This is a genomic window from Chryseobacterium pyrolae (assembly GCF_025153485.1).
GTDB lineage: Bacteria > Bacteroidota > Bacteroidia > Flavobacteriales > Weeksellaceae > Chryseobacterium > Chryseobacterium antibioticum.
The window spans coordinates 1-230,686 of record NZ_JANZQH010000007.1 but is presented as its reverse complement, the minus strand read 5'-3'; the positions used below and the strand labels follow the sequence as shown (position 1 = coordinate 230,686).

The following is a 230,686-nucleotide window of genomic DNA, read 5'->3' as shown; positions in this document are numbered from 1 at the left end:
TCAGCTCCGAAAACATCTGCAAAATGCTTTCTGATCTTTGCTTTCAGATCTTCCACTTCCTCCGTTGTCAGTTCTCTTTCAAGTTCTCTTTTTAAAGAAGTCACCTGTTTGTCTTTGATTCCGCAAGGAATGATATATTCAAAATAACGCATATCCGTATTGACATTCAGCGCAAAACCATGAAGGGTTACCCATCGCGAAGCTTTTACTCCCATCGCGCAGATCTTTCTGGCGTAAGGTTTCCCAACATCCAGCCATACTCCGGTTTCTCCCGGTGAACGTTCCCCTTTAAGACCAAATTCACCAATCGCCCTGATGATCACTTCCTCGAGATTCCTCATATACAAATGAATATCCGTAAAGAAGTTTTCAAGGTCTAAAATAGGGTAGCCTACAATTTGGCCGAAACCATGATAGGTAATGTCACCACCACGGTTAACTTTTACGAAAGTGGCATCAATCTCCTTCAGTTTGTCGATACCCGCAAGCATATTTTCTTCATGACCGCTTTTTCCTAACGTGTAAACATGAGGATGCTCTACCAATAAAAAATGGTTTGGCGTCGTGATGTGCTCTTCTGCAGGTAAATCACGGTTTTTTATTTTAGTATCAATGATATTTTTCATCAGACTCTCCTGATAATCCCAGGCGGGCTGATATTCTTTGATACCCAGATCTTCAAATTCTACCGATTTATTTTGATTTGTATTCATACGTTGCTGTCTGTTTTCTTGTAATGGTCATATGGAATCGCGACTTCCTGCCATTTTTAACATACAAATTTAGTGAATTTTAACCTTTTATAGAATGGATAAAATCTATGGCAGCATTCTTCCAGTCTTTATGATTCAAAAGCGTATGGACGAAAGCTGTTCCGATAATCCCACCGTCTGCTTTTTCAGTAACATTCCCGAAATCGTCCTTTGATTTAATTCCGAAACCAATCATCACAGGATTTTTAATGGGAAGTGACGCCAGCCTTGACAGATAGTTTTCATTTTTCAAGACAGCAGTGTCATTTCCTGTAGTTGATGAAGAACTTACCGCATACAGAAAGCCTGAACTTAAAGAATCTAAATACAGAATTCTTTCATCCGAGGTTTCAGGAGTCACCAGAAACGTAAAATTAAGGTTATACTTTTTTAAGATTTGCTGATAATTGTTTTCAAACTCAATAGGAGGGAGGTCAGGAATGATCAGTCCAGAAACTCCGCTTTCCGAACATTCGCGACAGAATTCCTCAAATCCAAAACTCAAAACAGGATTGATATATCCCATCAGAATAACAGGAATCTGTATTTTGTCTTTTACTGTTTTCAACTGGACAAACAGCTTTTCAATGGTCATTCCGTTCTTTAAAGCCAGTTCATGCGCCTGCTGAATCACCGGACCGTCTGCTACAGGATCAGAATAGGGCATCCCGATCTCCATCATATCAGCTCCGGAATTTTGAATGAGTTGTATAATATCAGCGGTATCTTCCAGTTGCGGAATTCCTGCTGTGAAGTATATGTTTAGTTTTTTCATTGTTTTTTTAATGTATTGATGTAAAAAGTATGAATGTAAAAAGTATTGATGTAAAATGTTGGGAACTGTTCCATTGTACATCAATACTTTTTACATTTTACAAATTCTTCAGATAAGTTTCCATATCCTTGTCCCCGCGTCCGCTCAGGCAAATCACAACAACATCGTTTTCATTGAATTTCTTTTTATCCAAAACCGCAAGGGCATGAGAACTTTCCAGAGCTGGAATAATTCCTTCCAGTTTTGTTAATTCAAAAGCAGATTTTAGGGCTTCCTCATCATTAATACTGAAAAATTCAGCGCGTTTTTCTTTAAACAAATGAGCATGAAATGGTCCGATTCCCGGATAATCTAGTCCGGCAGAGATAGAATGGGGTTCAATCACCTGTCCGTCTCCAGTTTGCATAACAAGGCTTTTGCTTCCGTGAAGAACGCCTAATGTTCCAAGGAAAGTCGTGGCTGCCGATTTCCCTGAATCAACGCCCAGTCCGCCAGCTTCTGCGGCAATGATTTTAACGTCTTTTTCCTCTACGAAATGGTAAAAAGTTCCGGCTGCATTGCTTCCTCCGCCTACACAGGCAATCACGTAATCCGGATTTTCCCTTCCTATTTTCTCTTTCAACTGTTCCCTGATCTCCTTTGAGATGATGCTTTGAAATCGGGCTACCAGATCTGGAAAAGGATGAGGACCCACTACACTTCCGATTACATAATGGGTCGTCACAGGATTGTTGATCCAGTCTCTAAGCGCTTCATTCACCGCATCTTTCAGTGTTTTTGAACCTGAAGTGGCTGGAATAACTTCTGCACCCAACATTTTCATTCTTGCTACATTCGGAGCCTGTCGCTGGATGTCAATTTCACCCATATAAACGATGCATTCCAAACCAAGAAGGGCGCAGGCTGTAGCCGTGGCCACACCGTGCTGTCCGGCACCTGTTTCTGCAATAATCCTAGTTTTTCCAAGACGTTTTGCCAGAAGAACCTGCCCCAAAGCATTGTTGATTTTATGGGCTCCGGTATGGTTAAGGTCTTCTCTTTTTAAATAGATCTGAGTATTATATTTCTGGCTTAAATTTTTTGCAAAATAGAGTGGTGTAGCACGTCCCACATAATTTTTAAGCAGGTCCTGATATTCATTCTGAAACTCTTCAGATTCTATGATCTCAAGATAATTATTCTGCAGTTCCTCTACATTCGGGTAAAGCATTTCAGGGATGAAAGCGCCTCCGAATTCACCATAATATCCATGTTCATCAGGGTTTTTATAATTCATTTTTTTATTCTTTATTGATTAAATAAGCGTTTTTTTAGAAAACCGGAAAGGGTTATTTGTACTTCCCAAAGGTCTACAATATGTTCTGTTTCATGATCCGTTAGTTCATGTGTGTTTTTAATTTGATAGTTCATCGGTCAGACTGCTGATAAAGTGAATGTTATGATTTCGTTGTTGTCTGGTGATCAGTTTTTTATGATGCATAAATTCAATTTTACTGATCAGGTCAATTAATGTGGCCGTATCTATTTTCGACTCATACATGGTAACAGCAATTTCCAGGTTGTCAATTAAAAAATAAGGATCCGAATCTTCATAAAGCAGGAAAATTTTAGCATAAATCTTTCCAAGATCATATTTGACATTTGCTTTCACGTGGCTGTCTAAAAATTTATCAGAAATAATCACAAGATAATAGCTGTTCCAAAGGCTGATCCTTTCAAAGAAATATTGAATATCACTTTCATCAAAGCTTTTAATGATGCCGATAAACTCCTGCAATTGCCCGTTAACGGTCCAGTATTCCGTATCGCTGTCATTATGAGAAACAAAATTATACAGAGACTGAATTTTTTTATTCCCAAACTTGGGCGGAAATAAGGTTTTGTAAAATGTTTTTTTTAACTGATGTATGTTCATCATTTTAGTGTATTTTTTAGAGAGTCCCGAAGGGACGATTTAACCTTTAGTAAAGGATAAAATCCTTTACTTATCATTCTGCACCAAATTCAATCCCAAATATATTTTTCATTATATTCAATATCATGTTTTTCAAGCATTTCAATCAGTTCATCCTTAAATTTTTGATTTTGATGGTGTTGTCGCTGATTTTTGATGTAATTAATAACTCTGTTAACTTCATTTCTGCCTACCGAAAATGCTCCGTATCCATCCTGCCAAAAGAAATTTTCATATTGAGGTCCTTTGGTTTTTATCCATTTTGAAGAATGGGCCTTGATTTCCTGAACCAGTTTCATCAGAGCCATTTTCCGTGAAAGAAGACATAATATATGAATATGATCATCATATCCACCTATCTGCAATGCCGGACTTTCAAAATCTTTACATATCACCGCGATGTAGGAAAATAATTCTTTTTCTATTTGTTCATCAATGAAATCCTGCCGGTACTTTGTACTGAAAACAATGTGGACATAATTTTTTACTAGGGACTGGGGCATTTTTGTGTTTTTTTGTTTTAATTTTAATTGGACTGCATCCAATTATTTGTTAAATCGTCCCTTTGGGACTCTTGCGATATAATTTTCTTATTTTTTCAAGGTCTTTATCTCCAGGTTCTAGCTCAAATTTTGAATTGATATCAACTGCAAATGGCTTTTGGTTCAAAAGACTGATATTGTCAATGTTTTTTTCTGAAATTCCGCCACTTAAAAAATAGGGAAGTGGAATATCAAATTCGTTCAACAGGGTCCAGTCGAACTGTTTTCCTGTTCCTCCAAATGCCTTTCCGTCTGTGTCAAAGAGGAAATAATTAACCATTGAACAGTAAGAATTGAGGGTGTATTTTATCCTTTCCCGGGTTTCATTATCATTGTTCCCAATTCTGATCACTTTTATAATGGTAACGTCCGAATGTAATTTTTGTTTTAATTCAATAATAAAATCTTCACTTTCATCACCATGTAACTGAATAAGTTTCAATCCTGCCTTTTTTACGATGTCTGTAATCTTCTTAATTGCTTCATTGACAAAAACTCCTGTTTTTCCCGGATGACTGATCTTCGAAATTTCCTCTAAACTCAATCTGTCCAGAACATATCTTGGTGATTTTTCATAGAAGATGAAACCGAGAAAATCCGTTTCCATAGAGATCAATTCATGAATTTGATTTAATTGAGTCAATCCACAAACTTTTATTTTTGGCTGCTGATTTCTATTCATTGCTAGATTGATAAACTGTTACATTGCTACATTGGAAACAAATTCAGCGAATTTGTCTGCAGGATTTTCATTCTTCATGAAATATTCTCCCATCAGAAAACCGTCAAATCCTTTTTGCTTTAAATATTTAAAATCTTCGATCGTGTAAATGCCACTTTCCGCTACAGACAACACCTCTTTTGGAAGCTGGTCTTTTAAAAGGACAGAATGCTGCAGGTCAACTTTGAAGTCTTTTAAATTTCTATTATTAATGCCTACAAGATCAATGTCAGCATTAAAATGTTTCAGTTCCTCTTCCGTATGGATCTCTAAAAGAACTTCCAGATCCAATTCATGAGCCAATTCAGTAAATTCCAGAACCTGATCAGGAGACAGACATGCTGCGATCAGTAAAACAGCATCAGCTCCAATACTTTTAGCTTCATAAAACTGGTATTCATCTACCATAAAATCTTTTCTCAGAATCGGAATGTTGATATAGTTTCTGACATTCAGGATATCATCAAAATTTCCTCCAAAAAAATCACGGTCGGTTAGGATCGAAATTCCTGATGCTCCAAAACGTTCATAGGCAGAAACTACTTCCAAAGGCTGAACCTGATTATTGATGATCCCTTTTGAAGGAGATTGTCTTTTAAACTCAGCAATAATTCCACTTTTATTTTTTACAGATTCTTTTAACGAAAAGCTTTTTCTTCCAAAAAACTCAGAGTTTTTAAGCCTTTCAATTGAAATTTCTGCTTTTGAAACTGCAATTTCTTCTCTTTTTCTTTTAATAATTGTATCTAGTATGGTCATTTGTTTAGAAACTAGAAGTTAGATATTAGAGGTTAGATGTGCCGGAAGATATCTTATGATTTTCAGTATCACTAATAACCAGCAACTAATAATTTAAATTTTTAAATAGCAATATTAACCCTTTAACAATAGTTGAAGGCTTTTTAATGCTTTTCCGCTCTCGAGACTTTCTTTGGCCAGTAAGAGGCAGTCTTCATAGGTTCCGAATTTTTGGGTGTGAAAAAGGGCAGTCGAAGCATTCGCAAGAATCACAGAGTTTTGCTGTACCGTACCGTTTCCTTCTAGAATATTCCTGAAAATCTTTGCGGATTCCTGAGGTGTTTCACCAGCCAGGATACTTTCCGGACTTACAGAATCAAATCCCAGATCTTCAGCGGAATAAATCTCTTCGCCATTTTTCGTAATGATTTTGCTGTCCTGCGTAAGACTTATTTCATCGTATCCGTCCAAACCATGCACAAGGATAAACTCACGTTCCTCTTTCTGCAAAAGATATTGGTAGATTCTTGCAATTTCCATGTTATAAACTCCTATAACTGAATATTTAGGTTTCGCCGGATTAACAAGAGGGCCCAGAAGATTGAAAAATGTTCTCAATCCTAAAGCTTTTCTTAAAGCACTGACAGACTGAAGGGCAGGATGAAAATAGGGAGCATGCAGAAAACAGATATTAGCTTTTTCAAGCTCTTCATTCAGTTGTTCTGAATTGTTTTTAAACTGATAGCCAAGTTCTTCCATTACATTCGAGGATCCCGTGGTGGCAGAAGCCCCATAATTTCCGTGTTTGGCCACTTTCTGTCCCGCTCCGGCTACAACAAAGCTTGCCAGCGTTGATATATTGATGGTGTTTTTACCATCACCTCCGGTTCCCACAATATCCAGAGTGTCTTCGGTATTAAGATGGACAGGTACTGTCATCTGCAGCAGAGCTTCCCTGAAACCTTCCAACTCTTTCAGCGTAATATTCCGCATCAGGAATACACTGATGAAAGCTGTAACTTCTGCGGTGTTAAATTTATTCTGAGCAATCTCGATCATCATTGCCTTTGCCTCAGATTTGGACAAAGTGTGATGATTGAACAGGTATTGTAATATTTCTTTCATTTGTGGCGTTTTTATGGTGGTCGGGTAATCTGTTTCTGTTGGTTTCATAATTCTAAGGGGTAAACAAAAGGCATTAAATCTTCAACTGAACTGAAACTAAGCTTTTTTGCAAATCTTTCGCTTGTCAGCTTTATTTTAGTTCATCAAAAAGTTTCTGATAATCACCTCTCCATCAGGAGTTAAAATACTTTCGGGATGAAACTGTACACCGTGCACATCATAGGTTTTATGCTGTAATGCCATGATCATTCCGTCCTTATCTACGGCAGTAATTTCCAGTTCTTCAGGGAAACCTTCCGGATTAACGGCCCAGCTGTGGTATCTTCCTACTTCCATTCCTGATGCAAGATTTTTGAAAATTTTCGTATTTTCTTTAACTAATTCAGCGGAAGTGGCTACGCCATGGAAAATTTCTGAAAGATTAATCAGGTTTCCTCCGAAAGCTTCTGCAATAGCCTGTTGTCCCAGACACACTCCTAAAATACTTTTGGTAGGAGCATATTCTCTGATCAGATCCAACAGAATTCCTGCTTCCTCCGGGATTCCGGGACCTGGTGAAAGGATAATTTTATCATATTTCCCGATCTCTTCCAAAGTGATCTTATCATTTCTTACCACATCTACTTTTTGATCCAGAATTCTTTCAATAATTTGAACCAGATTATACGTAAAACTGTCGTAGTTGTCAAAAACCAGAACTTTAAGTTGTTCTTGGGTTGCTGGTTGATTTATATTATTGCTCATTTTTTGTTTTTTTAATTGTTGGGGAGTTGATTGTTGCTGGTTGTCGATTGATAGTTATTGTTAACTTATCACTTTTAGCTCATCACTATTTTGCCGGCTTTGTCTACTGCTTTTTTCAGTGCATTCAATTTATTATTCACTTCCTGCAATTCATTTTCAGGGACTGATTTTGCCACCAATCCGGCTCCGGCCTGGTAATAAAGGGTATTGTTTCTGCTTAAAAAAGTACGGATCATAATTGCCTGGTTGCAGGTACCATTTAATCCGATCATCCCAATACATCCGCCGTAATAGCCACGGGAATCTTTTTCATATTGATCGATAAGCTGAAGAGCTCTGTGTTTGGGAGCACCACTTAAAGTTCCCTGTGGAAATGTGGCAGAAACCATGTCAAGAGGATTGATGTTTTCCGGAAGATCAGCTGTCACTTCACTTACCATATGAATAACGTGGGAGAAAAGCTGGATCTCCTTAAGCTTGGTAACCGTTACATTTTTGCCGAGTTTTCCAAGATCATTTCTTGCCAGGTCTACCAGCATGGTATGTTCTGCATTTTCTTTCGGATCATTTTTTAAAGCTTCAATAGACTCCAGATCAGTTTCTAAATGCCCCGTTCTCTTGAAAGTTCCTGCAATAGGGTGGATGATTGCCTTATTGTCTTTGATGATCAGCTGGCTTTCGGGACTTGATCCGAATAATTTATAATTTCCATAATCAAAAAAGAAAAGATAAGGTGAGGGGTTGATATTCCTAAGTGTGCGGTAGACATTAAATTCATCACCTTTGAACTTCTGTTCAAACCTTCTGCTCAGTACCAATTGGAAAACATCACCTCTCATACAGTGTTTCTGGGCTGTTTTTACCAGTTCGATATATTCTTCATCCGTAAGGTTAGAAGTTTCGTCACCGGTTTTCTCAAAAGGGTAGACCGGGGTGTTTTGATTTCTGATCAGATTCTCAAGCAGATATAGTTCAGATTTTAAACCAGGGATTTGATTTTCAATAATATGCATCTCATCATTGTAATGGTTGATGGCAATAACGTACTGGTATAATCTGTAACGGAGAATTGGGATTTCCACTTCCGGGCTTTGCGGTTTCAAATGGATGTTTTCAAAGAACTGTACCGCCTCAAAACTTGTATATCCAAAAAGACTTTGAGCCGTCTGTTCAATAGGATCGTGAGTGGTTTCACATTCGAAAACACTTTGAAATTCATCAAAAATATCAGCGATATTGCGATCTCCGATCATTTGTTTCACAGGATCTGAACCTGGAAGCTTAATTTCAAACTCATTAAGGTTCTTTACTTCAATTCCTGCAACTGCATTCACGGCAATAAATGAAAAGTTGTTGTCAATATTTTTAGAATCTGAACTTTCCAAAAGAATCGTATCCCGGAATCTGTCTCTGATCTGAAGATAGATATTCATCGGAGTGTAAAGATCTCCCAATGTTTTTTTAGAATCTGTCTTTATTTTTATTTTTTGAATGGACATCTGACTTGTATTTTTTGTTTTGGATTAAATAAAAAAAGGCTTTAACGGAATCCGTCAAAGCCTATATATTGTGTATTTTAATTATTCTGCTGTACTTAGCAACATGACAATACCTCCAGACCCGACGAAGAGTTTGAAAGCCACCACCAAATATTGTTGCTCATATTAAACATGGGACAAATGTAGAAATTTTTTTTATACCAAAACAAGAAAAAAGCAAAAAATTAAAAAACTTAAAATGAAAATTCTTTATTTAAGCTTCCTCAGCTCTGCTTTTAATTCTTCAATTTTTATTTTGTATTCTTCACTGTCATAGGTTTTTACATAATCTTCCAGCGCGGCAATATACTCTTCAATAAATTCTTTATTCGTTCTGTCCGCTTCATACTTGATCTTTGCGGATTGTATCGGGGCTATTTTTTCATATTTAAGCGCATTGTTTCCTTCCTCGGATTGATAGTAAAGAATGACTATGTTTTTCTCATATCCCGGAATATATTTTACAGGAAAATGGCTTCCCATTCTAGGAATTCTGATGGCATTTTCAATAGGGTAGATCGTTGCGCTTGTCGTAGAAAAGAATGTTGAGGTATATTTACCATCCTGTTTCCTGACAATGGCTTCATAATCATGGATATACATGTCGTTCAGCGTGGAATTGGTTTCTACATCAGAGGTGATGATCGCTGTACTTTCTACACCATATTTGTTTAAATACCAGGCATTCAGATATTGTCCGGCAAAACCGTTCAGAATAGCTAAAGGAAGTATTGGACCCAGAAACCAGGCCTTTTTTGTAACATATGAAAGTAGTCCAAAAAATACAAAAAGTATAATCACAGTATAAAAACCGTGATGGCTGGTGAAAAACAGAATTTTGGAGATAAAAATCATAGCTTAAATTTAAAATTATTAGAGCATATAATCATTATCTAATCATTAATTTTCTGGAAAAATATGGATAACATGAACATTTGTCATGAGTTTAAAAGCTTATTTTTTATATTTTTGTCTAAATTTTATAGAAAAAATAATGAGAAAAGTATTAGCAATTGCATTTATTGGAGGTTTATTAGTCGTAAACTGTTCTAAGAAACCAGATCATACATTACAGGACAGCAACACAATGCTTGAAGAGCCTGAAACTACTACTACTGTAGTAGACTCAACAGCGAAGAAAGCTGCTCCGGCTGCTGCAACAACTCCTGCACCAGCTACTCCTGAAGCGGCTAAAACAGATTCTACTGCAGCAAAAAAATAATGAAGAAACTCCTTTTGGCAGGAGCTATAGGATTTTTGATCCTTTCCTGTTCTAAAAAAGAAAATACGGAGGTACCCAGTATGCCTTCCGAAACATCAGCTGTTTCGGAGCCGGTAAAAGCTAATCTTTCAGGTGATCAGATCATTGAAACCTTAGACTGTTCAGGATGCCATGCCGTAAATGAGAGAATGATAGGACCTTCTTACAAAGAGATCGCAGAAAAATATTCTGATAAGGATATTGAAATGCTGGCATCGAAGATTATAGAAGGCGGAAGCGGAGTTTGGGGAGGTGTTCCGATGGCTCCTCATCCACAGGTATCTAAAGAAGATGCTAAGAAAATGGTAGAATATATTTTGAGTCAGAAAAAATAAATATGACTACTGAAAAATCCAGTCTGCACACAAGAAATCTGCATCGCAATCCCTACGATTTTGATCAGCTTATTTCTTGTGTGCCAGAACTGAAACACTATGTCTTCGTTAATGCTTACCAAACGGCTACCATCAATTTTAGCCTTCCTAAAGCAGTAAAACTTCTTAATCAGGCATTACTTTTACATTTTTATCAAGTTAAAAATTGGGATATTCCCGAGACTAATTTATGCCCTCCGATTCCAGGACGGGCAGATTACGTTCACTATATTGCGGATCTTTTAGCAGATCATCAGACTAAAATTCCTATAGGAGCTTCCATATCAGGTTTGGATATCGGAACAGGGGCGAATCTTGTGTATCCTTTACTGGCCAACAGATCTTACGGTTGGAGAATGTTAGGAACAGATATCAACCAGGGCTCTTTGGAAAATGCACAGCGTATTTTAGATCACAATCCGGATTTATTACCTGTTATTCAATTAAAACACCAGCCTGATGCCAATCATATTTTCAAAAATATCATTGAGAATGGAGACCGTTTTACATTTTCTATGTGTAATCCTCCATTTCATGATTCTGAAGAATCTGCTTTGAAAGGAAACCTGAGAAAGACAAAAAACATCAATAAATCAAAATCTAAACAACCTCTCCTTAATTTTGGCGGACAACAGTCTGAATTGTGGTGCGAAGGTGGCGAACTTGCTTTTATTACCAAAATGATTCAGGAAAGCACCCAATATTCCTCACAAGTCCTTTGGTTTACCTGTTTAGTGTCTAAAAAAGACAACCTGTATAAGTTGACTAACCTATTAAAGAAGGTCAAAGCATTAGATTTCAAAACAATCGATATGGCTCAGGGGCAAAAAGTAAGTAGAATGCTGGCCTGGACCTTTATTCCTCAGAAGAGTAGGAAAGACTGGTTGTAAAATGGTAATGGTGAATTTTGCTGCGCAAGTTAATGGTCAATGTTAGTTCGTAACAATGAATTCATTGCTGAACAAATTCACAATTGACGATTCACTTTTAACCTGTTAATAAATTGACTGCAGAGCAGATTCTCAATTGACAATTCACGTTTAATCCAGTAGTAATATCCGCTGACAGATTCACTGCGAAGCAAATTCAAAATTCATAATTGACAAATCACTAAAAATGCCTAAATTTGTACGCTTTTAGAAAAATAAGAAATGCAATTATCAGAACAAGAAATCATTAGAAGAGAAAAGCTTAATAAGCTTACTGAAATGGGAATAAATGCGTTCCCTGCGGAAGAGTATACGATTACAGATACTACAGAATCTATAAAACAGGATTTTTCTGAGAATAAACAGGTGAAGATCGCTGGTAGATTGATGTCCCGCAGAATTCAGGGAAAGGCTTCTTTTGCTGAATTGCAGGACTCTAAGGGTAAGATCCAGGTTTATTTCAACAGAGACGAGATCTGCCCGGGTGATGATAAAGAACTGTACAATGAGGTGTATAAGCACCTTTTGGACATCGGAGATATCATCGGTATCGAAGGAACTTTATTCACTACTCAGGTAGGGGAGATGACGATTTTAGTGAAGAACTTTACGCTTCTTACTAAAGCTTTACGTCCGCTTCCTCAGGCTAAAACTGATGAAAATGGAGTCGTACACGACGGATTTACAGATCCTGAACTAAGATACAGACAGCGTTATGTAGATTTAACGGTTAACCCGCAAGTGAAAGAGATCTTTGTAAAAAGAACAAAAATGTTCAATGCGATGAGAACTTTCTTCAATGATGCCGGATATTTTGAGGTAGAAACCCCTATTCTGCAGTCGATTCCGGGAGGAGCGGCAGCAAAACCGTTTATCACACACCATAATGCTTTAGATATTCCATTATATTTAAGAATTGCTAACGAATTATATCTGAAAAGACTGATCGTTGGAGGTTTTGACGGGGTATATGAGTTCTCTAAAAACTTTAGAAATGAAGGGATGGACAGAACGCATAATCCTGAATTTACAGCTATGGAGATCTATGTAGCCTACAAAGATTACAACTGGATGATGGATTTCACGGAAAAACTTCTGGAATTCTGTGCCAATCAGGTAAATGGAAGTGCAGAATCTACTTTCGGAGAACATACGATCAATTGGAAAGCGCCTTATCCAAGAGTTTCCATGACGGAAGCTATCCAAAAATATACAGGTTTCGATATCACTGGGAAAACTGAACAGGAACTGTTTGATTTTGCTAAATCTATCGGAATTGACGTAAATGAAACGATGGGGAAAGGAAAATTAATTGATGAGATTTTCGGTGAAAAGTGTGAAGGAAACTTCATCCAACCGACATTCATCACAGATTACCCGATTGAAATGTCACCATTGACAAAGAAACACAGAAGCAAAGAGGGCTTGACAGAGCGTTTCGAATTAATGGTTTGTGGAAAGGAAATTGCCAACGCATATTCCGAGTTAAATGACCCTATTGATCAGAGAGAACGTTTTGAATCCCAAATGGCTTTATCAGAAAGAGGGGATGACGAAGCAATGTTCATCGACCAGGATTTCTTAAGAGCTTTGGAATACGGTATGCCTCCAACTTCCGGATTAGGAATCGGAATGGACAGACTGATCATGTTCCTGACGAACAATGCATCGATCCAGGAAGTGTTATTCTTCCCTCAGATGAGACCGGAAAAAACGGTTCCTCAGATTGAATTGGGTGAAGATGAAAAAGTAATTCTTGAAATTTTAAAATCAGGAGAACAGCTTGCCTTAAATGATGTGAAACAACAAAGTCAACTTTCCGGAAAAAAATGGGATAAAGCATCTAAAACTTTAACTAAAAATAATTTGGTGAAAGTGGAGAAGATTGATGAGGTTCTTTTGATGAAATTAGCGTAAGCTTAAAATATAAAATAAAAATAAAAAGGTACAGAGTAATTCTGTACCTTTTTATTTTTTCCATTTCCGCAGCTGAGCCCTGAAATTCTTAAACGGCGCAACCGTATTGATATGTATCCATTTCCAGACCGGCCATTTTGCAGGTGTGGTAGCCCATTTTCTCTTTTCGGGAATAAATAATGTTTCATGATCAAGGCTTTCAATCCATTCTATAATTTCATCAACCTGATTCTTCAGCATTTCTCTTTGCTGATGAAGGTTGTAAGTTCCATACTTATGATAAAAGGATTCGTAAAGTCCTCCTAAATTATTCCACTTATATCCCGGTGCCGGAGTCTGTACTTCTATTCCTTTTTTCTCATTTGCTTCCCATTGTAAAAGAAGGCTTGTCCAACCTAGTTGATAAGATAGATTCTGTGAGGGACTTTTATCGATTCCGGGTTTCAAAAGATCTTTTTCTTCTTCAGAGATATCATCCAACTCCCTGTCGTAAAGCATGTAATTCTTTTTTACGGCTTCAATCAGTTCGGTTTTATCTTTATACTGTACCATAGATTTACTTTCTCTGCTTACTGAATGAAGCCATCAGATAAAATAAAAACGGAAGAATAAATAAAGAACCCAGCATCAGTGCCCAACCCAGAGCGGCAATGGTTTTTGGCGGAGCCATGTGTTCCAGTAGTGAAAGATGCTGCCCGTTTCCAAGCAGGATGATATCGGGATTATGCTGATAGGTAGCCGCAATCAGAATCATCACCATCTGAAAGCCTGCTAACGCTCTTACAGGAAGCAGTTTTCGATGATGCAGGGCACGAAGGATCAGTCCTAATGCTACCGTAGCAAAGGAAATCGCCATGACTCCTAATGGTTTTGAAAATACCCACATCACCAGAGGAATATCGGAAATATAAGCTGTTAAAAATACCAGCATCCCAGTGATTACTACAAAAACCATAGTTTGTCTGGATTTTTTGATCATCAATGTAAGATCAGCTTTATCACGGGTTTCTCTTAACGAAAAGATAGAGGCGAGGTAAGCACATAATGATACGGTAAATAAACCTACCGAAACACCGAACCAATTCAGCCAGCTGAAGATATATAAATCTAAAAATCCGACCGCATCAGGGTTAATGGAATGGGATACAGTAGCTGCCGCGATCAACCCTAAGAAAAATGGGGTTAACAGACTTGCATAATAGAAAATCTGGGTATATAAAACCTGCCAGTTGTCTTTCACGGCATCATAGTGTCTGAAGGTAAAAGCCGTTCCTCTTGCAATAATTCCCAAAAGCATCAGAACCAGGGGAATATGAAGATAGGTAGACATGGTCGTGTAAATCTCAGGAAATCCTACAAAAAGGATCACAATCGCAATGATCAGCCACATATGATTAGCTTCCCATACAGGTGCAATAGATTCATACATAATCTCCTGGGTTTTGTGACGGGCTTTTTTATGGGTGAACAGCTCAACAATTCCGGCTCCGAAATCAGCACCGCCCAAAATGATATAGAGGCAGATAGAAAGCCATAGAAAACCTATAACAACGTAGATCATGATTTTTTGTTTTTATCGTTAAACTGAGCATCTGTAGGGTCGTAAAGTTTCGGTACCATCTGGATCTGTCTTCTCAGAAGGAAGATAATAATCAATGATAATGACACGAAAATAGCAGTAAAAAAGTAGAAAGAATACTGTATTCCGGGCATTGGCGTTACAGCATCAATTGTTTTCATAACTCCATAAATGATCCATGGTTGTCTTCCCACCTCAGTCACCGTCCATCCTGCTTCCAGAGCAATATATCCGAAAGGAGTCGCGATCAGAAAAGTTTTTAAAAGCCAGTTCTTGTTCAGCCATTCCTTTTTGAAAAAGAAAGAATATAGATAAATGCTTCCAATGCAGATCATCACCACACCAAAGAAGATCATGATCTGGAAAGCATAATGAACAACCGCTACCGGAGGCCATTCGTCTTTTGGAAAATCATTTAATCCCTTTACTTCATGATTGAAATCGTTGCTTACCAAAAAGCTTAAAACTTTCGGAATTTTAATGGCATATTTTACTTCTCCTTTCTCCTGATCAGGAATTCCTCCAATAATGAAAGGCGCTCCTTTCTCTGTTTCAAAGTGAGCTTCCATCGCAGCAAGTTTAATAGGTTGTCTCTCCGCAACAGATTTTGCTGCAACATCACCACTCAAAGGAGCTCCGAATGCCCCGATTAATGCAAATCCGGCTGCAATTCTGAACGCTTTGGTATGGAATTCCACATTTTTCTTCTTCATAATTAAAAAGGCATGAACCCCTGCAACGGCAAATCCTGTCGCACAGAATGCTGCCACCGTCATATGAAGAGCCTGTGGAAACCAGGCATCGTTGAACATCGCCTTGATAGGATCTATATTTACATACTGTCCGTTGATATAGTCGAAACCTGTCGGTGAATTCATCCAGGCATTAGCAGCCACCACAAGGATACCCGAAGCCAGTCCGCTTAACCCTACCAGAAATCCGCAGAACCAATGGAACCATTTGTTGAATTTTTCCCAGCCATATAAAAAGAACCCGATGGCAATAGCTTCAATAAAAAATGCAGTTCCCTCCAAAGAAAACGGCATTCCGAAGATAGGTCCAGCGTGTTTCATGAATCCCGGCCAGAGAAGCCCAAGTTCGAAGGAGAGCATCGTTCCCGAAACGGCACCGGTAGCAAAAAGGATCGCTACGCCCTTGCTCCATGCTTTGGTTAAGCCTTTATATACTTCGTTATTGGTCTTTAGATATTTCCAGTGGGCGAAGGCCATCAGAAAAGGCATTACCATTCCCACACAGGCAAAAATGATATGAAAGCCTAGCGACAAGGCCATCTGCGCGCGGGCTGCAATAAAATCATCCATACTATCAACTTTTGAGTAAATAAATTTAAGCATAAAATACGGAAGTATCATATGATTTAATACAGTTGCTGTTTGGGAAATAGGTAATAACTTTAAAAGTTTTTGGATGGAATGACCTTCTTATTTTCTCTTAAAAACTATGTACTTTTTTGACATATTTTAACTTTCATAAGTCGAAAAAAATCACGATATTTGTAGGTCTTTGCATTAGGCAAATTTTATTAATTTTATATGAGTCAAAAACAATATACAGCTAGCAGTATCCAGGCCTTAGAAGGTATGGAACACGTTCGACTAAGACCATCAATGTACATTGGAGATGTAGGAGTAAGAGGTCTTCATCATTTGGTTTATGAAGTAGTAGATAACTCTATCGATGAGGCTTTGGCAGGGTATTGCGATACCATCTTGGTAACCATCCACGAAGGAGAGAGTATCTCTGTAAAAGATAATGGTAGAGGGATTCCTGTAGATTTTCACGAAAAGGAACAAAAATCTGCTTTAGAGGTTGTCATGACTAAAATTGGAGCAGGAGGAAAATTTGATAAAGATTCCTACAAAGTATCCGGAGGTCTTCACGGAGTGGGGGTGTCGTGTGTGAACGCACTTTCTACTTTATTGGTGGCAACAGTAAGCCTTAACGGTAAATTATATCAACAAAAATATTCAGAAGGGAAGGCACTTGCAGATGTTGCTGAAATAGGAACTACCGATGAAAGAGGAACAGAGGTCTTCTTCCAGCCGGATGCTACGATCTTTCAGGAAACGGTCTACAATTACGATACCCTTGCAACCAGATTACGTGAACTGGCTTTCCTTAATAAAGGAATTACCATAACGCTTATTGATGAGAGAACTCCTAATGAAGACGGATCATTTCCAAGTGAAATTTTCCATTCTGAAGGTGGTCTGAGAGAGTTTGTAGAATATATTGACGGAAGCAGAGAATCTATCATGGAGAATGTGATCTTTATGGAAGCAGAAAGAGATGATATTCCTGTAGAGGTTGCCATGCGTTATAATACATCATTCAGCGAGAATTTACACTCTTACGTCAACAATATCAACACGCATGAAGGAGGAACTCACCTTGCAGGTTTCAGACGTGCTTTGACAAGAACACTGAAAAAATATGCTGATGATTTAGGGATTCCACAAAAAGAAAAAGTAGAAATTACCGGTGATGATTTTCGTGAAGGATTAACGGCTGTGATTTCTGTAAAAGTTATGGAGCCTCAGTTTGAAGGACAGACCAAAACAAAACTAGGGAACTCTGAAGTTTCTGGTGCTGTAGATAAAATTGTTGGGGAAATGCTTTCCAACTTCCTGGAAGAAAACCCTAATGAAGCGAAAATTATTGTTCAAAAAGTAGTTTTAGCCGCAAAAGCAAGACAGGCAGCGAAGAAAGCCCGTGAGATGGTGCAGAGAAAATCGCCAATGGGTGGTTCTGGACTTCCAGGGAAATTATCTGACTGTTCATCCAAAGACCCGGCAGAATCTGAACTCTTCCTGGTAGAGGGAGATTCCGCAGGTGGAACAGCTAAGCAAGGTAGAGACAGACACTTCCAGGCTATTTTACCGTTAAGAGGTAAGATTCTGAATGTTGAAAAGTCAATGCTTCATAAAGTTTATGACAACGAGGAAATTAAAAATATCTATACCGCTCTTGGAGTTTCTGTAGGAACTGAAGAAGACAGCAAGGCTTTGAATATGGCTAAACTGAGATATCATAAAGTAGTAATCATGACCGATGCCGATATTGACGGATCTCACATTTCTACCCTGATTCTTACGTTCTTCTTTAGATTTATGAAAGAACTTATTGAGAACGGATATATCTACATTGCTCAGCCGCCATTATATCTATTGAAGAAGGGGAACAAGAAGATATATGCCTATAATGAGAAAGAGCGTGAAGAATTTACTTTAGAGATGGCTCCGGATGGAAAAGGAGTAGAGGTTCAGCGTTATAAAGGTCTTGGGGAAATGAATCCTGAACAGCTTTGGGAAACAACTCTTAACCCTCAACACAGAATATTAAAGCAAGTAACGATTGATAATGCAGTAGAGGCAGACAGTATATTCTCAATGTTAATGGGAGATGAGGTGCCACCAAGAAGAGAATTTATAGAGAAAAATGCAAAATATGCTAAGATCGATGCATAATTGTTATTGAAAATATATTAAAAAAAGCTTCTATGTATTAGAAGCTTTTTCTATATTTGGTGCAAACCAATAAAAAATAATACTATGTTAACTCTTTTACAAACAGACCCTTATGAAGGGGTTGATGCAATGTCGGGTGCGGCAGCGGCAGGGCTTGGAATGGGCTCTATGATTTTCGGATTGCTGATTTATTTATTTTATGGATACTGTATGTATAAAATATTTCAAAAAGCGGGAAGAGAAGATGCGTGGGCGGCCTTCATTCCGGTCTACAATATCATTGTGCTGCTGGATATTGTTAAAAAACCAATTTGGTGGATCATCTTATTCCTGATCCCTTTCGTAAACCTATATGCTTCATGGGTAGTTAATGACAGATTAGCAAAAGCTTTTGGTAAAGAAACTCCGGTTTATACCATTCTTTTGTTTTTCTTTGGATTTATTTTCGTTCCTGTCCTGGCTTTTAGTAATGATAAGTATGACAGCAACAGAATTCCAAATGATTAATAATTTTAAATACAAGATATTGAAAGACTCCAGAAATGGAGTCTTTTTTTATACCATACTCTGTAATTGAAAAATTTAACATGATAGCGTCAGAAAAATAATTTTATAGAAAAATTACAAAACATCCTCATTTAGAGATGTAATTTATTAAAATGGTAACATAAAAAGACTTTATTAATGAAGGTTTTTCTGTGGTATTATTATTTATATTAAAATAAAAAATTAACATTTATTAAGATTTTATTATTTTTGCTCAATTTTAATAACCATGATGAAAATATTAATTTTGGGAGCTCTCTCAACAGCTTCTCTATATTTCGCACAAAACTATCCGGTTTCTGCTATCCCTGAAAACTTAAAGAAAAATGCAAGTGTCGTTATTCGGAAAGAAACTACGGCTATTGAGATTAATAAAATTGATGAAATTGTTTATAAAAAATCATCGGTAATTACTATTCTCAATAAAGATGCTTTCGGTTATTCTATTCCTAGGATAGCTTATGGAAAAGGGAACCATGTTTCTGCTGTAAAAGTGGTTATCTATGATGAAAAAGGAGCAAAGGTAAAATCGTATTCTAAAAGCGATTTTACTGACATTGCTGCCAATCCACAAGGTACATTTTATTCGGATAACAGGATGCTTGTACTTCCGTATGATTATTCCAGTTTTCCATATACTGTAGAATTCAGTTATGAGATGGATGATGAAAATACGGTTTTCATTCCGGATTATACGCCATTTTATGAATACAATGTTTCTTTGCAGGAAAGCAGCTTCAGCATTATAAACAAATCTGGAATCAATCTCCGGACAAAAACTTACGAATCTCCTTTCGGTTATGCTGTGGTTAATACCAAAACTGAAGATGGTAACAGATTGTATTCTTTTCAGAATGTAGCAGCTATTGATACCAAAGATCTTGCTCCAAGTCCACAGAAAATATTACCGAAGGTGAGTTTTTCCCTGGATCAGTTTAATCTTGTTGGGAAAAAGGGAAGTATCACTTCGTGGCAGGATTTCGGGAAATGGTATTATGACAATCTATTGAATCCTGTTTCGGTTTCCACTCCTCAGATCAAGGCAGAAGTTGCTTCTTTAAATTTATCAGGAACTACAGAAGAAAAGGTGAAAAAAATCTATCAATATATGCAGGGTAAAACAAGATATATTTTTGTAGCCCTGGGAATTGGTGGATGGCAGCCTATGCTTCCTGATGAGGTACAGAAAAAGGGATATGGAGATTGTAAGGGTCTTACCAATTACATGAGAACACTTTTGACTGAAGCAGGTATTAAATCCAATTATGCGATTATTAATTCTAATTCTTCACCCATAAGTTTTGATAAAGATTTCCCTAAAATGGCTGGGAATCATGTAATTCTTGTCGTTCCTACGGAAAAAGGCAATATTTGGCTGGAAAATACCTCTCAGGAGATTGCGTTCAACCATTTGAGTTTCAGTACAACAGACCGAAATGTATTGGCTGTAAAACCTGATGGGATAGAAATTATGCAGACGCCAAGTTATTCTCCAGAGGAAAACAAAGGGGTACAGGATATTAATATTCAGATAAACACAGATAAAACAGTTTCGGGAAAGGCTAAATTTTCTTATAAAGGCAACCAGTATGATTTCAATCTTATTTATCTCATGCTGCCGGAAAAAGATAAGGTAGAGTATATGAAGAAGAGATTTTCCACCCTTGGTATTGAAAATTTAGATATCAAAAGTATTACAAATAATAAGGAAAAGGCAATCATTGACCTTGATATAGACTTTAAAGCTTCCAACTATTCCAAAATGCTTGGTGACGGATATATTTTCCGTGCAGTCCCTATTTATAATGATGTATTTTATCAGGAGGAGGAAAACAGAGTATTACCTTTTGAAAGTAAGCTATCCTATCAGGATGAGTCCAATATTGCTTATCAGCTGCCTGCGAATTATTTTATTGAAGAAATCCCCAAAGATGTGAGCCTGAGTTCTGAATTCGGAAGCTATAGCATTTCTTTTATAAAACAGGATGACAAGTTGCTGGTAAAGAGGAATGTGAAAATCAACAAGGGGCTATACTCTAAAGAAAAATATAATGAATATGTAAGTTTTAGGAAAAAAATCCTCAATTCTGATAATTCGAAAATTTTAATATCTAAAAAATCTTAACAAACAAAGTGATAAAAAACATTATGATAATCAATACTAAATTCAATATAGCCGTATGCTGTTTCGCATTTAATCTATTTTTTGCGCAGCATAAATTTCTGGTTCAACCTGCTTTTGATGAAGCTGACCTAAGAAAAGCAAACTCACTGATAGAAAAGAATGCCCCTGCAGAAATTCTTTATAATAGTGTACGTTATAACATTGCAACCAACTCCGTTGGATCTGATTTCCTTGTTGTAAAAGAGTACTATTCTAAAATAAAAATATACGATAAGAAAAATGCCGAAGAATGGCTGAATATACAAATTCCCATCCAGTCTGGTACTATACTGGATAAATACGAAGTGAAGGTATATAATCTGGTCAATAATAAAGTAGAGACAATTTCAATTGATAAAAAAGAGCAGCTCAAGGAAAACTACACAAAAGGATTAAGATTTTTTAAACTGGCCATTCCTAATGTGTCAGACGGAGCTGTGATAGAATATAGATATAAGATTTCATCATCAAATATCTTTAGTACCAATTACTTTCTGGAGTATAACATTCCTGTAGTGTACCAGGAATATAATTTAGAGTACCCTCATGATAATATAGATTATACTTTTGATCAAACAGGAACGATTATAAAACCTGATCATCAGTATATCCGTTCAGAGCCACGTCTTGGTGTTTCATACGACATATTAAGATTTGGTTATGAAAATACAAAATCTACCCAAAAAGAAGAATTTATAAAAGATCCAAACAGGAACAGAGGAAAAGTCAGACCTGAGTTAAAAAGCTATTCATCCAGAAATTTCAGATGGTATACTGCGTTTAAAAGCTGGAATAGTGTTGCTGATGTACTTCATAATTCTGATGATTTCGGAGGCTATTTAAAAAGTAATGTAAAAGATATTCTGCCTGAAGACATTAAGAATTACTATGACCATACGGAAAGGGCAAACAAAATTTTCAAATTTGTTAAGGAAAATTATAAATGGAACCGGAACGATGGCGTAATGACAAGCCAAGGATTGAGTAAGCTTTTGAAAACAAAATCAGGGAACAGCGCAGATATCAACCTTCTGCTGGTCATGCTGTTTAGAAATGCCGGGCTAGAAGCTAATCCTATACTGATTTCTACAACAGACAATGGGGTACTGAATATTATTTCACCAGGTTTGAATGATGTGAACTTTGTACTGGCCTCAGTTAAAATTAATGACCAGACTCATTTTTATGATGCAACATCTTACGCTTCTAAGGCAAATCTTTTACCAGAGCGAGATTGGAATGATTTCGGAGTTTTGATAGAAAAAGATAAAGGTGCCGATTTTTCTTTCTCCAATACAAATGTCAGTAAAAAAGAACAGGTGATCAAAGCATCCATAGATGTTGAAAATTCTCAGGTTAAAGGAACGTTTATTCAGAAAGACAATGGAATGTTTGCCATTGAAGATTATGATGAATTTGATATTAATAAGGATAAATATAATGAGTCCTTTAAGTCAAAATATGGGACGGATATTAAAGATGTAGAATCTAAACTGAATGCAGATGGTGATTTTGAGACCCAGATGAAGTTTTCAGGGAATAATTTAATGGATGTGGTTGGAAGTAAAATTGTAATTAATCCGGTTCTGTTTCTTGGTGTCGGAAATGATTCATTTAACCAAACCGATGAAAGAAGATACCAGATAGATTTTCTATCTGCTTTTGAAAAAGAGAAAAGAATAGAATTGGAAATACCTGCAGATTATAAAGTGGCTAGTCTTCCAAAAGATAAAAAGATACAGACAGATGATAAAGAAATAGCCTATTCCTATAAAGTAGAAACTGTAGGAAATAAACTTATCATTACCTCTAAAATAAATATTGCAAGCCAAAACTATCCAAAAGAGTATTATGCTTTCTTTAAACAGGCCTGGAAGGTAATTTCAGATGCTGAAAACCAGGTGATTAGTTTGGTTAAAAAATAACGATACGCTAATATTTATTTAAAATTTTAATAAATGATGAAAATATTAATTTTGGGAGCTCTCTCAACAGCTTCTCTATATTTCGCCCAAAACTATCCGGTTTCTGCCATCCCTGAAAACTTAAAGAAAAATGCTGATGTTGTGGTCAGAAAGGATTTTACAACCATTCATATTAATAAAATTGATGAAATCAGGTATCAGTATAGTACCGTAACTACTGTTTTAAATAAAGATGGTGATTCTAAAGCCCACATTTATATCCCCTATCAAAAAGGAGACAATATCTCTGACGTGAAAGTCACTATTTATGATGCATCCGGGAAGAAAGTAAAAAGCTTTTCAAAATCTGATTTCGGAGACTTTGCCAATAATACCCAAGGTGTATTTTATTCAGACAGCAGGATTTTAGCATTGTCCTATACTTCAGCTTATTATCCTTATACAATTGATTTTTCTTACCAGAAAACTGATGAAAATACTATTTTCATTCCTGATTTTGCGCCTTTTTCTTCTCCAAATACATCCCTGGAAGAAGCTCAGTTTAAAATAATCAATACATCGGGGATCGATCTCAGAACCAAAACCTATCCATCGAAATACAACTATACTTCGGTTTCCACGGCTGACAATGGTACTGAAAAGACCTTTTCCTACAAAAATGTTCCGGCTATTGAGGATGTCCAGATGCTGCCTCAGCCCGAAAAAATATTACCAAAAGTAAGTTTTGCTTTGGCCAAATTTAATCTGGAAGGTAAACAGGGAACATTGAACAATTGGACAGATTTTGGAACCTGGTACTATACCAATCTTGTAGAGCCTGTTTCTGCATCTACCCCTGCTATTAAGGCTGAGGTGGCTGCTCTCAGATTAGAGGGTTCAACAGAGGATAAAGTAAAAAAGCTTTATCAGTATATGCAGTCAAAAACCAGATATATATTTGTAGGATTGGGAATAGGAGGGTGGCTTCCTATGTTTCCTGATGAAGTTCAAAAGAAAGGATATGGAGACTGTAAAGGGCTTACTAATTATATGAAAACCTTGTTGAACGAGGCGGGTATTCCATCGCACTACTGTGTGATCAATTCCAGTTCATCTCAGGTTTCCTTTGATCCGGACTTTCCATCAATGGGTGGAAATCACGCGATTCTTATGGTGCCCACTGAAAAAGGGAATATCTGGCTGGAAAATACGTCCCAGCAAATTGCCTTTAATCATTTGGGTTACAGTACTACAGACCGAAATGTTCTTGCCATAACCAAAAAAGGAATTGAGCTGATTAATACACCAACATATACGGCTGAACAAAACAGAGAAAAGCAGATCTTAAAAATTAATCTTGCAGAGGACAACAGCATTAACGGAGAAATTCAGTTTGCCTACACCGGAAGCCAGTATGATAATAATTTACCGTATACCTATTTATCGCCAAAAGAAAGAATTGAGGCCATGAAGAAGCGATTTGATGTTCTGAATTTTGAAAAAGTTGAAATGAAAGACTTTGTCAATGATAAAGATAATGCAGTGGTAAAATTCAATATGGATTTTAAAGCAAACAATTATTCCAAAGCTACAGGGGAGAATTTGATCTTTAGAGCAGTCCCTATTTTTACCAATAATTACTACAAATCGGATGAGAACAGAGAACTTCCTTTTGAGATAGGACAGTCTTTTGAAGATGAATATGAAATTGATTTCGTTATTCCCAAGAACTATAAAATTGAAGAAGTTCCTCAAAATGTTACCGTTAGCTCTGAATTTGGAACCTACAAACTTACTGTTCTGAAAAATGGAGAATCACTGAAAGTTACCCGATTCATCAAAATAAACAAAGGAATATTTCCAAAAGAAAAATACAACGACTATGTCAGCTTCCGAAAAAAGACCTTAAATGGTGATAATTCTAAAATCTTATTGACTAAAATTTAAAATAACCATGAAAAAAATATTGTTAACAGCTTTCTGCTCTGGAGTTTTGACTGTTGTGAACGGTCAGAAACATGAATTTCTGAATCCTCCGAAATTCGACAATGCAGATCTGGCTAAGACAAAATCAGCCCTGGATGAAAATGCACCTGCAGAAATTTTATACAAATCAGTACACTTTGGTGTTGATACCTCTTCAGGAGATCTCCGAAAAGAGGTTTTTTACCGGATAAAGATTTATGATAAAGATAAAGCCGAAGACTGGTTGAATCTTGAAATTCCACTTCATAAAAACTCAGCAGGGGATGAAGAGGTTTTACATAAGATGAAAGCCTTTGTATATAATCTTGAAAATGGAGCAGCAGCAACCACAAAGGTGGATAAGAGCTCAAAGTATAAAAGCAAAGAAAGTAAATATACAGCCATTACGAAATTTGCATTCCCCAATGTAAAGAATGGCTCCGTGATAGAATATCAGTATGAGGTTTTATCCCCGTTTTTATATGCTGTACCACAGATTATCATAGAGTCCGATGCCCCTTCTCTGTATACGGAATATATTCTGGATGCGCCTACCTATATAGCTTACAATGTAAATTATACAGGATCATTGTCTCCAAAACACCGTATGATAGAGGAAAAAACAATGTACGGAATGCCCTTTAAAACCTATAGATTCGGATATGAGAATCTGAAAGGATTTAAAACGGAAAAATTTGTCAAAAATGATAGGAATTACCGTACAAAAATAAGTGCGGAACTTCATTCTTCCAATTTTGGACAGCTGAAAATGCATTCCTCTTCCTGGGAGGAAATCAAAGAAAAACTGTATAAAGATGAAGACTTTGGTGACGAGCTGAAAAAAACAAAGCTGGCTAAAGAACATATGCCGGTAGCTATTTCAAGCCTGAGCTCAGAAGCTGAAAAAGCAGATGCTATCTTTAATTATGTGAAAAATACATTCACGTGGAACAAAGACCGTGGTATTTATACAGAAAATGGAATCAAAAAACTCCTAGAAACGAAGACCGGAAATGCAGCAGAAATCAACCTTTTTCTGATCATGATGCTTAGAGAGGCTGGATTGAAAGCAGATCCGCTTGTCATTTCCACCGTAGATAATGGTTTGATCAATTTAGTTTCTCCCAGTATAGTCGGAATGAATTTTGTTGTTGCAGCGGTTAAAATAAAAGATGGATTCAACCTCTATGATGCCACCTCAAAACAGTCTTCCATTAATAATCTTCCCCCAAGAGACTGGAATCAATATGGTGTTCTCATTGCTAAAGATAAAGCACAGCTGATGGAGATGGGAAATACCACAACAAGTTTCAATTATCTTACCACGGAAGCAAAGATCAACGAAGACGGCAGTATTTCCGGAACATATTCTGATAAAGATACCGGTTCCTATGCCATGTTTGTTAAAGAGAGTTACGATGAAAATGCTGAAAAGTATAAGAAACAGTATAAAGAAAATTATTCAATAGACTTTACAGGAATTGATTCTAAAATTCTGGAAAACGGAGATTTTGAAAGTACCATGAAATTTTCTTCAGACAATCTTATCGATAAAATAGGAAAGAAAATGATCATCAATCCCATGCTGTTTTTAAACAAAAATTCCAACGAATTTGATCAGACCGATGAAAGAAAGTATCCTATTGACTTTATTTCTTCATTTACTAAAGTGAAAAAAGTAATTTTGGAAATACCGGAAGGTTATGTGATAGAGACCATGCCTAAAAGTAAAAAGATCGTTACAGAAGATAAAGAAATTGAATACAGTTATGTAGCCGAACAGAAAGGCAACAAGCTGGAAGTGATTTCTACCACAAAAATTGCCAGCCCGGATTATCCCAAAGAATATTATCCGGCATTCAAACAGATTTGGGGAACCGCTTCAAAAAGTGAAAATCAGGTCATAAGTCTGGTGAAAAAATCATAAAAATCCTTTAGATTTTCAGATTGCGAAATAATTTTATAAAACCATTCAAAAATGAATGGTTTTTGCATTAATAACAAAAAATGGAATTATGAAAAATACAATTGCCGTTCTGGCAGTGTCTTCTTTTCTTGCCTTTTCAGCATGTAAAAAAGGGGAAAATACCACCGGACCTTCCGATAAAACAGAAGCAGCGCAGCCTGAAAAACTTGTGCTGGATTCTGTCAAAATAAATGACTCTTTAAAGATAGCTGACTCTCTGACTGTACGTTTCACCTCCAAACTGCTTGTTTTTCCTACTTTGAAAGACAAAAAACTATTGGACAGCATTTATTTTAATCATCAGGGAATTAAGGATTTTTCTAAAAAAGGCCTGGAAGTGTATCTCGACAATGATAAAAATAGTTATTTCAATTCCGTAAAAAGCGACAGCAAAGACTGGATTTCAGACATTTCTTATGCACAGAGCTGGTATACAAGTTCCCATATGAATTTGATCTCTAATGATAATGGCTATATGCATATCGAGTATGTGCAGAGTGCTTATGAAGGAGGTGCCCATGACAATTACGGATTTTCAGAAAGAGTTTTTGACCTTAAAAACAATAAGAAACTGGAGCTTAAGGACATTACTTCCATGCCAAAAGCCAAGCTTGAATCTATTTTGATGAAGAATATCAATAAGGAAAAGAGTGGAACAACAGACAGTGAAGGGGATGTCAATAATTCTGAAATGCTTCTGGTAGAAGTGATTCCGGCTACTAATAATTTTTATTTTGACCAGAAAAACCTGTATTTCCATTACAGCCCTTACGAGATCGCGGCTTTTGCTGCCGGAGACATTGTTATTCCTGTTTCCTGGGAAGAATTGAAAGGAACATTGAATACAGAATTTAAAGAAAGAATGAAAATAAAGTAAATTAATGCTTCCACATCAGGAAGCATTTTCTATTTTTGCGGTAATGGAAAAAGCAGCTTTTATCATTAATCCTTTTTCGGCTAAAAAAAATTACCAGCCGTTTCTTGACGAACTCAAAAAAAAGGTTGACAATCCTTTGTATTATATCTCCGAATCCATTCCGGGGACCGATGATTTCATCATGGCAAATTTTGACAAGGTAGATATCTTTGTGGCGATTGGTGGGGATGGAACCATTTCCACGGTGGCGAGAAACCTTATTAATACAGATAAGATTCTGGCTATATTTCCTGCCGGATCAGGGAACGGTTTTTCCAATGAGACTAAATTTAATAAGAATTTAGACGAACTTTTAGAAAAAATTAAAGCCAAAGTCTTTAGGAAGATTGATACATTTACTGTGAATGACAGATTGTCGATCAACGTTTCAGGGACCGGATTTGACGGAAAAGTGGTCAAAGAATTCGAAAAAACCAGCCGTGGATTCAAAAATTATATCAAAGTATCTTTAAAAACATTCTTTAATTATAAACCGATTAAAGTTCAGTTTTTAGATGAAGCATATAAGCAGTACAATGGGAGATACCTGATGCTGAATATTGCTAACACCCGCCAATTTGGAAATAACGCCTACATTGCTCCCAATGCAAGTAAAAGTGACGGATTGGTGGATATGGTTCTGGTTAAAAAATTTCCGCTGACCTATTCAGCGCTTTTTGCTTTCAGGATGTTTACCAAAAGATTAAAGGATGACGAATATGTAACCTATCTTCCTGTTTCAGAGATTTCATTCAAAGTAACCACCAAAAACTGGCATCTCGATGGGGAGTTTAATAAAATAGAATCGCCGGTTCATGTAAAGGTTTTACCTGCCAGTCTGAATATTTTAGTGTAAGGTTAAGGTTAAGGTTAAGGTTAAGGTTAAGGTTAAGGTTAAGGTGACAATCAATAAGGTTTCAATTGTCATTGCGGGAAGCTCAGATTCGAAGCAATCTCAAAACTTAAATCATTCCTCCAAAAAAATTAAACCTCCAGTTTCTTTTCGATCTCAGTCGGATGATCCAGACAATATTGTAACTGGGTCTTATCCAGTTGATTTTCCCAATTGGCTACAACTACTGTCGCTACGGAATTTCCAATCACATTGGTCAAAGCTCTGCATTCACTCATGAATTTATCAATCCCAAGGATCAGAGTCATTCCTGCAATTGGGATTTCAGGGACTACAGCTAGCGTTGCTGCCAGTGTTACAAATCCTGCTCCTGTTACGCCTGCAGCACCTTTTGAACTTAACATCGCAACCAAAAGCAACATGAGTTGTTTATCCAGAGGAAGATGAATATTCAAGGCCTGAGCTATAAATAAAGAGGCGAGTGTCATATAAATATTGGTTCCGTCGAGGTTAAAAGAATACCCGGTAGGAACTACAAGCCCTACGATTGCTCTTGAGCAACCTGCTTTTTCAAGCTTTTCCATAATTCCCGGAAGCGCCGATTCTGAAGAACTTGTTCCTAAAACCAATAAAAGTTCCTCTTTCAGATAAAACATCAGTTTGAAAATACTGAATCCGTTGTACCAGGCTACGGCACCCAAAACCAGTACGACAAACAGGATAGAAGTGATATAGAATGTTCCTACTAAAAATATCAGGTTCAGCACCGAATGAAGACCATATTTTCCAATTGTAAATGCCATGGCACCAAAAGCTCCGATTGGGGCCAGTTTCATCAGCATATGAACAATTTTGAAAATAGGAGTAGACAGATCCTGTAGAAAATCGGTTACTTTCTGACTTTTTTCTTTCGTTAAAACCAAAGCAACACCCATCAGAATAGCCACCAGAAGAACCTGAAGTATATTTTCACCCACGAGCGGGCTGAATAGGGTTTCAGGAATAATATTCATCATAAACCCTGTCAGGGTAGTGTCGTGAGCTTTTTGCTGGTATTGTGAAACATCGCCGGATAGAGTAGCAGGGTCAATATTTAAGCCGTGTCCAGGTTGCAGAAGATTTCCTACGATCAATCCGATGATCAGGGCCAAAGTGGAAAATGTAAAGAAATAGATCATTGCTTTTATCGCGATACGTCCGACTTTTTTGAGGTCAGTCATATGAGCGATTCCCAAGGTAAGGGTAATGAAAATCACCGGAGCGATAATCATTTTCACCAGTTTGATGAATCCATCACCCAGAGGTTTCATTTTTTCACCCAGTTCAGGATAAAACCTTCCCAAAAGGATACCGGCTGTTATGGCAATAATAACTTGAAAATAAAGCTGCTGATAGAATTTTTTAGCCTTCAAAGGATTCTTTTTTAGATTTTGAAAGCGGAAAATTAAGAATTTTTATCTTAAAACATGACGAAAGTCAGTTAAATTAATGATGAAAGTACAGGATAGAAGTAAGGATGTTGGGAGATGGAGGTTCTGGAAGTTTTTGTATTTCTATTTTAGCCTTGTGATTGGAAGGTCTTGCGAAATGTTGGAAAATAAGATGGAAGATAGAGACTCTGAAGAGTTTCAAATATATAATCATATTCAATTGTATGGTATTAAGAAGTTTAATATCTTTCAGTACTTCTATCTTCATTCCTCCATCTTCCATCCAAAATTATATTATTCTACTGCAACAGAATCGTCTCCACGGCCATCTGCCACGGCGTGAATAGTGCCGTTGTCATCCATGAGAATAAGTTCTGTTTTTCCGATGTACTTTATTTTTTCGATCACGTAGTTTTTGCTTTTAAGTGCTGTGATTGTACTCTCAGGGAAATTGTTTTCTACTGTAATTTTTTCCGGAAGCCACTGGTGGTGAAATTTCGGTGCATTAACGGAGATATTGGCATTCAGTTTAAAATCTACCACATTCACAATAGATTGGTAAACGGAGGTTGGAATGGTAGTTCCTCCCGGAGTTCCTACCACCATATAAGGTTTTCCATTTTTCAGCAAAATAGTAGGCGTCATCGACGAAAGCATTCTTTTGTTCGGTTGTATCGAGTTGGCTTCTCCGCCTACAGCTCCAAACATATTGGGAACTCCCGGCTTGATGGAGAAATCGTCCATTTCGTTATTTAAAAAGAATCCCGCTCCCGAAACCACCACCTTACTTCCGTAATATCCGTTTAGAGTAGTCGTTACAGAAGCTGTATTACCATCTTTATCTATTACAGAAATATGAGTGGTCTGCGTAGATTCATTCGGCTGGGTGATGATTTTTCCAACTTCTGAGCTTGGGGTTGCTTTGCTGAAGCTGAAGCTTTTCCATCTGTTTTTTAAATAGGCATCAGAGGTAAGGTAAGCCGTTTTATCTTCAATGAAATCTGGGTCGCCCATGTATTCCGCTCTGTCGGCAAAAGCTCTCCTTTCGGCCTCAGTCATGATCTGCACAGCCTCCGTTGAGTTTTGTTGATATTTTTCAAGATTTTCATAGCCGGCCATTGTCAGCATTTGGGCAAGTAATACACCGCCGCTTGACGGAAGGGGCATGGTAACCACACGGCTTCCTTTATAATCAAATTCCAGAGGTTTTCTTTCTGCAGTCTTATAGTTCTTAAGGTCATCCAGAGTAATGATTCCGTTCCCTTTTTTCATTTCAGAAACCATGAGATCAGCTGTTTTTCCTGCATAGAAACCTTTTTCACCCTGTTCCTGAATTAATCTCAGCGTTGCAGCCAGTTCTTTCTGTACCAGAATATCGCCGGATTTCCAGGGCGTATCTTTTACAAAGGCGATGGAAGAGGTATTATTTTTGAGGAATTTTTCTTTATGTGTATTTAGCATATCGGCCTCCATTTCTGTGATGGCAAATCCTTTTTCCGCCAGATCAATCGCTGGCTGAATGATTTTGTCCATCGGGAGTTTACAGTATTTTAAAGTCGCAAAAAATCCTGAGATACTTCCCGGTATGCCTACAGCCAGTCTTCCATATTGGGAAAGATCTGTATTCGCCTTTCCGTTTTTATCAACGTACATATTCTTGGACGCTTTTTTAGGAGCTGTTTCTCTATAATCCAGTGTAAATTTTTCACCATTATTTTTCACCCCTACCAAAAAGCCTCCTCCTCCGATATTTCCAGCTTGAGGATAGACCACGGCAAGGGCATATTGTGTCGCTACAACAGCATCATAGGCATTTCCGCCCATCTTCATGATCTGTGTTCCAGCTTCACTTGCCAGCGGATGGGCAGAGACTACCACCCCTTTATTCTTTACTTTTACCTCTTTTATAATATTGAAACCTGTAAACTGTGCAGGCGAAAAATTAAATGCCATAAGTATGGCTGCAAGAAATACTCTCTTCATAAGATTATGTTTAAGACAAAAGTAGATAATTTCTAAAGAAACTGACCGCCTTTGACACGAGTTTATGACTATACTAATTATTAAAAAGTAAATTATTCATTAAATTATATGTTTAGTATGTAAAAAATAAATTGTTTTGAATTTTTAATGATAAATATTGCTAATTTTTTAATTCTTTTTCAATAGAATTGGTATTTGGTTGATTTTAATGTAATTTTAATCCAATGAATTTCTACTTTTGAAAAAAATACCTATGAATAAAAATTACCAGAAAATTGCTTTGCTTGGAGTGTTGTTTTTTATTTCAGCAAATGCCAATGCACAAACTAAGGATTCAATAAAGACCAACCAGGTAGATGAGGTAAAGATTACCATTGGTTCAAGAAATAAAGCCAGGGTTGCTACCGATACTCCCGTGCCGGTAGATGTTATTAATATTGGTTCCCAGGCAGTTTTAAGTCCCCAGATGGATCTTAATCAAATTTTGAATTATGCAGCGCCTTCTTTTACCTCTAATTCAACAACCGTTGCAGATGGAACAGATCATGTGGATCCTGCCCAGTTAAGAGGACTCGGACCTGATCAGGTATTGGTTCTTCTCAACGGAAAAAGGAGACATACCTCTTCTTTGGTTAATATTAACGGTTCGCCAGGCAGAGGCTCGGTAGGGACCGATCTCAATGCTATTCCCGCATTTGCCATTGAAAGGCTGGAAGTATTAAGGGATGGAGCTTCTGCGCAATATGGTTCTGATGCTATTGCAGGAGTTATCAATGTCATTATGAAGAAAAACACCAATGCTTTTACAGCTGCTATTACAGCAGGAGCTTTTAATTCAAAAGGAGCCAATGACCATCATGGAGGATGGGATGGTGGAAAATATCAGGTAGATCTTAATTATGGTACTAAAATCGGGGCAAACGGATTCGTAAATTTCACTGGAAGTTTATTAAGCAGAGATGATACCAGAAGGGCAGGTGTGGCAAGCGGGGATATTTTTAATGCCTATAATGCGATTGAACAGAGGGCTCTTGAGAACGGAGTGAATCTTTCTTCCCTTTTTGGAAACATTGCCAATACTCCGAATAAGCAACAAATCATAGATTACATTCATCAGTATGCTCCGTCCGTGAGTTATTTTACAGCACAGCAGCAGGCAGATATTATGGCGGCTAGCACTATTCCACAGCTGCAAAATTTATTGAAAAGGGATGTGACTGAAAATGAATTGGCCTATAGAAAATTAATAAGGGAAGATTTTAATATGCGGGTTGGGCAGTCAAAATTGACGTCCGGGCAGTTTTTTATGAATTCTGAATTTGATCTTTCGTCATCTGTGAAGGGATATGCTTTTGGAGGAATTTCTTACAGAGACGGTAATGCAGCGGGCTTTTTCAGAAGACCTTATCAGAACAGAACTTCTACGGCCTTATATCCGAACGGTTTCTTACCGGAAATAGCCTCTGATGTTATTGATCTTTCTTTTGCCGGTGGATTTAAAGGAAAATTAGGAAATATAAACTATGACATCAGTAATACCTTTGGACAGAATACTTTTGATTATACCATTAAAAACACAGCTAACGCATCCATGCTGTATCCTGGTAAAACGGAATTTGATGCAGGGGGATTAAGCTTTATGCAAAATACGATTAATGCAGATTTCGATACAAAAATTGACTGGCTGAAAGGCTTTAATGTAGCTTTTGGAGGGGAAGCAAGATTTGAGCGGTATAAAATAAAAAATGGAGAAGAAGCGTCATGGGCTCTTTATGATATCAATGGAAATATTCAGACGCTGTCAACTGATGTTTCTTTGAAACCAACTGATTTTTTAGGAGCTACAAGACCTGGCGGATCACAGGTGTTTCCTGGTTTTAGACCTGAAAATGCTTTAAATAAAGGAAGAAATTCTGTAGCTGCTTATGTGGATACTGAACTGGATGTTACAGACAGGTGGCTTTTGAGTGCTGCTTTGCGTTATGAGAACTATTCAGATTTTGGATCTACGTTCAATTATAAAATAGCAACACGGTATAAGCTGACCGATCAGATTAATATAAGAGCAGCTCATTCAACCGGGTTCAGGGCTCCTTCTTTACAACAGATTTATTTCAATGCCACGGCAACCCAGTTTATAGGAGGTACAGCATTTGAAGTAGGGACATTTTCAAATGATTCAAAAGTTGCGAGGCTCCTGGACATTCCACAGTTGAAACAGGAAGAGTCAACGAGTTATTCCGTTGGTTTTACGGCGAAAATTCCACAGGCTAACCTTACTTTTACAGTTGATGGTTATTATATTAAGATCAAAAATAGGGTGGTTCTTACCGATCAGTTCTTAAGACCGGCCGGAACCTACCCTGAGGGAAGTCCTGAAAAAGATCTACAGAACCTTTTTGATCAGGCTAATGCCAATGCAGCAACATTTTTTGCCAATGCTATTGATACCCAAACTAAAGGAGTGGAAGGAGTGGTTTCCCACAGAGGAAAATTTTCTGAGGGGGTTTCCTTAAATTCAGATTTGGCGGTGACGGTATCTAAAACCAACAGGGTAGGAGAGATTCATGGTTCTGACGCTTTAATTAAAGCGGGGCAGATTAATCGTTATTATTCGGAATCCAGCAGAATTTATCTTGAAGAAGCTGTTCCGAGATTTAAAGCGTCTCTTAATAATGCTTTGGAAATTAATAAATTTAATGTGCTTCTGAGAAATGTGTATTTCGGGAAGGTTACAGATCCGAATACAATGGATGCGAATGGAGACGGTATTGTGAGTGGTGAGATCATTAACGGGCAGGCGGTTGCTACAGAACATCCTGTTTGGGGTGGGAAAGTGATCACCGATCTGTCGGTAGGCTACAAATTCAGTAATAGTTTTAGACTGACTATCGGAGCTAATAACTTATTTGATATTTATCCGGATAAAAATTACGGGTCCACTATAGTAAAAACACCTGCTTTGGATGGTTCCGGCAATCTGGTGTACGTGGCTAATGCCGCTCCTATAGATCTTAGCAATCAAAATCAGTTCATTTATTCCAGAAACACATCCCAGTTTGGAATGAACGGGAGATTTCTTTTTGCCAGGGTGAATCTGAGCTTTTAGTGATTTCTTTTGAGGTATTATGAAAAAGGTATGTTTTTGCATACCTTTTTTATTTTGGTTGACTTGATTTTTTTACTTTTGTACAACTCTAAAAAAAATATCTAAAAATGGAATCCTATACGGAAAGAATATTGATTACAGGTGCTCTGGGACAGATCGGCACCGAATTGACGAACAGACTGGTTGAAATTCACGGAGCGGATAATGTAGTAGCATCAGGATTGGACAGATGGCAGAAGGGAATTACTGCCGCAGGACATTATGAAAGAATGGATGTTACCAACACTCAGCTGGTAAGACAGGTCATCAAAGATTATGAGATCACAACTGTGTATCACCTGGCATCCCTTTTATCGGGAACTTCAGAAAAGCAGCCTATTTTCGCATGGAAGCTTAATCTTGAGCCTCTCCTTCATTTTTGTGAAATGGCGAAGGAAGGGCTTCTGAAAAAGATCTTCTGGCCAAGTTCTATCGCTGTATTTGGGAAAGGAATTCCAAAACAGAATGTAGCACAGGATGTCGTTTTAAATCCTACCACAGTGTATGGAATTTCTAAAATGGCAGGAGAAAAGTGGTGTGAATATTATTTTGATAAATATGGAGTAGATGTAAGAAGTATCAGATATCCGGGACTTATTTCATGGAAGACTCCAGCAGGAGGAGGTACTACAGATTATGCCGTTGAGATTTTTTATGAAGCCATAGAGGAGGGGAAATATACAAGTTTCATTTCTGAAGATACGGGAATGCCTATGCTTTATATGGATGATGCAATCAATGCAACATTGAAATTAATGGAAGCTCCAAAAGAAAGTCTTACGGTTCGTTCGTCTTATAATTTAGGAGGAATGTCATTTACACCGAAAGAATTGGCCGAAGAAATCAAGAAAGAAATTCCGGAATTTTCGATCAATTATCAACCGGATTTCAGACAGGCGATCGCAGATTCATGGCCAGCATCAATTGATGATTCGGTAGCGAAAAAAGACTGGGGACTGACGTATGATTTCGGAATTTCTGAAATGTCGAAGGACATGATCAAGAATCTTAAAGTGAAATTGAATAAAAATTAATTAATTAAAGTTAAAGTTTAAATATATATTATTTTAACATCTGATTTTTAATTAATTATAACTACTATCTAAAATTTAATTTAAATGATTTTATTGACTTTTAACATCCTGAATATTGTGGCTGAAGCCAAAAACAGCATCCAGATTTCTGATGAAGAAAGACTGAAAGTCACCGAGGACAATACGAAAGCAATTCTTCGGATTTTAGATATCCATGATATAAAAGCAAGTTTTTTTGTAGAGATTTCTGTTGCAGAAAAACTGCAGAATTTAATAAAAGCAATTTCATCCAAAGGGCATGAAATTGCTTTTTATAATGCAGGTTCAAATCTTCAGGAAATTGAAGAAGTAAAAAAGAACATTCAGGATCTTTTGGAAAAACAGGTCAGGGGAATCAGACAGAAAGATTTTAAACTGCCTCAGGAAAATTTGAAATCGTTGGAGTTCAATTACGTTTCCAACATCGATAATGCGGATATCCTTTTTCCGTTCAAAAGACTGAAAAGAGATACGGAGATTAATGAAGAAGACGGATTGAGTATTGTGCCTGAAAGTATCTCCCCATACAGTCAGCTGCCATATAACGATTTTGTGTTTCAGATCCTGCCCATGAAGTATTATCAGAGTATGGTTTTCGAGACTCTCAAGAATGATGATTTTGTTTTGATCTATCTTAATTCCTGGCAGTTCACGGATTTCAAAAAATACAAGTTTGATGTTCCCTATTACAGAAGTTTATTTTCGGGCAAAAAAATGGAGGACAAGTTAGATGCCCTCCTTACCTGGATCAACAAGAATGATATGGCTACTTCGCGTATGAAGGATTATATATTTTAAAGAATGTTGAAGGTTTTAGATGATGGGTAGCAGGTTATTGCGACGCCGTTTGAAAATGAGGTCTTTTGATTAGGACTTAACACGGATTATGATGTGAATGGTGAATTTTGCTTCACAGTGAATGATGAATTTTTTTAAGAACCAAGAACCAAGAACCAAGAATCAGGATCTAAGATATCAGATGCTTAATTATTTGTTTCAATTACCGGCAACATTATTTTTGACTAGCAACTACTAATCAACCATTCTTTTAACTCATTTACTCTCAAACCATCTTACCCCCAAACTCGCACCTAACTCAACTCAAACAGTGTAATTTCCGGCAGTACACCCACTCTTCCCGGATAACCCAGAACGCCAAAACCTCTGTTCACATACAGCATTTTTCCTTCACTTTCATAAAGATCAGCCCATTTTGGATAGCGGTACTGTACCGGAGACCATTTTATATTTTTCAGATCTAAACCAAATTGCATCCCGTGGGTGTGTCCTGAAAGCGTCAGGTGAATGTTTCCAGGGTGTTTTTTGACTACATAGTCGAAATGGGTAGGATCGTGGCTCATCAGAATTTTAGGAGCGGATTCCGGAACTCCTTTTAAAGCATCATCAATTTTTCCGAATTGAGGAAATGGCTTCAGTCCCCAGTTTTCAACACCAAGGATGTATAATTTATCTCCATTTCTTTCGATCACTCTGTTTTCGTTTCTCAGCATATCAAAACCTGCCTGCCTTTCATATTCGATAAGCGTTTCGAGGTTCTTCTTTTTAGCATCGGGAGAGGTCCACGTTACATAATCGCCATAATCGTGGTTTCCCAGGACGGCCAGCTTGCCGTCTTTCGCTTTGATTTTTGAAAATAATGGAATGAAAGGCTTAAATTCATCTGAGATATTATTCACCATATCTCCTGTGAAAAGGACAAGGTCAGGATCTTGCTCATTAATCAGATCAATGGCGTGCTGAAGCTTGCTTGGATCTGAAAAACTACCGCTGTGGACATCAGAAATCTGGATCACTTTATATCCTTCAAAACTTTTCGAAAGACCTGGAATTTTTACTTTTATTCTTCTTACGGTATGCCTGTATTTTCCGAATGTAATTCCATCAATGAAAAGGGCGGAAAGAACTCCTCCAAGGCCTAATCCTACGATACTCAGGAATTTTCTTCTCTCAGGGAAAAAGTTTTCTTTCGGTTGCGTTAATCCTATCAGATATCCTCCCGTTCTGAAAATGTCATCGATTAATAAAAACAGCACCACGAAAACTTTAGGCATAATGAAGATCAGAAATAACGAAATGGCAATCTGGACTCTCATTGAGCTTCGGTCTGTTCTTTGGAAGTGAGCTATTTCATATGCGAAAAGTCCGTAAACTGCTAAAGACACGATCCAGTATCCTAGCCTTACCCAGAAATTATCAGTTAATGTTCTTATAGCCTGATAGATATAGACTTCCAGGAACAGGAAGATGACGGCAATGATTAAAAAATTTCTCTGCATAATAAAATCTAAAAAAGCACAAAGAATATGTTTCCCTGTGCTTTATATTTTTTTTGTTAATTAAAATAATTTTAAGGAAATCTGTACACAATAGCATTGATGTTCATTCCGGCACCTACCGAAGTCATCACAATGTTACCTTTATCTTTAAACGTTTGACCTTCCATTTTTCCTTTAATTATTAAATCATACATAGTAGGAATAGTTGCTACAGATGTATTTCCAAGATTCTGGATCGTCATAGGAGAGATGGCATGGTCATAATCCTTCACATCATAAAGTTTGTGAAGTCTTTCGATCATAGCATAATCCATTTTTGCATTGGCCTGGTGGATCAGGATCTTGTCAATATCTTCAATAGAAAGTTCCGCATCTTCAATGGTTTCCTTGATGGCTGAAGGAACATTTTTAAGTGCGTATTCATAGATTTTTCTTCCCTGCATTCTTACGTAAAGGCGTCTCTGGTCTACATTTTCATTGATAGAAGGAGCGTTTTCCAGATAGCATAATTCAGGACCGTTGTCGCAGATCGTGTTGTGGGCAATGATACCTACATTTTCCTGATCTGTAGCCTGTACAACAACTGCACCGGCACCGTCAGCAAAGATCATTCTGTTTCTGTCATGCGGATCGGTAACACGGCTTAACGTTTCTGCACCGACCACAAGAATGGTTTTTGCAGCTTTTGCCTTAATCAGGTTGTCTGCAAGGATCATGGCTTCCACCCATCCCGGACACCCAAAGATCATATCATAAGTAATACATTTTCTGTTCTTAATGCCTAGCTTATTTTTTACTCTTGCCGCCATATTAGGCATGAAATTCACATATCCGTCTACGGTAACTTCTCCAAAGTTGCTTGCGTAAATAATATAGTCCAGTTCCTCGCCGTCTACTTTTGCATCCTCAAGGGCTGCTTTTGCAGCTTCAAACCCGATCTGTGAATTGGAAAGATCGTCTTCTATAAACCTTCTGTTTTCTATTTCTGTGATTTCTACAAACTTCGCAATGGTTTCTTCTGCAGGTTTTTCAATCTTAACTCCATCTTCAGTGTAGAACTCAGAATCCATGAAATAGTCTCTACCAATAACTCTGTTAGGAATATAGGATCCGGAACCAATAATGATCGTATTCGGCATTCGTTTAAATGATTTTTTAGAGATGCAAAGTTAATAATTAATATTAATAACGAAGAATTAAAAATATTATTAAATTTGCAAAAATTGTACTTTACAGTCGTATGAAAAACAACTCGTCCTTAAAAGGCTTACTTATTGCAGCTGTGGTGTTTATCGTTGCCTTTGGAGTCTACTTCTTTTTTTTAGCCAAGAAAAATTATTTTGTAGTAGACAACCCTACACCCAATACCTATTATTTTAAGATCAATAACGGCTCTGAAGGAATTATTTCAGCCGGGCAGTATGTTCATGTGGACATAAAAAAGGGAAAAAACTCTATCAAGGTTTTCGACCAGAATAAAAAAATGCTCTATGATTCTGCCTTTGAAGTAAATAAGATTCGCGGGCTGATCAATATCGCTCATCAGGATTATTATATTAATGATCAATATTATGGGTACAATCTTAAAAAAGATTCATTACTTTTGGCCCTAGACAAAATCACAATTGACGGAAAAGATTATTTTGGAGGCGCAAAACGCTTCAACAAGCTTTATACTGAGGATTTTTATTACAATGTAGATGAAGATTACGACAAAGTGATCAAAAACATCCAGCAGGTAGAATCAAGATCAAAGATCTTCAGAAAGCAGGATTTCCTAAATTATTACAAAGAATATTACAAGTTTTAAGTTTTGACAAAAGATATTACCAAAGTTACTCCCTACAATTCCGAGGCTACCAAGAAGAGCCAGGTAGAGGATATGTTCGACAATATTGCACCGAAGTATGACCTTCTGAATCATGTTTTATCTATGAAAATTGATGTTTTATGGAGAAATACATTGGTGAAAATGATGAAAAAAGACAATCCGCAGGAAGTGCTGGATGTCGCTACAGGAACAGGAGATTTAGCAATCACGATTGAAAAAGGAACCGATGCAAAAGTAATTGGTTTAGATTTATCACAACAAATGCTGAATGTTGGCGTTATTAAAATAAAAAAACTTAAATTAGACGGCAAAATTTCCATGCAAAAAGGGGATGCAGAAAATTTACCTTTTGAGGACAATAGATTTGATGCTGTTTCCGTTGCATTTGGAGTAAGGAATTTTGAAAACCTTCCCAAAGGTTTGGCAGAATTAAGAAGAGTAGTTAAAGATAACAAGAGTGTTTATATACTGGAGTTTTCAAAGGTTGAGGGGTTCTTAGGTCCATTTTATATGTTTTATTTCAGAAACATATTACCTGCCATAGGCAGACTGGTTTCCAAAGATAATAGGGCGTATACATACCTTCCGGATTCTGTAAATGCTTTTCCTTTCGGGGAAAAGATGAAGCAAATTCTTTTAGATACAGGATTTAAGAAAGTAGAATATAAAAAGCTAAGTTTAGGTATAGCCACAATTTATAAAGCAACAAAGTAACCTATGAATAAATTTTTATTAAGAGCACTGGTTTTAGCCTCAGTTAATATTGCAGTTTTTGCAGATGCACAATTCAGAACCCGAAACAGAATGGATAAGTTGGAAGACTTTGACGAGCAGAAGTTCAGTTGGGGGTTTTATTTGAACGGAAACAGGCTAGACTACCGTATCGTCCTTCATCCAAGATATGGTGCGGAAGGTAATCAGAATCTTGTTAAATCTAAAGAAAGCTACAGCTTCGGGGCCGGATTGATCGCCAAATGGAGACTGAACGACTATCTGGATTTAAGATTGGAGCCAGGCTTGCAATTTGCTCAAAGGCAGTTGACTTTTAATACCCAGTCTAATGACCAGTACGCTGCTGGAACATTGACGAATCCGCCGTTCCTTCCAATTCCTTTAACGGAAAAAGACAAAGTAAGAGAGATTAAATCTACATTGGTAGACGTTCCGGTATTACTGGAACTTCACGGCCAGAGATGGTACAACTCCAGACCTTACATTGCTGCAGGGGTGAACTACATCGTTAACCTTCAGTCTAATTCAGATTCTGAAGATGATAACATGCAGCAGGTTTTCAGATCTACTACGCATAACTTTGCATGGTCGGCTGAATTGGGGATCCAGTTTTATTTCAATAAATTCAAACTGACTCCGGCGGTAAGAGGAACATTCTTTATGAACAACGAGAAAGTAGCAGATAATGCCAATACTCCTCCATACTGGGCAACAGCAATGTCTACGCTTCAGACAAGAGCCGTAATGTTTGTTTTGAAATTTGAATAACAAAATATTGCAGAAAAAATACAAAAGGAGGTGCTTATGCATCTCCTTTTTTCATGACTGATCAAAATATAGAGACTTTTATTTTTGTTACTGTTATTATTTTTTTACTTTTGCTATTAGTTAGAATATAGAAAACCTGAAATGCTTCAAGATTTAGAAAACAATTTTTCAGAATTAGAAAAAAAGATTTTGATTTTACAAAAGAATTATAAAAGTCTTACTGAAAGGTTATCAGAATTAAATAGTGAGCATGAAGAACTGAAAACGAAATATGATGAGGAAAGAAGAAGAAATCAGGTATTAGCAGAAGAACAAAAAAATATAAAACTTTATTCAGCAATATCAGGAAATCCTGAACACAACAGATTAATGAAAAACCATATCAACCGATTGGTAAAAGAAATTGATTTCTGTATTGCACAGCTTCAAAACAGTGGATTATAATGGATGTAAGAAGAATAACCATAAACATTGCAGGAAGGGTATATCCGCTGAACGTACCGGCCGCAGAGGAGGAAACTTTGCGTAAAGTAGGAAAGCAGATCGAAAATATGATTAAAGATTTTGAACAGAACTTCGATGTAAGAGACAAGCAAGATGCTTTAGCAATGTGTGCCCTGAAACTGGGAACCAATGCTGAGGTGGTTTCTCTCAACTACGAAAAAAATATAAATTCTACCAACGAAAGATTAGTGAAGATTAATCAGACGTTGAATGAAATTGGGAAATAGATTTTTTTTCCCATCAGACTGCCTACAATAATTCTAACACATTAAAGGTAAACTCAACGCTAAACAATTACCGAGCAAATGTCCTCTGAATGGCGAGCCGGGTCTCCCGGATTACAGACAGTGGAAATCAGTTCAAATCGTGTTGATTAGGAGTTTACTCTATATCACTGGATTATTGTAGGTTTTTTTTATTTAAATAAGTGTAAGACAATTAAAACTCAATATATATTATGACAATAACAGCCATTATAGTCGGCGTGGTTTGCCTTGTAATTGGTGCGGTGATAGGAATTCTTTTTTCTAAAAGCTCACTCAACACCAAGGGCAAATTTATTATAGATGATGCAAAGAAAAATGCCGAAAACCTTATAGAAAAAGCAAATGTTCAAGCTGAATCCATAAAGAAAGAAAAGAACCTACAGGCCAAAGAAAAATTTTTGGAACTAAAATCTCAGCATGATGCGGATATTCAATCCCGTGAGAGAAAAATGCAGGAGGTAGAGAAAAGAACCAAAGACAAAGAACACAAGCTTAATGATGAGCTTAGCAAGACAGGAAAACTAGAAAAGGATCTTGACAAGCAGATTGCAGATTACGCTAAGAAAAATGAAATCTTAGATAGAAAACAGCAGGAACTTGATGTGGCAACTTCTAAAAAAGTGGAGATTTTGGAGAAAATCGCCAATTACACCGCAGAGGAAGCTAAAGCAGAATTGGTAGAAACCATGAAAGCAGAAGCTAAAACAAGAGCTCAGGCACATGTTCAGAGCATTATGGAGGAAGCTCAGTTGAATGCTAAGAATGAAGCCAGAAAAATTGTTGTTCAGACGATTCAGAGAATTGGAACAGAACAGGCTATCGAAAACTCGGTATCTGTTTTCAACATTGAATCTGACGAGGTAAAAGGAAGAATCATTGGTAGAGAAGGTAGAAATATCCGTGCTTTAGAAGCGATGACAGGAGTAGAGATTATCGTTGATGATACTCCGGAAGCTATTCTTCTTTCATGTTTCGATCCGGTAAGAAGAGAGATTGCCAGATTATCCCTTCACAGATTGGTAACGGACGGAAGAATCCACCCGGCTAGAATTGAAGAAGTCGTAGAAAAAACAAAAAAACAGATCGAAGAAGAGATCATTGAAGTAGGTAAAAGAACAATCATTGATTTAGGAATCCACGGATTGCACCCGGAACTGATCAAGATTGTAGGAAGAATGAAATACCGTTCTTCTTACGGACAAAACCTATTACAGCACTCAAGAGAAGTAGCGAATATTGCTGCAACAATGGCTGCTGAACTGGGATTAAACGTAAAATTAGCGAAAAGAGCAGGTCTTTTACACGATATCGGTAAAGTTCCTGAGCAGGAATCTGAACTTCCTCACGCTTTACTGGGAATGCAGTGGGCTGAAAAATATGGTGAAAACGCAGAAGTTGTTAATGCAATCGGAGCTCACCACGACGAAATTGAAATGAAGTCATTATTATCACCGATCATCCAGGTTGCTGATGCAATCTCAGGAGCAAGACCGGGAGCAAGAAGACAGGTACTTGAATCTTATATCCAGAGACTGAAGGATCTTGAAGCTGCAGCATTAAGTTTCGATGGCGTATCAAGCGCTTATGCGATTCAGGCAGGTAGAGAACTGAGAGTAATGGTAGAAAGTGGAAAAGTAAATGATGAAGTAGCCAACCAGCTATCTTATGACATCTCTGAAAAAATTCAGAATGAACTGACGTATCCGGGACAGGTAAGAGTAACGGTTATCAGAGAAACAAGAGCTGTGAATATTGCAAGATAATAACAGAATAAAGATATTGTATAAAAACCTTTCAAGAAATTGAAAGGTTTTTTATTTTTTAAGAAGAGCTATTTACTTCAATAATGGTTTCGGACACATTTAGCAATTACTCTGTGAATCAGGCCAAATACTGAGTTTTTTATTGATATTCTTATTTTCAAACAAATGGTCCTTAAAGCGATAATTTTTTCTTAGAGTTATAAATATATACTTTCACATCAAAAGAGATAAGTGTAAAATACCTATCTAACATAATAAAATTTATTATTTTTCTCTTTGAAGACAAACATGCTTTTTATAATTTTATAAAGTGGTGTATAAAAAATCTAATTACATATTATTAATCCTTAGTTTTTGCTTTTTCGGATGTAAAAAATCAGAAAACTATTCCGAAGTAAGAAAAACGTTAGAAAAGGTTTTGGAAGATGACCAAAAATTTAGGCAGCCAAATTTCGATTATGTAAAGCAAAATCTGTTGGATAGAAAAAACACTAAGATTGTAACTAAGATAATTGATAGTTTGGGTTGGTTAGGAGAAGATAAAATTGGCCACGATGCAAACCTTGCTTTGTTTGTAGTATTTCAGCACACCCAAGAATTATCTACAAGGGAAAAATATTTGCAGGTTATGAAAAAAGCTGTAAAGACTGGAAATGCTGACAAAAGACAACTGGCTTACATGATAGACAGAGATGAGCTATTAAATCACAGGAAACAAATCTATGGAACCCAGTATTCAATCAACAAAAATGGATCTGCCTTTATTGAAAACTTGATTGATCCTGCAAATATTAATAAGAGAAGGAAATCTATGAATTTATATCCTCTTGAAGATTACTTAAAAAAAATTGATTCTTCAAATAAGGTAAATAATAGTAACAGATAGGTAGATATAAAAAATAGGCACAGATTTTTTTCAAATACCAACACCACAAAGTAATACTTTATAGATATGAGTGAGAATATTAACATACAGTTTATAGAAGACCTATCATAATATTTGTAAAGACTGTCAATTCTGCTATATCTGCTTTGACAATTCAGATATTGAATTTAATGACTCTTCATGGAGAAAATTAAATCAATGCCCATTCGATCCATATACTAATAAATGGGAAACAGAATAAAGATATTGTATAAAAACCTTTCAAGAAATTGAAAGGTTTTTTATTTTTATCAAAACTTAAAAATGCAAGAACTGTCTTTGTCTTCAAAACTGAAGTATATCTTTTCAATCCCCGTTATCATTTCAGCCCTGGGCTATTTTGTAGATATCTATGATCTGCTTTTATTCGGTATCGTAAGAATCCCCAGTTTGAAAGCTTTAGGTCTGAACCCTGACGCCGATGGAACCTTTATCCTGAACTGCCAGATGGTGGGACTTCTTATCGGAGGAATCTTTTGGGGAATCTTTGGCGACAAAAAAGGAAGACTTTCTGTACTTTTCGGTTCCATTTTAGTCTATTCCTTAGCTAATTTAGCGTGCGGATTCTTACCTTATTTCCCAAAAGAACATCTGCTATATCAATATGCAGGTTTAAGGTTCATCGCCGGAATAGGACTGGCCGGAGAGCTTGGAGCAGGAATTACCCTCGTTTCTGAAAGCCTGCCGAAGAGTCTGAGGGCGATAGGAACGTCTGTTGTAGCCGGTTTTGGTTTAATGGGTGCTGTAGTAGCTCAATTAACCGTAGAATTGGCAGGTGGATGGAATATCTCTTATATCATCGGAGGAATTATGGGTGTAATGCTGCTGTTGCTAAGGATAAGCGTATCCGAATCAGGGATTTATAAAAATATAGTCCATAAAAGTGTTTCCAAAGGCAATTTTCTCTCCTTTTTTACCAATAAGGAACGTCTGACCAGATATCTCAAATGCATCGCAGTCGGACTACCTACATGGTATTGTATAGGGATTCTGGCCGTTTTAGCGAATCAATTTGCCCCTGAATTAGGGATAAAGGATCTCAATCCCGGAAAAGCTATTATGTGGGCTTACGTGGGTATTTCTGTAGGTGACCTGATGAGTGGTTTTATCTCTCACGCCTTGAAATCCCGTAAAATGGCTATTTTTTATATGTTGCTTTTCACAATAATTGGTGTGGCCGTCATGCTGTTTGGAAATACCAATACAGAAACGAAATATTATATGTTCTGTGTCTGGCTGGGATTAGGGACAGGGTATTGGGCGATGTTTGTGACCCTTGCAGCCGAACAGTTCGGGACTAATATCAGAAATACAGCCACGACTACCGTTCCCAATATGGTAAGAGGGCTTGTACCGGTAATGATTCTGGCCTTTGATCTTTTGAAAAATAATTTCACGGTAATCATCAGTGCAGCCATTGTAGGTATTGTTGTGTTTGGGCTTGCCTTTTACTCATCGCTCACCATTTCCGAAACACATGATAAAGATCTGGAGTTTACTGAGTAATACAGCGGTTTGATAGAGATTGATTTCTTTTTAAGTACAAGTAAATGAATAAATTAACGTTTTGTTATGCTTTAAATAATCATTAATTGTTTACTTTTGAAAGTAAAGGAAGTTAATTCTATTGTTTAATTAAAATCAAAACATCATGTCACAGGAAATTTTAAAAAGAGCAAAAAAGTTAAAAAAAGATGACCTTAAAAACATTATTGGAGGAGTTGGGGGAGTAGTCACCCCGGATCTTTCAAAATGTGGCTGTAGCTGTACAGGAGCAGTGACTGGACCATCATATTGTGTAAAATATAAAAAATGTCTGCAGGTAATAACCTGTTAATGAAAACATTTTAGTAATACCTTTCGAGTCATTGAAAGGTTTTCTTTTTCTTAAAGCTTAAGAGTCCTGGAAACATTTCAGAACCTCCTTCAAAAAAAATCTGTTGTCATTCTTCCGGATGGTTATAGCAGTTTAAAAGAGCAAAAAATAAAAGCTGTTTAATAAATATTTCCGGTTGATATCCCTTTATTAGGGCGATAATCTTAATGAAATCAAGGTATTTTTAAAATTTTAATTAATTATGTTGCGAATAATTAATATTTGTTTAACTTTGAAAAGTAACTGAACTTTATTGTTTAATCTTAAAACTATATCAAATCACCATTATGAAAAATGCTAAAAAATTAAAAAAAGGAGACTTAAAGAACATCGTAGGAGGGATAAGTGGACCAGTCGATTTATCTAAATGCGGATGCAGCTGCTCAGGTGCTGTTACGGGGCCTTGGTACTGTGTACAATATATTGGTTGCCCACAGGTATACACTTGTGATCAGTCTGTATAAAAGACCATTCAGTCAGAAATAAACATTTCCACATTTAATACGCAAAAGCCTTTTGGACCTTCCAAAAGGTTTTTGTCATTTAACTGATGATGTAAAGCAAACTCCCCACACTTATAGTAATCCATAAAATAACAGCTACTGCCAATGGTTTACTACCTATCGATCTTAGAGTCTGGATTGAAAGAGTAGATCCAATGAAGAATAAAGTAAGATTAAGGCCGGATTTTGCTACAGCAGTCACAGAAGTACTGAAATAGTCAAAAACCGGAAAATACGTGTTTAAAAGAATGGCCAGAATAAACCATCCTATGAACCACGGGATTTTAATCTTCGATTCCTTATTATTAAAAATAAACATCGTGATCACAGAAACCGGAATAATCCATAAAGCACGGGCCAGTTTTACCGTTGTGGCTATCTTTAGAGCTTCGTTTCCATATTTTCCGGCAGCGCCTACCACAGAACTGGTATCATGAATTCCCACCGCGCACCAAAGCCCGAACTGTTCCTGGGAAAGATGCAAAAAATGCCCAATAGCAGGATAAACAAACAACGCCACAGAATTCAGCGTAAAAATAATAGCCAGACCCAGAGAAATTTCTTTTGTGTTGGGTTTTATAATAGGAGATACAGCTGCAATGGCACTTCCGCCGCAGATCGCTGTTCCCGCAGAGATCAGATAAGACAGCTTTCTCTCAAGCTTAAATACCTTGCCTAAGATATAGCCCAGAATCATCACTGTCAAAATACTGATAACCGTTAAAAAGAAGCCCGTTTTTCCTGCCTCGAGCGCTTCATTCAATTTAAGTCCAAATCCTAAACCTACAATCGAGATCTGAAGAAGAAGATGAATGTATTGATGAAGATGTTTTTCAAACGGATTGCCTATAAGAACTGCCAGACCAAAACCAAGGGCCAGTGCAATCGGTGAGGAGACCCATGGAGTCAGACATACGAGGGCCAGTATAATAAAAACAGTTTTTCGTATCGTTTCATTTTGGAAGAAGTCTTTCATATGATAAGTTTAGACTCCAAAATTCCGAAATATAGTATTACAAAGTAAATTGTATTTTATTATGATGGATAACTTTTGGTTATGGCTTTCGGATTTCCGAGTGAGAGAGTTTAGGGCTGGGGGAGTCTGATATCTGGTGTCTGAAATCTGATGTCCAGGTTATGCTTTTAAACTGCGACCCAATCACCTGCCATCTGCAACCTACCACCTAGCACCTAATTCTTCACAAATCTCAGAAAAAGTTTAATCATCTCCGACTGTTCTCCTTTTGGAAGGATAAAGTGAAAATTTCTCTCAATACTGAAGTTTTTGATATCAACAATCGTAAGGGTATTGTTCTTTAATTCATTCAAAATGGTACTGATCGACAAAAACGCCATACAGTCCGAGTGTAAGAGGTAATTCTTAATACTTTCGCTGCTTCCCAGCTGCATGACAGTATTCAGTTCTGCGATATTGATTCCTTTTTCCTTCAAACGGTTTTGGATAAACTCCAGGGTGCCCGAGCCCTGTTCCCGGAAGATCAGATTTAAGTCGTAAAGATCTTTTAGGCTTAAAGTTTTATGAGCTAGCGGATGGTCTGTCTTTGCTGTAAGAACGATCTCATCAGCTTTAAAAATTTTATAATCAAAAAAAGAAGACTGAGATTCCCCTTCAATAATCCCCAGATCGATCTTTCCTTCTTTTAAAAGTTCGGAAATAATTTCTGTATTGTGCGTAATCAGTTCGATCTTAATCTCTTGATAATACGCATTGAATGTAGCCAGTATTTCAGGCAAAACATACTGTGCAACGCTTGTGCTGGCTCCAATGATCAGTTTTCCTTTATGCTGTTCATTGATCTGGCTGATCTCAAATTCCATGTCCCGGTAGAGATTCCGGATCTTTTCCGCATATTCATATAAAACTTTTCCACTCTGAGTAAGCTGGACAGAAGTTCCCTTTCTGTCGAAAAGCTTTGTCCCGAGCTGACTTTCAATTTCTTTGATGTGCTTGGTCACGGCAGGTTGCGAAATATGAAGTTCCTCGGAAGCTTTCGTAAAACTCAGTCTTGAGGCAGCGGTATGGAAAACTTTTAATCTGTAGTCGAACATTGTTGTAGCTTATGGGTAGTAAATTTAGTAAAATTATACGGGGTTTCGATTGATGTGATGGTGTTTAAAGGGGGTATAGAGTTTGAGTGTTGTAGTGATTAAGGGTGAGAAGGTTAGTTTGGGGATGCGGGGCTTAGGGTAAAAATGACATAGTATAACATCTTCAGTTTCCATACTCTGAAAACGCTCTGACTCTCAAACTCTATAACACTCAAACCCTGAACCTCTCACAGATCCGAAATAGATTTGTCCTGATCATTTTGAAATCTACTGTTTTTCGTTTCCCCGATCTTTTGTTTTGTATAAATACTGTTGTGGCCGGAAATTAAATAAGAAACCACGCAGGCAATAGCGATATAGACACCGGATTCTGCTCCGAATAATTCAATTCCCATCAGCATACAGGCCAGCGGCGTATTGGTTGCTCCGGCAAATACGGCTACGAAACCCATTCCTGCAAGCAGTCCGAATGGTAACGGAATAAAAAAGGATAACGCACTTCCAAGAGTCGCTCCGATAAAAAATAAAGGAGTCACTTCGCCACCTTTAAATCCAGCTGAAAGGGTAACAATGGTAAATATCATTTTTAGAGCAAAATCAGACAACGGAAGTTCCTTCTCAAAAGATTCTACAATCACCGGAATTCCCAGTCCGATGTATCTTGTAGTTCCCAGAGCAAAAACGGCCAGAGCAACAATAATTCCACCCACCACAGGACGAAGCGGAGGATATTGGATTTTAGATTTAAAAACAGAACTTACCCAATGAATAAGCCTGCTGAAACCCGCCGCACAGATCCCAAAAGCAATTCCAGCCAGAATACTGTATAAAATGGGTAGAAATTCTATTTTAGGAATAAGATCGATGTGATAATGGGTATGTTTCACATTCCAAAGGTCGGTGGCTAAATTTGCAAGAATTGCGGATGCAAATGCCGGAAAAATAGCGGAATACCTTATTCTTCCGATCAGGAAAACTTCAAGCCCAAAAACTGCACCTGCCAGAGGGGTCCCAAAAATAGATCCAAAACCTGCAGCAATGGAAGCGATAAGTAGGATTTTTCTTTCATTCTTATCAAGCTTAAATGGTTTACTGAGCTGATCTGCAATAGCTCCCGCCATTTGAAGCGCTGTTCCTTCACGTCCGGCAGAACCTCCGAAGAAATGGGTAAACATAGTTCCCAGATAAACAAAAGGCGCCATTTTGAAAGGAATGATCTCTTTGGGATCATGGATGCTGTCGATCAGTACATTGTTTCCTGCCTCTACATCTTTTCCATAGTAATAATATACGAGACCAATAAGAAATCCGGCAACCGGAAGCAATGCAATCAGCCAGATATGATGTTCCCGGAAGTTGGTGGCCCATTCCAGAGACTGAAGAAATCCGGCGGAAGCCGTTCCCACCAAACCACCAATGATGATACTGATGCACAACCATTTTGAAATATAAGGCAGGGCAGGATATTTTCTAAAGAATAATTGGGTATAAAAAACTGTTTTTCTATAAAGTGTTCGTTGTTTTTTTGACATAATAATCCTGATCAGTTATTGGCTAATAATCTCTTAATCAGGCGTCATCAGCTTCTGTAAGCGGTTGGGTAAGGAAGAGCACCATTTCCTTTATGCTGTGCAAATATAAAAATAAGAATTTATTATCAAAAATATTATGGTTTATAATGAACTGCTTTATCTATTTCTATGGGATTGTTGTATTTTCTGATCACCTCCTGCATATTTTTTGTCTGGGTATTCAGCTCATCAACAGTGTGGATCTCTTTTCCGTTGATATTGATCTTCAGATTGGTATTTGCTTTGTTGAAATTGTTTCTTTCAAATGCAAAAGGATCATTATAAAAATCTGTGATAAGCTTATACTTCTGTTTTTCATTAATGGGTATTGCTTTATTTCCGAAATTGGATTCTACGAAGTTATCAGTGGAATAAATGCCGGATAGTTTTTGACTTTTTACCAGATTAAAGATGAAATTTTTCCTTGAATCCGATAGTTCAAAAATGAGACCCGGAAGTCCACGAAATTTATAAGGACCTTCATTAAAAGGAATGTCCTTACAAAACCATGCTGTCCAGTTCCTTCCTCCAAACTGGGCAGAGGCTTTTTGCAGCGTATAATTTTCCACCTTTTTTGTCTCATCCGAAATAACCCAGCTGATTTTGTCCGTAGTTTTAAAAGAATAATATCCTTCCTTAATGGCAATGAAATTTTCGTTGTCAAAAGTATTGATCTTTCTTTTCACAACCAGTCCAGACATATCGGTATGGCTGTTGTTTGTCCCAAATTTTTTATTTAAAGAATCAGTAGCCAATAAATTTTGACCATAAAATTTTACCTCTTTTGGGCTAATATCCAGAATCATATTCAGTTTTTCATAACCCGTTTCTGTAGAATCCATTTTGTATTGCAGACCATAAATGAATCTATGGGTTTGCGATTGAATGGCTACCATAAAAAACAGCGTGGATATTACAAAAAAACTTTTCATAGATAAATGGTAATAAAAAGGACAGTTTTTTTAATTTACAAAAACGGTTTCATTTCATCCTCAATCTGCGTTCTTAGGTCCATGAGGCGTTTAGCGTACAGTTCCTGCTGTTTTTCCTCTTCAGTTTCAGGGACCCAAACAGGGACAGGAAGTTTTTTACCGTTTTCATCTACAGCTACAAAAACAATAATACAGTGGGTCTTTTTGTCGAAAGTAGGCTGCTTCAGATTTCTTGAAAAAACATTGATCGAAATATGCATGCTCGATTTTCCGGTATAGATCACTTGTGCATCTACTCTTACGACTTCCCCGATCTTAATCGGTTCATAAAAACGGATCCCGCCCACATAAACAGTGACAGAATAATTTCCGCTCCATGTCGTGGCACACGCATAACCAGCCTGATCGATCCATTTCATGACGCTTCCTCCATGTACATTTCCTCCATAATTCACATCTGAAGGCTCCGAAATAAACTGAAAAGTAATAGGCTTGTTCTGCATCTTTATAAAATTTTAATAAAGTTATTTAATAATTTCCAGAATTTTGGATTAAATCCTACTTTTGAAAGATCAAACTTCAATGAAGAAGGAAATTTAACAAATAACAGATTTAAAAAGTAACAATGAAGAAAGTATTCTATCTTAATACATGCGATACGTGCAGAAAAATATTAGCCAAGTTTAATCTTAAAGGTTGGGAACTCCGTGAGATCAAAAAAGAACCGCTTACAAAGGATGAGCTGGAAGCGATGTATAAAAAAACAAAGTCATATGAAGCCTTGTTCAGTAAAAAATCAACACAGATCAAATTAAGAGATCTCGATGCAAAGACTCTTCAGGAAAATGACTTCAAAGATCTGCTTCTGGATCACTACACTTTTCTGAAACGTCCTGTTTTTATTACAGATAACGAAATTTTTGTAGGAAATGATAAGAAGAACTTGGAGGCTTTAAGAGAATTCTTTGCAGCCAATGAATGAAATATCTAATTTCCATACTGCTTTTTACTTCATTCAGTTTCTATGGACAGACAGTCTATAGAACCCCATCAGGGGCAAAATATCATGTATCATCATGCAGAATGGTGAAAAATGTTTCTTCTGGCCTGGATGTAAGGAAAGCGGTGGAAATCGGACTTCAACCCTGTAAAATATGCAATCCTCCCAAAACATCAGTGTACGGAATTGTTTCCAGCCCTAAAAAAGTAAACGGTGTCAATAAAGGGAACCAATGCTTAGGAAAAACAAGAGCGGGGACAAGATGTAAGCACTACACGCGTATTGGAAATGATTATTGTTTTCAGCATGTGCCTAAGAAATAATTGTTTTTATCCATATTTTGTGATTTATTTTTAATGAATTCATTATTAAATACTTATATTTATAATAATCAAAAAATAATATCATGAAAAAAGACTTTTTAAAAACAAAAAATCTTAACAGATCAGCATTAAAAGAGATTATGGGAGCAGGTAAAGTTCCTGTTGTCAATTGCTTTACTCTTTGTGGGCCGGGTGGTGGCGTTATTTCTAATACTCCGGGAGTCGGGGATGCCTGTAGTCCGGACAGAAAGATTTGCTGCATCTGTTATTAACCACAAAAAAGAGGCTGTAATTTACAGCCTCTTCTTATTTGAATATTTTTTGAACATTATATGAAAGGAGCTTTCACTACTTTAGCCGGAATGTTCTTGTTTCTTACCTGAATAAAGATTTCAGAACCCAGTTTGAAGTGAGGCTTGTCTACATAAGCCAGACCTAGACCGATCTTTTTCATGGGTGACTGCGTTCCTGACGTTACTTTTCCAATTACATTTCCTTCTGCATCTACTACCGGATAATCATGTCTTGGAACCCCTTTGTCCTGAAGTTCAAAACCTACCAGTTTTCGGGTAATACCTTCTTCTTTCTGCTTGGCAAATGTGTCTTTAGAAACAAAATCTTTATCAAATTTCGTGATCCATCCTAATCCCGCTTCAATAGGAGACGTGGTATCATCAATATCGTTTCCGTATAGACAGAACCCTTTTTCTAATCTTAAAGTATCTCTTGCAGCAAGTCCGGCAGGAACAATTCCTTCAGCTTCACCGGCATTGATGATGGCGTCCCAAAGCTGTTCAGCGTTTTCATTGTTGAAGTAGATTTCAAATCCACCGCTTCCCGTATATCCTGTGTTCGAAATGATCACATTACTGACTCCCGCAACACTTCCAACGGCAAAATTATAGTAAGGAATTTCAGAAAGATTAGTTTCTGTAAGCTTTTGAAGGATTTCAGTAGCTTTAGGGCCCTGGATCGCTAATAATGACATCTCATCAGATGCGTTGGTCATTTGAGCTCCGAAAGTGTTATATTTTGAGATATGATTCCAGTCTTTTTCGATATTTGACGCGTTTACTACAACGAAATATTTATTGTCTTCCATTTTGTAAACAATAAGATCGTCCACGATTCCTCCGTTTTCATTAGGAAGGCAAGAATATTGAGCTTTCCCGTTTTCCAAAGCATCTACATTGTTTGTCGTAACAAACTGTAAAAGATCTTTAGATCCCGGTCCTTCAATAAAAAACTGTCCCATGTGCGAAACATCGAACAATCCTGCTTTTTCTCTTACGGCAAAATGCTCTTCCGTTACACCAGAATACTGTACAGGCATTTCAAAACCTGCAAAAGGTACGATTTTAGCGCCCAAAGAAACGTGTTTATCGTATAAGGCTGTTTTCTTCATATTTAATTTTTATTTCTTTATTTTAAAGCTGTTGAAAGTTTCGTTAAATAGGTTCATGTAATTTCCGTTCCAGAACTTTTGGCCACAGTTGATGGAAACAAGATACAGGTCTTTGTCTTTTTGAAAAGCCTTGGTGATCCAGAACAGTTGTTCTTTTTCATCAAAATATTCGTAAAAATATTCTGTGTAGCCCTTTTTCCCTTTGCTTTCCTTTATTTTATTCTCAGGTTCCTGAGACTGGTAAAGGGCAAGGATGAATTTTTTCATATCGGTCTTCGGAAGTTCCAGATCATGGTATTCTGAAATCGTAATGGCTCCGATCTCGTTGTCCGGGAAAATATTGACAATTTCGTTGTCATTGGTAGATCTCCAGCCTTCCGGAACGCGGATAGAGTAGCCGGGACTGTCATAAACTTTTGCTTTCTGGGCAAAAAATAAACTTGCCGATAAAAAAGCGGATACAAGCAGTATTTTTTTCATCAATTAAAAATGGTGTTTATATTCTTCAAGGATAATTTTAAACCACTCGGTAAAGTTTCCTGGGTTTTCAGTGATTTCCTGATCAAGATCCTTCATGGAAATGTATCTTACATCTTCCACTTCTTCTTTATTCAAATTGAAACCTGCCTCATGGTTTCCTACAAATACGTGGTCGAGTTCGTGTTCCCAAAGACCGCTGCCTACATCTGCTTTATAAATAAAACTGAATTTTTCTGAAAGATGAGTTTCAATTCCCAGTTCTTCATTAAGTCTGCGTTGGGCGCCTTCAAGATAGGTTTCACCTTCTTTTGGGTGAGAGCATACAGCATTAGTCCATTGATTGGGAGAATGGTATTTTCCTGATGCTCTTTTCTGAAGAAGCATTTCACCTTTGCTATTGAACAAAAATACAGAAAATGCACGATGCAGAAGCCCGTTGATATGAGCCTGCTGCTTTTCCATAAGGCCTAAAACGTCATCTTCAGGATTTACTAAAACTACAAATTCTTCCATTTCTACAAATGTAAGCCTAATAAATGTATTTTGAAAATTTTTAGAGAAACATCATATGATATGCAATAACAGCTAAAGATGAAAAGATAAACGGTAGATCAAGGAGATAACTTTTATTTTAGGTGTAGCGTAAACATTTAAAAATTTAAAATCACATTAGAAACGGAATAAAATTAACTACAGCTAGATTAATGATAAGGTATTGTTAATTTTATTCACTAAATAGCATTTTTTACAGTGTATTTTCAATATATACCAAATTTGATATTGAGCTTCAAGGTAAAAACCGTAACTTTGCATTTCAAATTTTAATGATGGAGTTAGAATATAAAGAGCATATAAGTCCGATTCTTAAGGACGGGGTAAAAAATTACTTAATAGACATCGACGGTACCATTACAGAGGACGTTCCGAACGAAGAACCAGAAAGAATGGTTACCTGTGAGCCTTACCCGGATGCACTTGAAACAGTCAACAAATGGTATGACGAAGGGCATCAGATCTGTTTTTTCACATCAAGAACAGAAAACCTGAAGCAGATTACCATCGACTGGCTGGATAAGCACGGCTTCAAGTACCACAGTGTACTCTGCGGAAAACCGAGAGGAGGTAACTATCACTGGATAGACAATCACTTGGTAAGAGCTACAAGATACAAAGGCAGATTTACAGACCTTGTAGAAAAGCAAGTAACCATTGAAGTTTTCAGAGAAGATTAAGAAAACATATACGAAGATTTAAAAATTGAACAATGAAAGTGTACGCACTGAAAATTCTTTAATTTTTAAATCTTTTCACTTTTAATATCAATTGTATTTATGAAAGTTTTAGCAAATGACGGTCTGGATCAATCTGGAATTGATGCACTGACTGAGAAAGGGTTTGAAGTGATCACTGCAAAAGTTCCGCAGGAGTTTTTGGTAGATTACATTAATGAACATAAAATCCGCACCCTGTTGGTAAGAAGTGCCACGCAGGTAAGAAAAGATATTATTGACGGATGCCCTTCGCTTGGGATTATTGGACGTGGTGGTGTAGGAATGGATAATATTGATGTGGACTATGCAAGAGAAAAAGGAATTCATGTGATCAATACACCTTCTGCTTCTTCAGAATCAGTTGCTGAACTTGTTTTTGCTCACTTATTTTCAGGAGCAAGATTCCTTCAGGATTCAAACAGAAAAATGCCGGTAGTAGGAGATACAGAATTTGCAGGCCTTAAAAAAGCATATACTGCGGGTATCGAACTAAGAGGAAAAACCATTGGTATTGTTGGAATGGGACGAATAGGACAGGAAGTTGCCAGAATTGCTCTTGGATTGGGAATGAGAGTGATTGCCGCAGATAATAATGTAGGAAAGGCAAGCATCAAAGTAAAATTCTACAACAACCAGTTCATCAATGTAGATATTGAAACGGAACCGCTTCAGGAGGTATTGAAACATTCAGATTTTATTACCCTGCACGTTCCGGCTCAGAAAGACGGATATATGATCGGGAAAAATGAGTTTGACATCATGAAAGACGGTGTTGCTGTCGTGAATTGCTCAAGAGGTGGCGTTATCGACGAATCAGCTTTAATAGAAGCGTTAGACTCAGGAAAGGTAAAATTTGCAGGATTAGATGTTTTCATCAATGAGCCTACCCCTTCTAAAGCCATATTGAACCATTCAAAGATCTCATTGACGCCGCACACAGGGGCATCTACTTTAGAAGCTCAGGATAGAATCGGGCTTTCTCTGGCAGAACAGATCTCAAGTATTCTACAGATTCAGTAACAGCTGAACGGATAAAAATAAAAAAGCACCTCAAACTGAGGTGCTTTCGTTTTTATATATTGTTTTTGCTTTTTAGAAGGTCTCTGATTTCTGTCAGTAATTGTTGATCTGCAGTAGGGGCAGCCGCAGGAGCTTCTGCTTCCGTTTTTTTCATTTTGTTAATCATTCTTACCATAATAAAAACGACCATAGCAAGCAGTAAGAAATTAATACCTACCGTCAGGAAATTTCCATAGGCAAAAATACTTGCTCCGTCTATTTTTTTTGCATTTTCCAGTGTCATGCCCGGCTTTACACCGTTGTTGACATCTGCAAGCACAAGATATAAACTGCTGAAATCCGGCTTACCAATAACAGCTCCTACCAAAGGCATAATAAGGTCATCTACAACACTTGATACTATCTTTCCAAATGCACCTCCAATGATTACCCCAACAGCCAGGTCGAAAGCATTACCCTTAACGGCAAACTCTTTAAATTCTTTAACAAATCCCATAATTTATATTTTTTTAATTAGTAAACACACAAAAATATAATTAAAAAATGTAAAAAACATTAATTTCCAACGTTTTTTTATTCCATAATTCTTGAATTATAGATTGTGTTTGAGTCATTTTTTAACGAAAATTAATATTTTTAATGAAATGTTTATCATAATAATATTCTGCGGATATTTCTTTAAAGAGGATAGACTGTAAAAGAAATCTTTCGTAATTTGGTTAAAAGTTTCACTTCATCTTATGAAAATATTAACCACAGAACAAATACGCAGCTGGGATAGCTTTACCATTTCGAACGAACCCATTTCCTCTATACAGCTTATGGAAAGAGCTTCAGAAGCATTAGCCAGCTGGATTTCCGAAAACTGTAAAAACCATAAAAAAATTGCAGTATTCTGTGGTACCGGAAACAATGGCGGTGACGGATTGGCGATAGCGAGAATTCTCTATATGAAAGGGTTCGATGTAGATATTTTTGTAAAGAACTTTAGAGGTAAATATTCAGATGAAGCTTCAGTCAATTTAAAAAGACTTCGGGACCTCTCTGGAATTTCTGTCAGGGAGTTCAAAGAAGCAGAACAGTATAATTATGATAATAAAACCATCATTGTTGATGCGTTGTTTGGCACCGGCTTGTCACGCCCTTTGGAAGGTATTTATAAAGAATTGGTTGAGGTATTGAATGAGGAAAACTGTATTAAGATTTCCGTTGATATTCCTTCAGGTTTACCAGCTGATACTATATTTGAAGAAAATTCGGTTATTTTTAAAGCCGATTATACGCTGAGCTTTCAAAGCTGGAAAAAAAGCTTTCTCCATCCTGAAACCGGGCAGTATGCTGGAAAAGTAATCATTCTGGATATAGGGTTGCATACAGACTATATAGACTCGGAGTCTGTTGAAAATTTTACTATTGATGAAAAATTAATCGACCGTATTTTTAATCCCAGACAGGAGTTTTCACATAAAGGAACCTATGGAAAAGTGACTATTGCTGGTGGAAGCTATGGTAAAATAGGAGCGGTAGTACTGGCTACAAAATCTGCCTTAAAGACAGGAGCTGGTCTTACTATTACACTGGCTCCTGAATGCGGTTACGACATTCTGCAGATCTCATGTCCTGAAGCTATGTTTATAGAAAGCGGTACCAGATTTATAGATCATTTCAAATCGGAAGACAACACCGTTTATGGTATAGGACCTGGACTGGGAACTGAAGGAGAGACAGAAAAAGGGTTACTGGACTTTTTAAAAGACTATCACGATCCTCTGGTTTTAGATGCTGATGCCCTGAATATTATTTCAAAAGATAATAAAAATCTAAAGCTGATTCCTGAAAGATCTGTGATCACACCGCATCCTAAAGAATTTGAACGGTTATTCGGAAGTACGGAAAACTCTTTTGAAAGACTGAAGCTTGCTCGTGAAAAAGCTGCAGAATTTAATGTTTTTATTGTACTAAAAGACCATCATACCCAGATTATTAGTCCGGAAGGAAATGTATTTTATAATATTACAGGAAATGCAGGGCTTGCCAAAGGAGGAAGCGGAGATATTCTTACGGGTATCCTGACTTCTCTTCTTGCACAGGGATATTCTGAAGAAAATGCATGCATTTTAGGAGTGTGGCTCCATGGGAGGGCTGCAGATTTAGCTGCTGAAAAACACTCTAAAGAAGCGATGCTTCCTACAGATGTAATCAATACGTTTGGAAAGGTCTTTGAGGAATTGAACAGGAGAGCAGGGTTTAAATTATGATTATTGGAAAACCTTTAAAAACAAAAAGGGCAAATTTGCTTCTGCCAATTTGCCCTTTCTTATTTTTGATTCCTTTTATTCCGGCTTTTCGTTTTCCGCCGGAGTAATCTTGAATTTTTTAGAAATAATCATGATCACCACTCCTGCGATCATAAACGGAATAGAAAGTACCTGTCCGGTATTCAGTCCTCCAATATGAATGAACTCGTCACCCTGAGGTTCTTTCAGGAATTCTACAAAGAATCTCACAGCCCAAAGGATGATAAAGAACAGTCCGAATAACCACCCCTGCTGATATTTTTTGTTTGTTTTTCTGTATAATGTCCATAGCAATATAAACAGCAGGAAATATCCGGCTGCTTCAAGAAGTTGACCCGGATAACGGGGAACTGTAGGGCCATATTCACTGCTCTGCTGTGGGAAAAGAATGGCAAGGGGAGAGTTAGGGTCAACGGCCTTTCCTATGATCTCTGAATTGAAAAAATTCCCAATTCTCACAAATGCACCTCCCAAAGCAACCACAATTCCAATTCTGTCATATACCCAAAACGGATTTTTTTTAATGATCTTAAATGAATAATATAAAGTAGTGAAAATAAGGGCTATCGTCGCTCCATGACTTGCCAGTCCGGAAAACCCGGTAAATTGAAAGCCATTTTTAGTGCTTATGGGTAAAAATACGCTCCAGAAATCTTCCTTAAACAGCTCTGGCTGATAGAAAATAACGTGACCTAATCTTGCGCCCAAAATAGTTCCAATCAATGTCCAGGTGAAAAGCGGCTCCAGATATTTCTGATTAACATTATCAATTTTGAAAATCCTTAACATTAAAAAATAACCGAAACCGAAGGCAAAAACAAACATTAAGCTGTAGAAATGCAGTGTTACAGGTCCCAGTTGAATCCCTTTTGATGGATCCCAGATTTTGAAAGGAGTTTCCAAAGCAACATTGTCAGACTCCACGATAGGTTTTGCTGATTTTACAGCATATTTAAAAGCGGAGATATTGTCCTGTGTCACCGGATTGTCAATCAGTTTGAAGTTTTTATCAAAAAACTGGTATTTGAAAGTCTTGTACTTTGTTAGAATTAAGGTACTTGAATCGAAATGAGTAGATTCAAAATTTGAATCATTAAAGATGACCAGAATATTGTTATTTGTCGTTTTTTCAGGAAAAGCACTAAGATCAATGATCTCTGTGGTAGAATAAATTTTTACCGGAATACCGGCTCCGTTTACTTTCAGAGTTCCGTCAGATAAGCCTCCTGGATATTCCTGGGAAAATGCGAACTGGGTGATCAATGCAAATACCACGAGGTAAATTCTGAAAAATAAGTTACTCATTTCTATTGATTTAATAGTTTGTTACTGATTTAATTTTTTCGGAGGAACTGGATCGTAACCGCTGCCTCCCCATGGATGACATTTTGAAATTCTTTTTGTCCCCATCCATAATCCTTTGAAAATACCATGTACCTGAAGCGCTTCCACCATATAGTGAGAGCAGGTAGGTTCGTAACGGCAGTTTTTGGGAAGTAGGGGCGAAATAAACCATTGGTAAAATTTTATCAAAATTACCAAAGGAAAACTAACGATTTTATTGAATGTAAGTTTCAAAACAATGCAAAAATAGGGTAAAAAAATTAAAATTAGTTTAATTTTGTTAGAAGTTTCGGGGATCCAAAACCTGAATCTGTTTATCAAAAAAAATAAATTATCTTGAGCCAAAATATACCATTAGCCGAAAAATTAAGACCCAAAACCCTGGAAGAAGTTCTTGGGCAGGAACATCTTACCGGCGAAAAAGGCACGATCAGGAAGATGATCGAAAATAATGCACTCAATTCCCTGATTCTTTGGGGACCTCCGGGAACAGGGAAAACCACATTAGCCGAAATCATTTCTGAAAAATCAGGAAGAAAATTCTATAAACTTTCAGCTGTTTCTTCAGGGGTAAAAGATGTACGCGACGTTATCGAAGATGCTAAAAAACAGAATTTGTTTTCAGGCAAATCTCCTATTTTATTCATTGACGAGATCCACCGTTTCAATAAATCCCAGCAGGATTCATTGCTGCACGCTGTGGAGAAGGGTTGGATTGTTTTAATTGGTGCCACAACGGAAAATCCAAGCTTTGAGGTGGTATCCGCACTTTTGTCAAGAAGTCAGGTATATATTTTGAAAGCCCTGAGCTATGAAAAATTAGAGGAATTGATTGATACGGCTTCTCAGAAGTATAATAAAGATGAAGGAACCGATTTTAAAATTATAGAAAAAGAAGCTTTTATCCAGTATTCAGGCGGGGATGCCAGGAAACTGATCAATTCTGTTGAGCTTGTGCTTAACCAATACATGAATTCAAGCAAAGAAGAGATCAGCAACGCAGACGTTCTGGATATTTTGCAGGAAACCATGGCGCTGTATGATAAAAACGGTGAGCAACATTATGATATTATCTCTGCATTTATAAAATCTATGCGGGGTGGTGATCCGAACGGTGCGGTTTATTGGCTGGCCAGGATGATTGCGGGAGGGGAGGATATCAAGTTTATTGCCCGGAGAATGCTCATTTTGGCTGCTGAAGATATAGGATTGGCCAATCCTAATGCTTTGGTCATTGCTAATAACTGTTTCCAGGCGATCAATGTGATTGGTAATCCGGAATCAAGGATCATTTTAAGTGAAACGGCGGTCTATCTGGCTGTTTCTCCTAAAAGTAACTCAACGTATATGGCCATTAATGACGCCTTAGCTTTAGTAAAGCAAACCGGAAACCTGCCGGTACCACTACATTTGAGAAATGCTCCCACCAAGCTGATGAAAGACCTGGATTATGGCAAAGAATATAAATATGCCCATTCTTACGAGGGTAATTTTGTAGATCAGGATTTTCTGCCCGAGGAAATAAAAAATGTAAAACTTTATCAGCCGGGCAGCAATGCTACAGAAAAGAAAATTTACGAAGAGCTTAAGAAGAAATGGAATAACAGATATTAAATAAAAAAGGATACTCTGAAAGTATCCTTTTTCTTTTATAGTTGTATAAAGTTTATTTTATAAGATTGGCACTTAGGAATACTGTTTTTCTTCCGTTATGATCTTTAACGTCTACATTACCCATAATATCACCGTAGATCTTCATGTTGGTATCAGCAAATTCGTAGCCCTCGATAAAAACAGGGGTATTTTCTGCTACTCCATATTGTGAGTTCAGCTGAGCAAGGGATACTCTGTCCAAACCTTCCTGACCGCTTTTGATTTTAAATTCAGTAAGCCCTTTTTCTGCAATGAAGCTGTATTTTTTTAAGCCTTGTGGTAATCCTGCCGGACTTTTATAGGTATTTGAGCTCTGAACGATGTCTTTTCTGACATTGAACATACCTACCGTTCCCACAATATCATTGGCAACAGCAAACTTTACAGAAGGATTCTTCTGGGCAGATAGCACTGCAGATGATAATATTAAAAAAGAATAGAGTATTTTTTTCATAACCGGAATATGTAACTGTTAAAAACTGGATAAATATAATTAATTTTTATAAAATGTGAATGAAATTTTGTGATATTTTAAATATTACTTAGAAATAATAGATTTTGTTGAAGGTTTTTGATTTTATAACCGGATGTTTCAGGGTTCTGTTTCCACGAAATCATAATGAATGTCGGAAGAGGAAGTTGTATAAGTAAACCTGACTATATAGATATGGTTTTTAAACCCTGCTTCCAACTTCCATTCTTATTCTTTCCTTTCTTCCTCCTTTTTATCAACCATATTTTTTATAATATTCTTCAGTCTTTGGAAGGTGAATGAACTCAATAATAAAATAACCCCCAATATAATAAATGCAGTAATTCTTGAAATATTATCCATCTGCCACACATCATAGCTGTAAAGTTTCAGGACTGTAATCCCGATCAATATAAAGCCGATTCTGCTGTATTCGGGGATATTCTTTTTTAAGCTTATATAGATAAAGATACTGGCCAGGACGGTCCATATAATGGGAAGGTAAAGGATGTTGAAATGTTCCCTTACTTTGTACAGATGCGACATGTCTTTTACAGAACTTACCATATAAGTATTATAAAACCCACAGCTTATTGCAATAACAAGTGTTACTGAAATAGCCAGGTAAGAGGCATTGGTTTTATAGAAATCCTTAATAGAAGCAATGTTCCATAAAACGTAAACAAAAGGAATCCAGTGAAGCAGGTGGAACATGTAAAAACCAAAAGTCAGTTTTTTCTGTAAAACGGCCATCACGACTTCTGAGGCGACAAATGAAGCATTAAAAGCGATCAGGATAAAGAATAAATAAATCATACCCGTTTGGATAATCCCTTCAATAGCCAGTTTTTTTCTGAAAAGGATCAGTACAAATAGGTAATAGATGCTGAATAGAAGCCCAATGCTTGTAATGGCTGGCCATGGCCTATCTGAAATGTGATAGATAATCTCCAAAAGAAGAGCAATGTATATAATGCCATAACTTACTATAGCAAAGAGATTTTCAAAAAAGTGATCTTTCTTTTTTCCGGGCTCATTAATTTTCTTTAATAAAAATAGATTAATAATGGTGGTGGCAATAGTAACAAGGCTGGTTAGAAATACAGGATTAAACACCATACTCATATCCTTGGCATTGAAGTACTCCGACCAGGTCATGATCTGTGCCATAATGACCAGGGGAAACAGAACATAAAAACATGTTTTGAAAATGCTGTGTCCACTTTTTTTCCAGATATACAGAAGAAGCGTTGCCTCTATCGCCCAAACGCTTGTAATAAGATGAGCTTTGAACTGAAGGGCCACTGCGATCGTAACAAGGCTAATGGTCAAGGCTGCAAAAATGGAATAACTGAAACCGAAACTTTTCTTTCCATATTCTCTTATCAGAAGCAACGCATTAACAACAGCAAAAAGAAGCGGAAAAATAATAACCGGTTCGTAGTTTAATGTTTTAAAGGTATAGATGAGACCGATAATACTTGAAAAATTGATGAGCACAAGCATTAAAGTATCCCATGACGAAAGTGTCTTTTTTTTGAAATAATCCTGAAGTGCAAAAATGTAGAAAATAATATAACTGATGATGTAAAAAACAATACTAAGCAGTTCAGTCTTTTCCGAAGTCCAGTAAAAGAGATAAATACTTGTGAAAGCATAAGCCGTCCATCCCACACTTTTCCAGTGTTTAAGATAGGAAGTGGCAAGCATGCCAATATTGAGGAGTGTCAGATACGTGAAAAGGAAAAGATAATTACTCTGTCCCGTACTGATCATCAGCGGAGCGGAAAACCCTCCGAGCATTGCAAAAATGATTAATATCTCACTTTTATAATAATACGCGAGGGCAATAGAAACGATGGTGACCAAAGTCGTTATGACAAAAGCTGTATTCTGGGTAAATAAATGATATTCCTGAAAAGCTATTGTTGTCGTAAAATATAAGACTGCAATTCCGCCTCCTGTTATAATAGAGGCAAAAACAGCATAGTTCTTTCTGAAAAAATGCCCGGCTACCATGATTCCGGCGCCTGCAGCAAGGCCTATTCCTGCTCTTGCGGTTTCTCCGATCCAGTTTTTGTCGATGGCATATTTTACAAAATAGCCTATTCCCAGAACGAGTGTGAAAATACCGATGATCGTTAGGATATTTTGCTTTAAAAAGTCAAAAACAGGTTCCAGCCAATCTTTTTGAGGGGATGGAGCGTTGATGTTGATTTCCTCATGGGTTTGAACATTCTGTACCTGTTGGGGCGTTCTGATGAGTTCTTCTGACTCCTGTTTTTCTTGCTGCGGGACTGCTCTGTCTTGCTGAGGTTGGGTAATTTTAAATTGTAAATCAGAAACTTCTTTCTCCAGCCTTCTGATCTTATTATTCAGATTGTTGAAGATAAAGATGATCCCTATAATTAATATCGTCAGGAGAATTTCACTCATTCTTTAGTTTTCATCAAATATAAAGCAAATGTTTGTAACGCTAAAAAATTAATCCATCACATATTCTGTGATGGATTAATTGTGCAGAGTGATTAATTGTATGTGTTAATTAGAAACTTTGTAGATATAGAAAGACCCAACACTTGCTCCCAGTAATCCAACATCAAGAGCAGAAGATCCTGTAAGTCCAAACGAGATTTTGTCTCCGGCCTGGAAGCTGTACAGAGAATTAATGGTGCTTTCTGAAATCGTTAAGCTTAATACAAGTGGAATGGTAAGTCCACTAAATACACGGCTGTCAATAAGAGTTCCCACTCCGGCTCTGTCTCTGAAGATACCGATTCCTGGAGTATTGGTAAGGATGGCAGCCTGAAGACCTGATCCATAACGGAACGAAAACCCTACCTGATAAACACCGTTAGATGGTATGATAAAAGTATTATCAGTATCGGAGAATAATGCAGCGGATCCCACTGATCTTTCAGCAGCTAAAAAGTTAACAGCCCTAAATCCTGTAGGGAATAGGCCTAAACTTAAAAGAGTAATTCCTGTAGTTTTTTTAGCAGCATAAACAGATGTATTGGTACCAGACGCAGCTGTAGCAGCATCAATAATCACCTGTGGGTCTACTTTGGCAACCTGAAATGACCCGTCATTGACCACCATAATAGTATATCCAGGTAAGGCGGGTATCATTTGAGTATCCCTTACTTTCAAAGTTCCATTCACATCAAGTGTAGCGGATGGATTAGCTGTATTTATCCCGACTTGGGAAAATGCGGTAACTGCCGATAAAGCTAAAAATAAGCTGTAGATTTTGGTTTTCATGAGAAAGTTTTTTTAGTTAGTTTTCAGGATTTATAATGCAAAAATCATGCCTTATTTATGGTTTATTTAACTATATGCGGATAACTTTAAGAATAATTTAAACGTATGTTTATTTTTTCATTATATGTTATTCGTAATGTGGTTATGTGTTGTTATTTTACAAATATAAATCGTTAGTAAAAGTAAATATTTTATTTTAATATTCTCCAATTTTATGATTAATTAATGTGCAAAAATCTTTCATAATGTCAGTGTTTCTGACATATTATGGGGCGGTTTTGTCCGTTATCTCTATAAATGTGATGTTTAGACGTAGGATTATTAACAAAAAAACACTGCCTATTAGAGCAGTGTCATTGGAGTAAGATGAATATTTTTTAACTTTCAAGAAGGAATTCTTTGTAGTTTCCAAGGAAATCTACTTCTGCATTGATCGATTGAAGCTCCAAAAGTGCATTGCCATGCAGTATATTTTCCCATTTTCCAGCTACATTGATAAAGAAGAAATAATTCCCAAGACCTGTTTTTAACGTTCTGGATTCAATTTTGCTGAGGTTCATTTTTCGCCAGGCAAAAACCGAGAGAACCTGGTGAAGGCCTCCGGGATGATCCTCAGGAAGATTGATTAGCATGCCTGATTTTTCTCCCAAAACCTCAAGGTGGTCATTCTCATATTTTGTCTGATTTTTAGAAATCACAATAAACCGGGTGTGGTTCTGTTCAAAATCCTGGATGTTTCTGTTGACTATTTTCAGTCCGTATAAATTAGCTGCAAACTGATTGGCAACCGCAGCAATTTTAAGATCTTTATTTTCGGAAACATATTTTGCAGCTGCAGCGGTGGATGAAAAATCCTGCCTCGCTGTTTCTTTGTATGTGGTATCCAGAAAATGGAAGCTTTGAGCCAAAGCCTGTGGATGGGAATATATTTTGTCAATATCCTCGATGTTGGTCTCCGGATGGATCATCAGGTGATGGGCAATAGGCATTACGCCTTCTGCTTCTATTTTAATGGAGGGTGTTTTGTATAAATAATCCAGCGTCATAGAAACAGTCCCCTCGATAGAATTTTCCAGGGGAACTACTGCTTTTTCAGCTTCTCCGGTATCAACAGCATTAAAGCAGTCCAGAATATTAGCCTGCGGCAGAAGTTCCCCATCCGGAAAAAGCTGTGTGGCCGCAAGCTGAGTGAAACTTGCATGAGGGCCCAAAAATGCGATCTTCATATGTAGTATATATAAGTGTAGATAATATTTAGAATGGTTTGAAGTGCAAAGATGCAAATTAGTTTAAAAACAAACATCTTTAATTAACGGGATGTAGTCTCTCACCTGTAATCTGCAACCTAAAACCTGCTACCTGTTCCAGTTCTCTTCAATAAGTTTCATCAGGAAGTCCGGACATTTGATGATTTTATTGGTTTTTGCATCTAAAAAGAACAGAGTAGTGGATGCTTCCGTGATTTTAGCTCCCTCTTCATTGAAGATTTCATAGTCAAATTCTATTCGTACACCCGGAATTTTTTTAACATACGTATGAATTTCTAATTTTTGATCATACAGGGCCGGAAGGATATATTTAATTTTATATTCCGAAACAGGAAGCCAAATTCCTTGGTTTTCAATTTCATCGTATGACATTCCGATGTTTCTGAAGAGTTCTACTCTGCCAATTTCCAAGTACTCTGCATAGTTCCCGTAGTACACGTATTTCATAGGGTCTGTTTCTCCGTAACGTACTCTTATTGAGTGAGTTGTGTGTATCATTTTTAGTCTGTATTTATGCATACAAATATATTTTTAAATAATCAATACCTGCAATATTTTTTTTTGAAAAGAAAAAATTGGACCTTTGTCTTCCTTCTACAAAAAGTACTAACTAAGATTTAATCGGGGCATAAATATGGATGAAAATTTAATGATGATATGGCAGAAGTGCCTCCAGTTCATGCGGGATAATTTGAACGCAGCTGAAGACAATTCTGATCTTAAGAAGCTTGAAAAATCCTTCGATATGCTATTCGATAAGGTACAGCCACTTTCTTTGGTTGCCAATAACCTTACGCTAATAGTGCCGAGCGATTTTTACAAGGAATATATTGAGGATAATTACCTGTCCCTGCTTTCTGCTGCCCTGAAGAAAAATCTTGGAAAAGGTGTAAAATTATGGTACTCAGTAATGGAAAACAGGCCTACCGGAGAGGAAAAGCCAGTGACAATGAATATGAAAGGGAAGAGCGTTCCTACACCAAAAATGCAGGAAACAATGCCGCAGGGATTCTCTGCAAATATCGTAAACCCTTTTGTAGTTCCGGGAATAAGAAAAGTCAATATAGATTCGAACCTTAAATCGGACTATTCTTTTGATAATTATATAGAAGGAGAAAGTAATAAATTTGCTGCTACGGTAGCGAGATCAATTGCTAAAAGACCAGGAGCAACCGCTTTTAACCCATTATTTCTTCACGGAGGATACGGTGTTGGAAAGACCCACTTGGGACAGGCTGTAGGTCTTGAAGTAAAAAGTCAGTTTCCGGATAAAGTAGTTCTTTATCTTTCTTCCGAAAAATTCATCCAGCAGTTTATTTCTGCTGCGAAAGCTCACAAACAGACGGAGTTTGCGAACTTTTACCAGATGGTAGATGTTTTGATCATTGATGATATTCAGTTCTTGTCAGGTAAATCTGCTACACAGGACAGTTTCTTCCATATCTTTGATCATCTTCACCAGAACGGAAAACAGATCATCCTTACCTCAGATAAGGCACCTGCAGATATCATGGATATTCAGGAGAGGATTGTTTCCCGTTTCAAATGGGGGCTTTCTGCTGAGATCAAATCTCCGGATCTTTCTACAAGAAGACAGATCATCGTAGATAAATTAAGCAGAGACGGAATCGTTCTTCCGGGTGATATGCTTGATTTCCTTGCGGCTGAAGCTAAAACGAATGTAAGAGAGCTTATCGGGGTGATCAACTCTGTAATTGCTTATTCTACGGTTTATAAAACAGACTTAAGTCTTGAATTACTGAAAGACACGATCAATAAGATTGCAGCTAACCAGAAGAAAGTCATCAATATTCCTTACATTCAGGAAGTGGTATGCGATTATTTTGGAATCAAAAAAGAGCAGCTTCTTTCTAAAACCAGAAAAAGAGAAATTGCCCTCCCAAGACAATTAGCGATGTATTTCTCAAAAGAGCTAACGAATGCTACCTTTACAAAGATCGGTGAGGAAATGGGCGGAAAAGACCATTCAACGGTGATGTACGCCTGTGATACCATCAAAGATGTATCGAAAATTGATAAGGAAGTGAAAAAGTACGTTAAAGATCTTGCGGAAAGAATCAAAAAATAGAAATCATTTAATCTGAATAAATTGAAATGGAGAATAGTTTTATTCTTCATTTTTTATTTAGTTTTGCTGCTGAATGTCATGATTTTACATCTTTAATTGTCTTATGTATAAATCATTTAATCTTTCAATTAAAAATAAGATATGAAAATATTGATGGTCTGCCTCGGGAATATTTGCAGAAGTCCTTTAGCAGAAGGTATTATGAAGACGAAACTTCCGGAAAATTTTTTTGTAGATTCGGCAGGAACAATTTCTATGCATGAAGGGAAGCACCCGGATAAAAGAGCTATAAAGACTGCTGCGAACCATCATATTGATATTTCAAATCAGAAATCAAGACCTATTACCAAAGCTGATTTTGAGAACTTTGACAAAATCTATTGCATGGATATAGATGTATACGAAGATGTGATCTCAAAAGCGCGAAATGAAGATCAGCGCCGGAAGGTGTCATTATTTTTGGAAGCTGCGGGGGATCATAAAAATGCCGAAGTTCCGGATCCTTACTGGGGAAATATGGATGATTTTGAAGAAGTTTTCCAGTTGCTGGACAGAGGTTGTGATGTCATTAAGAACCAAATCCTATCATAATATGAAAACATTAATTCTCCTGCTTTTTTTTAGCTTTACCTTTTCTTTTGCCCAAACTCAGGATGAAACTGCGATCTGTAAGCTTATGGATGAATTTATGCAGTGTATCAAAACCAGAGATGAAGTCAAATTTGCTTCCCTATTTCAAGAGCCCGTACTTTGGACAGGGATTTATAATGACAGAACTCAGGCCAAGCGTTTAGAAAAAAATCCGAAAGCTGAGTACTACTTTACAGATGATTATAAAGCCTTTATCAAAAGCTTTAAAGATGATAAATCTGAAGAAAAATTTGATAATATAAAAATCATTGAAGATGGAGCTATTGCCTCTGCTAATTTTGATTACAGCTTCTGGTATGATGGGAAAATGGAGAATTGGGGAAAGGAAATCTGGACCCTGATGAAAATCCACGGAACATGGAAAATTACCTCAGTTACTTTTTCTATGGATCTTGCGAAATATTTCCCTCAACCTTCACTCAAAGAAAGAACTAAAAAACAATAAAATGCTTTTTTTACTCCCAGCCTATTTATCTGAAAATACTTCTATTGCTCATTTCTCGCCTGTTCTGAAAGACTATATCATGCAGACGGATTATTTTTTTGTGGAAAATGAAAAAACAGCCAGAAAGGTTGTTAAATTCTTTGCTCCGGAAAAGAAACAGTCCGACTTAAAGTTGTTTTTATTGGACAAATACACCGAAAATGCTGATATTAAAGAAGCTCAGAGTCTGATGTTGCAAGGACAGGATTTCGGATTGCTTTCCGAGGCAGGTCTCCCATGTATCGCGGATCCCGGAAACCTGATCGTGAAATGGTGTCATGAAAAAAATATCAGAGTGATCCCTGTTTCAGGCCCTTCGTCAATTATTCTTGCCTTGATTTCCAGTGGATTTAATGGGCAGGAATTTACATTCCATGGTTACCTTCCAATCGATAAAAGTGAAAAGAAAAAACAGATCCAGCGCCTTGAAAGCCTGGTACAGCAGACCGGATATTCCCAGATCTTTATGGAAACTCCGTACCGGAATAATCCGCTTTTTGAAGACCTGACTAAATTTTTATCTCCCAATACAAAGCTTTGTATCGCAGCGAATATCAACGATCCTGAGCATGAATTTATTCAGACAAAAACCATCAACGACTGGAAAAAAGCAAAGCCGGAGCTTCACAAAATTCCAGCAGTATTTGTGCTGGGGAAATAAATAGGGGACTGGAAATGCAAAACTATCCTTTTTAATTCTTTCGGGTTTACATTCCTTAATTTCATCTCTTAACACTGATTGATGCTCTAAAAAGAGTTGGCGATCGGTGGTTTCGTTGTGTCTGAATTTGAAAATTATACTTATCAAACTTTCGTTTAGTTTAATTTGTTACAATAAATAAATTATGATAATGAATATTAATCATAATTATGTTTATTTTATTTATTTTTTAATTATGTGTATAAGTTTTAATATGTTTTATTAAATTTGAGTATTGCTTTAACGAATTCCGTTTACCACGCTTCAATAGCTAATCTCAGGAGTCCTTCGGGTTTTATAACTTGTAAAATTCTCGGGCAAATTCTTTAGGATGTTCACTGACATTATTCAATCGCACAAAGGGTTGTATTTAGAGAGAAATAACGGTTTTTCTCCAGTATTTCTTTATGCGTCTGATATGAGATAGGGTTGGATCTGTCCTTCAGATTAGCTGACAAACATCAAACACCTTAAATAATTAAATATGATTAAACTTAGAAATTTTTTTTCTGCAGTACTCGTTTTGTGTACTCTGGTATTTTCTACAACACCTCTGTCTGCCCACGGATATGTTGTGAGTCCGGCTTCGAGGGGCTATCAGGGAAGTCTGGATAAGGTTACGCTCGGTTATAACACGGCATTGGGGTTATATGGTACCGTTATCAATGAACCGGGATCTCTGGAAGCCAAAAAAGGATTTCCGGCACTCGGCCCGGCAGATGGAAGGATTGCTTCAGCCAATGGAAGTATAGGTGGGAACACTATTCTCGATCTTCAAACTGCGGACCGATGGAAGAAAACCAACATAACAGCTGGTGTGAATACATTCATCTGGAAATATCTGGCTTACCACGCCACATCAAAATGGCATTATTACATGACAAAACCAGGTTGGAACCCTAATCAACCGCTCGCTCGCCAGGATCTTGAGTTAATAGGAGAGGTCGTGCATAACGGTTCACCACCACAGGATAACACCCCTCATCACATCACAATTCCAGGTAATCGTCAGGGGTATCATGTCATTCTGGCTGTTTGGGATGTGGCAGATACTGCCAATGCATTTTATAACGTGATTGATGTGAATGTACAGTCAGCAGTAATTCCCACAACACCAGCTACACCTACAGGATTAACCAAGGTAGGTGCTACAAGTTCTTCTGCTAAAATCAGCTGGACTCCACAGGGAAATGTTGCATCTTACACCGTTTTCCGTAATGGACAGGCTGTACAGAATGTAAGTGTTCCTGAATTTGAAGATCAGGGATTATCCGCCAATACGGTTTACACCTACGAAGTACAAGCGATAGGTTCTACGGGGCTGACCTCACCGAAAAGTACACCGCTTATTGTAAAAACAAATAATGCAGGTGTCCCCGAACAGCCTATTGCACCGGCAAATCTCCACTCGATGGGAGCCACCGAAAACTCTGTTTCATTGATGTGGATTGCTTCAAGCCATACACAGGGGATTAAAAATTATCAGGTATTTGAAAATGGTATTAAAGTCGGTGAAACAGTACAGACAAACTTCACGCGTACAGGTCTGGTTCAGGATACAGAATACCGTTACACTGTAAAAGCTGTCGCACAGAATGATCAAATATCCGATGCCAGTAATGAATTAAAAATCAGGACTAAGAAAGCAGAAGGAGGAAATGGTCAGACATATTGCGGATCACAACAGTATAATCCGGCCACTGCCTATCCAACAGCTCAGACAACAGTGTTCTATGCCTGCAAAATATGGAAGAACAAATGGTATGCTAATCCCAATGAACTTCCCGGAATCAATATGGTTTGGGAGGAGATAAGCGCATGTACCGAAGGCCCGGGTTGCCAGTCAGGCGGTCCCCTTACATATTGCGGAGCACAGCAATATAACCTGGCAAAAGCTTATACAACTGCCGGTACAAAAGTATTCTATGCCTGCAAAATTTGGGAAAACAAATGGTATGCTAATCCGGGAGATACACCAGGAAGCAATGCGGTGTGGAAAGTGGTAAGTAACTGTAATGAAAGTCCGGATTGTACAGGGTCAGCACGCAATGCTCAGGAAGATGATCTTTCCGTAATTGTATCCGATAACCAACTCCATTTTCTGCCGGAAAGCAACTATTGGAAAATCCTTGAAGTGAATGTGTTCAGTACCCACGGACTTCAAGTGTTGTCTTACAGAAATCCTGTAAAGAATGGTATTGCTTTGAATTCTCTTCAGCCTGGAATCTATTTTGTGAAGATTCTATATAAAGAGGGGGGAAGTACAGTTAAAACAATCAAAAAGTAGTCCTGAACACAAACAAGGATAAAATATAATCAACAGAAGCCGTCTTCATGTAAGGCGGCTTTCTTGTATTAATATCTTTCAAAGGAACCCATCTGTAAATGGTTTTTTCAGCTCCTTTTAATATTTAACAGCCCTTAACATCCCCTTTGCATCATTCTTGATCTACATAGCGTATAACACCAAAAAAATAAATTATGTCAGACAAGAAATTAGCAGGACTTTGGATCGATACAGAAAAAGCAGTGGTTGTAAAAAATCATGATGCGCAGAATGCTTTCAAATTTTTCCTGTGCAGCCCTGTAAAAGCAGAAATACAGCATGGAAACTCAAGTGAAAATGCAGCCAATAATGCAGAGCGAACCAACAAAGTAAAATTCTTTAAAGAGATAGAGCATCTGCTGACGAATTCCCAGGAAGTTTATATTACAGGCCCGGGAACGATTCAGGAAGAGCTGAAAAAATATCTACACGATACCGCTCAGTTTAAAAACCTGACGATAACACTGGATACAGCACAAAAGATGTCGGACGAGCAGGTTCTAGAAACCGTTAAAGAGTATTTCAATGCTTAATTAAATTATAGATAATGCAGTAGAAATCCGGCTATCATTGATAGCCGGATTTTTATTATTGATACATGTAGATCTGCTGTTATTTTCTTCTTCCAGCTCTCCATTTTCTCCAGAGATAAACAAGTATTGGAATGAGTAATAAGAATGGCCAGAATGAAATAATTCCCAGCAGGAAACTCATAAAACTGTTCCATCCTTCCGTCACAGAATCTGCCAGACGGCTTCCAAAACCAATCTTTGAGGTGGCGGAACTTCTCACTTTCTCTTTATGTAAACTCAGATTCAGCGTACTGTAATTCACCCGGTCATCAATGAAGCGAAGTCTGGCTTCTGCTACGTCCATTTCATCTTCCAGTTCGCGGATGATTTCCTGAATTTCAATCATATCTTTTGTGGTAGAAGCGCTTCTCAGCATATCTCGGTACTTTTCCAGATAAATCTTTTTATTAGCTAATTTAATGGAAACATCAGTATATTCCTCAGTAACGTCATCAGAGGAAATATTTTTAGATAAAACAGAACCGACTCCTTCCGAAAAGGAATTGATCAGTGCATCGAAATTTTTATGCGGTACACGGATGACGAGATCCAGATTGTCATCTATATCTGTGTTTTGGAATTGTTCTGTTTGAATATAAGCATTGTTTTTTTTCAGAATATCTCCCACCTGAGTCTGGGCTTTTTTAATATCCCCAACCTGGATTCTCATGTTGCCGTTTTTAACAATCTTTTTAGCGATAGTGTCGATCTTTTTAGGAGCTAAAGGAGGTTGGGCAGGTTTATTTTCGTCTGGTAGCAGTTTTTCAGAAATAGTACTCGGAGGAGCAACCATTTCATATTCAGCAACAGCCACTGCTTTATCAGCAGATACTACCGGAGAGGAATTGACAGCCTCCAGTTCGGATTTTTTACACCCACTCATCAGAAGGAGTATACATAAAGGTAAAAATAATTTTCTCATGAATATTGTTTGCTAAACCTTATCAAAAATTATGCTTAAATCTCTATTTTATTTAAAATTAATAATGTTTTGTTAAAATTATTGAGATTCATTTATTTTTAAAAGCAATTTGAAATCTAAATTATTTTCTATTTTTAATGAATGAAAAAAAGTCTTTTAGCATTAACGTTTTCTCCATTTTTGATGTACGCTCAGGAAGTTCCGAAACTGAGCGATGAAATAGCTCTAAAATTATTAGAAAAACCACTTCACTGCATCAATCAGGAATATCCAAATAAAACGGCACATATCATTAATAATGCAGGCGAGGTTACTTTAACTCCAAAAGATCTTCATCCGAGCTTCTATGGCTGTTTCGACTGGCACAGTTCCGTTCATGGACATTGGATGCTGGTAAGATTGCTGAAGACAAAGCCTAATCTGCCTAATGCAAAAGACATCGAAAAAATTCTTGACAGTTCATTAAAGAAAGAAAATCTACTGGCCGAAGCCGATTATTTCACAAAATATCAATTAACGACTACATTTGAACGAACTTATGGCTGGGCCTGGTTGCTGAAACTTGATGAAGAGTTGACAACATGGGATCATCCTAAAGCAAAGATCTGGCATCAGAATCTAAAACCTTTAACAGATAAGATCTTACAATCATGGAAAACCTATCTTCTTAAGCAAACCTATCCGAACAGAACCGGAGTTCACCCGAATACTGCATTTGGTCTGGCTTTCGCTATCGATTGGGCTAAAGCAAACAATGATCAGGAATTTGAGAGTCAGCTTAAAGAAAAAGCAAAATATTTTTACGAAAAAGATCAAAAAACACCTGCTTATCTCGAACCGGACGGATCAGACTTTTTCTCCCCAAGCCTTGAAATTGCAGACCTGATGAGAAGAGTGCTGCCACAGAAAGAATTTGTCCTGTGGCTGAACAGTTTTTACGAGAAGAGAAGCTTGGAAAATATTGAAAAAATCCCTGTGGTAAGTGACCTGAGTGATTATCAAACCGTTCATCTTGTCGGACTTTCTTTTTCGAAAGCATGGTGTATGAAAGGGATCTCAAAAGCTCTTCCGGAGGGACACCCATTGAAAAAAAGCTTTAAGAAAACGGCAGATGTATTTTTAGCCAACGGACTTCCTCTGTTGTTTCAGGGAAATTACGGCGGAGACCACTGGCTGGCGAGCTTTGCGGTTTATTCACTGGAAGATTAAAAGGTTGTAAGCACAGAATATATTGGCTACATTTGTCTTATGTCAGCCTTAGAAAAATTTGGTGTTGAAATTTTTACCCAACATAATATTTTCGAGAGAATTTCTGCGGATAAACCTTTCCGTCCGGACAATCCTGCTTTTATTTTTATTAAATCAGGTACCATAAAGCTCCGGCAGCATTTCAGCGATCTGGAGCTTTCTGCCAATATGTTTATGGTAACCGACCCTCAGACGATTTATGAAATGGTATCCGTAAGCGGAGATTTTCAATCCAGAATGGTTTCTTATAAAAGAGACTTTATTTCTGCTTTGTCCTTGAAATTCAACAGACTGATTACCTATCGGTATTTTCGGCAGCAGATGAATAGAGGAGTTCCTTTTCCTGAAAATGAAATGGAAGTAGTGTGGAAAAGCGTCAATTTCCTGAAATATATTCTGGATTCTGAGACCGAAATGCTGTATAAAAAGGAAATGGTGGAACATCTTTTCTCTGTTTTCTGTTACCAGATGGCAGGAATTATTTCTAAAGAGGATAATTATTCGATGAACCAGATGTCCAGACAGGAAGAGATTGTCTTTGTTTTTCTGACAGACCTGGCAGAGCATCATCTGACCGAGAGAACCGTTGAATTTTATGCCGAGCGGCAGTCGATTACAACCAGACATCTTTCATCAGTCGTAAAATCTATCACCGGAAAGTCTGCCAGTCAGATCATCGCCCTGATCGTGATGAATGAAGCAAAAGTGCTTTTAAACTCCTCCAGTAAACCAGTTTCAGAGATTTCTTCAATCCTTGGTTTCAGTGATCAATATGCATTTTCCCACTTTTTCAAAAAGCATCTAGAAGTAAGCCCCAGACAGTATAGGCATCAGTTTGAAAGTTAGAATCTTACATTTGAACATCTTTTTCCAGAATTCAAACATTTGATTGACTTTGTTGCTGCCGTAACTTTGCCTTTGTAAAACAAGGTAAAATGACAAATAACATAAAAACAGCACTATCACTCGTGGTAGCTCTATTCCCTGCGCTGTTTTTTTCTCAACAGATCAAACAGATGACCGCAGGTGAAGTCGCCGATATGGCTGTGAAAAACCACCAGCAGTTAAAAGTGGCTGCTCAGAACATTGACATTGCAAAACAAAATACAAATGTTGCAAAACTTCAGAAGCTTCCCAACATTACTGCTTCTACAAGTCAGTTCTATTTAGGCGATGCTCTAGCCATCGATAAAGATTTCTCGAACTCAACGAATATTTCCATGCCTCATTATGGGAGCTCATATGCTGTACAGGCAACCCAGCTGATCTTTAAAGGTGGTTTGGTGAATAAATCCATTGAAATGGCCGGTCTGCGTGAGCAGCTTTCTGAACTGGATTTAGAAAAAAACAAGCTTGATGTCAAATTTCTCGTGGTCTCCAATTACCTGGATGTCTATAAAATAGTCAATCAGGAAACCGTTTTTCAGAATAATAAAAAACTGGCTCAGGAACGTCTGAAAAATATCCAGAAATTCTATCAGCAGGGAATGGTGACCCGTAATGAAGTTATCCGTGGTGAGCTGGCCATCAAAAATCTTGATCAGGGAATTCTGACTCTGACGAATAATAAAAAGATCCTTAATTATAATTTAAATATAGCCTTAGGACTGCCTTCTGAAACAGAAATCGTTCCCGTTGAAAGTTTAACGGATAAAGAATCGGGCATCGGGATGGATTATTATATGGATCTTGCCCATGACAGCAATCCTCAGCTAAAATCGGCAAAAAAGAATATAGATGTAGCTGATAAAAACATCGAAATCATTAAAACAGATCAGATGCCGACATTGTCAGGATTCGGAGGCTATACACTCCAACGGCCTATTACAACAAAAAGCCCTGTTGTCGATATGTATTCCGGAGGTTGGCAAACCGGTGTTTCACTAAGCTATAATATTGATAATCTATACAAGACAAAAGAAAAAGTAAAGCTTGGTGAGCTTCAGAAAAATCAGGCTGGCGATGCGGTAACGCTCGTTCAGCAGAATGTAGACATGGCAGTGAATGCAGCCTATGTAAAATACCAGGAATCTATCCAGCAGGCAGATATTTTGAATGATTCAAAAAGATTGGCAGAAGAAAACTACAAGATCACAGAAGCTAAATATCTGAACCAACTGGCTGTACAGGCTGAAATGATCGATGCGCAAAATCAGAAACTTCAGTCTGAACTGGATTATGCCAATGCCGAGATCAATGTACTGTATCAATATTATAACCTCCTGAAGGCTACAGGAACACTTTAATTTTAAAACTGAAAATCAAGATAATGGAAAACAAGGAACAAACTACTCAAAATACTCAGGCCGCTCCGGTACAATCGGGAGCAGCCGCTAAAAAGAAACAGAATAAAAAAAATAAAATCAGAGCCATCATTTCTAATACGGTGGTATTTCTAGTGATAGGGTTCGGTCTTTTCTGGCTGGTCCGAGAATATTTTCACATCGGAGACAAAACCTACACGGAAGCGGCTCAGGTAGAGGAATTCATTAATCCTATCAATACAAGGGTTTCAGCATATATCAAAGACATAAAATTCATCGAGCACCAGAAGGTTAAAAAAGGAGATACCTTGGTTATTCTGGATAAAAATGAATTGTTAACGCAGCTGGGTCAGGCGGAAGCCGCTTATCAGAATGCAATGGCACAGAGATCAGCAACAAGTTCATCTGTCAATACGGTTTCCAATAACGTAAGTGTGATGGAGTCCAATATTGCAGGTGCCAAAGCAAGACTATGGAATGCTGAGCAGAATTTAAACCGATATAAAAACCTTCTGGCCGCAGAAGCAGTGACCAGACAGCAATATGACCAAATCAAAACGGAGTATGATGCCCAGAAAGCAGCATATGAAACATTAGTGAATCAGAAGCAATCTGCCAACCTTTCCACAACTGAGGTGAAAAGCAAATTAGGAATTAATGATGCTGAGATTAAAAGAACAAAATCCGCACTGGATATGGCAAAGATCAATCTTTCTTATACAGTAATCACAGCACCTTATGACGGAATAATGGGGCGTAGAACCATCTCTGAGGGACAATTGATCCAGCCGGGGCAACAGGTAGCTACCATTGTTCTGAACGGCCAGAAATGGGTGACTGCTAATTTCCTGGAAAGACAGATGCCGAATATTAAGATCGGTGAAAAGATGACGATGACTGCTGATGCCTTAGGAGGAAAGAAGTTTGAAGGTGTGGTAACTGCGATTTCTGCTGCGACAGGTTCAAGGTATTCCAGTGTTCCTACCGATAATTCTACAGGTAACTTTATCAAAGTACAACAGAGAATTCCTGTTAGAATCGAATTCACATCTTCCAATAAAAAAGAAGATCTGGAGAAACTAAGCGCGGGAATGAATATGAATGTGAATATCAATTAAGACTGAGAGACATCAGAAGTCAGATTTCAGACCTTGAAATGAATATGTTTCATATGTCATCTGACAAAAAAGGAGCTTACAATAAATTGCTCAAAATTAAAAATAAAAGATATCAGATCTCAGGCTTTTAGCTGAAGAAGAAATTGAAGATGGAATAGTAAAGTCTGTTATCTGAAATCTGACATCTAGTATCTAAAAAAATGTACAACAAAGGACTATATAACGACTGGGTACCCAAACCCGTACAACTGTTGCTCATTGTAATGCTATTGGCGGTGGTGATGCCTCTTGGCGGTGTCTATACCGGAAACATCAGCTATCTGGTGAGCGGTACCGGGGCGATGACAGAATATTTTATGTGGGCCAACTATGCCACCACCATAGGAATGGGTGCCTGTATGCCGATCGTTCTCAGAATGAAGATGCGATTCAAGGTAAGAGACAAAATGATGGTGCTTCTTGTGCTGTTAGGCTTGCTGAGCTATATCAATGGAACTACGATGCAACCCATGGTTTTCGTATTTACGGCACTCTTTATCGGGTTTTTAAAAATGATGGTGACCATCGAGCTGTTTCTTCCGTTAATGATGATGATCGGAAACAGAGGAATGTTTTACGGATTGTTTTACACCTTTGTATTGGTGATGAATCAAGTGGCGGCGTATTACGCGGTGGTTGTGTCTATTAATTACAATTGGCAGCATTTTTATCTGATTGCAGCGGTTTTATGTTTCATTCTCGCTCTCATCCACTGGATCTTTATGCATGATAAATACTTTGCTTTAAAAGTTCCGTTGCACTATATCGACTGGATGAGCATCATGTTTTTCGTTTCGACGTTTATGTTTTCTGCCTATGTTTTTTCTTTCGGGAAACAGCAGGACTGGTGGAATTCAAAACATATTATGAATGCGAGTATAGCTGCTTTTGTAAGCTTTGCGTTGTTGGTGGTTCGTCAGTTCACCTTAAAAAGACCGTATTTATCATTCAAGATATTTACAAAGAATAATGTACAGCATGGATTGTTTATGCTGTTGTGGTTGGGAATGTTCTTGGGGACAACTTCACTTCAGAATACCTTTGCGGTAGGGGTTCTTGGGTATGATCAGCTTACGAACGCAGGATTAAGCATGCTCATGATCCCGGGAATCATCCTGGCAGGAGTGATTGCTGTATTCTGGTTTAAAAAAGAAATACCATTGAAAATGTACATCTTCTCGGGGTTTTCGGCGATGATGGGATATGCATTGATCATGTACTTTTCGATGGTTTTAGAATTCAATTACGAGAACTGGTATCTTCCTATGTTTCTAAAAGGATATGGAATGTGCTCACTGTTTATTTCAGTATGGTTCTATACCCTGGACAAACTTGAAATGGATGATATGCTGGCTGCAATCGGGCTGGTTTTGGTATGGAGAACGTTTCTGGCTGTAGGATTCTTTTCAGCATTGTATTCATGGTTTCAGTATCGTTTTCAGATTACAGCAGTAGGAGATCTTGCAGTGTATATCGACGGTATGACCGTGAGTCCTCAAACATTAGCTGCGAATATGAAAACACTTCAACTGAATGCCATCCTTGTTTCCGGCAAAAAGATCTTCGGATATATTATTTTGACAGGTTTTGGAGTATTGCTGTATGTAATGACGCATCATTTCGGAAGAGAAAGATTCCAGTATTTGAGGTTCATAAGGGTTCTTGGCGGTAAATCTGTGATTGCCAGAAGAAGACTTCGCGAAAGAAAAAAATTAGTAGAAGAAATAAAAGACGCAGCCGGGCCTGCGGTTTAAAGATACCTTGTTTTTCACGAGTAAAGCTCTGCTATATATTTTTAGTGGGGCTTTACTTTTTTTTAAATTAATTATTTTTATTTAGACAAAATAAAATTAAATTTGTATGAACAAAAATTAAAATATATGACAAGAATTCAAACCGGACGAATTGTTGCAGAGCTACTGAGAAAAGAGTATATCACTGATCACTATATCAGAGTCTATTTATATTCTCCTGAAGCTCATCTGTTTAAAAATACCAGCATAGGTGATAATAATAAGATTGCAGTACCTCCTTTTGGTCTAAATGAAGTTCATTTTCCAACGTTGGACGAAAACCGCCAATGGGTATATCCTCCCAAAGAAGTGGCTCCTGCTATACGAACCTATACCCACAGAGGAATTGATCTTGAGAAGAATGAACTGATTATTGATTTTGTTGACCATGGTGATGGCGGTCCTGCATCAAAATGGGCAAGAGAGTCTGAAGCAGGTTCGAAATTAGGGATCATGATGCGGACTGAAGTTAAAGAAATGTATCCCGAAGTTGAATGGTACCTTTTTGTTGGTGATGCTACAGCAATTCCTGTTCTGAGCGCTATGCTGGAAACCCTGCCGGAAACAGCAAAAGGAGTCTGCATCATTGAAGTTCACGGAAAGCAGGATGAACAGATTCTTCATACTAAGGCTGATATTGAATTTAAATGGCTTCATAACTCAACTCCGCATATCAGCAGTGAAATGGCGGATACCGTAAAAAATATCAATATTCCGGCAACCACTAAATTCGGATATGTTGCGGCCGAGTTTTCAAGCGTTAAAGAAATCCGTACCTATCTCAGAAAAGAAAAAAACTGGACTTCACGGGAACTCAATGCATATTCTTACTGGAAAGCAGGTGTAGCGGAAAATGAATCGGAAAAAGATAGGCATAAGGAGAAAGATTCGATGGGGTAGATGACAGATGGTAGATTTTAGGTAGCAGGGATTAGAGATTAGGGATTAGGGATTAGGGATTTTCGCAGTTTAAAACTATGGTCTTTGATTTGGATTTTAAACGGGATAGATGTCAATGGTGAATTTTGCTTCGCAAGTCAATGGTGAATATTTGGAACTCTTTTTCTATCACTCATCAATTATCACTCATCAATTATCAATTATCATTTATCAATTATCATTGATCATTCACCACTCAACATTAAGAAAACCCTTATCTTTGCAACTTTTAAAGACAGCAATGAAAGATTTAATGGGTAAAGCGATCTGGGATTATTTTCACAACGAAAATCCTGAAGATCTGCAGACAGAAACTTCAATCTCAGAACTGGACGAGCTTCCGGTAGAATATCTTTTCAGGGATTTTGAAGATATGAATGATATTGAACAAAAAGCACTTGAGCTTGCTCAGGGAAGAGTACTGGACATCGGTGCCGGTGCCGGTTCCCATGCTTTATATCTTCAGAATGAACGAGATCTTGATGTTCTGGCTCTTGATATTTCACCAAAATCTACTGAAGTCTGCAAGCTGAGAGGAATCAAAAAAGCAGTATGCAACAATATGCTGGATTTTTCCGGAGAAACTTTTGATACCATTCTGCTTCTGATGAACGGGACAGGGATTTTTCAAAGCCTTGAAAAAATTGATAGCTACCTTCAGAAACTGTATACTTTAGTGAATGATAATGGGCAGATCCTGATCGACAGTACAGATATTTTATATATGTTCGACCGTGATGAAGATGGAGGCGTTTATATTCCGGCAGGAGGCTATTATGGTGAACTGGATTACGTTGTTCATTATAAAGGAGAATCTGAAGATCCTATCAAATGGCTCTACCTTGATTTTACAACGTTGAAAAATGCCGCAGAAAATAATGGCTTTACCATAGAAAAAGTGATGCAGGATGAGGACTCTTACCTGGCGAAACTGACTAAAAAGTAAATATTCCTTCGTTATTGCGAGCATAGCGAAGCAATCTCTTAATACTCTTAATAACTAAACCTTTCTTAATGGTTTAAAAACAGAAATCATTAAGATTAAAATTCATTTTTAAGATCATTAAGTTTAAGCTTTATTTAAGAGATTGTTTCGCTGCGCTCGTAATGACAGAAACAAAATAAAAAAGACACATGAAAAATCATGTGTCTTTTGTTTATCTGGAATATGGTGATTATCCTATCTCAATACCGTTTTCTACATTGCTGTCATCCGGTGTTACAAAAGATAGTTTTCCGTCTGGTTTTGTCGTTAATAAGAACATTCCCTGAGATTCAATTCCTCTGATTTTTCTTGGGGCAAGATTTAGTAAGATCATCACCTGCTTTCCAATAAGTTCTTCCGGTGTGAAGCTTTCTGCAACCCCTGAAACCACAGTTCTGATATCAACGCCTGTATCTACTTTAAACTTTAATAATTTATCAGCTTTTTCCACTTTTTCAGCTTCTAAAATGGTAGCAGTTCTAAGGTCTATTTTAGTAAAATCATCAAAAGAAATTTCTTCTTTCATAGGGTTGGCGTTAGGGTTTGTTTTTTTATTATTTTGTTTCGTCTGTTCAAGCTTTTCAATCTGAGCTTCGATGACGCTGTCTTCAATTTTTGAGAAAAGAAGAGAAGCTTCATTGATTTTGTGGCCTGTTTCTATTAAAACAGATTGAGTTTCAACATCGTTCCAGCTTACCTGCTCAGCATTGAACATGGTCAGTAATTTCTCAGAACTGAAAGGCATAAATGGTTCGCATAACTGAGCTAAAGCAACAGCCAGCTGAGCACCTACAAATAATGACTGTGCTGCTTTTTCAGGACTGTCCTTGATGGTTTTCCAAGGTTCTTCATTCTGAAGATACTGGTTTCCAAAACGGGCAAGATTCATTAATGCAGTTAATGCGTTTCTGAATTCATAATTTTCCAGGAATCCAGAAATTTCTTTAGCTGCTTTGTTGATTTCTCTTAATTCAGGGCTGTTTACGTCTCCCTGGGGAATAACACCATCATAATATTTATGGATAAGAACAGCAACTCTATTGATAAAGTTCCCGAAAATACCTACCAGCTCAGAATTATTTTTAGTCTGGAAATCTTTCCATGTAAAATTATTATCCTTTGTTTCAGGAGCTGATGAAAGAAGTGCATATCTTAAAACATCCTGCTGTCCAGGGAATTCTTCTACATATTCATGTGCCCATACGGCCCAGTTTCTCGACGTTGAGATCTTGTCGTTCTCAAGGTTTAAGAATTCAAAGGCAGGAACATTTGTCGGCATAATATAGTCACCGTGAGCCTTCATCATCGCAGGGAAAATAATACAGTGGAATACAATATTATCCTTTCCGATAAAATGAACAAGGTCACTGCTTTCGCTCTGCCAGTAATCCTTCCAGTCTTTTCCGTTTTTCTCTGCCCATTCCTGGGTAAAAGAGATATAACCGATTGGAGCATCAAACCAAACATAAAGAACTTTCCCTTCTGCATTCGGAAGCGGAACAGGAACTCCCCAGTTCAGGTCTCTGGTCATGGCACGCGGTTTTAGACCGTCGTTTAACCAAGATTTTACCTGTCCGTATACATTTGGTTTCCAGTCGTCTTTATGCCCCTCAATGATCCATTCATTTAAGAAATCTTCATATTTATTTAAAGGAAGGTACCAGTTTTTGGTATCTTTAAGGATAGGAACATTTCCGCTCAACATAGATTTCGGATTGATCAGCTCTGAAGGCGACAGGGTAGAACCGCATTTTTCGCACTGGTCTCCGTAAGCATTTTCATTGCCACAGTTCGGGCAGGTTCCTACAATATATCGGTCTGCCAGGAATTCTCCGGCCTGTTCATCAAAATATTGCTCTGAAACTTCTTCCGTAAATTTTCCTTTTTCATAAAGAACTTTGAAAAAATCCTGGCTTGTTTCGTAATGCTTTTTAGAAGTCGTTCTGGAATATTCGTCAAATGAAATTCCCAGATCTGAAAAAGATTTTTTGATGATTTCGTGATACTTATCTACGATATCCTGAGGCGTTACCCCTTCTTTTTTTGCTCTGATGGTAATAGGAATTCCGTGTTCATCTGACCCGCAGATAAACGCTACCTCTTTTCCTGATCTTCTTTGAAATCTTGCGTAGACATCCGCAGGAATATATACACCTGCCAAATGTCCTATATGAACCGGTCCGTTTGCATAAGGCAAAGCTGCCGTAATCATCTTTCTGTTTGACATTTTATAGTAAAGTTTTAACTGCAAAGATAAGAATTATCTGACGAAAATGCCCTAAGCTTCCAGTATAATAAGTTTTTTGCTCTCCTGAAAGACTTTAATATTACATTTAGCTAAACAAATGTTTAACTTATTGTTAAGCTAGATTAGTGTTATGTATTGCATATAGTAATGCAATATTCTGCAAAACAGATATTTAATATTCTGCAGACAGGTAATTTACAGAAAATTATCTAAATTTTTGATAATATTATAATAATTCTAATTTTTTTTTAAATTGCAAGGCTGGATATACAGCTTTTACTTATTAAAAACGAAACTTAAAAAAACAATATTTTGAGAAATTTTACAACGGTATTAAAAATTGCGCCAGCTTTTTTATTGGCTAGCTCAATGATACATGCACAGACACAAGACTCTCTCACTAAGGAGAAAAAGATTGAAGAGGTTGTATTGATCGGGTATGGGAAGCAAAAGAAATCTGACCTTACTGGATCTATTACTTCAGTTAGTGCAAAAGATTTCAACGGAGGTGCTACTTCTGCCGGACAGCTGATTCAGGGTAAAACACCTGGGGTGCAGATTACCAATAACAGTGGTGCTCCGGGATCAGGAACAAAGATCAGGATCAGGGGGACCTCGTCTTTGAGTGGGGAAAACTCTCCATTGATCGTAATTGATGGTGTGCCACAGGATTTTGTAGGAATGAATGGTGTATCTGACCCTTTATCGTTAATTAATCCCAATGATATTGAAACATTTGACATTCTGAAAGACGCATCGGCTACTGCTATTTATGGTAATAGAGCTTCCAACGGTGTTATTTTGATCACAACTAAAAAGGGAACTTCAGGGAAATTTAAACTTAATTTTTCCACGGTAACTTCGGTATCTACTAAAATGGGAAATGTAGATGTACTGACTGCACAGGAATTTAGAGACTTTGTCAATACCTATGCACCTGCAGGTTACAAAACCAAACTTGGAAATGCAGATACCAACTGGCAGGACAAGATTTACCAGGCAGCTTGGGGTACAGATAATAATGTGGCGCTATCAGGAGGTATAAAGGGATTGCCTTACCGTTTATCATTAGGTTATAATGAGCAGAATGGTATTGTAAGATCAAATTCGTTCCGAAGAACTTCAGTAGGCTTAAACTTAAATCCTAAATTCTTTGATAACCATTTATCAGTGAATGTAAATGCAAAAGGAACTTTTACGGATAACCGATTTGTAGACGGCGGAGTGATCAAGGCAGCTACTTATTTTGACCCTACGCAGCCTGTATATTCTGGAAATACTAAATATGGAGGTTATTATGAGTGGCTGGATTCAGGATCAGCAACCGGATACAATGTAAATGCCAATTCAAACCCACTGGGAATGATTGATGGTATAAGGGATGTATCATCGGTAACCAGAGGATTGGGAAATATTCAGTTAGATTATAAGTTACATTTTCTTCCGGACTTACATTTCAATGTAAATGCTGGGTATGATTATACAAAAAGTGAAGGGCACAAATTTAAGGATGCAATTTACAGACCGGGTTATGGTGATAAGGGAAGTTCGAATTTCTACTCAATGGAAAAGAAAAACAAGCTCTTGGAAACCTATTTTAATTATGTTAAAAATATAGCTCCTATCAATACCGGGGTAGATATTACAGCCGGATATGCTTATCAGGATTTTCATACGATTATTCCTGGAGCTGTTACGTATAAAGGAACAGGAATCAATGCACAGGATCTGAATTTTGAAACCCAGAATACATTGATATCATTCTATGGAAGAGCTATTTTTACAGTAGCTAACAAGTATATTATTTCTGGATCTGTTCGTAAAGATGGTTCTTCAAGATTCTTCAACGGGACAAAAGATAATGTATGGGGTGTTTTTCCGGGAGTTTCTTTAGCCTGGAAGCTTAATGAGGAAAATTTCATCAAAAATGTTTCAGCAATCAGTACTTTGAAGCTGAGAGCGGGATGGGGTAAAACCGGACAGCAGGAGCTACCAGCTCTGAACGGAAATAAACCTAATAATTACCCGGCATTTGCAGCCTATAACCCAAGTTACCCAGGAGCTAGTTACCAATTTGGGAACGAATATTATTTCATGTTCAGACCTGCTAATTATAACCCTAATCTTACCTGGGAAACTACAATTACGAAAAATATAGGATTGGATTATGGTTTTGCTAAAAATAGAATTACCGGATCTATTGACTTTTTCAGAAAAGATACTAAAGATCTATTGGTATATGCTGATGAAGCGGCCGGTGGCTTAAGTAATGCAAGTTGGCAGAATGTAGGTGATATGAAGAATGAAGGGATTGAAGGAAGTATTACCGTAATTCCTGTTAAGAATGAAAAAACTACTTGGGAATTAAGTTTTAATGCTACGCACTATAACCCTATCATAACCAAACTGAAGGATAGAGCAGATGAATCATTCAATATGGAAGTTGGTGGTATTGAAGGAGGTTCTGGAAACAAAATTCAGGCTCATGCTGTAGGATACGCTCCAAACGCATTCTGGGTGTATCAACAGGTATATGATACTGCTGGAAAACCTGTAGATGGAGCGTTTGTAGACAGAAACGCAGACGGGGTAATTAATACGAAAGATATGTATTATTACAAATCTACTACTCCGGATGCTATTTTAGGTTTCTCAACTAAAGTATCTCATAAAAATTGGGATTTCGCGCTTAGTGCCAGAGCTGTGTTAGGAAATTATGTGTATAACAATATGGCTTCTAACAGCTCTTTACAGTCTGCATCAACGAACGAATACCTTCAGAATGTATTTTCTACTGCACCGGAATATAAATTCGCTGTACCTCAGTATAAATCAGATATTTATGTAGAGAATGCATCGTTCTTAAGATTGGATAATATCAACGTTGGCTATAATTTTGGAGAAATTTTCTCTAAAGGAAGCAATCTGAAAGTGTATGGTATGGCTCAGAACGTTTTCGTGATTAGCAAATACACAGGGGTAGATCCTGAAGTTTTTGGTGGGATCGATAATGGATACTATCAAATGCCTAGAATATATTCTTTAGGCTTTAATTTTCAATTTTAAATAATAATTACGATGAAACTAAATACAATCAAACTTAAAAATATAGTACTGCCTCTTTCTGCTGCATTTTTGCTCACTACAGCATCTTGTGTCAATGATCTGGAAAGAGAACCGATAACAGATGTTACTTCAGTAAGTATCTATAAAGATTTTTCTAACTATAAAAATATCCTGGCAAAACTTTATGGTGGTCTTGCTATGGGTGGACAGATAAGTGGGGACGGTGACCAGCCTGATAGTGATATTAATGGGATTAACGGAGGTTTTTCACAATATACAAGGCTTCTATACACGCTGAACGTAATCACTACCGATGAAGCCGTGATAGGTTGGAATGATGGGAACCTACATACTCTTCATAAAATGACATGGGATTCTTCCAATGAATTCATTGCGGCCATGTACTACAGAATCTATACAGAAATTGCTTTTTGTAATGAATTCCTGAGAAATGTAACAGACGAAAAATTAGCAGCAAATAATATTACCGGAGACAATCTTGCTCAGGCAAAATTAATGAGAGCTGAAGCCCGGTTCCTAAGAGCACAATCCTATTATCATGCCATAGATATGTTCGGGAATGTTCCTTTTGTAGACGAAACATATCTTCCGGGGTCTGTAAATCCGCCACAAAGAATAGATAGAAAAGCATTATTTAATTTTATAGAATCCGAGCTTGTTGCAGTATCAGCTGAATTAAAAGAGCCTAAAACCAGTGAGTATGGGAGAGCAGATAAAGCGGCAGCTTGGTCACTATTGGCAAAATTATATTTAAATGCCGAAGTATATACGGGAACACAGAGAAATACAGATTGTATTACTTATTGTAACAAAGTAATTGCAGCAGGTTATTCTTTAAAACCGAAATATGATGATCTGTTCCTTGCAGATAATAATATTAGTAACCCTGAACAAATTCTAAGTGTAAATTTTGATGGGATTAATACACAGACCAACGGCGGGACTACTTACCTGGTTCATGCATCAGTAGGTGGAGGTATGAAAGCTTCTGATTTTGGCATTAATGGTGGTTGGAGTGGGATCAGAACTACCAAAGCATTTGTAAACCTATTTCCAGCTAATGGAACTGATAAAAGAGGAAGATTTTTTACAACAGGACAGAATTTGGAAATTAATGATCTAGGTTCTTTTACTGATGGTTATGCATTTATTAAATATAAAAATATTAAAAGTAACGGAGCTGTTGGCGCACATGACAACTGGGTAGAAGCTGATATTCCTTTATACCGATTGGCAGATATCTATCTGATGTATGCTGAGGCCGTTCTTAGAGGCGGAGGTGGAGGTAGCCAGGCTACTGCAGTGAGTTATATTAATCAGTTAAGAGAACGTGCTTATGGTAATACAAACGGAAATGTAACATCAATAAACCTGAACTTTATTCTGGATGAAAGAGCAAGAGAATTATCTTGGGAGACTACGAGAAGATCAGACCTTGTCCGTTTCAACAAATTTACTACAGGAGATTACTTATGGCCTTGGAAAGGAAATATTAAAGATGGAAAAGCCGTAGAAAGCTATAGAAATCTTTTCCCTATCCCGAATAAGGATATTATAGCGAATCCTAACCTGATTCAGAATCCTGGTTATTAACTTTTAAACACTGTTAAAATGAAAAAATTATTTAAAATACTAGCTATAGCTTGCATTGGAGTATTGATGGTTTCCTGCGAAAAAGATGAAGATCAGGCAGTTATTAATGAAACGACCACAGGTAAAATTTCTTCTGATAAAAGTACAATAGTTCTTAATGAAATTACTGCCAATGATGCCGTGATCAATTTTACATGGACGAAGCCAACATTTAATATTGCTGTAGTTCCAAGTCAGAAAATAGAATTTGGAATTAAAGGAGATGGTTTTAAAAAAAGTGCTACTGTTGATTTCTCCAATGATTTAACATCAGGTTCTGTTACCCATGCCGCAATGAATGCTGCAATGTTTAATATTGGAGCAACGCCAGATGTTGTGAATGAAATTGAAGCAAGATTAAAAACATCCGTTGGATCAGCAGCTTTCTATTCAAATGTAATAGCCCTAAAAGTAACGCCTTATACTCCAAACCCTGATTTAGTGTATCCTAAAATCAACGTTCCGGGAAGTTATGCGGGAGCAGCAGGTTATGCAAACTGGGATCCTGCCAATTCACCCAACTTATTCTCACCAGGGAAAAATAGTGAGTATAGAGGATTTATTTATGTTGGAGCTCCTACAAGTGAGTATAAATTCACCATCAATGAATCCTGGACAGGAGATAAAGGTGATGATGGAACTTTCACGGGAAAATTAATAGAAACTGGAGAAGTTAATGTAAAAGCTGCAACAGCAGGAACTTATTATGTCAAAGTTGATTGGGCGGCGAATATCTATTCTTCAGTGTTGGCAAATTTTGGTGTAATCGGAGATGCTACCCCTACAGGATGGAACTCAGATACAGATTTAGTGTATAATCCGGCTACAAAAACTTACGTAATTAACTCAATTATGTTAAGCAGTACGGGAGTATTTAAATTTAGGGCTAATGATGATTGGCTGCTAAAAGTTCAACCTAAGAAAGATGATGAAACTATCATTTCAGGAAAGGGTGTACAAACTTATTTCAGTGCTGAAAATACAGTAGATGGAGACCCTGGCTATAAAGTATCTGTAGCAGGAAATTATAAAATAGAGCTGGATTTACACAATTCAGCCTATTACAAAATAACTGTTACAAAATTGTAACATGTAACAAATAAGTTGATAAAGTGTTGCTTTACCGCAACACTTTCTTTATTTTTAAGTTTATAAATAATCAATATGAAGAAAATTACAGTTGGAGCGATATTGCTCTCAATGATGTTCGTGGGTGTGAAAGCACAGTCTTTGAAATCGCCGGATGGGAAGTTTGAAATGAACTTTCAGTTGAAACAGGGAGTACCTTATTACAATCTGAAATATAATGGTGCTGTGGTGGTAGAAGATTCTAAGTTAGGATTAAGATTATTTAAAGACTCAGCCATCAAATTTGCCTCTGAAATTGCCAAAGCGGAAGATGCTAAATTTGATCTGAACAACGGATTCACCAAAACAGATGAAAAGCGTGACTCTAAAAACGAAACCTGGCAGCCCGTTTTGGGTGAAAAGAAAAACTATACCAATCATTACAACGAACTGGCGGTTACGCTTGATCAGTCTTCTACAAGCAGAAGCATTGTGGTAAAGTTCAGACTGTTCAATGACGGTCTCGGATTCAGATATGAATTTCCACAGCAGAAAAACCTGAACTATTTCGTGATCAGAGAAGAAGATTCTGAAATCGATTTCCCAACTGATATGAAAGCATGGTGGATTGTTGCAGATTATGATTCTCAGGAATACCAATACCAGGAAACAAAAATCTCTGAAATACCAGCAAAATGGGATAAGGCATTCGATGCTAATGCTTCACAAGCGTTGGTGAAAAATGCAGTTCAATCTCCATTAATGCTTAAAAAAGAAGGCAAAGATCCTTTATATGTCAATGTTGCGGAAGCAGCCGTTTTAGATTATCCGGCTTCCCATCTTGAAGTGGATGCTCAGAATTTCAAATTCAAAACACACCTTACTGCAGATAGACAAGGGGCAAAAGGATATATCCAAACGCCTTCAGTAACGCCTTGGAGAACCATTATTGTTTCTCCGAAAGCAGAAGAAGTGATGGAGTCCAAAATGATTTTTAATCTTAATGAGCCTACAAAATATACAGACACGTCTTATATTCACCCTACAAAATATATGGGCGTATGGTGGGAAATGATCATCGGAAAATCCCAGTGGGCTTACTCTACAGCAGAAAATGTTCATCTCGATAAAACAGATTTCTCAAAATTGACACCAAACGGTAAACATGCTGCAAACAATACAAAAGTTAAAGAGTACATCGATTTTGCTGCTGAAAACGGTTTCCAGGGATTACTCATCGAAGGCTGGAATGCAGGTTGGGAAGACTGGTTCGGTCACTCAAAAGAATTTGTTTTCGATTTCATTACCCCGTATCCGGATTTTGACATCAAAATGCTGAATGATTATGCCCATTCAAAAGGAATTAAATTAATCATGCACCACGAAACTTCAGGTTCTGCAACGAATTACGAAAGATGGTCAGACAAAGCCTTTCAATTGATGAATAAATACGGCTATGACGCTGTGAAAACAGGGTATGTAGGTGATATTATTCCAAGAGGAGAACACCATTATTCTCAATGGACGATCAATCATTATTACAGAATTGCCGAAAAAGCCAATCAGTATAAAATAATGGTCAATTCCCATGAATCAGTTCGCCCTACAGGAGAAAGCCGTACCTATCCAAACTATATTTCTGCAGAAGCAGCCAGAGGAACCGAATATGAAGCTTTCGGAGGAAACAAGCCGGATCACCAGACCGTTCTTCCTTTCACAAGATGGATGGGAGGGTCTATGGATTACACACCAGGGATTTTCCAGACCAAGCTAGACTATTATTTCCCTGGAGATAAACGTTTTGTAAAAACTACGTTAGCAAAACAGTTAGCATTATATGTGACCATGTATATGCCTCTTCAAATGGCCGCAGACCTTCCTGAAAACTACAAAAAGCATATGGATGCATTCCAGTTCATCAAAGACGTTGCAGCAGACTGGGACGATACCAAAATTTTGTCCGCTGAGCCAGGAGATTATGTGATCACGGCCAGAAAAGCAAAAGGTACTGAAAACTGGTTTGTAGGTGGTATTACCGATGAAAATAAACGTGAATACACCGTAGATTTCTCTTTCCTCGACAAAGGGAAAAAATATGATATAATCGTATATGAAGATGGAAAAGATGCTGATTACATCGACAATCCTCAAAGTTATAACATCTACAAAAAACAGATCACCAGCAAATCTAAATTGAATTTCAAAATGGCAAGAAGTGGCGGTTTCGCGATCTCTGTTAAGCCTGTGAACTAAATTTAAATTGATAAGTTTATTATGCCCCGGTTCATTATATATTCGGAAAATGGGCCGGGGCATTAACTTTTTGCACTAAAAATGATGGATGAAACATATAAGATTTACTAAACAGAATTGACCCTGCTGATCAAAATACAATTATAAATGAAAAAAATATACACAATTTTTGCCCTTTCGGCAGCTTCAGTGGCTTTCTCCCAAATCCAGAAAGTAGAACCTGCTTTTTGGTGGAAAGGAATGAAAAATCCTGAACTTCAGATTTTAGTTTACGGAAAAGATATTGCACAAAGTGAAATTGAACTTTCCGACGGTATTCAGATAAAAGACATAAAAAAAGTTGAAAACCCCAATTATGTTTTTGTTACAGTCAATACAAGTGAAATCAATGTTCCGAAGTTTAAAATCAATCTTAAGAAAGGAAAGAAAAACATTAGCACCTACACTTATGAACTGAAACAAAGAGCGTCCGGATCCGCAGACCGTGAATCTTTTACTTCAAAAGATGTCATGTATCTCATCATGCCGGATCGTTTTGCCAACGGTGATGAAAAAAATGATTCCAGACCCGATCTCATTGAAAAAGCAAACCGAAGCTTACCCAACGGAAGACATGGCGGTGATCTTCGCGGAATCATCGATAATCTTGACTATATTCAAAACCTTGGAGCAACGTCTGTTTGGCTTACACCTGTGAACGAAGACAATGAAAAAGTGTATTCCTATCACGGGTATGCACAAACTGATCTGTATAAAATAGATGGGCGTTACGGAACTAATGAAGAATACCGAGAGCTTTCCCAGAAACTGAACAAACGAAATATGAAGCTGATCATGGATTATGTGACCAACCATTGGGGAGTGTCCCATTGGATCATCAAAGATCTGCCTTCAAAAGACTGGATTCATTGGTTTGATGAAGGGAAAAATGGTTTCTACCGCTCCAATTATAAGACAACAACTCAGTTTGATACCAATGCCTCAGAAATTGATAAAAAATATGCACTGGATGGCTGGTTTGATACTACGATGCCTGATATCAATCAAAAAGATCCGTTGGTTTTAAAATATTTAACCCAAAATGCTATTTGGTGGATTGAATATGCTGAATTGGGTGGTCTACGCGTAGATACTTATCCATACAACGATAAGGAAGCTATGGCCAAATGGGCCAAAGCGATTACCGATGAATACCCGAAATTTAATATTGTAGGTGAAACCTGGCTTAATACAGCAGGACAGATCTCCGCATGGCAGAAAAATTCTAAGACAGGAGAAGCAGCAGGCTACAATTCAAACCTGCCTTCCGTTATGGATTTCATGCTGTTTGGAGATATGCCCAAAGCTCTTAAAGAAAAAGAAAGCTGGGATAACGGTATGATTAAGCTTTACAACGTTTTTACCAGCGATTTCCTGTATCCGGATATCAATAATCTACTGGTCTTCTTTGAAAATCACGATACCGAAAGATGGAATGAGATCTTCAATGCCGATCCGAAAGCCTACAAAATGGCATTGACCATGATTTCTACGGTCAGAGGTATTCCCCAGATCTATTACGGCTCAGAAGTAGGGATGAGAGGAGATAAGACTAAAGGAGGTGATGCAGATATCCGCAGAGACTTCCCCGGTGGGTGGAAATCAGATCCGCAGAATGCTTTCAATCCTTCATCACAGACTCCCGAACAGAAAGAATTTTATCAGTTTAGTCAAAAATTATTAAACTGGAGAAAAGGTAAAGAAGTAATTCATACCGGAAAAACTAAAAATTACGTTCCTCAAGATGGCGTATTTGTGTATTTTAGATATGATACTAAGGATAATGTAATGGTGATCATCAACAATAATGAAAAGGATCAGACGTTAGATTTAAAACGTTTTTCAGAATCATTAAACGGAGTGGTAAAAGGAAAAGATATCATTTCAGGAAAAGAATTTCCTGTACAAAGTAACCTGGCTATTCCTGCAAAAACGTCAATGATCATTGAACTCCAAAATTAAAATTAATAGACAATGAAAAAAATAACAATAATCTGCACAATGGTGCTATTTATCCTTGGTTTTACAGGAATGAATGCCCAATCCGGCAATACTCAGTTTGAAAAAGACAAAACAGAAATAGGAACCATGTTGGATGGTTTCAACACCGCTGCGGCAAAGGCTGATTTCAATACCTATTTCAATTATTTCGCAGATGAATCTACTTTTATTGGGACAGATGCCACGGAAGTCTGGGATAAAAAAGCCTTTATGGTTTGGGCGAAACCTCATTTCGACAAAAAGAGAACCTGGAATTTCACAGCTCTTAAAAGGAATATCTATTTCAGTAAAGATGGAAAACTGGCTTGGTTCGATGAACTATTAGATACACAAATGAAAATCTGCAGAGGTTCAGGGGTGGTAGAAAAAATAAAAGGGAGCTGGAAAGTGAAGCAATATGTACTCTCTGTAACCGTTCCTAATGATGTCGTTGATAAAGTAGTTGCAGAAAAAGCACCGATTGAAGATACCTTAATACAAGAATTAAAAAAACAAAAATGAATCGTTCCAACAATACTTCTTCACAAAGAATAAAACCCAATCTTTCTATGCCTCAGATCATCAATATGAGCATGGGGTTTTTGGGAATCCAGATGGCTTTTGGTTTGCAAAATGGCAATGCCAGCAGAATTCTGGCTAATTTAGGTGCCGATGTTCATGAACTTTCATGGTTTTGGCTGGTAGCACCCGTTACCGGACTTATTGTGCAGCCCATTATTGGACATATGGGAGATAACACGTGGAGCCCGTTGGGAAGACGAAAACCGTATTTTTTAATTGGAGCTGTTTTGTGTGCACTGGGGTTGGTACTTCTGCCAAATGCAGCCACTGTGACCCATCTGTTTGCAGCTAATGCATTGCTGTTAGCCGTACTGTTTCTGGCTATGATGGATGCTTCCGTTAATATTGCGATGGAGCCATTTAGAGCTTTGGTAGGAGATATGCTCCCCAAACACCAGGGAACCCTTGGGTTTTCTGTTCAGACTATTCTGATTGGAATAGGTGCAGTCGTAGGGTCATATATTCCAAGCATACTGACTTCGTTAGGCGTTTCCAATGAAGCACCTGAGGGGTTTGTAGCCAATAACGTAATTTATTCCTTTTATGTGGGAGCTGGGATATTGTTACTCACAATATTGTATACTATCTTTACAACTAAGGAATATTCTCCGGAGGAATTTGCAGCATTCGAAGATGGAAAAGATATCCCGCAGGAACCTTCAAAATTTAGCGATATTTTTAAAGATTTTGCAGGGATTCCGACGCAGATGAAAAAACTGGGTGCTGTGCAGTTCTTCTCGTGGTTTGCATTATTCACGATGTGGGTATTTACTACAAGTGCTTTGGCGACCCATCATTTCGGACTTTCTCCTGAAGATACCCATTCCAAAGAATTCAATAATGCAGGAGACCTGACCGGAACACTGTTCGGAATGTATAATCTATGGGCCATTCCGTTTGCATTTTTATTAACCCCGATCGCAAAGAAAATTGGAAAGAAGCAAACTCATGCACTAGCGCTGTTATGTGGAGGATTGGGTTTGATATCTATGTATTTTATTAAAGATACTGGCCTTTTATGGATTTCCATGATAGGTTTGGGTTTTGCCTGGGCGAGTATTCTTGCTATGCCGTATGCAATGCTTATTGAAGTGATTCCGCAAAGGAAAATGGGAGTGTATATGGGAATCTTCAATTTCTTTATTGTTATCCCTCAGATCATCAACGGATTATTTGGAGGTCCTATTGTAAGCAATATCTTCGGAAATCGGGCAATTGATTATATTGTAGTTGGTGGCGTATGTATGCTCATTGGAGCGATCGTTACCATGATCTTCGTCCAATCAGAAGATGAAACCCCTAAGGAAATAGAAGGAGAGATCAAGCAGGTGCATTTTTAGGGAATAGAGATTATAAGATGGAAGACTTTGAAATAATAGTATCATTAATAGATCAAAATAAAAATTCAATAGGAGCGGGCTTTAGCCCGCTTTTTAAATTAAAACCCTCAGCAAAGGCTTTAGCCAAAACTTAACGATCTTAAATATTGAATTTTCATTAATGGGTTTAAAAATGAAATGGTCAATGGCGCTTATAAAAATTTACCATTGACCATTCACTTACCTACGCCAAAGCAGTTTCAATTGCTGCAACCGCCTTTGAAAAGTTTTCTTCTTTTAATTGAGGAACCATCATCCCCTGAGATTTGAAAACTTCCACATCCGTAATCCCGATGAAGCCAAATAAAGTTCTTAAATAATGCTCCATATTCTCAATAAGTCCGTTTTCATAAACACCGCCAACGGCAAAATTTAAATACATTTTTTTGTTTTGTAAAAGACCTTTTGGTGTTCCGTCAGCATAAGAGAATGTTTTTCCGGCCACAGCAATATTGTCGATCCATGATTTTAAAGTCGAAGGAAAAGTGAAATTGTAAAAAGGAACCCCAATAACAATAATATCAGCGTCCTGAATTTCTTTTAATGCTTCGTCAGAATATTTTGAAGCTTCCTTTTGCTCATCATTCTTTTCTTCGTCCGGAATTCTGGAAGCACTGAAATGATGAATTTCCAGATGCGGAATCGGGTGTAAAGCCAAATCACGAACGGTCACTTTGCTGTCAGGATTTTTATCCAACAATTGATTGATAACAATTTGAGAAAGTTTGTTGCTTACAGAGTTTTCTCCACTGATACTGGTTTGAATATTTAAAATATTTGCCATTTTGTTTAAATTTTTTCGTTTTTATGAATGACAAAATTATTGTAAATTTACTTTCCAAAGTATAGCAGTTACCTAAAGGAAAGTGAAAAAAATGGAAAAACAACATAATCATAAAGATTGCATGCAGGCTTTAAAACCTGTCCGCGACACCCTGGATGTTATTAATGGCAAATGGAAATTGCAGATCATCATTTCTTTAAATGCCGGAAATAAGCGTTTTACAGAAATTGAAAGGAGTATTCCGAAACTGACCTCAAAAGTTTTAGCCAAAGAATTAAAAGAACTCGAACAAAACGGTTTGGTTGAAAGAATCGTAAAAGATACCTATCCGGTGAGCATAGAATATTATCCTACCCGGTATACAAAAACACTACATCCTGTTGTAGAGTCTTTAAAAGATTGGGGAGAAAATCACCGTAAACATATTTTCGGAACCGCCGAAGAGGCAGGAAAAGAGAGCTTGTAAAATAGATGCTTCCACAGATTTTACAGATGCCACCAAAGTTTAAATTTACTCAATCTACGAGAGATAAAAAAAGATCTCCGCACCACATTATAACACAATCAATTTTATCTTTGATAAAATCCTTACGCCTTAAAACAGAAGAAACAGAAATAAACTTGCGCCATTGCATTTAACCAAAAAACAACACCCTAAACAATTACATTTCTCACCTCTGCCACAGCCCAACATCCTTTCTTAACCTACATCAACATTTTCAAACACCCATATCCACTACATTTGTACCATAAATAATTACAGTATGAAAACAGTATATCATAAAGCAGATTCAAGAGGCCACGCAGATCACGGCTGGCTAAACAGCTACCACACATTCAGCTTTGCCAATTATCAAAACAAAGACAGAATGAATTTTGGTGTTTTAAGAGTGTTGAACGACGATACCGTTTCACAGGGAATGGGATTTGGAACACACCCGCACAGGGATATGGAAATTATATCAATTCCTTTGGAAGGAGATTTGGAACACAAAGATTCAATGGGAACCACTGCCGTTATCAAAAAAGGAGAGATTCAGGTAATGAGCGCAGGAACAGGGGTAATGCACAGTGAGTACAATAAAAATAAAGACGAAGCAGTAAAGTTTTTGCAGATCTGGGTTTTTCCTAAAGAAGTGAATGTGGAACCTAGATATGATCAGAAAAGCATCAAAGAGGGCGAAAAAATCAACGGGTTCCAGCAAATCTTATCTCCAAACAAAAATGATGACGGAGTATGGATCCATCAGGATGCATGGTTTAATTTGGCTAATTTCAAAGCAGGAAACGGCAAAAATTATATGTTGAACAAAAAAGGAAACGGAGTCTATGCTTTCGTTCTGAAAGGAAGTGCCAAAGTAGGAGACAGAGTGTTGAATGAAAGAGACGGTTTGGGCATCTGGGATACTCAGAGCTTTAATATCGAAGCAGTAGATGATGCTGAGATCTTATTAATGGAAGTGCCGATGGAGCTTCCGGCTTATTTAAAATAACAGATAGAATACCGTTTTTGTCATCTTTTGCTGAGGGTTAACACCTCTGTGATCGTAAAAAACACGGTCATCATAAAAATCTTAACGATCTTTGTGCTAAAATCAAGACAAATAGTAATATCATATATTAAAAAAATAGATAATAAATGAAAGTTTTAGCAATAGCAGGAAGCAATTCAGATGCTTCAATGAACAGACAGTTGGTGGCCTACGCATCATCTCTTTTTGAAAATGCAGAAGTAGAAGTAGTAGATTTAAACCCTTTCGAAATGCCCATTTATAAGCACGAAAGAGAACTGGCAGGAGGTGTTCCTCAGGAAGCAAAAAATTTTGCAGCAAAAATTGACGGAGCCAATCTCCTTTTGGTATCATTGCCTGAACATAACGGAACCTACTCTACAGCATTCAAAAATGTGTTCGACTGGGTATCCAGAATCAAAGACAGAACGGTATTTAATCAAGTGCCTATGTTATTGATGTCAACCTCTCCGGGAGGCAGAGGCGGAGCGGGAGTTTTAGAAGCTGCATCGAAGCGTTTTCCTTCCCATGGTGGAAATATTGTAGAAACTTTCTCACTTCCTTTCTTTAATGACAACTTTGATAAAGCTGCACAGAAGATTTCTAATGAAGAGAAAGACAGCGAATTAAAAGATAAAATCAAGAAGATTGCAGCCATTGAAACCATCCTTGAAAAATAGAGTTTGAATATTAATTTAAAATTACTATTTTTGCAAAAAGAAAAAAGATGAAAATTCAGACCACTTTTAAAGAATGTTTCTCAGAGAAAGGGAAAACTGTGGACTCTGAAATTCTGAGATAAAATAACGGCCGATAATCTACCAAGATTGTCGGCTTTTTTATTTTCTAAATCTGGATAAAAAGTAATTGAAATATAAAAGATAAAAGACATCAGATGTCAGATTGTAGACATACAATAATCTGAAATCTGGAATCTAATATCTAAAAATCTAAGTAACATGAGCAACACTTACAAATCAGCAGGCGTAGACAAAGAAGAAGGGTACAAAACGGTTGATAAGATCAAAAAAGCAGTAGGCGAAACCCACAACTCAAATGTATTGAATCATTTGGGAAGTTTTGGAGCTTTCTATGAGATCGGAGGATATAAAAATCCAGTGCTGGTTTCAGGAACAGACGGAGTAGGAACCAAGCTGAAAGTAGCTTTGGATACCAAACAGTATGACTCTATTGGTATCGACTGTTTCGCAATGTGTGCCAACGATATTCTTTGCCACGGTGCTAAACCTTTATTTTTCTTAGATTATCTGGCTTGCGGAAAGCTTGATTCAGAAGTTGCTGCTGAAATCGTTCTTGGAATGGTAAAAGCATGTAAGGACAACAACTGCGCATTGATAGGTGGAGAAACTGCTGAAATGCCGGGAATGTACCAGCCGGGAGATTATGATGTTGCAGGATTCTGTGTAGGAATCGTTGAAAAAGACCAGATCATTGACGGTTCTACCATCAAGACCGGAAATAAGATTATCGCGCTGCCAAGCTCAGGATTCCACTCCAACGGATTTTCATTAGTAAGAAAAGTATTCCCTAACTTCGAAGAAGAGTTTGAAGGAAAACCTTTATACGAAACCCTTTTAGTACCTACAAGATTATATTATAAAGACATCCATAAAGTATTGGAAGAAGTAAAAGTTTCCGGGATTGCCCACATTACAGGAGGCGGTCTTTATGAAAATGTTCCGAGAATTATTCCTGAAGGACTGTGTGCTTCTATCGATGCTGCTAAGATCAAAATTCCTAACATTATGCTTGAATTGGAAAAAAGAGGTGGAGTATCCCGTGAGGAAATGTTCGGAACCTTCAATATGGGAGTAGGGATGATCATCGTTGCAGATGCAGAGCACGCTGAAAAAGTATTGCACCTTTTAGATGATGCTTACGAAATCGGTGAGATCACGGAAGGAAGCGAAAAAATTGATTTGAAATTTTAAATGACATCAGATCTCAAAAATCAGACATCAGATTTTAAGTCTGAAATCTGAAATCTAACATCTGAATTAATGAAAAACATCGTTATACTCGTTTCAGGTTCCGGAACCAATCTGCAGAGAATCATAGATACCATTGACAGCGGAGAGATCCAAAATGCAAAAGTATCTTTGGTAGTGGCAGACAGAGAATGTTACGGACTTGAAAGAGCCAAAAATCATCATATAGAAAACGTTCTGATTCCCAGAGGAAAGAATTTCAGCAGTGAATTAGGGAATATGATTCCAAAAGATACAGATCTGATCGTATTGGCAGGATTCTTATCCATCCTGAAACCTGAATTCTGTGAAAACTGGAGCGGTAAAATTATCAATATTCATCCTGCACTGCTTCCTAAATTCGGAGGAAAAGGAATGTGGGGAATGAATGTTCATCATGCTGTTATTGAAGCCGGAGAAAAAGAAAGCGGGGCAACCGTACATTTTGTAACTCCTGGAATTGATGAAGGAGAAGCGATTCTTCAAAAATCATTTGAAGTGACAGCAGAGGACACGCCGGAAACAATAGCAGAGAAAGTTCACCATATTGAATATGAAATATTTCCAAAAGCCATTAATAAAGTTTTAGGAAATTAAATAATAATGTACCAAGATAACAATGTACCAGTGCACCAATTGAATTCATTGTTACATTGCTAGACTGTTACATTTTTAAGAAAAAATCTAAGTAAATAAAAGTAAGGCCGGGGGTGAAAGACCGGGCTACAGTTTGAAATAGCTGTAAAAAGTAAAAATTGAAAGCAAAAGTCCCGAAGGGACGATTTAATCAAGCATAGGATCTCATCCTATGTTTAAAAAAATCAAAAAGTAAAAATGAGTAAAAAGAGAGTTTTAATCAGTGTTTCTGACAAAAGCGGATTGATCGAGTTCGCCCAGTTCTTGGAAGCCCAGAATTATGAGTTGATTTCTACAGGAGGAACGTTCAAACATTTGAAAGACGCTGGTTTAAATCCGATTCAGATCGATGAGGTAACCAACTTCCCTGAAATGCTGGACGGAAGAGTGAAAACCCTTCACCCGAAAGTTCACGGAGGTCTTTTAGCAGTTCGTTCCAATGAAGAGCACATGAAAACCGTTCAGGAGCACGGAATTGATCTGATCGATATGGTAATCGTGAATCTTTATCCTTTCTTTGAAAATGTAAACAAAGACATTTCTTTACATGAGAAAGTAGAGTTTATCGATATCGGAGGTCCTTCAATGCTTCGTTCTGCGGCTAAGAATTTCGATTCTGTTACCGTAATTACCGATGTGGAAGATTATGCAACGGTAAAGCTTGAAATGGAACAGAACGGTGATACGTACATCGAAACACGTAAAAAGCTTGCAGGAAAAGTATTCAACCTTACTTCAGCTTATGACGGGGCTATTTCAAGAATGCTTTTAGATGAAGAATATCCTGCGTATCTTAATGCTTCATATAAAAAAGCATCTGATCTAAGATATGGTGAAAACCCTCACCAAACCGCCGCTTACTACGTTTCTACATTTGAGAACGGGGCGATGAAAGATTTCGAACAGCTTGGTGGTAAAGAACTTTCTTTCAACAACCTTCGTGATATGGACCTTTGCTGGAAAGTAGTAACGGAATTCAAAGAAGAAATGGCATGTTGCGCGGTGAAGCATTCTACCCCTTGTGGCGTAGCGATCGGAACTTCAGCATTGGAAACCTACCAGAAAACTTTCGAATGTGATCCGGTTTCTATTTTTGGCGGAATTGTTGCAATGAACTACAAGATCGATGCAGCAACTGCAGAAGAACTGAACAAAACATTCCTGGAGATCGTAATGGCTCCGGACTTTGATGAAGCAGCTCTTGAAGTTCTAAGAAAAAAGAAAAACCTAAGAATTATAAAAATCGTAAACCCTGTTTCTGACAAACAGACCTGGGTGAAGATTGATGGAGGTATCCTGGTTCAGGATAATGACAATCATTTCTCGGACGATATCAAAGTAGTGACTGAGGTACAGCCTTCAGAAGAGCAGAAAAAAGCCCTTCTTTTCTCTCAGAGAGTCGTGAAGTACGTAAAATCAAATGCAATTGTTGTTTCCAATGGTATCCAGGCATTTGGAATCGGTGGCGGACAGGTCAACAGAATCTGGGCTACTGAACAGGCCATCGAAAGAGCAAAAGAAAAATTCACAGGAGATCTTGTTTTGGCGTCTGACGCATTTTTCCCTTTCCGTGACGTGGTAGATTTCTGCGCTAAAGAAGGAATTAAAGCAATCATCCAGCCGGGTGGAAGTGTAAAAGATCAGGACAGCATTGAAGCTGCCAATGAGCACGGTATCCCAATGATGTTTACCGGGGTTAGACATTTTTTACATTAATTAAAATAGAATTAAAAAATAATTTGGGATTGTATTTATAGCATTCAAAATTATATATTTGTAAAATAGACTAGATAATAAATAAAGTATGAGAATATTAATCATAGGTGAAGGCGGTAGAGAATCTGCTTTAGCAGCAAAGCTTCAGAATGATCCAAGAATTTCTAAAATGTTTTTTGCTAACGGTAATGCTACCACCGATGTAATAGGGAAAAATGTTCATTTATCAGAGATCAAAGAACTGAGAGATTTTGCGATCAAAGAAAAGATAGATCTTACAATTGTAGGTCCTGAAGCTCCGCTTGTAGCAGGTCTGAAGGATGAATTCAAAAAGCACGATCTTAAAGTTTTCGGTCCAAACCAAAAAGTAGCAAGTCTGGAAGGAAGTAAGGCTTTCTCTAAGAAATTTATGCAGACCTATGATATCAAAACGGCTAAAGCTGTGGTATTTGATTCATACAATGATGCTAAAGAATATGTTCAGACGCAGCAGTATCCTTTAGTGGTTAAGGCGAGTGGTCTTGCAGGCGGAAAAGGGGTGGTTATTTGTGACAACCTTGAAGAAGCTGAGGCTACGATCCACGACTTCATGATCAGAAGAATTTATGGAGATGCAGGAATCCGTCTGGTTATTGAAGAATATTTAGAAGGTTTTGAAGCTTCCATCATTGCATTCTCAAACGGTGAAAAGATTTTCCCTTGTATCGCTGCAAAAGATTACAAAAAAGCTGGAAACGGTGACACAGGACCCAATACAGGTGGTATGGGATCTGTAGCGCCAAGCCCTGATTTTACTCAGGAGCATTATGCTGATTTTGAAAAAAATATTTTACAGACGACTATTAACGGTCTGAAAGGAGAAGGATTCAGCTTTAAAGGAATCATTTTCTTCGGATTAATGGTTACTAAGAACGGAACTTACCTTCTTGAATACAATATGAGATTCGGAGATCCTGAAACTCAGGTATTAATGGCATTAATGGAAAACAATCTTCTTGATGTGATCCAGGACTGTATGGATGGAAAAGATATCGAGCTTAAGTTTAAAGACGAAAAAGCGGTATGTCTTGTGATGTGTTCCGGAGGTTACCCTAGAAATATCGAAACAGGGTACGAAATTGTAGGAGAGGACAAACTAAAGCATTCTAAACTTCTATATGCAGGGGCAGTAAGAAAAGCTGACAAAGTAGTTTCTAACGGTGGAAGAGTTCTGAACATCGTTGCTACAGGAGCTACCTATGACGACGCCCGCAAAAAGGTGTACGAAGATGCAGCCCACATTCATTTCGATTACGGTTTCTACAGAGAAGACATCGGAAAGTTTTAAAATAAATCACGAAAAAAGATTTGGAACGTTTCCAAGTCTTTTTTTGTAAAACAGTCAATATTCAGATACCAGATGTAAGATCTCAGATTCCAGACGTTCGAGTCTGAAATCCGAAGTCTGATATCATGTAAAACAAATCAATCATCAATTATCATTTATCAAACAAAATGAACAACGGTATTATCATATTAGATTTCGGATCACAGTACAATCAGCTTATCGGAAGAAGAATCCGTGAGATGGGGGTATATTCTGAAATTCTTCCTTTCAATACACCTTTACAGGATATTCTTGCTAAACAGCCAAAAGGGATTATCCTTTCCGGGGGACCAAGTTCTGTAAACGCAGAAAATGCTCACCTGGTAGAAAAAGAACTATATGAACAAGGAATTCCTGTATTAGGGATTTGCTACGGAATGCAGCTTACGGCTCATCTTTTAGGTGGAAAAGTAAATAAAGGTGAAAAAGGAGAGTACGGAAAAGCTCATTTAGATATTATTAAAGAAAGTTCTTTGTTAAAAGGAGTTACTCAGAATTCTATTGTATGGATGAGTCACTTTGACGAAGTAGGAGAGCTGCCTGCAGGTTTTGAATTAAATGCAAAATCAGGAGTAATGGCCTCTATTTCCAATGAAGACAGAAAAATCTACTGTGTTCAGTTTCACCCGGAAGTTTCCCATACAGAAGAAGGCGGAAAAATGCTTGAAAACTTTGTTTTCGCGATCTGTGATGCTGAGAAAAACTGGAAACTGACGAACTATATCGAAAAAACAGTTGCAGAAATCAAAGAAAGAGTAGGAGACAACAAAGTAATCCTTGGTCTTTCAGGAGGAGTAGATTCTTCTGTAGCAGCCGTTTTAATTCACAAAGCAATCGGTGATCAATTACAGTGTATCTTTGTTGATACAGGTTTATTAAGAAAGAATGAAGACGTAAAAGTAATGGAAAATTACGGCGAGCATTTTAATATGAATATTAAATTGGTTGACGCTTCTGAAAGATTCTTATCTAAATTAGCCGGAGTTGACGATCCTGAACAAAAAAGAAAAATCATTGGAAACGAATTTATTCATGTTTTTGATGAAGAATCTCATAAAATCGAAGGCGCTAAATTCTTGGCACAAGGAACAATTTACCCAGACGTTATCGAAAGTCAGTCAGTAAACGGACCATCAGCAGTAATCAAGTCTCACCACAACGTTGGTGGACTTCCAGAAGAAATGGAATTTGAACTGTTGGAGCCTTTAAGAGAACTTTTCAAGGATGAAGTAAGAAAGGTTGGGGAAGAATTAGGTATTCCTCATCATTTGGTACACAGACACCCTTTCCCTGGTCCAGGTTTAGGAATCAGAATTTTAGGAGCTGTAGACGCTGAAAAAGTGAAAATCCTTCAGGAAGCTGATGATATTTTCATTGAAGAATTATACAAAAATGATCTTTACGAAAAAGTATCTCAGGCTTTCGTAGTCCTTCTTCCTGTGAAATCAGTAGGAGTAATGGGAGATGAAAGAACCTATGAATACACCGCTGTAGTTCGTTCTGCCAACACCATCGACTTTATGACGGCAACGTGGAGCAGACTTCCTTATGAGTTTCTGGATACAGTATCCAGCAGAATCATCAACGAAGTAAGAGGAATCAACAGAGTAGCTTACGATATTTCAAGCAAACCACCTGCAACGATTGAGTGGGAATAATCTTAGCTTAAATTTTACATATAAATCCTGCCTTTTGGTGGGATTTTTTTATGAATTTATTCACATGGATAGCTTCTATCTATTAATTTTCCTCTATCAAACACAAATTTTGCGTAGCATTTATCTGAATTTTTTTGAATAGAATTATTATGACAAGCAGAGCCCCAATAATAAATAAAAGTCACAATACTTCCATCATATTTTGTTTCGTTTGATCTTCCAAAAATATTTTTAAACTCAGAAATGGAACAATTTTCTAAATTATTTTGGGAGATCATTTCTTCAGCAAGATCCATATTTCTTTTATTCATACATCCTAAAGAGTCTTTTGTCCAAAATGAATTATTTTTTTTTGTTTTTTGTTCGCCAGATTTATTACAGCCAAGAATAAATAAAAGTATGATAAAAAGTAGGTTTAATTTCATTAGTTATTATTGTATTTAAAGTTACCAATCTTATCTTAAAAGATCAAATTGCTTTAATGAGAATACAATCAATAAAATATTTATACAAATTAATAAACAATAAATGACTTTAAATATCCAGTGCTTATGGAAAATAAAATAATTTAATAACATTGCCCCCATTAAATAGATGTAAACAAAATTTTTTACTTCTCGGGTATTTATTTCAGATACTGAAAACAAGTTTAAATTGTGTGAAACATTGATTGTGGAGTGTGGATAAAAAATTCTTAAAATAAAAATAATCGTGAGACTTATAGATAGGGTTAATGCATATGGTTTCATTTATAAATAAAAAATAATAATAAACTGGTTATTTTTTTAAATAGTATTTGTCTAATTTTTCCTTAAATTTAGGTAAAATTACGTCAAATGCAAATAGAAACAAGAGCCCTGACCCTTCAGGATTATGATGAATTGGTAATAACGATGAAACGCGCATATCCGCAGATGTCCGAATCTATTTGGTCTAAAAAGAGCATCGAAAAGCTCACCAGAATATTCCCCAAAGGTCAGATCTGTATCACTGTAGATGGAAAACTGGCTGCTGTAGCGCTCTCCATTATTGTGAATTATGACGAATTCGGAGACGATCATACCTATGTAGATATTACAGGAAATTATACCTTCAATACCCATCTTTCCACAGGAAATGTACTCTATGGAATCGAAGTCTTTGTAGACCCCGAATTTCGTGAGTTGCGTCTGGGAAGAAGACTATATGACGCCAGAAAAGAATTATGTGAGCTGCTTAATCTGAAATCAATCATTCTGGGTGGAAGAATTCCAAACTATCATAAATACAGCGACGAACTTTCCCCAAGGGAGTACATCCGAAGAGTAAGAGACAAAGAAATTTACGATTCTGTATTGTCTTTCCAGCTTTCCAATAACTTTCTGCCCATAAAGATTCTTAAAAAATACCTTCCCGAAGATGAATCCTCACTGGAAAATGCCGTTTTGCTGCAGTGGAACAATATCTACTACAGTAAAAAGCCCAATACCATGCAGGACAGCATCATCCGTCTTGGACTGGTACAGTGGCAGATGAGACATTTTAAAAACATCGATGCTTTTTATGAGCAGGTAGAGTTTTTTGTGAATGTGATGGGCGACTACAAGTCGGATTTTGTCCTTTTTCCGGAACTTTTCAATACGCCGCTGCTGGCGCCTTTCAATAAGCTTTCAGAAAGAGACAGTATGATAGAATTGGCTAAATTAAGTGAAGAAATCAAGAATAAAATTTCCGAACTGGCCATCAGTTACAATGTCAATATCATCTCAGGAAGTATGCCTGTTTTCGATACGGAGAGTAATGATCTGTATAATGTGAGTTATCTGTTACACCGTGACGGCCGTATCGATGAATACCGTAAAGTCCACATCACACCAAATGAAAGAAAATACTACGGGATGAAAGGAGGAAACGAGATCCGGGTTTTCGATACCGACTGCGGAAAAATAGGTCTTGTCATCTGCTACGACGTAGAATTTCCCGAGCTGCCGAGAATTTTGGCAGATCAGGGCATGAAAATTCTTTTTGTACCTTATCTTACCGATACCCAAAATGCTTATATCAGAGTACGTCACTGTGCGGCTGCAAGAGCTATCGAAAATGAGTGTTATGTTGCCATTGCCGGTTGTGTCGGCAATCTTCCGGGAGTTAATAATATGGATATCCAGTTTGGGCAGGCTGCTGTATTTACGCCTTCAGATTTTGCCTTTCCATCCAATGCTGTGAAAGGGGAAGCTACTCCTAATACAGAAATGACTCTTATTGTGGATGTAGACCTTAATTTACTGAAAGATCTCCATCATAACGGCTCTGTTCAGGTAATGAACGACCGTAGAAAAGACCTTTACGAAACTTACCTTAAGTAAGAAGTGTCCATAATTTTCAACACATAAAATCCTGATCAAACGGTCAGGATTTATTTTCATTGTAAGGTATTTCGCCTGTAAAAATAAAAAAAGAGCAGATGAATTTCTGCCCTATATTTAAAATGTTAAATTTTTATAATTACTGCGGACAGATCACTGCCGGGCAGATCAGTCTCGGACATCTAGGTCTTCCGTCAGTAGGGCAGCACTCATACGAACAGTTACCACCGATAATGATACCGTTTCCGTTAATTCCCTTTAATTGTTCTCTTGAAAGTTTGCTGTTGCGTAAATTTTTCATTTTGTAATATTTATAGGTTAGTTGATAATTTGATGAATATAAAGATAAAAAAATCCTTTAAATAATAGTATAGCTAGAATTTTTTTTATTTGTATTTATTGTATTGTCTGAGCGTTAGAAAAATAATTGAATTAAAAATGTTATTTTTTTTTCATGATATTCTTGAAATTTACTATCTTCACTGATCAATTTAAATAAAATATAATGACAGGAACAGTAAAATGGTTTAACGAAACAAAAGGTTTTGGTTTTATTACACCAGACGGAGGCGGAAACGATATTTTTTGCCATCATTCAGCCATTCAGTCTTCAGGCCTTAGATCTTTAAAAGAAGGACAGGCAGTAGAATTTGATATTAAAGAAGGTAAAAAAGGACCTGAAGCAGACAATGTTAGAATAGTAGGATAATAACTTATTAAGATATTGTTGAAATAAAGCTGCCATAGTATGGCGGCTTTTTTTATGGCTAGACTCTGGCAAGAAGTAGTTCTGCTGACAGCATTAGCGTGGATTCAAATTCAAATAAAATAATAATAGGAACAATTTTTGGAGTAATTTGCAACAACTATCTACAAATATATGTTTGACAAGCAGCAACGAAAACTGAAAAGATCAGCCAGACTTATTTCCGTACTCAGTAAATACGGATTTAAAGATATGCTGGCAAGAATGAATACGGGAAATAAACAGGAACCGGTTTCTGATGATCCGGACGAGGTCATTTCCAAAGGAACCGTATATGAAAGAATCAGACTGGTGCTGGAAGAGCTTGGACCTACTTTTGTAAAATTGGGGCAGACATTCAGTAACCGTGAAGATCTTCTTCCACCCGAACTGATCCAGGAGCTGCAAAAACTTCAGGACAAAGTAGATATGGTAGATATGGATGTAGAAGAAATTCTGGAAAACGAATTCAATATATCTGTCAAAGACCATTTTCTCGAGATTCAGAAAGAGCCTTTGGCAACAGCATCTATCGCTCAGGTATATAAAGCTGTTTTGCTGGACGGGAGTCCGGTGATCCTCAAACTCAAAAAAGCGGATGTACAGACCCTTATTGAAGATGATCTGCTTCTCATTAAAGACCTTGAAAAATTAGTATCGGCTTATTCAGAAATAGGAGAAAAACTCAATCTTAAGCAGGCGATTTCTACTTTCGAAAAATCTTTGCTTGAAGAAGTTTCTCTGATCAACGAAAAAGAAAACATCCTGCATTTTGCCCGGAATTTCAAAAACAATAAAGAAACATATGTTCCGAAAATTTATGAAGAATTTTCGAATAACAATATTCTTTGCATGGAGTTTATCGATGGAATCAAGGTGACCGATAAAGCGGCACTTTTAGCCCATGATATTGATCCTGTAAAAGTTTCTGAAGTGGGGCTGAGGCTATTTGTTTCACAGATTCTGGATTACGGATTCTTCCATGCCGATCCGCATGCCGGAAATATTTTGGTGAAAAAGAACGGGAAAATTGTGTTCATAGACTTTGGGGCTGTAGGAAAGATCCAGCCAAACGATAAAGAGATCCTTGAAAACCTGATTGTAAGTTTTGTGGCTAAAAATCCTCATAAAATAGTCCGTTATCTCAAAAAAATGGCGGTCAGTTATGAAATTCCTGATGAAAGAAGATTTGAAAACGATGTAGAAGATATTCTGAACTTTGTTCACAGCTCTTCATTGCAGGATATCAACGTTCAGGTGATCATTAATAAAATGAAGGATATTCTAAAAGATAACAGGCTCTACATGCCGGATTATTTTTATCTCCTTTTTAAAGGGATCAGTCTGATAGAAGGAGTGGGGCGAACCATTAATCCGGATCTGGATATTGTGAAAAGCCTTCATCCTTACACCAGAAAAATATTAACCAAAAAGATCAGTCCGAAGAATCTCTTAAAGACAGGGATGGACAGGATGCTGAATTTCACGGATAATGTAGATGAAATTCCCAAAGAACTCCGATCTGTTTTGCAGAAATTGGACGATAACAAATTCACAGTATCCAGTGAGATTAAAAATATTGAAAAGACCAATCAACTGATCAAGTCCAGTATCATTAACTTAATTTTGGCCATGATTCTGGGAGCCAACATTATTGCCACGGCTATTGTTTTTACTTCGGAATCCGGACCCAAAATAGGAGAGATGTCTTTGGTAGCCGTTTTAGGATTTGTGTTTTCGGTTATATTGGTTTTGGTGCTTTTACTGAGAGTAACCAGAAAATAAGAAAATAGAAATGAGACGTTAAATGTTTGAGTACTCTAGAACTCATAACTTATAACTCGCATCCCGAACCCAGCAACAAAAAATAACCTATGAAAAAACTTATCTTAATGACTTTGATCTTTTGTAGTTCACTATTCCTGGCTCAGAAAGCTTCTGTTAATGATCTATTGGGAGATTTTGACGGTAATGGAACCAAAGAATATGCTTATACCAAAGTCAGCGACTGCACTGATGAATGTGATGGAAAATGTGAAACAACCATTTATTTCAGTGATAAAAAAATAAAACCATTCATGGTATCACCTGCATATGACGGTACTTTATATAATCTGGGAGACCTTAATGAAGACGGAAAAGATGAGATCGGGTTTTATCCCGGCTGGTGTACAAGTTGCTGGCATGGTTTCCTTGTGTATACATTAAATAAAACAGGCTGGAAGACCTTGGTTCCTTCTATTTCCACGCATTGCTCCCAATGGGAAGACGAAAAATTCCCCATCAAAAAAGATCCCAAAAAGAAAGGATATGTGATCATTACATCCAGCCAATGGGAAGATGATGATATCAAAATTAAAAGTACAAGTGTGAAAGTGAATTGAGTTTCGTGTTACGAGACAAGAGAGTTTGGAGTTGCTGGTGTGATTGTCTGAAGTCTAATATCTTAACTCCTGACTCTTATAAAATTGGCTATTCACTTGCGAAGCAAAATTGACATTTGACATCATATAAGTTAATGTCTCATATCTCGCATCTCATAATCTCGCATCTAATTTCTAACCTCTAAATTTAAATACCTATCTTTGCACCATGGAAAAACTCACTTTTGCGGATTTTGACCTGCCGGTTAAAATTCTTGATGTTTTAGCGGATCTGGAATTATTCGAACCTACACCTATTCAGGAAAAGAGCTTAGGCCCTATACTTTCCGGGAGAGATGTCATGGGGATCGCACAAACCGGAACCGGGAAAACATTAGCCTATCTTCTGCCCGTTCTTAAAACATGGAAATACAACAAAGCAGGGAATCCTACTGTTTTGATTCTTGTTCCTACAAGAGAATTGGTGGTGCAGGTAGCCGAAATTGTTGAGAAACTGACAGAAAATATTACCGCAAGAGTAATCGGAATATACGGAGGGAAAAATATCAATACACAGAAACTTTTATTTAATAACGGATGTGATATTTTGGTAGGAACTCCGGGAAGGGTAATGGATCTTGCTATTGATAATGCCATTTCACTTAAAGAAGTTAAGAATCTGATCATTGATGAATTTGATGAGATGCTTAATTTAGGTTTCAGACCGCAACTTACCCATATTTTCGAAATGATGAAGCCGAAGAGACAGAACATTCTTTTCTCGGCTACAATGACAGAAGCGGTGGATGAAATGCTGGATCAGTATTTTGCCAGTCCGATAGAGCTTTCATTAGCAAAATCTGGAACACCTCTTGAAAAAATTGAGCAAACCGGTTATAAAGTTGAAAACTTTAATACAAAAATCAACCTTCTTGAGTATTTATTGAAGAATAATGAAGACATGTCTAAGGTTTTGATTTTTACTAATAATAAGAAGAATTCTGACCTTTTGTTTGCTAAAATCGATGAGCTTTTCCCTGAAGAATTTGACGTCATCCACTCAAACAAATCTCAGAACTACAGGCTTAAAGCCATGAAGAGATTTGAAAATGAAGAAATCCGGGGATTGATTACTACCGATGTAATGGCCAGAGGACTTGATATTTCAAATATTACCCACGTTATCAATTTTGAAACCCCTGAAATTCCTGAACAGTATATTCACAGAATAGGAAGAACGGGTAGGGCAGACAAAGACGGTAAGGCAATAACTTTCGCTACTAAAAAAGAAGAAACTTCTATTCTTGATATTGAGGTATTAATGGATAAAGATCTTAAGTTCCATGATTTCCCTGCAGAAGTAAAAATAAATCCTAAGAAAATAGCTTCCGAGGAAGATGTGATCATTATGAAGAATCCTGCACAGGTAAAACTGTACGAAGGAGGAGGAGCATTTCACGAGAAAAAGGATAAAAATAAAAAAGAAAACTGGGGTGGACCTTCAAAACGCAAAGCACCTAAGAAATTTGGAGCCAACAGAGCTCAACAGAAATCGATATCAGTGTCAAAATCTACTAAGAAAAAGAAATAACAAAAACTCCCGATTTTTCGGGAGTTTTTTGTTTAGGTATTGTATTATTTCATATACGGTTTCATCACTTTTGCCCATACCTCATATCCTTCCGGAGTCAGGTGGAGCATATCTTCTACGAAAAGATCTCTTCTTACGTTTCCGTTAGAATCTTCCATAGCTTTTGTAATATCGATGAACTCTGCATTCGGTTCTTTTTTCATGAAAGCGGCGATCTTTTTATTCGTTTCTTTCATTTGTGGCCAAAGAACTTCGCGGCTTGGAGAATATTTTATTGAAATAAAATCCACTTCGATGTTAGGAAACTTTTCACGGATCTTTTTATAGAATGTTTTAAACCTGTTGATCACCACTTTGGCCTTTAGATCGTGGTTGTCTGCGAAATCATTATCACCGCAGTAGATAATGATCTGTTTAGGCTGGTATGGGCTTAAAAGATCATCTGCGAAATGATTCAGGTCTGTCATTCTTGATCCGCCAAAACCTCTGTTAATAATTGTTTTATCTGGGAAATAGCTGGTAACGTCTGTCCATTTCGTAAAAGAGGAACTTCCTATGAGAAGGATAGCGTCTTTGGGTGGAGGGGTTTCCTGATCTGCCTTTTTGAAATTTTGAATGTCTTGCCAGAACATCGGCTTTTTTTCCTGTGAAAAGGACAGGGCAAAATACAGCAGGAGAAATGCTGAAAGAATCTTCTTCATTGTAATCAAATTTTAAATGTCGTATAAAAGTAATAAAAAACTCCCGGTTTTATCGGGAGTCTGTGTTTATCTTTTGTAGGTAATGTAGATCAGATCGTCGGTACCATCATTGTTTTGATCATAAGCACCAAACAGCTGCGCCAGTTTCAGATCCTGGCTTGTCAGGATTTCAACTCTGTGCCATTTTTCAGTGTCATCTCATCGTCATTCTTGATGCTCAACAGCTTAGACTCTTCGTTATAGGTATATTTACCTTCAGTTTTTCCGGTCATCTGGCAGTCGGTGCCTGTTCCTGAATAATACGTATAGCTGGTATAGTAATCGCTTCTGAAGTGTAATAAATTTTTGGACTCACAATCAGACGGAGTTTCAGTAGAAAGTACTGTTTTATTGTCTTTTCCGGAAATGGTTTCTCTTTTAACCATCTTCCAGTCTCCGCTCATCATCTCTAATTCATAAGCTTCTATGTTGTCATCTTTACAGGAAGTTAGTGCCAGAGCTGAAAAGGCAAATAAAAGTAGCTGTTTTTTCATTTTCACAAATTTAAGAATATGCTAAAATATAAATAAATTTGAAATATTTATAATGAAATCCTGCTTTTTTAAACGAATGTTTATAAATAACAGGATTTTATATGATGAAGCTTTGAAAGTGATGGATTTTTATGGGTAGTAGATAGTAGGTTGCAGGCAATAGGAATTGTGTCAAAGTTTGAAATTTTGTTTTTTAATTTAGATTTTAAGAAACAAAAGTCAAGAGTCAAGAAATAAGATGCAAGACATCAAATTTGAAATCATAAACTCACTAACTTAATTATTAGGAACCGGCAACCAGTATCTGCTAACTCTCTAACCGCACATCCCTAATAACTCATCTCTACAATCTTATAAGCATCCTGAGGCGTCAGTTTTTTATACTCACCAAGTCCGGACCATTTCCTGTCTGTAAATGCTTTTTCTACTCTTTCAGCTGTACCTCTATAATCTTCTGTATATTCGGAAAGTTTGGTTTTGATATTCAGGCTGTGGAAGAATTCCTCCATCTTTTTGATTCCTGCTTCAGCTTTTTCTTCCAGTGTTCCGTCTTTGATTCCCCATACTCTTTCAGCATACTGGGCCAGTTTTCCTTTTTTGGTTTCGAAATTATAACGGTAGTGGGAAGGAGCAATAACCGCTAAAGTTCTTGCATGGTCAATTCCGAAATAAGCAGTCAGTTCATGCCCCATAGCGTGTACCGCCCAATCTGTGATCACTCCCTTCTGGATAAGACCATTCAGAGCCATTGTACAGCACCACATAAAGTTTCCGGCAGCATCATAATCAAAATCATCAGCCAGAACTTTCGGAGCTGTTTCCTGAAGGCTGATCAGAATGCTTTCCGCAATTCTTTCCTGAAGATCTGCAGAAGAAGGGGCCGTCATATATTGTTCCAATACATGCGTGTAAGCATCTGTAATTCCGTTAACAATCTGGTTTTTAGGGATTGTTCTGATCACTTCCGGATCTAAAACAGAAAACTGAGGGAAAAGACCAGGTCCTCCTGAAGATAATTTTTCATTGGTTTCTCTTCTTGAAATGACATAACCTGAATTCATTTCAGAACCTGTTGCCGGCAATGTCAGAATACTTCCGAAAGGCATTCCTTCTCCTTCAAATGTTCTTACTGAATTTCTAAGGATTTCCCAGGGTTCTCCATCATAATTGGCGGCAGCAGAAAGAAATTTAGTTCCATCAATTACAGATCCTCCGCCTACAGCCAGCAGATAATTGATATTTTTTTCTTTGATAAAACTTAAAGCGTTGATCAGTACTTCATACTCAGGATTTGCAGGAACACCTCCGAATTCATACAGATCATGATCTTTCAGAGCTTCCTTTACCTGATCGTAAACACCGTTGTTCTTGATGCTTCCGCCTCCGTAGATCATTAATATTTTGGCGTCTTTTGGAACTTCACGGGAGATCTTAGCGATTTCACCTTTTCCAAAAAGTATTTTTGTTGGATTTTTAAATTCGAAATTGAGCATTGTTCTAAATTTATTTGATTCAAATTTACGCAAAGCAATACGAAAATTGAGTTAAGGAATTTTTAAAATTACGATCACTGTGTTTTATAATAACAATCTAAATTTTACTTAGTGGTGCTCTGAGAGACATAGGTTTTTGCCCGAATGATCTTTTTTATCGATAATGTCTACTTCCAGTAAATGCTGGAGTCTGGAGGAGAGAATATGGGTTGCAATTTTTTCATCTGCCTTAAGGAAATCTCCATCCGTACATTCTTTCAAAAGATAAAAAGCTTGCTAGAGAATTTAATTAAAAAGCAGAAAGAAAATCTGTAAAATCTGTGGGAATTTTTCAATATATTCGATTGCAAAGTTGACATTGAAGCAACCGATTTTATGGAGTTTTTCCCTTTTGAAGCTGTCTTTTTATTTGTAAGCTGTCTTAGCTGAAGTATCGCAGTTGTCACTTTTAAAGTAAACACCTTTATTTTTTGACTCCAGTTTGCCCGTTTTTCTATTGATTTTGATGAAGTAAGATTCTTTAATTTCGGGACAACCTTTAGACTTTGATGCATACAGGGATATATGTTTGTCCTCAATTTTATATGAACCACCTTCTTTATTGCTGGTATCTACGGAAAAACCATAGGTTTGGACCAATAAAATAGCTTCCGGAAGATTATCAACCGTTCCGATAAAATCTCTTAACTGCTGTTCACTGGAGAAATAGACAGACCTTTCGTTTTTACAGGCAAGAATATAGGAAAAGCATCTGTTGCCCATACATTGCTGAAAGAAACCTTTCTCAGGAAGAGGCTCGTTGATGGTCATGAAATCCGGCATCTGACTTTCGTAGATCACTGCTTTCTCAGGATCGGTGTCATTGGTAAGAACTCTCCAATAACCATATTCTTTATCCGGAACAATAAATGGGTACAAATATTCTGCTGTATCCAGAATATCCGGAATTTTTCTGTAGTCATCAGGAACCACAGTCTGTGCAAAGAACAGATTGGATAGAACCAGCGAAGTGATGACAATAATTTTCATAAAGGAAGTGCTTTCTGGCAAATTTACGAAAATGAATGATGATTTATTTTTTATCCTTTAAATAATTAGCAGCGTTGGTATTGCCGGGATTAAGAATCAATGATTTTTTATAGTTAATAACAGCTTCTTTCTTTTGTCCTAACCCATCTAATGCTTCACCATAGCTGTCATAAACATTGGCGCTATTCGGAAATAATAGGGTATTCAATCTGAAAACGGCAAGGGCTTCATTCTTGAGATTCCGGCTTATCAGCTGGTAACCCCATGAATTGATCTCATCCTCTGACACGGTAAAATTTTTATTGTTCTCTTTAATTTTTTGATAAATTGCATATACATTTTGATACCCACCTGAAACAGTTTGGTGAAAGAATAGTTTCATATTCGGGCTAAGCCCAAAACCATTTTCAATTTTCATATCCGGTATGTAGTATCCGGCAATTTCATCAATGAACCATTCAGGATTTGCTCCCTGAAGATTGCTTAAAACAATGATTGATAGATTATCATCCGGATAAACAAACAGGGCAGAGCGCATACCTCCTACAGGAGCAACCGCGGGATGAGCAGACCTTACAACAGTCGGCCATCCTAAGGCATAACCGTTCGTGAGTTTATTAAAACCACCTATGTCACCATTATTGAGTTTTATAGTAGTAAAAAGCTCCTTAATGCTTTTTTCATCATGAAGCAGTTTCCCTTTCTGCAGGGCTATGAGCCACTTACTCAAATCTTCAGCTGATGATAAAATTCCTGTAGCTGTCCGAAAAAATATAGGAAAGGCAGCAAAAGCATTGTGAAGCTTTCCGTCATTGATCCATTGGCCATCATGATTAATAATTGTGGAATACGAACCCGCATTATTCTCGATAATATCATTAGAATCTCCAAATCGAGTGACAAACATTGTACACGGCTTAAATTGATTTTCTTTAATAAACTTCGCGAAATGCTCGCCGCTCAATTTTGTAATTATTTTTCCTAAAATATAGTAGCCTGTTTGATTATAACTGAATTTTTCACCAGGCGAAAACTCCATAGGAAGTGTTTTAACTATTTCCCAATTTTTGTTTTCGATACCGCCACCTAATAGCTGTTCTTTTTCATCAATATTATTGGGAAGACCTGATGTATTGCTTAATAACTGTTTGATTGTTATTTTTTTCCAGTTTCCCGGAATGTCAGAAAGATATTTTGAAATGGTATCATCTGTTTTTAATTTTCCCTGCTCCTGAAGTTGCATGATAGCAACACCAACAAAAGCTTTCGTCATTGAATTGATAGAGAATACCGTATTGTTTTTTGTCGCGATCTGATGTTCAATATTGGCAAGTCCATAATTACTCAGTTGATCAATTTTTTCATTTCTGATGACAGCCAATTGAAGTCCCGGGATTTTCAGTTCCTGCATTTTATGCTTGATAAAAACATCAATGCTATCAGAACGCTTTTGTGCTGTATAGTTTTGTATAAATAAAACAACAATAATAACAAGAAATGATTTCAATAAGATTTTCATAAGACCGTTTATTGTAAGACATTGTAAGATAGCTTTTTATTACATATGATCTCTCTTTTACAATCTGACCTTCATATACTGCAAATTAAATTTATAGTTAAGGCTATTGCAGTATAATTTTATAATATCCTTTTTCGTCTGTTACATCAATACCTATACCGGTAAATGTTAATTTGTTAATCTGATAACCATCACAACCTCCTTTAAATTCTGACGAATGTATTGAAAAATTAAAAGCTTTAATATTAGAAGAGAAAGTATAATTTTTTGTACCATTATAAGCGCCTACATTTTCTAAAATGACCATGTCTTCGGATGTTTTGGTTAATTGTACCCCAACCTGATTTTCATCCTTGACCGAATAAGCAGTAAGGGTGCCATTTGTGATCAGATTTTCATCATTAGAATTAACAAATTTAAAGGCTATCGTCTGAGGAGCGTTATAACAATCTTCACCGCAGCCTATGAAAATAAAAGCGATTAAAAGGAATATGAATATATGTTTCATGAGATGTTAATTAATTTCTGTGATAAGTAAAATTAATCATTAAACCGTTGTATTCAAAATTATTATAAACCTGAATTATAATAACTTGTCCTAAATATTTTTAAAAGACTTAAGTCCATAGAAAATATTATTTTTTAACCTCTTTCGCTTTATCGATATCTGTACTAATCAGATCTCTTGCATAAGAAGTAGCCTTTTGATATTTCCCCAAAAATGTGGCCTTAAATTCATTGTCAATTTTTCCTTCTTTCATAAATTCATAAACAATTTCGGCTCTGATAGCTCTGAGTTCGAATAAAACAAGTTTATACGTATTTTTCTTATTATCAACTTGAAATAGAGTGTCAAATGCTGTAACTGCAGTTGTTATAGCTCCTAGAATCAAAATGGGTTTAGCTTTACTGAGCGTTTCAATCTCTGATATTCCTGCCAAAACGGTAATTATTCCTGCAAAAATAATTTGAGTAATTCGGATCATGTAAAATATCCAAATATAGTTATTAGCCTTTCTTTCAATCCGGTTAATTTCCTTTTGTATCTGCAGATAAAAAGGATCCGTTATAGAGTCTTCTTTCATGGTAAATAGTTTTAAATAAAGGTATTGAATTAATTCTAAGAAAGGATATTAAAATAATTTTGTTCCGGGTACTCCTTTTTTGTCATTTGTCAATTAATTTAATTCCAAAATCCATTACATTTGTTATATGATACACGACCAACGAGCAGAAAAATTCAGGCAGATCGTGGAGAATAAGTTCCAGATCTACAATTCATTATTTATGAGCCTGCCTTATGATAAAATGACCAATATCGGGATGCTTCTTCCCTTCCTTTACGAGGAAAGCCGAAACGGATACGAAGGAGGAAAGACTCCTGAGGAAATTGTAGAAGAATTCTTTAAGAACCATACAGACCTCCAGACCGAAGAGCAGAAATTGGAACTGCTTTTCAAAATCATACAATACATCGAAAGACAGGTAGTTTTATTTGACAGTATTGAAGATGCTGCATTTCCCAACCTTCATTCCGAAAGCGACAGTGGGACAGTGACCAATCTTTTTGAACGGTCGTATCAGGATCATAAACTTGAAAAAGTTCGTGAAAAGCTTGAGGATTTTACAGTAAAAGTGGTATTTACAGCACACCCGACCCAGTTTTATCCAAGCTCAGTACAGAGAATTATTCAGGATTTAAGAGGCGCTATTACCAGTGATTCTGTTACCCAGATTGATATGCTTCTTCAGCAGTTGGGTAAGACTCCTTTCGTTAATAAAGAAAAACCGACTCCTATAGATGAGGCTCTCAGCATTATCTCCTATTTAAGATATGTATATTATGATACGATTGGGGAATTGTTTACGAAAATTAAAAAGACATTCGGAAACGGGTATTTTCATCTTCATGAAGATATTATCCAGCTAGGTTTTTGGCCGGGTGGCGATAGAGATGGAAACCCATTTGTAACCGCTGATGTTACAAAAAGAGTCGCAGAAGAGCTTCGTTCAGCAATCCTGAAATCCTACTACAGCCATTTGAAATTTATTAGAAGAAGGTTAAGTTTCAGAGGAGTTTCTGAAGTCCTGACTCAATTGAGTGATGACCTGTATGGAGCCATCTTCAACGGAAATATAATTACAGCAGAAGATATTCTGAAAAAGGCAAACGAAGCAGAAAAAATACTGATAAATGAGCATAATTCTTTGTTTTTAGACCTTCTGGCTAATTTCAGAGACCGCGTGAAAATTTTTGGAACTCACTTTGCAACACTGGACATTCGCCAGGACAGCAGGATTCATCAGAAAGTGATTGATGATGTTTTTGCAAGAGTTTATGGAAATACAGAGGCTTCTCAGGAAGAAAAATTCAATAAACTGATCCAGCTTGGTGAAAAAGTCAATGCAGATCAGTTTGAAGATATCGTTAAAGATACCCTATTAACGGTTTCACAGGTTTCGGAAATCCAGGATCTGAACGGGCAGAGAGGGATGAACCGTTACATTATTTCAAATTCTGATGCCGTAAAAGATGTCATGAATGTGTATGCCTTTTTTAAGATCTGCGGGTATAATGAAGATGAAATCAAAATGGATATCGTTCCCCTTTTTGAAACCATGGAAGGCCTTGCCAACTCTGAAAATGTAATGAATGAGCTGTATCATAATCCTGTCTATAAAAAACATCTTGAAAGCAGAGGAAATCAGCAAACGATCATGCTTGGCTTTTCAGATGGAACAAAAGATGGTGGATATTTGAAGGCGAATTGGGAAATTTATAAGGCTAAAGAAGTCTTAACTAAACTTTCCGTTCAAAATGGAATTAAAGTCGTGTTCTTTGACGGTAGAGGTGGTCCACCCGCAAGAGGCGGAGGGAAAACGCACGATTTTTATGCTTCACAAGGAAATACTATTGCCAACAATAAAATTGAACTGACCATTCAGGGACAAACGATCACCAGTATTTTCGGAAATAAAGAGCAGGCTAAATACAATTTTGAGCAGCTGCTGACGGCCGGAGTCGAAAATGATGTCTTTAAAAATTCTAAAAAAGACCTTACAGAAAAAGAAAGAAAACTGATTGCCGAGCTGGCTGATATCAGTTATAAAAAATATTCAGATCTGAAAGCTCATCCAATGTTTGTTCCGTATCTTCAGGAAATGAGTACCCTGGAATATTATGGTAAGACCAATATCGGAAGCCGCCCGTCTAAAAGAGGAAACGGCAGTGAGCTTAAATTTGAAGACCTTAGAGCAATTCCATTTGTAGGCTCATGGTCACAGTTAAAGCAGAATGTTCCGGGATTCTTCGGATTCGGATTTGCCATGCAGCAGATGAAAGAGCAGGGACGACTGGAAGAAGTAAGAGAATTGTATAAAGGTTCCGATTTCTTTAAAACTTTGATCCTGAACTCTATGATGAGTATGAATAAATCCTATTTTCCACTGACCTATTATATCAAGAATAATCCAAAGTTTGGTGCATTCTGGAATGTACTTTTTGATGAATATACGCTTTCAAGAGATATTATGCTTGAGCTTACAGGATTCAAACTGCTACAGGAAGAAGATCCGCTTTCCAGAAAATCCGTAAAAATCCGGGAGAAGATTGTATTGCCGCTGTTGAGTATTCAGCAGTATGCCCTGATGAAAATCCAGAAAGGAGAAGGGAATAAGGAAGCTTATGAAAAATTGGTGACCAGATCATTATTTGGAAATATTAATGCGAGTAGAAACTCAGCTTAACTGATCATAACAACGCCTCTCAATTTGAGAGGCGTTTTCTTTAACAAATAGTATATGAACACAATGTTTTTTTAAATTTTGGCTAAAGCCAATTTGATTGGTGATAAAAGTGAAACGGGCTAAAGCCCGTTCCTATTCAATATGTTTGTCACATATAAAAAATCTGAGCAATCTGGATATATCTTTGGTAGTCTATTGAGATAATAGGTTGTACTTGCAGCCTTAATAATTTCACTTTTGAAGTGTGATAAATGAAATGTCAAAATCCTTTCCAGTGATTTGAACTTGTGGCATTGTGTTATTTGTGGTTGAAAATAAATTCAGGATTAGAAATATCAAATAACTATTCCTTTAAAAATTTTTCATAAAAAATCTGCTCCTTTGCCTGAATTTTGAGATAATAAGTTCCGGGCGGGAAATCTTCCACTTTTATAGATTTCTGCCCGTTATTTTTTCTGATCAGTTTTCCTAAATTGTCGTAGACTTCCAGCGATAGAATATCACTTTCAGAAGCAATATTCAGAATGCTTTTAACAGGATTCGGAAAAATGGCAAATTTTTCTTTTTTTACGATCTCAGAAGTATTAAGAGTTTGATTATAAATATTTCCAAAGTTGAGAATACCGTAGCCCATCTGGTCTGTATGAGCAGGGTAAATTGAAGCGGTCTGTCTGAGCTTTGTTCTCATCAGTTCTCTGTTCATCGAAGGGAAAGCCTGAATAAAACATGCCACACCACCTGCGGCAATAGGTGTTGCAATGGAAGTTCCGCTAACAGTTGCTGGTGTACTGTTCGTAACTGTTGCAGAAGCAGTTCCTCTTGCACTTGCATCTGGTTTTACACTCCCCAGGGAATTGGGTCCGTAAGATGAAAATCCAGAAGAGCTTCCTGCTGAATCTACGGAGCCTATGCTGAAAACCTTTGTATTATCTGCTGGGGTCATAATATAATGCCATGGCTGCAGTCCAGCGTTTCCGGCGGCGGCGAGAACGAAAATTCCTTTGTTCGCAGCTATTTCGGCGGCCCGTGCGATAAAAGAAGTGGTTCCATTCATATCCGAATAGGTATAGCTGTATCTCGGATCATCAAAAATATTATAACCCAGAGAAGAAGTGATCATATCAACCCCTTTTCTGTCGGCCTCCTCAGCTGCCTCTATCCAATACAATTCCTCTTCCGGAACTTCACCAACAGCATTTTCACTGCGGTAAAGGTAGAAATCTGCATCAGGAGCGGATCCTACGAAAATATCTTTAATATACCCTCCGATAGCGCCCAATACTGCTGATCCATGATTGCTGATGGAGGTATTGTAGACATTATTTGTTTTGGTAACGAAGTCATACACGGCTTTGATCTGATTATTAGTCCTAAGTCTTTCAAAAGCAGATCCGGTATCTACGTAAGGGAATCCTGCATCGATAACTGCAATAGAGACTCCAGTTCCTGTAAATCCTGCCAGATGAAGGGGCCTCACATTAATTTGGTCAATCTGTGCAGAACCTGAACCGTAATCAAAAACGGTCAGTGTCTTTTGACTGTCAGAAATGGTGTTCCATTTATTTTGAGCGGCTGTTTTAGGTACGGTTGGATTGTTTTTGGCAAAACGTCCTACAGAAGATACATAAGGTTGTGCCTGTAAAATCGTTATCTGGGCCGGAGTAGCATTCACAGCGGCTCCATTGAGCCATTTAGAATAATCGGTAACGGTAAAACCAAGATTTTGAAGATTCTGAATATAGGATTGTTCAATCGGGGCATCCTGATCATTCAGCGGAATACCTAGCGAAGTACGTCTGTTAAGGGATTTTTGAGTCAGTTCTGAAAGCGGATTGGCATAAAAAGCCGCTTTGTTCGGTTTGCCTGTAAAATAAACAAAAACAAGCTCTGTTTGTGCATTTACCGTTGAGTAACCCGCTATAAGACAAAAGAGTAAAAGTTTTTTCATGAAGTTATTTTTTATAAAGATAAAACAAAATGAATAAAATTTTTGAAAGGATTTTAAATTCCTTATTTTTACACAAATATTTATTTATGAAAAAAATTCAGATGGTTGACTTGCAAAGTCAGTATTACAAAATAAAGAATGATGTAGATAATGCAGTTTTAAATGTAATGGATTCTGCGGCTTTTATCAATGGCCCTGAAGTGAAGTCTTTCCAGAATGAATTGGAATCTTATTTAGATGTAAAGCATGTGATCCCGTGTGCTAACGGAACGGATGCTTTACAGATCGCGCTGATGGCTTTGGACCTTAAAGAAGGAGACGAAGTAATCACCGCCGATTTTACTTTTGCTGCTACAGTAGAAGTTATTCATCTGCTTAAACTGAAATCAGTATTGGTAGATGTAGATTACGATACATTCACCATCTCTCCGGAGGAGATCAGAAAAGCAATCACACCTAGAACAAAAGCAATCATTCCGGTACATATTTTCGGACAGTGTGCCAATATGGAAGAGATCTTAAAAATTGCAGAAGAATACAATCTTTATGTAATTGAAGACAATGCACAGGCAATAGGTTCAGAGTATACATTCTCAGACGGAACTCAAAAATACGCCGGAACAATGGCAACTGTGGGAACTACTTCATTCTTCCCTTCTAAAAATTTAGGTTGCTACGGTGACGGAGGTGCCATTACGACTAACAATGATGAACTGGCACACCGCTTAAGGGGGATTGTAAACCATGGAATGTACGAAAGATATTATCATGATGAGGTAGGAGTAAATTCAAGATTAGACAGCATTCAGGCTGCGGTTTTAAGAAAAAAACTTCCACATCTTGATTCTTACAACGAAGCGAGAAGAAAAGCGGCAGATTATTATGATGAAGCTTTTGCAGATCTTAAAGATATCCTTACACCGGAAAGATCAGAAAATTCTACCCATGTGTTCCACCAGTATACATTGAGAGTTCTGAACGGAAAACGTAACGAGCTTCAAAAGTTCCTTACAGAAAAAGAAATTCCGGCAATGATTTATTATCCTGTAGCATTGAGAAAGCAGAAGGCCTATTACCAGGAAAGTAATGATGCAGATTTTGTGAATACAGATAAACTTCTGGATCAGGTAATATCTCTTCCAATGCATACCGAATTAGATGAAGAGCAGCTGAAGTATATTACGGATGCTGTATTGGAGTTTATGAAATAGAATGAAAGGGAAAGTTTTTCAATATAAAATTGTTTATTGGCTTTCAATTTTAATTAATTTAATTTTTTCAGCTGTATTTGGGTTTGCATCTGTTAACAGAATAGTTACAAATTCATTTTTGATAAAAAGAGATATTATTTATTCATTATCTATAATTATTATAGCAATATTATCGATTATTGGTTTAGTTTCTTTGATTATAAAATATAAGCAATCAATTAGAATTTTTTCATATACTTTGATTTTGCTGATAATAACATTACATTAGGAATTTTAGAATCAATTTTTATTAGAAAAAACTTTGGAAACGACACAAATGATTATATTTTAGTCCCAATTTTATATCTGATTATGATTGGGCTATTCATTTTAATACAAAAGTCTAAATTTAAAGACAATTCTGTATTTTTAGAAATTGAAGAAATAGGAAAACACGCAGATAAAAAAAAATATTACAAAAAAAATGGCAGTACTTGTTACAGGCGGGCTTGGATATATAGGGTCACACACAGTAGTGGAATTACTTAACGACGGTTTTGAAGTGGTTATTGTAGATGATTTATCCAACTCGGAAAGATTTATTTTAAAGAATATCGAAGAGATTACAGGCAAGAAGCCGTTTTTTTATCCTTTCGATTTAAGACGCAGAGAACTGCTTGCTCAGGTTTTTGATGCTCATCAAATTGAAGGATGTCTTAATTTTGCAGCTTCTAAAGCGGTAGGAGAGAGTCAGGTCAAACCATTGGATTATTATGAAAATAATTTATTCACTTTAATCAATATTCTTCAGGAATTTAAAGAAAGAGGAATTTCAAATTTTATTTTCAGCTCGTCCTGCACAGTATATGGACAGGCCGAGAAAATGCCAATTAATGAAAATACTCCGTTGAAACTTCCTGAAAGTGTATATGGTAAAACAAAGCAGATGGGAGAGGAAATTTTGACTGATTTTGCGAAAGCTTATAGCAGGAAAATTTCTCTTTTAAGGTACTTTAATCCAATTGGTGCTCATCCATCCGGTAAACTAGGAGAACTTCCAATAGGTGTTCCTAATAATTTGATTCCCTATGTTACCCAAACAGCAGTTGGGATTCGTGAGAAACTCAACATTTGGGGTGATGATTATGATACGGAAGATGGTACAGCTGTTCGAGATTATATTTATGTTGTGGATCTTGCTAAAGCTCATGTAAGCGCACTTAAGAAATTAATGCAAAGCAATGAAGAAACGGTTATAGATATATTCAATCTGGGAACAGGAAAGGGCTCATCAGTATTGGACGTTGTGAAAGCTTTTGAAACAGCTAATAATGTGAAGGTTCCTTACCAGATTTGTGCGAGAAGAGAAGGTGATATTACCGTTGCTTATGCTAATGCTGATAAAGCTGAAAAAGAACTTCACTGGAAGTCTGATACACCTTTGGAGGAATCATTGAGAACAGTCTGGAAATGGCAACTGTATCTGGATTCAAGGCCTGTTTAAAAGTAAATATTTTAGAATACATTATAAGATATTCCCCTATAATCCTCACTATTTTATATTTTAGAAGAGTGGAGGTTTTTTTACAGAATTTTAATTAAATTTAATATGAAAACACAGAAAATAGGTATTACATTTTCCTCATTTGATTTACTGCATGCAGGACATATCAAAATGCTTGAAGAAGCTAAAACAATATGCGATTATCTAATCGTAGGACTTCAGATTGATCCGTCTCACGATCGTCCAAATAAAAATAAACCAAGCCAGACCATTGTTGAGAGATATATTCAACTAAAGGCTGTGAATGCTGTGGATGAGATTATTCCTTATTATACAGAAGAAGATCTATTGGATATTTTGAAGTCTTTTGTGATCGATGTAAGGATCATTGGTGATGATTACATGGATAAAGACTTTACTGGTAAGCAATATTGTGAAGAGAAAGGAATAGACATCTTTTACAACAAAAGGGACCATAGGTTTTCTACCAGTGACCTTAGGAAAAGAATCTATGAAGCCGAAAAAGAAAAATACGAAAAGGCTGAGACCGTAAAATAAAAAAAATCCCGAAAATATTTTTCGGGATTTTTTATTGTATTACATTGGACTTTGCTGATCATCTCCAGCTGCATTGGAGTTGATGTCTTTTTTCCTTTTCGGCTGTTCTACCTTCTCACCTTGTTTGAATCTGTAAGTCAGAGAAACTGAGAACTGTCTTGGTTGCCATTGCATATAAGAATCCCTTACGCTATTTGCTGTATATGTTGTAGATCTCATTGCTCTGGTATTAAAAATATCCTGAACGTTGAATGCTAAAGTTCCGTCACCTTTCCAAATGGTTTTAGAAGCACCGAGACTGATGGCATACATATCTTTTCTATCCTGGTAAGCCGTTTTCTGGCCCCCTCTGTAGAATCCTTGTAGCTGGAAACTGAATGTTTTATCCACTTTAATCGTTGAAGAAAGTCTCGCTCTTGTTGAAAACCCCTTACCGTTAAAATCAGCAACAGCCTGAATAGGATTGCCATCTTTATCAAAGGTGTCATATAGAGTGCTGCCTTTTGTATTGTAACCAAACAAATCTACATTTCCTAAGAATTTTAACCAACTTGTTGCGTCCCAGTTGAAGTTTAAATCTACACCGAAACGGTCATCTGTACCCAAGTTAATTGGTTTTGTATGAGATTCTATACGCTTTGGATCAATAATAGCTCCATTTTCATCTGTAGCCAAAATATTATACACTAACATTTTTGTATCATCAGTCTGATGTCTGTAATACAGCGTAGGGTTGATCGTGAATTTCTTTTTTGAAATGCTATATCCAAATTCAAAAGAGTCTACATATGATGGATTAAGATCAATGTTTCCGTCAAAAATATTTTGGTTATCATTATAACTCGGGTTAGGAATCATAAAGAATGATCTTGGGCGGTCTATTCTTCTTGTGTAGTTTAATAGCAACTGATTATCCTTAGCGAATTCATAACTTAAATATACGCTTGGGAATAAGTTATTGTAATTTTTAGTAGTTGCGGGTACATTTTTCTTGGGATCAAGGCTTAGGTAATTAATATCTACATTCGACAATTCATCTCTTACACCCACCTGATAACCTAATTTTCCGATTTTACTTTTGAACTGTAAATAAAAAGCATTGAAAGTCTCCTTATATGTTGCATCATAAGTGTATGGTTTAAGGAAATCTAATGGCTTTGTTGTCGTGCTCTCACGAACATCATTACTATAATCATTGGTATTGATATCAATTCTATATCCTGCTTCTAATTTTGAATATTCACCAATAGGCAACTCATAATCGGCCTTACCAATAACAGATTTGTTAATTGTATTTTGATTAATGATATCTTTCAGATTATCATTAGTATCATCAATATTGGTATCGTTGTATGATCGGCTTCTCTGTAAACTTAATGATAATGATAAATTTTGTCCTTTATCATCAAATTTATGATCTAGTCCGAAATCACCTTGAAAAGCGAGGTTGTTGTTTGTTCCGAAAGTACTTCTGTTTGATGTATAAAAAGGATTTTTAAGAGGAGTGTAGCGGTAATCAATATTTCCAAAATTTTCGCTGTCAAAAGTTCTTACGGTTCCTGATGCGTTTACTGAAGTTTTTTCAGAAATATCATAAACGATACCTGCAGAAGCGTTATAGTTGTTGTTTTTACTTTTAGTTTCAGAGTCAGTATTTCTTTGTACCAAATCATCATCTAATTTAGCATTGTTAAAATAATCATCATTTCTACTGGTATTTTTGGATTCCCTGTAGCCTCCGCCACCATTTAGAAACCATGTAAAGTTCCCTTTTCTCCAGTTAAGATTCGCATTAAGGTTGGTTTGAGGAAGGTAACCTAAAGTTCCGATAACACTACCGTTAAAACCAGTCTTCTTGCTTTTCTTTAAAATAATATTCAAAATACCCGCTGTACCACTTGCTTCAAATTTAGAAGAAGGGTTGGTGATCACTTCAATTCTATCGATCTGATCGGCAGGGATACTTTGAAGTGCATTGGCACCATCATCTATCCCAAGTAAAGCAGAAGGCTTTCCGTTGATCAGGAATTTCACATTAGAGCTTCCTCTCATCGAAACAGTACCGTCAGTATCCACAGAAACAGAAGGAACGTTAGAAAGAACATCCTGAAGATTTCCTCCTTTACTTACAATATCCTGAGAAGGGTCGTAAGTTCTTTTGTCCAGCTCTACTTTATAGGGTTTCGTAGCTGCTGCAGTAATAACGACTCCCTGGATTTCCTGAGTTTTACCATCAAGAGTGGTTGTAGCTTCCGGTTGTATAGATAAAGCACCAATGTTTCCTGGGCCTGCAATGTTTTTATTGACAATGCTCTTTTTGTAGTCAATGGCTTCTACTGTGATATCATAATTTCCAGGAGCTAATTCCAGCTTGTACTGTCCCTTTTCGTCGGTGAGTACAGCATCGCTTAATGACTTATTCGCTTTATTGCCGAACGTCACAGAAGCATAAGGAACCGGCTGGTTGTTTTTGTTGACAATCATTCCCGTAACGCCTGCTTTCTCCTGTGCAAAAGCCATTGCGGCTGCCGAAAGTACAAAAGTAAGTGCTAACGTTTTTTTTGTGAAAATGTTGACAATTTCCGTCTGATTCATAGGGTATTTTTTGTGTAAAATCGTGAAAGTATAACTCTTAATATTGTGAAATCATTAATTGGGTTGATTTTCAGAATATTAAAATTTATGTATTATTTATAGATGTATAAGTCGTATGTAAGTGTTAAAAGTTAATTATGGTATTGTTAAAATATAGTTAAATTAGTTTTTTATTTAATATTTTTCGAATTGAGCCAGTCCTGATAAGCTTTTGCGTTGATTGCGTGCTCTTCTGCGCTGGCAGTAAATTTATGATAGCCAAACCTTGCAGGGTCAGCACACATAAATATATAATTGTTGTTTTCTGCATTTAAAATGGCATCTACAGAATTTTTGTCCACAACACAGATCGGTCCCGGAGGAATTCCTGCATTAGCATACGTATTGTAGGGTGATGGTGTAGACAGATGTTTATAAAGCACCCTTTTGATTGGTTCCTTGAAATTTGTCTGCTTGTTGATCGCATAGATCACCGTAGGATCAGACTGAAGTTTCATTCCCTTTCTGTATCGGTTCAGGTATAATCCGGCAATCGTCCTCATTTCATCTTTCTTTCCACCTGATTCTTTATAAACGATAGAAGCCAGTGAATAAATCTGCTCTCTGGTAAGCCCAGATTGCTGTTCCTGGTTTTTTCTTTCACTCGTCCAGAATTCATTGTACTGTTCATCAAACTTTTTGAAAAACTCCCTCGGACTTACCGTCCAGAAAAAATTGTAAGTATCGATGAAGAAATACTTCTTTAAATCCTCTGCATTTTTATATCCTTTCTCTACTGCTATCTGATCCAGGTCATTGACAAAATGTAAAGAATCCAGTTCAGTCTTTTTGGTTACTTTTCCTATCATCTGATACATATCTCCAAAATCTCCAATTCTGAAGCTGTTTTCAGCCTGATTTCCTGCCTTGATCATATTTACAAGCTTCGTGTTTCCTTCCCCTGACTGGAAATGGTAACGGCCCGGTTTAAAATATTTATCCAGATCTTTATCCTTGGCTACAGCTTCAAAAGCTTCCTTATCTTTTACATATGGACCTACGGAGTCAAGGATCTGCTTGAAATCCGCTTTATGGGGAATCAGAACATAGCCGTCCTTTTCCACATTGTTTCCATAATATTTATTATAAAATCTCAAACCAAAAAATCCTGCCGCTCCAAAAATAAGAAGAGCAATAACGAGAACCGTTTTTTTCATTATTAAAAAATTGATTAAAAGTTTGTTTTTAAATAAGATCTATTTTACCTCTAAAAACTTGCTTCGCAGGACCTTCCAGCCAAATATTTTGAAAAGAATTTCCGTTTTTCTCAGCATGAACTTTAAGATTGCCGCCTAAAGTTGTAACTTTTACAGAGATTAGATTGTGTTTTTGCAGAAAAGTTAAAGCAGAAGCGGTAACTCCTGTTCCACAACTGAAAGTTTCATCCTCAACGCCTCGTTCATAGGTTCTTACAAAAATTTCATCATCAGTAATTTTTTCCACAAAATTGACATTGATGCCCTTTTCTTTATAATTTTCTGAATTTCTGATGCCATGTCCCTGTGCAAAAACATTGTAATTCACAAGATCTTCCACATATTTTACATAATGAGGTGAGCCTGTATTCATCACAGTATCTTCTCCGTCCATGGAAACAGCATCCACATCAATCATTTTTAATTTAATGATACCGTTATGGATTTCAGCTTCATGTTCGCCGTCTGTAGCAATGAATTTACATTTATCTTCAAAAATATCAAGGAAGAAAGCAAAAGCTACAAGACATCTTCCGCCATTTCCGCACATTGTACTTTCGCCACCGTCTGAATTATAATAAACCATTTTGAAATCATAACCACCTTCGTTTTCCAAAAGGATAAGTCCATCGGCACCAATTCCAAAACGTCTGTCACATAGTTTTTCAATAAGATCTTTCTCCTTTGGAAACTGCAGATCCCGGTTGTCTATCATCACAAAATCATTCCCAGTCCCTTGATATTTATAAAATTCCATATTCTTTTAGTGTAAAATTAACGAGCAAAATTAATATATTTAAAATGAAAAACGAACAGTGTTAGCTGTTCGTTTTCTTATTTATAATCGTTTTATCTAAATCCGCCTCCGCTTGGCTGCTGTCTCGTAGAACCGCTGCTTGGCTGAGTGGTACTTGGGGAGCTTGTGCTTCCTCTAAACCCACCATTGGATGATTCTGTTGGTCTGGTGGTGTTTTGGTTTTGGTTCTGATTATACTGTTGTGTATTTCTGAAACCGCCACTGCTTTGATTATTTTGGCTTCCCTGATTATTCTGATAACTTCCACTTTGATTTCTAAAGCCTCCATTGTTCTGGCTGCCCTGTGGTCTCTGGTTGTTATTGTAACTGACGTTGTTATTCGGGTTTCGGAATCCGTTTCCGTTTCCGTTATTGTTTCCACTGCCCGTAGGCTGACCTCTGAATCCGTTATTCGGTCTTTGGGAAGTTACTGTAGTTTTTCTTTCTACATATACTTTTCTTCGGCTGTTTCCTGAATTATAGTAATAATAAGGAGCACCATTATCATAGTAATAGTTGACGTCATTTCTGTAATAGTAGCCGTCATTTCCATAATAACCGCCGTTTCCGTAATAACCGGAAGGAGCATAATAAGATCCGTTATTATAGTATGGATCTCCGTAGCCATTGTTCGAATATCCGTCAGTATAAGCTAAACACGATGACAAACTGGCAATAGCAACGATGCTGAATGCTATTTTAAATAAATTTTTCATGACTTTATTGTATATTTTTCTCTTTTAAACTTTTTTTCCAATTGAGGTATCCTAAGATAGCCATTATAGTAAATACCAAATATTGAACCGAAGTGATTCCAAGCTCCTTAAAAATCATCATAGGCATGCAAATAAAATCTCCGATGATCCAGAAGATCCAGTTGTCAATGCGTTGTTTGGCCATAAACCACATACCCACTAAAAATATAGAAGTTGTGATCACATCCAGCCAATTGGCCCAATCAAGATGATACAATCCTAAATGAGTTCCGTCCATGGAAAAGTGATTGTCTATATAAGGTTTGTAATAATAAATAAGCGTTACCAGAGCCAGGCTTAAGAAAAAAAGAGCAGCAGCAAATATTCGTTCTTTTTTTGTAGCCCAACTTACCTCTACATGAATGTTATCATTTGAGTTTTTCGACCACAAGACCCAGCCGTAAATACTCATTGCCGTATAATATACATTGATCATACAGTCGCCGAGCAGACCGAAATTGAAAAGAATATATACATAGATCAACGTAGAGATGATGCCTGTGGGATAAACCCAGATATTCTTTTTAATTGAAAAATAGACGCTCAAAATTCCGAAAACCGTACCTGTAGCTTCCAGCATAATTTGTCCGGCACTGTAGTTTTCATACGGCTTTACGAAAAGATCATATAAATTCATGCGATCAAAATTAAACAAAAATTAACACTTTTGAAAATAAATTAAATAAAGTGTAAATCAGTTTTTTAAATATTTTTATGTAAAATAAATCACGAAAGTTTGTCAATAAACGTTAAGGTTTGTAAAATTTTTATATTTTCGTAAATCTTTAATTAAATAAAAAAACATGTCTAAAATTTGGGTTAAGAAACCAATGAGTGCTTATGAAGCTGATATCAAAAAGAGCCAGCTGAAACGCGTTCTGGGGAAATGGAGCCTTACTGCTATCGGGATCGGAGCAATTATCGGAGGAGGAATTTTTGTACTTACAGGAACGGGTGCCTATTATAATGCCGGGCCTGCACTGGCACTTTCATTTGTAATTGCGGGCATCGCCTGTGTATTTGCGGCACTTTGTTATGCCGAGTTCGCTTCCATTCTTCCGGTAGAAGGTTCAGCATATGCTTACGCGTATGGAACCGTAGGTGAAATTTTTGCATGGATTATTGGATGGGGGTTAATACTGGAATATGCAATGGGGTCGATGACCGTCGCCGTATCCTGGTCAGGGTATTTTGCCAAACTCCTCAAAATGTTCGGATTGCATTTGCCTGCTTATCTTACTACAGATCCACAGACCTATATTGCAGCAGGAAACTCAGGATTTTCTATGAATCTACCTGCATTTTTAATTGTTTTCTTTGTCATCTCTATCCTTGTAAGGGGAACGAAAGGTGCGGCTAAAGCGAATAATTTTATTGTAGTACTTAAGGTTTCTGCTATCATTTTCGTAATTATTGCAGGTTCTTTTATTATTTTTAATTCGGCAGATCCTTTTAAAAACTGGGTTCCTTTCATTCCTGAGGCTACAACCATTACGGAAAACGGGGTCTCCCATTCTGCTTATGGTATCGCTGGAGTAGTGGCCGGAGCATCGGCAATTTTCTTTGCTTATGTAGGTTTCGATGCCGTTTCTACGCAGGCCGGAGAAGCTATTAATCCTAAAAAAGACGTGCCATTTGCAATCATCGCTTCGTTGATCATCTGTACACTTCTATATATCCTTGTATCTTTAGTGTTAACCGGAATGATGCATTATACAGACTTCAATCCACTTGGGAAATATCCGGATGCGATCAAAGCACCTGTAGCCTATGCATTTGATATTGCTGGATACGCCTGGGCCGGATACATTATTACCATTGCCGCTACGGTAGGACTAATCTCTGTATTGATGGTAATGATCATGGGACAGTCAAGAATTTTCTTAGGAATGTCGAAAGATGGATTGATCCCTGCTACTTTTTCAAAAGTAAACCCTAAAACAGGAGTACCTACAAAAAACCTTCTTATTTTAGGAGTGCTGATTGCTATTGTAGCCTCTCTTACCCCGATCAATGATCTTGCACACATGACAAGTTTCGGAACTTTATTTGCCTTCACAATGGTATGTGTAGCGGTTTGGGTACTAAGAGTAAAAGAACCAAATCTTCAGAGAAACTTTAAAGTTCCTGCTTTGCCACTTATTGCTTGTTCAGGTATCGCGATCAATGTTTATCTGATCTTTAACCTGAGCAAAGAAGCACAGATGTATTCTTTTGCATGGCTGATCATCGGATTTTTTGTTTATTTCCTGTACAGTAAAAAGCACTCAAAACTTCAGAATGGAGGATATGGGGAGACTTTCAAAGCTGAGCAGGAGCCATTAGAAAAACCTGATTTAGATTAATAAAAAATATCAACTTCAAATCCACAGAATTTTCTGTGGATTTTTTATTTTTGTCTATATGAAAAAGCTTTTACCATTTTTATTTTCCTTTTTAGGGATTTTTACATTGTCTCAACAAATAGAAAGTTTTGAGACGATTCTTAATGATAAAATAAGCATTCGGGCTTTGGAGCTGTACGATGGAAAGGTCTGGTACAGCGGGACAGATTCGAAATTTGGTTTTGTTGATCTTAAAAATAAAGAAAATCAAAAGCAGCTACGTTTGTCGGATAAAAAACTTCAGTTTAGAACACTGGCGCAGGATAAGAATTCATTATATGCCATTAATATTGAAAGCCCTGCATATTTTTTTAAAATTGATAAAAAGAATCTCAGGTCAGAAATTGTTTTTACAGATACTGTTAAAACCGCTTTTTATGATGCATTGCACTTTGTGAATGATAAACTGGCTTATACTTTTAGCGATGCAGATCAAGATATGATGTTTAAGTTGGCGGTATATCGGAACGGAAAGTGGGGGATGTTTAAAAGTAACGTAAAATTAAATCCTGGTGAAGCGGCTTTTGCAGCAAGTAATACCAACATCGCTTCAACAAAGAAACATCTGTGGATTGCCACAGGAGGAAAATCTTCGAGAATTTTGAGATTAAACCTTAAAAGTGAAGAAATTGAAATATTCAATACCCCTTTTATCCAGGGAGAATCTTCTCAGGGGATGTATTCAATAGATTTTTATGATGACAAATTCGGGATTGCCGCAGGAGGTGATTATACCAAGCAGGACGCAAATGTCAATAATCTGGCCACTACAAATGATGGTGGCGAAAGCTGGCAGATTCAGGCTTCCGGAAAAAATGCAGGCTATACAACTTGCGTGAAAATTAAACCTGGCTCTAAAGGAAAAGAGATCATTTCGGTAGGGGATCAGCATATCAGCTATTCTTCTGATTTCGGGAAAACCTGGAAGAAAATTTCAGATGAGAAAGGATTTTTTGTTTGCAGTTGGGTAGACGGAAATACAATTGTTTTTGCGGGAAAAGACAGGATTTCAGTGATGAAATTGAAATTTTAATTATTTTAAAATACAAGGGAAACGGATAAAATATTTCATCCAATAACTCAATCAGAATTTTAAATTTTATCTATAGAATTTATCATTATTTGAGAAATTCCAGTAACGGTCGTATTTAGACTCGTTATAAAATACAAGCTAATATATTTCATGGTTTAAAATTCATAAGGAATGGTTAATTTTGTAAGGTGAAATTTTTTTAGACTAAATTTCATCACTCGATAATATTTTAAATTTTGAAATGAATTCTTTAATAGATAAGTATAATATTCCCGGACCACGTTACACGTCTTATCCTACCGTTCCTTATTGGGATGAATCTACATTTTCACCCGAAAAGTGGAAGGAGACTGTGATCAGGTCTTTTCATGAGAGCAATGCAGAGGAGGGAATTTCTATTTATATTCACCTGCCTTTCTGCGAGGCATTGTGTACGTTCTGTGCCTGTCACAAGCGTATCACAAAACAACATAGTGTTGAAATTCCATACCTGGAAAGCGTTTTGAAAGAATGGAAGCTTTATCTTGAGCTTTTTGAAGAAAAACCGAAACTGAAGGAACTTCACCTCGGAGGGGGTACACCTACATTTTTCTCACCTAAAAATTTGAAAACGTTACTTGAAGGGATTTTTGAAACTGTAGAAATAGCAGAGCATCCTGAGTTCTCTTTTGAAGGTCACCCGAATAATACGACAAGAGATCACCTTCAGACTTTATATGATCTTGGATTCAGAAGAGTAAGTTTTGGAGTTCAGGATTATGATCCTAAAGTTCAGAAGGCGATCAACAGGATCCAGTCTTTTGAAAATGTAAAAAATGTAACGGAATGGGCTAAGGAAATCGGCTACCGTGGAATCAGCCATGACCTTGTCTTTGGGCTTCCGCACCAGTCTTGGGATGCGATGGAACATACGATCAGAAAAACAATGGAATTGAAGCCGGACAGACTTGCCTTCTATTCTTATGCACACGTTCCGTGGGTAAAAGGAGTAGGACAGAGAGGTTTTGATGAAAATGATCTTCCGAGCGGCGAAGAAAAGCGTCGTTTGTATGAAGATGGAAAAAAACTGCTTCAGGATTTAGGATATATTGAAGTAGGAATGGACCATTTTTCCCTGGAACATGATGATTTGTACCAATCCCTGATCCATAAAAAGCTTCACAGAAACTTTATGGGCTATACCTCAAGTAATACCCAATTGATGGTGGGGCTTGGAATGTCTGCCATTTCAGATTCCTGGTATGCTTTTGCCCAGAATGTAAAAACGGTAGAAGAATATCAGAAGATTGTGGAAGAAGGGGAGATTCCTGTGGTAAAAGGTCATATTCTGAATGAAGAAGATCTTACGGTGAGAAGACATATCCTGAATTTGATGTGTCAGCTTGAAACAACCTTTACTGACAAAAATTCGTTCCCTGAACTGGAGAATGCATTTGAAATGCTGGAAGAAATGGAAAAGGACGAATTGGTGGAGATTTACGACAATCAGATTAAGATTACTGAAAAAGGAAGAGCATTTACGAGAAATGTTGCCATGGTATTTGATCTCAGAATGATGAGAAATAAACCGGAAACGAGAATTTTCTCTATGACGATATAAAACAAAAGCGGTTCGATTGAACCGCTTTTTTATTGGAGTAAAATAGGTGTCATTTAATAATAAGTTTTTGACTGTAAGATTTCACATCTCCCGATTTGATGATAAGATAGTAGACTCCGGCAGGAATTCCTGTAATATCTACACTGCCGTCATTTTCTATTTTTACTTTCTCTAAAACTATTTTCCCTTCCGTACTCATAAGGTCTACCGTACTTTTTAGGTCTGAAAGGCCTTCGATGAAAACTTTTTCAGATGCCGGATTGGGGTGAATGCTTATAGGGTTAAATTCAGAAGTTTCATCTGTTCCCAGAGTTCCTGTCGTGATTTTAAATATTTTCCCGCTGGTGACTGCCGCTACAAAAAGCTCTTTCTGGGAGTTTTGTCCGAAAGTAGAAAAGTTATTACCGGCACTTGCAGGGCTCCAGACAATAGAATTATCCGTGTTTAGAATTCCAACCTGGGTAGAACAATAATCTGCGAAGAAATATTTTCCCTGAAGCGCAGGGTATTGGGTGCCCCTGTAGACATATCCTCCAGTGATGGAACATCTGCCGCCAGAATGGTTGTATACTGCGACTGGAAAGGTCATTGTCCCCATAGCTGCACATCCGGCTGTATTGTAAGCATTGTTACCTTCATAACAGCGCCATCCATAATTGATTCCTGCCTGAGTTATAGGCATTTTATTAATTTCTTCAATGGCTCCCTGTCCTACATCGGCAATCATCACATTTCCTGTATCTGTATCAAATGAGAATTTCCACGCGTTTCGGAGTCCATAGGCCCAGATTTCATCGGCTCCGGCCACTAAAGTCCCGGCAAAAGGGTTTCCGGGGGGAATATTATAAGGTCCTGTAGCATTCACATCTATCCTTAACATTTTTCCCAGAAGTGAATTTATATTTTGGGAATTGTTGCCAGGGTCACCACCGCTTCCACCATCTCCTGTCACTATCCAAAGATTTCCATCAGGAGCAAAATGAATGCTTCCACCATTATGATTGTCAAAAGGTTTTGGAATATTCAACAGGATCTTTTCAGAAGTCGGATCTGCAATGTCTGGATTGGTAGGGTTAACTGAATATCTCGCTACGATAATGTTTCCTGCAGTGTTGTTGTAATACACAAAGAAATATCCATTCGTAGTATATTGCGGGTGGAATGCAAGTCCCAGAAGACCTCTTTCACCCCCATACAGAATTTTGGAACTGATATTTATAAAGTCAGCGCTGTTGATGGTTCCATTGGGTTGAATGATTTTGATGATTCCGTTCTGCTGTACGACGAAAAGCCGGGTGTCATTGGCATTTGTAATTTCAACGGGACTGGTAAGCCCGGACGCAAATTCTACTAAATTAATGCTTTGAGAATTAGCAATTAAAGAACAAAAGATGCCTAAGGTAAAAAATAGTTTTTTCATAATATTTTGATATTTAGTGTATTGATAAATGAATGAAAATTTTATACCAATCAGAATTTGAAAATTTCATTACGATAAGGAAGAAAAATTGTTAAATCTAAAATAGAAATTAAAACCCCGATATATCTGAAAATAAACCATTTCTGCTGTTAAAAAATTCATAAAATAATAATAAAATCATTATATTTGCCGACTTAATTTAACGTAGTTATAACAAAATGCAAGGAAAAGGACTTATTACAATTGTTGCTATTGTACTAGGGTTAATTTGCTTAAATGAGCTATTACCAACTTGGTACGCCAGCAAAATTGAAAGGCAGGCGACTGCTGTTGCAGGAGACAATCCGGAAAAGTATCAGAAAGAAATCTCAAGACTTTCTAAAGATACTTTGAACCTGGGATTCACAAAACTTTATTACACTAAAGCCAAAGACAAGGAAATGAAACTTGGTCTTGACTTGAAAGGTGGGATCAACGTCCTTTTGGAAATTAACCAAAGAGACCTGGTGAATGATTTAACCAATTATTCTACCAATCCTGTTCTTATCGAGGCTTTAAACAAAACTGATGAAGTTCAGAAGAATTCTACAAAATCTTATATTGATAATTTCTTTGATCAGTTCGAGGCAATCAACAAAGCAAAAGGGACCAACCTTAAGCTTGCAGATCCTGAACTTTTCGGAAATACCAATTTATCTGAGATCAAGTACAATACTTCTGATGATCAGGTAAAAAGTATCATCAAAAGAAGAATTGATCTTTCTGTAGGTACAGCTTTCGAGGTGATCAGAACCAGAATCGATAAAATGGGTGCGGTGCAGCCAAACGTTCAGAGAGTACCTGGTACGGCAAGAATTTCTGTTGAAATGCCTGGTATGAAAGATATCGATAAAGTGAAGAAAATGCTTCAGACTTCCGCAAAACTTCAGTTCTGGGAAGTACAGCAGGTTCCTGAAATTGCTCCCTATTTCCAGACATTGACTACAATGGTGGGGATAAAAGGTGATTCTATGGGAGTTGCGAAGAATACCAACTTCATGAGTCTTTTAAACCTTGACAAATTAAGAGCAAATGGTGTTGCAAGCGTAAAACTTTCAGATACTGCTGCTGTAAACAAAATTTTGAGCAGCAAAGTAGGTCAGTCATTACGTCCTGCCAACATTAAATATACACAGTTTATGTGGGGTTACAAACCTGAAGCTACAGATACTGAAAGTTTAGTATTGTATGCTATCAGAGGTAACATCAACCAAAAAGCTCCTGTAGACGGTGCTGTTGAAACTGCAAGCATTAGCTATGATGAGCTAAGCAGAGTAGTGGTAGACATGCAGATGGATTCTAAAGGTGCTAAAGAATGGAAAACATTAACTGAGAAAAACGTAGGGAAGCCGGTGGCTGTAACGTTGGATGGCAGAGTATATACTGCACCAAACGTGGTCAACGCTATTCCTAACGGTAGAACTCAGATCTCTGGTAATTTCTCTCAGGAGGAAGCTAAAGAATTGGTAGACGTTTTAGGAGCAGGTAAATTACCGGCAGGGGCTAAAGTAGTTCAGGCTACAGTAGTAGGACCTTCACTAGGACAAGAGTCTATTGATGCAGGAGTTATTTCATTTGCAATTGCATTCTTGATTATTATTGTTTATATCATTTTCTATTACGGTGGAGCAGGTGTCTACGCGGTAATTGCAATGATTATCAACTTATTCTATATTTTCGGAATTATGGATTCCGGAGACTTTACACTAACGCTTCCTGGTATCGCAGGTATCGTTCTTACGATGGCCATGGCGGTCGATACGAACGTAATCATCTACGAAAGAACGAAGGAAGAATTATTCGCAGGGAAGAGCATTTTAGAAGCTTATAAAGATGGTTTCAAGCATGCATTAAGTGCGATCGTTGATGGTCACTTAACAACATTATTGACGGCAGGTGTACTTTTCTTATTCGGAACAGGACCTATTAAAGGATTTGCTTTGACTTTAGGAATTGGTATATTAATGACTTTCTTTACTTCAGTATTACTTTCAAGAGTAATGATCTTCACAAGATTGAATAAAGGAAAACACCTTTCTGTTTGGACAGCTCCAACGAAAAACCTATTCAGAAATACCTGGATCGATTTTATCGGAAAGAGAAAATATGCCTATATCGTTTCTGGTATTTTAACAGTGATTTGTGTTGCATCTATTGCTATAAACGGGTTCAAATATGGAATCGACTTTACAGGAGGTAGAAACTATGTGGTAAGATTCGATAAAGCTGTGAATGCTGAAGATATTGAACAGAACTTAGTGAAAATATTCAAAACTGAAGACGGTAAAAACTCTTCTGTTGAAGCTAAGACTTTTGGAAATGACAGACAATTAAAGATCTCTACAGATTACCTTATCGAAGATGAATCTTTAAAAGCCGACCAAACGGTAGAACAGAAATTATACGAAGGATTAAAAGCGAACCTACCTGCTAATACAACATTGCATGATTTCAAATCTGCAGATAAAGAACATGCAGGAATTATTTCATCTGAAAAAGTAGGACCTACGGTGGCAGATGATATCCAGACTCACGGTATGCTTGCAGTAGCAGCTGCTTTGGCAGGGATCTTTATCTACATCTTGTTAAGATTTAGAAAATGGCAATTCTCATTGGGTGCTGTTGTGGCATTATTCCATGATGCGGTAATTATTTTAGGAGCTTATTCATTGCTTCATAAATTTATGCCATTCAATATGGAGATCAATCAGGATTTCGTTGCAGCCATCCTTACCGTATTAGGATACTCAATCAATGATACCGTTATTATCTTCGATAGAATTAGAGAGTATTTAAGAGAGAAGAAATCTCTTACATTAGCTGGATTATTTGATGACTCTATCTCCAGTACTTTGGGTAGAACATTCAACACTTCATTCACTACAATCCTTGTCATTTTAGCGATCTTCATCTTCGGTGGAGACAACCTGAGAGGATTTATGTTTGCCATGTTGATCGGTATTGGATTCGGTACCTATTCATCCATCTTTATTGCATCGGCTATCGCGTACGATTTCCTTAAGACAGGAAAAGAAGACGAGGTGCACGGTAAAACAACAAGTACCAAAGAAGTACTTGCTTCAAAGTAAGATCAACTACAATAAATAAGTAAAGGCCGCTTCGAAAGAAGCGGCCTTTTTTTGTGCGGTCCGCGCGTAATGCGAAATTTTAGATTCGCGTTAATGAGCGTTAGGTTTCAGGTTTCAAAAATTTAATATGTAAAATTCAAAGTTTGAATTTATATTTACCCGTCTAATATCTGAAGTCTGAAGTCTGGCATCTAGCATCTTTATTCTTGGCTCTTGGCTCTCGATTCTTCACCAAAACTCACAATTTAGAACCATTATATTTCAGATTTGATTAATTTTGCAGCACTATGGAAAATTCAAGGAAAAAAGCAGCCATTGGCTTTATATTTATTACTTTACTGATTGACATCACAGGATGGGGAATCATTATTCCTGTAGTTCCCAAATTAATTGAGGAGCTTATTCATGCCGATATCAGTGAAGCAGCGAAATATGGTGGTTGGCTTGGTTTTGCCTATGCATTTACTCAGTTTATATTTTCTCCTGTTGTAGGAAACCTGAGTGACAAATACGGAAGGAGACCTATTATTCTTATCTCCCTCTTTGGATTTGCTGTAGATTATATTTTCCTGGCATTGGCACCTACCATCTGGTGGCTCTTTCTCGGAAGGATTATTGCCGGGCTCACGGGAGCCAGCGTAACAACAGCCAGTGCGTATATTGCCGATATTTCAACGGATGAAGACAGAGCCAAAAACTTTGGTCTTATTGGAGCTGCATTCGGTCTTGGATTTATTATCGGGCCCGTGCTGGGAGGGGTTTTGGGGCATTATGGTGCCAGAGTTCCTTTTTATGCAGCGGCAGGTTTATGTCTTTTAAATTTCCTTTACGGGTATTTTGTTCTTCCTGAAAGTTTAGATAAAGATAAAAGAAGAGAATTCGACTGGAAGCGTGCTAATCCTGTCGGTTCATTTAAATTTTTAGGTAAACACCCGGAAATTTCAGGATTGATCTTTGCCCTTATTTTAATTTATATTGCCGGGCATGCTGTACAGAGTAACTGGAGCTTTTTCACCATGTATAAATTCAACTGGACAGAAAGAATGGTTGGGATTTCACTGGGAGTAGTTGGGCTTTTGGTTGGCTTGGTTCAGGGCGTGCTGATACGCTGGACCACTCCCAAGTTGGGAGAGCAAAAAAGTATTTATTACGGATTAGCCTTGTATGCATTAGGAATGCTTCTGTTTGCTTTCGCTACAGAAGGCTGGATGATGTTTGTATTTCTTGTTCCTTACTGTTTAGGAGGAATCTGCGGGCCTGCACTTCAGTCGGTGATTACGAAAAGTGTTCCATCTAATGAGCAGGGAGAACTTCAGGGAGCACTGACCAGTTTAATGAGTGCAACTTCCATTGTGGGACCACCATTGATGACCAATTTGTTTTACTTCTTTACCCATGATGAGGCTCCTTTTGAGTTTTCAGGAGCACCATTCTTCCTGGCATTTATTTTAATGGCAATAAGTGTGGTGATGACTTATAATGCTTTTCAGAAAAAAAATAAAAAAATGGGTTAAAGATTTTCAATTGTAAATCATTCAAAATCTTTCTGTACCAATTAGAAATATAGATAAACAAACAGGGAAGCCATTAAAGCTTCCCTGTTTTTATTGAAAAAATATAATAATGTGTTCAGAATTTTTACGGATAAAGTGATTTTGTTCCGTTGCTTACGATATTGCTTCCCAAACCTGAAAACGATACCGAGAAGTTACTCGAATTAAAGCTTAAAGAACCTGTAGGCGTACAAAGTCCAAGCGCATATCTGCATTGTCCGTAGGCTCCTGTTTTCTTGGTCACCTTACTTTCACTTTTAGCTTTACCTAAGCTGATGTTTCCCCAGTCACTTACGTCGACATTAGAAACCGTAGAACCTGAATAGTAGATCGTGATCTGATAACCTATCTCGCCTCTTTTAGAACCCCAAAGCCAGTTGGCTGTCCACCATTCCTTAAACCATTTTGAAGATACTTTAGCTTGGGCATCGCTAGGAGAAGTCTCTGAATTCCCTCTGGCATCCATCATGACAAGTCCCGCAAATATATTGTCCCAGATAATTCCTGACTCATTGTAAAAGCATAGAGATGTGAATTGCTCCCCTTTATAATTCCATGAAATTTCCAAAAGATCAGTACCGGTTTTAATCTGCTCTGAAGCCGACTCTTTAAGTCCTTTTTGAGCTTCTGCCAATTGATCTCCGGAGAACAATACCCCGATTTTCCCCACTTTTACAGTTTCAGGAGCCAGAATGTTTCCTTCTGCCGTAAACTGTTCTCTGTCAGAAATTAAATCCTGTGCGATATCAACCCCTTTTTGAGTTGACAATTTTCCCAAAACGGCAATCCCTGTGATCTGTAAATCGTTTTTCAGATACTGTTCAAGATTTTTCCTGGAATCATTGATCTGGATCTGAACATTTTCCGGAACCGTCTTTAATCCCGGTGTAATTTCCTTTTTCAAATCAGAAGCCGATACTTTAGTGACAGGAGATTCCTGCATCATTTCACTGCTGTCATCCTGACAGGCAGTAAGCGTTAATACCGATATCACGGCAAAAAGCTTGAAAGTAGTAACAAGTTTTTTCATAGTTCAATATTTAATGATTTTGTGTATAATAAATATAGTGAAATTAATCATAAGTCTCTTTTGTTTGAATTAAATATTTGTGAACTGAAAGTTGTGGGGAGGTTAAGGAGAGGTGAGAACCAAGAGCCAAGAGTCAAGATGCCAGACATCAGACATCAGACATTAGTAGTGGTGGCTTCGATAGTTTCAGTCAGCGGATAATTACCCTTATTAGCCAGGATTCTAGATACCAGACGTCAGACGGTAAATCATTAACTCAACAACAAGCAACGAGCAATTAACAACACTCCCAAACTCATTTACTCTTCCCATTCCAACTCCCAAACCCTAATACTCTCGTACTCTCAAACCCAGAAACGCCCAAAATCTTAAAATTTGTTTAAAATTTTAGTTTACTGTAAATAAATAGTATAATCTTTCGTAATTTTACCCCATGGAATTAAGCATTGGAGAAATGGCACTGATCGCAGTGGCGATCGTTGTATTATTCGGTCCGGATAAACTTCCTCAGATAGCGCGTGACTTAGGAGCAGGTGTTAGAAAAATGCGTGGTGCAGTGGAAGACATTAAAACGGAGATCATGAAGGAAACTGATAATCCGGTTTCTGAGATCAAGCGTGAAATTGAGAAGGTAAAAGATGCGGCAAAAGATTTCAATCCTATGAAGGATATTGAGAAAGATATCGTGAAAGAACCTCTAGCTACCAATGAACCTCCAAAAATCAAGCCTGCCGATGACGAGACATACGAAGGGCCAGTAAGCAGATAATTCATGGAGGAGATTATTCAGGAAGACAAAAAGGTTTTTCTATACCTTAATAATCTGGGCGATACTTCTTTCGACCAGCTTTGGATGCTTATTTCCAGTACATGGATCTGGGTACCACTTTATATTATATTTCTTTACTTTTTATACAAAAATTACAAACTAAAATCTTTAGTTTTCATTCTTATATTTATTGCACTTGGTGCCACGGTTTCAGATCAGTTAGCCAGTGTTTTCAAATATGGTGTAGCGAGACTGCGGCCATGCCATGACCCCAGTTTGGAGCATTATATGAGGATTGTGAAGTGCGGAGGACAGTACGGGTTTTATTCTGCCCACGCTTCCAATACCTTCTTTCTTGCAGCTTATTTAAGTATTTTATTGAAAAAGAAGCTCAATTGGTTTCCATATGCTATATTTGTATGGGCTGTAGTTGTTTCTTATAGCCGAATATATTTAGGAGTACATTTCCCGATAGATATTTTGGTGGGGGCGTTTGTTGGATCTTTATTGGGAGTGATATTTGGAGTACTCGCCAAAAAAGTCATCAATAAGCAAACTATAACTTCATGAAAAAAACTTTATTACTCACAGCATTAATATGCTCCTCATTCAGCCTTTACGCGCAGGACAAAAAAATAGCCGAAGAATGCTTTAAAAAAGCCGACTATAAATGTGCGGAAGAACAATATACCAAACTCTTGGAAAAACAGCAGATCCAGAAGTATCAGTCTGAATATTATAATAGTCTCGGTACCGCCCAAAGAAGGCTGGGGAAGACTGCATTAGCTTTAAAATCTTATGAATCTGCTTTGAAGACGAATCCTTTGTCGGCTCCGGTATATGCCAACCTGGCATCACTGAACAGTCAGAAAGGAAACAAAACCAAAGCATTGGAATACATCTCCACCGGCCTTACCATCGATGCTGAGAATCCCGAATTTTACCTTACCCGTTCCAAGATCTATGACAGTCAGGGTAAAAAAGACCTTGCTCTGAATGACCTTAAACAGATCCTGACATTTGCTCCGGACAATATTTACGCAAAAACAGGATTGGCCAATTTGAAAAAAAATAATGGTGATCTGGAGGGTGCTTTAAAAGATTACAATCAGCTGATCTCTGAAAAACCGGAATCCCTTCTCTATAACGGAAGAGCAGATGTTTATTTTAAAATGAAAAAGCCTAAAGAAGCGCTTACGGATGCTAATAAAGCGATTTCCATTGATCCTAAATTTGCGCATTCTTATGTAACCAAAGCACTGGTTTTATTTGATACAGCAAAACCTAAGGAGGCCTGTGAAAATTTGAATAAAGCGGTAAGCTTAGGATATGAAAAAGCTATTTTAGCAGATTATTTTGCTAAGTGTGTTGCCAAATAAACCAATTGTACTTACAAAACTGTCCTGTAAAAATTTGTAACCATTGAATAAAGCTAATACGGTAAATATAGAATTCCGACTATTTTTGAACCCCATAAAGAAAGATATATAGATGTTGAATATTGTTCTTGTAGAACCCGAAATTCCCAATAATACCGGTAACATAGGACGATTATGTGTAGGGACAGAAAGTAAATTGCACTTAATTCACCCGTTTGGATTTGTCATCAATGATAAAAACCTCAAGAGATCCGGTCTGGATTATTGGGTGCATCTCGATGTGTCTGAATATGCCAATGTAGAAGAATGGATGAATAGTATTCCGGATAGGTCCCGTGTGTTCCTAATGAGTTCACATGCAGAAAAATCATATTTGGAAAATGATTTCCAGGATGGGGACTGGCTGGTTTTTGGAAAGGAAAGTGTGGGTTTGAGTAAAGAAGTTCTGGATCAGTTCCAAAATCATTTAACCATTCCGATGTCCAAATTGATACGAAGTTTTAATATTGCCAATTCTGTCGCTTTTGTCATTGGCGAAGCAAAAAGGCAGATTGATCTGAAGGTGTAGGAGATTGGTTGTTGGTTTTTGTCTGTGTGTTAAGCTTGCGGTCTGAAATCTGAAATCTAATATCTGAAATCTATTAATCATTATGATAAGGTTTCCCCTGTAAAATCTGATCAGCTCTGTAAAGTTGCTCAACAATAAATAAACGGATCATCTGATGCGTAAATGTCATTTTAGATAATGACATTTTTTCGTTGGCCCTGCTGTAGATTTCCTCTGAAAATCCATAAGCACCTCCAATCAGGATATGAACTTTTTTCACCGATGAATTCATCCAGGTATCAATTTTCTGGGCAAATTCACGACTGGTAAATTGCTTTCCCTTTTCGTCAAGGATCACAACGAGGTCATTTTTTTCAATATGATTCAGGAACAGCTTAGATTCCTCCTTCTTCAAAAGTTCAGGAGAAAGATTTTTTGCATTTTTTACATCAGGAATTTCTGTGATCTCAAAGTTCCAGTGCTTGGGAAGTCTGGTAAGATAATAACTGATCAGAGAGGTAATCTCTTTGTCATCTGTTTTGCCGATACAAAGTAAGCCGATTCGCATGTATAAAGGATTTCAAAAGGCAAAGATACCAATTTTATGGTGGAAAATAAGGGAATAAGGATGAAAGCCGTGTTGCAAATGTTAAAATTAGAAATGCTTTTCATTTCAACGGTTTTTAATATTTTACTCATTTAGTTTTTAAATCCTTTCATTTTATCCCTTTTCTATTGGCAGATGGGGACGGAACTTTTAATTCGTTAAATAATTGCTATTGATTAGCGGGTATGGTATTGGAATAAGGATGAAGAAAATGTTTATATTTGTATAAAGACTTATGTAAAAACAGCAGATGTTTCTCTTCTTAAGGATATAAACTGAACTGTTTTTTAAGCGAAATGCACCAAATAGATGAGTATAAAAGTTCCCAGATTTATCTTGAAAATTCAAGAGTTTTTTGACGGTATTCATATTCCTGTTTTAGGAATATCGCTCTGGCAGATGTTTCAGATCTATATTTCCGGAATTTTCAAAGGGAATATCGGCAGAAAAGCGGCAGCTATTTCGTGGAGCTTTACCATCAGTTTATTTCCGTTTCTCCTCTTTCTGCTTTCTGTTTTGCCTTATATGCCGCACTATGATAAGCTGCAGTTTTATATTTTTGAAGTTCTGATGCACAATGTTTTTCCATCCAATATGGAAAGTGATGTAAGAGGATATATTGAAACCAATATTATCCCGAATATGAAAGGGATCAGCAACCTGACGATTGTACTGGCACTGGTTTTTGCCACTAACGGGACTTTTTCATTGATTAATGGATTTAATGAAAATTCAGACGAAAAACTTACTGATGTAAAGGAATTTATTCTCTCCTTTTTTATCACCATAGGCTTTATTACCATTGTCTTTCTGTCGCTTTTCGGGGTGTATTATGTGGAAGTTGTGATGAAGCTTTTTACGCCGGCTTATGATATTTCATGGCTCGTAAAAAACCTTTCCAAGATCATTGGATTCGTATCTTTTCCACTGTTCTATTTCATTCTATTAACCCTTTTTTACTGGCTGGGAACCGTAAAAATTGCGAGATTCAGACAGGCTGTTCCCGGTGCTATCTTAACTACTGTTTTGTTTGTACTGACTACTTTTATCTTTGCGATATACGTGAAAGATATTGCGCGGTATAACGTTCTTTACGGATCCATTGGAAGTATGATCCTGTTGATGGTTTGGGTTAATGTGAACGTCTATCTGCTTTTATTCGGGAACGAACTGAATATGGCCCTCAGAAAGCTGAGGATAGAAAAACTGCTGTCTGATGAAATCAGGAGAGAGGCAGTTCATTACCACGGACCCATTACAGAACCTAATCTGGAAAGCGATGATGAGCACAGAAGAAAACTGGAAGAAAAGAAAAAAGATTAATTTTCTATCTCGTTCATATCTTTTTTAGAACTCATACTTAATATCACAAATCCTAAAACTGCGGCTAAGAAAGAAGCGATCAGAATTGCAAATTTAGCCTCATCCTGAATCGGAATATCATCTTTAAAGGAAAGCAATGCAATAAAAATAGACATCGTGAATCCTATTCCTGCCAATAATCCAACACCTGCCATTTGTGGCCAGGTACTGTTTTGAGGCAGCGAACTGAGCTTTAATTTAATGGCGATGAAAGAAAACAGGTTGATTCCGATCAGTTTTCCCAATATCAGCCCGCAGATAATTCCCAAACCTAATGTACTTGTAACTCCTGCTACCATTTCACTGGTAAAAGCAATATTGGTATTCGTCAAAGCAAAGATCGGCATGATTAGAAAGCTTACCGGAAAATGAAGTTGATGCTCCAGTTTTTCAAGGGGCGAAATTTCTACATTAGAGACATTGGTAGGAATAGAAAAGGCCAGTAAAACGCCAGCTATTGTCGCATGAATTCCGGAATGATGCAGGAAATACCATAAAAATAACCCGGGAATAATATAAAAAACAAGACGGGTAACCTTTAAAAAGTTTAACAGAAACAATAAAGCTGCTGTTCCAAAAGATAACAACAGATAAGTCCAGTGGATCTGTTCTGTATAAAAAACGGCAATCACCAGAATAGCACCCAGGTCATCTACGATAGCCAATGCGGCAAGGAATATTTTGATTGAATTCGGGATCTTTTTTCCCAGCATTGAAATAATGGCCAGGGAGAAAGCAATATCTGTAGCCATGGGAATTCCCCAGCCACTGCCGTATTCTGTTCCGCTATTGAAAAAGGTGTAGATTACTGCGGGAACCAGCATTCCGCCTACAGCTGCAAAAATAGGCAGTGAAGCATTTTTAAAAGAAGAAAGCTCGCCTTCTACCATTTCTCTCTTGATCTCAAGCCCGACCAGGAGGAAGAAAACAGCCATCAGCCCATCATTGATCCAGATACTCACAGGATAGGTAAGATGGAACAGGTGAGTACCCACTTCCTTATCTAAAAAGTGCTGAAAACCTTCACCGGCAGACGAATTAGCGATTAATAATGAAACCAGTACACAGAAAATAAGTATAATTCCCGATGCCTGGTTGCTGCTGAAAAATTTTTTAAAATATAGAGATAAATTCATGCTTATGATTGTAATCGTCTCACGATGGAAACGCCGTCGATGTCTTTGAGTTTTTTAAATGTCTCTTCCAGCTGACCTTTATTTTTAACTTCAAGGTTGATATTTCCTGTAAAGATACCGTTATTGGATTCTATGGACATACTTTTCATATCCATTCCCATACTTCCGCTGATCACGGTTGTAATATCATTAATCATTCCCATTCTGTCAAGACCTTCGATTTCGATCTTCACTCTGTTCTTAAAGCTTTCCGCATTTACCCATTTGGCAGGGATCACACGGTAATCATACTGTGCTCTCAGATTGATTGCATTCGGGCAGTTGTCGCTGTGAACTTTAATACCGTCGGAAATGGTAATGAATCCGAAAATTTTGTCACCAGGGATTACCGTACAGCATTTCGCATAGCTGTAGTTGAGTTTTTCTTCATCTTTTCCGAAAATGATCATGTCAAGGTTTTGCTCTTTCGGCTCCTCAAAATGAAGGTTTTTCGGGGGTGATTTTCTGAACCTTGAAAGTAAATTATTGAATACATTTTTACTTTCAATATATTTTCTCAGGCTGCTGACATCCAGTTCATTGCTTTGGAATTTAAGGAACAAATCCTGAGACGTTTTCAGATTAAAGAATTTCTGCAGTTTATTGATCTCTTCATCATTAAAGTTGATCTTGGCATGACGCAGCTTTCTCTGGAGAATTTCTTTTCCTTCTTCTACCAGCTGATTCTTCTGGGAATTGAGGTAACTTTTGATCTTGGACTTCGCTTTGGAGGTCACTACAAATTCCAGCCAGTCCGATTTCGGTTTCTGGTTCTGTGAAGATAAGATATCAATCTGATCCCCATTTTGAAGAACATATGAAATAGGAACCAGCTTTCCGTTGATCTTCGCTCCGAGACACTTCATCCCAAGGTCAGAGTGAACGGAAAAAGCAAAATCCAAAGCCGTAGCATTCGTCGGAAGGATCTTGATTTCCCCTTTTGGAGTAAATACAAATACTTCTTTAGAATATAAATTGAGTTTAATATTATCTAAAAGCTCAGATGTAGAAAGGTTTTGCTGCTGTTCAAGCACTTCGCGGATCTCAGTGACCCATTTCTCAAAATTCCGGTCGTCGGAGCTTTGTTTGTAACCTTCTTTGTATTTGTAGTGCGCAGCAACTCCTTTTTCTGCAATTTCATTCATCCTTTCCGAACGGATCTGTACTTCGATCCATTTTCTGTCCGGTCCAAGAACCGTTAAATGAAGACTCTCATATCCTGTAGAACGGGGCTGTGTAATCCAGTCTCTCATTCTCGACGGGTTACTGTGATAAACATCCGTTACGATAGAGTAAATCTTCCAGGCCAGAAATTTTTCATTTTTAGCATCTGACTTATAAATGATTCTGATGGCATAATTGTCAAACACTTCCTCAAAAGAAACGCCCTGCTTCAGCATTTTTCTGTAAATAGAGGAAATAGCTTTTGCACGGCCTTTGATCGTGAAATTCAGACCTTCTTCCTTGAGTCTTTCTGAAACTTCAGTTTTAAATTCTTCAATATATCTTTCACGGTTTTCTTTAGCAGATTCCAATTTCTCCGTGATCTCGTTGTAAACTTCCGGATTGTTATATTTTAAAGAAAGATCCTCAAGCTCTGATTTGATATTATATAAACCCAAACGATGCGCCATGGGTGCATAAATGTAAACCGTTTCTGAAGCAATTTTTTTCTGCTTATCCGGAGCCATACTTTCCAGCGTTCGCATATTGTGAAGTCGGTCGGCAATTTTGATGAGAATAACCCTGAAATCTTCAGACAGTGTCAATAACAGTTTTCTGTAATTTTCAGACTGCACAGAAATGTTCTGATGATTCATGATAGAGATCTTTGTAAGACCGTTCACGATGTTTGCGATCTTTTCTCCAAAGATCTTTTTCAGATCTTCGTAGGTATAGTCCGAATCCTCAACAACGTCGTGCAGCAAGGCACAGGCAATAGAAGTAGCCCCCAATCCAATCTCAGTTGCTACAATTTTAGCAACGGCAATGGGGTGGTAGATATAAGGCTCGCCGGATTTTCTCCTTTGATCCTTATGAGCATCCAATGCAATATCGAATGCCTTCCGGATGAGCTTGTTATTTTCCTCGTCCAGAGTCCTGTATGTGTTTGAAATCAAGTCCTTATATCGGGCAAGGATCTCCTTATTTTCCTGTTCTAAATCGTAACTCATTTGTGTTAATGCCTATATTTAGACGAAAATACGAAATTTTTTAAACTTTTCAAACATAAAAAATCCGCAGAAGGCTCTGCGGATTCCCGGTTATTAGATTTTATGTTTTCCTCAGAATTTCACTTCTGAATCCATGCCGCTGCTTGATGCCTTTATTTTCACATCGGGGCTGTTATGGATTTCGGCTCTGTTTCTGGCATCGATAAATCGTTTAATGTGGTCATAATGTGCCTGGCCAATACCCATATTCTCGAATAAATAGGTCTTCAATACTGAATTTTGGCTAAAAATACTTCGGGCGCCATCAGTTTGGTTATTATCTTTTACCGCAACACTCGCCAGATACTGAGAGGTATCAGAGCCGTCATTAAGGTATACTATGTAATCTGAATTTTCAAATCCTGAATTTTCCAGATCGGCTTCAAGCTTTTTGTAATCGCTGTGATGTGCAAATAATCCAGCTAATATATTTGACATAAGCAATAGTTTTTAAATTGTACTTAAAGGTAATAAATATTTTTCAATATTGTTAGTGGTAATTTAATAAAATTTGCAATTTATTATTTTATCTATAATATAATGTTAAAATGTTTGAAAACATCTATTGAACATGTGTTTAATTTTAGTGATGATGTAAAATATAAAATAGTGGGAAATGAAATGCATTAATCTTTATAAAAGCTTATTCTGATATTAAATGAATAGAGGTTAAATCCGTCTGCTAGGGAATATGTTTATAGGATTTGTTAATCTGCGTTATCCGTGAAATCTGCGGGAATAAAAATATTCATTCTTAAGCATCTTTATCTTCATAAAAAAACGGACCGAAGCCCGTTTCTATATAATATTGTCTGAAATTTAACCTAAATTCTTTCATTCTTGATTTCCTCCACAATTTCAGGATTCAACAACGTAGAAATATCTCCGAAATTACTGAAATCTCCTTCCGCAATTTTTCTCAGGATCCTACGCATGATTTTCCCCGAACGTGTTTTAGGAAGTCCTGAAACAAACTGTATCTTATCCAGTTTAGCGATCGGTCCTATCTGGTCAGAAATAAGCTGGTTGATCTCCTTCTTAAGATTTTCTTTGTCACGGCCTTCTCCGGTTTCTTTTAAGATCACGAAGCCGTATAAAGCATTTCCTTTAATATCGTGAGGGTAACCCACAATCGCAGATTCTGCAACGGCAGGATGTTCATTGATGCTGTCTTCAATAGGGGCTGTTCCTAAATTATGTCCGGAAACAATAATCACATCGTCTACACGGCCTGTAATTCTGTAATATCCGACTTCATCCCTTAAAGCACCGTCACCTGTGAAGTATTTTCCTGGGAAAGCGCTGAAATAGGTTTCCTTGTATCGCTGATGGTCGCCCCAGATGGTTCTTGCAATTCCCGGCCATGGGAAGCGGATGCATAGATTTCCGGTTACCTGGTTTCCTGTAATTTCATTACGCTTATCATCCATCAATACCGGTTGGATTCCCGGAAGTGGAAGGGTGGCATAAGTAGGTTTGGTTGGGGTAACGAAAGGAAGCGGTGAGATCATGATTCCGCCTGTTTCTGTCTGCCACCAGGTATCAACAACCGGGCATTTTTTCTTTCCTACATGATCATTGAACCAGTGCCATGCTTCTTCATTGATGGGTTCACCCACAGAGCCGATGACCTTCAAAGTACTTAGATCGTGCTTATCTACCCATTCCGAGCTTTCTTTGGCTAATGAACGGATGGCGGTAGGGGCGGTGTAGAATTGAGTGATCTTATGTTTTTCGATCACTTCCCAGAAACGGTCAGGTTCAGGATAAGTAGGCACCCCTTCAAAAATTACGGTGGTTGCTCCGTTAAGCAGCGGTCCGTATAAGATATATGAATGTCCTGTGATCCACCCGATATCGGCTGTACACCAGTAAATATCATTTTCCTTATAATTGAAGACGTTTTTAAAAGTATAGGCAGTGTACACCATATAGCCTGCGGAAGTGTGAAGCATTCCCTTTGGTTTTCCCGTAGAACCTGACGTGTAGAGAATGAAAAGGGGATCTTCAGCATCCATGATCACGGTAACGAAATCAGGGGAAGCTTTTTCGTAAAGATCAGCCATCCAGTGGTCTCTGCCTTCTTTCATTTTGATCTCGTTGTGGGTTCTTTTCACTACAAGAATGGAGTCTACACTTGGTGTTTTTTCTGAAGCTTCATCTACAATGCTTTTCAGATCCAGAACTTTATTTCCTCTGTAGCTACCGTCTGAGGTGATGATCATTTTGGCATTACAGTCATTAACTCTTGAAGCTACGGCTGAGGCAGAAAATCCTGCAAAGATTACAGAATGCACGGCTCCTAATTTAGCACAGGCTAACATGGTAATGGCCAGTTCCGGGATCATCGGAAGGTAAATGCATACCCGGTCGCCTTTTTCAATCCCCATTTCACGAAGAATATTGGCTGTTTTATTGACACGCGTGTATAATTCATTGTAAGAAATATGCTGTGCAGCCTCTTTAGGGTCGTTGGGTTCCCAGATGATCGCTGTTTTATCGCCTCTTACGGCCAGATGTCTGTCGATACAGTTTTTTGTGATATTTAATTTAGCATTCTTAAACCATGTGATCTTGGCTTCATTCATATCATACTTAACAACCTTGCTCCATCTTTGGTACCAGACAAAATTTTGATCGGCAATCTTATCCCAGAATTTTTTAGGATTTTTAATAGACTTTTTGTACTCTTCAAAATAATGTGGCAGATCTTCAATTAAGTAATTTCTCATATCCCTTCTTTTTTTGAAATTTGAATTTTATTAATATTAAATATATGTTTAATTTATGGCTTAAGCCCTGTATTCATTGATTTTTTTCTGAATTTCTTCAATGATTTTTTCATCGTCTATGGTTGATGGAATCTGGAAATCTTTTCCATCCATCAATGTTCTGATCAGTTTTCTTAAAATCTTTCCTGACCGGGTTTTTGGTAAGCGTTTGACAACCATTGCGTTTTTTAGAAAAGCCACGGCACCAATCTTTTCGCGAACCATACGGATAATGTCTTTTTCGATATCTTCTTCGGTTATGGATGAGCCGTTTTTTAAAACAACCGTAGCAAAAGGAATCTGTCCTTTCAGTTCATCATCAATACCTACGACAGCACATTCTGCAACATCGGGATGTGATGAAACAATTTCCTCCATTTCTGAGGTGGAAAGCCTGTGCCCTGCAACATTAATCACGTCATCCACTCTTCCGGTAATGAAAATATAGCCATCCTCATCCTGAATAGCACCGTCTCCGGAGAAATAATAACCTTTGTATTGAGACAGATAGCTGCTCTGAAAACGTTCATGGTCATTCCATATTCCCAAAAGTGCTCCGGGTGGAAGGGGAAGTTTGATCACCAGATAACCTTCATGGTGTGGATCAAGTTCCAGTCCGTTTTCATCAAAGATCTTAATATCGTATCCCGGAATAGGTTTTCCTGCGGAAGCTCTTTTAATTTGATAGCCCGTGTCAAAAGTCATCAGACCTAACATCGGCCACCCGGATTCTGTCTGCCACCAATGATCAATAGCGGGAACTCCGATGTGTTCAGCGAACCAGTCCAAAGTCGCAACATCACATCTTTCGCCGGCCAGAAACTGTTTTTTAAAATGGGACAGGTCGTATTTTTTCACCAATTCCCCGTTCGGATCTTCTTTTTTAATAGCTCTGATGGCTGTGGGTGCCGTAAACATCGTGGAAACTTGATATTCCGAAATGATTCTCCAGAATGTACCTGCATCAGGAGTCATAATGGGTTTTCCTTCAAAAATAATGGTTGTATTCCGGTTAATAAGAGGTCCGTACACACTAAAACTGTGTCCTACCGCCCAGCCGAAATCAGATGCTGCCCAATACGTTTCTCCGGGCTCAACACCATAAATATATTTCATGGAGAATTTCAATGCGGTTGCATAGCCTCCGGTGTCGCGTGCAATTCCTTTTGGTTTTCCTGTAGTTCCTGAGGTGTAAAGCAGGTACAGAGGGTGGGTTGATTCTAATGAAACACAATCTGTGGGTTCCGATTTTTGAATTAATTCTTCGTAATCGATCAACCCTTCAAACATTTCGTGTTGATTGTCTACTAACTTTCTGTTGTAAACAATAATGTTGTCTACTTTATCCTGTGCCAGTTCAATAGCTTTTTCTACAAGCGGCAAATAAGGGATTCTTCTCGCTATTTCTATTCCTGCGGTAGCTGTGATCAATGCTTTTGGCTTGCAGTCATCAATTCTTACGACTAATTCATGAGGAGCAAAACCTCCGAAAACGACATTGTGAATGACTCCGATTCTCGCACAGGCTAGCATCGCAAAGAGGGTTTGCGGGATCATTGGCATGTAAATAACGGCTGTATCGCCTTTTTTTAAGCCTAATGATGCAAGTCCTCCGGCCAATTTTGAGATCTCTTCCTGAGCCTGATTAAAAGTATAGGTTTTCTTCTGATCTGTAACCGGAGAGTCGTAAATGATGGCGGCCTGATCTCCGAAGCCGTCTTCAATATGTTTGTCAATACAAAGATGACATATGTTGAGTTTTCCATCCGCATACCACTGTGGATAGTCGTCTTTATCCCGAGAAAGAATCTGTTCCGGGAACTCAAACCATTGTATTTCTCTGGCCTGTTCTCGCCAGAAATTTTCTTTGTCTTCTATGCTTTGTTTAAACAGAATATCTGGGTTCATATTAATTTTTGTGTTTCATGTTTTTGTTTTTGCGGACAGACGAAAGGTTAGAGTTTTGTTTTCAATCTACTGTCTAATATTTCGGTTTTAAATCTGAATTTTCGATCCTTGGCAAGGTTTTAAACCTTGCCAAGGATGTCTCAAGTCTCATATCTCGTGTCTGATATCTCGTGTCTGATATCTGATGTCTAAAATCTAGCATCTCTTCCTACCCAAACATCTCCTCAATCTGCTGCATCAGCTTTTTAATAGAATAGGGTTTCGTTACATAGGCATCAGCACCCATTTCAAGGCCTTTTTCAATATCTCTGGGATTGTTTTTGGCACTAAGAAATATGACTTTTGTATCTTTCAGTTTCTCATCTTTTTTAATGGCTTCCAGGGCGCTGTATCCATCCAGGTTGGGCATCATAATGTCCAGGAGGATTACATCCGGAACCATGGTTTGAAGAAAGTCCAGGACTTCTGTTCCGTCTCGGGCAATGTAGACGTCATAGCCGTTTTTCTTAAAACTGTATTCAAGCGACATTAATATCTTGTGTTCGTCATCGGCAATAATTATCTTTCTCATAGAATGTTATTGGTTGTGTTCAACTTCATTTTTTGTTATGTTGTAGGGAATGCTTATCGTAAAAGTAACGCCCAGACCGCTGTTTTCTGCTTTTATTGTACCGCTGTGTGCCTGTACAATTTTCTTTGAAATAGCCAATCCGAGTCCGCTTCCCGTAGGTTTTAAAATATTTTGATTCTTTGACTGATAAAATTTATCAAATATCATTTCCAGATCCTCTTCCGGAATGTGTCTTCCGGTATTGAAAATGCTGATTATCAGGTGGTTTTCTTTTTCAGAAAGCTTGGTTTGTATGGTTCCCTGTTCGTCCGTGAATTTTAATGCATTTCCCAGGATATTCTGGAAAAGCTGGATCATCCTTGCCTCGTCGTGTTCAAATGCAGCCTGATTCAGAAGATTGACTTCGCTTAAATGGATGTCTTTCTGATGGATAAGGTGGAGTAGAGGATTTAAAGCTTTTTTATAGGTTTCAAGAATGTTGTTTTCTTTGATGTTTAACACGATTTCACCGTGTTGCAGTTTGTCGAGATAAAGAATGTCATTGATGATCTCGCTCAATCTGTCAGATTCTGTAATGATATTGTTTAAAAATTCCTGTTTGATGTCTAGTGGAATATCGTCATCGTCAGCCAGAATTTCTCCTGCTGAGCGAATCGCTGTAATCGGGGTTCTTAATTCGTGGGCCACAGAATCCAGGAAGTCATCTTTCTGACGGTCTTTAACCATTAAGTTTTCATTGGCTGTTCTCAGGTCATTGGATAGTTTCTGTAATTCTTCAGACTGTTCTGTGAGTTTTTTGTTAAGTGTAATATTTTCTTTGGATTCCTCTAGAATATTTAAAACTTCCTTTAAAGATATTTTATCTTCTTTCGTTACCCCTTCAATCAGAATTTTTGCTGATGCGGTTCCAATTCTTCCAGCCAGAAGATTTTCTGAAAATTTGATAAACCTTGAATCCGCTGTTTCAGTCTTTGAGTCGATATTATATTTTAAATTAAAGATTCTTAAAGCCTGTTCCGTTTTATTTTTACCTAAAAACCTTTCCAGAATATTTTTAATGTCTGAAACATAAGCTGTTCCACGCCAGATGAAGGCGTTCTCATGGTTTTGGATATGCTTATCGATATCCACATACAATTCTGCGAAATTTCTTTCGCGGTAATTCCCCTTTACGCTTACTGAAATGATGGTAAAAAGGGATGTGTTAACTAAGGTTGACCAAAAGAAGATTTGCGGAATCCTGCTTAAAAAAGAAATATTGAAAAATCCGAAAGCATCATATATCTCCCGGATAACTCCTTTGAATTCCTGATTATAGGAGAAATAATACTGCGGAATAATCAGTCCGAAATAGCAAATCGCCAATCCTGCAAGCAGTCCTGCCACGGCGCCTTTATAGCTTCCTCTCCTCCAGAAAATCGCTCCGAAAAATGAAGGTGCCAACTGAGCGATGACAACAAATGATATTAAACCCACAGAGTCCAGCGACGTTTTCAGAATAAAATATTTATAGAAAATAAAGGCCATAATGATCAGGGCGAAGATGCTGAATTTCCTGATATTCGTAATATTTCTTGTGTTCTGAACCTCATTATCGGACTTGAATTTCCCCAACAAACCGTAAGGGATGATGAGGTTATTGGAAAGCATGATGGATAAAGTTATGGCTGAAATGATGATCATGGAAATACACGAGCTCAATCCGCCAAGGAATACAAAAACTGTAATCAAAGTGTTGTCAAAATGTTGCGGAATCAGAATAGAGTAGAATTCCGGATTTACCTTCTCTCCATCGAAAATCAGTCTTCCTCCCCAGGCGATAGGAAAGATGAATATGGTGAAGATTAGTAAGTAAAGCGGGAAAAACCAGATTGCCGTTTTGATATGTTTTTCCTGTCTGTTTTCGATGATGGCCGTGTGAAACTGTCTCGGAAGAATGCAGATAGCTGTTGCAGAGATCATGCAGAGAACCATCCAGTTCATTGCGCCCTCAATTCCGTTGAATGTATTTTTTTCTTTAAAATCTTCAAATTTGCTTGCCTTTTCATAGATGTCTGAAAAGCCGTCAAATACGAAGTAAATAACAAATATGCCCAGAATAATGATGAAGAAAAGCTTTAAAAAACTCTCCAAAGCAATGGCTGAAATAATTCCCAAACGTTTTTCCGAGGCATCCACATATCTGGTTCCATAATAGGAAGAAAATAAGGCGATTAAAATAACCACAAACGTTGCATTGTCGGTCAGTATATTGTTGGATATCGAGGTTTCAGTCACCAAATGGAAGGTTTCAGAAATAGCTTTGATCTGAAGTCCGATATAAGGAACAATGGCCAGTAGACAGACAATCGTAATAATCGCGCTGAAGCTTCTGCTGTTTCCGTATCTTAACGAAATGAAATCCGCCAGACTACTGATTTTGTTGATTCTGGAAATTCTTACGATCCTCGTATTAATGTAGATCCATGCCGGAATGATCATAATCGGTCCAATATAGATGGGCAGATAATTAAGTCCGCTTGTGGCGGCAACACCAATACTTCCGTAGTAGGTCCAGGCTGTGCAGTACACTGCCAGAGACAGGGCGTAAATGTAAGGATTGTTGATCCACCGCTTGCTCTTTTTCTTCTCTGCCAGATGGGCAACTAAGAATAAAAGGGCGAGATAGATTAAAACAACAACAAATAACGCGAAACTACTCATCATATTTTTTTACGATTACAAAAGAAATAATGATGGAAGTCATCCAGACCGCGAACAGGTAAATCAGAATCATCGGGTAGCCGAAAACCTCTTTTTCACTGTTGAAAAGCAGTGAAATAGGAATACTGAAAGCCATCATCAGTCCGATGCTCAGGATAACCAGTTTTTGTTCGTGTCTTTTTTTCATAGCTAATAATGATTAATGATAATTGATAAGCTGATGATGTAATATCAATCATTTATCAATTATCATTAATTGTTTATAAATTAAATCTTATCGTCTGAATATTCTCCTATCAGCGAATAGTATCCGAAAATAGCCAGTCCGCCTGAGATGATTGGCACCAATACAAATAAGATGATGATCCCGAATACTAGATCTTCCTGCTTCCCTGAGGTGATCTTTGGAATTCCTAAAACCGTAGTTCCGAAATAGCCCACCACCAGAGCAACTGCAATCCAGAGTATGCCTAATATTTTTTTTAGTCCGTTCATTTTAGTAGTTTTAAAATTAGTAAAAAATTAAGTGATTCGGTATTTAATCGTGAATATTATTATTCTTATTTTTAAGATAAAATAATCCGATGACTAAACAGACTGCGGCGACTCCAATCGGATACCAAAGTCCTTCAAGATACCAGGTTGGATGTCCAGCATCCTTCCCTTGAGTGACCAGATAGGTTGCCACTGCCGGAAGAAGTCCCCCAAATACTCCGTTTCCAATATGATAAGGGAGTGACATGGAGGTGTAACGGATTCTAACAGGGAACATTTCAACAAGGAAAGCTGCGATCGGCCCATAAACCATAGTTACAAACAGTACCTGAATGAAAACTAAAAATACCAGATACCATCTTGTATCATTGTTTAGTGTAATCGATTTTGTGACTTTTGGTTCTTCTGCTTTTCCGTCTTTCATAACGGGACCGGCTGCAGACCAATGGACGATGCTGTCTTTTTTAATGAAAGTTCCGTCTGTGAAAGTAGTTTCTTTGTGAAATGTAATTAAGCTGTCCGATGCAATGTCTTTGTGAATGGCGGCAGTTCTTGTCTCTTTGATCCCGCCACTTGCAATGGTTTTAGCTTCGATGTTTACACTTTTATACATACTGTCGTAAATTGGCCTGTAGGCTAAAATCGCGACCAGCATACCTGTCATCATAATTGCTTTTCGTCCGATTTTATCTGAAAGCCAGCCGAAAAACACGAAGAATGGGGTTCCCATTAATAGGGCAGTCGCCATTAAATAATCAACCTGCATCGAATCTATACTCATTACTTTCTGGAGGAAACTCATGGCGTAGAACTGCCCGGTATACCAGATAACTCCCTGTCCCATGGCAGCACCGAACAATGCCAGTAAAACAAATTTGAAATTAAATTTATTACCGAAACTCTCTTTTAATGGGTTTTTAGATGTTTTTCCTTCACTTTTAGCCTTTGCAAAAAGCGGAGATTCTTTCATGTTTTTTCTGATGAAATAAGAAACCCCCACCATTAAAATTGAAATCCAGAACGGAACTCTCCATCCCCAGGAATCAAATTCTGCTGCAGATAACGTGTTTTTAGTAATTAAAATGACAATTAATGAAATGAAAAGTCCTGCAGTTGCGGTAGTCTGAATCCAGGAAGTCCAGTACCCCCTTCTGTGAGGTTGTGCATATTCTGCAACATAGGTAGCAGCGCCTCCATATTCTCCTCCCAATGCCAAGCCTTGTAAAAGTCTTAAAATTAAAACTAAAACCGGTGCCATGAATCCAATGGTTTCATATCCGGGAATACACCCGATCAGGAAAGTGGAGAATCCCATAATCAGTAGTGTAACAAGAAATGTATATTTTCTTCCGATAATGTCGCCTAATCTTCCAAAGAATAAAGCTCCGAAAGGCCTTACCACAAAGCCTGCCGCGAAGGTAGCCAGGGTGGATAAAAATGCTGCGGTAGGATTGTCTGAAGGGAAGAATTTTGTTGCTAAAACAACAGCTAAACTTCCAAAAATGTAGAAGTCATACCATTCTATCAAAGTACCGAGTGACGAGGCTGTGATCACGCTCCAGATGGTGCGGTTTTTCTGCCGTTCGGTCATATTCTCGTAGTTTTCGTGGTGATTTTCGCTCATGTTGATTGGTTTTGATGTTATATGGATTAAGATATTGAGTTCATCCTGGGTTTAAAGGTAAATCTGGAACTGTACAATGAATTCGCCTTTTGAAGAGGGGCTTTCCGTAGGGCTGGTGTAGATGGGTCTTGTAGAATACTGGGTGGTGATCTTCGCATGATGTCCATCTATGAACCAGTTGGCACCTACATCAAATTGTGAAGAAGACTTGTCGAAGGCTTCAAAACTTTTATGTGTATATGCTGCGAAAGGCTGTATTCTGATCTTTGGTTTTTCAGCCTGGCTCGGAAGCAGTAATCCGGCTTGTGCATACACCACATTGCCTGTTCCTATCATGGGCTGTAGATTTCCTGGGCCTGCGATGGCTCTGTTTCCTGCGAAATTAGGGTCATTGGCTGCAATATTCATGGTTCCCAGATTTCTTATGTAATTAGGGCCGAAATTGTAGTTGTAATATCCCGCATAGGCAGAAACAGCCATTTTGTGTTTTGCATTTCCCAAAGGAATGTCTGCAAAAGCATCTACTGCCAGAAGGGTGATATCATGTTTTTCAATATTGGAATTCACGGAAGTTCTTGTCCCATCCGCCTGATGATAAAAACCGGCACCTACATTGAAGACTTTCTTCGTTCCTAAATAAGATCCCACTTTGAAAGGAAGGGTATTGGATTCTTCATCCAGAAACTGGTATTCAACATAACCGGCCTTCGAAAAGCTTGGGTTTCCATTGTTATCAACGGCTGCAGCTTTTGCAGGATCTGTAACATTGACTGGCACGAGATCTGTGGCAAAAGGTTTGTTTAAACTGAAACGGTATTCCAGCTTACCATATTTTCCTTTAGCAAACATTCCCAGCTGTCTTGCAAATTGATCAGAATTGTCAATTAAGGGCCATGAGAAAATAGGGGAATCTACGGTAAGGAAGTTTAGCGTGGAAGCCATCGTCATACGGGAAAGTCCCATGTAGTAATGAAGTCCTGCTCCTAAAGATAAACTGAATTTTCCTGCTTCTCCAGGTAAAATAACTGCGTACTCATTCCAGGCATCATGAAAAAAGAGTTGAGGTTTTTTGCCGTTTCCGTAACCTCCTGTTCCTGTGGTGCCTGTAGCGCCGCCGTTGATAAACGTTTGGTTATTGATCCCAAAATGGGCAAGGATCATGTATCTTTTAGAGATCTGTGCATAGACTAGAGCACGTAATCTCCTGTTTCCCAAGCTCCAGGAATTGTCGGTAGCTTCTCCGCCAACCATGCTTCCCGGGTTCATTTGGGTGTTTCTGAGCCAGAACTGGTCCCATAATATAAATCTGATGTACTTATCTCCTTCCGGATTGAGGTTTAATTTTAATCCACTTCCGTAATCAGGAGAACCCTGTGAGTATAAAGAACTGCTTATTAGGGCTAATCCAATAAATGAAAGTAATTTCTTCATAAATTATCAATTTTTGGCGTTGTTTTTTGTGAAAGCCAAATTGTAATTAATAATTTATTTACAAAAATTTAATATATATTAGTGGTAAGAGTATAGTTATTATTTAACTGATTGGTTTTTAGTTTCGAGTAGTAGAGTTTGAGAGTCTGAGTGTAAATGAGTTTGGGAAGGGGTAATTGGATCTTGACTAATGAAGGGCAGATATCTGATGCTCTCAAATCCACTATTGCTAATGTCTGAAATCTGATGTCTGACATCTGACATCTTGACTCTAGTATCTTAACTACTTCTTAAATCTTTCCCACTTAATCAGCATGTATTTATCTGCAAACTGAGTAATGATAAGTCCTGAGTTTTTGATGTTTTCTTCCTTTGCGATATATTCAATCAATTCATTCTGTTTTAGAATTTTATAGACAGGATGGAATTCAGAATGAGGGGGTCTTGTGATGTTGTATTTCTTGATCCAGGAGCTGATCGTTACGTGGGAAACGCCGATAATCCTTTCTATTTCTCTGAAGCTTAAACCTTCGAGGTAGAGCTGCAGGGCTTTGGTTACATAATAGTCATCGATCTGTTTTCCCATTTTTTTTACAGTAAAATAATACTTGCAGTCTTTGCAGAGAAAACGCTGTTTTTCGTTGATAATTCCGCTTTTTACAATTTTATTACCGTTGCATTTTGGACACTTATTTTCCATAGCTATATGTTTTTAGCAAATATATAATAATTTAGCAAAATTATATTTCTCAATAAAGATAAAATTACCTGTATATTTCATTTAAACAAAAAAAATATCTTTTTAATTTGGTTTTTAAAGTTATTATGCTTTAAATTTGCCAAAAAAATTAGATAAATAAATGGAAATAGAAATTTCCTCATGCGAACATCTAATGTATGTGAGTGAAATACAGCAGGAAATGTATGATTCTGCACAGCGTAGAGGAACGGGGATCGCAAAACGTTCCATTGAATATTTAACGAAAAAGATTTCAGATGGCAATGCTGTGGTTGCTACTGAAAATGGCGAATGGGTTGGGTTTTGTTACATCGAGACCTGGTCACATGGTCAGTTTGTAGCCAATTCGGGACTTATTGTATCCCCCAATTACAGGAACAGAGGAGTAGCCACTTTGATCAAGAATAAGGTTTTCCAGTTATCTAGAGAAAAATATCCCAATGCAAAAATATTTGGGTTGACCACAGGACTTGCCGTGATGAAGATCAATAGTGATCTGGGTTATAAACCGGTGATTTATTCTGAACTCACACAGGATGAGGAGTTTTGGAGCGGGTGTAAGAACTGTGTGAATTATGAAATTTTAATGAAAAAGGAACGTAAAAATTGTCTGTGTACAGCCATGCTTTTCGTTCCTGAAAATAATAATAAAGTAAACGGGACTGAAATTAAGCAGTCCGAAATTGATGAGTACAATGGAGAAAAAGAAAGTAATCTTAGCGTTTAGCGGAGGTTTGGATACCTCTTACTGTGCTAAATATCTTAGTGAAACACTGGGATATGAAGTGTATGCAGTGACTGTAAATACCGGTGGGTTTTCTAAAGATGAAGAAAAAGAACTGGAGAAAAAAGCCTTCAAACTGGGGGTAAAAGAATACAGGTGCGTAGATGCTCAGGAAGATTACTATAGTTCTTGTGTAAAGTATCTGATCTTCGGAAATGTGTTGAAAAATAATACCTATCCATTGTCTGTGAGTGCTGAACGTACGGTTCAGGCTCAGGAAGTTGCAAAATATGCCATAGAGACAGGCGCTGATGCTATTGCTCACGGAAGTACGGGAGCTGGAAATGACCAGGTTCGTTTTGATCTGATTTTCCAGGTAATGTGTCCGGAAGTCGAGATCATTACACCGATCCGCGATATGAGTCTGTCCCGTGAAGAAGAAATCGAATTCCTAAAAAGCAATGGTTATGAAATGGAGTTTCACAAAGCACAGTATTCTGTCAATAAAGGCCTTTGGGGAACATCAGTTGGAGGAAAAGAAACATTGACTTCACGAAATTACCTTCCGGAAGAAGCTTTCCCATCACAAATTAAAGAAACTCAGCCTTCAGAACTGGAAATTGAATTTAAAAACGGTGAGGTGGTAGCTGTAAATGGAGAAAATTTTGAACATTCCGTGTATGCTATTCAAAAGATTGAAGAGCTCGCTTCTGCTTACGGAATTGGCCGTGATATCCACGTGGGAGATACCATTGTTGGAATTAAAGGAAGAGTAGGATTTGAAGCAGCAGCGGCATCCGTAATCATCAAAGCGCATCATTTATTAGAGAAACATACGCTTTCAAAATATCAGCAGATGATGAAGTCCCAGCTTTCCGATTGGTATGGAAACTGGCTTCATGAAGCGCTTTTCCTGGATCCTGTGATGAGAAATATCGAGTCTTTCTTAACCGATTCTCAGCAAACAGTGAGTGGGAAGGTATTTGTAACCCTTCATCCATACAGATTTATTTTAAATGGAATTGAATCCAAACATGATCTGATGTCCGATCAATTTGGAAGCTACGGCGAAACGAACAGAGCCTGGACAGGAGAAGATGTAAAAGGGTATACAAAAATTGTAAGCAATTCCTTAAACATATACCACCAGATCAATTCAAAGTAAAAAATAAAGAGTTTCAACGGAACGATTTACCCTAGAATAGGACGCAGTCCTATCAATCATAATCAACATCATCATATCATTAAAAATATGAAAAAAGTAGGAATTGTGGGGGCCAACGGCTACACAGGAAGTGAATTAGTCCGTGTGCTGGCTTTTCATCCCCATGTGACATTGAGTTTTTTATATAGCCGTTCCAATTCGGGGACAAAAATTTCAGATTTGTACCCGGATTTAACGGCAGTTTGTGAACAGGTTTTAACGGATAAGCCGGAAGATGTGGATATTTTATTCCTGTGTCTTCCTCATAAAGAGAGTCAGAACTGGTTGACTCAAAATCCTGTTAAAGATGAAACTTTAGTCATTGATTTAGGAAACGATTTCCGTCTGGAAGGAAATTTTGGGAACAGAAATTTCATCTACGGACTTCCTGAAATCAATAAAAAAAATCTGGCAGGAGCAAAAAGCATTGCTAATCCCGGATGTTTTGCAACGGCTATTCAGCTGGCTCTTCTTCCATTAGCAGAAAAAGGTTTGTTGAATGAAGTGTATACAACAGGAATTACCGGATCAACAGGTGCGGGACAATCTTTACAGGCGACGACCCATTTTACATGGAGAAATGACAATATCTCAGCGTACAAAACTTTGACACATCAGCATGTGGATGAGGTTTTACAGCAGCTGGTATCATTTAATCATAAAGAGATCAGTCTGAATTTTGTTCCATGGAGAGGCGATTTTGCAAGAGGAATTTTTACCAGTTCTACAGTGAAAACGGATTTAGTACTTTCAGATATCATTCAGTTGTATCAGGATTTTTATGAAGAGGAGCCTTTTGTGAAGGTAAGTGAAAAAGCAATTGATTTAAAGCAGGTTGTCAACACCAATCGCTGTGTGATTCAAATAGAAAAGAGTGGGAATGTAGCGGTTATTCACTCAGCGATTGACAATTTGTTAAAAGGAGCTTCCGGACAGGCAGTTCAAAATATGAATATAGCAATGGGCTGGGAAGAAAATCTGGGGTTGAACTTAAAACCGATAGCGTTTTAAAAAAAAGAATGGTCAATAAGTCAATTGTGAATTGAAAAACCGAAATATTCGACTTAGGAAACTGGAGCGTTAAGAAAATTGAAATTTAATCCGTTAAAAAATTCTCACTGTTTGAGCACGAGACAAATTTTTAACCGAAGAACAAATAGTCAATTCGTGCGAGTTTTGAGGATTTTAGGATTCAATTTTAATTTTTAGCGGAAGTTTCCAAGTCTTGAACTTTTGTTTCTTTTGTTTTAAGACAAAAGAAAAATTATAAGAAAAAGATGACACTGTAAATCATTCATCAAACATCAATTATCATTTATAAATAGACATGAATTTATTCAACGTATATCCATTATTCAACATAAATCCGGTAAAAGCTCAGGGATCATTTCTTTGGGATGACAAAGGAGAAAAATATCTGGATTTTTACGGAGGTCACGCAGTGATTTCTATCGGACATAATCATCCACATTATCAAACTCAATTAAAAGAACAGCTGGAAAAAATTTCTTTCTATTCAAACTCTGTTCAGAATGAATTGCAGAATGAGCTGGCTGATAAATTAGGAAAACTTTCAGGCTATGAAGATTATAATCTTTTTCTGTGCAATTCAGGAGCTGAGGCTAATGAAAACGCACTAAAACTGGCATCTTTCCACAACGGGAAAAGTAAAGTGCTTTATTTTTCAGGCTCATTTCACGGAAGAACTTCTGCGGCAGTTTCTGTAACGGATAATCCAAAGATTGTAGCTCCTGTTAATTTTTCTGAAAGATTCATCAAATCTGAATGGAATGATATCAAACAGTTGGAAGAGATCTTTGAAATTCAAGGAAACGACATTTCATCCGTTATCATTGAGGGAATTCAGGGAGTGGGTGGAATTATGATCCCAACAGCAGAATTCTTGTCTAAAATTAAAGAACTGTGCGAAAAATATGATGCAGCTCTGATTTTGGATGAAGTACAGTCAGGATACGGAAGAAGCGGATATTTCTTTGCTCATCAGGAATTTGGAGTCGAACCGGATATGATCACTACAGCCAAAGGAATGGGAAATGGTTTTCCAATCGGCGGTGTTTTGATTCATCCAAAATTCGAGGCAAGCAATGGTTTGCTGGGAACCACTTTCGGAGGAAACCACTTAGCCTGTGCTGCGGCTATTGCAGTTTTGGATGTTATGAAAGATGAAAATCTTACTGCAAATGCTCAGGAAATGGGTGATTATATTGAAAACGAAATTAAAGATTTCCCACATATCAAATCCATCCGAAGGAAGGGATTAATGATTGGAGTAGAGTTGGATCAGGACTGTTCAGAAGTGAGGAAAAGTTTATTGTACGACCATCACATTTTTACAGGAAATTCCAATGATAAAAGTGTCTTGAGGATCCTTCCGGCTTTGAATATCGGCAAAGAAGAAACAAATCTTTTTGTCAGTGCTTTAAAAGTAGTTTTAGATAAGATTTAAACCACAAAAGTCACAAAAGATGTAAAAACTTTAGTGATTGTAAAGAAACTACTAAGCGCTTAAGAAGAACACTTGAGTTTTCTGAAAATCTTTGATTTTCATCTTATGTGAACTTACTGTTTTCAAAATAATAAAGCATTAAAACTGAAGTGTTCTAAAGTGTTTAATAATAAATAAAAACTTTTGTGCCTTTTGTGGTTAAGATTATCACAATTAATTAAAAATTCATCAAATGAAAAAATTCACCTCTGTAAGCGACGTAAAAAACTTGCAGGAAATCATAAAAAAAGCTTTACAAATTAAAGAAAATCCTCATTCCGAAACAGAAAAAGGAAAAGGAAAAACAATAGGTCTTGTGTTTTTAAATTCAAGTTTAAGAACCCGTTTAAGCAGTCAGATTGCAGCCCAGAATTTAGGATTGAATGTCCTGACTTTAAATGCAGCTCAGGAAGCCTGGAATCTGGAATTTGCAGACGGAGCCATCATGAATGGCGATACCGTAGAACATATCAAAGATGCTATTGAAGTATTGAATCAATATTGTGATATCATTGCAGTACGTTGTTTTGCGGGAATGAAATCTAAAGAAGACGATGTCAATGAAAGTATTCTGAGTCAGTTTGAACAACACGCCAAAGTGCCGGTTGTTTCTCTGGAATCTGCAACCCGCCACCCATTACAAAGTTTGGCAGACTGTATAACCATCACAGAAAACTGGAAAGAAGACCGTAAACCGAAAGTGGTTCTGACGTGGGCACCACACATCAAACCCATTGCTCAGGCTGTTGGAAATTCTTTCGCAGAATGGATGCAGGAAATGGAGGTTGATTTTGTGATCGCTAATCCCGAAGGGTATGATCTCGATAAGAAATTTACAAAAGATATTAAGGTGATTCATAATCAGGATGAAGCTTTACAAGATGCAGATTTTATCTATGTGAAAAACTGGTCGTCTTTCGATGAATATGCAACAATGCCTGAAGTGAAAGAAAACTGGATGCTGACCGGAGAAAAGTTGAAAACTACAAATAACGGTAAGGTAATGCACTGTCTTCCTGTCCGTCGTAATGTAGAATTAAGCGATGAAGTAATGGATGGCGAAAACTCCATTATCTATCAGCAGGCCAAAAACAGAATTTTCTCTGCACAAGCCATTTTTAGCGAAATTCTGAATGAAATAAATGCGTAAAGAATTCTAAAGGAACGATTTAGCCAAGGATAGGATAGAATCCTGTCAAAATATAAATCCATAAGAATTCCAACGGAACGATTTAACAAAATCAATCAAAATGAAAGAAAAATTATACATCATAAAAATAGGAGGTGCCCTGATCGATGATACAGAGTTGCTTGACCAGTTTTTGGATCAGTTTTCTGAGATTGGAGAAAAGAAAATACTCGTACATGGAGGCGGAAAACTGGCTACGACCTTGGCGGATAAGCTGGGAATTGAGCAGAAACTTGTAAACGGCAGAAGGATTACCGATAAAGATACGCTGGATATTGTATCCATGGTGTATGCAGGAAGTATCAATAAAAATATAGTGGCTAAACTACAGGCGAAAAACTGTGATGCGATCGGGTTTTCAGGGGCTGATGGAAATATCATTCAGGCTAGAAAAAGAATCCATCCCGAAATAGATTTTGGATTTGTAGGTGATATCGACAAGCAGAGTATCAATGAAAATTTACTTTCAAAACTGATTGATCTTGATCTGATTCCTGTTTTTTCTGCTATTACCCACGACAAAAAAGGAAATCTTTTAAACACGAATGCTGATACTATTGCTTCGGTAATTGCACAGTCGTTGTCCGAAGTTTATGATGTAGAACTGTTGTTTTGTTTTGATAAAGAAGGTGTTTTGGAAGATGTTGAAGATCCGGGATCAGTTATAAAAAGGGTATCCGCAGAAGAGTTTTCTGTTTTAAAAGAAGCTGGAAAATTGCATAAAGGAATTCTTCCCAAACTTGAAAATGCTCTCGGAGCTGTAAAAAATAATGTCAATAAGGTATTCTTAATTAAAGAAACCGAATTAAAGAACCATATAGAAAACCATCATGGAGGAACTGAAATCTGTTTATAGTAAAGAAGAGTTACTGACTCAGGCCGTAGAATTGCTTAAAAAATTGATTGCCATTCCTTCATTCAGCAAAGATGAATACAATACATCTGTAGAAATTGAGAATTTTTTCACAAAGCATCAAATTCCTGCAAAACGTTTTAAAAACAACATTTGGGCAGTCAATAAAAACTTTGATGTATTGAAGCCATCCATTTTGCTGAATACGCATCATGATACCGTGAAGCCCAATAAGGCATATACATTAGATCCGTTTCTGCCGGTTGAGCAAGACGGGAAACTATATGGATTGGGAAGTAATGATGCCGGAGCTTCTCTGGTTTCTATGGCTCAGGTTTTTTTACATTTTTATGAAAAAGAAGATTTAAAATATAATTTAGTGATTGCTTTGACAGCTGAGGAGGAGATTTCAGGATTTGATGGAATTGAAGCCTTATTTCCACAACTTCCTACTATAGAACTTGCCATTGTTGGAGAACCCACGCAAATGAATCTGGCGATCGCGGAAAAAGGACTTTTGGTGATAGACGGGGAAATGAAAGGAACTCCTTCTCACGCTGCTCATCCGAATGATGATAACTCCATTGTAAAATGCATGGAAGATCTTCAGAATATTCTAAACTTCAGATTTCCGAAGGTTTCCGATTATTTAGGGGATGTTAAAGTTACACTGTCAGGAATTCACGCCGGCGTTCAGCATAATGTAGTTCCGGAAGCCTGTACTTTTACTTTGGATGTAAGGGTTACCGATGAGTATTCCAATAAAGAAGCTTTTGAAATCATTCAGTCACACATGAAATCAACATTGACAGCCAGGTCTTTCAGGTTGAATTCCTCAAAAATAGAAATGGACCATCCGTTTGTACAGGCAGGTCTGGAAATCGGAAGGACCACTTACGGTTCGCCAACATCATCCGACCAGGCCATTATTCCATGCACATCCGTGAAAATAGGTCCGGGAGACAGCAGGCGCTCTCACACAGCAGATGAATATATCTATATAAAAGAGATTGAAGAAGGAATTGAGATCTATATAAGGATCTTAGAAAAAGTTTTGTAAAGACTTCAGATATCAGATTTCAGACACCAGATTTTTAAAAGTCTGATATCTGATGTCTGAAATCTATTATCTAAAAAATAATGTTTTAACCCCGCTCAGCGGGCAGATTAAAGTTCAGTTTTTAATAAGGATTTATGCAAAAAAGAAAATTAAAGACGAAGACTTTTCAGAGCGGAGATGTTTTTTTATAGTTAAAAATGCTTTGCTGAGCAGGTTGAAACGAATTAAAAGAATACCATGATGAAATCGCAATTGATTGAAATTCTGGTAAATAAATGAAGGCTACAATTATATATGGCCTTGGAAAAAATAAATAATTACATATGAAAAAGATATGGCAAAAGGACAACCTGGCCACCAATATACTAGTCAACAAATTTACAGTTGGGAAAGATCTTGACTTTGACGAGCGTTTAGCAAAATATGATGTTAAAGGTTCCATGGCGCATTGCCAGATGTTGGCAGAAACCGGAATTATCTCCGGTGAAGAATCAAAACAGATGCTTTCTGTTTTAGCGGATATTTTAAAAGATATCGAAAGTGGAAACTTTGAGATCGATAAAGAAGCAGAAGATATTCATTCTCAGATTGAAGCGATATTAATTGAAAAATTAGGCGATACCGGAAAGAAAATCCATACGGCAAGATCCCGGAATGATCAGGTTTTACTGGATATCAAACTGTATTTATTGGATGAAATTCGTGAGATTACAGCTCTGACCGATACGTTTTTTCAAATTTTGATCAAACTGGCAGAACAGCATAAAAATATACTGCTTCCGGGTTATACCCACCTTCAGATTGCCATGCCGTCTTCGTTTGGATTGTGGTTTGGAGCGTATGCTGAAGCATTATTAGATGATGTTGAACTGTTGTTTTCGGTGAAGAATATCATCAATAAAAATCCTCTGGGCTCAGCTGCCGGATACGGTTCTTCTTTTCCTATTGATCGTGAAAGTACAACCTACAACTTAGGTTTTCAGTCGATGAACTATAATTCTGTGTACGCACAGATGACCCGTGGGAAATCTGAAAAAATGCTGTCTATGGCAATGGCTACTTTAGCGGGAACGCTTGGGAAGTTTGCTTATGACGTCTGCTTATATTTAAGTCAGAATTTCGATTTTATCAGTTTTCCAAAAGAGTTTACCACGGGAAGCAGCATTATGCCCCACAAAAAGAATCCGGATATTTTTGAACTGGTTCGTGCACGATGCAACAGAATTCAATCCTTACCGAATGAGCTTATTTTACTAACAAATAATTTACCGTCAGGATACCATAGAGATGTGCAGCTGACAAAGGAAATTCTTTTCCCTGCCATAGATTCCCTGAAAGAATGTCTGGAAATTTTAAGTTACACCCTTCCGAATATTCAGGTAAGAGAAGGAATTCTGGAAGATGAAAAATATAAATACCTTTTCAGCGTAGAGAAGATCAATGAAGAAGTGAAAAAGGGAAGTTCATTCCGCGATGCTTATGTAAAAGTAGGGCAGGAAATCGAAAATAATGAATTTGAGTTTGAAGTTGGAAATCTTGAGCATACTCATCAGGGAAGCATAGGAAATCTTTGTCTGGATAAAATAGAATATCAGTTCAACAAACTGAAGAATAAATTATTGGGTTGATTCTGAACCATTAAGATCATTGAATTTTTAAAGTTTGGTTAAGAAAATCTACCGATTTTACATGCTGTAACTTATCAAAATTCGCTTGCGAATCCTTAACTATCCTTAATCACTTAAAGAAATCTTAATGGTTTAATACATTTGAAAATGATTAGTCCAGATCAATTTTAAACTTAGTAGATTTTTTCACCTCGTGAAGCACAATAGAACTGTGGTACTGGCCAATATTAGGAATGTTTGAAATCACATTAACAGCGAAATCATTATAAGAGTTGATGTCCTTCGCAATAATCTTAAGCATATAATCATACTCACCGGAAAGACTGATGATCTCCTGGACTTCATCGTGTTTCATAATGTTCTTCTCAAAGGTTTCCAGTACTTTCTGGGATTGTTCTTTAAGACGAACATTACAGTACACCACAATATTCAGACCCAGCTTTTCACGGTTCAAAAGACCAACGTATTTCTCAATAATGCCATGTTTCTCAAGTTGTTTGATCCTTTCATAAGTTGGAGTAAACGTAAGACCTATCCTTTCTGAAATTTCTTTTACAGATAGCGTAGAGTCTTCCTGAATAATACTGAGAATCATTTTGTCTTTTAAATCCATAGAGTAGGTTTGAGTTTTAACAAAAATATCAATTAAAAATGAAAATAAGGAAGGATTACAAGTTTTAATTTATTTGGAACTTTAGTTTTGCAGATTCGTAAAAATGTTATATCTTTGCACCTAATGAATAAAAGAGTGTTTATATCATTAGATTTACCGGGCGAAAGCGCCCTTTACGATATTTATTATAATTAAGCGAAGATCCTGTCTTCGCTTTTTTTATGCTCAAAAATTAAGAATTATGTTTACGATCACAGAATTAAGCACCGAGAGAATCAACAGTATACTGACCGAAGCACTGGCTTTTGCCAACGGGAAAACTGCAAAAATTGAAGGAGAAGTTTTCTGCTCAAATCTTTTCTTTGAAGACAGTACAAGAACAAAGACGAGTTTTGATATGGCAGAAAGAAAACTGGGGCTGCAGGTAGTACCTTTTGATGCTTCACACAGTTCTGTCAATAAAGGAGAGAGTCTTTATGATACGGTGAAAACCATTGAAAGTCTGGGGGTGAATCTGGTAGTTATCAGAGACAAGAAAGACAGGTATTTCGAAGAATTAAACAACATCAATATTCCAGTGATCAACGGAGGGGACGGAACAGGAAATCACCCGTCACAATGTATGCTGGATCTGATGACCATCTATCAGGAATTCGGAAAATTCGAAGGATTGAAGATAGGAATTGTAGGAGATGTAAAACACAGCCGTGTGGCGAATTCAAATGCCGAAGCTTTAAGAAGATTAGGTGCTAAAGTATATTTCTCAGGACCGGAACATTGGTTTGATGAAGGAGCTTTAATTAACGGAACTTATTTACCGGTTGATCAGCTGATCGCTGAAGTAGATGTTCTGATGCTGTTAAGAATTCAGCACGAAAGGCACGATGCCCAGATGAGTTTCTCTGCTTCCGAATACCATAGAAAGTACGGTCTGACGAAAGAAAGAGAAAAAGTAATGAAAGAAGGAGCGATTATCATGCATCCCGCCCCGATCAACAGAGGCGTTGAAATTGATACTGACCTCGTGGAATGCGAACGCTCAAGAGTGTTCAAACAGATGCAGAACGGAGTCTTCGCAAGAATGGCCATCCTGAAAGAAGCACTGGAAAAAGAAGGGCATATATTTAAGGAATTGTAAAAAGTAAAATGTAGAAAGTAAAATGTATAAAATATAGAATACATGATACAACCGACATTATACATTGTACAAAAGAAATTATACAGAATAAAATAGAATAAAGAGATAAATAAAATGAAGAAAAAATTAATACTGGAGTCCGGTGAAGTGTTTCATGGAGAAGGTTTCGGAGCAGAATTGGAAACTGCCGGAGAAGTAGTTTTCAATACCGGAATGACAGGATATCAGGAGTTGATCTCCGATCCGTCATACTGCGGTCAGATTGTTTGCATGACCTATCCGCTTATCGGAAATTATGGTATTAACCGTGATGATTATGAAAGCATCGAGCCGGCTATTAAAGGACTTATCGTAAAAGAAGTATGCGATCTTCCGTCTAATTTCCGTACTCAGATGACTTTAGATGAATTATTTAAAAAGAAAAACCTTTCAGGAATTTCAGGAATCGACACCAGAAGACTGACCAGAGTTTTACGTAACTACGGAGTGGTAAAAGGAAAGATCGTGAATGCAGATACTGATGAAAATGCAGTAGTTACAGAGCTAAAATCTACAACTTTCCCTATCAATCAGGTAGAAATGGTTTCTACAAAAACATCTTATGCCAATCCGGGAAGAGGGTTCAAAGTAGTGCTGGTAGATTTTGGCTCCAAGCTGGGAATTATCAGAGAATTGTCTCAGAGAAACTGCGATATCACAGTCGTTTCTCATGATACAACAGCAGAGGATATCTTATTGATGGATCCGGACGGAATCATGCTTTCAAACGGTCCTGGTGATCCGGAAGACAACCCTCAGGCTTTAGAAATGATCCGCGGATTATTAGGAAAAGTTCCCATCTTCGGAATCTGTTTAGGACATCAGCTGATCGGTCTTGCCTGTGGTGCAAAAACGTTCAAACTGAAATTCGGACACAGAGGAGGAAACCACCCCGTACTGGATCTGGAGAAAAATAAAGTATCTATCACTTCTCAGAACCACGGCTATGCAGTAGATCAGGAAAGTCTTAAAGACACAGACCTGGTTGAAACTCACATTGCTCTAAACGACAGAACCAACGAAGGTCTGAAACACAAGATCCACCCTTGCTTCTCCGTTCAGTACCACCCTGAAGCAAGCCCGGGCCCTGAAGATGCGAATTATTTGTTTGATGAGTTCATTGATTTAATGGAAGAATTTAAGAAGTAAATAAAGACTTCAGATATTAGACATCAGATAACAGACTTTATCATGCACAATTTTGAGAAACTACTTTTCTGGCAGAAATCAATAGAACTTGCAAAAGAGGTTTATATAGTTTGTGCAGAATTGCCAAAAGATGAAAAGTTTGGTTTGATTTCTCAAATTAAAAGATCTGCAGTTTCCATCCCTTCAAATATAGCAGAAGGAGCGGGAAGAAATAATGATAGTGAATTTTATCACTTTCTGGGTATCGCCAATGCTTCCTCTTTTGAATTGCAGACGCAGTTAATTTTAACAAGGGAGCTGAAGCTACTGGATGCTCAAAAAGTTAATAGTCTGATATCAAATATAAATGAAATCCAAAGAATGATTTATACATTCAAATCTAATTTAAAAAAGTAAACACAACGCTGGAAGTCTGAAATCTGAAATCTGACATCTGGTATCTAAAAAAAGAAAAATGGCAAAACGTACAGATATAAAAACAATTTTAGTAATCGGTTCAGGACCCATCATCATCGGTCAGGCAGCTGAATTTGATTACGCAGGAACGCAGGCTTGCCTGTCTTTGAGAGAAGAAGGCTACAAGGTGATTTTGATCAACTCGAATCCTGCAACCATTATGACGGATGTAGAAATCGCAGATAAAGTATATATCGAGCCGATTTCCCTTCAGTTTGTAAGCCACATCATCAGAAAAGAACGTCCGGATGCTTTATTACCAACATTGGGAGGTCAGACAGGTCTGAATATGGCAGTAGAATTGGAAAAATCAGGTATTCTTGAAGAATGTAAAGTGGAAGTTTTAGGAACTACGCTTTCTGCGATCAACAGAGCGGAAGACAGAGATCTTTTCCGTGAACTGATGAGAGAACTGAACGAGCCAGTTCCTGAGTCAGATATCGTAACTACAGTAGAAGGAGCAATCCGTTTTGCTGAAGAAATCGGATATCCCGTGATTGTTCGTCCTGCCTTTACGATGGGTGGAACAGGAGGTGGTATTGCCTCTACGGAAGCTGAATTGAAAGAGATTGCTGAATTAGGATTGAAATACAGCCCGGTAACACAATGTCTTATCGAGAGATCAATTGCAGGTTTCAAGGAAATTGAATACGAAGTAATGCGTGATGCCAACGACAACGCGATTGTGGTTTGTAACATGGAAAATATAGATCCGGTAGGCGTTCACACTGGGGATTCCATCGTAGTGGCGCCTTCTCAGACGCTTTCTGACAGAGAGTACCAGTTATTGAGAAACGCTTCTCTGAAGATCATCAGAGCCTTAGGAATTGAGGGAGGATGTAATGTTCAGCTGGCGTTAGACCCAGATTCATTCAACTATTATATCATCGAGGTGAACCCTAGAGTTTCCCGTTCTTCAGCATTGGCAAGTAAAGCAACAGGGTATCCGATTGCAAAAATTGCGGCGAAGATTGCTGTAGGTTTAACACTTGACGAGATCATGAATCCTGTGACAGGAAAAACATACGCATGTTTTGAACCGGCCCTTGATTATGTGGTGACGAAATTCCCAAGATTCCCGTTCGATAAATTCGAAACAGCGGACAGAAGATTGTCTACACAGATGAAAGCAACCGGAGAAGTAATGGCCATCGGAAGAAACTTTGAGGAATCATTGCAGAAAGCCGTTCGTTCTTTAGAAACAGGTTTAAGACATTTGGGATTAAAAACAAAACAGGCTGCAGCGTTAACTCCAGAAGATATCGAAAGAAGAATAAGAGTTTGTGACGATGAAAGACTGTTCATTATCTGTGATGCTTTGAGAAGAGGTTACGATTGGGAGCAAATTGTAGAATGGAGCAAAATTGATAAATTCTTCATCTGGAAATTAAAGAAACTTGTTGATTTTGAAAAAGTAATTGCGGCCAATAAATTTGATAAAGAAACCTTAATTCAGGCTAAAAAATTAGGCTTCTCAGATCAGAATATCGCTCATTTATGGGAATCTAAGCAAAGAGAAGTTTATAATTTCAGAAAAGAAAATGGCATAATACCGGTTTACAAAATGGTAGATACGTGTGCCGCAGAATTTGAAAGTGAAACCCCTTATTTCTACGGAACTTATGAAGAAGAAAATGAGAGTGTAGTTACGGATAAACAAAAAGTAATTGTTTTAGGTTCAGGACCAATCAGAATTGGTCAGGGAGTAGAGTTTGATTATGCAACAGTTCACTCAGTTTGGGCGATCAAAGAGATGGGTTACGAAGCGATTATTATCAACAATAACCCTGAAACGGTTTCTACAGACTTCTCGATTTCAGATAAATTATACTTCGAACCTTTAACGGAAGAAGATGTAATGAGTATCATCGATCTTGAGAAACCAATGGGAGTTGTTGTTCAGTTCGGAGGGCAGACAGCGATCAACTTAGCGGATAAACTGGCAAGTTACGGAGTGAAAATTCTTGGAACTTCATTGGAAGATTTAGACAGAGCTGAAAACAGAGATAAATTTGAAAAGGCCCTTCAGGAAATGGGAATTCCCCAGCCTTTAGGAAAAACGTCAACTTCAAAAGAAGAAGCCATTACCATTGCCAACGAAATCGGTTATCCGGTATTGGTTCGTCCAAGTTATGTACTAGGAGGTAGAGCCATGGAAATTGTATACACCGAAAGCGAATTGGCTCACTATATGGAATTTGCGGTAGATGCAAGCCCGGAACATCCGGTTTTGGTGGACCGTTATATTACAGGAAAAGAAGTTGAAGTAGATGCAATCTGCGATGGTGAAACAGTCATTATTCCTGGGATTATGGAACATATTGAAAGAGCGGGAGTTCACTCCGGAGACTCTATTGCGGTCTATCCGCCTCAGAATGTTTCGCAGGAGGAAATCGACACTTTGGTAGATTATACCCAGAGACTGGCAAAAGGATTGAATGTGATTGGTTTAATGAACATCCAGTACGTTCTTTTCGAAGGAAATGTTTATGTAATCGAGGTGAATCCACGTTCATCAAGAACAGTTCCTTTCCTGTCTAAAATTACAGAAGTTCCGATGGCGAACTTAGCAACAAAAGCAATTTTAGGACAGAAACTGAAAGATTTAGGGTATAAAAACGGATTAGTTCCGAATAAAGAAGGAGTCTTCGTAAAAGTTCCTGTATTCTCTTTCTCAAAACTAACGAAAGTTGATATCTCTCTGGGACCTGAAATGAAGTCTACGGGAGAAGTAATGGGGAAAGATACAACGCTGGAAAAAGCTCTGTACAAAGGATTAATTGCAGCAGGAAGAAAAGTTCCGATGCACGGTTCCATTTTGTTCACAGTTGCAGATAAACACAAGCAGGAAGCAGCAGATCTGGCAGCAAGATTTCACGAAGTTGGTTTCAGAATCTGGGCAACGGAAGGAACGGCTAAATTCTTTGGAGAACAGGGGATTCCTTGTAAAATCGGATATAAAATCGGAGAAGATGATGTAAACCTGATCGACCTGATCCAGAAAGGGAAAGTACAGTATGTAGTGAATACCATGACCAAAGGAAAGCAGGTAGAAAGAGACGGATTCCAGATCAGAAGAATGAGTGTGGAGAACGGTGTTCCTTGTTTAACATCCATGGACACGGTAGAAGCCATCCTGAAAGTAATTGAAAGCATGAGTTTCAAAATGGAGACGATGTAATTATCAAAAAACAATATTATATTTAAACCCTCGTAAGGCAACTTATGAGGGTTTTTGCTGATAAACCTTAGGGGAAAAAAATATTTGTTGCTTTATATAATTTGTATAAATTAGAAAAATGATATATTGATAGAACAAAAATTAACTTAAAATACAATGAAATTTTTAAAATATATAATATCTATCTATAGTTTATTTATAATGATATCCTGTGGTAAAGGGCTAGGGGATATTCCTGAAATTTCAAAAGGGACATTGACAAAAGATTGGAAATATCACAATGAGTCTATGAATTTCACCATTCAGCTTCCGAATAGCTGGAACTTTATTGATAATGAAAATGGATTTTCTAAATTCATACCGATGAACCAAAGTGCACCCGGTACGATTCTAACGGGAGGTAAAATCAAAATATCTAAAGAACTTAATATTACTCAGGAAGATGCTGTGTATCCCTTATTTTCAATTTCGAACAATAGTTTGGATGAGGTTAAATCAGGTTTAAGAAAGGGAGACCTTGTATTTGCCGTGGTTTCTTCTCCAGGTGAGAATGCTGAAAAAGATATTAAACTCATAAAAGAAGAACTGAAAAAGCAGTTTGAATCTAATTCTGATTATTTTAAGCTTAATAAAGAAAATTTAGAAGCAACAAACACTTTACAGTTTGGAAAAAATGATAAAATTCCCTATCTAAAAGTATCAATTCCTGATATAAACGGAAATATAACGGGAAATAGAATCTATGCTTTGAAAAATTACGAAAGCTATAACCTGCTCATCATCATAACGTATACCACGGAAGAAGAATTACAGAATATACAATCTCTATTATCTGAAGTCAAGTAGTAAACGATATTAACCTGAATAATTTTAAAGGATAAAATAATTCTTTCCTTGCCGTAAGATCTTCTTAATGCTAAAAATCCAGAAATATATACATGCCCTCAGAATTTGACTCTATTCTCAGTCACTTCAGTCAGTTTATTTTAAGATAAGTGAACCTTTAAAAATCTACGGGATCATATGAAGTGTTGATCGGAACTAATATTCATATAGATTTACGAACGCGGTTCACGAAGCATCTATTATAAAACCTATTTACCTGTCAGTAAATTAGCTATGTTCCCCTTAGTTAACCTTATAATAAGGTTCCGAAAAATACTTGCTCGGTTTGATATACGCTGTTTTTCGGTCTGCATCAAAGACCCAGTTGAATCTTCGCAACAGATCGGCACCAAAATAATTGACCGTCTGTTTTTTTAGATCACCGATAAAAAATCCTGCTGAAACATCTTTTAAAACACTGCTTCCCACTTTCAAAAAGGGGAGTATGCCTTGTTTCGTGATGATACTTTTCCCACTGGAATTTTTTAATGTTTTTTCTCCCGTTATCTTCAGTTTTTTATCCAGTTCTTTTTCTGCAGCAAAATCATTACTATACAACAACCCTCCTGAATATCCGGATTGAAGTACAAAATAAGCTTCCTGTTGCTTATCTCCGTCGATAACGTTATCAGCGACAATATAAAAAGCTTCATGGTCATACATCGTGTTAATAGGTTGGAAGTCTTTTACGTCCGGTGTTTTGTCATAGACAATGAACTGATTATGGTCATAATCGATTTTAAATGCTTTTCCTCCAAACAGAACGGTTCCTATCTTTCCGTCAGCCTCGTGGCCAGCCAGTTGGTTGTCAGAAAAACGAACGTTATTAAGGGTTAATTTTCCAATCTGCACCGTGTTATTTTCACTGACTTCCTCTTTATTGAAAATAATATGATCTGCTTTACGCTGTCTTTCCGGAGAAATCGAAGCATCTTCCATAGCGATCTGGAACATCAGATCCAGCGTATCCTTTTTATTGACCAGTGTTTTTACAATGATATTATTATGTTTGGTGATCCGGAAGGGAATGGTCTGCTGTGCATGTATGCTGAAAAGACCCGCAGAAAAAAGTAGAATAAGGCTTATTTTTTTGAACATTATCAAGTGATTAGTGGTTAAAATCAGGAATTTTAAAATTACCTATTATCTTTGGAACAGCAAAACAGGAATATCAAATGATTCAAAAACTACTTAACAGTGGCCTTCATTGGGAGAAAAAGGAATTCAAAAGAAATGAGTTTCTAAAAACTTCAGGAAGTACAGATACCGATATTTATTTTGTAGACAATGGAAGTGTCCGGATTTTTATGATGGACGAAAATGAAGAAAGGATCATCCGCTTTGGATATACCGGAAATATTATTGTTTCTCTGGATTCCTTTTTGTCCGGGAAACCTTCGGATTTTTATATTCAGGCTATCAAAAAAACGACTGTAAGAGTAGCGTCTCAAAAAGATTTCTACCAATTTATTCAGTCGGGTGTAGAAAATCTTAAATTTTGGAACCGTATTTTGGAGGATCTTGTGTTGCAGCAGATTGAAAGAGAAAAAGACCTGCTGATCAATTCTCCCGGAGAACGTTTCAACAGAGTATTGAAAAGAAGTCCGAAGCTTTTTCAGGAAGTTCCCAATAAATACATCGCCAACTACCTAAGAATGTCTCCGGAAACTTTATCAAGGCTTAAAAAATCTTGAGTTCAGTCAAGATTTAAGAAAAAACAGATTCCGAAATTTGTATAAAAATCATCAATGAAAATTTCTACATCACAATTATTGAATGAATTGAAAATACAGACTCAGGAGCATATCCTATTTGCGGAAAATCTTCTGCAGGAAACCGATGGAAAACTCAATTACAGAATTTCGCATGAAAGCTGGAGTGTGCTGGAATGTCTTGAGCATCTGAACCGTTACGGAAATTTTTATATTCCTGAGATCAGCCATAGAATTTCTTCCTCTATAACTTCTCACACATCTTCTTTTAAACCCGGAATTTTAGGAAACTATTTTGCTCAATCGATGCTTCCCAAGGAAAAACTGAACAAAATGAAAACCTTCAAAAGCATGGATCCAATTAACAGTCAGCTGGATAAAAGTGTGGTGGAAGAATTCATCAGACAACAGCAGCAATTACTGGAATTACTTGGAAAAGCAGGAAATATTGATCTTAATAAAGTCAAAACCAGTATCAGCATTTCAAAACTGGTCAAACTTAAATTGGGCGATACTTTTCGTTTTGTAATCTATCATAATGCAAGGCATATCAGTCAGGCTGAGAAAATTTTTACTTTAAAAGCGGTATTGGTTTAAGGTAAATTTCATTACTTTTGTCGCGCTAATAACTCTTTTTATGAAGAAATATCTATTGGGAATTTTGTTCCTTTCTGCGTTGTCTTGTGGAAGTTCAGATGATCTAGAAAACGTGATAACAAACGATCCTGCGCTGCCGAAAATTAAAACTTTAACCCTCAAAGATGAAGATGTTGTCAATGGAGTTACTTCCCTCTATGAAAAACTAGAATTTAAATTTGAGTACAATAATGATCAATTGGTTAAAGTCTGGGATATTAATGGTAACTATACTGAAAACCTAACCTATGCTAATGGTCTGCTGTCAGGAATATCAATAACAGGTTATATGTATCCTCAACTGCACCTTCACAATCCTTTGGATATACGGAGAAAACTTACTTACACTAATCAAAAGCTTTCAAAGTCAGAAGTTTTAGAGCAGCCTCTGGATGGAAAAGTATATACTACTTTTGAATACCCTTCTAATGACATTATTATTGCAAGAGATTACACCAAGTATTATTTAGGCCAGATCAATAATACAATGATGTTTAAAATCTACATCACTAACCAAAATGTTACTAAAGTCGAAACCTATCAGGGCGAAAATGCAGCTGTGTTGACGCATACTACAATCTATGAATATGATCAGAATATAAATCCTAATTTTTTGACTGATAAAAACAGAATTTTAGGATTGCCGAGTTATGGCTATAATATCTTTTCGCTTCGTGATTATTCTCAGCTCTCTAAAAATAATGTCGTTAAGAAGAAAACCTATTTTTCCACTGTTCAAGATGAAAATCTTATGGGTGAGTTCAATACTTTTTATCAGTATCAAAGTAATGGTTTACCATCCACGATCTATTTTAAGGAGAATGATCCCAATAATTATTTAAAAGTATCTGCTATTTACGGGTATTAAGCATTGTAATTTTATATACATTTAAACCTCATAAGAAAACTTATGAGGTTTTATTTTTAAATCAATGGAAATCATCTACCGAAAAACAATACAAACTCCGCTGGGAGAAATGGTTGCCTGTGCCATAGAACAGGGGATCTGTCTGCTTGAATTTACAGACCGGAAGAATTTTGAAAAACAGTTTATCTCTTTATCAAAAGCATTAAAAGCAGAAATTGAAGAAGGAGATCATGTACACTTCAAACAGCTTGAAGAAGAGCTGAAAGAATATTTTGAAGGGAAAAGGCAAACGTTTGATGTTCCGCTGTACATCACCGGAACTGAGTTTCAGGAGAAGGTTTGGCAGCTGTTGCGCGAGATTCCGATGGGAGAGACCAGAACCTACAAACAGCAATCTGAGTTTTTAGGAAATCCCAAGGCAATACGTGCCGTAGGAACGGCGAATGGCATTAATAAAATTGCTATTTTGATCCCCTGTCACCGTGTCATTGGCTCAAACGGAGAGCTGGTAGGCTATGCAGGAGGAATATGGAGAAAGCAAAAATTATTGGAATTAGAGAAGGCTATTTTATTTTGATTTTTGTAAATTTAGACAAAAATTTACACGTGAAAAAGTTACTATTTGCACTTTGCCTATCAGCTTCGGCTTTAAGTTTTGCTCAGGATTACTCAGTACCGGCTGCAAGTCCGCGTCAGAAGGTAGAGCAGCAGTTTTCAATGTCTAAAATCAGCATCGATTACGGAAGACCGGGAGTGAAAGGGCGTAAAATCTTCGGAGAACTGGTTCCTTACGGACAGGTTTGGAGAGCAGGAGCGAACTCATCGACAAAAATCACATTCGGACAGTCTGTTAATTTCGGTGGAAAAACGGTTCCTGCCGGAACCTACGGTTTATTCATTGTTCCTACAGAAAAAGAATGGAAAGTGATATTGAACAAAGACTTCCAGCAGTGGGGCGCTTATACCTATGATCCGAAACAGGATGTGGTAGATATTACAGTACCTGTCAATAAATTGGCAGATAAGCAGGAATGGTTTGAGATTACCTTAAATCCGACCGATGAAAATTCAGGAAACTTAGTTATCAAATGGGATATGGTTCAGGCAGAAGTTGCTCTGAAACCTGCAAAACCGGATGCGGTAATCAAAATTTCAGATAAACTGAAAGAAATTAAGAAGATAGAATCTGATGCAGCAAAAGCAAAAAGCTAAGCAATGAAATTTTCAATTCAACCTGTTTTAGAAAATCAGGAATACCAATTAATCCCCTTACAGCAAGGGGATTTTGAGTCTGTATATGAAGTAGCTTCCGATCCCCGGGTTTGGGAGCAGCATCCCAACAAAGACCGTTACAAAAGAGAAGTTTTTGAAAGCTTTTTTCTGGGAGCGATGGAAAGCGGAGGTGCTTTTAAAATTGTAGAGAAATCTTCCGGTGATGTTTTGGGAAGCACCCGGTTTTACAACTTTGATGAAGGAGAAAACCGTATTTTCATAGGGTATACTTTCTACGGGACAAAATCCTGGGGAAAAGGAATCAATCCGCAGGTGAAGAAACTCATGCTTGATTATATTTTCCAGTTTGTAGATAAAGTGCATTTCCACATCGGTAAGGAGAACTTTCGTTCCCAGACCGCTTTGGAGAGGATTGGCGGACAGAAGATCGCGGAAGAGGAAGTAGCCTATTTCGCAGAACCCACAAGAACCAATTTTGTGTATGAAATAAAAAAAGAAAACCACTCATGAAAAAATATAAAATCCAACAATCGCCCTTTGTAGTCCCTACCACAGATGGAAAACTCATCGAAGAACATTGGGGAAACTCCACGGGAAATTCAAATGTATCCATTGCCCATATGGTGGCACCACCGGACTGGAGTGAGCCACATCAGACTCCGGAATTTGATGAGTTCACTCTTATCATTTCAGGAAAAAAGCAGTTTGAGATCGATGGTGAAGTTGTTATTCTTGAAAAAGGACAGAGTATTCTGATAGAAAAAGGAGCAAGAGTGCGTTACAGCAATCCATTCTCTGAACCTTGCGATTATATTGCCATTTGTCTTCCTGCCTTTTCTATGGAATTGGTGAACAGGGAAGAGTAAAAAAGTATACCAGTGTAGCAGTGTAACAATGTACCAATTCGAATCTTCGATAAAAGTATTGTTACACTGTTACATTGTTAGATTGTTACATTGATATAAAATTTATTTCAGTATTTCCTTCAAAAACATCAGTGTATGATTCCATGCTCTTTTCGCCATGACCTCATTATAATCAGGTGATTTCGGATCGGTGAACGTATGTTTTGAATGGGCATAAGTAATGATCTGCCAGTCTGCATTGCCTTCGTTCATTTCCTTGATTAGATTATTATAATCTTCCGGAGTGACTCCCTGATCATCAGCTGGATTTTCAACTAAAATCTTGGCGGCAATAGGTCCGTTTTTTCTGGTCTGATCTTTTCCAATGCTTCCATGAATAGAAACAACACCCACAACCGGAAGGGCTCCTCTTGCAGATTCTAAAGCGCCTGTTCCTCCGAAACAATACCCAATCACTGCAATTTTATTGGAAATGGCTCCATTTTTCTTCAATTGCTCCAGAGCCAAAGAAATACGTTTCTGGTAGGCCTCATAATTCTGTTTGTAATATCCTGCAGTTTTACCGGCAGAAGCATTATCTGTCGGAATATTTCCCTCCCCGTAAATGTCGGCAATAAAGGCAATATATCCCTGTTTTTCAAGTTCCGCAGCAGCAGTTTTAGCTTCCTCATCAATACCTTTCCAGGCTGGAAGAATCAAAACGCCCGGAAGTTTTTTTCCTGCATTGGAGGTAACCAGTCCATTCAGCTTCTGTGCGCCGTCCTGATAGGAAATGGTTTTAAGTTTCTGGCCAAAAACGGTTCCTGTGCTCATTATACAAGCGGTTAATAAAAGGGTACGTATCATATTTTGTAATTTATTAAAGGATAAAATTCAGGCATATGGTCATTACGAAGTACAAAGCAACGAAACCATCCCTGGATCATCGTTTGTTCGTTGACATAAAAAATCCTCATCTAAATTACTGAAAATAACTTATCATGAGGATGTATATCGTATAAAACTGAAGCAGGTCAGAGCTTAATGCCTAAGTTTTCCAGTTCCTGATTCAGATCTGTATCAGGATTGATTTTGATGGTTGTAAACCCCAAAGACTGAGCCATCTCAATATTTTTAGGATTGTCATCAATGAAAATAGATTCACCAGCTTCGATCTGGTATCTTTCCAACAGCACATGCCAGATTTTCGGATCAGGTTTGATCAGTTTTTCTGTTCCTGAAACGACAATCTTTCCGCCAAAAAGCTGGAAGAAATCATAATTTTCCAGGGCGTACGGGAAGGTTTCCTCAGACCAGTTGGTCAGTCCGAACAATTGATAATCCGTATTTTTCAAACGTCTTAAAACGTCTACATTCTGAGGGATATCACTTTTCAGCATGACGGTCCAGTTGTCATAATAAGCTCTAAGTTCCTTTTCCCATTCCGGGAATTTTTTCATCTGAATATCAGTTCCTTCGGATAAAAGTCTTCCTTTGTCCTGTTCTTCATTCCATTCCGAATAGGCAATGTTTTCAAGAAAGTATTCCATTTTTTCATCGTCATTGAAATAATCTTTAAAGAAATATCTTGGATTCCAGTCTACTAATACGCCACCAAAATCGAAGATGATATTTTTAATTTCCATATATGTTTTTAAACTTTTTTATTTTATTTCACCACAAAAGTCGCAAAAGTTTTGATATTTTAACCCTTTAGAATACATAAATTTCAAAAGATTATTATTCTGAAAACCTTAAGTGCATATAATTAGAAAATCAAAAAAAATTATAAAACTTACATATACTATTTCACCACAAAAGTCACAAAAGTTTTTAATGTTAAACACTTTAGATCACTTTAGTTTCAAAAGTTTTATCGTCTTGAAAATAATAAGATTACATAAGGAGAAAATCAGAGATTTTCATGAAAACTTAAGTGCACTTCTTGTTCGCAATGTATTCAACTTAAATAAATTATTCAATAAGCTTTTGTGTCTTTTGTGGTTGATATGAATCTTTTAAACCACCCCGTCAAAAATTCTTTGAATTTTCGCCACCCCTCCGGAGGATGGGAATGTGATCCCAGTCAATTAAAAACTTGTGATTGAAATTTTTACTCCGGTTTATAGAATTGATACTGCCCGTTTTCATAGTACGCATTGATATGATGCAGGCCATTCGTCAGGATAATTTCTTTCGCTCCGATAATGGAGTTATACCTTGCCGTTTGCTCAAACGTTTTCTCTGTCAGTTTAATTTGAGGTGCCTTGCATTCAATCAGGATAACGGGCTCAGTTTTTTCTGTAACGAGAAGGTCTATTCTTTTGGTAAGGCCATTGAGGAGGATCTTTTTTTCAGTAATCAGTGCCGATGCAGAATACCCTTTTACCGTAAGATAATAGTGGATCCAGTGCTGGCGTACCCATTCTTCAGGAGTGAGCAGAAGGTAAGTTTTGCGGACCAAGTCATAAATAAAAAACTTATCTTTGTCTTTCTTGAATTTAAAATCAAAAGTTTCCTGAAAATTCAGTTTTGGAAGTTCCATTAATTAAGATGAAAGAATTAGATTTAATCCTCAAAAATATTAAAAATAAAGAAGTTTTACCTATTTATTTTTTCCACGGAGAAGAACCTTACTTTATTGATGCTGCTGTAAAAGTGCTTGAACACGACTTTTTGGAGGAAGATGAAAAAGCTTTTAACCAGACGGTGGTGTACGGAAAAGATACTTCATACCAGGAGATCCTTTCTTTGGCCAGACAGTTTCCCATGATGGGGGACAAGCAGCTAATCATCGTCAAGGAAGCTCAGGACCTGAAATTCAATGAGGAAGAAAACCGTGTTCTGGAAACCTATGTGGACAATCCTGTCCCTTCAACGGTGTTGGTTTTTGCCCACAAACATAAAAAACTGGACAGCAGGAAAAAAGCGACAAAAGCTTTAGACAAAGCTAAAGCACTTTTCTTAAGCGAATCGGTCAGAGATTCCAATCTTCCCAAATGGATCGCTGATGAATGTACACAATTGAAAATCAAAACAGCTCCGAATATTGCCCATTTGCTTGCAGAATATCTGGGAAACGACCTTTCAAGAATTGCCAACGAACTGAACAAGCTGAAGATCATCCTTAAAGAAGGCGAAATGCTGGACGGAACGATCGTAGAAAATCACATAGGGATCAGTAAAGAGTACAATGTTTTTGAACTTCAGAAGGCTTTGGGAACTAAAAATGCCGATGCAGCGTTCAGGATCGCTCATTTTATGGGTAAGAATCCAAAAAACAATCCATTTGTTATGATGCTGGCCAATCTGTACAGCTACTTTTCCAATGTGATTATTTATCAGACGATGGCCGGACAGTCGCCGCAGGTTATTGCTTCACAAATGGGCGTCAATCCTTATTTTATCAAAGATTATGCGGAAAGCGCAAGACTTTATCCCTTGAAACACGCGACCAGAGTCATTTCAATCTTAAGAGAATTCGATATGAAAGGAAAAGGTCTGGGTGCTGTGAATATGAGCGAGGCAGAACTGATCAAGGAGCTTGTTTATAAGATTATCAATGTGGATAAGATTAAAATGAAGGTGTAGGGAGTTTTTGGAGTATTAGAGTATTAGAGTATTAGAGTATTAGAGTATTAGATTAGAGTATTAGAGTGGAGTGTTTTAGGGTTTTATCTTTTTGTTGATATGAGAAAAAGTGTTTTCCTGATTGTTTTTTCTGTGTTTTTAATGATTTTTGCTACTCAAAATATTTTTGGGCAGACGATAAAAGGCAGTCATTATGAATTAAAGATTGCACAGGATCAGAAAGCGGTCCTTATTTTATTTCCCTGCTTTCCTTGCCATATTGAACATACCAAAACTGAAGCCGGGTTTTTAAAAGGTATCGAAAAGAAAGGCGTTACCACGATTCTTTTAGACTATAATCAGAAATTATTTTTAACAGAATCTGAAAAACAACAATACGCAAAAACTTTACACAAGATATTTAAACGCAACAAAATTACTAAAGATAATATATATATCGGAGGTTTTTCCAGCGGTGGAAATGTCGCACTTCTAATGACAACTTTCTTTATTAAAAATCATGATTGCGTAAAGCCTAAAGGTCTGCTGGTCGTAGATTCTCCAATTGATCTTGAAAAGCTATATGATGATGCTAAAAAGGATGTAGCCAAAAATGCTGATCCCGAAGCTGTAGAAGAAGGAAAGTCCCTGACTGAACTCCTGGAAAAAGAAATAGGAAAACCGGATATCAACCGTGAAAAATATAAAATGTTTTCACCCTATTTAATGTCTGCACCTGCTGAGGAAGGCAATATCCAATATCTTAAGAATATTAAAACAAGATTTTACTGCGAACCAGACCTGAAATGGCAGCTGGAAAAGAAAAACAGGACCTACGAAGAACTTAATGCCTACGTACTGGAAAAAGCCAATCAGACATTACTGAAAGCAGGAAGTAAACATACGGAACTCATCCAAACCCAGGACCGCGGTATCCGGGCAAACGGAACAAAACATCCGCATTCATGGAATATTGTGGATGGGAATGAACTGGTGAAGTGGATGGTGGAGTAGGAGAGTATTAGAGTATTAGAGTATTAGAGTATTAGAGTATTAGAGTATTAGAGTATTAGAGTATTAGAGTATTAGAGTGTGAGGTTTTTGTAGGTTTAAAATGCTAAGATTGTAGAGATCAGATATTAAATACTGAACATATACTCAACGATAAGAACCAGAAACTAATAACCCTCTCCAAACTAGTCCGCCCCGAATTTCGCATCCTACACTTAACTATAAAAGTCAGTAACCAGCAACCAACAACCAACAACCCTCTCCAAACTCATTTACTCTCAAACCCTCAAACAAATAAATCCCAATCGACAGTCCACATATTTCATATTGACAAGTATCATTAAAAATACTTTAATAAAACATTAAAAATTACGAAATTAGCGGTCTGAATTAAAATCTTTTTGAACAAAGTAAATTATGGAACAAAACATTTTAGATTGTGTGATCGTTGGATCCGGGCCTTCTGGCTTTACAGCAGCTATTTATGCGGCAAGAGCAGACTTGAAACCAGAACTATATACAGGTTTGGAGCCGGGCGGACAATTAACCACAACTACGGAGGTTGATAACTTTCCAGGATATCCGGCAGGGATTACAGGACCTGAAATGATGATGGATCTGCAAAAGCAGGCGGAAAGATTCGACACTAAAGTTCATTACGAAATGATCACTAAAGCTGAATTCTCCAAAGAAGAAGGCGGTGTTCACAAACTATACGCAGGAAATAAGGAAATCCTGGCCAAAACGGTGATTATCTCTACAGGAGCTACCGCAAAATATCTGGGCCTTGACGATGAGAAGAAATATGCAGGTGGTGGTGTTTCGGCATGTGCTACATGCGACGGATTCTTCTACAGAGGAAAAGACGTGGTAGTAGTAGGAGCGGGAGATACAGCAGCAGAAGAAGCAACTTATCTTGCAAAGCTTACGAAAAAAGTAACGATGCTGGTAAGAAAAGACGTGTTCAGAGCTTCCAAAGCAATGATCCACAGAGTAGAAAACACACCGAACATCGAAGTGAAATTCAACCATGAGTTAATAGGAATTGAAGGGGAGAACAGCCTTGTAGAAAGAGCGATGATCATCAACAACCAGACTCAGGAAAAATCTTCGGTTGATGTAGACGGTATCTTCATCGCCATCGGTCACAAACCGAATACGGATATCTTCGTAGGACAGATCGATCTTGATGAAAACGGATATATCCTTACTGAAAAAGGGTCTACAAGAACCAATCTTCCGGGGGTATTTGCTGCAGGAGATGTTCAGGATCATATCTACAGACAAGCGATTACTGCTGCAGGAAGCGGATGTATGGCTGCGATGGATGCAGAGAAATATCTTGCTGAATTACATTAGTATTCAGTTTTTTACAATACAGAGCGTACCCGATGGGTGCGCTTTTTTTATTTCACTTTATCCCCTTTCTTACCACAAAAGTTATAATTGGTCGGCATCACATTCCCCTCCATTGGAGGGGTGGCGAAAATTCAAAGAATTTTTGACGGGGTGGCTTATGTCGCACTTCAAAGAAAATCCCTAAATTTATCTCCCAATCCAAAAAAACAACATGCACAACAAAATCATAAAAATAAAACACGTCACAGGAACCTACACCATTGATATTCCGGAGGGAAGACTGAATGAAATGCAAAGCCAGCTGGACAAATGCCTGAACGATGAACAGGGCGCCATTGTGGTGAAGGGAGAAAACGGAGACCAGTTTGTGTATCCGGCGGATCTTCTGAAAAATAGTTTCATTTCTATAGTAGACAGGGAAGAGAAGAAGGAGAGCTAAACAAAACAAAAGACCCAAAGGTATTTCAAAGACTGTACTTTTAGTTCTGGAACGTAATATTGGAGATCTGTTTTAAAGAAATGACTAAAAATAATTCGCCTGATTTTAAGCCTATTATTAAGTTTCGTTAAAATTTATAAGGGAAAAGTTTTGCAGAAATATAAAATCGTTTTATATTTGCACCACTGAAAACAACGGTATCACCGTGATTCAGGAGAGATGGCAGAGTGGTCGATTGCGATAGTCTTGAAAACTATTGACTGTAACAGGTCCGGGGGTTCGAATCCCTCTCTCTCCGCAAAAAAAACCTTAGAATATTTTATTCTAAGGTTTTTTTATTTCTGAATAAGATGTATTGATCTTATCTGGTATAGTCAAAATTTTCAAAAACACTCAAAAATAATGGATCCAGAAAAAGGCTGGTCACTTACTTATTTTCCATTTAGATAAAGGTAACTTTATTCGAGTTTTGATTGCCTCTCAATTCGTATATTTTTTATAGCTCCTACTCATGATCTTTGGCATCCATTAAAGTTTTTTTTAAGTACCTAATTCATAAATAAATATTTATCTTAGCGACCAATGTCACGAAATGTGGATATAGGTATTTTTTTACGAGGTTTTTATATATCTTTTGTTCCGTGGAAAATATTGCTAGGCGTCATTTTGTAAAAACAGTAACCAAAAAATATTAATTTTAAAAAATCTATGAATTCAGCCGAAGTAATAAGTAATACAAAATGGTTTTCGAAATTTTCATTATCGTTTTTAGCAATTGTTGGTAGTACAAATACTGCTCTTTTTATAATCTTACCTCTTTTGCCTTATAAAATTTCAAAGTTTATATTTCCTGTAGGATTTTTCACATTAGGATTAGCAATACTATTCTCAATTGGTTTTTCTTTTTATTGGCACAGAAAAGAAAATAATGGAACTTTTAATTCTATAAAATATATTTCCTGGCTTTCAACATTGTTACGTTATTGGATGGCGTTTCTACTATTGGATTTTGGCTTTCAAAAAATATTTGAAGTCAACTTTAATTATTCATATCATATAAATGATTCTTTATCAAGCGTATTAACGGGTCCGGAATTAACCTGGAAGTATTATGGATTTTCTTACGGATTAGCTGTGATTTTGGCGTTTTTTCAAATAATTGGTGCTATTCTTTTGTTATTCAAACGTACCACTTTATTAGGCATTACCATACTTTTACCTGTCATGCTGAACATTGTTTTGATTAATGTTTTTTATAGCATTGGCCCCATTACCTTATTTACATCTATCCTGATAACATTAGGCTTAGTTCATCTGTTTTTACAGCAAAAAGTTAATATAATAAACTTCTTTAATCAGCACAAAAATAGACTGCCATCAATTGGTAATAATTTTTTACGTTCAATCGCTCGTGTGTTATGTATTCTAATTCCTTTATTGTTTGTTATTTACTATAATTATGACGTTCACCTTTCAAAAAAATATTTTGGAAAATGGAAAGTCACATCGATGACACGTAATGGAAAATTGGTTAAAGAAAATCAATGGCAGCAAGATACTTTGGCTTGGAAAACAATTTATATTGAAGAAAGAGGAAAAATGTATTATTGTCCGAATCCATATATGTATGTGGACAGTACTTCATTATTTATGAAATATCATCACGATGATAAAGAACAGAATTTTAAGGTTATATCTTACGAAAAGAATCCGAATAAACCTGATACAATTCCTGTTCAGATTAACAATTTCAGAAATAACTCAATGCAATGGAAAATGATTTTTTACAAGGACACTATTCAAATGGAATTAAAGAAATAAAATCTTTAACAAAAAACGAGGGCTAACAGCCGTTTGCTTACATTGCGATAGTCTTGAAAACTATTGACTGTAACAGGTCCGGGGGTCGAATTCCTCTCTCTCCGCTGAAAAAACCTTTTTTTATTGCTGAATGATGTGTACTGTTCTGGTATAGTCACAATCTTCAAATAACGGAAACGATATGTCAACTTCTTGACGCTTTTTAAATTCTAAATAATGGCCACGAAAATTAGGCGAGCGCTCAGTGTCTGAAAACTGTTGTTCAATTGGATGACCAATAATTGTGACTGATAAAAGATAGAAATAGGAGAAAGTCCACTTCGATTTTTAAGCATATTCTTTTTTCAGACTTTTATCCAGTATAAATGGTACAAATGGGAGTACCGAAGCTACTAAATACAATATGATTCTTTTTAAATTCCATCTGTATTTTATTGCGGCTAGCAGGAGCGCTATCAGAAATACGAGAAACAACACTCCATGGATCCATCCAAAATATTTTACTCCTTCCGGTATATTAAAAAAGTATTTTAAAGGCATGGCAATGAAGAGCAGAATCAGATAGGAAAGCCCTTCAATTAAAGCTGTTTTACGGTATATATTGATCATCTGAATAATTATATTATCAAAAGATTATTTTTTTAGACAATAATAGCTTATTCCATTGGAATAGACAACCGGAATCCTCCTACCAGATGTGATCATGATTATTTTACTTCGGTAAAGAATGGAATTGATCAAGTTTTTTCTGTGAAGAATCATGACTAGAAGATCTTATTTAATGCTTAATCTTTAGTTAGAAATGTTTGTTTGATGGCACTTTTAGATTCATATTATAGAAATAGTATCTATGAGCTCTTACAAGAGAGTTTCTAATCCCTCTCTTCACTGAGAAGTAGGTATTGAAAGTTGCAGGAAAAGGTTAGAATAATCGGTCTGGTGATATAAGAAGCGGTTTTTGATGGACACACATTTGATTTTAGCAACGTTCACTAAAAGAAGCTTTCAATATTTTATAGTATATTTGCAACTTAATTTTTAATGGTATCAAATAAAGGTTAAAAGGGGCTTTAGGTGCTCAACAGTAATCCTCCCCATCTCTGCTGAAAAAACTAATTCCATTAGAACGCTAATGGAACTTTTTTATGCAAAAAAGTCACGTAGACGGGATGTAATTTTTTGGAGATCAGACGGAGTAGAATTCTGCATAGCCGCTGATGAAGCATATAGGAAAAACATCCGCTTAATCGAATCAATGCAATTGATTCCCTCTTTGCATCCTTTATAATACGCAGAATCAGAATCAAACTTTGCGTTAAAAAATTAAGCATCCTGTTTTATGGATTTATAACCAAAAGATGATCCTTAATTGATCTTATTGGCTTAGGAAATTTTAGCGGAAGATTCCAGTCTTGAACTATTGGTTCTTTTGTTTGACCATATCAAATCTTTGATTTCAAGACAAAAGAATATATAAAAATCACACCTTACACAATCACATCATAAAAAATGCATCCATTGGGTGCATAAGAAGAATCTTATCCTAAGATTCTAATAGTTTGATCATTGAATATAATGACAAAGAAGAAGAAAAAAAATGAATACTAATTTTAAACAGATATTAGCCCGGAAATCTATTTATATAGCAGCTTTGTCGGCCTGTTTCATTGCGGTGGTTGCCTTTGCGGTTCTGAGTTTCCTCATTACCCGTGACAGTCGGAAAAACAATGAAGGATTTGCCAAGAAAACTTTTTTCCAGAAATATGAAACCCTGGAGAAAGAATTCAGAAATATAGAAGAATACCAGTACCTTCTGCGTGCCCTAATCCAGAAAGATGGGTTGAAAAACTATAAAGAATATTCTTCCGTTTTAAATAATATGAACAGGAAAGGAAGCCTGTTGCCTTACAGCTGGTATTCCTACTACGATGCTGCTTCCGGAAAATCTGTAAGCAACAGTACGTTATCAGACGTGCTCACAAAGAAGTCAGCAGACACAAGATATACCAAAATAGAAAACAACAGATCCGGGCATTTCAGAGATTTCCTGACCACGCGCAGAGATACAACCTATTGGGTAAGCTACGATTCACTTGTGCTGCCAAGGAAAAATATACTCTATTACGGATCTGCGGTAAGCCTGAACGACCTTCATGAATACTTCTCCAATATCGATAAAAACCTGAACAATTACGCCTATGTTTTCACCAAAGAAGGCATCTGCATTTCCCATCCTGAAAAGAAATATTTAGGCAGAAATATCTTCGATTTTACGGATGTTCAGCCAAAAGATACCTTATGCAGTACCACAAAATCAGGTTACACCGAAGGAATCGGGGTTTCTGAGTATCTCAATCTGGAAGTAACCCGCTTCGTAAAACCATTGAAAACAGATAATTTTGATGGCTATGCTGTCGTCAACCACGTGAATTTCCTGATCGATGAAAGTGTCAGCAATACAAAAATGTATACCGTTTATATTTTTCTGGCGGCTTTATTCCTTATCGTAGCGGTTTTTATCCTATTTCACAGGGCTGCCAACATGGCGTATAAAGAAAAAGAAAAGATACAATCTGAGAAAAACCTGCTGCTCGTTGAGAATGAGAAAATGCACAGGGTAGAAGCCCTGCACCAGCTTCAGCAGCTTAAAAACAATATCAATCCGCACTTCCTATTCAATTCGCTGAACTCTCTTTACATGCTCATCGGGATTAATAAGGATAATGCACAACGGTTTACTATGAATCTCTCCAAGATCTACAGATACCTTATCGTACCTCCACAGGAAAATATAGTACCTGTAGCGCAGGAAATCAAGTTTATCCAGCAGTATATGGAGCTTCTCAAAAGCCGGTTTGATGAAGAACTCACCTTTGATCTGATTGTTCATAATCCCAAAAGTCTGGAAAAGCGGATTCCGTACCTGTCTCTTCAGATGTTGGTGGAAAACGCTATAAAACACAATATCGCGACTATAGATCATCCATTAGACATTCTCATCACTGTAGAAGATGAAGAGATCACAGTGAAGAATACCTGGCAGCCCAAAACAGATGAAGACGTTCAGGGTGCCAAATTCGGAATTGACTATTTGAATCAGGTTTATGATTTTTTTAAAAAGAATTCTGTTAATATTTCTGTAGATGGTGAATATTTCATATGCATTTTACCATTATTAGAATAAAAAATGAAATCCATTCACTCCCGAAATACTGCCTCTCACTCCCTAACGCTGTTGATATTATTTCTTTACGTATAGTTTTGTGAGCTGAAACTGAGATATCTAATAATTTGGAATGAATCGGACTATGGTAATGAAGAACTACAGACTTGCACTGTACTTAGGGCTGGCGTTAGCCTCACCGGGAGTACTGGCACAGAAAAAAGACACATTAAAAACAGATAAAGAAAAATCGGAGAAAACAGATGTTTCATCAAAAAAAGCAAAGAAAATTGATGATCTGATTAAAAAAGGAACCTACAAAAAAGGCCTTTTCAATACCATCCAGGTAAAAACCGATGTGTATTTTGAAATTCCCGACAGTTTAATGGGGCGTCAGTTTTTGGTGGTCAATAAACTGTCTCAGGTACCAATGCAGGTGAACGAAGCTGGCCTGAATAAAGGAATGAACTATGAAAACAAGGTCATTTCTTTTCACCGAGATGCAGTAGCCAAAAAAGTATGGGTGAAAACGGTGGTTCCACAGGTATCATCGCCTAAAAACGATGTAATTACAAAATCTGTAAAAGACAACTTTTCAGAATCTGTGATTGAAGTTTTTGATATTGAAGCCCAGAACAATGATTCTACGTCTGTAGCCATTAAAGTCAATAAGATTTTTGACGGAAATCAGAAAAGCTTTAATGATGTTTTGGCCAATGTAGGGCTTGGAGGATCTGTAAAGTCCAACCTTTCCTACATCGAAGGCGTAAAAACCTTTCCTCAGAACCTGGTTGTAAAATCCCAGCTGACCACATCCGTCAATGAAGGAGGAGTAGATCTGCCGGTAACGCTTGGAGTCACTACCAATCTGGTGTTGCTTTCCAAAGTACCGATGCAGCCGAGAATTGAAGACGCAAGAGTTGGTTTTTTCAGTGAAAAACATTGGACATTCAACGATCGTCAGCAGAAAATGGATGAAAAACAGTTTATCACCAGATGGCGTTTGGAACCTAAAGATGAAGATAAAGAAAAGTATGTAAGAGGCGAGTTGGTAGAACCCAAGAAGCCGATCATTTATTATATAGATCCTGCAACGCCTATCCAGTGGCGTGAGAAAATCATTGCAGGAGTTTTCGACTGGCAGGCCGCTTTTGAAAAGGCAGGTTTTAAAAATGCAGTCATTGCAAAAATGCCGGATGAGAACGATAAGGATTTTGACATTGATGATGTAAGATATTCGGTGATTACCTATGTGGCTTCACCCAAATCAAATGCCATGGGACCTTCAGTGGTAGATCCAAGAAGCGGTGAAATTATTGAATCGGATATCATCTGGTGGCACAATGTGATGACTTCTCTTCAGGAATGGATGAGAATTCAGACAGGACCTATAGATCCTAAAGCCAGAGGAAACGTATTCAGCGATGAGCATATGGGCGAGGCCATTCGTTTTGTATCATCCCATGAAGTGGGACATACTTTCGGACTGAAACACAATATGGGATCTTCCTTTGCTTTTCCTGTAGAATCTCTCCGTTCAAAAGAGTTTACGGATAAAATGGGTGGAACTGCACCTTCCATTATGGATTATGCACGATACAACTACGTAGCGCAGCCTGAAGATGGAGTAACAGCGATCACCCCGAAGATCGGAATTTATGACAAACATGCTATTGAATGGGGCTACCGTTGGTATCCTGATGCAGCATCAGAGAAAAAGGCGTTGAGAGATTTAATAGAAAAGCATGCAGATGACCCATTGTATTTCTATGGAGAGCAGCAGAGCTATCTGGAAACCATCGATCCGCGTTCCCAGTCTGAAGATTTAGGGGATGATGCGATGAAGGCCAGCGAATACGGGATGAAAAACTTAAGAATCGTTGTAGACAACCTTCTTAAGTGGACGTATGAAGACGGGAAGACCTACACAGATGCAGGAAAACTGTACATGGGAGCAGTCGGGCAGTGGGATCTGTATACAGGGCATGTGATGGCGAATGTAGGAGGAATTTATCTGGACAATACAGTCTTTGGCAGCAAGAAAAAAGCCTATGAAGCGGTACCTGCAGAAATTCAGAAAAGAGCGGTGGATTATCTGGTTAAAAATTCAGTCAACCTGCCGGAATGGTTATTCTTTAACCCGATTACAGAGAAAACGTATTCTGTGAAAAATTCCCCGATGGGACCCTTTGAACAGACTCCGTACACATTAGCAAGAGGAATGCAGTATGCCAATATTTATTCCCTGCTGATGGATGACAGACTTCTCAGAATGATTGAAAACCAGTTAAAACATGAGGTGTCGGGTTCAAAAGAACAAATTTATACCGTAGAGGATCTGTTTGGACAGTTGAGAACAGCTGTTTTCAACAAAAAAGGAAGCCTGACGATTCTTGAAAAGATGACACAGAAAAACTATGTAGATGCTTTGATTGTTTCCGTCAATAAATTATTTGAAAAAACGGCAGTAAAAGCTTTAAAAGTAGAAAATACACTGAACATTCCGATGATCTGTAATTTCCATGAAGAAGACCACGGTCTCAGAAATATCAACTATTCATCAATGAAAAGAGTATCTGAGGTCACTACGTATAAAAGAGCAGAACTACAGAAAATATTGAACGTATTAAATAGAAATAAAAACAAAGGAGATGAAGCTTCCAGGGCTCATTATGCAGACTTGATCATCCGAATAGAAGAGGCTTTAAACAAATAATCAGCTATGAAAAAAACTCTAGTACTTTTACCTCTTTTGGCGGCTCAGATTGCATTTGCCCAGGAAAAGAAGACCATTACAGGAAAAATAGAAGACGGAAATACATCTGCTATGATTTCCGGAGCATCTGTAAAGATAGAAACCCAGTCCGTTTCTACAAAGACCGACTTAGTAGGAATTATTGAAAGTGTATCGGTAGGTACAGTGACCGACAGTAATGGGAAATTTATCCTGGAAATTCCTGCAGACACCAAGTCTGTATTGGTAAGTTATCCGGGCTATGAGTCCAGGGTCATTCAGATCAGTGAAGGGCAGACCAATTATACGGTAAGACTGGCTCCTGAAGTTTCAGACAAAAATAAAATCCAGGAAGTCATCATTACCGGATATCAGAAAATTGAAAAGCGTAAGCAGACTTCTGCCGTTGCTACGGTGAAGATGGATAACATCAACCAGGCGGGTGTAGCCAGTGTAGACCAGATGCTTTCGGGACAGGTTGCAGGGGTGGTGGTAACGCCTCAAACCGGATCTCCGGGAGGTCCTGCAAAGATCAGAATCAGAGGAACCGCTTCTCTTTCAGGTCCACAGGATCCGCTATGGGTAGTAGACGGTCTTCCGTTAGAAGGAAATGATGTCCCTAATTTCAGCGATAAAGATAATATAGACCAGCTTCAGAATTTTTCTATTGCAGGTTTAAACCCTAACGATATTGAAGATATCACCATTTTAAAAGATGCCGCGGCTACCGCTATTTATGGAGCCCGAGCTGCCAATGGGGTGATCTCTATTACCACTAAAAAAGGGAAAAAAGGAACCATGAGGATCAATTTCTCAGCTGATACCTTCGTGACATCACGCCCGGATTTTAACAAGCTTAACCTTCTGAATGCTTCTGAAAAAGTAGATTTGGAATTAATGCTTGCCAGCCGTGCCGACCTAACCTATCGTGCCGACAAAGGGGAAGTAATGAGGATTTTAATGAAAAACGGACAGCTGGATGCTTACAGAAACGGAGGTTTGGGAGCATTGAATACATTTACCCGTCAGCAGTTGGATGGTTTAAGAAGCAATAATACAGATTGGGGGAAACTTCTTTACAGAAACGCAATCAATAAGCAGTATGGATTAAGTGTTTCAGGAGGAAGCGACCGTTCAGATTATTATTTCTCACTGGGATATTATGATGAAGAAGGAACAACCATCGGAACTGGTTTTAAACGATATAACCTGACTTTAAAAAACAATTATAAACTAAGTGATAAATTAAGTGCAGGAATCTCTATTTTCGGAACACAAAGTGAGCGGGAATCGTTTGTGACAGATGCTGATGCATCCATCAACCCAATCAATTATTCAAGAAATGCCAATCCTTACCTGACGCCGTTCAATCCGGACGGAAGCTACCGATATGATCAGGATATTGATGGTTTTTCCGACCGATACATTCCTTTTAATTTTCTGGAAGAAAGGGAAAATACAAGCTATACACTGAAGAACCGTTCATTAAAAGCCATATTCGATTTAGAATATAAAATAACGAAAGACCTCAAGATTACTTCTCAGTTGGGGATGCAGTATGACAGCAACAAAACAGAGAAATTTGCAGCTCAGGAAACTTACTTCACCAGAAAAATGAGAGAAGGAACCCGTTATTACAAAGATGGGGCATTCCGTTATTTCCTGCCCGACGGAGGGGTAAAACAAAACTGGGATAACGACTTTTTTCAGTACAACTGGAAATTGCAGGGATCGTACAGCACAAAAATCAATTCAAGACATGAAATTGATTTGATGGCCGGAACAGAAATCCGTAAAACGGAAGATAATACAACATTGACCCGAGCTTTCGGTTATGACGATACAACACGAAAAGCGACAGCCATCGTTTTCCCAAATTCCAACGATGCTTCGGACAGAAGATATGAGACGTACCGTGAAATGCCACCGGTTGAGAATGCCTATGCTTCCATGTTTGCGACCGCTTCTTATACTTTTGACCAGAAATACACTTTTTTCGGAAGTGTAAGATATGACGGAACCAATTTATTCGGGGTTAATAAAAAATACAAATACCTGCCGATATGGGCGGTTTCAGGTTCGTGGCTGGTAACGAAAGAAAGCTTCATGAAGAATCTTACGGCTGTTTCTAACCTGAGATTAAGAGCTTCTTACGGTTTGCAGGGGAATATAGACCGTAATACTTCACCATTCTTTATCGGTGAATATTATGATGCAACGATTCTTCCTGGAAATAAAGAGAATATCATCAACGTCATCAGTCCTCCAAACGATAAACTGCGTTGGGAAAAAACAACCAACGTCAACTTTGGACTTGATCTGGGAGTGCTTAAAAACCGTGTCAACTTTACAGCGGATATCTACAGCAGAAAAGGAACAGACATGATCAGTATGAAAGAAACACCGCTTGAAACCGGGTTTGAATATACGATGATGAACTGGGGAAGTTTGATCAATAAAGGTTTTGAACTGGCTTTATCTACGAGAAACATCGATAAGGAAAACTTCAAATGGAGCACTACGATTAACTTTGCCCACAACAAGAGCAGGGTTCTTAGTGAACAACCTCGTAACAACGCTCTACTTCCTTCAAGAGAAGGTCTTCCCGTAAATGCCGTTTTTGCACTGAAAACTGCAGGAATGGATGCAAACGGAAATCCAATGTTCTGGAAAGGAAATGAAAAAATATCAGCCGAAGATTTCTTCAAACTGTATGACGTGTACGCAGATTTCCTTCCGGGTCAGCTTGTAGATACAAAACTGTCCAATGAAGAACTTAGAAACCTTTTCACCTATGTAGGAGACCGGGATCCTAAGTTCACAGGAGGAATTATCAATACATTCAAAGTACACAACTTTGATATGACTATTTCTGCTGCTTTCAGCTTCAAGCAAACGGTGATGAGGTCACCGTCTTACAGAGGAATGGATCTGGACAGAGGAAGAAATTATACAAAAGATATCTACGAGGCAGGAACTACACTTCCGGGAATCACCAGTCCTGATATGGAAAGCAATCCGGGATGGATGGCCAATAAATGGTTCGCCGATAACCGTTCCAATGCCTACAGCTTACTGGATGTATGGGCAAAAGAGATTAGCTATGTAAGAATCAGCAGTATCCGTTTAGGCTATACGCTGCCTAAAGAGTTTACAAGTCCTATGGGAATCAGCAGTCTGAGATTGAGCATCGAAGGACGTAACCTTTTTGTTTTCAGTAATGGATATAAAGGATACTTTGATCCGGAAACCTACGGAAATATCTATGCACAGCCCATTGCAAAATCAGTGACAGTAGGATTTAATGTTTCTTTTTAAAACTTGAGAAAAATGAGAAAAATTACAACAATCATTGCGATCGCAGCACTAAGCCTTTCCAGTATCGGATGTGACCGTTTTTTAGATATACAGCCTGAAGGGAAAATTATCCCTGTCAGCGTAGAGGATTACCGTAAAGTACTTACATCAGCCTATTCAAAATATCCGGTTCACAAATCTTTAATCGCTCTGCGTACAGATGAGATGAATATCGACGAAAATGTAAATGAATTTAATGTCTACCGTGAAATTGCGATGTGGAAAGATTCAAATACAGATCAGGCAACGGCAGAGTTTCCGTGGGTGAGTTTTTATTCCGTAAATTTTTATCTGAATCAGATCATCAATGAAGGAAGCAAGACCATGGCAGATTCTCCTGAAAAACAGCAGATTCTGGCAGAAGCCTATGCGCTTCGTGCCTATTTATACTTTGATATGGTCAACCTATACGGAAAACCTTATAACAGTGCTACAGCAGCGACAGACAGAGGTGTGCCGATCAGTCTGGAAATTGATCTTGAACAGGTGCTGAAACCTTCTTCTGTACAGGAAGTCTATGACCAGGTGAATGCTGATATAGCAAAGGCGCAGGGTCTTATGATAGAGGAGAAGCAGCCATCGGGCATCAATTACAGATTCTCAAAGGTAGCCTTGAAAGCATTTCAGGCGAGAACCGCTCTTTATCAGGGCGACTGGAACAAGGCTTTAAGCTTTTCAGAACAGGTCCTGACGGTTAAAGGAGATTTAAGTAACTTAAATACTGCTACTACGGCGCCTAACCATTTTGCCTCAGTAGAATCTATTCTGGCTTTGGATAATGCATTCAATATCGCAGTGCAGAATGTCGCCTTTGCCTCTACAGAACTTACCTCGAATTATAATACAGCTACAGACAAAAGATTTGGGCTTTATTTTGAAAAAAACGGCAGCAAATACAAAGTTATCAAAGGAGGAACCACAGATTTCAGAGTGTCTTTCAGAAGTGCGGAGATGTATTTCATAAAATCTGAAGCATTGTTAAAACTGAACAGACTGAGTGAAGCTAAAGATACATTGCTTAAAGTTTTAAAGAACAGGTACACTCCGGAAGGTTACACAGCCGTTCAAAACCAGATCAGTTCGATGAATACTACAGAATTCATGAATTTTATACTCGATGAAAGATTCAGAGAATTTGCATTGGAAGGACACCGCTGGTTTGATTTAAGAAGAGCCAATCAGAAAAAAATCATTCATAATGTGAACGGTACAGAGTATATTCTTCAGCAGAATGACGTGAGATATACCATAGAATTTCCAATGAGTGCCAAAAAGAATAATCCTCTTTTATAAACATTCATAATAACAACGCCTGAAACCGCTTGAACTTAATAGTTTTAGCGGTTTTTTTGTACTTTTGTCATGTTATGAAAATTGCCATTATAGAAGATGAATTGCTGGCTGTTAATTATCTCAAAGATCTCTTGGGTAAACAAAGCATAGTCCCTGTGACTGAGACGGTGGTTCTGCGTTCAAAAAAACAGGCCATAAACTTCTTCGAAAACCATTCAGCAGATCTTATCTTTATGGATATTCATCTCGGTGACGGAATGAGTCTGGAGATTTTTGAAGATGTGGAACTTTTTACACCCATCATTTTTATAACCGCTTTTGATGAATATGCGATGAGGGTTTTCAGGCATTTCACAATAGATTACCTTCTGAAGCCTTTTGAAGAAGAGGATTTGCATCAAGCTTTGCAGAAATTCATTTCCATACGGACTAATTTCGATCCGGAACCTGTTCTACAATCGATGTCCTCATTACGACAGGCAGGCAGCCCTGAGGTGATGAAGCGCTTTATGGTAAGGGAGGGGAATAAGCTTAAATCAATAGACGAAGAAAATACAGCCTATTTTTTCGCCTCGGGAAAATATCTTTTTCTGACGACGATGGACAACCAGACCTATATTTATGATGATACGATTAAAGACGTCATCCATAAATTGAACCCACAGCTGTTTTTCAAAATCAACCGTAAGTTTATCATCAATAAAAATGCAATTGTTGAGATCATCAAACATTCCAGCCAAAAAGTAGAACTGAAACTGTCTCCTGCTCCTGAAATTAATTCGGATGTATTTATCAGCAAAAGACAAATTACCGAATGCTTAAACTGGCTGAAAAGCTGATTAAGAAATAGTTGTGCTTAAAGCGGGCTTCCGGGCTGATCATTTTAAATGTATTTAATTTTTCAATTATTTATTTCCCACTCGGTACGCTTTAAGACTCAATCCTTTATGTCGTTTGAAAAACTTATTGATATGGCTTTCATCAGCAAACCCAAATTCATCACCTATTTCATGAACTCTTTTATCACTGAAACGTAATCTGTGTTCTATCAGCCGGATGCGGTAAGAAGAAATATACTGCTGAATAGATTCATTGCATTGCTTACGGAAGTAGCTACCAAGATAGGAAGGAGATAACCCGAATTTTTCAGAGATGACGCTAATCTTTAAAAACTCAGGATGGCTTATATGTTCCTGAATGTAATCCAGAATTTGCAATATACGGCTGTCTGCATTGAGCGTGATAAACTTTGGCTGAATCACAGCCATGTTTCTTGCAGCGATTACGATAATAGCATTCACGAAATGGCGGATGAGGTCTTCATTGTAAATAGACTGGTTTTTAATAGCTTGCTGTAGGTTTTGTATCACTAAATCAACCATTTTTCTGTCATCATTATTAACAAGTACCGAGCCTGGTATATGGGATGCATAGTATAAAAGACATTCTATGTGGTCTATACTTTTCCATTGATATTCCCTGATATAGCTTTCTCCAAAACGGATCACCATAAATTCGCAGGTATTTTCAAGATCAAATGCATGACAGTCATTGGGCGTTATGAGAAATAGGTCTCCTGCAGAATACCAAAAATTATTTCCATTCACAGCGTGGTTTCCCGTACCTGAAATAACGTACACAAATTCGAAAAAATTGAACTGCCTGTCACGTAGAGGACAATCATTTACTTTTTCATAGAATACCTCAAGCGACTGATGCATGTTTTCTTTTGCCATACCGTAAAGATACCCAAATAAGCTTTAAATGTACCTGTTTTTATTCTATTTACCAGTCTATTTTTGTAAAATTAATGCAGTAAAGAAATATTATGAAAGCAATCGTGTTGGAAAAATTTGGAGGAGCTGAATGTCTTATCTATAAAAATATAGAAAAACCTGAAATAAAAACAAATGAAGTACTTATTAAGGTGAAAGCTGTAAGCATCAATCCGGTAGACATCAAAGTCCGCAGCCGGCAGGCTCCGCTGGCAGAAGAACTTGCACAATACAATCCTTTGATTTTAGGGTGGGACATTTCCGGAGAAGTGGTGGAAGCCGGAAGTGAGGTCACGCAATTTCACATTGGTGATGAAGTGTTTGGGATGGTCAATTTTGTGGGACACGGTAAAGGATATGCAGAATATGTTGCAGCTCCTGCCGAACATCTCGCTTTAAAACCGAAGAATATCACTCATATAGAAGCTGCTGCAAGTACTCTGGCAGCTTTAACGGCATGGCAGGCATTTAACAGCTATGGTAAGTTGAGATCAACAGATAAAGTACTTATCCATGCTGCTTCAGGTGGGGTGGGACATTTCGCTGTACAAATCGCTAAATATAGGGGCGCCTATGTCATTGGTACATCTTCACTGTCTAATCGTGATTTCGTATTAAAACAGGGGGCTGACGAGCATATTGACTACCATACTACTTCTTTTGAAAAAGTACTCCGGGATGTAGACTTTGTTCTTGAATCCATTGGAGGCGAAAACTTCCAAAAATCAGTACAGGTATTAAAACCATTTGGAACCATTGTCACATTACCCTCCGGACATACGGAAGATGACGAATTAAAAGCCCGTGAAAAAAAGCTGCATGCCTGTTATTTTATGTCTGTCTATTCCGATGGGGCCGATATGAATCAGATCGCGTCCTTACTGGAAGCAGGTATATTGAAACCGTATGTCTCCCATGTATTTGAATTTGAAGAAATGGCTAAGGCACATCGGCAAATTGAAACCGGGCGGACAGTTGGGAAAGTGGTGGTGAGGTTTTAAAAAATCTGAGCAGGAAATGAGTGTTTTAGGTCGTATTTCATTTGATGTATGATCGTTTGTGAGAAAGATTATCTTTACCTTACCAAGAAAGAATATTCTAAAGTAGGACAGGGGTTTTCTCCTAATATACTTTTGGAAGACCTTTCAGATGTTCAATACATGAAAACAGCCTCCGGATATTGCTAAAAAACTAATCTTTAAATTTTTATAAGGAAAAGAACGCGCGCGAAGTCGAAGACTTCGCGCGCGTTCTTTTATCGCTTGTATAGAATGATGTAATGAATGTTGAGCAAAGAATGTCCTATAAACAATATCTTCTTTTTAAATCTTAAAATAATCTAATCAATTCCTGCTAAAACTTAGCTATTTTTGACAAACTAAATTTCCAAAATAGAATGAAATCCAAAGCTCCTTTTTATACTGCGTTGATCATCGGAATGACTTTTGTTCCGCTCCATGCACAGACAACATCACGATTAAATAACGAAATTTCAAAAGTGGAAGCAGGACTTATGCCTGCCGTTCGTTTTCAGGGCGAACCCCTATGGACATTGGAAGCGAGAATGAAGCATTATAATGTTCCTGGTGTCAGTATTGCTGTTATTAAAAACTCCAAAGTGATCTGGACGAAGACCTATGGATTCGCAGATGTAGAGTCTAAAATCCCCGTTAATTCCAAAACATTATTTCAGGCAGCATCTATGAGCAAACCGGTTAGTGTTTATGCGGCATTAACGGAAGTGGAAGCCGGAAAGATAAATCCGGATGCCGATGTCAATTCCTATCTTAAATCATGGAAAATCCCGGAAAATGAATTCACAAAAGAGAAAAAAGTCACTTTTAAAAATGTGGTCAGTCATACAGCTGGTTTTACGGTGAGCGGATTCCCCGGATATGAAACTGGAAAGCCTATTCCTACACTGGTTCAGGTTTTAAGCGGTCAAAGTCCTGCAAATACTCCGGCTGTTTTCGTAGATAAAACTCCGGGAACACCTTTCCGTTATGCTGGAGGTGGATATTGTGTGTTGCAGCAGATGCTTATCGATTTGGAAGGAAAAGATTTTACCACCATTATGAAGGAAAAAGTACTTCTGCCGTTGGATATGAAAAGCAGTACTTTTTCGCAACCTTTATCCCATGTACAGGCCCAATTCGCTGCTACGGCATACAATCAGGACGGGGTAAAAGTTCCGGGAAAATCACACACCTATCCAGAGCAGGCAGCTGCCGGTTTATGGACTACACCTGAAGATTTGGCTAAATTCGTCATTGATGTCCAGAATACCCTGAGCGGAAAAAGCAGTAAGATTATTTCACAAAAGACTGCTGAACAGTTTACGACTTCCTTCATCGATCCGTTTATGGGATTGGGAATTTTTCTGGAAGACAGAAGAGGGCATATGTATTTTCACCACGGCGGCTGGAATGAAGGGTTCTCCAGCAGATTTATAGCCAGTAAAACAAGCGGTGATGGAATTGTAGTATTAACGAATACCAATAAACCTGATTTTGTAGAAGAACTCGTACGTTCAGTAGCAGAAGTCTATCACTGGCCTTTATTTAATGCAGCGGTTCAGAAAATAGTATCCTTAAATAAGGATGATTTTAAAAGTGTCGGACGTTATAAAAATGGGAAATATGGTTTTTCCAGAGTCTATAATGAAAACGGAAAGTTGATGATTGCTTATAATACAGAAACTCCTGTAGAAATGATCAAAGTCGGGGAAAATAAATATGCGTTTCGAGACTGGGATTTGACGATAAAATTTGTGAAAAATGCCGATTCCGGGAAAACAGATATCGTACAGGTCTATTCTAACGGGAAAATAAAATCAACAGAGGATCAGATGAGTGCAGACGATAAAACACCTTTGGAACTGGTGTTGGATGGGAGTTTCGACAAAGGTCTGGAAGCTTATCAGAAAGCCAAAACTGAAGAGGCAGATAACGATCTTCTCTCAGAAGGTTATCTGAACGGAGTAGGCTACAAAATGCTGGGAAATAAAGAATTCACAAAAGCCATTGATATTTTTCGTGTGAATGCGGCATTGTATCCCAAAAGTGAAAATGGCTACGACAGTTTAGGGGAAGCTTATCTGAAAGCCGGTCAAAAGGATAAAGCAAGAGAGAGTTACCAAAAAGTATTGGACATCAATCCTAAAAACGAAAACGCTGCAAAGATTTTAAAATCATTATAAAACAAACTGCTTTCATATTTTGAAGGCAGTTATTATTTTTAAACAGAGACCCAATTCAGGGCTTCTGTTTAAATTATGTAAATAGCTTCCGTACTGTGTATTTGTTGGAGGAAATCAATTTTTATTTGGATACTACACCAGATCCTGACTGGATGTCTTATGATTCAACGATATTAGGACATATTGATCTGCAAATTGATTTTCCACAGTTTATAATTGATGGCAGTCCCATACTTTTCCGTTAGCTGATATCAGAGATTTATTGATGGAATGGCTGATGTTTTTACAATCTTAGGCTTTTTTGAAAACAAATCATGGATGGATTGCGTATCATTTATTTAACAAATCGATGCTTTTTTTGATTATAAAAAAGATATTTTAAATATTTCTTTTAAAAATTGATTTATAAGTGTATATGTGTGGTATGTGCGTGTAAAATGATGAAAAAATAAATGTTTTTCGAAATTTTGTGAGTATTTTTGGCGCTACTAAAAAAATATAAACCACCAAGTACTGATTCACCTTATGATCTTAATTGTTGACGACAACCAAAGTAATCTTTACTCACTGAAAAAACTGCTGGAATCCAAAGATTTTCAGGTAGATACAGCCGAATCCGGAGAAGAAGCACTAGGGAAAGCCATAAAAAATAATTATGCACTGATTATTCTGGATGTACAGATGCCTGGCATGGATGGATTTGAAGTCGCTGAAACACTGGCTGATTACAGCAAAACAAAAGAAGTTCCTATTATATTTTTATCGGCAGTAAGTACTGAGAAAAAATTTATAACCAGAGGATATGCCTCAGGGGGAAAAGATTATGTTACAAAACCTGTAGATCCGGAAATTTTGTTGCTTAAAGTTAAAACCTTTTACAGTCTGCAGGAGCAAAGTCTTGCGATGAAAAAGACCCAGCAGAGCTTGGAACTGGAAGTCAAAGGAAGAAGAGAATCACAGGTGACCATGAAGTCACAGATCGATCATTTTCAGCTAATGCTTGAATCTTTGCCGCAGATCGCATTTACACTCAATGAAGAGGGAAACATAGAGTTTGTGAACCTCAAATGGTACCAATATTCAGAGACTGATGTAGACTTTCCGGAGGTTCATCCTGATGATCTTAATATCAGAGAAGAATTTGACCGTTGCAGAAAAAAGGATAAAGCACTCGAACTGGAAGTCCGGATAAAAAATAGAGATTCCGGAGACTACCGTTATCACCTTTTACGGGTAACCCCTGTGAATGACGGGAATGGAATTAAAAACTGGGTAGGAACCTTTACCGATATTGACGATCAGAAAAAAGTAGAAAAGGAAAAAGATGAATTCCTGAGCATCGCCAGCCACGAACTCAAAACACCATTAACAAGTATAAAAGCCTATGTTCAGTTGCTTGACCGTAAATTAAAACTCGATAAACAAAGTGCTGAAGCTGGTTTTATGGGGAAGGTTCAGGATCAGATAGAAAAACTGAATACATTGATCACCGACCTGCTTGATGTCTCCAAAATAGAAAACGGCAAGCTTAAGATCAACAGAAAACCAACCAGCCTGGAAAACGTGATCAGCAATGCAGTTGAAACCATCATACAGACCCATGACGAAAATAAAGTCAAGATAAAAAGACATGGTATAAAACCGGAAATCCTGATTCCTTTAGATGAAATACGCATAGAACAGGTTCTGATTAATTTCCTGACCAATGCCATAAAATACTCTCCTCAAAATAATCAGGTGATCATCACTACGTTTGTAGATGATGAAAAACAGGAAGCAAAAGTGAGTGTCACCGACTTCGGAATAGGAATCCCGGACTTTAAGCAGGATGCTGTATTCCGTAAATTTTACCGTGTAGAAGAATCTTCGCTGCAGTTTCAGGGAATGGGGATCGGGTTATTTATATGCTCGGAGATTATCAAACAACATCACGGAACCATTGGTGTATCCAGTAAATTAGAGGAAGGATCTACTTTCTATTTCACCTTACCCTTAAATTAAGTCACATGCCAAAAAAAATAATCAGAAATCTTCAGTTTGGAGTCGGGTTATCGTTACTGATCTTAATTGCAAGTTCAGTGGCATCTTATCTGAGCATTCAAAGACAGATGGACCATCGTGAAAGTCTTTCTCAAAGCCGAAGATCAATAACTGCCGTTAAAGACGTGCTCGTTGCTTTACTGGATGCCGAAACCGGAAACCGAGGCTATCAGCTTACAGGAAGAGAAAACTTTTTAGAACCCTATAACCGAAGTTTAAGCGAATATACAAAAGCTTTTGAGCGTGCAAAATCCTTAGATATTTCAGATAAAAATCAGCTGGAACGTCTAAATGCTTTAGAAAAAAATGTTAACAACAATATTGGCAATTTAAAGCAGTTTGTTCAGAACAGACGAAAAGGGATGGTGATGACGCAGGAGCAGATTCTGATGAGCAAAAGCTATATGGATAAATGCCGCCAGATCGTTCGTGATTTCGTACAGTACGAAGAAGCTCAGCTTGAAATTAAAAATAAAGATCTTAACCGCTCATCCAGTACAACCGTTATGTTTATCATTGTTTCGGCAATAGCAGCGGTAGTAGTCACGATCTTTTTCTATATTAAACTGAGGGCAGATTTGATTCGCAGAGACAAATTAGAGAATGAATTACGTACAAAAGACCTTGAAATAAGCAGACGTGTAAGCGCTATTCAGCAGATTGCCAACAGAGTTGCCAATGGTGATTACAGTCAGAAAGCCGTTGATCATTCACAGGATGACCTGGGAGATCTCGTAGATTCACTGAATCATATGACCGATTCACTGAAGAAATCTTTTGATAAGATCAACAAAAGTGACTGGCGCCAGAAAGGCCTTGCTCTACTTAATGAATCTTTAGTAGGAAATAAATCGGTAAAAAAAATTGCTGATGCATCTTTGAATCAGCTTGTTGAATACGGAAAATGCATCAATGGTGCGCTCTATCTGTTTGATGAAGGGACTCTGAAGCTGAGCACTGCTTTCGGTCTGGAAAGTACCATGAAAAAAACTTTCGAACCGGGAGAAGGAATGGTAGGTCAGGCCTTTACCAATGAGAGAATGCAGGTGTATAGCAACCTTCAAGAAGAAGATTTTACGGCAAGCTTTGCAAGCAGCAGAATAAAAATCAACGGAATACTATTAATTCCCATTCATGCGGATGGTCATTGTATTGGAATACTAGAACTGGGATCTATCACAGATTTTGATCAGGACAGACTTGATTATTTTGCGGAATGCAGCCGCAATATCGGCATTGCTTTAAATGCAGCCAAGGGCCGTGAGAAAGAGCAGCAGCTCCTTGAAGAAACCCAGGCTCAGTCAGAGGAATTGCAGGTACAACACTCCGAGCTGGAAAACCTGAATACAGAACTGGAAGCCCAGACCCAAAAATTGCAGGCTTCAGAAGAAGAGTTGAGAGTACAGCAGGAAGAGCTGATGCAGGCTAATGCCGAACTGGAAGAACGTTCAAGACTTCTGGAGGAAAGAAATCACATGATTGCCCAGAGAAACGGGGAGATTCAGAAAAAAGTGGAAGAACTCGCTTTAAGTACCAAATATAAATCTGAGTTTTTGGCCAATATGTCCCACGAACTGAGAACACCACTGAACTCAATCTTACTTCTTTCCAGATTAATGGCTGAAAATCCTGATGAAAACCTGAATGAAGATCAGGTGGAATCTGCAAGAGTAATTCAGAGCTCGGGGAGCAGTCTGTTGACCCTTATTGATGAGATTTTAGACCTCGCCAAAATAGAATCAGGTAAAATGACCCTGGAATATCAGGATGTGGTCGTTAATGATGTGATCAGAGATTTAAGAAGTCTGTTCAATCCGATTATTCAGGAAAAGAAAATCAAATTTGATATTCATGTAGAAGAAGGCGTCGAAAAAACTATTGAAACCGATAGACTTCGTGTAGATCAGGTTTTACGTAATCTTTTGTCCAATGCGATAAAATTTACCACAGAAGGGAGCATCACTTTAAATATTAGAAAAGATACTGAAAATAAAGAGTTCATTGTTTTCAGTGTGAAAGATACAGGAATCGGGATTCCGGAAGAAAAGCAGGCCATTATTTTTGAGGCATTCCAACAGGCAGACGGCTCTACGCGTCGTAGATTTGGCGGTACCGGATTAGGGCTTTCCATAAGCCGGGAAATTGCAAGATTACTTGGAGGGGAACTAAGTCTGAAAAGTAAAGTTGATGAAGGAAGTGAGTTTAGCCTTATTATTCCTGTAAAAGCTATAGATGAAACCATTCAGCCTGAAACAGATCAGAACCTGGTGGATACTATTCGTGAAGATGTTGAAGAGATCCAGAATATTCTGGAAGAAACAGAAGCAGGAACGATACTGCATTTGGAGACACTGGAAATTCCTGAGGACGTAGATGATGACAGAGACGGGATAACACCGGAGGACAAAGTAATATTGATCGTTGAAGATGATATCAATTTTGCCAAAGCACTCCTCAAATACACCCGTATGAATAATTATAAAGGGGTTGTTGTGGTAAGAGGGGATTATGCTTTATCTGCAGCCGTTCAGTATCATCCGCAGGCTATTTTACTGGATGTTCAGCTGCCTGTGAAAGACGGCTGGAAGGTAATGGACGAACTTAAATCCAATTCTGCTACCAAACATATTCCGGTGCATATGATGTCTGTTCTGCAGCTCGAAAAGGAAAGTCTGATGAAAGGTGCTATTGATTTCATTAATAAACCGCTTGCTCTGGACAAAATGACAGATGTCTTCAAAAAAATTGAAGATGCCCTTCAAATGTCTCCGCAAAAAGTTTTAATTGTAGAACATAATGCCAAGCATGCCAAAGCATTATCCTACTATTTAAGCAATTTCAATATTTCTTTATCCGTAGAAAATAATGTCGAAGACAGCGTTAAAGCTTTAACTTCAGATCATATTGACTGTGTGATCCTGGATATCGGAGACTCAAGAAGCAGTGAATATAAAGTAGTTGAATCCATTAAAAGTTACGAAGGATTGGAAAACCTGCCGATCATTATTTTCACAGAACACAGTTTGTCCAAATCCGAAGAACTGAAGATCAGGCAATACGCAGATTCCATCGTTGTTAAAACTGCTCATTCTTACGAAAGAATTTTAGATGAGGTAGGGTTATTCTTACATTTGGTGGAAGAAAAAAACAATTCTGTGGAGATCGCAAGAAACAAAGTTTTAGGTTCATTAACTGAAGTTTTGAGCGGAAAAAAAATATTGATTACCGATGATGATGTCCGGAATATTTTCTCTTTGACCAAAGCCTTAGAAAAATATAAAGTGGAAGTAGTAGTTGCTATGGATGGAAAACATGCCCTGCAGCAGATCAAGGAACATAAGGACATAGACGTTATTTTAATGGATATGATGATGCCTGAAATGGACGGCTATGAAACCATAAAGGAGATCAGAAAAATGCCAGCATTAACAAGGCTTCCTATCATTGCAATTACAGCAAAATCCATGATTGGAGACCGTGAAAAATGTATAGAGGCAGGTGCTTCAGATTATATCTCAAAACCTGTGGATATCGACCAGCTATTGTCCTTACTGCGTGTCTGGCTATATGAAAGTTAAATGATGAATAAGAAGATTTTGATTGTGGACGATGATCCACGTAATATATTTGCACTGAAACTGACGCTGAAATCAAGAGGCTACCAGATTGAAAGCTGTACAATGGCTCAGGAAGCCATCCAGATTTTAAAAGAACATGCAATAGACATCATCCTTATGGATATGATGATGCCTGAAATGGATGGATATGAAGCCATCAGAATGATTAGAAATATACCATCCATGAGCGAAATTCCCGTGATTGCGGTTACGGCTCAGGCTATGCCGGAAGACCGTCAGAAATGCATCGATGCAGGAGCTCAGGATTACGTATCAAAACCAATTGATGTAGATCAGCTGATGACCGCCATCGAAAAATTTTTATAAATGCTGGAGCCGAGTATTGTAAAAGACGAAGAAGTAGAATATTTGATCAAAGATGTGTATGAGATGTATGGCTATGATTTTTCAGAATATAGCAGAGCTTCTTTTAAACGCCGGGTGAACCGTATTTGCCTCATTGATAGATTTACCAGTTTTGCGGAACTTCGGTATACCATTCTCAATGACCCAGAATATCTGACGCGCTTTGTGGAAGAAATTACAGTGAATGTGACCGAAATGTTTCGGGATCCGCACTTTTTTAAAGCGCTCAGAGAGAAAATTTTACCGCAATTGGGAACATATCCACTTATCAGAATATGGGTGGCGGGCTGTTCTACAGGGGAAGAAGCCTATTCAATGGCTATTTTGCTGAAAGAAGCCAATCTCTACCACAAATCACTGATCTACGGGACAGACCTGAACCCCTCCGTTTTGGAAACGGCACGCTCTGGAGTTTTTCCTTTGCAACAGATGAAACTCTATTCAGAAAACTACATTTTGTCAGGCGGGAAAAAAGATTTTTCAGATTACTATACCGCCAACTATGACAGTGTAAAATTTGATAAAAGTTTAAAGGAAAAACTGATATTATCCACTCATAATTTAGTGTCAGATAGTTCTTTTAATAGTTTCCAGCTGATCATCTGCAGAAATGTACTTATTTATTTCGACCGGGATTTACAGGAACGTGTTTTTAAACTTTTTGACAATAGCCTTGAAAATCTGGGCTATCTGGCCTTAGGTTCAAAAGAGACTCTGAGATTTTCCAAATTAGACAAGAATTATCATCAGATTGATGATCAGAGGATCTGGAAGAAAACAGAGCATATATAACATATTGAGCATGGAAACAAAAAACACAAAGACAGAATTAGTCGTGATAGGAGGATCAGCAGGAAGCCTGCAGGTTATTCTGGAAATGCTTAAAAATTTAAAAAACGAATTGAGTTTCCCTGTTTTGCTGGTGCTTCACCGCAAAGCATCTTCAACAAATGTTCTGCAGACCTTGCTCCAGCAGTTCGTGAACATGGAAGTTATTGAGATCGATGACAAAACGGAAGTTCAAAACAATAAACTGTACATAGTTCCTGCAGATTATCACCTGCTATTCGAAAATAAAAAGATGATGTCACTGGATTTTTCGGAAAAAATGAACTATTCCCGTCCCTCCATTGATGTTACATTCAAATCTGCGGCCGAAGTCTATGGCAAAAACCTCGTGGGCGTTTTGCTTTCTGGGGCCAATGCAGACGGTGTGGAAGGTTTGGGATGTATTAAAAAAAATAAAGGAAAAGTCTGGATTCAGGAACCTGCAACGGCTGAAGTAGATTATATGCCCAGACACGCAGTAGAAGAAGTGGATTATGATCTGATCATTAAACCCAATAATCTGGCCGATTATATCAATCAATTATAAAATAAGAAATTAAAACAACCCTAAGATTTAAATAGAACAACTATGAGTACAAAGAAAATTTTGATTTTTGATGATGATACAACTATTTTAGAGGTAATTACCATCATTTTCGAGGAGAATGGTTATCAGGTCGAAATTTCAGAAACATCTCATGATATAGTGGAAAAGGTTTCAAAGTTTCAGCCGGATGTTATTCTTATGGACAACTGGATCCCAAAGATCGGCGGAGTAGAGGCTACCAAACTTTTAAAAAGTCATGACGAGTTCAAATCTATTCCTGTCATTTATGTGACGGCCAACAATGATATCGTGAGACTGGCAGAAGAAGCGCAAGCGGATGATTATGTGGCAAAACCATTTAACCTGGATGATCTGGAAGATAAAGTAGCTAAATATTTAAAATAGCAGAATTCCACTGAAAAGTATTGGTGCTTTTGGCATCTATAGAAAATCCTTACCTCATGTGTAGGGATTTTTTTCTTTAAATAATCTGTCTGACAGGCTGTTGCCTTATTTCTTCAAAATGTCTGGTTCTCTCCCGGATAAGATCAACGGTACATCGTCCACTGTTGATTTCAGCAATCAATGCAGATAAAAATAATTTCAACTGAGGATCAGACAGTATTTTATTCGTAAATGTAGTGGCGATAATGGTCTTTTTAGAAACGATATTCTGGGTAAAGATATATTCGCCTTCCAAATCCACAATTATACAAAACTGATCTGTTATACTGGCTGATAAGTACCGATGGATCAGGTCGATATTTTGTAACATATTTTCCATCTTGGTGTATTTGTATGATATACAATAATATTCATGCCATAGTTGTTCTTTTCCTATTTTTTAACGCATGATCCATGAGGAGCCATATGGCTATTGAATATTTTAAAATTAATATTATCTTGCTGTTTAAAGCATTTTTTCTCATCTGATGATCAAAACAGATCCGTAATTACTTATGTTAAAAGATATCATTGCCAAAGACCTTACCGTTATTTTTTGTGGGATTAATCCCGGTTTAAAATCTGCTGAAGATGGCCACCACTTTTCCGGAAGAAGTAATCGGTTCTGGAAAGTAATGCACCAGGCGGGATTCACTCCTTACCAGATTGAAGCAGAAGAGGATACAAGTATTCTGGATTTCGGATATGGACTTACGACTGCGGTAGCCCGGGCAACGTCCCGCGCCGATGAGCTTTCAAAAGATGAATTTGATGATTCACTTGAGCTCTTTAAAACAAAAATGACCCATTTTCAGTCAAAATATATTGTATTTCTTGGAAAAGCAGCCTACCAGGCTTTCTCCAAAAAGAAACAGATAGAGTGGGGCTCTCAGTCTGAAGATTTTTGTGGAGCCCGGGTTTGGGTTTTACCCAATACCAGTGGTTTGAACCGGGGATTTACCCTTGATGCTCTTGTTGAATCTTATAGCGGATTTTATCAAGAGATTCAAAATAATAAGATCTAGATCTTCCAATCAATTTTGTGCTTTTTATCCATAAAAGAGGAATCTTATACATCAATTTTGAAATGTATCTATCAGATTTCCTATTTTTGCCGAAATCTAATGATCCATGAAGAATGTCCTAAGCTGGATATTAATTACATTTCTTACCGTTTCCCTTTTGAATAACTGTTTCAGCAACAGTGTCCAGAAAGAGATCCGGGAGAAAGCCTCATTCATTGCCGAACTGAGGAAATTATATTCTTCCGGAGATTCTTCAAAATGGCCAAAACCGATTCTGGATCCCGATGCAATGCCACACTTTTCCGAAATTGGCCATCTTCCCGACATTAAGTTTCCGGCAGATAATGCTTATTCTGAAGACAAAGCAGTATTGGGAAAAACACTGTTCTTTGATCCGCGTCTTTCTCAATCTAACCAGATTGCCTGTGCTTCCTGCCATGATCCGGAGCTGGGATGGTGCGATAACAGAACTTTTTCCTTCGGACACGACAGGCAACTCGGTATCCGGAATGCAATGAGCATCCTGAATGTCGCTTATGCAAGATCCTTATTCTGGGACGGACGTACTGCGTCTCTTGAAGAACAGTCGGAAATGCCGATTCGGGACACAAGAGAAATGAATGGGCATATCGATCTGGCAGCAGGTAAAATTGCAAAAATCAAAGGCTACGAACTCTTATTCGAAAAAGCTTTTGGGGATAAGGTCGTTTCAAAAGACCGGATTTCCAAAGCAATAGCCGCTTTTGAAAGAACCGTTAAAAGCGGAACCTCCAAATTTGACCAGTTCATTGACGGAAAGGCAGAAGTTTATACGGATGATGAATTGATGGGTCTGCATCTTTTCCGGACCAAGGCGCAATGCATGAACTGCCACAGCTCAGGGTACTTTTCCAATAATCAGTTTGAAAATATCGGGACTTCTTTATTAGGCTCTAAAGAAGAAGATCTGGGCCGTTATCTCGTTACGAAAAATCCGGAAGATGCCGGGAAGTTTCGGGTGCCGGGACTCCGTGAAGTGACAAGAACAGGTCCCTGGATGCATAATGGCTCTATGACAACCCTCACGGAAGTTATTCAGTTTTATAGCAGAGGAAATCCTGAACATTCTCAAAAAAGGGCAACAGTGCATCAGGGTATCACACTTTCTTCAGAAAAATCAGGTTTTGTAAGGTTGCTGGATCTTACTGATCAGGAAATTGCTCAGCTGGAAGCATTCCTACGGACTTTATCTACGAAACCTGAAAGAGTTCTGCCACCTGCATTGCCACAATAAAATAACGCATATCATCAGTAATTATTAAAGATTCGTTACCCTGAATGTAAAGCTTTTTTGCTACATTTATCTGTTATCAATCAGCAATAATTATTAAGATATGAATATTCAACTTTTTTCAAAAAATGCTCTAGTAGGTGCGGCTACACAAGGGATAGGTCTTGGAATAGCTCTGGAACTGGCAAAATGTGGAGCCAACGTTACCGTAATGGCCCGCAATGAAACGAAACTTAAAAATGTTGTGTCTTCATTACCTCGCATCCATCCTGATCAGAAGCATCACTATGTGGTAGCGGATTTTTCCAATTTTGAGGACTACAGAACCATTATTTCCGACTATTTCAGCAATAATTCCGTAGATATCCTGGTCAACAATACAAACGGTCCGGAGCCTGGCTTAGCGCTGGATAAAGGGGTGAATGATTATCAGAAAGCATTTGATCTCCTGTTTAAAACTGTCTGCGAAACGACCCTTCTGGCTTTACCCCACATGATACAACAGAAAAATGGACGGATCATTAATGTTTCTTCGCTGTCGGTAAAAGAGCCGATCAATAATTTATCACTTTCAAATTCCATTCGTTCGGCAGTGATCGCCTGGGCCAAGACATTATCCAATGAATTGGCACAGCATCAGATCACAGTCAATAATATTTTAACCGGGTATTTTGATTCAGAACGTATTCAGAATCTCATCAGCCATGAGTCACAGCAGACCGGTAAATCTCAGGAAGAAATAAAAAAAGCAAGGGAAAATAAAATTCCAATGAAAAGACTTGGTAACACTGAAGAATATGGCCACCTGGCAGCTTTCCTTGCATCAGAATATTCGTCCTATCTTACAGGAACCAGTATTCCGCTGGATGGAGGTTTGAATAATACGTATTAATTCAGGGGACTGACTATTTATTTGATGGTATCTGTAAAAAATATGCGGACTTGAAGATACATAGTCAGCCGATGAAGAGAATGAATAGTAATTTGATCATATTTTTTTTACGCAAAGTTTGGCTATCATGATTTTATATTTACGAATGCAAAGGAAAGAATCAATACAATTGATTCGATGAAGCGTATGGATACAATGTTCGCTTATTTAATGGCGTAGCCACGCCTCTTTGCCTGTCTTAAAACTATACCTTTAGCATGAAAACTTTGGGTTTAAAAAAATAAAAATTTTTGCTTTTAGCAGGTTTTAATGATATTTTTTCTCAATTATGAGCCTGACCTATTTGAGAGGGTAGTATATCACAAATGAAATTAAGAATTCTTTAAAAACCTGTATCATCAGGGCATTCTTCCTTTCTAGTTCCATTGATTTTTCGTAGTTTCACTTTCTTTTAACAAAAAATATCACCACAATCTCTTATGAAAAGAAACTTTATCAACCAAAAAGAGCTGTCCGACAAATTTTGGAATATTGAGTATTCCGGAAACGTACAGACCTTATCTTTTGGCAAAACCGGAACCAAAGGCCGGGAAACAGTTAAAGAATATGCAGATGAAAAAGACTGTGTGAAGGAGTCTGAAAAGCTCATCGCTCAAAAAATAAAAAAAGGCTACACCGAGATTCACGAAAATGATGAGATTCCGCAAAAGATCGAGCTTTCCGATAAAGAAAAAGCAGATATTTATTTTTGGGAAGCCATTGAAAAATCCAACAAATATAAAAAAGCCCATTGGAGCGAATATGATATTGATGAACACATCGAGAACCTGACCGATTATTTATCTAAATTCGGAAAAGATAGGATGATCCTTTTTGAAAAAACGCTTCAGGAGAAACTAAGTGAATTGTATACCGCTGAAATCGCTGAACTTTCGATCATTCTTGAATGTGATTTTAAAAAGGGAAACGGAGTTTATGTCTTCGATGATTATCTTTCCGATGACGGATTTATCTATTTCAGATGCTGGCTGTTATTAAAAGGAAAAGAGTTTTTTGAAGAAATAAAAGCTGATATCCAGTCGTTCGTAAGTGGAAAATACAGCTTTGATATTGCGGACTGCTGGGCAGAAGGCCTGCTCTATGTGGCTGATGAAGCGTATGCCCAAAATCATGACGATGAAGAATCCATCATAAAAGATACGGTGTATGAATTGTACCCTGAAAACGATTACGACGGTATGGAGCGCAGTATGAACCGCGAGCCGAAAGGAGGGGCTGATTTACAAACCATGTATCCGAAACTGGTAGAAGAAATAGGACAATTAAGAAGTAAATAAAGAGTAAAGCCGATTCGTAGCTGAAAATACATGAAAAATACGGTTAAAACTTTAAGGGATAAAAAGAATATGACCCAGACTGAGCTTGCCGAAAGATCAGGCCTTTCTTTGCGCACGGTCCAACGGATTGAAGCGGGAAGTATTCCCAAAGGATTTACCCTGAAAGCTGTTGCCCGGGCTTTAGAAACAGAACCTGAAGATCTGATTTCAACCGATGAAGAAAATACCAACGTTGATCGGGCAAAATTAATCAATCTGGTCGCGTTAGCGGGTCTTATCATTCCGTATGGAGGTGTGATATTTCCTTTAATTTTAACCTATAAAACCAAAGATCCTGTCAATAGAGAACTAGGAAAAAATATCGTAAGTATCCAGATTATTTTGGCAGGTATTGTTTCTGTTTTAATGATCATCAGTCCGTTTATTCAAAAGGCATTGTCTCTAAAAACACCTCTTTTTCTTATCTTTTTAATAGCTTTTATATCTGTTAAACTACTCATTATCGTCAAAAACGGAATCGGTCTGAATAAAAATGGAGATTTATATATTAGATTGAAAACCAGTTTTTTATAATCTGAGTCATAAAATTGACGTAAAAATGTCATATTGTTTTTGCAGGAAAATCAGATCGGAATCCTGAATCTTGCACAAAATTGAAATATGAAAATCTTTAAGAAATTGGTGTTATCTGTTGCGGTCATTATTGCGCTGTCCTTAGTAGGCGGTTACTTTTATTTTGATCAAAAATTTACGCCGCCGGAAAATCATCTGAACGTTGCCGGGATTGCAGAAAATAGTACGCTAAGCTGGGATACTGCCGAGGGAAATTCCCATGCTGCAGTACTTTTACCTGTCAAAATCAAAGGAATTGACAAAGTCTTTTACATGCAGCTCGATTCCGGCTCTCCAACTACTTTGTTTTATAAAAATTCACTCCAATCTATTCAGTCAAAATTTCAGGATAAAATTAAGATCAATGAAAAGAATAATCAAATTTCAATGCAGTTTAGTATAGGAAATATGAGCGTGACTTCAGATTTTGAAGTATTGAATTATGGTAACACAGTAAATTTTGAAAGCACTAAGCCTGACAATATCATTGGAACCATCGGGACCGATCTGTTTGAAAAACGCATTGTCATTCTTGATTTGAAAAACGAAATGTGCTCATTCGTAGAGAAGATCAATGAAAATGATTTTGAAGCATTTGAATTTAAAAAACGGAAAATCCTGATGCCGGGAACAATTGGAGATCAAAAACTGAAACTGCTTTACGATTCAGGCACCAGTGGCTATGAACTCCTTACCAACAGGGAAGAATGGCAAAAGTACAGAATGCCAAACGGTAGCATCAAAAAAGAAAAAGGAAATTCCTGGGGAAATGTATTAACTGTTATTTCTGCACCTGCTGATCAGGCCGTAAAAATAGGAAACAGCGAGCTTAAACTTTCAGAAGTGACCTATGTAGAAGGAACTTCACCGCTGCAGAATCTCCTGATGAAAACTTCCGGAATGCAAGGCATGATTGGAAATAAGCTTTTCCTGAATCATACACTGATTATAGACTGTAAAAATGAAAAATTTAAAATAAAATAATGTTTTTTTAGATGGATGTAATAATTCCCCGGTGTGGGTTGTCTTACTATGTATTGAAATTACATAGTATATGAAGAACTGGTCTTTTAAAAAATGGAACACCGTTTTAGGATGGGTAATGTTCACAATCGCCCTGATTACTTATCTCTCTACCATGGAGCATTATCTCAGTTTTTGGGATTGCGGTGAGTACATTTCCTCAGCTGTAAAACTTGAAGTAACGCACGCTCCCGGAGCGGCTTTATTCCAGATTGTGGGTGCTGTGGCCAGTATATTTGCATTGGGAAATGAACAGAATTATGCCATTGTGATCAATGCCATGTCTTCACTGTTCAGCGCATTTACCATCCTTTTTCTGTTCTGGACGATTACTCATTTTGTGAGAAGGCTGTTAAACAAAGACTTTGAAGAAATAACGAAGCATCAGGAAATCTCCATTCTTTTTGCAGGTGCAATAGGTGCATTATGCTTTACATTCTCAGATACGTTTTGGTTTTCTGCAGTAGAAGGAGAAGTATATTCTATGGCTTCTATGTTTATTGCATTGCTGGTGTGGCTCGTTACCAAATGGGAAAACGAATACAAAGCAGCCGATAACGAGAGATGGGTCATCCTTATTTTCTTCATATTAGGACTTTCAGTAGGAGTTCACATGATGTGTATGTTGGCGGTTCCGGCCGTTTGTCTGGTATATTACGCCAGAAATTACAAATTTACCTGGAAAAGTTTTATCTGGGCTAATGCCATCACCCTGTTAATTTTGAGTATTGTCTTCAAAATTATATTCCCGTTGATTATGACCATGTTCGGAAAGCTGGAAATATTCTTTGTGAACGGACTTGGAATGCCTTTCCACTCAGGAACGATAGCCGCATTCATTCTGATGGCAGGAGCATCTTATTTCATGATTAAATACGCCAGAAAAGCTAAAAAAAGCATCTATCAGACGGTCGCTTTATCCGTGGTTTATATGGTCATAGGTTTTTCATGCTGGATGGTGATTCCTGTTAGAGCCAATGCCAATCCACCCATGAACCTGAATGATCCTGATACTGCGATCGGCATGCTGGATTATTATAACCGAGAGCAGTACGGAGACTGGCCTACGATCTATGGACAAAACTACACGGCTTTTCTTGATGCGAACGGAATGGAAAAGAATGAAGACGGAAGTTTTAAAACTGAAAAGACAGGTGAAACCTTTGAAAAGGATGAGAAAACCGGAACGTATAGAAAAACCGGAGACCGATTCCGTTATGTTTTCAGTAAATCTCAGGTGAGTCTGATGCCGAGAATGTTCAATCAGGATAAAGATGTGATGGCTAATTACATTTCAATGTATGGAGCTCCGGATTTCACCTTCAATTACGATAATGAAGAGGTAGCTGATAACCCTCAGGCAAAACAGATATTTGATGAATTAAGAGGGAAATATGAAGATAAATCCATCACAGCAGCAGATTATCTGAAAGTGAAACCATACAACTTGATCAATGTTCAGAAGCCTTCACTGGCTCAGAATATGGATTATTTCATTACATTTCAAAACGGCTATTACTTCGTAAGATACCTGATGTGGAACTTCGTGGGAAGGCAGAACGATCTTGAAGGCAAAATGGAAAATACGAGGGGAAACTGGATCTCCGGAATTTCTTTTATCGATAATGCTTTACTTGGAAACCAGGACAAAATGCCAGCGAAGTTCAAAAATGAAAGCACGGTAAAGTTCTTCTTTTTGCCCTTAATCTTAGGGTTGATTGGTTTCTTTTTTCAGTTGAACAGAGACTTCGGTAGATTCTATGCATTGCTTTCATTATTTGTTTTAACGGGGCTCGGAATTGTTTTCTATACCGGTGTCAAACCGTTTGAAGTAAGAGAAAGAGATTATGCAATGGTAGGTTCCTTCTATGCATTTGCGATCTGGATCGGACTGGGAGCCGGAGCTATTTTATGGTTCATCCAGTCTAAAGTGAAATCTAATGTTGCTAATATAGCATTGGGTGTAATTTTATTGGGAGTTCCTTTTATGATGGGCTTTCAGAATTATACCCCACATGATCGCAGCAAAAAATCGGCAGCGCGTGACTATGCTTATTCATTCCTCAAGTCAGTGCCGAAAGATGATATTATTTTTATCTATGGCGATAACGATACTTTCCCTGTATGGGCCATTCAGGAGACGGAAAGATTCCGTGATGATGTGAAAACTGTAAATTTTACTCTTTTAGCCACGCCATGGTATATTGACCAGGTGAAAAGAAAAACGTATAATGCAACGGGAATTCCTACCCAACTGACTCATGAGGATTACAGAGATGGCGTGAACGATCAGATCTATATGATGAAGAAAGAAGACTGGGAAAGATTTTTCTCTATGTTAAAAGAACAGGGCGTTCCGGATACAGAATTCCGGGTTTTCAGAAAGTTCCTTACACAGGATTCACTAACGCTGAAAGAGGCTATGAGCTTCCTAAAGTTCCAATCTCCTGAAAAAGATGAACTTCTTAAAATGTACTTCGGAGAAGAAAAGTATGCGGAATACAACATTCTTCCGGTGAACAAATTCATTCTTCCTGTTAATAAAGAAAATGCTTTAAAAGCAGGAATCATTACCCAGGCAGATCTACCTAAGGTTGTCAATCAGATCATGATCACTTACAAAGGAAACACCCTTTACAAAAATAACCTGATGATGATGGATATGCTGGCAAATTTCGATTGGAAACGTCCTATCAACTTCTCATCAGGAGGAGTCTATGACAGCGAAAATATTTTTTACCTCGATGAATATCTGCAGTTTGAAGGATTCAGTTACCGGCTGGTTCCTATCCATACGGCTCCCAATACGGACGGTGATATGGGCAGGGTAGATGTGAATTCTCTTTACAATGTCGTGAAAAACTTCAGATGGGGGAATTTTAAAGACCTTAGTATTCATTATGACGAAGCAGCCACTTCTAATATCATGGGCTACAGAATGACGGCAAGCAGAGCAGCTTCAGCACTGGCGTTAAACGGACAGAAAGCTAAAGCGCTGGAGATACTGGATCTTGTTTCAAAAGAAATTCCGGCTGAGAAATACAATGATCCACGTTCACTAAGTGCTATGGTGACAGGATATATCATCGCAGGACAGGAGAAAAAAGGTCTCCAGCTGGCAGAAATCCTTAAAAAAGAGATCTTTGAAGAATATGATTATTACCTGAGCCTTTCCCCGGCATTCCAGAAACAGTCGGGTAGGCAGATGAGGGTGAAGCCGATGGAATATTCCCTCGTGGTATCCGCAGTTACAGATGCTTACAAAAAGCTGGGCCAGAATGAAAAAGCATATGCTTATCTGGTGAAATCCATTGAGCCTATTGATAAAAAGTTCAATGTTTTCATTAAAGAGCTTCAGCAGATGGGTAAAGAAAAAGCCATAAAAGAGTCTGAAAATGTACAGAAAATTACGCCTTTCTATCAATATTTATTTGATGTGATGAAGCCTTTTGATTCTACTTACTCAGCGGAGAAAGAAGATCAGATTACCAGAGCAATGATCAAAGTGACGCAATAGTTTAAATCGAAAACTAAAAATAAACCACCCGTAATATAAAATAAAGCCCTCAAATTAAGTTTTTGGGGCTTTTTTATTTTAAACTTGTCTAGTCCTGAAATATCGATACACAAAAAAAGAATCGTTATGGAAGAACATTTAGAAACCCGGTACGTCAAGCGT

At 37.5% G+C, this 230,686-nt stretch carries 199 protein-coding genes, 1 tRNA gene, 1 pseudogene and 1 riboswitch (1 of these 202 cut by a window edge); of the genes and pseudogenes, 125 read left to right on the top strand and 76 right to left on the bottom strand.

All coding sequences use genetic code 11. The annotated features are described in order from the left end of the window. The 11 genes from lipB to NZD88_RS15600 all read right to left on the bottom strand — a co-directional run. Window positions 1-713, bottom strand: the 5' portion of a protein-coding gene (lipB, locus tag NZD88_RS15650; protein ID WP_169235385.1) for a lipoyl(octanoyl) transferase LipB. 16 nt of this gene lie to the left of the window's left edge; 713 of the gene's 729 nt are visible here — the first part of the coding sequence; its start codon is at window positions 711-713; its stop codon lies off the left edge, out of view. 79 nt (window positions 714-792) lie between these two features. Next, window positions 793-1,527, bottom strand: coding sequence for a tryptophan synthase subunit alpha (trpA, locus tag NZD88_RS15645; protein WP_259830358.1), 735 nt, complete (start codon window positions 1,525-1,527; stop codon window positions 793-795). Window positions 1,528-1,624: 97 nt separating this feature from the next. After that, complete coding sequence (gene trpB, locus NZD88_RS15640) at window positions 1,625-2,803, bottom strand: tryptophan synthase subunit beta (RefSeq protein ID WP_259830355.1); 1,179 nt, start codon at window positions 2,801-2,803, stop codon at window positions 1,625-1,627. Between the two features lie 117 nt (window positions 2,804-2,920). After that, the gene (locus NZD88_RS15635; protein ID WP_259830354.1) at window positions 2,921-3,445 is read right to left on the bottom strand and encodes a hypothetical protein; all 525 of its coding nucleotides are present in this window, start codon (window positions 3,443-3,445) and stop codon (window positions 2,921-2,923) included. Between the two features lie 86 nt (window positions 3,446-3,531). Then, complete coding sequence (gene tnpA, locus NZD88_RS15630; RefSeq protein ID WP_259830353.1) at window positions 3,532-3,984, bottom strand: IS200/IS605 family transposase; 453 nt, start codon at window positions 3,982-3,984, stop codon at window positions 3,532-3,534. Window positions 3,985-4,033: 49 nt separating this feature from the next. Next, entirely contained in the window at window positions 4,034-4,705 is a 672-nt protein-coding gene (locus tag NZD88_RS15625) for a phosphoribosylanthranilate isomerase (RefSeq protein ID WP_259830352.1), read from the bottom strand. An 18-nt stretch (window positions 4,706-4,723) separates the two neighbouring features. After that, window positions 4,724-5,503, bottom strand: a complete 780-nt coding sequence (gene trpC, locus NZD88_RS15620) for an indole-3-glycerol phosphate synthase TrpC (RefSeq protein WP_259830350.1) — start codon at window positions 5,501-5,503, stop codon at window positions 4,724-4,726. A gap of 114 nt (window positions 5,504-5,617) precedes the next feature. Continuing rightward, a complete protein-coding gene (gene trpD / locus NZD88_RS15615; protein WP_259830349.1) occupies window positions 5,618-6,607 on the bottom strand; it encodes an anthranilate phosphoribosyltransferase in 990 nt (329 codons plus the stop codon). 135 nt (window positions 6,608-6,742) lie between these two features. Then, window positions 6,743-7,351 (bottom strand): anthranilate synthase component II, encoded by a 609-nt coding sequence (locus NZD88_RS15610; RefSeq protein ID WP_259830348.1) that lies wholly within the window; start codon window positions 7,349-7,351, stop codon window positions 6,743-6,745. 74 nt (window positions 7,352-7,425) lie between these two features. Further along, window positions 7,426-8,850 carry an anthranilate synthase component I family protein gene (locus NZD88_RS15605; protein WP_259830347.1) on the bottom strand — a complete coding sequence of 475 codons (1,425 nt, stop codon included), beginning with the start codon at window positions 8,848-8,850 and terminating at the stop codon, window positions 7,426-7,428. Window positions 8,851-9,099: 249 nt separating this feature from the next. Beyond that, entirely contained in the window at window positions 9,100-9,744 is a 645-nt protein-coding gene (locus NZD88_RS15600; RefSeq protein ID WP_259830346.1) for a hypothetical protein, read from the bottom strand. A gap of 139 nt (window positions 9,745-9,883) precedes the next feature. Here NZD88_RS15600 and NZD88_RS15595 point away from each other — a divergent pair, with 139 nt between their 5' ends. From NZD88_RS15595 to lysS, 4 genes are all read left to right on the top strand, one after another. Then, complete coding sequence (locus tag NZD88_RS15595; RefSeq protein ID WP_259830345.1) at window positions 9,884-10,111, top strand: hypothetical protein; 228 nt, start codon at window positions 9,884-9,886, stop codon at window positions 10,109-10,111. Further along, complete coding sequence (locus NZD88_RS15590; protein ID WP_259830344.1) at window positions 10,111-10,485, top strand: c-type cytochrome; 375 nt, start codon at window positions 10,111-10,113, stop codon at window positions 10,483-10,485. The genes NZD88_RS15595 and NZD88_RS15590 overlap by 1 nt, the downstream gene beginning before the upstream one ends. A 2-nt stretch (window positions 10,486-10,487) precedes the next feature. Further along, on the top strand, window positions 10,488-11,414 hold the full coding sequence (rlmF, locus tag NZD88_RS15585; RefSeq protein ID WP_259830343.1) for a 23S rRNA (adenine(1618)-N(6))-methyltransferase RlmF: 927 nt from the start codon (window positions 10,488-10,490) through the stop codon (window positions 11,412-11,414). Between the two features lie 261 nt (window positions 11,415-11,675). Then, window positions 11,676-13,370 (top strand): lysine--tRNA ligase, encoded by a 1,695-nt coding sequence (gene lysS / locus NZD88_RS15580; RefSeq protein ID WP_072922970.1) that lies wholly within the window; start codon window positions 11,676-11,678, stop codon window positions 13,368-13,370. Between the two features lie 51 nt (window positions 13,371-13,421). Here lysS and NZD88_RS15575 read toward each other — a convergent pair whose 3' ends face one another. The 3 genes from NZD88_RS15575 to NZD88_RS15565 are packed head-to-tail and all read right to left on the bottom strand — an operon-like array spanning window position 13,422 to window position 16,271. Next, window positions 13,422-13,922, bottom strand: coding sequence for a ClbS/DfsB family four-helix bundle protein (locus NZD88_RS15575; RefSeq protein ID WP_259830341.1), 501 nt, complete (start codon window positions 13,920-13,922; stop codon window positions 13,422-13,424). Window positions 13,923-13,926: 4 nt separating this feature from the next. After that, a complete protein-coding gene (locus NZD88_RS15570; RefSeq protein WP_259830340.1) occupies window positions 13,927-14,931 on the bottom strand; it encodes a cytochrome d ubiquinol oxidase subunit II in 1,005 nt (334 codons plus the stop codon). Beyond that, window positions 14,928-16,271 (bottom strand): cytochrome ubiquinol oxidase subunit I, encoded by a 1,344-nt coding sequence (locus NZD88_RS15565; RefSeq protein ID WP_259830338.1) that lies wholly within the window; start codon window positions 16,269-16,271, stop codon window positions 14,928-14,930. The genes NZD88_RS15570 and NZD88_RS15565 overlap by 4 nt, the downstream gene beginning before the upstream one ends. Before the next feature lie 231 nt (window positions 16,272-16,502). Between NZD88_RS15565 and gyrB the strand changes: the two genes are divergently transcribed. The 8 genes from gyrB to NZD88_RS15525 all read left to right on the top strand — a co-directional run bounded on the left by gyrB (window position 16,503) and on the right by NZD88_RS15525 (window position 28,754). Beyond that, a complete protein-coding gene (gyrB, locus tag NZD88_RS15560) occupies window positions 16,503-18,437 on the top strand; it encodes a DNA topoisomerase (ATP-hydrolyzing) subunit B (RefSeq protein ID WP_259830336.1) in 1,935 nt (644 codons plus the stop codon). An 84-nt stretch (window positions 18,438-18,521) separates the two neighbouring features. Then, window positions 18,522-18,944 (top strand): DUF5684 domain-containing protein, encoded by a 423-nt coding sequence (locus tag NZD88_RS15555; RefSeq protein ID WP_169235403.1) that lies wholly within the window; start codon window positions 18,522-18,524, stop codon window positions 18,942-18,944. Between the two features lie 268 nt (window positions 18,945-19,212). Then, the gene (locus tag NZD88_RS15550) at window positions 19,213-21,108 is read left to right on the top strand and encodes a DUF3857 domain-containing protein (RefSeq protein ID WP_259830334.1); all 1,896 of its coding nucleotides are present in this window, start codon (window positions 19,213-19,215) and stop codon (window positions 21,106-21,108) included. A gap of 23 nt (window positions 21,109-21,131) precedes the next feature. Further along, window positions 21,132-23,072 carry a transglutaminase family protein gene (locus NZD88_RS15545; protein ID WP_259830332.1) on the top strand — a complete coding sequence of 647 codons (1,941 nt, stop codon included), beginning with the start codon at window positions 21,132-21,134 and terminating at the stop codon, window positions 23,070-23,072. Window positions 23,073-23,105: 33 nt separating this feature from the next. Beyond that, a complete protein-coding gene (locus tag NZD88_RS15540; RefSeq protein WP_259830331.1) occupies window positions 23,106-24,998 on the top strand; it encodes a DUF3857 domain-containing protein in 1,893 nt (630 codons plus the stop codon). Window positions 24,999-25,005: 7 nt separating this feature from the next. Next, window positions 25,006-26,943: a transglutaminase-like domain-containing protein gene (locus NZD88_RS15535; RefSeq protein WP_259830330.1), complete on the top strand. Its 1,938-nt coding sequence runs from the start codon at window positions 25,006-25,008 to the stop codon at window positions 26,941-26,943. A gap of 88 nt (window positions 26,944-27,031) precedes the next feature. After that, entirely contained in the window at window positions 27,032-27,859 is an 828-nt protein-coding gene (locus NZD88_RS15530) for an RsiV family protein (protein WP_259830329.1), read from the top strand. A gap of 43 nt (window positions 27,860-27,902) precedes the next feature. Continuing rightward, window positions 27,903-28,754: a diacylglycerol/lipid kinase family protein gene (locus NZD88_RS15525; RefSeq protein ID WP_259830430.1), complete on the top strand. Its 852-nt coding sequence runs from the start codon at window positions 27,903-27,905 to the stop codon at window positions 28,752-28,754. Between the two features lie 128 nt (window positions 28,755-28,882). Here NZD88_RS15525 and NZD88_RS15520 read toward each other — a convergent pair whose 3' ends face one another. The 3 genes from NZD88_RS15520 to ggt form a co-directional block, all read right to left on the bottom strand. Beyond that, window positions 28,883-30,163 (bottom strand): dicarboxylate/amino acid:cation symporter, encoded by a 1,281-nt coding sequence (locus NZD88_RS15520; protein ID WP_259830328.1) that lies wholly within the window; start codon window positions 30,161-30,163, stop codon window positions 28,883-28,885. A gap of 73 nt (window positions 30,164-30,236) precedes the next feature. Continuing rightward, window positions 30,237-30,464 carry a hypothetical protein gene (locus NZD88_RS15515; protein WP_259830326.1) on the bottom strand — a complete coding sequence of 76 codons (228 nt, stop codon included), beginning with the start codon at window positions 30,462-30,464 and terminating at the stop codon, window positions 30,237-30,239. Between the two features lie 11 nt (window positions 30,465-30,475). Beyond that, window positions 30,476-32,164 (bottom strand): gamma-glutamyltransferase, encoded by a 1,689-nt coding sequence (gene ggt, locus NZD88_RS15510; RefSeq protein WP_259830325.1) that lies wholly within the window; start codon window positions 32,162-32,164, stop codon window positions 30,476-30,478. 253 nt (window positions 32,165-32,417) lie between these two features. Between ggt and NZD88_RS15505 the strand changes: the two genes are divergently transcribed. From NZD88_RS15505 to NZD88_RS15495, 3 genes are all read left to right on the top strand, one after another. Next, complete coding sequence (locus NZD88_RS15505) at window positions 32,418-35,273, top strand: TonB-dependent receptor plug domain-containing protein (RefSeq protein WP_259830323.1); 2,856 nt, start codon at window positions 32,418-32,420, stop codon at window positions 35,271-35,273. Between the two features lie 107 nt (window positions 35,274-35,380). Beyond that, window positions 35,381-36,346: an NAD-dependent epimerase/dehydratase family protein gene (locus NZD88_RS15500; protein WP_259830322.1), complete on the top strand. Its 966-nt coding sequence runs from the start codon at window positions 35,381-35,383 to the stop codon at window positions 36,344-36,346. Window positions 36,347-36,430: 84 nt separating this feature from the next. Further along, on the top strand, window positions 36,431-37,183 hold the full coding sequence (locus NZD88_RS15495; protein WP_259830321.1) for a polysaccharide deacetylase family protein: 753 nt from the start codon (window positions 36,431-36,433) through the stop codon (window positions 37,181-37,183). A 293-nt stretch (window positions 37,184-37,476) separates the two neighbouring features. Here NZD88_RS15495 and NZD88_RS15490 read toward each other — a convergent pair whose 3' ends face one another. Then, window positions 37,477-38,682, bottom strand: a complete 1,206-nt coding sequence (locus NZD88_RS15490; protein WP_259830320.1) for a metallophosphoesterase — start codon at window positions 38,680-38,682, stop codon at window positions 37,477-37,479. 71 nt (window positions 38,683-38,753) lie between these two features. Then, complete coding sequence (locus NZD88_RS15485) at window positions 38,754-39,821, bottom strand: 3-oxoacyl-ACP synthase III family protein (protein WP_169235412.1); 1,068 nt, start codon at window positions 39,819-39,821, stop codon at window positions 38,754-38,756. 101 nt (window positions 39,822-39,922) lie between these two features. Between NZD88_RS15485 and NZD88_RS15480 the strand changes: the two genes are divergently transcribed. The 9 genes from NZD88_RS15480 to NZD88_RS15440 all read left to right on the top strand — a co-directional run bounded on the left by NZD88_RS15480 (window position 39,923) and on the right by NZD88_RS15440 (window position 47,308). After that, window positions 39,923-40,492: a hypothetical protein gene (locus NZD88_RS15480; RefSeq protein WP_259830319.1), complete on the top strand. Its 570-nt coding sequence runs from the start codon at window positions 39,923-39,925 to the stop codon at window positions 40,490-40,492. Window positions 40,493-40,495: 3 nt separating this feature from the next. After that, window positions 40,496-41,227, top strand: a complete 732-nt coding sequence (gene ubiE / locus NZD88_RS15475) for a bifunctional demethylmenaquinone methyltransferase/2-methoxy-6-polyprenyl-1,4-benzoquinol methylase UbiE (protein WP_169235414.1) — start codon at window positions 40,496-40,498, stop codon at window positions 41,225-41,227. 3 nt (window positions 41,228-41,230) lie between these two features. Next, complete coding sequence (gene porT / locus NZD88_RS15470) at window positions 41,231-42,013, top strand: type IX secretion/gliding motility protein PorT/SprT (RefSeq protein ID WP_259830316.1); 783 nt, start codon at window positions 41,231-41,233, stop codon at window positions 42,011-42,013. Between the two features lie 141 nt (window positions 42,014-42,154). Next, window positions 42,155-42,457, top strand: coding sequence for a hypothetical protein (locus NZD88_RS15465; RefSeq protein WP_169235416.1), 303 nt, complete (start codon window positions 42,155-42,157; stop codon window positions 42,455-42,457). Beyond that, complete coding sequence (locus NZD88_RS15460; protein ID WP_169235417.1) at window positions 42,457-42,744, top strand: cell division protein ZapA; 288 nt, start codon at window positions 42,457-42,459, stop codon at window positions 42,742-42,744. The genes NZD88_RS15465 and NZD88_RS15460 overlap by 1 nt, the downstream gene beginning before the upstream one ends. Before the next feature lie 230 nt (window positions 42,745-42,974). Continuing rightward, window positions 42,975-44,546: a ribonuclease Y gene (rny, locus tag NZD88_RS15455; protein WP_259830313.1), complete on the top strand. Its 1,572-nt coding sequence runs from the start codon at window positions 42,975-42,977 to the stop codon at window positions 44,544-44,546. A gap of 313 nt (window positions 44,547-44,859) precedes the next feature. Continuing rightward, complete coding sequence (locus NZD88_RS15450; RefSeq protein ID WP_259830311.1) at window positions 44,860-45,432, top strand: DUF6624 domain-containing protein; 573 nt, start codon at window positions 44,860-44,862, stop codon at window positions 45,430-45,432. A gap of 303 nt (window positions 45,433-45,735) precedes the next feature. Beyond that, window positions 45,736-46,977, top strand: coding sequence for an MFS transporter (locus NZD88_RS15445; RefSeq protein WP_259830309.1), 1,242 nt, complete (start codon window positions 45,736-45,738; stop codon window positions 46,975-46,977). A 145-nt stretch (window positions 46,978-47,122) separates the two neighbouring features. Further along, window positions 47,123-47,308 carry a hypothetical protein gene (locus NZD88_RS15440; protein ID WP_169235420.1) on the top strand — a complete coding sequence of 62 codons (186 nt, stop codon included), beginning with the start codon at window positions 47,123-47,125 and terminating at the stop codon, window positions 47,306-47,308. Between the two features lie 582 nt (window positions 47,309-47,890). Here NZD88_RS15440 and NZD88_RS15435 read toward each other — a convergent pair. The 5 genes from NZD88_RS15435 to NZD88_RS15415 all read right to left on the bottom strand — a co-directional run bounded on the left by NZD88_RS15435 (window position 47,891) and on the right by NZD88_RS15415 (window position 52,926). After that, complete coding sequence (locus tag NZD88_RS15435) at window positions 47,891-48,826, bottom strand: YeiH family protein (RefSeq protein ID WP_259830308.1); 936 nt, start codon at window positions 48,824-48,826, stop codon at window positions 47,891-47,893. Between the two features lie 215 nt (window positions 48,827-49,041). Beyond that, window positions 49,042-49,920, bottom strand: a complete 879-nt coding sequence (locus tag NZD88_RS15430) for a LysR family transcriptional regulator (protein WP_259830307.1) — start codon at window positions 49,918-49,920, stop codon at window positions 49,042-49,044. A 227-nt stretch (window positions 49,921-50,147) separates the two neighbouring features. After that, window positions 50,148-51,452: a voltage-gated chloride channel family protein gene (locus tag NZD88_RS15425; protein WP_259830306.1), complete on the bottom strand. Its 1,305-nt coding sequence runs from the start codon at window positions 51,450-51,452 to the stop codon at window positions 50,148-50,150. Window positions 51,453-51,483: 31 nt separating this feature from the next. Continuing rightward, window positions 51,484-51,550: riboswitch (Fluoride riboswitch) on the bottom strand. 36 nt (window positions 51,551-51,586) lie between these two features. Continuing rightward, entirely contained in the window at window positions 51,587-52,423 is an 837-nt protein-coding gene (locus NZD88_RS15420; RefSeq protein ID WP_259830305.1) for a GLPGLI family protein, read from the bottom strand. Between the two features lie 35 nt (window positions 52,424-52,458). Then, on the bottom strand, window positions 52,459-52,926 hold the full coding sequence (locus tag NZD88_RS15415) for an acyl-CoA thioesterase (protein WP_169235424.1): 468 nt from the start codon (window positions 52,924-52,926) through the stop codon (window positions 52,459-52,461). A 122-nt stretch (window positions 52,927-53,048) separates the two neighbouring features. Here NZD88_RS15415 and NZD88_RS15410 point away from each other — a divergent pair, with 122 nt between their 5' ends. The 3 genes from NZD88_RS15410 to NZD88_RS15400 all read left to right on the top strand — a co-directional run bounded on the left by NZD88_RS15410 (window position 53,049) and on the right by NZD88_RS15400 (window position 54,018). Next, window positions 53,049-53,405 (top strand): arsenate reductase family protein, encoded by a 357-nt coding sequence (locus NZD88_RS15410; RefSeq protein ID WP_259830304.1) that lies wholly within the window; start codon window positions 53,049-53,051, stop codon window positions 53,403-53,405. Beyond that, window positions 53,402-53,746 carry a hypothetical protein gene (locus NZD88_RS15405; protein WP_259830302.1) on the top strand — a complete coding sequence of 115 codons (345 nt, stop codon included), beginning with the start codon at window positions 53,402-53,404 and terminating at the stop codon, window positions 53,744-53,746. Before NZD88_RS15410 ends, NZD88_RS15405 begins: the two co-directional genes overlap by 4 nt. A gap of 83 nt (window positions 53,747-53,829) precedes the next feature. Further along, a complete protein-coding gene (locus tag NZD88_RS15400) occupies window positions 53,830-54,018 on the top strand; it encodes a hypothetical protein (RefSeq protein ID WP_259830300.1) in 189 nt (62 codons plus the stop codon). Between the two features lie 56 nt (window positions 54,019-54,074). Here the strand turns inward: NZD88_RS15400 and gcvT are convergent, their stop codons facing one another. The 3 genes from gcvT to idi are packed head-to-tail and all read right to left on the bottom strand — an operon-like array spanning window position 54,075 to window position 56,144. After that, window positions 54,075-55,151, bottom strand: a complete 1,077-nt coding sequence (gene gcvT / locus NZD88_RS15395) for a glycine cleavage system aminomethyltransferase GcvT (RefSeq protein ID WP_259830298.1) — start codon at window positions 55,149-55,151, stop codon at window positions 54,075-54,077. Window positions 55,152-55,160: 9 nt separating this feature from the next. Beyond that, window positions 55,161-55,631 carry a hypothetical protein gene (locus NZD88_RS15390; RefSeq protein ID WP_259830297.1) on the bottom strand — a complete coding sequence of 157 codons (471 nt, stop codon included), beginning with the start codon at window positions 55,629-55,631 and terminating at the stop codon, window positions 55,161-55,163. A 3-nt stretch (window positions 55,632-55,634) separates the two neighbouring features. Next, window positions 55,635-56,144 carry an isopentenyl-diphosphate Delta-isomerase gene (idi, locus tag NZD88_RS15385; RefSeq protein WP_259830296.1) on the bottom strand — a complete coding sequence of 170 codons (510 nt, stop codon included), beginning with the start codon at window positions 56,142-56,144 and terminating at the stop codon, window positions 55,635-55,637. Window positions 56,145-56,458: 314 nt separating this feature from the next. Between idi and NZD88_RS15380 the strand changes: the two genes are divergently transcribed. Next, window positions 56,459-56,863 carry an LNS2 domain-containing protein gene (locus NZD88_RS15380; RefSeq protein ID WP_169235480.1) on the top strand — a complete coding sequence of 135 codons (405 nt, stop codon included), beginning with the start codon at window positions 56,459-56,461 and terminating at the stop codon, window positions 56,861-56,863. 99 nt (window positions 56,864-56,962) lie between these two features. Further along, a complete protein-coding gene (locus tag NZD88_RS15375; RefSeq protein ID WP_259830295.1) occupies window positions 56,963-57,922 on the top strand; it encodes a D-2-hydroxyacid dehydrogenase in 960 nt (319 codons plus the stop codon). A 52-nt stretch (window positions 57,923-57,974) separates the two neighbouring features. On the opposite strand, the gene mscL is transcribed toward NZD88_RS15375, so the two are convergent. Further along, on the bottom strand, window positions 57,975-58,418 hold the full coding sequence (mscL, locus tag NZD88_RS15370; protein ID WP_259830294.1) for a large conductance mechanosensitive channel protein MscL: 444 nt from the start codon (window positions 58,416-58,418) through the stop codon (window positions 57,975-57,977). Window positions 58,419-58,662: 244 nt separating this feature from the next. On the opposite strand from mscL, the gene NZD88_RS15365 reads away from it, so the two are divergent. After that, window positions 58,663-60,180, top strand: coding sequence for an NAD(P)H-hydrate dehydratase (locus NZD88_RS15365; protein WP_259830293.1), 1,518 nt, complete (start codon window positions 58,663-58,665; stop codon window positions 60,178-60,180). A 75-nt stretch (window positions 60,181-60,255) separates the two neighbouring features. Here the strand turns inward: NZD88_RS15365 and lgt are convergent, their stop codons facing one another. Continuing rightward, entirely contained in the window at window positions 60,256-61,122 is an 867-nt protein-coding gene (gene lgt / locus NZD88_RS15360) for a prolipoprotein diacylglyceryl transferase (protein WP_279324433.1), read from the bottom strand. A 423-nt stretch (window positions 61,123-61,545) separates the two neighbouring features. Then, window positions 61,546-61,797, bottom strand: a complete 252-nt coding sequence (gene yidD / locus NZD88_RS15355) for a membrane protein insertion efficiency factor YidD (protein ID WP_259830292.1) — start codon at window positions 61,795-61,797, stop codon at window positions 61,546-61,548. Between the two features lie 102 nt (window positions 61,798-61,899). Between yidD and NZD88_RS15350 the strand changes: the two genes are divergently transcribed. Then, window positions 61,900-63,177: a replication-associated recombination protein A gene (locus tag NZD88_RS15350; protein ID WP_259830290.1), complete on the top strand. Its 1,278-nt coding sequence runs from the start codon at window positions 61,900-61,902 to the stop codon at window positions 63,175-63,177. Window positions 63,178-63,229: 52 nt separating this feature from the next. On the opposite strand, the gene NZD88_RS15345 is transcribed toward NZD88_RS15350, so the two are convergent. The 5 genes from NZD88_RS15345 to NZD88_RS15325 all read right to left on the bottom strand — a co-directional run bounded on the left by NZD88_RS15345 (window position 63,230) and on the right by NZD88_RS15325 (window position 68,718). Continuing rightward, entirely contained in the window at window positions 63,230-63,670 is a 441-nt protein-coding gene (locus NZD88_RS15345; RefSeq protein ID WP_259830288.1) for a hypothetical protein, read from the bottom strand. 246 nt (window positions 63,671-63,916) lie between these two features. Then, complete coding sequence (locus tag NZD88_RS15340) at window positions 63,917-66,124, bottom strand: DUF2339 domain-containing protein (RefSeq protein WP_259830287.1); 2,208 nt, start codon at window positions 66,122-66,124, stop codon at window positions 63,917-63,919. 105 nt (window positions 66,125-66,229) lie between these two features. After that, window positions 66,230-66,952 carry a hypothetical protein gene (locus NZD88_RS15335; RefSeq protein ID WP_259830285.1) on the bottom strand — a complete coding sequence of 241 codons (723 nt, stop codon included), beginning with the start codon at window positions 66,950-66,952 and terminating at the stop codon, window positions 66,230-66,232. A 377-nt stretch (window positions 66,953-67,329) separates the two neighbouring features. Beyond that, the gene (gene pheA, locus NZD88_RS15330) at window positions 67,330-68,178 is read right to left on the bottom strand and encodes a prephenate dehydratase (protein ID WP_259830284.1); all 849 of its coding nucleotides are present in this window, start codon (window positions 68,176-68,178) and stop codon (window positions 67,330-67,332) included. Window positions 68,179-68,307: 129 nt separating this feature from the next. Beyond that, window positions 68,308-68,718: an acyl-CoA thioesterase gene (locus NZD88_RS15325; RefSeq protein WP_169235440.1), complete on the bottom strand. Its 411-nt coding sequence runs from the start codon at window positions 68,716-68,718 to the stop codon at window positions 68,308-68,310. 136 nt (window positions 68,719-68,854) lie between these two features. Between NZD88_RS15325 and dnaA the strand changes: the two genes are divergently transcribed. The 6 genes from dnaA (at window position 68,855) to NZD88_RS15295 (ending at window position 75,003) form a co-directional block, all read left to right on the top strand. Continuing rightward, a complete protein-coding gene (dnaA, locus tag NZD88_RS15320; RefSeq protein WP_073334943.1) occupies window positions 68,855-70,309 on the top strand; it encodes a chromosomal replication initiator protein DnaA in 1,455 nt (484 codons plus the stop codon). 141 nt (window positions 70,310-70,450) lie between these two features. Beyond that, on the top strand, window positions 70,451-70,900 hold the full coding sequence (locus NZD88_RS15315) for a low molecular weight protein-tyrosine-phosphatase (protein WP_259830283.1): 450 nt from the start codon (window positions 70,451-70,453) through the stop codon (window positions 70,898-70,900). A gap of 1 nt (window position 70,901) precedes the next feature. Then, on the top strand, window positions 70,902-71,405 hold the full coding sequence (locus NZD88_RS15310; protein ID WP_259830282.1) for a nuclear transport factor 2 family protein: 504 nt from the start codon (window positions 70,902-70,904) through the stop codon (window positions 71,403-71,405). A gap of 1 nt (window position 71,406) precedes the next feature. After that, entirely contained in the window at window positions 71,407-72,105 is a 699-nt protein-coding gene (locus NZD88_RS15305) for an SAM-dependent methyltransferase (RefSeq protein ID WP_169235444.1), read from the top strand. Between the two features lie 523 nt (window positions 72,106-72,628). Continuing rightward, entirely contained in the window at window positions 72,629-74,431 is a 1,803-nt protein-coding gene (locus NZD88_RS15300) for a lytic polysaccharide monooxygenase (RefSeq protein ID WP_259830279.1), read from the top strand. A 194-nt stretch (window positions 74,432-74,625) separates the two neighbouring features. Beyond that, on the top strand, window positions 74,626-75,003 hold the full coding sequence (locus NZD88_RS15295) for a hypothetical protein (RefSeq protein WP_076505679.1): 378 nt from the start codon (window positions 74,626-74,628) through the stop codon (window positions 75,001-75,003). Between the two features lie 79 nt (window positions 75,004-75,082). On the opposite strand, the gene NZD88_RS15290 is transcribed toward NZD88_RS15295, so the two are convergent. Beyond that, complete coding sequence (locus NZD88_RS15290; RefSeq protein ID WP_259830275.1) at window positions 75,083-75,964, bottom strand: DUF4349 domain-containing protein; 882 nt, start codon at window positions 75,962-75,964, stop codon at window positions 75,083-75,085. A gap of 141 nt (window positions 75,965-76,105) precedes the next feature. On the opposite strand from NZD88_RS15290, the gene NZD88_RS15285 reads away from it, so the two are divergent. The 7 genes from NZD88_RS15285 to NZD88_RS15255 all read left to right on the top strand — a co-directional run bounded on the left by NZD88_RS15285 (window position 76,106) and on the right by NZD88_RS15255 (window position 84,311). Next, window positions 76,106-77,173, top strand: coding sequence for a DUF2891 domain-containing protein (locus NZD88_RS15285; protein WP_259830273.1), 1,068 nt, complete (start codon window positions 76,106-76,108; stop codon window positions 77,171-77,173). A gap of 39 nt (window positions 77,174-77,212) precedes the next feature. Further along, entirely contained in the window at window positions 77,213-78,058 is an 846-nt protein-coding gene (locus NZD88_RS15280) for a helix-turn-helix domain-containing protein (protein WP_169235449.1), read from the top strand. A gap of 89 nt (window positions 78,059-78,147) precedes the next feature. Next, the gene (locus NZD88_RS15275) at window positions 78,148-79,458 is read left to right on the top strand and encodes a TolC family protein (protein ID WP_259830271.1); all 1,311 of its coding nucleotides are present in this window, start codon (window positions 78,148-78,150) and stop codon (window positions 79,456-79,458) included. A gap of 23 nt (window positions 79,459-79,481) precedes the next feature. Next, a complete protein-coding gene (locus NZD88_RS15270; RefSeq protein WP_259830269.1) occupies window positions 79,482-80,594 on the top strand; it encodes an HlyD family secretion protein in 1,113 nt (370 codons plus the stop codon). A 200-nt stretch (window positions 80,595-80,794) separates the two neighbouring features. Continuing rightward, window positions 80,795-82,387, top strand: coding sequence for an MFS transporter (locus NZD88_RS15265; protein ID WP_259830267.1), 1,593 nt, complete (start codon window positions 80,795-80,797; stop codon window positions 82,385-82,387). A gap of 126 nt (window positions 82,388-82,513) precedes the next feature. After that, window positions 82,514-83,326 (top strand): siderophore-interacting protein, encoded by an 813-nt coding sequence (locus NZD88_RS15260; protein ID WP_259830264.1) that lies wholly within the window; start codon window positions 82,514-82,516, stop codon window positions 83,324-83,326. A 280-nt stretch (window positions 83,327-83,606) separates the two neighbouring features. Beyond that, window positions 83,607-84,311, top strand: coding sequence for a class I SAM-dependent methyltransferase (locus NZD88_RS15255; RefSeq protein WP_259830263.1), 705 nt, complete (start codon window positions 83,607-83,609; stop codon window positions 84,309-84,311). A 229-nt stretch (window positions 84,312-84,540) separates the two neighbouring features. Here the strand turns inward: NZD88_RS15255 and metG are convergent, their stop codons facing one another. Further along, the gene (gene metG / locus NZD88_RS15250; protein WP_259830261.1) at window positions 84,541-86,577 is read right to left on the bottom strand and encodes a methionine--tRNA ligase; all 2,037 of its coding nucleotides are present in this window, start codon (window positions 86,575-86,577) and stop codon (window positions 84,541-84,543) included. A gap of 333 nt (window positions 86,578-86,910) precedes the next feature. Between metG and NZD88_RS15245 the strand changes: the two genes are divergently transcribed. The 7 genes from NZD88_RS15245 to NZD88_RS15215 all read left to right on the top strand — a co-directional run bounded on the left by NZD88_RS15245 (window position 86,911) and on the right by NZD88_RS15215 (window position 98,579). Continuing rightward, window positions 86,911-89,664 (top strand): SusC/RagA family TonB-linked outer membrane protein, encoded by a 2,754-nt coding sequence (locus NZD88_RS15245; protein WP_259830259.1) that lies wholly within the window; start codon window positions 86,911-86,913, stop codon window positions 89,662-89,664. 12 nt (window positions 89,665-89,676) lie between these two features. After that, window positions 89,677-91,278 (top strand): RagB/SusD family nutrient uptake outer membrane protein, encoded by a 1,602-nt coding sequence (locus tag NZD88_RS15240; RefSeq protein WP_259830257.1) that lies wholly within the window; start codon window positions 89,677-89,679, stop codon window positions 91,276-91,278. An 18-nt stretch (window positions 91,279-91,296) separates the two neighbouring features. Further along, on the top strand, window positions 91,297-92,406 hold the full coding sequence (locus NZD88_RS15235) for a SusE domain-containing protein (RefSeq protein ID WP_259830255.1): 1,110 nt from the start codon (window positions 91,297-91,299) through the stop codon (window positions 92,404-92,406). Between the two features lie 75 nt (window positions 92,407-92,481). After that, entirely contained in the window at window positions 92,482-94,638 is a 2,157-nt protein-coding gene (locus NZD88_RS15230; protein WP_259830254.1) for a glycoside hydrolase family 97 protein, read from the top strand. 147 nt (window positions 94,639-94,785) lie between these two features. Next, window positions 94,786-96,639: a glycoside hydrolase family 13 protein gene (locus NZD88_RS15225; RefSeq protein WP_259830253.1), complete on the top strand. Its 1,854-nt coding sequence runs from the start codon at window positions 94,786-94,788 to the stop codon at window positions 96,637-96,639. A 12-nt stretch (window positions 96,640-96,651) separates the two neighbouring features. Next, window positions 96,652-97,179, top strand: coding sequence for a nuclear transport factor 2 family protein (locus NZD88_RS15220; RefSeq protein ID WP_259830252.1), 528 nt, complete (start codon window positions 96,652-96,654; stop codon window positions 97,177-97,179). Then, on the top strand, window positions 97,176-98,579 hold the full coding sequence (locus NZD88_RS15215) for an MFS transporter (protein WP_259830251.1): 1,404 nt from the start codon (window positions 97,176-97,178) through the stop codon (window positions 98,577-98,579). Before NZD88_RS15220 ends, NZD88_RS15215 begins: the two co-directional genes overlap by 4 nt. 223 nt (window positions 98,580-98,802) lie before the next feature. Here the strand turns inward: NZD88_RS15215 and NZD88_RS15210 are convergent, their stop codons facing one another. Further along, window positions 98,803-99,402, bottom strand: a complete 600-nt coding sequence (locus tag NZD88_RS15210) for an FMN-dependent NADH-azoreductase (RefSeq protein ID WP_259830250.1) — start codon at window positions 99,400-99,402, stop codon at window positions 98,803-98,805. Window positions 99,403-99,493: 91 nt separating this feature from the next. Here NZD88_RS15210 and NZD88_RS15205 point away from each other — a divergent pair, with 91 nt between their 5' ends. The 8 genes from NZD88_RS15205 (at window position 99,494) to guaA (ending at window position 108,277) form a co-directional block, all read left to right on the top strand. Next, window positions 99,494-99,868 (top strand): winged helix-turn-helix transcriptional regulator, encoded by a 375-nt coding sequence (locus NZD88_RS15205; protein ID WP_259830249.1) that lies wholly within the window; start codon window positions 99,494-99,496, stop codon window positions 99,866-99,868. 298 nt (window positions 99,869-100,166) lie between these two features. Further along, on the top strand, window positions 100,167-100,895 hold the full coding sequence (locus NZD88_RS15200; RefSeq protein ID WP_259830248.1) for a pirin family protein: 729 nt from the start codon (window positions 100,167-100,169) through the stop codon (window positions 100,893-100,895). A gap of 146 nt (window positions 100,896-101,041) precedes the next feature. Next, window positions 101,042-101,593 (top strand): NADPH-dependent FMN reductase, encoded by a 552-nt coding sequence (locus tag NZD88_RS15195; RefSeq protein WP_259830246.1) that lies wholly within the window; start codon window positions 101,042-101,044, stop codon window positions 101,591-101,593. Window positions 101,594-101,872: 279 nt separating this feature from the next. After that, window positions 101,873-102,865 (top strand): phosphoribosylformylglycinamidine cyclo-ligase, encoded by a 993-nt coding sequence (gene purM, locus NZD88_RS15190; RefSeq protein ID WP_259830244.1) that lies wholly within the window; start codon window positions 101,873-101,875, stop codon window positions 102,863-102,865. 69 nt (window positions 102,866-102,934) lie between these two features. Beyond that, window positions 102,935-103,498 carry a phosphoribosylglycinamide formyltransferase gene (gene purN, locus NZD88_RS15185; RefSeq protein ID WP_259830242.1) on the top strand — a complete coding sequence of 188 codons (564 nt, stop codon included), beginning with the start codon at window positions 102,935-102,937 and terminating at the stop codon, window positions 103,496-103,498. 237 nt (window positions 103,499-103,735) lie between these two features. Beyond that, entirely contained in the window at window positions 103,736-105,253 is a 1,518-nt protein-coding gene (gene purH, locus NZD88_RS15180) for a bifunctional phosphoribosylaminoimidazolecarboxamide formyltransferase/IMP cyclohydrolase (RefSeq protein WP_259830240.1), read from the top strand. A gap of 88 nt (window positions 105,254-105,341) precedes the next feature. Next, window positions 105,342-106,580, top strand: coding sequence for a phosphoribosylamine--glycine ligase (gene purD / locus NZD88_RS15175; RefSeq protein ID WP_259830239.1), 1,239 nt, complete (start codon window positions 105,342-105,344; stop codon window positions 106,578-106,580). A 167-nt stretch (window positions 106,581-106,747) separates the two neighbouring features. Beyond that, window positions 106,748-108,277, top strand: coding sequence for a glutamine-hydrolyzing GMP synthase (guaA, locus tag NZD88_RS15170; protein ID WP_259830237.1), 1,530 nt, complete (start codon window positions 106,748-106,750; stop codon window positions 108,275-108,277). A 56-nt stretch (window positions 108,278-108,333) separates the two neighbouring features. Here guaA and NZD88_RS15165 read toward each other — a convergent pair whose 3' ends face one another. After that, window positions 108,334-108,702: a hypothetical protein gene (locus NZD88_RS15165; RefSeq protein ID WP_259830235.1), complete on the bottom strand. Its 369-nt coding sequence runs from the start codon at window positions 108,700-108,702 to the stop codon at window positions 108,334-108,336. Window positions 108,703-109,113: 411 nt separating this feature from the next. Here NZD88_RS15165 and NZD88_RS15160 point away from each other — a divergent pair, with 411 nt between their 5' ends. Then, window positions 109,114-110,622: a carbon-nitrogen hydrolase family protein gene (locus NZD88_RS15160; protein ID WP_259830234.1), complete on the top strand. Its 1,509-nt coding sequence runs from the start codon at window positions 109,114-109,116 to the stop codon at window positions 110,620-110,622. Window positions 110,623-110,761: 139 nt separating this feature from the next. Here the strand turns inward: NZD88_RS15160 and NZD88_RS15155 are convergent, their stop codons facing one another. Then, window positions 110,762-110,923, bottom strand: coding sequence for a hypothetical protein (locus NZD88_RS15155; protein WP_169235470.1), 162 nt, complete (start codon window positions 110,921-110,923; stop codon window positions 110,762-110,764). 201 nt (window positions 110,924-111,124) lie between these two features. Between NZD88_RS15155 and NZD88_RS15150 the strand changes: the two genes are divergently transcribed. The 4 genes from NZD88_RS15150 to NZD88_RS15135 all read left to right on the top strand — a co-directional run bounded on the left by NZD88_RS15150 (window position 111,125) and on the right by NZD88_RS15135 (window position 115,321). Then, entirely contained in the window at window positions 111,125-111,331 is a 207-nt protein-coding gene (locus NZD88_RS15150; protein ID WP_073336871.1) for a cold-shock protein, read from the top strand. 171 nt (window positions 111,332-111,502) lie between these two features. Beyond that, on the top strand, window positions 111,503-113,152 hold the full coding sequence (locus NZD88_RS15145; protein ID WP_259830233.1) for an ABC1 kinase family protein: 1,650 nt from the start codon (window positions 111,503-111,505) through the stop codon (window positions 113,150-113,152). Between the two features lie 89 nt (window positions 113,153-113,241). Then, the gene (locus NZD88_RS15140; RefSeq protein WP_259830232.1) at window positions 113,242-113,751 is read left to right on the top strand and encodes a hypothetical protein; all 510 of its coding nucleotides are present in this window, start codon (window positions 113,242-113,244) and stop codon (window positions 113,749-113,751) included. A gap of 208 nt (window positions 113,752-113,959) precedes the next feature. Beyond that, window positions 113,960-115,321 (top strand): DEAD/DEAH box helicase, encoded by a 1,362-nt coding sequence (locus tag NZD88_RS15135; RefSeq protein WP_259830231.1) that lies wholly within the window; start codon window positions 113,960-113,962, stop codon window positions 115,319-115,321. A gap of 44 nt (window positions 115,322-115,365) precedes the next feature. Here NZD88_RS15135 and NZD88_RS15130 read toward each other — a convergent pair whose 3' ends face one another. The 7 genes from NZD88_RS15130 to NZD88_RS15100 all read right to left on the bottom strand — a co-directional run bounded on the left by NZD88_RS15130 (window position 115,366) and on the right by NZD88_RS15100 (window position 121,681). After that, the gene (locus NZD88_RS15130; protein ID WP_259830229.1) at window positions 115,366-116,022 is read right to left on the bottom strand and encodes a GDSL-type esterase/lipase family protein; all 657 of its coding nucleotides are present in this window, start codon (window positions 116,020-116,022) and stop codon (window positions 115,366-115,368) included. A gap of 161 nt (window positions 116,023-116,183) precedes the next feature. After that, window positions 116,184-116,555: a lipocalin family protein gene (locus tag NZD88_RS15125; protein WP_259830227.1), complete on the bottom strand. Its 372-nt coding sequence runs from the start codon at window positions 116,553-116,555 to the stop codon at window positions 116,184-116,186. A 329-nt stretch (window positions 116,556-116,884) separates the two neighbouring features. Continuing rightward, on the bottom strand, window positions 116,885-118,048 hold the full coding sequence (locus NZD88_RS15120; protein WP_259830226.1) for an iron-containing alcohol dehydrogenase: 1,164 nt from the start codon (window positions 118,046-118,048) through the stop codon (window positions 116,885-116,887). A 405-nt stretch (window positions 118,049-118,453) separates the two neighbouring features. Then, window positions 118,454-119,077: a hypothetical protein gene (locus tag NZD88_RS15115; RefSeq protein ID WP_259830225.1), complete on the bottom strand. Its 624-nt coding sequence runs from the start codon at window positions 119,075-119,077 to the stop codon at window positions 118,454-118,456. A 43-nt stretch (window positions 119,078-119,120) separates the two neighbouring features. After that, window positions 119,121-120,596 carry a serine hydrolase domain-containing protein gene (locus NZD88_RS15110; RefSeq protein WP_259830223.1) on the bottom strand — a complete coding sequence of 492 codons (1,476 nt, stop codon included), beginning with the start codon at window positions 120,594-120,596 and terminating at the stop codon, window positions 119,121-119,123. A gap of 103 nt (window positions 120,597-120,699) precedes the next feature. After that, window positions 120,700-121,104: a putative periplasmic lipoprotein gene (locus NZD88_RS15105; RefSeq protein ID WP_259830221.1), complete on the bottom strand. Its 405-nt coding sequence runs from the start codon at window positions 121,102-121,104 to the stop codon at window positions 120,700-120,702. A gap of 127 nt (window positions 121,105-121,231) precedes the next feature. Beyond that, window positions 121,232-121,681: an SLATT domain-containing protein gene (locus NZD88_RS15100; RefSeq protein ID WP_259830219.1), complete on the bottom strand. Its 450-nt coding sequence runs from the start codon at window positions 121,679-121,681 to the stop codon at window positions 121,232-121,234. A 127-nt stretch (window positions 121,682-121,808) separates the two neighbouring features. On the opposite strand from NZD88_RS15100, the gene NZD88_RS15095 reads away from it, so the two are divergent. Continuing rightward, the gene (locus NZD88_RS15095) at window positions 121,809-124,343 is read left to right on the top strand and encodes a phosphoenolpyruvate carboxylase (RefSeq protein ID WP_259830217.1); all 2,535 of its coding nucleotides are present in this window, start codon (window positions 121,809-121,811) and stop codon (window positions 124,341-124,343) included. 343 nt (window positions 124,344-124,686) lie between these two features. Here NZD88_RS15095 and NZD88_RS15090 read toward each other — a convergent pair whose 3' ends face one another. After that, window positions 124,687-126,291, bottom strand: a complete 1,605-nt coding sequence (locus NZD88_RS15090; protein ID WP_259830215.1) for a S8/S53 family peptidase — start codon at window positions 126,289-126,291, stop codon at window positions 124,687-124,689. An 86-nt stretch (window positions 126,292-126,377) separates the two neighbouring features. Here NZD88_RS15090 and NZD88_RS15085 point away from each other — a divergent pair, with 86 nt between their 5' ends. From NZD88_RS15085 to NZD88_RS15075, 3 genes are all read left to right on the top strand, one after another. Beyond that, a complete protein-coding gene (locus tag NZD88_RS15085) occupies window positions 126,378-127,502 on the top strand; it encodes a DegT/DnrJ/EryC1/StrS family aminotransferase (RefSeq protein WP_259830213.1) in 1,125 nt (374 codons plus the stop codon). Between the two features lie 463 nt (window positions 127,503-127,965). Beyond that, window positions 127,966-128,985: a UDP-glucose 4-epimerase GalE gene (gene galE / locus NZD88_RS15080; RefSeq protein WP_259830211.1), complete on the top strand. Its 1,020-nt coding sequence runs from the start codon at window positions 127,966-127,968 to the stop codon at window positions 128,983-128,985. A gap of 105 nt (window positions 128,986-129,090) precedes the next feature. Beyond that, window positions 129,091-129,543: an adenylyltransferase/cytidyltransferase family protein gene (locus tag NZD88_RS15075; protein WP_259830209.1), complete on the top strand. Its 453-nt coding sequence runs from the start codon at window positions 129,091-129,093 to the stop codon at window positions 129,541-129,543. A gap of 39 nt (window positions 129,544-129,582) precedes the next feature. Here NZD88_RS15075 and NZD88_RS15070 read toward each other — a convergent pair whose 3' ends face one another. From NZD88_RS15070 to pnuC, 5 genes are all read right to left on the bottom strand, one after another. Continuing rightward, the gene (locus tag NZD88_RS15070; protein ID WP_259830207.1) at window positions 129,583-132,138 is read right to left on the bottom strand and encodes a TonB-dependent receptor domain-containing protein; all 2,556 of its coding nucleotides are present in this window, start codon (window positions 132,136-132,138) and stop codon (window positions 129,583-129,585) included. Between the two features lie 170 nt (window positions 132,139-132,308). Continuing rightward, window positions 132,309-133,334 carry an endolytic transglycosylase MltG gene (gene mltG, locus NZD88_RS15065; RefSeq protein ID WP_259830205.1) on the bottom strand — a complete coding sequence of 342 codons (1,026 nt, stop codon included), beginning with the start codon at window positions 133,332-133,334 and terminating at the stop codon, window positions 132,309-132,311. A 28-nt stretch (window positions 133,335-133,362) separates the two neighbouring features. Beyond that, a complete protein-coding gene (dapF, locus tag NZD88_RS15060) occupies window positions 133,363-134,130 on the bottom strand; it encodes a diaminopimelate epimerase (RefSeq protein ID WP_259830203.1) in 768 nt (255 codons plus the stop codon). Window positions 134,131-134,222: 92 nt separating this feature from the next. Then, window positions 134,223-134,885, bottom strand: coding sequence for a hypothetical protein (locus NZD88_RS15055; protein WP_259830201.1), 663 nt, complete (start codon window positions 134,883-134,885; stop codon window positions 134,223-134,225). A 4-nt stretch (window positions 134,886-134,889) separates the two neighbouring features. Continuing rightward, window positions 134,890-135,561: a nicotinamide riboside transporter PnuC gene (gene pnuC / locus NZD88_RS15050; RefSeq protein ID WP_259830199.1), complete on the bottom strand. Its 672-nt coding sequence runs from the start codon at window positions 135,559-135,561 to the stop codon at window positions 134,890-134,892. Between the two features lie 166 nt (window positions 135,562-135,727). On the opposite strand from pnuC, the gene NZD88_RS15045 reads away from it, so the two are divergent. The 3 genes from NZD88_RS15045 (at window position 135,728) to hemN (ending at window position 139,941) form a co-directional block, all read left to right on the top strand. Continuing rightward, entirely contained in the window at window positions 135,728-137,269 is a 1,542-nt protein-coding gene (locus NZD88_RS15045) for an APC family permease (RefSeq protein ID WP_169235910.1), read from the top strand. A gap of 58 nt (window positions 137,270-137,327) precedes the next feature. Next, window positions 137,328-138,341 (top strand): WD40/YVTN/BNR-like repeat-containing protein, encoded by a 1,014-nt coding sequence (locus tag NZD88_RS15040; protein ID WP_259830197.1) that lies wholly within the window; start codon window positions 137,328-137,330, stop codon window positions 138,339-138,341. Between the two features lie 241 nt (window positions 138,342-138,582). Continuing rightward, window positions 138,583-139,941, top strand: coding sequence for an oxygen-independent coproporphyrinogen III oxidase (gene hemN / locus NZD88_RS15035; RefSeq protein ID WP_169235912.1), 1,359 nt, complete (start codon window positions 138,583-138,585; stop codon window positions 139,939-139,941). 49 nt (window positions 139,942-139,990) lie between these two features. Here the strand turns inward: hemN and NZD88_RS15030 are convergent, their stop codons facing one another. Continuing rightward, the gene (locus NZD88_RS15030; protein WP_259830195.1) at window positions 139,991-141,361 is read right to left on the bottom strand and encodes a PQQ-dependent sugar dehydrogenase; all 1,371 of its coding nucleotides are present in this window, start codon (window positions 141,359-141,361) and stop codon (window positions 139,991-139,993) included. A gap of 218 nt (window positions 141,362-141,579) precedes the next feature. Between NZD88_RS15030 and secD the strand changes: the two genes are divergently transcribed. Then, window positions 141,580-144,489 (top strand): protein translocase subunit SecD, encoded by a 2,910-nt coding sequence (gene secD, locus NZD88_RS15025; protein WP_259830194.1) that lies wholly within the window; start codon window positions 141,580-141,582, stop codon window positions 144,487-144,489. 287 nt (window positions 144,490-144,776) lie between these two features. Next, complete coding sequence (locus NZD88_RS15020; protein WP_259830193.1) at window positions 144,777-146,003, top strand: TCR/Tet family MFS transporter; 1,227 nt, start codon at window positions 144,777-144,779, stop codon at window positions 146,001-146,003. Window positions 146,004-146,127: 124 nt separating this feature from the next. Here NZD88_RS15020 and NZD88_RS15015 read toward each other — a convergent pair whose 3' ends face one another. Next, window positions 146,128-147,072, bottom strand: coding sequence for a hypothetical protein (locus tag NZD88_RS15015; RefSeq protein WP_259830192.1), 945 nt, complete (start codon window positions 147,070-147,072; stop codon window positions 146,128-146,130). A 433-nt stretch (window positions 147,073-147,505) separates the two neighbouring features. Between NZD88_RS15015 and NZD88_RS15010 the strand changes: the two genes are divergently transcribed. The 4 genes from NZD88_RS15010 to NZD88_RS14995 all read left to right on the top strand — a co-directional run bounded on the left by NZD88_RS15010 (window position 147,506) and on the right by NZD88_RS14995 (window position 149,788). Beyond that, complete coding sequence (locus NZD88_RS15010) at window positions 147,506-147,841, top strand: Sec-independent protein translocase subunit TatA/TatB (protein WP_169235917.1); 336 nt, start codon at window positions 147,506-147,508, stop codon at window positions 147,839-147,841. A gap of 3 nt (window positions 147,842-147,844) precedes the next feature. After that, complete coding sequence (locus NZD88_RS15005; protein ID WP_047455964.1) at window positions 147,845-148,411, top strand: phosphatase PAP2 family protein; 567 nt, start codon at window positions 147,845-147,847, stop codon at window positions 148,409-148,411. Then, on the top strand, window positions 148,408-149,220 hold the full coding sequence (locus NZD88_RS15000; protein WP_259830191.1) for a tetratricopeptide repeat protein: 813 nt from the start codon (window positions 148,408-148,410) through the stop codon (window positions 149,218-149,220). Before NZD88_RS15005 ends, NZD88_RS15000 begins: the two co-directional genes overlap by 4 nt. A 112-nt stretch (window positions 149,221-149,332) precedes the next feature. After that, window positions 149,333-149,788 (top strand): tRNA (cytidine(34)-2'-O)-methyltransferase, encoded by a 456-nt coding sequence (locus NZD88_RS14995; RefSeq protein ID WP_259830190.1) that lies wholly within the window; start codon window positions 149,333-149,335, stop codon window positions 149,786-149,788. Between the two features lie 73 nt (window positions 149,789-149,861). Here the strand turns inward: NZD88_RS14995 and NZD88_RS14990 are convergent, their stop codons facing one another. Next, window positions 149,862-150,335 carry a 23S rRNA (pseudouridine(1915)-N(3))-methyltransferase RlmH gene (locus NZD88_RS14990; RefSeq protein ID WP_259830189.1) on the bottom strand — a complete coding sequence of 158 codons (474 nt, stop codon included), beginning with the start codon at window positions 150,333-150,335 and terminating at the stop codon, window positions 149,862-149,864. 348 nt (window positions 150,336-150,683) lie between these two features. Between NZD88_RS14990 and NZD88_RS14985 the strand changes: the two genes are divergently transcribed. Continuing rightward, on the top strand, window positions 150,684-151,697 hold the full coding sequence (locus NZD88_RS14985; RefSeq protein WP_259830188.1) for a YihY/virulence factor BrkB family protein: 1,014 nt from the start codon (window positions 150,684-150,686) through the stop codon (window positions 151,695-151,697). Here the strand turns inward: NZD88_RS14985 and nhaA are convergent. The 12 genes and pseudogenes from nhaA to NZD88_RS14925 form a co-directional block, all read right to left on the bottom strand. After that, on the bottom strand, window positions 151,694-152,872 hold the full coding sequence (gene nhaA / locus NZD88_RS14980; protein WP_259830187.1) for a Na+/H+ antiporter NhaA: 1,179 nt from the start codon (window positions 152,870-152,872) through the stop codon (window positions 151,694-151,696). The two genes, NZD88_RS14985 and nhaA, sit on opposite strands and share 4 nt — an antisense overlap. 2 nt (window positions 152,873-152,874) lie before the next feature. Further along, window positions 152,875-155,085 (bottom strand): RelA/SpoT family protein, encoded by a 2,211-nt coding sequence (locus NZD88_RS14975; protein ID WP_259830186.1) that lies wholly within the window; start codon window positions 155,083-155,085, stop codon window positions 152,875-152,877. 111 nt (window positions 155,086-155,196) lie between these two features. Then, window positions 155,197-155,562, bottom strand: a complete 366-nt coding sequence (locus NZD88_RS14970; protein ID WP_259830185.1) for a hypothetical protein — start codon at window positions 155,560-155,562, stop codon at window positions 155,197-155,199. A 386-nt stretch (window positions 155,563-155,948) separates the two neighbouring features. Next, window positions 155,949-157,859 (bottom strand): annotated as a pseudogene (gene acs / locus NZD88_RS14965) (acetate--CoA ligase); the annotation flags it as partial. A gap of 57 nt (window positions 157,860-157,916) precedes the next feature. Further along, window positions 157,917-159,803, bottom strand: a complete 1,887-nt coding sequence (locus NZD88_RS14960) for an AMP-binding protein (protein WP_259830183.1) — start codon at window positions 159,801-159,803, stop codon at window positions 157,917-157,919. A 208-nt stretch (window positions 159,804-160,011) separates the two neighbouring features. Next, window positions 160,012-160,374, bottom strand: coding sequence for a response regulator transcription factor (locus NZD88_RS14955; protein WP_259830182.1), 363 nt, complete (start codon window positions 160,372-160,374; stop codon window positions 160,012-160,014). A 6-nt stretch (window positions 160,375-160,380) separates the two neighbouring features. Further along, complete coding sequence (locus NZD88_RS14950) at window positions 160,381-163,077, bottom strand: ATP-binding protein (RefSeq protein WP_259830426.1); 2,697 nt, start codon at window positions 163,075-163,077, stop codon at window positions 160,381-160,383. Then, window positions 163,070-163,264: a hypothetical protein gene (locus NZD88_RS14945; protein WP_259830181.1), complete on the bottom strand. Its 195-nt coding sequence runs from the start codon at window positions 163,262-163,264 to the stop codon at window positions 163,070-163,072. The genes NZD88_RS14950 and NZD88_RS14945 overlap by 8 nt, the downstream gene beginning before the upstream one ends. Window positions 163,265-163,344: 80 nt before the next feature. Continuing rightward, complete coding sequence (locus NZD88_RS14940; RefSeq protein WP_169235929.1) at window positions 163,345-163,572, bottom strand: DUF6814 family protein; 228 nt, start codon at window positions 163,570-163,572, stop codon at window positions 163,345-163,347. Window positions 163,573-163,615: 43 nt separating this feature from the next. Further along, the gene (locus NZD88_RS14935; RefSeq protein WP_259830180.1) at window positions 163,616-165,196 is read right to left on the bottom strand and encodes an MFS transporter; all 1,581 of its coding nucleotides are present in this window, start codon (window positions 165,194-165,196) and stop codon (window positions 163,616-163,618) included. 51 nt (window positions 165,197-165,247) lie between these two features. Continuing rightward, entirely contained in the window at window positions 165,248-166,627 is a 1,380-nt protein-coding gene (locus tag NZD88_RS14930) for a porin (protein WP_259830179.1), read from the bottom strand. A 283-nt stretch (window positions 166,628-166,910) separates the two neighbouring features. After that, window positions 166,911-167,327: an IS1/IS1595 family N-terminal zinc-binding domain-containing protein gene (locus NZD88_RS14925; protein ID WP_169235932.1), complete on the bottom strand. Its 417-nt coding sequence runs from the start codon at window positions 167,325-167,327 to the stop codon at window positions 166,911-166,913. Between the two features lie 160 nt (window positions 167,328-167,487). On the opposite strand from NZD88_RS14925, the gene NZD88_RS14920 reads away from it, so the two are divergent. The 8 genes from NZD88_RS14920 (at window position 167,488) to argH (ending at window position 176,530) form a co-directional block, all read left to right on the top strand. After that, window positions 167,488-168,093: a GNAT family N-acetyltransferase gene (locus NZD88_RS14920; RefSeq protein ID WP_259830178.1), complete on the top strand. Its 606-nt coding sequence runs from the start codon at window positions 167,488-167,490 to the stop codon at window positions 168,091-168,093. Further along, window positions 168,062-169,255 (top strand): argininosuccinate synthase, encoded by a 1,194-nt coding sequence (argG, locus tag NZD88_RS14915; RefSeq protein ID WP_259830177.1) that lies wholly within the window; start codon window positions 168,062-168,064, stop codon window positions 169,253-169,255. Before NZD88_RS14920 ends, argG begins: the two co-directional genes overlap by 32 nt. 87 nt (window positions 169,256-169,342) lie before the next feature. Continuing rightward, window positions 169,343-170,305, top strand: a complete 963-nt coding sequence (argC, locus tag NZD88_RS14910; RefSeq protein WP_259830176.1) for an N-acetyl-gamma-glutamyl-phosphate reductase — start codon at window positions 169,343-169,345, stop codon at window positions 170,303-170,305. A 316-nt stretch (window positions 170,306-170,621) separates the two neighbouring features. After that, a complete protein-coding gene (locus tag NZD88_RS14905) occupies window positions 170,622-171,761 on the top strand; it encodes an aspartate aminotransferase family protein (protein WP_259830175.1) in 1,140 nt (379 codons plus the stop codon). A 232-nt stretch (window positions 171,762-171,993) separates the two neighbouring features. Further along, window positions 171,994-172,950: an N-acetylornithine carbamoyltransferase gene (locus NZD88_RS14900; RefSeq protein ID WP_259830173.1), complete on the top strand. Its 957-nt coding sequence runs from the start codon at window positions 171,994-171,996 to the stop codon at window positions 172,948-172,950. Between the two features lie 100 nt (window positions 172,951-173,050). Continuing rightward, complete coding sequence (gene argB, locus NZD88_RS14895; protein WP_259830171.1) at window positions 173,051-173,845, top strand: acetylglutamate kinase; 795 nt, start codon at window positions 173,051-173,053, stop codon at window positions 173,843-173,845. After that, window positions 173,820-174,902, top strand: a complete 1,083-nt coding sequence (locus NZD88_RS14890; RefSeq protein WP_259830169.1) for a M20 family metallo-hydrolase — start codon at window positions 173,820-173,822, stop codon at window positions 174,900-174,902. The genes argB and NZD88_RS14890 overlap by 26 nt, the downstream gene beginning before the upstream one ends. A 323-nt stretch (window positions 174,903-175,225) precedes the next feature. Beyond that, window positions 175,226-176,530 (top strand): argininosuccinate lyase, encoded by a 1,305-nt coding sequence (argH, locus tag NZD88_RS14885; protein WP_259830167.1) that lies wholly within the window; start codon window positions 175,226-175,228, stop codon window positions 176,528-176,530. Window positions 176,531-176,681: 151 nt separating this feature from the next. Here the strand turns inward: argH and NZD88_RS14880 are convergent, their stop codons facing one another. Beyond that, entirely contained in the window at window positions 176,682-177,143 is a 462-nt protein-coding gene (locus NZD88_RS14880; protein WP_169235940.1) for an Lrp/AsnC family transcriptional regulator, read from the bottom strand. Window positions 177,144-177,384: 241 nt separating this feature from the next. Between NZD88_RS14880 and NZD88_RS14875 the strand changes: the two genes are divergently transcribed. The 5 genes from NZD88_RS14875 to NZD88_RS14855 all read left to right on the top strand — a co-directional run bounded on the left by NZD88_RS14875 (window position 177,385) and on the right by NZD88_RS14855 (window position 183,952). Beyond that, entirely contained in the window at window positions 177,385-178,281 is an 897-nt protein-coding gene (locus NZD88_RS14875; protein ID WP_169235941.1) for an aspartate carbamoyltransferase catalytic subunit, read from the top strand. Window positions 178,282-178,395: 114 nt separating this feature from the next. Then, window positions 178,396-179,469, top strand: coding sequence for a carbamoyl phosphate synthase small subunit (locus NZD88_RS14870; protein WP_259830165.1), 1,074 nt, complete (start codon window positions 178,396-178,398; stop codon window positions 179,467-179,469). 42 nt (window positions 179,470-179,511) lie between these two features. Further along, window positions 179,512-179,865: a four helix bundle protein gene (locus tag NZD88_RS14865; RefSeq protein WP_259830163.1), complete on the top strand. Its 354-nt coding sequence runs from the start codon at window positions 179,512-179,514 to the stop codon at window positions 179,863-179,865. A 58-nt stretch (window positions 179,866-179,923) separates the two neighbouring features. Then, a complete protein-coding gene (gene carB, locus NZD88_RS14860) occupies window positions 179,924-183,106 on the top strand; it encodes a carbamoyl-phosphate synthase large subunit (protein ID WP_259830162.1) in 3,183 nt (1,060 codons plus the stop codon). A gap of 156 nt (window positions 183,107-183,262) precedes the next feature. Beyond that, window positions 183,263-183,952: a hypothetical protein gene (locus tag NZD88_RS14855; protein WP_259830161.1), complete on the top strand. Its 690-nt coding sequence runs from the start codon at window positions 183,263-183,265 to the stop codon at window positions 183,950-183,952. 282 nt (window positions 183,953-184,234) lie between these two features. Here NZD88_RS14855 and NZD88_RS14850 read toward each other — a convergent pair whose 3' ends face one another. After that, a complete protein-coding gene (locus NZD88_RS14850) occupies window positions 184,235-185,089 on the bottom strand; it encodes a hypothetical protein (protein ID WP_259830159.1) in 855 nt (284 codons plus the stop codon). 77 nt (window positions 185,090-185,166) lie between these two features. Here NZD88_RS14850 and NZD88_RS14845 point away from each other — a divergent pair, with 77 nt between their 5' ends. The 7 genes from NZD88_RS14845 to NZD88_RS14815 all read left to right on the top strand — a co-directional run bounded on the left by NZD88_RS14845 (window position 185,167) and on the right by NZD88_RS14815 (window position 189,306). Then, entirely contained in the window at window positions 185,167-185,685 is a 519-nt protein-coding gene (locus NZD88_RS14845; protein WP_259830157.1) for a Crp/Fnr family transcriptional regulator, read from the top strand. A 54-nt stretch (window positions 185,686-185,739) separates the two neighbouring features. After that, window positions 185,740-186,300: a DinB family protein gene (locus NZD88_RS14840; protein WP_259830156.1), complete on the top strand. Its 561-nt coding sequence runs from the start codon at window positions 185,740-185,742 to the stop codon at window positions 186,298-186,300. Between the two features lie 40 nt (window positions 186,301-186,340). After that, window positions 186,341-187,207 (top strand): hypothetical protein, encoded by an 867-nt coding sequence (locus NZD88_RS14835; protein ID WP_259830155.1) that lies wholly within the window; start codon window positions 186,341-186,343, stop codon window positions 187,205-187,207. Window positions 187,208-187,271: 64 nt separating this feature from the next. Next, on the top strand, window positions 187,272-187,784 hold the full coding sequence (locus tag NZD88_RS14830; protein ID WP_259830154.1) for a methylated-DNA--[protein]-cysteine S-methyltransferase: 513 nt from the start codon (window positions 187,272-187,274) through the stop codon (window positions 187,782-187,784). A 29-nt stretch (window positions 187,785-187,813) separates the two neighbouring features. Beyond that, window positions 187,814-188,419, top strand: coding sequence for a DUF2911 domain-containing protein (locus NZD88_RS14825; RefSeq protein WP_259830153.1), 606 nt, complete (start codon window positions 187,814-187,816; stop codon window positions 188,417-188,419). A 3-nt stretch (window positions 188,420-188,422) separates the two neighbouring features. Continuing rightward, the gene (locus NZD88_RS14820; protein WP_259830152.1) at window positions 188,423-188,950 is read left to right on the top strand and encodes a GNAT family N-acetyltransferase; all 528 of its coding nucleotides are present in this window, start codon (window positions 188,423-188,425) and stop codon (window positions 188,948-188,950) included. Beyond that, window positions 188,947-189,306, top strand: a complete 360-nt coding sequence (locus NZD88_RS14815; protein WP_259830150.1) for a cupin domain-containing protein — start codon at window positions 188,947-188,949, stop codon at window positions 189,304-189,306. Before NZD88_RS14820 ends, NZD88_RS14815 begins: the two co-directional genes overlap by 4 nt. Window positions 189,307-189,408: 102 nt before the next feature. On the opposite strand, the gene NZD88_RS14810 is transcribed toward NZD88_RS14815, so the two are convergent. The 3 genes from NZD88_RS14810 to NZD88_RS14800 form a co-directional block, all read right to left on the bottom strand. Next, window positions 189,409-190,152 carry a dienelactone hydrolase family protein gene (locus tag NZD88_RS14810; protein ID WP_259830148.1) on the bottom strand — a complete coding sequence of 248 codons (744 nt, stop codon included), beginning with the start codon at window positions 190,150-190,152 and terminating at the stop codon, window positions 189,409-189,411. 167 nt (window positions 190,153-190,319) lie between these two features. Next, window positions 190,320-190,931 carry an HAD family hydrolase gene (locus NZD88_RS14805; RefSeq protein WP_259830147.1) on the bottom strand — a complete coding sequence of 204 codons (612 nt, stop codon included), beginning with the start codon at window positions 190,929-190,931 and terminating at the stop codon, window positions 190,320-190,322. Window positions 190,932-191,398: 467 nt separating this feature from the next. Beyond that, window positions 191,399-191,830 (bottom strand): type I restriction enzyme HsdR N-terminal domain-containing protein, encoded by a 432-nt coding sequence (locus tag NZD88_RS14800; protein WP_259830146.1) that lies wholly within the window; start codon window positions 191,828-191,830, stop codon window positions 191,399-191,401. An 8-nt stretch (window positions 191,831-191,838) separates the two neighbouring features. On the opposite strand from NZD88_RS14800, the gene holA reads away from it, so the two are divergent. The 6 genes from holA (at window position 191,839) to NZD88_RS14770 (ending at window position 197,485) form a co-directional block, all read left to right on the top strand. Further along, the gene (gene holA, locus NZD88_RS14795; protein WP_259830145.1) at window positions 191,839-192,876 is read left to right on the top strand and encodes a DNA polymerase III subunit delta; all 1,038 of its coding nucleotides are present in this window, start codon (window positions 191,839-191,841) and stop codon (window positions 192,874-192,876) included. Between the two features lie 99 nt (window positions 192,877-192,975). Beyond that, window positions 192,976-193,869, top strand: a complete 894-nt coding sequence (locus NZD88_RS14790) for a hypothetical protein (RefSeq protein ID WP_259830144.1) — start codon at window positions 192,976-192,978, stop codon at window positions 193,867-193,869. Window positions 193,870-194,283: 414 nt separating this feature from the next. Continuing rightward, the gene (gene trxB / locus NZD88_RS14785; protein ID WP_259830143.1) at window positions 194,284-195,225 is read left to right on the top strand and encodes a thioredoxin-disulfide reductase; all 942 of its coding nucleotides are present in this window, start codon (window positions 194,284-194,286) and stop codon (window positions 195,223-195,225) included. Window positions 195,226-195,436: 211 nt separating this feature from the next. Further along, window positions 195,437-195,664 (top strand): glyceraldehyde-3-phosphate dehydrogenase, encoded by a 228-nt coding sequence (locus NZD88_RS14780; protein ID WP_259830142.1) that lies wholly within the window; start codon window positions 195,437-195,439, stop codon window positions 195,662-195,664. Between the two features lie 213 nt (window positions 195,665-195,877). Beyond that, a tRNA-Ser gene (locus NZD88_RS14775) sits at window positions 195,878-195,962 on the top strand. A 410-nt stretch (window positions 195,963-196,372) separates the two neighbouring features. After that, window positions 196,373-197,485 (top strand): hypothetical protein, encoded by a 1,113-nt coding sequence (locus NZD88_RS14770; protein ID WP_259830141.1) that lies wholly within the window; start codon window positions 196,373-196,375, stop codon window positions 197,483-197,485. Between the two features lie 327 nt (window positions 197,486-197,812). Here the strand turns inward: NZD88_RS14770 and NZD88_RS14765 are convergent, their stop codons facing one another. Continuing rightward, complete coding sequence (locus tag NZD88_RS14765; protein WP_259830140.1) at window positions 197,813-198,094, bottom strand: DUF3817 domain-containing protein; 282 nt, start codon at window positions 198,092-198,094, stop codon at window positions 197,813-197,815. 988 nt (window positions 198,095-199,082) lie between these two features. Here NZD88_RS14765 and NZD88_RS14760 point away from each other — a divergent pair. The 5 genes from NZD88_RS14760 to NZD88_RS14740 all read left to right on the top strand — a co-directional run bounded on the left by NZD88_RS14760 (window position 199,083) and on the right by NZD88_RS14740 (window position 208,871). Next, window positions 199,083-200,669: a histidine kinase gene (locus NZD88_RS14760; protein ID WP_259830139.1), complete on the top strand. Its 1,587-nt coding sequence runs from the start codon at window positions 199,083-199,085 to the stop codon at window positions 200,667-200,669. A 112-nt stretch (window positions 200,670-200,781) separates the two neighbouring features. Continuing rightward, entirely contained in the window at window positions 200,782-203,364 is a 2,583-nt protein-coding gene (locus NZD88_RS14755) for a zinc-dependent metalloprotease (protein WP_423738667.1), read from the top strand. 6 nt (window positions 203,365-203,370) lie between these two features. Continuing rightward, complete coding sequence (locus tag NZD88_RS14750) at window positions 203,371-206,700, top strand: SusC/RagA family TonB-linked outer membrane protein (protein ID WP_259830137.1); 3,330 nt, start codon at window positions 203,371-203,373, stop codon at window positions 206,698-206,700. Window positions 206,701-206,712: 12 nt separating this feature from the next. Further along, window positions 206,713-208,032, top strand: coding sequence for a RagB/SusD family nutrient uptake outer membrane protein (locus tag NZD88_RS14745; RefSeq protein ID WP_259830135.1), 1,320 nt, complete (start codon window positions 206,713-206,715; stop codon window positions 208,030-208,032). A 74-nt stretch (window positions 208,033-208,106) separates the two neighbouring features. Then, window positions 208,107-208,871, top strand: coding sequence for a LytR/AlgR family response regulator transcription factor (locus tag NZD88_RS14740; RefSeq protein WP_259830133.1), 765 nt, complete (start codon window positions 208,107-208,109; stop codon window positions 208,869-208,871). Window positions 208,872-208,937: 66 nt separating this feature from the next. Here the strand turns inward: NZD88_RS14740 and NZD88_RS14735 are convergent, their stop codons facing one another. Then, complete coding sequence (locus NZD88_RS14735) at window positions 208,938-209,768, bottom strand: AraC family transcriptional regulator (RefSeq protein ID WP_259830131.1); 831 nt, start codon at window positions 209,766-209,768, stop codon at window positions 208,938-208,940. Window positions 209,769-209,860: 92 nt separating this feature from the next. Between NZD88_RS14735 and NZD88_RS14730 the strand changes: the two genes are divergently transcribed. From NZD88_RS14730 to NZD88_RS14690, 9 genes are all read left to right on the top strand, one after another. Next, window positions 209,861-210,808: an NADP-dependent oxidoreductase gene (locus tag NZD88_RS14730; RefSeq protein WP_259830129.1), complete on the top strand. Its 948-nt coding sequence runs from the start codon at window positions 209,861-209,863 to the stop codon at window positions 210,806-210,808. A gap of 48 nt (window positions 210,809-210,856) precedes the next feature. Then, window positions 210,857-210,994, top strand: coding sequence for a hypothetical protein (locus NZD88_RS14725; RefSeq protein ID WP_259830127.1), 138 nt, complete (start codon window positions 210,857-210,859; stop codon window positions 210,992-210,994). A gap of 209 nt (window positions 210,995-211,203) precedes the next feature. Further along, on the top strand, window positions 211,204-213,006 hold the full coding sequence (locus tag NZD88_RS14720) for a serine hydrolase domain-containing protein (RefSeq protein ID WP_259830126.1): 1,803 nt from the start codon (window positions 211,204-211,206) through the stop codon (window positions 213,004-213,006). A gap of 525 nt (window positions 213,007-213,531) precedes the next feature. Then, window positions 213,532-215,007, top strand: a complete 1,476-nt coding sequence (locus tag NZD88_RS14715; RefSeq protein WP_259830125.1) for a hybrid sensor histidine kinase/response regulator — start codon at window positions 213,532-213,534, stop codon at window positions 215,005-215,007. 5 nt (window positions 215,008-215,012) lie between these two features. Continuing rightward, the gene (locus NZD88_RS14710) at window positions 215,013-218,624 is read left to right on the top strand and encodes a response regulator (protein WP_259830124.1); all 3,612 of its coding nucleotides are present in this window, start codon (window positions 215,013-215,015) and stop codon (window positions 218,622-218,624) included. Between the two features lie 3 nt (window positions 218,625-218,627). Beyond that, window positions 218,628-218,990, top strand: a complete 363-nt coding sequence (locus NZD88_RS14705) for a response regulator (protein WP_341483024.1) — start codon at window positions 218,628-218,630, stop codon at window positions 218,988-218,990. Next, on the top strand, window positions 218,991-219,821 hold the full coding sequence (locus NZD88_RS14700; protein WP_259830121.1) for a CheR family methyltransferase: 831 nt from the start codon (window positions 218,991-218,993) through the stop codon (window positions 219,819-219,821). 10 nt (window positions 219,822-219,831) lie between these two features. Beyond that, window positions 219,832-220,404: a chemotaxis protein CheB gene (locus tag NZD88_RS14695; RefSeq protein ID WP_259830119.1), complete on the top strand. Its 573-nt coding sequence runs from the start codon at window positions 219,832-219,834 to the stop codon at window positions 220,402-220,404. 42 nt (window positions 220,405-220,446) lie between these two features. Continuing rightward, window positions 220,447-220,809 (top strand): response regulator, encoded by a 363-nt coding sequence (locus tag NZD88_RS14690; RefSeq protein WP_169233560.1) that lies wholly within the window; start codon window positions 220,447-220,449, stop codon window positions 220,807-220,809. Between the two features lie 76 nt (window positions 220,810-220,885). Here NZD88_RS14690 and NZD88_RS14685 read toward each other — a convergent pair whose 3' ends face one another. Next, entirely contained in the window at window positions 220,886-221,188 is a 303-nt protein-coding gene (locus tag NZD88_RS14685) for a hypothetical protein (protein WP_259830117.1), read from the bottom strand. Between the two features lie 175 nt (window positions 221,189-221,363). On the opposite strand from NZD88_RS14685, the gene mug reads away from it, so the two are divergent. The 7 genes from mug to NZD88_RS14650 all read left to right on the top strand — a co-directional run bounded on the left by mug (window position 221,364) and on the right by NZD88_RS14650 (window position 230,524). Continuing rightward, window positions 221,364-221,873, top strand: coding sequence for a G/U mismatch-specific DNA glycosylase (gene mug / locus NZD88_RS14680; protein WP_259830116.1), 510 nt, complete (start codon window positions 221,364-221,366; stop codon window positions 221,871-221,873). A gap of 106 nt (window positions 221,874-221,979) precedes the next feature. Continuing rightward, a complete protein-coding gene (locus NZD88_RS14675; protein WP_259830114.1) occupies window positions 221,980-223,146 on the top strand; it encodes a cytochrome-c peroxidase in 1,167 nt (388 codons plus the stop codon). 100 nt (window positions 223,147-223,246) lie between these two features. Then, window positions 223,247-224,035 carry an SDR family oxidoreductase gene (locus NZD88_RS14670; RefSeq protein WP_259830112.1) on the top strand — a complete coding sequence of 263 codons (789 nt, stop codon included), beginning with the start codon at window positions 223,247-223,249 and terminating at the stop codon, window positions 224,033-224,035. A gap of 479 nt (window positions 224,036-224,514) precedes the next feature. Next, window positions 224,515-225,372, top strand: a complete 858-nt coding sequence (locus NZD88_RS14665) for a DUF4240 domain-containing protein (RefSeq protein WP_259830111.1) — start codon at window positions 224,515-224,517, stop codon at window positions 225,370-225,372. A 30-nt stretch (window positions 225,373-225,402) separates the two neighbouring features. Further along, window positions 225,403-225,945, top strand: coding sequence for a helix-turn-helix domain-containing protein (locus NZD88_RS14660; protein ID WP_259830109.1), 543 nt, complete (start codon window positions 225,403-225,405; stop codon window positions 225,943-225,945). 87 nt (window positions 225,946-226,032) lie between these two features. Further along, window positions 226,033-226,968, top strand: coding sequence for a hypothetical protein (locus tag NZD88_RS14655; protein ID WP_259830108.1), 936 nt, complete (start codon window positions 226,033-226,035; stop codon window positions 226,966-226,968). Between the two features lie 70 nt (window positions 226,969-227,038). Next, on the top strand, window positions 227,039-230,524 hold the full coding sequence (locus tag NZD88_RS14650; RefSeq protein WP_259830106.1) for a glycosyltransferase family 117 protein: 3,486 nt from the start codon (window positions 227,039-227,041) through the stop codon (window positions 230,522-230,524). The last annotated feature ends 162 nt before the right edge of the window (window positions 230,525-230,686 follow it).

Bases quoted from the DNA above. Each gene is read 5' to 3' on its own strand.
- trpA (WP_259830358.1), bottom strand. From the start codon at position 1,527: ATGAAAAAACTAAACATATACTTCACAGCAGGAATTCCGCAACTGGAA.
- trpB (WP_259830355.1), bottom strand. From the start codon at position 2,803: ATGAATTATAAAAACCCTGATGAACATGGATATTATGGTGAATTCGGA.
- NZD88_RS15635 (WP_259830354.1), bottom strand. From the start codon at position 3,445: ATGATGAACATACATCAGTTAAAAAAAACATTTTACAAAACCTTATTT.
- tnpA (WP_259830353.1), bottom strand. From the start codon at position 3,984: ATGCCCCAGTCCCTAGTAAAAAATTATGTCCACATTGTTTTCAGTACA.
- NZD88_RS15625 (WP_259830352.1), bottom strand. From the start codon at position 4,705: ATGAATAGAAATCAGCAGCCAAAAATAAAAGTTTGTGGATTGACTCAA.
- trpC (WP_259830350.1), bottom strand. From the start codon at position 5,503: ATGACCATACTAGATACAATTATTAAAAGAAAAAGAGAAGAAATTGCA.
- trpD (WP_259830349.1), bottom strand. From the start codon at position 6,607: ATGAAAGAAATATTACAATACCTGTTCAATCATCACACTTTGTCCAAA.
- NZD88_RS15610 (WP_259830348.1), bottom strand. From the start codon at position 7,351: ATGAGCAATAATATAAATCAACCAGCAACCCAAGAACAACTTAAAGTT.
- NZD88_RS15605 (WP_259830347.1), bottom strand. From the start codon at position 8,850: ATGTCCATTCAAAAAATAAAAATAAAGACAGATTCTAAAAAAACATTG.
- NZD88_RS15600 (WP_259830346.1), bottom strand. From the start codon at position 9,744: ATGATTTTTATCTCCAAAATTCTGTTTTTCACCAGCCATCACGGTTTT.
- NZD88_RS15595 (WP_259830345.1), top strand. From the start codon at position 9,884: ATGAGAAAAGTATTAGCAATTGCATTTATTGGAGGTTTATTAGTCGTA.
- NZD88_RS15590 (WP_259830344.1), top strand. From the start codon at position 10,111: ATGAAGAAACTCCTTTTGGCAGGAGCTATAGGATTTTTGATCCTTTCC.
- rlmF (WP_259830343.1), top strand. From the start codon at position 10,488: ATGACTACTGAAAAATCCAGTCTGCACACAAGAAATCTGCATCGCAAT.
- lysS (WP_072922970.1), top strand. From the start codon at position 11,676: ATGCAATTATCAGAACAAGAAATCATTAGAAGAGAAAAGCTTAATAAG.
- NZD88_RS15575 (WP_259830341.1), bottom strand. From the start codon at position 13,922: ATGGTACAGTATAAAGATAAAACCGAACTGATTGAAGCCGTAAAAAAG.
- NZD88_RS15570 (WP_259830340.1), bottom strand. From the start codon at position 14,931: ATGATCTACGTTGTTATAGGTTTTCTATGGCTTTCTATCTGCCTCTAT.
- NZD88_RS15565 (WP_259830338.1), bottom strand. From the start codon at position 16,271: ATGGATGATTTTATTGCAGCCCGCGCGCAGATGGCCTTGTCGCTAGGC.
- gyrB (WP_259830336.1), top strand. From the start codon at position 16,503: ATGAGTCAAAAACAATATACAGCTAGCAGTATCCAGGCCTTAGAAGGT.
- NZD88_RS15555 (WP_169235403.1), top strand. From the start codon at position 18,522: ATGTTAACTCTTTTACAAACAGACCCTTATGAAGGGGTTGATGCAATG.
- NZD88_RS15550 (WP_259830334.1), top strand. From the start codon at position 19,213: ATGATGAAAATATTAATTTTGGGAGCTCTCTCAACAGCTTCTCTATAT.
- NZD88_RS15545 (WP_259830332.1), top strand. From the start codon at position 21,132: ATGATAATCAATACTAAATTCAATATAGCCGTATGCTGTTTCGCATTT.
- NZD88_RS15540 (WP_259830331.1), top strand. From the start codon at position 23,106: ATGATGAAAATATTAATTTTGGGAGCTCTCTCAACAGCTTCTCTATAT.
- NZD88_RS15535 (WP_259830330.1), top strand. From the start codon at position 25,006: ATGAAAAAAATATTGTTAACAGCTTTCTGCTCTGGAGTTTTGACTGTT.
- NZD88_RS15530 (WP_259830329.1), top strand. From the start codon at position 27,032: ATGAAAAATACAATTGCCGTTCTGGCAGTGTCTTCTTTTCTTGCCTTT.
- NZD88_RS15525 (WP_259830430.1), top strand. From the start codon at position 27,903: ATGGAAAAAGCAGCTTTTATCATTAATCCTTTTTCGGCTAAAAAAAAT.
- NZD88_RS15515 (WP_259830326.1), bottom strand. From the start codon at position 30,464: ATGGAAGATGGAGGAATGAAGATAGAAGTACTGAAAGATATTAAACTT.
- ggt (WP_259830325.1), bottom strand. From the start codon at position 32,164: ATGAAGAGAGTATTTCTTGCAGCCATACTTATGGCATTTAATTTTTCG.
- NZD88_RS15505 (WP_259830323.1), top strand. From the start codon at position 32,418: ATGAATAAAAATTACCAGAAAATTGCTTTGCTTGGAGTGTTGTTTTTT.
- NZD88_RS15500 (WP_259830322.1), top strand. From the start codon at position 35,381: ATGGAATCCTATACGGAAAGAATATTGATTACAGGTGCTCTGGGACAG.
- NZD88_RS15495 (WP_259830321.1), top strand. From the start codon at position 36,431: ATGATTTTATTGACTTTTAACATCCTGAATATTGTGGCTGAAGCCAAA.
- NZD88_RS15490 (WP_259830320.1), bottom strand. From the start codon at position 38,682: ATGCAGAGAAATTTTTTAATCATTGCCGTCATCTTCCTGTTCCTGGAA.
- NZD88_RS15485 (WP_169235412.1), bottom strand. From the start codon at position 39,821: ATGCCGAATACGATCATTATTGGTTCCGGATCCTATATTCCTAACAGA.
- NZD88_RS15480 (WP_259830319.1), top strand. From the start codon at position 39,923: ATGAAAAACAACTCGTCCTTAAAAGGCTTACTTATTGCAGCTGTGGTG.
- porT (WP_259830316.1), top strand. From the start codon at position 41,231: ATGAATAAATTTTTATTAAGAGCACTGGTTTTAGCCTCAGTTAATATT.
- NZD88_RS15465 (WP_169235416.1), top strand. From the start codon at position 42,155: ATGCTTCAAGATTTAGAAAACAATTTTTCAGAATTAGAAAAAAAGATT.
- NZD88_RS15460 (WP_169235417.1), top strand. From the start codon at position 42,457: ATGGATGTAAGAAGAATAACCATAAACATTGCAGGAAGGGTATATCCG.
- rny (WP_259830313.1), top strand. From the start codon at position 42,975: ATGACAATAACAGCCATTATAGTCGGCGTGGTTTGCCTTGTAATTGGT.
- NZD88_RS15445 (WP_259830309.1), top strand. From the start codon at position 45,736: ATGCAAGAACTGTCTTTGTCTTCAAAACTGAAGTATATCTTTTCAATC.
- NZD88_RS15440 (WP_169235420.1), top strand. From the start codon at position 47,123: ATGTCACAGGAAATTTTAAAAAGAGCAAAAAAGTTAAAAAAAGATGAC.
- NZD88_RS15435 (WP_259830308.1), bottom strand. From the start codon at position 48,826: ATGAAAGACTTCTTCCAAAATGAAACGATACGAAAAACTGTTTTTATT.
- NZD88_RS15430 (WP_259830307.1), bottom strand. From the start codon at position 49,920: ATGTTCGACTACAGATTAAAAGTTTTCCATACCGCTGCCTCAAGACTG.
- NZD88_RS15425 (WP_259830306.1), bottom strand. From the start codon at position 51,452: ATGTCAAAAAAACAACGAACACTTTATAGAAAAACAGTTTTTTATACC.
- NZD88_RS15420 (WP_259830305.1), bottom strand. From the start codon at position 52,423: ATGAAAAGTTTTTTTGTAATATCCACGCTGTTTTTTATGGTAGCCATT.
- NZD88_RS15415 (WP_169235424.1), bottom strand. From the start codon at position 52,926: ATGCAGAACAAGCCTATTACTTTTCAGTTTATTTCGGAGCCTTCAGAT.
- NZD88_RS15410 (WP_259830304.1), top strand. From the start codon at position 53,049: ATGAAGAAAGTATTCTATCTTAATACATGCGATACGTGCAGAAAAATA.
- NZD88_RS15405 (WP_259830302.1), top strand. From the start codon at position 53,402: ATGAAATATCTAATTTCCATACTGCTTTTTACTTCATTCAGTTTCTAT.
- NZD88_RS15400 (WP_259830300.1), top strand. From the start codon at position 53,830: ATGAAAAAAGACTTTTTAAAAACAAAAAATCTTAACAGATCAGCATTA.
- gcvT (WP_259830298.1), bottom strand. From the start codon at position 55,151: ATGAAGAAAACAGCCTTATACGATAAACACGTTTCTTTGGGCGCTAAA.
- NZD88_RS15390 (WP_259830297.1), bottom strand. From the start codon at position 55,631: ATGAAAAAAATACTGCTTGTATCCGCTTTTTTATCGGCAAGTTTATTT.
- idi (WP_259830296.1), bottom strand. From the start codon at position 56,144: ATGGAAGAATTTGTAGTTTTAGTAAATCCTGAAGATGACGTTTTAGGC.
- NZD88_RS15380 (WP_169235480.1), top strand. From the start codon at position 56,459: ATGGAGTTAGAATATAAAGAGCATATAAGTCCGATTCTTAAGGACGGG.
- NZD88_RS15375 (WP_259830295.1), top strand. From the start codon at position 56,963: ATGAAAGTTTTAGCAAATGACGGTCTGGATCAATCTGGAATTGATGCA.
- mscL (WP_259830294.1), bottom strand. From the start codon at position 58,418: ATGGGATTTGTTAAAGAATTTAAAGAGTTTGCCGTTAAGGGTAATGCT.
- NZD88_RS15365 (WP_259830293.1), top strand. From the start codon at position 58,663: ATGAAAATATTAACCACAGAACAAATACGCAGCTGGGATAGCTTTACC.
- NZD88_RS15345 (WP_259830288.1), bottom strand. From the start codon at position 63,670: ATGAAAAAAATACTCTATTCTTTTTTAATATTATCATCTGCAGTGCTA.
- NZD88_RS15340 (WP_259830287.1), bottom strand. From the start codon at position 66,124: ATGAGTGAAATTCTCCTGACGATATTAATTATAGGGATCATCTTTATC.
- NZD88_RS15335 (WP_259830285.1), bottom strand. From the start codon at position 66,952: ATGAAAACCAAAATCTACAGCTTATTTTTAGCTTTATCGGCAGTTACC.
- pheA (WP_259830284.1), bottom strand. From the start codon at position 68,178: ATGAAGATCGCATTTTTGGGCCCTCATGCAAGTTTCACTCAGCTTGCG.
- NZD88_RS15325 (WP_169235440.1), bottom strand. From the start codon at position 68,718: ATGATACACACAACTCACTCAATAAGAGTACGTTACGGAGAAACAGAC.
- dnaA (WP_073334943.1), top strand. From the start codon at position 68,855: ATGGATGAAAATTTAATGATGATATGGCAGAAGTGCCTCCAGTTCATG.
- NZD88_RS15315 (WP_259830283.1), top strand. From the start codon at position 70,451: ATGAAAATATTGATGGTCTGCCTCGGGAATATTTGCAGAAGTCCTTTA.
- NZD88_RS15310 (WP_259830282.1), top strand. From the start codon at position 70,902: ATGAAAACATTAATTCTCCTGCTTTTTTTTAGCTTTACCTTTTCTTTT.
- NZD88_RS15305 (WP_169235444.1), top strand. From the start codon at position 71,407: ATGCTTTTTTTACTCCCAGCCTATTTATCTGAAAATACTTCTATTGCT.
- NZD88_RS15300 (WP_259830279.1), top strand. From the start codon at position 72,629: ATGATTAAACTTAGAAATTTTTTTTCTGCAGTACTCGTTTTGTGTACT.
- NZD88_RS15295 (WP_076505679.1), top strand. From the start codon at position 74,626: ATGTCAGACAAGAAATTAGCAGGACTTTGGATCGATACAGAAAAAGCA.
- NZD88_RS15290 (WP_259830275.1), bottom strand. From the start codon at position 75,964: ATGAGAAAATTATTTTTACCTTTATGTATACTCCTTCTGATGAGTGGG.
- NZD88_RS15285 (WP_259830273.1), top strand. From the start codon at position 76,106: ATGAAAAAAAGTCTTTTAGCATTAACGTTTTCTCCATTTTTGATGTAC.
- NZD88_RS15280 (WP_169235449.1), top strand. From the start codon at position 77,213: ATGTCAGCCTTAGAAAAATTTGGTGTTGAAATTTTTACCCAACATAAT.
- NZD88_RS15275 (WP_259830271.1), top strand. From the start codon at position 78,148: ATGACAAATAACATAAAAACAGCACTATCACTCGTGGTAGCTCTATTC.
- NZD88_RS15270 (WP_259830269.1), top strand. From the start codon at position 79,482: ATGGAAAACAAGGAACAAACTACTCAAAATACTCAGGCCGCTCCGGTA.
- NZD88_RS15265 (WP_259830267.1), top strand. From the start codon at position 80,795: ATGTACAACAAAGGACTATATAACGACTGGGTACCCAAACCCGTACAA.
- NZD88_RS15260 (WP_259830264.1), top strand. From the start codon at position 82,514: ATGACAAGAATTCAAACCGGACGAATTGTTGCAGAGCTACTGAGAAAA.
- NZD88_RS15255 (WP_259830263.1), top strand. From the start codon at position 83,607: ATGAAAGATTTAATGGGTAAAGCGATCTGGGATTATTTTCACAACGAA.
- metG (WP_259830261.1), bottom strand. From the start codon at position 86,577: ATGTCAAACAGAAAGATGATTACGGCAGCTTTGCCTTATGCAAACGGA.
- NZD88_RS15240 (WP_259830257.1), top strand. From the start codon at position 89,677: ATGAAACTAAATACAATCAAACTTAAAAATATAGTACTGCCTCTTTCT.
- NZD88_RS15235 (WP_259830255.1), top strand. From the start codon at position 91,297: ATGAAAAAATTATTTAAAATACTAGCTATAGCTTGCATTGGAGTATTG.
- NZD88_RS15230 (WP_259830254.1), top strand. From the start codon at position 92,482: ATGAAGAAAATTACAGTTGGAGCGATATTGCTCTCAATGATGTTCGTG.
- NZD88_RS15225 (WP_259830253.1), top strand. From the start codon at position 94,786: ATGAAAAAAATATACACAATTTTTGCCCTTTCGGCAGCTTCAGTGGCT.
- NZD88_RS15220 (WP_259830252.1), top strand. From the start codon at position 96,652: ATGAAAAAAATAACAATAATCTGCACAATGGTGCTATTTATCCTTGGT.
- NZD88_RS15215 (WP_259830251.1), top strand. From the start codon at position 97,176: ATGAATCGTTCCAACAATACTTCTTCACAAAGAATAAAACCCAATCTT.
- NZD88_RS15210 (WP_259830250.1), bottom strand. From the start codon at position 99,402: ATGGCAAATATTTTAAATATTCAAACCAGTATCAGTGGAGAAAACTCT.
- NZD88_RS15205 (WP_259830249.1), top strand. From the start codon at position 99,494: ATGGAAAAACAACATAATCATAAAGATTGCATGCAGGCTTTAAAACCT.
- NZD88_RS15200 (WP_259830248.1), top strand. From the start codon at position 100,167: ATGAAAACAGTATATCATAAAGCAGATTCAAGAGGCCACGCAGATCAC.
- NZD88_RS15195 (WP_259830246.1), top strand. From the start codon at position 101,042: ATGAAAGTTTTAGCAATAGCAGGAAGCAATTCAGATGCTTCAATGAAC.
- purM (WP_259830244.1), top strand. From the start codon at position 101,873: ATGAGCAACACTTACAAATCAGCAGGCGTAGACAAAGAAGAAGGGTAC.
- purN (WP_259830242.1), top strand. From the start codon at position 102,935: ATGAAAAACATCGTTATACTCGTTTCAGGTTCCGGAACCAATCTGCAG.
- purH (WP_259830240.1), top strand. From the start codon at position 103,736: ATGAGTAAAAAGAGAGTTTTAATCAGTGTTTCTGACAAAAGCGGATTG.
- purD (WP_259830239.1), top strand. From the start codon at position 105,342: ATGAGAATATTAATCATAGGTGAAGGCGGTAGAGAATCTGCTTTAGCA.
- guaA (WP_259830237.1), top strand. From the start codon at position 106,748: ATGAACAACGGTATTATCATATTAGATTTCGGATCACAGTACAATCAG.
- NZD88_RS15165 (WP_259830235.1), bottom strand. From the start codon at position 108,702: ATGAAATTAAACCTACTTTTTATCATACTTTTATTTATTCTTGGCTGT.
- NZD88_RS15160 (WP_259830234.1), top strand. From the start codon at position 109,114: ATGCAAATAGAAACAAGAGCCCTGACCCTTCAGGATTATGATGAATTG.
- NZD88_RS15155 (WP_169235470.1), bottom strand. From the start codon at position 110,923: ATGAAAAATTTACGCAACAGCAAACTTTCAAGAGAACAATTAAAGGGA.
- NZD88_RS15145 (WP_259830233.1), top strand. From the start codon at position 111,503: ATGTTTGACAAGCAGCAACGAAAACTGAAAAGATCAGCCAGACTTATT.
- NZD88_RS15140 (WP_259830232.1), top strand. From the start codon at position 113,242: ATGAAAAAACTTATCTTAATGACTTTGATCTTTTGTAGTTCACTATTC.
- NZD88_RS15135 (WP_259830231.1), top strand. From the start codon at position 113,960: ATGGAAAAACTCACTTTTGCGGATTTTGACCTGCCGGTTAAAATTCTT.
- NZD88_RS15130 (WP_259830229.1), bottom strand. From the start codon at position 116,022: ATGAAGAAGATTCTTTCAGCATTTCTCCTGCTGTATTTTGCCCTGTCC.
- NZD88_RS15125 (WP_259830227.1), bottom strand. From the start codon at position 116,555: ATGAAAAAACAGCTACTTTTATTTGCCTTTTCAGCTCTGGCACTAACT.
- NZD88_RS15120 (WP_259830226.1), bottom strand. From the start codon at position 118,048: ATGCTCAATTTCGAATTTAAAAATCCAACAAAAATACTTTTTGGAAAA.
- NZD88_RS15115 (WP_259830225.1), bottom strand. From the start codon at position 119,077: ATGAAAATTATTGTCATCACTTCGCTGGTTCTATCCAATCTGTTCTTT.
- NZD88_RS15110 (WP_259830223.1), bottom strand. From the start codon at position 120,596: ATGAAAATCTTATTGAAATCATTTCTTGTTATTATTGTTGTTTTATTT.
- NZD88_RS15105 (WP_259830221.1), bottom strand. From the start codon at position 121,104: ATGAAACATATATTCATATTCCTTTTAATCGCTTTTATTTTCATAGGC.
- NZD88_RS15100 (WP_259830219.1), bottom strand. From the start codon at position 121,681: ATGAAAGAAGACTCTATAACGGATCCTTTTTATCTGCAGATACAAAAG.
- NZD88_RS15095 (WP_259830217.1), top strand. From the start codon at position 121,809: ATGATACACGACCAACGAGCAGAAAAATTCAGGCAGATCGTGGAGAAT.
- NZD88_RS15090 (WP_259830215.1), bottom strand. From the start codon at position 126,291: ATGAAAAAACTTTTACTCTTTTGTCTTATAGCGGGTTACTCAACGGTA.
- NZD88_RS15085 (WP_259830213.1), top strand. From the start codon at position 126,378: ATGAAAAAAATTCAGATGGTTGACTTGCAAAGTCAGTATTACAAAATA.
- galE (WP_259830211.1), top strand. From the start codon at position 127,966: ATGGCAGTACTTGTTACAGGCGGGCTTGGATATATAGGGTCACACACA.
- NZD88_RS15075 (WP_259830209.1), top strand. From the start codon at position 129,091: ATGAAAACACAGAAAATAGGTATTACATTTTCCTCATTTGATTTACTG.
- NZD88_RS15070 (WP_259830207.1), bottom strand. From the start codon at position 132,138: ATGAATCAGACGGAAATTGTCAACATTTTCACAAAAAAAACGTTAGCA.
- mltG (WP_259830205.1), bottom strand. From the start codon at position 133,334: ATGAAAAAAACGGTTCTCGTTATTGCTCTTCTTATTTTTGGAGCGGCA.
- dapF (WP_259830203.1), bottom strand. From the start codon at position 134,130: ATGGAATTTTATAAATATCAAGGGACTGGGAATGATTTTGTGATGATA.
- NZD88_RS15055 (WP_259830201.1), bottom strand. From the start codon at position 134,885: ATGAAAAATTTATTTAAAATAGCATTCAGCATCGTTGCTATTGCCAGT.
- pnuC (WP_259830199.1), bottom strand. From the start codon at position 135,561: ATGAATTTATATGATCTTTTCGTAAAGCCGTATGAAAACTACAGTGCC.
- NZD88_RS15045 (WP_169235910.1), top strand. From the start codon at position 135,728: ATGTCTAAAATTTGGGTTAAGAAACCAATGAGTGCTTATGAAGCTGAT.
- NZD88_RS15040 (WP_259830197.1), top strand. From the start codon at position 137,328: ATGAAAAAGCTTTTACCATTTTTATTTTCCTTTTTAGGGATTTTTACA.
- hemN (WP_169235912.1), top strand. From the start codon at position 138,583: ATGAATTCTTTAATAGATAAGTATAATATTCCCGGACCACGTTACACG.
- NZD88_RS15030 (WP_259830195.1), bottom strand. From the start codon at position 141,361: ATGAAAAAACTATTTTTTACCTTAGGCATCTTTTGTTCTTTAATTGCT.
- secD (WP_259830194.1), top strand. From the start codon at position 141,580: ATGCAAGGAAAAGGACTTATTACAATTGTTGCTATTGTACTAGGGTTA.
- NZD88_RS15020 (WP_259830193.1), top strand. From the start codon at position 144,777: ATGGAAAATTCAAGGAAAAAAGCAGCCATTGGCTTTATATTTATTACT.
- NZD88_RS15015 (WP_259830192.1), bottom strand. From the start codon at position 147,072: ATGAAAAAACTTGTTACTACTTTCAAGCTTTTTGCCGTGATATCGGTA.
- NZD88_RS15010 (WP_169235917.1), top strand. From the start codon at position 147,506: ATGGAATTAAGCATTGGAGAAATGGCACTGATCGCAGTGGCGATCGTT.
- NZD88_RS15005 (WP_047455964.1), top strand. From the start codon at position 147,845: ATGGAGGAGATTATTCAGGAAGACAAAAAGGTTTTTCTATACCTTAAT.
- NZD88_RS15000 (WP_259830191.1), top strand. From the start codon at position 148,408: ATGAAAAAAACTTTATTACTCACAGCATTAATATGCTCCTCATTCAGC.
- NZD88_RS14995 (WP_259830190.1), top strand. From the start codon at position 149,333: ATGTTGAATATTGTTCTTGTAGAACCCGAAATTCCCAATAATACCGGT.
- NZD88_RS14990 (WP_259830189.1), bottom strand. From the start codon at position 150,335: ATGCGAATCGGCTTACTTTGTATCGGCAAAACAGATGACAAAGAGATT.
- NZD88_RS14985 (WP_259830188.1), top strand. From the start codon at position 150,684: ATGAGTATAAAAGTTCCCAGATTTATCTTGAAAATTCAAGAGTTTTTT.
- nhaA (WP_259830187.1), bottom strand. From the start codon at position 152,872: ATGAATTTATCTCTATATTTTAAAAAATTTTTCAGCAGCAACCAGGCA.
- NZD88_RS14975 (WP_259830186.1), bottom strand. From the start codon at position 155,085: ATGAGTTACGATTTAGAACAGGAAAATAAGGAGATCCTTGCCCGATAT.
- NZD88_RS14970 (WP_259830185.1), bottom strand. From the start codon at position 155,562: ATGTCAAATATATTAGCTGGATTATTTGCACATCACAGCGATTACAAA.
- NZD88_RS14960 (WP_259830183.1), bottom strand. From the start codon at position 159,803: ATGAACCCAGATATTCTGTTTAAACAAAGCATAGAAGACAAAGAAAAT.
- NZD88_RS14955 (WP_259830182.1), bottom strand. From the start codon at position 160,374: ATGAGAAAGATAATTATTGCCGATGACGAACACAAGATATTAATGTCG.
- NZD88_RS14950 (WP_259830426.1), bottom strand. From the start codon at position 163,077: ATGAGTAGTTTCGCGTTATTTGTTGTTGTTTTAATCTATCTCGCCCTT.
- NZD88_RS14945 (WP_259830181.1), bottom strand. From the start codon at position 163,264: ATGAAAAAAAGACACGAACAAAAACTGGTTATCCTGAGCATCGGACTG.
- NZD88_RS14940 (WP_169235929.1), bottom strand. From the start codon at position 163,572: ATGAACGGACTAAAAAAAATATTAGGCATACTCTGGATTGCAGTTGCT.
- NZD88_RS14935 (WP_259830180.1), bottom strand. From the start codon at position 165,196: ATGAGCGAAAATCACCACGAAAACTACGAGAATATGACCGAACGGCAG.
- NZD88_RS14930 (WP_259830179.1), bottom strand. From the start codon at position 166,627: ATGAAGAAATTACTTTCATTTATTGGATTAGCCCTAATAAGCAGTTCT.
- NZD88_RS14925 (WP_169235932.1), bottom strand. From the start codon at position 167,327: ATGGAAAATAAGTGTCCAAAATGCAACGGTAATAAAATTGTAAAAAGC.
- NZD88_RS14920 (WP_259830178.1), top strand. From the start codon at position 167,488: ATGGAAATAGAAATTTCCTCATGCGAACATCTAATGTATGTGAGTGAA.
- argG (WP_259830177.1), top strand. From the start codon at position 168,062: ATGGAGAAAAAGAAAGTAATCTTAGCGTTTAGCGGAGGTTTGGATACC.
- argC (WP_259830176.1), top strand. From the start codon at position 169,343: ATGAAAAAAGTAGGAATTGTGGGGGCCAACGGCTACACAGGAAGTGAA.
- NZD88_RS14905 (WP_259830175.1), top strand. From the start codon at position 170,622: ATGAATTTATTCAACGTATATCCATTATTCAACATAAATCCGGTAAAA.
- NZD88_RS14900 (WP_259830173.1), top strand. From the start codon at position 171,994: ATGAAAAAATTCACCTCTGTAAGCGACGTAAAAAACTTGCAGGAAATC.
- argB (WP_259830171.1), top strand. From the start codon at position 173,051: ATGAAAGAAAAATTATACATCATAAAAATAGGAGGTGCCCTGATCGAT.
- NZD88_RS14890 (WP_259830169.1), top strand. From the start codon at position 173,820: ATGGAGGAACTGAAATCTGTTTATAGTAAAGAAGAGTTACTGACTCAG.
- argH (WP_259830167.1), top strand. From the start codon at position 175,226: ATGAAAAAGATATGGCAAAAGGACAACCTGGCCACCAATATACTAGTC.
- NZD88_RS14880 (WP_169235940.1), bottom strand. From the start codon at position 177,143: ATGGATTTAAAAGACAAAATGATTCTCAGTATTATTCAGGAAGACTCT.
- NZD88_RS14875 (WP_169235941.1), top strand. From the start codon at position 177,385: ATGTTTACGATCACAGAATTAAGCACCGAGAGAATCAACAGTATACTG.
- NZD88_RS14870 (WP_259830165.1), top strand. From the start codon at position 178,396: ATGAAGAAAAAATTAATACTGGAGTCCGGTGAAGTGTTTCATGGAGAA.
- NZD88_RS14865 (WP_259830163.1), top strand. From the start codon at position 179,512: ATGCACAATTTTGAGAAACTACTTTTCTGGCAGAAATCAATAGAACTT.
- carB (WP_259830162.1), top strand. From the start codon at position 179,924: ATGGCAAAACGTACAGATATAAAAACAATTTTAGTAATCGGTTCAGGA.
- NZD88_RS14855 (WP_259830161.1), top strand. From the start codon at position 183,263: ATGAAATTTTTAAAATATATAATATCTATCTATAGTTTATTTATAATG.
- NZD88_RS14850 (WP_259830159.1), bottom strand. From the start codon at position 185,089: ATGTTCAAAAAAATAAGCCTTATTCTACTTTTTTCTGCGGGTCTTTTC.
- NZD88_RS14845 (WP_259830157.1), top strand. From the start codon at position 185,167: ATGATTCAAAAACTACTTAACAGTGGCCTTCATTGGGAGAAAAAGGAA.
- NZD88_RS14840 (WP_259830156.1), top strand. From the start codon at position 185,740: ATGAAAATTTCTACATCACAATTATTGAATGAATTGAAAATACAGACT.
- NZD88_RS14835 (WP_259830155.1), top strand. From the start codon at position 186,341: ATGAAGAAATATCTATTGGGAATTTTGTTCCTTTCTGCGTTGTCTTGT.
- NZD88_RS14830 (WP_259830154.1), top strand. From the start codon at position 187,272: ATGGAAATCATCTACCGAAAAACAATACAAACTCCGCTGGGAGAAATG.
- NZD88_RS14820 (WP_259830152.1), top strand. From the start codon at position 188,423: ATGAAATTTTCAATTCAACCTGTTTTAGAAAATCAGGAATACCAATTA.
- NZD88_RS14815 (WP_259830150.1), top strand. From the start codon at position 188,947: ATGAAAAAATATAAAATCCAACAATCGCCCTTTGTAGTCCCTACCACA.
- NZD88_RS14810 (WP_259830148.1), bottom strand. From the start codon at position 190,152: ATGATACGTACCCTTTTATTAACCGCTTGTATAATGAGCACAGGAACC.
- NZD88_RS14805 (WP_259830147.1), bottom strand. From the start codon at position 190,931: ATGGAAATTAAAAATATCATCTTCGATTTTGGTGGCGTATTAGTAGAC.
- NZD88_RS14800 (WP_259830146.1), bottom strand. From the start codon at position 191,830: ATGGAACTTCCAAAACTGAATTTTCAGGAAACTTTTGATTTTAAATTC.
- holA (WP_259830145.1), top strand. From the start codon at position 191,839: ATGAAAGAATTAGATTTAATCCTCAAAAATATTAAAAATAAAGAAGTT.
- NZD88_RS14790 (WP_259830144.1), top strand. From the start codon at position 192,976: ATGAGAAAAAGTGTTTTCCTGATTGTTTTTTCTGTGTTTTTAATGATT.
- trxB (WP_259830143.1), top strand. From the start codon at position 194,284: ATGGAACAAAACATTTTAGATTGTGTGATCGTTGGATCCGGGCCTTCT.
- NZD88_RS14780 (WP_259830142.1), top strand. From the start codon at position 195,437: ATGCACAACAAAATCATAAAAATAAAACACGTCACAGGAACCTACACC.
- NZD88_RS14770 (WP_259830141.1), top strand. From the start codon at position 196,373: ATGAATTCAGCCGAAGTAATAAGTAATACAAAATGGTTTTCGAAATTT.
- NZD88_RS14765 (WP_259830140.1), bottom strand. From the start codon at position 198,094: ATGATCAATATATACCGTAAAACAGCTTTAATTGAAGGGCTTTCCTAT.
- NZD88_RS14760 (WP_259830139.1), top strand. From the start codon at position 199,083: ATGAATACTAATTTTAAACAGATATTAGCCCGGAAATCTATTTATATA.
- NZD88_RS14755 (WP_423738667.1), top strand. From the start codon at position 200,782: ATGAATCGGACTATGGTAATGAAGAACTACAGACTTGCACTGTACTTA.
- NZD88_RS14750 (WP_259830137.1), top strand. From the start codon at position 203,371: ATGAAAAAAACTCTAGTACTTTTACCTCTTTTGGCGGCTCAGATTGCA.
- NZD88_RS14745 (WP_259830135.1), top strand. From the start codon at position 206,713: ATGAGAAAAATTACAACAATCATTGCGATCGCAGCACTAAGCCTTTCC.
- NZD88_RS14740 (WP_259830133.1), top strand. From the start codon at position 208,107: ATGAAAATTGCCATTATAGAAGATGAATTGCTGGCTGTTAATTATCTC.
- NZD88_RS14735 (WP_259830131.1), bottom strand. From the start codon at position 209,768: ATGGCAAAAGAAAACATGCATCAGTCGCTTGAGGTATTCTATGAAAAA.
- NZD88_RS14730 (WP_259830129.1), top strand. From the start codon at position 209,861: ATGAAAGCAATCGTGTTGGAAAAATTTGGAGGAGCTGAATGTCTTATC.
- NZD88_RS14725 (WP_259830127.1), top strand. From the start codon at position 210,857: ATGATCGTTTGTGAGAAAGATTATCTTTACCTTACCAAGAAAGAATAT.
- NZD88_RS14720 (WP_259830126.1), top strand. From the start codon at position 211,204: ATGAAATCCAAAGCTCCTTTTTATACTGCGTTGATCATCGGAATGACT.
- NZD88_RS14715 (WP_259830125.1), top strand. From the start codon at position 213,532: ATGATCTTAATTGTTGACGACAACCAAAGTAATCTTTACTCACTGAAA.
- NZD88_RS14710 (WP_259830124.1), top strand. From the start codon at position 215,013: ATGCCAAAAAAAATAATCAGAAATCTTCAGTTTGGAGTCGGGTTATCG.
- NZD88_RS14705 (WP_341483024.1), top strand. From the start codon at position 218,628: ATGAATAAGAAGATTTTGATTGTGGACGATGATCCACGTAATATATTT.
- NZD88_RS14700 (WP_259830121.1), top strand. From the start codon at position 218,991: ATGCTGGAGCCGAGTATTGTAAAAGACGAAGAAGTAGAATATTTGATC.
- NZD88_RS14695 (WP_259830119.1), top strand. From the start codon at position 219,832: ATGGAAACAAAAAACACAAAGACAGAATTAGTCGTGATAGGAGGATCA.
- NZD88_RS14690 (WP_169233560.1), top strand. From the start codon at position 220,447: ATGAGTACAAAGAAAATTTTGATTTTTGATGATGATACAACTATTTTA.
- NZD88_RS14685 (WP_259830117.1), bottom strand. From the start codon at position 221,188: ATGGAAAATATGTTACAAAATATCGACCTGATCCATCGGTACTTATCA.
- mug (WP_259830116.1), top strand. From the start codon at position 221,364: ATGTTAAAAGATATCATTGCCAAAGACCTTACCGTTATTTTTTGTGGG.
- NZD88_RS14675 (WP_259830114.1), top strand. From the start codon at position 221,980: ATGAAGAATGTCCTAAGCTGGATATTAATTACATTTCTTACCGTTTCC.
- NZD88_RS14670 (WP_259830112.1), top strand. From the start codon at position 223,247: ATGAATATTCAACTTTTTTCAAAAAATGCTCTAGTAGGTGCGGCTACA.
- NZD88_RS14665 (WP_259830111.1), top strand. From the start codon at position 224,515: ATGAAAAGAAACTTTATCAACCAAAAAGAGCTGTCCGACAAATTTTGG.
- NZD88_RS14660 (WP_259830109.1), top strand. From the start codon at position 225,403: ATGAAAAATACGGTTAAAACTTTAAGGGATAAAAAGAATATGACCCAG.
- NZD88_RS14655 (WP_259830108.1), top strand. From the start codon at position 226,033: ATGAAAATCTTTAAGAAATTGGTGTTATCTGTTGCGGTCATTATTGCG.
- NZD88_RS14650 (WP_259830106.1), top strand. From the start codon at position 227,039: ATGAAGAACTGGTCTTTTAAAAAATGGAACACCGTTTTAGGATGGGTA.